150 protein-coding genes, 1 tRNA gene, 1 pseudogene and 1 riboswitch are annotated in these 165815 nt (G+C 69.9%); of the genes and pseudogenes, 61 read left to right on the top strand and 91 right to left on the bottom strand.

Features of this window, described 5'->3' with window-relative positions; genetic code table 11:
* Window positions 1-205: 205 nt before the first annotated feature.
* Window positions 206-348, top strand: a riboswitch (cobalamin riboswitch).
* Between the two features lie 99 nt (window positions 349-447).
* From ACIRRY_RS39310 to cobI, 7 genes are read left to right on the top strand one after another with little or no spacing between them, the layout of a single operon-like run.
* Window positions 448-1389, top strand: a complete 942-nt coding sequence (locus tag ACIRRY_RS39310) for a cobalamin biosynthesis protein (RefSeq protein ID WP_403982875.1) — start codon at window positions 448-450, stop codon at window positions 1387-1389.
* Complete coding sequence (locus ACIRRY_RS39305; protein ID WP_403982873.1) at window positions 1386-2921, top strand: cobyric acid synthase; 1536 nt, start codon at window positions 1386-1388, stop codon at window positions 2919-2921. Before ACIRRY_RS39310 ends, ACIRRY_RS39305 begins: the two co-directional genes overlap by 4 nt.
* The gene (cobN, locus tag ACIRRY_RS39300; protein WP_403982871.1) at window positions 2918-6586 is read left to right on the top strand and encodes a cobaltochelatase subunit CobN; all 3669 of its coding nucleotides are present in this window, start codon (window positions 2918-2920) and stop codon (window positions 6584-6586) included. Before ACIRRY_RS39305 ends, cobN begins: the two co-directional genes overlap by 4 nt.
* Window positions 6583-8589 (top strand): putative cobaltochelatase, encoded by a 2007-nt coding sequence (locus tag ACIRRY_RS39295; protein ID WP_403982869.1) that lies wholly within the window; start codon window positions 6583-6585, stop codon window positions 8587-8589. The genes cobN and ACIRRY_RS39295 overlap by 4 nt, the downstream gene beginning before the upstream one ends.
* A complete protein-coding gene (gene cobO, locus ACIRRY_RS39290) occupies window positions 8589-9188 on the top strand; it encodes a cob(I)yrinic acid a,c-diamide adenosyltransferase (protein ID WP_403982867.1) in 600 nt (199 codons plus the stop codon). The genes ACIRRY_RS39295 and cobO overlap by 1 nt, the downstream gene beginning before the upstream one ends.
* Window positions 9189-9195: 7 nt before the next feature.
* Complete coding sequence (locus ACIRRY_RS39285) at window positions 9196-10656, top strand: cobyrinate a,c-diamide synthase (protein ID WP_403982865.1); 1461 nt, start codon at window positions 9196-9198, stop codon at window positions 10654-10656.
* Window positions 10653-11405 carry a precorrin-2 C(20)-methyltransferase gene (cobI, locus tag ACIRRY_RS39280; RefSeq protein WP_403982862.1) on the top strand — a complete coding sequence of 251 codons (753 nt, stop codon included), beginning with the start codon at window positions 10653-10655 and terminating at the stop codon, window positions 11403-11405. The genes ACIRRY_RS39285 and cobI overlap by 4 nt, the downstream gene beginning before the upstream one ends.
* A 20-nt stretch (window positions 11406-11425) precedes the next feature.
* Here cobI and ACIRRY_RS39275 read toward each other — a convergent pair whose 3' ends face one another.
* Window positions 11426-12154: a ZIP family metal transporter gene (locus ACIRRY_RS39275; protein ID WP_403982860.1), complete on the bottom strand. Its 729-nt coding sequence runs from the start codon at window positions 12152-12154 to the stop codon at window positions 11426-11428.
* A gap of 110 nt (window positions 12155-12264) precedes the next feature.
* Between ACIRRY_RS39275 and cobM the strand changes: the two genes are divergently transcribed.
* The 6 genes from cobM to cobC are packed head-to-tail and all read left to right on the top strand — an operon-like array spanning window position 12265 to window position 18654.
* Window positions 12265-13098 (top strand): precorrin-4 C(11)-methyltransferase, encoded by an 834-nt coding sequence (gene cobM, locus ACIRRY_RS39270; protein ID WP_403982857.1) that lies wholly within the window; start codon window positions 12265-12267, stop codon window positions 13096-13098.
* Window positions 13095-14333 (top strand): precorrin-6y C5,15-methyltransferase (decarboxylating) subunit CbiE, encoded by a 1239-nt coding sequence (gene cbiE, locus ACIRRY_RS39265; RefSeq protein WP_403982854.1) that lies wholly within the window; start codon window positions 13095-13097, stop codon window positions 14331-14333. Before cobM ends, cbiE begins: the two co-directional genes overlap by 4 nt.
* Window positions 14330-16039, top strand: a complete 1710-nt coding sequence (cobJ, locus tag ACIRRY_RS39260) for a precorrin-3B C(17)-methyltransferase (protein WP_403982852.1) — start codon at window positions 14330-14332, stop codon at window positions 16037-16039. Before cbiE ends, cobJ begins: the two co-directional genes overlap by 4 nt.
* A 5-nt stretch (window positions 16040-16044) precedes the next feature.
* Entirely contained in the window at window positions 16045-16635 is a 591-nt protein-coding gene (locus ACIRRY_RS39255; RefSeq protein WP_403983039.1) for a precorrin-8X methylmutase, read from the top strand.
* Window positions 16632-17579 (top strand): sirohydrochlorin chelatase, encoded by a 948-nt coding sequence (locus ACIRRY_RS39250; RefSeq protein WP_403982850.1) that lies wholly within the window; start codon window positions 16632-16634, stop codon window positions 17577-17579. The genes ACIRRY_RS39255 and ACIRRY_RS39250 overlap by 4 nt, the downstream gene beginning before the upstream one ends.
* Window positions 17569-18654, top strand: a complete 1086-nt coding sequence (gene cobC / locus ACIRRY_RS39245) for an Rv2231c family pyridoxal phosphate-dependent protein CobC (RefSeq protein ID WP_403982848.1) — start codon at window positions 17569-17571, stop codon at window positions 18652-18654. Before ACIRRY_RS39250 ends, cobC begins: the two co-directional genes overlap by 11 nt.
* A gap of 407 nt (window positions 18655-19061) precedes the next feature.
* On the opposite strand, the gene ACIRRY_RS39240 is transcribed toward cobC, so the two are convergent.
* From ACIRRY_RS39240 to ACIRRY_RS39220, 5 genes are all read right to left on the bottom strand, one after another.
* The gene (locus tag ACIRRY_RS39240) at window positions 19062-19964 is read right to left on the bottom strand and encodes an SCO1860 family LAETG-anchored protein (protein WP_403982845.1); all 903 of its coding nucleotides are present in this window, start codon (window positions 19962-19964) and stop codon (window positions 19062-19064) included.
* Between the two features lie 131 nt (window positions 19965-20095).
* On the bottom strand, window positions 20096-21187 hold the full coding sequence (locus tag ACIRRY_RS39235; RefSeq protein WP_403982842.1) for an amidohydrolase family protein: 1092 nt from the start codon (window positions 21185-21187) through the stop codon (window positions 20096-20098).
* Between the two features lie 89 nt (window positions 21188-21276).
* A complete protein-coding gene (locus tag ACIRRY_RS39230; RefSeq protein WP_403982840.1) occupies window positions 21277-22065 on the bottom strand; it encodes an amino acid ABC transporter ATP-binding protein in 789 nt (262 codons plus the stop codon).
* Window positions 22062-22889 carry an amino acid ABC transporter permease gene (locus ACIRRY_RS39225; protein ID WP_403982837.1) on the bottom strand — a complete coding sequence of 276 codons (828 nt, stop codon included), beginning with the start codon at window positions 22887-22889 and terminating at the stop codon, window positions 22062-22064. Before ACIRRY_RS39225 ends, ACIRRY_RS39230 begins: the two co-directional genes overlap by 4 nt.
* Window positions 22886-23749, bottom strand: coding sequence for a transporter substrate-binding domain-containing protein (locus ACIRRY_RS39220; RefSeq protein WP_403982834.1), 864 nt, complete (start codon window positions 23747-23749; stop codon window positions 22886-22888). The genes ACIRRY_RS39225 and ACIRRY_RS39220 overlap by 4 nt, the downstream gene beginning before the upstream one ends.
* Window positions 23750-23941: 192 nt before the next feature.
* Between ACIRRY_RS39220 and ACIRRY_RS39215 the strand changes: the two genes are divergently transcribed.
* From ACIRRY_RS39215 to thpD, 6 genes are all read left to right on the top strand, one after another.
* Window positions 23942-25042, top strand: coding sequence for a pyridoxal-phosphate-dependent aminotransferase family protein (locus tag ACIRRY_RS39215; protein ID WP_403982831.1), 1101 nt, complete (start codon window positions 23942-23944; stop codon window positions 25040-25042).
* Between the two features lie 99 nt (window positions 25043-25141).
* Window positions 25142-25594, top strand: a complete 453-nt coding sequence (locus ACIRRY_RS39210) for a DinB family protein (protein ID WP_403983036.1) — start codon at window positions 25142-25144, stop codon at window positions 25592-25594.
* Between the two features lie 255 nt (window positions 25595-25849).
* Complete coding sequence (gene ectA, locus ACIRRY_RS39205) at window positions 25850-26368, top strand: diaminobutyrate acetyltransferase (RefSeq protein ID WP_403982829.1); 519 nt, start codon at window positions 25850-25852, stop codon at window positions 26366-26368.
* 47 nt (window positions 26369-26415) lie between these two features.
* Window positions 26416-27687, top strand: a complete 1272-nt coding sequence (gene ectB / locus ACIRRY_RS39200) for a diaminobutyrate--2-oxoglutarate transaminase (protein ID WP_403982827.1) — start codon at window positions 26416-26418, stop codon at window positions 27685-27687.
* Window positions 27688-27732: 45 nt separating this feature from the next.
* On the top strand, window positions 27733-28137 hold the full coding sequence (locus ACIRRY_RS39195; protein WP_403982825.1) for an ectoine synthase: 405 nt from the start codon (window positions 27733-27735) through the stop codon (window positions 28135-28137).
* Window positions 28138-28142: 5 nt separating this feature from the next.
* Window positions 28143-29039, top strand: a complete 897-nt coding sequence (thpD, locus tag ACIRRY_RS39190; protein WP_403982822.1) for an ectoine hydroxylase — start codon at window positions 28143-28145, stop codon at window positions 29037-29039.
* A 16-nt stretch (window positions 29040-29055) separates the two neighbouring features.
* Here the strand turns inward: thpD and ACIRRY_RS39185 are convergent, their stop codons facing one another.
* The 6 genes and pseudogenes from ACIRRY_RS39185 to ACIRRY_RS39160 all read right to left on the bottom strand — a co-directional run bounded on the left by ACIRRY_RS39185 (window position 29056) and on the right by ACIRRY_RS39160 (window position 34524).
* Entirely contained in the window at window positions 29056-30105 is a 1050-nt protein-coding gene (locus ACIRRY_RS39185; RefSeq protein ID WP_403982819.1) for an aminotransferase class V-fold PLP-dependent enzyme, read from the bottom strand.
* Between the two features lie 96 nt (window positions 30106-30201).
* Complete coding sequence (locus ACIRRY_RS39180; RefSeq protein ID WP_403982816.1) at window positions 30202-30915, bottom strand: DsbA family oxidoreductase; 714 nt, start codon at window positions 30913-30915, stop codon at window positions 30202-30204.
* A 76-nt stretch (window positions 30916-30991) separates the two neighbouring features.
* The gene (locus ACIRRY_RS39175; protein WP_403982813.1) at window positions 30992-31483 is read right to left on the bottom strand and encodes a GNAT family N-acetyltransferase; all 492 of its coding nucleotides are present in this window, start codon (window positions 31481-31483) and stop codon (window positions 30992-30994) included.
* Window positions 31480-32187 (bottom strand): annotated as a pseudogene (locus ACIRRY_RS39170) (GlxA family transcriptional regulator); the annotation flags it as partial. The pseudogene ACIRRY_RS39170 and the gene ACIRRY_RS39175, both read right to left, overlap by 4 nt.
* Before the next feature lie 96 nt (window positions 32188-32283).
* A complete protein-coding gene (locus tag ACIRRY_RS39165) occupies window positions 32284-32892 on the bottom strand; it encodes a DUF1349 domain-containing protein (protein WP_403982810.1) in 609 nt (202 codons plus the stop codon).
* Between the two features lie 102 nt (window positions 32893-32994).
* Complete coding sequence (locus tag ACIRRY_RS39160) at window positions 32995-34524, bottom strand: aldehyde dehydrogenase (NADP(+)) (RefSeq protein ID WP_403982807.1); 1530 nt, start codon at window positions 34522-34524, stop codon at window positions 32995-32997.
* A gap of 141 nt (window positions 34525-34665) precedes the next feature.
* Here ACIRRY_RS39160 and ACIRRY_RS39155 point away from each other — a divergent pair, with 141 nt between their 5' ends.
* From ACIRRY_RS39155 to ACIRRY_RS39145, 3 genes are all read left to right on the top strand, one after another.
* The gene (locus ACIRRY_RS39155) at window positions 34666-35439 is read left to right on the top strand and encodes an IclR family transcriptional regulator (protein WP_200678173.1); all 774 of its coding nucleotides are present in this window, start codon (window positions 34666-34668) and stop codon (window positions 35437-35439) included.
* A 3-nt stretch (window positions 35440-35442) separates the two neighbouring features.
* Window positions 35443-35916, top strand: a complete 474-nt coding sequence (locus ACIRRY_RS39150) for a GNAT family N-acetyltransferase (protein WP_403982804.1) — start codon at window positions 35443-35445, stop codon at window positions 35914-35916.
* 64 nt (window positions 35917-35980) lie between these two features.
* The gene (locus ACIRRY_RS39145; RefSeq protein WP_403982802.1) at window positions 35981-37438 is read left to right on the top strand and encodes a peptidoglycan D,D-transpeptidase FtsI family protein; all 1458 of its coding nucleotides are present in this window, start codon (window positions 35981-35983) and stop codon (window positions 37436-37438) included.
* A 74-nt stretch (window positions 37439-37512) separates the two neighbouring features.
* On the opposite strand, the gene ACIRRY_RS39140 is transcribed toward ACIRRY_RS39145, so the two are convergent.
* Window positions 37513-38964, bottom strand: a complete 1452-nt coding sequence (locus tag ACIRRY_RS39140; protein ID WP_403982799.1) for an NCS2 family permease — start codon at window positions 38962-38964, stop codon at window positions 37513-37515.
* A gap of 265 nt (window positions 38965-39229) precedes the next feature.
* On the opposite strand from ACIRRY_RS39140, the gene ACIRRY_RS39135 reads away from it, so the two are divergent.
* The 4 genes from ACIRRY_RS39135 (at window position 39230) to ACIRRY_RS39120 (ending at window position 43047) form a co-directional block, all read left to right on the top strand.
* On the top strand, window positions 39230-39796 hold the full coding sequence (locus ACIRRY_RS39135) for a SigE family RNA polymerase sigma factor (RefSeq protein ID WP_403982796.1): 567 nt from the start codon (window positions 39230-39232) through the stop codon (window positions 39794-39796).
* Window positions 39793-40653, top strand: a complete 861-nt coding sequence (locus ACIRRY_RS39130; RefSeq protein WP_403982794.1) for a hypothetical protein — start codon at window positions 39793-39795, stop codon at window positions 40651-40653. The genes ACIRRY_RS39135 and ACIRRY_RS39130 overlap by 4 nt, the downstream gene beginning before the upstream one ends.
* A 94-nt stretch (window positions 40654-40747) precedes the next feature.
* Window positions 40748-42430 carry a rhamnogalacturonan lyase B N-terminal domain-containing protein gene (locus tag ACIRRY_RS39125; protein WP_403982791.1) on the top strand — a complete coding sequence of 561 codons (1683 nt, stop codon included), beginning with the start codon at window positions 40748-40750 and terminating at the stop codon, window positions 42428-42430.
* A gap of 191 nt (window positions 42431-42621) precedes the next feature.
* Complete coding sequence (locus tag ACIRRY_RS39120; protein ID WP_403982788.1) at window positions 42622-43047, top strand: VOC family protein; 426 nt, start codon at window positions 42622-42624, stop codon at window positions 43045-43047.
* Here the strand turns inward: ACIRRY_RS39120 and ACIRRY_RS39115 are convergent.
* The 8 genes from ACIRRY_RS39115 to ACIRRY_RS39080 form a co-directional block, all read right to left on the bottom strand.
* Window positions 43019-43603: a GNAT family N-acetyltransferase gene (locus ACIRRY_RS39115; RefSeq protein ID WP_403982786.1), complete on the bottom strand. Its 585-nt coding sequence runs from the start codon at window positions 43601-43603 to the stop codon at window positions 43019-43021. The two genes, ACIRRY_RS39120 and ACIRRY_RS39115, sit on opposite strands and share 29 nt — an antisense overlap.
* 76 nt (window positions 43604-43679) lie before the next feature.
* Entirely contained in the window at window positions 43680-44615 is a 936-nt protein-coding gene (locus ACIRRY_RS39110) for a MerR family transcriptional regulator (protein ID WP_403982784.1), read from the bottom strand.
* 46 nt (window positions 44616-44661) lie between these two features.
* Window positions 44662-45006: an NUDIX domain-containing protein gene (locus tag ACIRRY_RS39105; RefSeq protein WP_403982781.1), complete on the bottom strand. Its 345-nt coding sequence runs from the start codon at window positions 45004-45006 to the stop codon at window positions 44662-44664.
* 136 nt (window positions 45007-45142) lie between these two features.
* Window positions 45143-45760 (bottom strand): hypothetical protein, encoded by a 618-nt coding sequence (locus ACIRRY_RS39100; protein ID WP_403982778.1) that lies wholly within the window; start codon window positions 45758-45760, stop codon window positions 45143-45145.
* 256 nt (window positions 45761-46016) lie between these two features.
* The gene (locus ACIRRY_RS39095) at window positions 46017-47225 is read right to left on the bottom strand and encodes an MFS transporter (protein ID WP_403982775.1); all 1209 of its coding nucleotides are present in this window, start codon (window positions 47223-47225) and stop codon (window positions 46017-46019) included.
* Between the two features lie 123 nt (window positions 47226-47348).
* A tRNA-OTHER gene (locus ACIRRY_RS39090) sits at window positions 47349-47414 on the bottom strand.
* Window positions 47415-47563: 149 nt separating this feature from the next.
* Entirely contained in the window at window positions 47564-48718 is a 1155-nt protein-coding gene (locus ACIRRY_RS39085) for a right-handed parallel beta-helix repeat-containing protein (RefSeq protein ID WP_403982772.1), read from the bottom strand.
* A 121-nt stretch (window positions 48719-48839) separates the two neighbouring features.
* Window positions 48840-49631, bottom strand: coding sequence for an HAD family acid phosphatase (locus tag ACIRRY_RS39080; RefSeq protein ID WP_403982769.1), 792 nt, complete (start codon window positions 49629-49631; stop codon window positions 48840-48842).
* A 202-nt stretch (window positions 49632-49833) separates the two neighbouring features.
* Between ACIRRY_RS39080 and ACIRRY_RS39075 the strand changes: the two genes are divergently transcribed.
* The 4 genes from ACIRRY_RS39075 to ACIRRY_RS39060 are packed head-to-tail and all read left to right on the top strand — an operon-like array spanning window position 49834 to window position 55163.
* A complete protein-coding gene (locus ACIRRY_RS39075; protein WP_403982766.1) occupies window positions 49834-50196 on the top strand; it encodes a hypothetical protein in 363 nt (120 codons plus the stop codon).
* A complete protein-coding gene (locus ACIRRY_RS39070; RefSeq protein WP_403982763.1) occupies window positions 50180-54463 on the top strand; it encodes a DUF6531 domain-containing protein in 4284 nt (1427 codons plus the stop codon). Before ACIRRY_RS39075 ends, ACIRRY_RS39070 begins: the two co-directional genes overlap by 17 nt.
* Window positions 54464-54480: 17 nt before the next feature.
* Entirely contained in the window at window positions 54481-54921 is a 441-nt protein-coding gene (locus ACIRRY_RS39065) for a hypothetical protein (RefSeq protein WP_403982760.1), read from the top strand.
* 17 nt (window positions 54922-54938) lie between these two features.
* Complete coding sequence (locus tag ACIRRY_RS39060) at window positions 54939-55163, top strand: hypothetical protein (protein ID WP_403982758.1); 225 nt, start codon at window positions 54939-54941, stop codon at window positions 55161-55163.
* 78 nt (window positions 55164-55241) lie between these two features.
* Here the strand turns inward: ACIRRY_RS39060 and ACIRRY_RS39055 are convergent, their stop codons facing one another.
* The 18 genes from ACIRRY_RS39055 to ACIRRY_RS38970 form a co-directional block, all read right to left on the bottom strand.
* Window positions 55242-56354, bottom strand: a complete 1113-nt coding sequence (locus ACIRRY_RS39055) for a chondroitinase-B domain-containing protein (RefSeq protein ID WP_403982755.1) — start codon at window positions 56352-56354, stop codon at window positions 55242-55244.
* 43 nt (window positions 56355-56397) lie between these two features.
* Window positions 56398-57420 (bottom strand): pectinesterase family protein, encoded by a 1023-nt coding sequence (locus tag ACIRRY_RS39050; protein ID WP_403983033.1) that lies wholly within the window; start codon window positions 57418-57420, stop codon window positions 56398-56400.
* Between the two features lie 2 nt (window positions 57421-57422).
* The gene (locus ACIRRY_RS39045; RefSeq protein ID WP_403982753.1) at window positions 57423-58586 is read right to left on the bottom strand and encodes a pectinesterase family protein; all 1164 of its coding nucleotides are present in this window, start codon (window positions 58584-58586) and stop codon (window positions 57423-57425) included.
* 48 nt (window positions 58587-58634) lie between these two features.
* On the bottom strand, window positions 58635-59915 hold the full coding sequence (locus ACIRRY_RS39040) for a polysaccharide lyase family 1 protein (protein WP_403982750.1): 1281 nt from the start codon (window positions 59913-59915) through the stop codon (window positions 58635-58637).
* Window positions 59916-59962: 47 nt separating this feature from the next.
* Complete coding sequence (locus ACIRRY_RS39035) at window positions 59963-60751, bottom strand: rhamnogalacturonan acetylesterase (RefSeq protein WP_403982748.1); 789 nt, start codon at window positions 60749-60751, stop codon at window positions 59963-59965.
* Window positions 60752-60880: 129 nt separating this feature from the next.
* Window positions 60881-62218 (bottom strand): ABC transporter substrate-binding protein, encoded by a 1338-nt coding sequence (locus tag ACIRRY_RS39030; protein ID WP_403982745.1) that lies wholly within the window; start codon window positions 62216-62218, stop codon window positions 60881-60883.
* A 140-nt stretch (window positions 62219-62358) separates the two neighbouring features.
* The gene (locus ACIRRY_RS39025; RefSeq protein WP_403982742.1) at window positions 62359-63873 is read right to left on the bottom strand and encodes a family 43 glycosylhydrolase; all 1515 of its coding nucleotides are present in this window, start codon (window positions 63871-63873) and stop codon (window positions 62359-62361) included.
* Window positions 63870-64715 (bottom strand): PmoA family protein, encoded by an 846-nt coding sequence (locus ACIRRY_RS39020; RefSeq protein ID WP_403982739.1) that lies wholly within the window; start codon window positions 64713-64715, stop codon window positions 63870-63872. Before ACIRRY_RS39020 ends, ACIRRY_RS39025 begins: the two co-directional genes overlap by 4 nt.
* A complete protein-coding gene (locus ACIRRY_RS39015) occupies window positions 64715-65944 on the bottom strand; it encodes a Gfo/Idh/MocA family protein (protein ID WP_403982736.1) in 1230 nt (409 codons plus the stop codon). The genes ACIRRY_RS39020 and ACIRRY_RS39015 overlap by 1 nt, the downstream gene beginning before the upstream one ends.
* Before the next feature lie 49 nt (window positions 65945-65993).
* Window positions 65994-66878 (bottom strand): carbohydrate ABC transporter permease, encoded by an 885-nt coding sequence (locus ACIRRY_RS39010; RefSeq protein WP_403982733.1) that lies wholly within the window; start codon window positions 66876-66878, stop codon window positions 65994-65996.
* Window positions 66875-67810, bottom strand: a complete 936-nt coding sequence (locus tag ACIRRY_RS39005) for a carbohydrate ABC transporter permease (RefSeq protein ID WP_403982730.1) — start codon at window positions 67808-67810, stop codon at window positions 66875-66877. The genes ACIRRY_RS39010 and ACIRRY_RS39005 overlap by 4 nt, the downstream gene beginning before the upstream one ends.
* Before the next feature lie 98 nt (window positions 67811-67908).
* Window positions 67909-69639: an L-arabinonate dehydratase gene (gene araD, locus ACIRRY_RS39000; RefSeq protein ID WP_403982727.1), complete on the bottom strand. Its 1731-nt coding sequence runs from the start codon at window positions 69637-69639 to the stop codon at window positions 67909-67911.
* Window positions 69627-70535 (bottom strand): dihydrodipicolinate synthase family protein, encoded by a 909-nt coding sequence (locus ACIRRY_RS38995; RefSeq protein ID WP_403982725.1) that lies wholly within the window; start codon window positions 70533-70535, stop codon window positions 69627-69629. The genes araD and ACIRRY_RS38995 overlap by 13 nt, the downstream gene beginning before the upstream one ends.
* On the bottom strand, window positions 70532-71200 hold the full coding sequence (locus ACIRRY_RS38990) for a GntR family transcriptional regulator (protein ID WP_403982722.1): 669 nt from the start codon (window positions 71198-71200) through the stop codon (window positions 70532-70534). Before ACIRRY_RS38990 ends, ACIRRY_RS38995 begins: the two co-directional genes overlap by 4 nt.
* Before the next feature lie 176 nt (window positions 71201-71376).
* Window positions 71377-72126 carry an MBL fold metallo-hydrolase gene (locus ACIRRY_RS38985; RefSeq protein ID WP_403982719.1) on the bottom strand — a complete coding sequence of 250 codons (750 nt, stop codon included), beginning with the start codon at window positions 72124-72126 and terminating at the stop codon, window positions 71377-71379.
* Between the two features lie 216 nt (window positions 72127-72342).
* The gene (locus ACIRRY_RS38980) at window positions 72343-72930 is read right to left on the bottom strand and encodes a TIGR03086 family metal-binding protein (protein ID WP_403982717.1); all 588 of its coding nucleotides are present in this window, start codon (window positions 72928-72930) and stop codon (window positions 72343-72345) included.
* A 349-nt stretch (window positions 72931-73279) separates the two neighbouring features.
* Complete coding sequence (locus tag ACIRRY_RS38975; RefSeq protein WP_403982714.1) at window positions 73280-74443, bottom strand: hypothetical protein; 1164 nt, start codon at window positions 74441-74443, stop codon at window positions 73280-73282.
* Window positions 74440-75405 (bottom strand): 5-dehydro-4-deoxyglucarate dehydratase, encoded by a 966-nt coding sequence (locus ACIRRY_RS38970; RefSeq protein ID WP_403982712.1) that lies wholly within the window; start codon window positions 75403-75405, stop codon window positions 74440-74442. Before ACIRRY_RS38970 ends, ACIRRY_RS38975 begins: the two co-directional genes overlap by 4 nt.
* A gap of 228 nt (window positions 75406-75633) precedes the next feature.
* Between ACIRRY_RS38970 and ACIRRY_RS38965 the strand changes: the two genes are divergently transcribed.
* The 7 genes from ACIRRY_RS38965 (at window position 75634) to ACIRRY_RS38935 (ending at window position 83022) form a co-directional block, all read left to right on the top strand.
* A complete protein-coding gene (locus ACIRRY_RS38965; protein WP_403982710.1) occupies window positions 75634-76458 on the top strand; it encodes an NAD-dependent epimerase/dehydratase family protein in 825 nt (274 codons plus the stop codon).
* A gap of 268 nt (window positions 76459-76726) precedes the next feature.
* On the top strand, window positions 76727-77497 hold the full coding sequence (locus ACIRRY_RS38960) for a DeoR/GlpR family DNA-binding transcription regulator (protein ID WP_403982707.1): 771 nt from the start codon (window positions 76727-76729) through the stop codon (window positions 77495-77497).
* Window positions 77498-77588: 91 nt separating this feature from the next.
* Complete coding sequence (locus ACIRRY_RS38955) at window positions 77589-78959, top strand: ABC transporter substrate-binding protein (RefSeq protein WP_403982704.1); 1371 nt, start codon at window positions 77589-77591, stop codon at window positions 78957-78959.
* On the top strand, window positions 78956-79894 hold the full coding sequence (locus tag ACIRRY_RS38950; protein ID WP_403982701.1) for a carbohydrate ABC transporter permease: 939 nt from the start codon (window positions 78956-78958) through the stop codon (window positions 79892-79894). Before ACIRRY_RS38955 ends, ACIRRY_RS38950 begins: the two co-directional genes overlap by 4 nt.
* The gene (locus tag ACIRRY_RS38945) at window positions 79891-80739 is read left to right on the top strand and encodes a carbohydrate ABC transporter permease (RefSeq protein WP_403982698.1); all 849 of its coding nucleotides are present in this window, start codon (window positions 79891-79893) and stop codon (window positions 80737-80739) included. Before ACIRRY_RS38950 ends, ACIRRY_RS38945 begins: the two co-directional genes overlap by 4 nt.
* Window positions 80736-81725, top strand: coding sequence for a zinc-dependent alcohol dehydrogenase family protein (locus ACIRRY_RS38940; protein WP_403982694.1), 990 nt, complete (start codon window positions 80736-80738; stop codon window positions 81723-81725). The genes ACIRRY_RS38945 and ACIRRY_RS38940 overlap by 4 nt, the downstream gene beginning before the upstream one ends.
* A gap of 112 nt (window positions 81726-81837) precedes the next feature.
* Complete coding sequence (locus tag ACIRRY_RS38935) at window positions 81838-83022, top strand: TerD family protein (protein ID WP_403983030.1); 1185 nt, start codon at window positions 81838-81840, stop codon at window positions 83020-83022.
* Window positions 83023-83098: 76 nt separating this feature from the next.
* Here ACIRRY_RS38935 and ACIRRY_RS38930 read toward each other — a convergent pair whose 3' ends face one another.
* Window positions 83099-83680 (bottom strand): TetR/AcrR family transcriptional regulator, encoded by a 582-nt coding sequence (locus tag ACIRRY_RS38930; RefSeq protein ID WP_403982692.1) that lies wholly within the window; start codon window positions 83678-83680, stop codon window positions 83099-83101.
* A 137-nt stretch (window positions 83681-83817) separates the two neighbouring features.
* On the opposite strand from ACIRRY_RS38930, the gene ACIRRY_RS38925 reads away from it, so the two are divergent.
* Window positions 83818-85266 (top strand): MFS transporter, encoded by a 1449-nt coding sequence (locus tag ACIRRY_RS38925; RefSeq protein WP_403982689.1) that lies wholly within the window; start codon window positions 83818-83820, stop codon window positions 85264-85266.
* Here the strand turns inward: ACIRRY_RS38925 and ACIRRY_RS38920 are convergent.
* The 5 genes from ACIRRY_RS38920 to ACIRRY_RS38900 all read right to left on the bottom strand — a co-directional run bounded on the left by ACIRRY_RS38920 (window position 85263) and on the right by ACIRRY_RS38900 (window position 92043).
* Window positions 85263-86279, bottom strand: coding sequence for a 1-aminocyclopropane-1-carboxylate deaminase (locus ACIRRY_RS38920; protein ID WP_403982687.1), 1017 nt, complete (start codon window positions 86277-86279; stop codon window positions 85263-85265). The genes ACIRRY_RS38925 and ACIRRY_RS38920 overlap by 4 nt on opposite strands.
* Before the next feature lie 13 nt (window positions 86280-86292).
* Complete coding sequence (locus tag ACIRRY_RS38915; protein ID WP_403982685.1) at window positions 86293-86940, bottom strand: GntR family transcriptional regulator; 648 nt, start codon at window positions 86938-86940, stop codon at window positions 86293-86295.
* Between the two features lie 49 nt (window positions 86941-86989).
* Window positions 86990-88573 carry a TROVE domain-containing protein gene (locus ACIRRY_RS38910; RefSeq protein ID WP_403982683.1) on the bottom strand — a complete coding sequence of 528 codons (1584 nt, stop codon included), beginning with the start codon at window positions 88571-88573 and terminating at the stop codon, window positions 86990-86992.
* A gap of 353 nt (window positions 88574-88926) precedes the next feature.
* On the bottom strand, window positions 88927-90390 hold the full coding sequence (locus ACIRRY_RS38905) for an alkaline phosphatase PhoX (RefSeq protein ID WP_403982681.1): 1464 nt from the start codon (window positions 90388-90390) through the stop codon (window positions 88927-88929).
* Window positions 90391-90606: 216 nt separating this feature from the next.
* Window positions 90607-92043, bottom strand: a complete 1437-nt coding sequence (locus ACIRRY_RS38900) for a hypothetical protein (protein ID WP_403982678.1) — start codon at window positions 92041-92043, stop codon at window positions 90607-90609.
* Between the two features lie 319 nt (window positions 92044-92362).
* On the opposite strand from ACIRRY_RS38900, the gene ACIRRY_RS38895 reads away from it, so the two are divergent.
* A complete protein-coding gene (locus tag ACIRRY_RS38895) occupies window positions 92363-94186 on the top strand; it encodes an endonuclease/exonuclease/phosphatase family protein (RefSeq protein ID WP_403982676.1) in 1824 nt (607 codons plus the stop codon).
* Between the two features lie 66 nt (window positions 94187-94252).
* Here ACIRRY_RS38895 and ACIRRY_RS38890 read toward each other — a convergent pair whose 3' ends face one another.
* The 6 genes from ACIRRY_RS38890 to ACIRRY_RS38865 all read right to left on the bottom strand — a co-directional run bounded on the left by ACIRRY_RS38890 (window position 94253) and on the right by ACIRRY_RS38865 (window position 97917).
* The gene (locus tag ACIRRY_RS38890) at window positions 94253-94978 is read right to left on the bottom strand and encodes an SRPBCC domain-containing protein (protein ID WP_403982674.1); all 726 of its coding nucleotides are present in this window, start codon (window positions 94976-94978) and stop codon (window positions 94253-94255) included.
* Between the two features lie 18 nt (window positions 94979-94996).
* Window positions 94997-95611 carry an ArsR/SmtB family transcription factor gene (locus ACIRRY_RS38885; RefSeq protein WP_403982672.1) on the bottom strand — a complete coding sequence of 205 codons (615 nt, stop codon included), beginning with the start codon at window positions 95609-95611 and terminating at the stop codon, window positions 94997-94999.
* A 527-nt stretch (window positions 95612-96138) separates the two neighbouring features.
* Window positions 96139-96849, bottom strand: a complete 711-nt coding sequence (locus ACIRRY_RS38880; RefSeq protein WP_403982670.1) for an antibiotic biosynthesis monooxygenase — start codon at window positions 96847-96849, stop codon at window positions 96139-96141.
* Between the two features lie 66 nt (window positions 96850-96915).
* Window positions 96916-97062, bottom strand: coding sequence for a hypothetical protein (locus tag ACIRRY_RS38875; RefSeq protein WP_403982667.1), 147 nt, complete (start codon window positions 97060-97062; stop codon window positions 96916-96918).
* A 40-nt stretch (window positions 97063-97102) separates the two neighbouring features.
* Window positions 97103-97783, bottom strand: coding sequence for a hypothetical protein (locus ACIRRY_RS38870; protein ID WP_403982665.1), 681 nt, complete (start codon window positions 97781-97783; stop codon window positions 97103-97105).
* Complete coding sequence (locus tag ACIRRY_RS38865) at window positions 97780-97917, bottom strand: hypothetical protein (RefSeq protein ID WP_403982664.1); 138 nt, start codon at window positions 97915-97917, stop codon at window positions 97780-97782. The genes ACIRRY_RS38870 and ACIRRY_RS38865 overlap by 4 nt, the downstream gene beginning before the upstream one ends.
* A gap of 222 nt (window positions 97918-98139) precedes the next feature.
* Here ACIRRY_RS38865 and ACIRRY_RS38860 point away from each other — a divergent pair, with 222 nt between their 5' ends.
* The 3 genes from ACIRRY_RS38860 (at window position 98140) to dapA (ending at window position 100987) form a co-directional block, all read left to right on the top strand.
* Entirely contained in the window at window positions 98140-99207 is a 1068-nt protein-coding gene (locus tag ACIRRY_RS38860; protein WP_403983027.1) for a hypothetical protein, read from the top strand.
* Between the two features lie 203 nt (window positions 99208-99410).
* A complete protein-coding gene (locus tag ACIRRY_RS38855; RefSeq protein ID WP_403982662.1) occupies window positions 99411-99989 on the top strand; it encodes a hypothetical protein in 579 nt (192 codons plus the stop codon).
* Between the two features lie 92 nt (window positions 99990-100081).
* Complete coding sequence (dapA, locus tag ACIRRY_RS38850; RefSeq protein WP_403982659.1) at window positions 100082-100987, top strand: 4-hydroxy-tetrahydrodipicolinate synthase; 906 nt, start codon at window positions 100082-100084, stop codon at window positions 100985-100987.
* A 15-nt stretch (window positions 100988-101002) separates the two neighbouring features.
* On the opposite strand, the gene ACIRRY_RS38845 is transcribed toward dapA, so the two are convergent.
* Window positions 101003-102238 (bottom strand): WD40 repeat domain-containing protein, encoded by a 1236-nt coding sequence (locus tag ACIRRY_RS38845; RefSeq protein WP_403982656.1) that lies wholly within the window; start codon window positions 102236-102238, stop codon window positions 101003-101005.
* Window positions 102235-102792: a SigE family RNA polymerase sigma factor gene (locus tag ACIRRY_RS38840; RefSeq protein WP_403982654.1), complete on the bottom strand. Its 558-nt coding sequence runs from the start codon at window positions 102790-102792 to the stop codon at window positions 102235-102237. The genes ACIRRY_RS38845 and ACIRRY_RS38840 overlap by 4 nt, the downstream gene beginning before the upstream one ends.
* A gap of 136 nt (window positions 102793-102928) precedes the next feature.
* Here ACIRRY_RS38840 and ACIRRY_RS38835 point away from each other — a divergent pair, with 136 nt between their 5' ends.
* Window positions 102929-103435 carry a hypothetical protein gene (locus ACIRRY_RS38835; protein ID WP_403982651.1) on the top strand — a complete coding sequence of 169 codons (507 nt, stop codon included), beginning with the start codon at window positions 102929-102931 and terminating at the stop codon, window positions 103433-103435.
* Between the two features lie 52 nt (window positions 103436-103487).
* Here the strand turns inward: ACIRRY_RS38835 and dapD are convergent, their stop codons facing one another.
* The 3 genes from dapD to ACIRRY_RS38820 all read right to left on the bottom strand — a co-directional run bounded on the left by dapD (window position 103488) and on the right by ACIRRY_RS38820 (window position 105487).
* Window positions 103488-104477 carry a 2,3,4,5-tetrahydropyridine-2,6-dicarboxylate N-succinyltransferase gene (dapD, locus tag ACIRRY_RS38830; RefSeq protein ID WP_403982648.1) on the bottom strand — a complete coding sequence of 330 codons (990 nt, stop codon included), beginning with the start codon at window positions 104475-104477 and terminating at the stop codon, window positions 103488-103490.
* Window positions 104478-104615: 138 nt separating this feature from the next.
* A complete protein-coding gene (locus tag ACIRRY_RS38825) occupies window positions 104616-105167 on the bottom strand; it encodes a TetR/AcrR family transcriptional regulator (protein WP_403982645.1) in 552 nt (183 codons plus the stop codon).
* On the bottom strand, window positions 105167-105487 hold the full coding sequence (locus ACIRRY_RS38820; RefSeq protein WP_403982643.1) for a DMT family transporter: 321 nt from the start codon (window positions 105485-105487) through the stop codon (window positions 105167-105169). The genes ACIRRY_RS38825 and ACIRRY_RS38820 overlap by 1 nt, the downstream gene beginning before the upstream one ends.
* 148 nt (window positions 105488-105635) lie before the next feature.
* Here ACIRRY_RS38820 and ACIRRY_RS38815 point away from each other — a divergent pair, with 148 nt between their 5' ends.
* Complete coding sequence (locus ACIRRY_RS38815; protein WP_403982641.1) at window positions 105636-106532, top strand: AbfB domain-containing protein; 897 nt, start codon at window positions 105636-105638, stop codon at window positions 106530-106532.
* Here the strand turns inward: ACIRRY_RS38815 and ACIRRY_RS38810 are convergent, their stop codons facing one another.
* From ACIRRY_RS38810 to ACIRRY_RS38770, 9 genes are read right to left on the bottom strand one after another with little or no spacing between them, the layout of a single operon-like run.
* A complete protein-coding gene (locus tag ACIRRY_RS38810) occupies window positions 106533-106916 on the bottom strand; it encodes a VOC family protein (protein ID WP_403982638.1) in 384 nt (127 codons plus the stop codon).
* Window positions 106917-106953: 37 nt separating this feature from the next.
* Entirely contained in the window at window positions 106954-107292 is a 339-nt protein-coding gene (locus ACIRRY_RS38805; RefSeq protein ID WP_019060535.1) for a metal-sulfur cluster assembly factor, read from the bottom strand.
* Window positions 107289-107762: a Fe-S cluster assembly sulfur transfer protein SufU gene (gene sufU / locus ACIRRY_RS38800; RefSeq protein ID WP_403982636.1), complete on the bottom strand. Its 474-nt coding sequence runs from the start codon at window positions 107760-107762 to the stop codon at window positions 107289-107291. Before sufU ends, ACIRRY_RS38805 begins: the two co-directional genes overlap by 4 nt.
* Window positions 107763-107776: 14 nt before the next feature.
* Window positions 107777-109051, bottom strand: coding sequence for a cysteine desulfurase (locus ACIRRY_RS38795; protein WP_403982634.1), 1275 nt, complete (start codon window positions 109049-109051; stop codon window positions 107777-107779).
* Entirely contained in the window at window positions 109048-109815 is a 768-nt protein-coding gene (gene sufC, locus ACIRRY_RS38790; protein WP_019060532.1) for a Fe-S cluster assembly ATPase SufC, read from the bottom strand. Before sufC ends, ACIRRY_RS38795 begins: the two co-directional genes overlap by 4 nt.
* Window positions 109816-109822: 7 nt before the next feature.
* Window positions 109823-110152, bottom strand: a complete 330-nt coding sequence (locus ACIRRY_RS38785) for a non-heme iron oxygenase ferredoxin subunit (RefSeq protein ID WP_403982632.1) — start codon at window positions 110150-110152, stop codon at window positions 109823-109825.
* Complete coding sequence (gene sufD, locus ACIRRY_RS38780; protein ID WP_403982630.1) at window positions 110152-111336, bottom strand: Fe-S cluster assembly protein SufD; 1185 nt, start codon at window positions 111334-111336, stop codon at window positions 110152-110154. Before sufD ends, ACIRRY_RS38785 begins: the two co-directional genes overlap by 1 nt.
* Window positions 111337-111392: 56 nt before the next feature.
* Window positions 111393-112817: a Fe-S cluster assembly protein SufB gene (gene sufB / locus ACIRRY_RS38775; protein WP_403982628.1), complete on the bottom strand. Its 1425-nt coding sequence runs from the start codon at window positions 112815-112817 to the stop codon at window positions 111393-111395.
* Window positions 112814-113545, bottom strand: coding sequence for a helix-turn-helix transcriptional regulator (locus ACIRRY_RS38770; protein WP_403982626.1), 732 nt, complete (start codon window positions 113543-113545; stop codon window positions 112814-112816). The genes sufB and ACIRRY_RS38770 overlap by 4 nt, the downstream gene beginning before the upstream one ends.
* A gap of 160 nt (window positions 113546-113705) precedes the next feature.
* Between ACIRRY_RS38770 and ACIRRY_RS38765 the strand changes: the two genes are divergently transcribed.
* The 4 genes from ACIRRY_RS38765 to ACIRRY_RS38750 all read left to right on the top strand — a co-directional run bounded on the left by ACIRRY_RS38765 (window position 113706) and on the right by ACIRRY_RS38750 (window position 117362).
* Window positions 113706-114566 (top strand): aminoglycoside N(3)-acetyltransferase, encoded by an 861-nt coding sequence (locus ACIRRY_RS38765; protein WP_403982624.1) that lies wholly within the window; start codon window positions 113706-113708, stop codon window positions 114564-114566.
* A 30-nt stretch (window positions 114567-114596) separates the two neighbouring features.
* Window positions 114597-115520 carry an ABC transporter ATP-binding protein gene (locus tag ACIRRY_RS38760; protein ID WP_403982621.1) on the top strand — a complete coding sequence of 308 codons (924 nt, stop codon included), beginning with the start codon at window positions 114597-114599 and terminating at the stop codon, window positions 115518-115520.
* Window positions 115517-116284, top strand: coding sequence for an ABC transporter permease (locus ACIRRY_RS38755; RefSeq protein WP_403982619.1), 768 nt, complete (start codon window positions 115517-115519; stop codon window positions 116282-116284). The genes ACIRRY_RS38760 and ACIRRY_RS38755 overlap by 4 nt, the downstream gene beginning before the upstream one ends.
* A gap of 67 nt (window positions 116285-116351) precedes the next feature.
* On the top strand, window positions 116352-117362 hold the full coding sequence (locus ACIRRY_RS38750) for a heme A synthase (protein ID WP_403982617.1): 1011 nt from the start codon (window positions 116352-116354) through the stop codon (window positions 117360-117362).
* Between the two features lie 46 nt (window positions 117363-117408).
* Here ACIRRY_RS38750 and ACIRRY_RS38745 read toward each other — a convergent pair whose 3' ends face one another.
* From ACIRRY_RS38745 to ACIRRY_RS38730, 4 genes are all read right to left on the bottom strand, one after another.
* Window positions 117409-118155, bottom strand: a complete 747-nt coding sequence (locus tag ACIRRY_RS38745) for a nucleotidyltransferase domain-containing protein (protein ID WP_403982614.1) — start codon at window positions 118153-118155, stop codon at window positions 117409-117411.
* Between the two features lie 18 nt (window positions 118156-118173).
* Window positions 118174-119280, bottom strand: coding sequence for an amidohydrolase family protein (locus ACIRRY_RS38740; protein ID WP_403982611.1), 1107 nt, complete (start codon window positions 119278-119280; stop codon window positions 118174-118176).
* Window positions 119281-119458: 178 nt separating this feature from the next.
* A complete protein-coding gene (locus ACIRRY_RS38735) occupies window positions 119459-119779 on the bottom strand; it encodes a hypothetical protein (RefSeq protein ID WP_403982609.1) in 321 nt (106 codons plus the stop codon).
* Between the two features lie 91 nt (window positions 119780-119870).
* On the bottom strand, window positions 119871-120824 hold the full coding sequence (locus tag ACIRRY_RS38730; protein ID WP_403983025.1) for a heme o synthase: 954 nt from the start codon (window positions 120822-120824) through the stop codon (window positions 119871-119873).
* A gap of 356 nt (window positions 120825-121180) precedes the next feature.
* Here ACIRRY_RS38730 and tkt point away from each other — a divergent pair, with 356 nt between their 5' ends.
* From tkt to pgl, 5 genes are read left to right on the top strand one after another with little or no spacing between them, the layout of a single operon-like run.
* Window positions 121181-123268, top strand: coding sequence for a transketolase (tkt, locus tag ACIRRY_RS38725; RefSeq protein ID WP_403982607.1), 2088 nt, complete (start codon window positions 121181-121183; stop codon window positions 123266-123268).
* A 34-nt stretch (window positions 123269-123302) separates the two neighbouring features.
* A complete protein-coding gene (gene tal / locus ACIRRY_RS38720; RefSeq protein ID WP_403982605.1) occupies window positions 123303-124421 on the top strand; it encodes a transaldolase in 1119 nt (372 codons plus the stop codon).
* Window positions 124422-124425: 4 nt separating this feature from the next.
* The gene (gene zwf / locus ACIRRY_RS38715; protein ID WP_403982603.1) at window positions 124426-125964 is read left to right on the top strand and encodes a glucose-6-phosphate dehydrogenase; all 1539 of its coding nucleotides are present in this window, start codon (window positions 124426-124428) and stop codon (window positions 125962-125964) included.
* On the top strand, window positions 125961-127142 hold the full coding sequence (opcA, locus tag ACIRRY_RS38710) for a glucose-6-phosphate dehydrogenase assembly protein OpcA (protein WP_403982601.1): 1182 nt from the start codon (window positions 125961-125963) through the stop codon (window positions 127140-127142). Before zwf ends, opcA begins: the two co-directional genes overlap by 4 nt.
* Before the next feature lie 6 nt (window positions 127143-127148).
* On the top strand, window positions 127149-127931 hold the full coding sequence (pgl, locus tag ACIRRY_RS38705; protein ID WP_403982599.1) for a 6-phosphogluconolactonase: 783 nt from the start codon (window positions 127149-127151) through the stop codon (window positions 127929-127931).
* Window positions 127932-128710: 779 nt separating this feature from the next.
* On the opposite strand, the gene pgi is transcribed toward pgl, so the two are convergent.
* From pgi to ACIRRY_RS38630, 15 genes are all read right to left on the bottom strand, one after another.
* A complete protein-coding gene (gene pgi, locus ACIRRY_RS38700) occupies window positions 128711-130363 on the bottom strand; it encodes a glucose-6-phosphate isomerase (RefSeq protein WP_403982597.1) in 1653 nt (550 codons plus the stop codon).
* A gap of 54 nt (window positions 130364-130417) precedes the next feature.
* A complete protein-coding gene (locus ACIRRY_RS38695; protein WP_403982594.1) occupies window positions 130418-131689 on the bottom strand; it encodes an MFS transporter in 1272 nt (423 codons plus the stop codon).
* A 129-nt stretch (window positions 131690-131818) separates the two neighbouring features.
* Window positions 131819-132154, bottom strand: a complete 336-nt coding sequence (locus tag ACIRRY_RS38690) for an RNA polymerase-binding protein RbpA (protein ID WP_200689387.1) — start codon at window positions 132152-132154, stop codon at window positions 131819-131821.
* Window positions 132155-132361: 207 nt separating this feature from the next.
* Complete coding sequence (secG, locus tag ACIRRY_RS38685; RefSeq protein ID WP_078652560.1) at window positions 132362-132595, bottom strand: preprotein translocase subunit SecG; 234 nt, start codon at window positions 132593-132595, stop codon at window positions 132362-132364.
* A 109-nt stretch (window positions 132596-132704) separates the two neighbouring features.
* Complete coding sequence (gene tpiA / locus ACIRRY_RS38680) at window positions 132705-133460, bottom strand: triose-phosphate isomerase (RefSeq protein ID WP_328686541.1); 756 nt, start codon at window positions 133458-133460, stop codon at window positions 132705-132707.
* A gap of 42 nt (window positions 133461-133502) precedes the next feature.
* Window positions 133503-134717, bottom strand: a complete 1215-nt coding sequence (locus ACIRRY_RS38675; RefSeq protein WP_403982592.1) for a phosphoglycerate kinase — start codon at window positions 134715-134717, stop codon at window positions 133503-133505.
* Between the two features lie 160 nt (window positions 134718-134877).
* On the bottom strand, window positions 134878-135888 hold the full coding sequence (gene gap / locus ACIRRY_RS38670) for a type I glyceraldehyde-3-phosphate dehydrogenase (RefSeq protein ID WP_403982589.1): 1011 nt from the start codon (window positions 135886-135888) through the stop codon (window positions 134878-134880).
* Window positions 135889-136077: 189 nt separating this feature from the next.
* Complete coding sequence (locus ACIRRY_RS38665) at window positions 136078-139035, bottom strand: M14 family zinc carboxypeptidase (protein ID WP_403982587.1); 2958 nt, start codon at window positions 139033-139035, stop codon at window positions 136078-136080.
* A 418-nt stretch (window positions 139036-139453) separates the two neighbouring features.
* Window positions 139454-140443, bottom strand: coding sequence for a DNA-binding protein WhiA (gene whiA / locus ACIRRY_RS38660; RefSeq protein WP_403982585.1), 990 nt, complete (start codon window positions 140441-140443; stop codon window positions 139454-139456).
* Window positions 140434-141501 (bottom strand): uridine diphosphate-N-acetylglucosamine-binding protein YvcK, encoded by a 1068-nt coding sequence (gene yvcK / locus ACIRRY_RS38655; protein ID WP_403982583.1) that lies wholly within the window; start codon window positions 141499-141501, stop codon window positions 140434-140436. Before yvcK ends, whiA begins: the two co-directional genes overlap by 10 nt.
* Window positions 141498-142502 carry an RNase adapter RapZ gene (gene rapZ, locus ACIRRY_RS38650; RefSeq protein WP_403982581.1) on the bottom strand — a complete coding sequence of 335 codons (1005 nt, stop codon included), beginning with the start codon at window positions 142500-142502 and terminating at the stop codon, window positions 141498-141500. The genes yvcK and rapZ overlap by 4 nt, the downstream gene beginning before the upstream one ends.
* On the bottom strand, window positions 142499-144550 hold the full coding sequence (gene uvrC / locus ACIRRY_RS38645) for an excinuclease ABC subunit UvrC (protein WP_403982579.1): 2052 nt from the start codon (window positions 144548-144550) through the stop codon (window positions 142499-142501). The genes rapZ and uvrC overlap by 4 nt, the downstream gene beginning before the upstream one ends.
* Before the next feature lie 53 nt (window positions 144551-144603).
* A complete protein-coding gene (locus ACIRRY_RS38640; protein ID WP_403982576.1) occupies window positions 144604-145275 on the bottom strand; it encodes a response regulator in 672 nt (223 codons plus the stop codon).
* 441 nt (window positions 145276-145716) lie between these two features.
* Window positions 145717-148347: a nitrate- and nitrite sensing domain-containing protein gene (locus ACIRRY_RS38635; RefSeq protein WP_403983022.1), complete on the bottom strand. Its 2631-nt coding sequence runs from the start codon at window positions 148345-148347 to the stop codon at window positions 145717-145719.
* Window positions 148348-148774: 427 nt separating this feature from the next.
* Complete coding sequence (locus ACIRRY_RS38630) at window positions 148775-150172, bottom strand: ABC transporter substrate-binding protein (protein ID WP_403982573.1); 1398 nt, start codon at window positions 150170-150172, stop codon at window positions 148775-148777.
* 174 nt (window positions 150173-150346) lie between these two features.
* On the opposite strand from ACIRRY_RS38630, the gene ACIRRY_RS38625 reads away from it, so the two are divergent.
* Both ACIRRY_RS38625 and ACIRRY_RS38620 read left to right on the top strand, forming a co-directional pair.
* Window positions 150347-150718 (top strand): response regulator, encoded by a 372-nt coding sequence (locus tag ACIRRY_RS38625; RefSeq protein ID WP_403982570.1) that lies wholly within the window; start codon window positions 150347-150349, stop codon window positions 150716-150718.
* A gap of 215 nt (window positions 150719-150933) precedes the next feature.
* The gene (locus ACIRRY_RS38620; protein WP_403982568.1) at window positions 150934-151881 is read left to right on the top strand and encodes a hypothetical protein; all 948 of its coding nucleotides are present in this window, start codon (window positions 150934-150936) and stop codon (window positions 151879-151881) included.
* Between the two features lie 27 nt (window positions 151882-151908).
* Here ACIRRY_RS38620 and ACIRRY_RS38615 read toward each other — a convergent pair whose 3' ends face one another.
* Window positions 151909-152331, bottom strand: coding sequence for a Rieske 2Fe-2S domain-containing protein (locus ACIRRY_RS38615; RefSeq protein ID WP_403982565.1), 423 nt, complete (start codon window positions 152329-152331; stop codon window positions 151909-151911).
* Window positions 152332-152556: 225 nt separating this feature from the next.
* On the opposite strand from ACIRRY_RS38615, the gene ACIRRY_RS38610 reads away from it, so the two are divergent.
* Window positions 152557-153660, top strand: coding sequence for a LacI family DNA-binding transcriptional regulator (locus tag ACIRRY_RS38610; protein WP_403982563.1), 1104 nt, complete (start codon window positions 152557-152559; stop codon window positions 153658-153660).
* Window positions 153657-154568, top strand: coding sequence for a carbohydrate kinase (locus ACIRRY_RS38605; RefSeq protein WP_403982560.1), 912 nt, complete (start codon window positions 153657-153659; stop codon window positions 154566-154568). The genes ACIRRY_RS38610 and ACIRRY_RS38605 overlap by 4 nt, the downstream gene beginning before the upstream one ends.
* Window positions 154569-154667: 99 nt before the next feature.
* Here ACIRRY_RS38605 and uvrA read toward each other — a convergent pair whose 3' ends face one another.
* Window positions 154668-157646, bottom strand: a complete 2979-nt coding sequence (gene uvrA / locus ACIRRY_RS38600) for an excinuclease ABC subunit UvrA (protein WP_403982557.1) — start codon at window positions 157644-157646, stop codon at window positions 154668-154670.
* A 225-nt stretch (window positions 157647-157871) separates the two neighbouring features.
* Between uvrA and ACIRRY_RS38595 the strand changes: the two genes are divergently transcribed.
* The gene (locus ACIRRY_RS38595) at window positions 157872-158558 is read left to right on the top strand and encodes a maleylpyruvate isomerase family mycothiol-dependent enzyme (RefSeq protein ID WP_403982555.1); all 687 of its coding nucleotides are present in this window, start codon (window positions 157872-157874) and stop codon (window positions 158556-158558) included.
* Here ACIRRY_RS38595 and ACIRRY_RS38590 read toward each other — a convergent pair.
* Window positions 158553-158843 carry a hypothetical protein gene (locus tag ACIRRY_RS38590; RefSeq protein WP_403982553.1) on the bottom strand — a complete coding sequence of 97 codons (291 nt, stop codon included), beginning with the start codon at window positions 158841-158843 and terminating at the stop codon, window positions 158553-158555. The genes ACIRRY_RS38595 and ACIRRY_RS38590 overlap by 6 nt on opposite strands.
* Window positions 158844-158961: 118 nt before the next feature.
* On the opposite strand from ACIRRY_RS38590, the gene ACIRRY_RS38585 reads away from it, so the two are divergent.
* Window positions 158962-159612: an MBL fold metallo-hydrolase gene (locus tag ACIRRY_RS38585; protein WP_403982551.1), complete on the top strand. Its 651-nt coding sequence runs from the start codon at window positions 158962-158964 to the stop codon at window positions 159610-159612.
* A 643-nt stretch (window positions 159613-160255) separates the two neighbouring features.
* The gene (locus tag ACIRRY_RS38580; protein WP_403982549.1) at window positions 160256-160873 is read left to right on the top strand and encodes a hypothetical protein; all 618 of its coding nucleotides are present in this window, start codon (window positions 160256-160258) and stop codon (window positions 160871-160873) included.
* A gap of 189 nt (window positions 160874-161062) precedes the next feature.
* Here ACIRRY_RS38580 and ACIRRY_RS38575 read toward each other — a convergent pair whose 3' ends face one another.
* The 4 genes from ACIRRY_RS38575 to ACIRRY_RS38560 form a co-directional block, all read right to left on the bottom strand.
* Window positions 161063-161443, bottom strand: coding sequence for a DUF6083 domain-containing protein (locus tag ACIRRY_RS38575; RefSeq protein ID WP_403982546.1), 381 nt, complete (start codon window positions 161441-161443; stop codon window positions 161063-161065).
* 342 nt (window positions 161444-161785) lie between these two features.
* Window positions 161786-163408, bottom strand: coding sequence for an ISL3 family transposase (locus ACIRRY_RS38570; protein ID WP_403982544.1), 1623 nt, complete (start codon window positions 163406-163408; stop codon window positions 161786-161788).
* A gap of 121 nt (window positions 163409-163529) precedes the next feature.
* Window positions 163530-164348, bottom strand: coding sequence for an IS21-like element helper ATPase IstB (istB, locus tag ACIRRY_RS38565; protein WP_403982541.1), 819 nt, complete (start codon window positions 164346-164348; stop codon window positions 163530-163532).
* On the bottom strand, window positions 164348-165082 hold the full coding sequence (locus ACIRRY_RS38560) for a Mu transposase domain-containing protein (protein ID WP_403982538.1): 735 nt from the start codon (window positions 165080-165082) through the stop codon (window positions 164348-164350). Before ACIRRY_RS38560 ends, istB begins: the two co-directional genes overlap by 1 nt.
* On the opposite strand from ACIRRY_RS38560, the gene ACIRRY_RS38555 reads away from it, so the two are divergent.
* On the top strand, window positions 165066-165782 hold the full coding sequence (locus ACIRRY_RS38555) for a hypothetical protein (protein WP_403982536.1): 717 nt from the start codon (window positions 165066-165068) through the stop codon (window positions 165780-165782). The two genes, ACIRRY_RS38560 and ACIRRY_RS38555, sit on opposite strands and share 17 nt — an antisense overlap.
* Window positions 165783-165815 lie beyond the last annotated feature (33 nt).

Here is a 165815-nt window from a genome sequence, read left to right as displayed (position 1 = left end):
GCCCCCCGCCGGCCCCCCCCCCCCCGCCCCCCCCGCCCCCGCCCCGCCCCCCCCGGGGGGGGGGGGGGGTGTTGGGGGGGGGGGGGGGGGGGGGGGCGGGCCCCCCCCCCCCCCCCCCCCCCCCCCCACGTCCGCGTGACCCCTCCGACGACCCGCGTGTGGGCATCAGCACACTCCTCCCCCGCAGGTCAACAGCAAGTTGACGCCCCTTCCAACAGCATGGTGGACTGCCGGAGCCATGTACGGCGGCAGAAGAGGAAGCCGGTGTGAATCCGGCGCGGTCCCGCCACTGTCACCGGGGTAGGTAGCCCCGGGAGCCAGGAACTCTCACCGCCGGTCTCGTCGAACCAGGGCGTGGACACCCTGAGTGAGGACATATCGCCATGCTCGGCTGCCGTTCGAGGTCCCGTACCAGCGCAGTGCCCGACCCAGCGATCGGCTGAGCCGATGCGTGCCGACCGCGTCTTCGCGTACGGCGCCGCCGCCGGCCTCCTCGGCGACCACCTGCTCGGCGATCCTCGCCGCGGGCATCCGGTCGCCGCGTTCGGCCGCGCCGCCGGTGCCGTGGAACAGGTCCTGTGGCGCGACCACCGAGGCTGGGGCGCCCTGCACACCGCGGTGTGCGTCGGCGGCGCCGTCTCCCTCGCCGCCGCGGCCACTTCGGCCCTCCGACCGTCCCGTACGGCCTCTGCCGCCCTCACCGCCGCCGCCACCTGGGCGGTCGTCGGCGGGACCTCGCTCGCGCGCGAGGCCGGGGTCATCGGGCGTGCGCTGGAGGCCGGTGACATCGAGGCCGCGCGGGCGCGGCTGCCGCACCTCTGCGGACGCGACCCGCAGTCCCTCGACGCCGACGGCATCGCCCGGGCCGTCGTCGAGTCCGTCGCCGAGAACACCTCCGACGCGGTGGTGGGCGCCCTGGTGTGGGGTGGCATCGCGGGGGTCCCGGGGCTGCTCGGCTTCCGGGCCGTGAACACCCTCGACGCCATGGTCGGCCACAAGTCGGCCAAGTACCGCCGCTACGGCTGGGCTTCGGCCCGTCTCGACGACGTGGCCGGCTGGCCTGGCGCCCGCCTCACCGCCGTCCTCGCCACCGTCGCGGGCGGCGACCCGCGCGGAGCGGCCCGCGCCTGGCGCACCGACGCCCCCAAGCACCCGAGCCCCAACGCCGGTCCCGTCGAGGCCTCCTTCGCGGGCGCCCTCGGCGTACGACTGGGCGGGACGCTCTCCTACGGCGGCCGGGTCGAGCACCGGCCCGTGCTCAACGGGGTCGGGCGCGCCATCGCCGTGGCGGACATCGACCGGGCCGTACGGCTGTCCCGGCGCGTCGGGCTGCTCGCGCTCGGGGTCAGTGTGGCCGGGCGGCTGCTGGTGAAGGGGCGCAAGTCATGAGCGGCGGCGGGCTGTTGGTCGCCGGCACCACCTCGGACGCGGGAAAGAGTGTCGTCACCGCGGGGATCTGCCGGTGGCTGGTGCGGCAGGGCGTGAAGGTCGCGCCGTTCAAGGCGCAGAACATGTCCCTGAACTCGTTCGTGACGCGCGAAGGTGCCGAGATCGGCCGGGCGCAGGCCATGCAGGCGCAGGCCTGCCGCATCGAGCCGACCGCGCTGATGAACCCCGTCCTCCTCAAACCGGGCAGCGACCGCACCAGCCAGGTCGTCCTCATGGGCAAGCCAGTCGGCGAGATGAGCGCGCGCGGCTATCACGGTGGACGCCAGGAGGCCCTGCTCGGCACCGTGTTGGACTGTCTCGCCGAGTTGCGGGGCACGTATGACGCGGTGATCTGCGAGGGGGCCGGCAGTCCGGCCGAGATCAACCTGCGGCGGACCGACATCGTGAACATGGGCATCGCGCGCAACGCACAGCTACCCGTTCTCGTCGTCGGCGACATCGACCGCGGCGGCGTCTTCGCCTCCTTCTTCGGGACCGTCGCGCTGCTCTCCCCCGAGGACCAGGCGTTCGTCGCCGGGTTCCTCGTGAACAAGTTCCGGGGCGATGTGTCGCTCCTGGAACCGGGGTTGGACATGCTGCACGGCCTCACCGGACGCCGGACGTACGGCGTGCTGCCGTTCCGGCACGGGCTCGGCATCGACGAGGAGGACGGACTGCGGATCTCCCTGCGCGGGACGGTCCGCGAGTCGAACACCGCGCCGCCGGTCGGCGAGGACGTGCTGCGGGTCGCCGTCTGCGCGATCCCCCTCATGTCCAACTTCACCGACGTGGACGCGCTGGCCGCCGAACCGGGCGTCGTGGTGCGGTTCGTGGACCGGCCCGAGGAACTGTCCGACGCCGATCTCGTCGTGATCCCCGGAACCCGGGGGACGGTGAAGGCGCTGGAGTGGCTGCGCGAACGCGGCCTCGCCGACGCCCTCGTCCGCAGGGCCGCCGAACAGCGCCCCGTCCTCGGCATCTGCGGCGGCTTCCAGATCCTCGGCGAGCACATCGACGACGAGGTCGAGAGCCGGCAGGGCTCGGTCGAGGGACTCGGAGTACTCCCCCTGCGCGTGCGGTTCGCGCGCGAGAAGACCCTCACCCGGCCCGTCGGCGAAGCCCTCGGCGAACCGGTCGAGGGCTACGAGATCCACCACGGGGTCGCCCAACTGACCGGTGGAGATCGGTTCATCTCTGATGACAATGGACACAGCTTGGACGGCTGCCGGGTCGGCCAGACCTGGGGCACCCACTGGCACGGCTCGCTGGAGTCGGACGGCTTCCGGCGGGCGTTCCTGCGCGAGGTGGCGGCCGCCGCGGGCCGCCGGTTCGTGCCGGCCCCGGACACCTCGTTCGCCGCGCTGCGCGAGGAGCAGCTCGACCGGCTCGGCGATCTCATCGAACAGCACGCGGACACGGACGCGCTGTGGCGGCTCATCGAGTCCGGCGCGCCGCAAGGACTGCCTTTCATTCCACCGGGAGCGCCCGCATGAGCACAGTGTTGTTGTTGTCGACCGCCGACACGGATCTGCTGGCGGCCCGGGCCTCCGGCGCCGGGTACCGGATCGGCAACCCGTCCCGGGTGGACGCCGCCGAGGAGTTGCCCGCGCTCATCGCGGGCGCGGACCTCGCCGTCGTACGACTCCTCGGCGGCAAGCGGGCCTGGGAGGACGGGCTCGCCGTGCTCAAGGCCTCGGGCATCCCGACCGTGCTGCTGGGCGGAGAGACCGTCCCCGACGCGGAGTTGATGGCCGAGTCGTCGGTACCGGCGGGTGTCGTGGCCGAGGCGCTGCGCTATCTCGTCGAGGGCGGACCGGACAACCTCACCGAACTCGCCCGCTTCCTCTCCGACACCGTGCTCCTCACCGGCGAGGGCTTCGAAGAGCCGCAGAAGATGCCCGAGTTCGGCGTCCACGGCGAGCGTGCCTCCGTCGAGGGCCGACCGACCGTCGGCGTCCTCTTCTACCGGGCGCATCACCTCTCCGGCAACACCGGCTTCGTGGACACGCTGTGCGACCAGATCGAGGCGAAGGGCGCCAACGCCCTTGCCGTGTACTGCGGTTCGCTGCGCGACGCCGACTCCGGGCTGTACGAGATCCTCGGCAGGTCGGACGCGCTGATCGCCACCGTCCTCGCCGCGGGCGGTGCGCACGCCTCGCACGCCTCGGCCGGCGGTGACGAGGAGGCCTGGGACATCGGTGCCCTCGCCGACCTCAACGTGCCGGTGCTGCAAGGACTTTGCCTTACGTCGTCCAGGGCGGCCTGGGACGAGTCCGACGCCGCCCTCTCCCCCATGGACGCGGCGATGCAGGTCGCGATCCCCGAGTTCGACGGCCGGCTGATCACCGTCCCGTTCTCCTTCAAGGAGCAGGGCCCCGACGAGGTCCCGGTCTACGTCGCCGACCCCGAGCGGGCCGCGCGGGTCGCCGGAATCGCCGTACGGCACGCGAAGTTGAAGTACAAGCCGAACGCCGAGAAGAAGCTCGCGGTCGTCTTCACCGCCTATCCGACCAAGCACTCGCGCGTGGGCAACGCGGTCGGACTGGACACGCCCGCCTCGGCGATCCGGGTGCTGGACGCGCTGCGGGACGCCGGATACCAGGTCGACGAACACCCGGACAACGGGGACGAGTTGATCCATCGGCTCATCAACGCCGGTGGCCACGACGTCGAATGGCTCACCGAGGAGCAACTGGCCGCCGCACCCGCACGCGTGCCGCTCGCCGACTACCAGGCATGGTTCGACAAGCTCGAACCCGACCTCCGGCAGGGCATGTTGGACGCGTGGGGCGAGCCGCCGGGCAATCTCTACGTGGACGGCGACGACATCGTGCTGGCGTCCCTCCAGTTCGGGAACGTCGTCGTCATGATCCAGCCGCCACGCGGCTTCGGCGAGAACCCGATCGCGATCTACCACGACCCCGACATGCCGCCGTCGCACCACTACATGGCCGCGTACCGCTGGCTGGACGCCGCGTCATCCCAAGGCGGCTTCGGCGCCGACGCGATCATCCACATGGGCAAGCACGGCACCATGGAATGGCTGCCCGGCAAGGGACTCGGTCTCAGCAGCGGCTGCGCGCCGGACGCCGTGCTCGGTGAACTCCCCCTGATCTACCCGTTCATCGTGAACGACCCGGGCGAGGGCACCCAGGCCAAGCGGCGCGGCCACGCCACGGTCGTCGACCACCTCGTCCCGCCGATGGCGCGTGCCGACACCTACGGCGACCTGGCGAAACTGGAGCAACTCCTCGACGAGTACGCCCTGGTGTCCGACCTGGACCCGACGAAGGCACCGGCCGTCCGCGCGCAGATCTGGACGCTGGTGAAGGCGGCCGAGCTGCACCACGACCTGCATGTGGACGACCAGCCGGACGACACGGCGTTCGACGAGTTCGTGATGCACATCGACGGCTATCTGTGCGAGATCAAGGACGTGCAGATCCGCGACGGCCTGCACATCCTCGGCGGCGGGCCGGTCGGCGAGGCACGTGTGAACCTCGTGCTCGCCGTGCTGCGCGCCTCCCAGGTGTGGGGCGGACAGGCCAACGCGCTGCCGGGTCTGCGGGCCGCGCTGGCGGAGCACTTCGGGCTCGTCGAGAAGGAGTTGCTGGCCGAGCCGGGCGCGCCGGTGAAGGTACCGGTGGAGCTGAGCGAACTGGTCGAGGGACCGGCCCGTTCGGCGGCCGACGCGATCGACCTGCTGGAGCAGTTGTGCCGCCGGTTCGCGGAGGGCATGGAGTCCCAGGAGTGGGAGGTCACCGCGGTCCCGGCACTCGTCCACGCCGTCATCGGCACCGAACTCCCGGCCGCCGTAGCGGTGTTGAGGTTCGCCTGCGACGAGGTGGTCCCCCGGCTGACCCGCACCACCGACGAGATCGACCACATCCTGCTCGCGCTCGACGGCGGTTACGTCCCGGCGGGCCCGTCCGGCTCCCCGACCCGCGGACTGGTCAACGTCCTGCCGACCGGCCGGAACTTCTACTCCGTCGACCCCAAGGCCATTCCTTCCAGGCTGAGTTGGGAGGTCGGGCAGTCGCTGGCCGACTCGCTCATCCAGCGCTACCTCCAGGACAACGGCGAGTTCCCCAAGTCCGTCGGCCTCACGGTCTGGGGTACGTCGGCGATGCGCACCCAGGGCGACGACATCGCCGAGATCCTCGCGCTGCTGGGCTGCCGCCCCGTCTGGGACGACGCCTCGCGCCGGGTGACCGGCTTCGAGGTCGTGCCCGTCACGGAGTTGGGCCGGCCGCGCATCGATGTCACCGTCCGGATCTCCGGCTTCTTCCGGGACGCGTTCCCGCACGTCGTCGGACTGATCGACGACGCGGTACGGGCCGTGGCCGACCTGCCGGAACCCCCCGAGTCCAACTACGTCCGCGCACACGCCGACGAGGACACCGCCGAGCACGGCGACCGCCGCCGGGCCACGGCCCGTATCTTCGGCTCCAAGCCGGGCGCGTACGGCGCCGGTCTGCTCCCGCTGATCGACGCGCGCAACTGGCGCAGCGACGCGGACCTCGCCGAGGTGTACGCGGTGTGGGGCGGATACGCGTACGGGCGCGGCCTCGACGGGCGGGCGGCGCGCGGAGACATGGAGACGGCGTTCAAGCGAATTGCCGTAGCGGCCAAGAACGTCGACACCCGCGAGCACGATCTCGTCGACGCCGACGACTACTTCCAGTACCACGGCGGCATGGTCGCCATGGTCCGCCATCTGACCGGCGCCTCCCCCGAGGCGTACGTCGGCGACTCCGCCACCCCGGACCAGGTGAAGACCCGCACGCTGGGCGAGGAGACGCACCGCGTCTTCCGGGCCCGGGTGGTCAACCCCCGCTGGATGGCGGCGATGCGGCGGCACGGCTACAAGGGCGCCTTCGAAATGGCGGCGACCGTCGACTACCTCTTCGGCTACGACGCGACGGCCGGGGTCGTCGACGACTGGATGTACGAGAAGCTCAGCGCGGAGTACGTCTTCGACCCGGAGAACCGGGACTTCATGAAGAAGTCCAACCCGTGGGCGCTGCGCGGCATCACGGAACGGCTCCTCGAAGCCGCCGAGCGCGGTCTGTGGGCCGAGCCGGACGCGGACACGCTGGAGAGACTGCGGGCCACCTATCTGGAGCTCGAAGGCGACCTGGAGGGTGACGACCAGTGACAACTCCCTTTCCGTTCACGGCCGTTGTCGGCCAGGACGATCTGCGGCTCGCGCTGCTGCTGAACGCCGTGTCGCCGGCGGTCGGCGGGGTGCTGGTGCGCGGCGAGAAGGGCACCGCCAAGTCGACGGCCGTACGCGCTCTCTCGGCGCTGCTGCCGGAGGTCTCCGTCGTCCCCGGCTGCCGTTTCTCCTGCGACCCCGCCGCCCCCGACCCGGCCTGCCCGGACGGACCGCACGAGACCGGGCCCGGGGTCGGGCGCCCCGCGCGCATGGTCGAGTTGCCGGTCGGCGCCTCCGAGGACCGGCTCGTCGGCGCCCTCGACATCGAGCGGGCCCTCGCCGAAGGCGTCAAGGCCTTCGAGCCGGGCCTGCTGGCCGACGCGCACCGGGGCATCCTCTACGTCGACGAGGTCAACCTCCTCCACGACCACCTGGTGGACCTCCTGTTGGACGCGGCGGCGATGGGCGCGTCGTACGTCGAACGCGAGGGCGTCTCCGTCCGGCACGCCGCCCGCTTCCTGCTCGTCGGCACCATGAACCCCGAAGAGGGCGAACTGCGCCCGCAGTTGCTCGACCGCTTCGGCCTGACCGTGGAGGTCGCCGCCTCGCGGGAACCCGACCAGCGGGTCGAGGTCGTACGGCGCAGGCTGGCCTACGACGACGATCCGAACGGTTTCACCGAGCGCTGGGCGGACGAGGAGTCCTCCGTACGGACCCACATCATCGCCGCGCGTGCGCTGTTGCCGTCCGTGCGGCTGGGCGACGGGGCGCTGCGGCAGATCGCGGCGACCTGTGCGGCCTTCGAGGTGGACGGTATGCGCGCCGACATCGTGATGGCGCGTACGGCGACCGCGCTCGCCGCGTGGGCCGGTCGGACCGACGTGCTCGCCGAGGACGTACGCCAGGCCGCGCTGCTCGCGCTGCCGCACCGCAGGCGGCGAAATCCCTTCGACGCGCCGGGACTTGACGAGAACAAGCTCGACGACACCTTGGAGGAGTTCGCGGAGCCGGAGGACGACGATCCAGGACCGGACGGTCCTGACGGTCCCGATGGCGGCGGAGGTGGCGGACAGCAGCCGCCCGAGTCGGACCCCGACGGGCCTCAGGGCGACGACACCGGCGCGCGGCCCGAGGCCGGTGAGGGCGGGCAGCCGCAGCCTTCCGGTTCCGGGGAGCAGCAGCCCGTACGGGCCTCCGAGCCCTTCCGCACCAAGGCGCTGAGCGTGCCGGGGATCGGTGAGGGTGCCGCCGGGCGGCGTTCGCGGGCGCGGACCGAGCACGGGCGGACCACCGGGTCCCGGCGTCCCCAAGGGGCCCTCACCAAGCTGCACTTGGCGGCGACCGTACAGGCGGCCGCCCCGCATCAGCTGGCACGTGGGCGGGCCGGGCGCGGGCTGGTCGTACGCCGGGACGATCTGCGGCAGGCGACGCGGGAGGGGCGTGAGGGCAACCTCGTCCTGTTCGTCGTGGACGCCTCCGGGTCGATGGCGGCGCGGCAGCGGATGAGCGCGGTGAAGGGGGCTGTGCTGTCGCTGCTGCTGGACGCGTATCAACGGCGGGACAAGGTGGGTCTGGTGACCTTCCGAGGGTCGGCCGCGGATGTGGCCCTCCCTCCCACGTCCTCCGTGGACGCCGCCGCCGTACGGCTGGAGTCCTTGCCGACCGGGGGGCGTACACCGCTCGCGGCCGGGCTGCTCAAGGCGCGGGACGTGCTGCGGGTGGAGCGGCTGCGGGATCCGGCGCGGCGGGCGTTGGTGGTCGTGGTGACCGACGGGCGGGCGACGGGTGGTCCCGAGCCGGTCGCGCTCGCGGGGCGGGCGGCGCGGTTGTTCGCGGCCGACGGGGTCGCCTCCGTGGTCGTCGACTGCGAGTCGGGGCCCGTACGGCTGGGCCTGGCCGGGCAGTTGGCCGGTGAACTGGAGGGTACGGCGGTGACGCTGGACGAGTTGCGGGCGGACTCGATCGCCGGACTGGTGAAGGACGTACAGAGGAGGGCCGCGTAATGCCGCAGGGACAGCCAAGTGTCGTACCGGACGACGGATTGACGACCCGTCAGAGGCGGAACCGGCCGTTGGTGGTCGTGCACACGGGCATCGGCAAGGGCAAGTCCACCGCCGCCTTCGGGCTGGCGTTGCGTGCCTGGAATCAAGGGTGGCCGATCGGGGTGTTCCAGTTCGTCAAGTCGGCGAAGTGGAAGGTCGGGGAGGAGAACGCCCTTCGGGTGCTGGGTGCTTCCGGCGAGGGCGGGTCCGTCGACTGGCACAAGATGGGCGAGGGCTGGTCGTGGGTCCAGCGCGACTCCCAGATGGACAACGAGGAGAAGGCCCGCGAGGGCTGGGAGCAGGTCAAGCGGGACCTCGCCGCCGAGACGTACAAGCTGTATGTGCTGGACGAGTTCGCCTATCCGATGCATTGGGGGTGGGTCGACACGGACGAGGTCGTGTCCGTGCTGCGGGACCGGCCCGGGAACCAGCATGTCGTGATCACCGGGCGGAACGCGCCCGAGAAGCTCGTCGAGTACGCCGACCTCGTGACCGACATGTCCAAGGTCAAGCACCCCATGGACGCCGGCCAGAAGGGCCAGCGGGGTATCGAGTGGTGAATCCGTCGTGACTTCCTCGTCCTCCGTGTCTCCCGGGTCCTCCGTTCCCCGGCTGGTCATCGCCGCGCCGTCCTCCGGCAGCGGCAAGACCACCGTCGCCACGGGGCTGATGGCCGCGTTCGCCGCGCGGGGGCTCACCGTGTCCCCGCACAAGGTCGGGCCCGACTACATCGACCCCGGGTATCACGCGCTCGCCACGGGGCGGGTGGGGCGGAACCTCGACGCGTACCTGTGCGGGCCGGAGTTGGTCGGTCCGCTGTTCGCGCACGGGGCGCGCGGAAGTGATCTCGCGGTCGTCGAGGGTGTGATGGGGATGTTCGACGGGGCTGCGGGGGAAGGGGAGTTGGCATCGACGGCCCATGTGGCGAAGTTGCTCCGAGCTCCGGTTGTCCTGGTCGTCGACGCGTCTTCCCAGTCCCGGTCCGTCGCCGCGCTGGTGCACGGGTTCGCTTCCTGGGATCCGGAGGTCCGGGTCGGGGGCGTGATCCTCAACAAGGTCGCGTCGGACCGGCACGAGGCGCTGCTGCGGGAGGCGTTGGACTCGGCGGGGGTGCCGGTGCTGGGCGTGCTGCGGCGGGCACCGCAGGTGGACACACCGTCCCGGCATCTGGGGTTGGTACCGGTCGCGGAACGCCAGTCGGCCGCGGTCGAGGCTGTCGCGGCGATGGCTGCGCAGGTGGACGCCGGGTGTGATCTTGAGGGGTTGATGGCGCTGGCGCGTAGTGCCGGTGCGTTGTCGTGTGCGGCTTGGGACGCGGCTGAGGTCCTGGTTTCTTCGCCCCCGCCGCCCCTACCCGTCCCGTCCCTGGGGGCTGCGCCCCCAGACCCCCATCGGCCTGAACGGCCTCGTCCTCAAACGCCGGACGGGCTAAGAATTGCCGTCGCCGGAGGCCCCGCCTTCACCTTCTCCTACGCCGAGCACACCGAACTCCTCACCGCGGCCGGCGCCGAGGTCGTCGTGTTCGATCCGCTCCGGGATGAACAACTCCCGGACGGGACACGCGGGTTGGTCATCGGGGGCGGGTTTCCCGAGGTGTACGCCGCCGAGTTGTCGGCGAACGAGCCGTTGCGCAAGGCGGTCGGCGCGCTCGCGGAGAGTGGCGCTCCCCTGGCCGCCGAATGTGCCGGACTGCTGTATCTGTGCCGGGAGTTGGACGGACGGCCGATGTGCGGGGTGCTGGATGCCACCGCGCGGATGAGCGAACGGCTGACCCTGGGGTATCGGGACGCCGTCGCGCTGAGCGACAGTGTGCTGGCCGTCGCCGGGACGCGGATGCGTGGGCACGAGTTTCACCGGACCGTCGTCGAGCCCGGCTCGGGGGCGGCTCCCGCCTGGGGGGTACGCGCCCCCGAGCGGCGGGTCGAAGGTTTCGTACAACAGGGTGTGCACGCGAGTTATCTGCACACGCACTGGGCGGCCGAGCCCGGTGTGGCCCGTCGGTTCGTGGAGAGGTGCCGGACGTCATGAGCAGCAGCAGGTTGATCGGAGTCGGGGTGGGTCCCGGCGATCCGGAGCTGGTGACCGTCAAGGGCGTCAACGCTCTGCGCGCCGCCGATGTCGTCGTCGTGCCCGTGATGGCTGCGTCTGATGGAAAAGATGGCGGTGAGCGGGGGCGTGCCGAGGCGACCGTGCTGCACTACGTGCCCCAGGAGAAGGTCCTCCGGGTCGTCTTCGCGCTCAACGAGCGGACCGACCGGGCCCGGCGCGAGGCCGCCTGGGATGCCGCCGGGGCGAAGGTGGCCGAGCTGCTCGCCGCGCACGAGGTCGTCGCGTTCGCCACCATCGGGGACCCGAACGTCTACTCCACCTTCACGTATCTCGCCCTGACCATCGGGGAGTTGGTGCCGGGGACCGTCGTCGAGACCGTGCCCGGGATCACCGCGATGCAGGATCTCGCCGCGCGCTCCGGTGCCGTACTCACGGAAGGGACCGAGCCGTTGATCCTCGTTCCCGTGACGGCCGGGTCCGCCGTGCTGAAGGACGCGTTGGCCGGGCCGGGGACGGTCGTGGCGTACAAGTTCGGGCGGCAGGCGGCGGAGGTCGCCGAGGCCCTGCGGGAGACCGGGCGGATCGGGGACGCGGTGTGGGGGTCGGCGCTCGGGCTGGACGGGGAGTCGATCCGGCCGGCCGCCGAACTGGACGGGGAGCCGTTGCCGTATCTGTCCACGCTCATCGCGCCCGCGCGGCGCGAGGGCGGGCGGGGCGGGAAATTGTGACCGATCACCAAAGACACAGATCAGGCCGCCAGGCCCACCACCAGCCAGATGAACGCCGCTCCGGCGACCGTGCACAGCAGGGTCGCGGGCGCAGGGTGTTCATGGTGGGCCTCGGGGAGGATCTCGGCGGCGGCGAGGTAGAGGAGCACGCCTCCGAAGAAGCCGAGATAGCCGCCGAGCAGCCCCTGGGGAATGGTCAGGAACGCCGTCGAGGCGGCGCCCGCCACCGGGGCCGCCGCGTCCGCGAACAGCATCGCGATCGCCTTGCGGCGGGCGTTGCCGTACAGACTCGTGATCGTGTACGTGTTGAAGCCGTCCGCGAAGTCATGGGCGATGACAGCGAGCGCGACCGCCGTGCCCATGCCGCCGCCCACCTGGAACGCGGCGCCGATCGCGACCCCGTCCATGAAGCTGTGGCCGACCATCGCGGCGGCGGCCGTGAGGCCCACCTCGGGCGCCCGGCCGTTGTGCTCCTCGGCGCCGTGCGAGGCCTGGCGGGCGGCGAGCAGGCGTTCGACCAGATGGGCCACGAGGAAGCCGGCCACGAAGAGCAGCAGGGCGGCCGGTACGCCGAAGACCTCGCGGCCGGCCGCGCGCAGCGCCTCCGGCAGCAGGTCGAGGCCGACCACGCCCAGCATCAGGCCGCCGGCCAGGCCCAGGACGAGATGGCGGCGGTCGGTCACCCGCTGTGCCGTCCAGCCGCCGGCCAGCGTCATCAGGAACGCGCCGAGCGCGACGAAGACCGCCATAGTCCCCTTGCTATCCGATCAACCCCTGTTCGCGCACATCCTGGACCACTCCACCCCCACGTGCACTGACGTTCCCGTTCTGTTTATCCCGTTTGAGAGGATCCGACCCCATGGCCGCTGTCGATACCGCTGCCGCCCCCACCGGCAAGGTGACCTTCGTCGGTGCCGGCCCCGGCGCCGCCGATCTGCTGACGTTCCGGGCCGCGCGCGCCATCGCCGAGGCCGACGTCGTGATCTGGGCGGCCAGCCTGGTGCAGGCGGAGGTCCTCGACCACGCGCGCGAGGGCGCCGAGATCCTGGACTCGGCGACGATGTCCCTGGAGGACGTCGTCGCCGTCTACGAGCGGGCCCGCAGCGAAGGGCTGCGCGTCGCGCGCATCCACTCCGGCGACCCGGCCCTCTGGGGCGGCACACAGGAGCAGCTCGACCGGTGCGCGGAGATCGGCATCGAGACCGAGATCGTGCCCGGTGTCTCGGCGTTCTCGGCCGTGGCCGCGCTCGCGCAGCGCGAGCTGACGATCCCCGAGGTCGCGCAGTCCGTCGTCCTGACCCGGCTCGGCGGGGGCAAGACGCCGATGCCGCCCGGCGAGGAGGTGCGGGAGTTCGCGCGCCACGGCACGACGATGGCGATCTTCCTGTCGGCCGCCCGCAGCGGGCAGTTGGTGCGCGAACTGCTGGAGGGCGGCTATCCGACGGACACCCCCGTCGTCGTCGCCTACCAGGCGACCTGGCCGGAGGAGCTGATCGTGAAGTGCACGATCAGCACGCTGGAGGAGACGGTCAAGGAGCACAAGCTCTGGAAGCACACCCTCTTCCTGGTCGGCCCGGCCCTCGACGCCCACGGCACCCGCTCGCACCTCTACCACCCGGGCCATTTCCACGGCTTCCGCAAGGCCGACCCGGAGGCCCGCAGGGCGCTGCGCTCGCGGGGCGCGAGCACGTGATCACCGTCGTCGGTACGGGGACGGGCGCGCCGGTCGCGGACGACGTGTTCACCGGTGCCCGGCTCGTCGTCGGCGGCGGGCGCCATCTGGCCGCCGTCGCGGTCCCGGAGGGCGCCGAACAGCTCGTCCTCGGGCCGCTCGCCCCCGCCCTCGACACCATCGAGGCGTACGTCGAGAAGGGCGAGCCGGTCGTCGTGCTGGCCTCGGGGGACCCCGGGTTCTTCGGGATCGTCCGGGCGCTGGCGGAACGGTTCCCCAGCGCCGCCCTCGATATCCGCCCCGGTGTCTCCTCCGTCGCCACCGCCTTCGCCCGCGCCGGGCTGACCTGGGACGACGCGGTCGTCGTCAGCGCGCACGGACGCGATCTCCGTACGGCGGTCAACGCGTGCCGCGCGCATCCCAAGGTCGCCGTGCTCACCGGGCCGGGGGCCGGTCCCGCCGAACTGGGCGCCGCCCTCACCCACCGCGTGACCGGGCGCGTCCTCGTCGTCGCGTCCGCGCTGGGCTCCGATGAGGAACAGGTGGAACGGGTCACGCCCGCCGAGGCCGCCGCCCGCGACTGGGGTACGGCGGTGAGCGTGGTGCTGTGTCTGGACGAGTCGCGAGCCCTGGGTGCCGTGCGGACGGTCGCCGGGGCCGCCGTCGGACCCGCCCAATGGGCGCTGGACGAGCGGGAGTTCGAGCACCGGGACTCGATGATCACCAAGTTCGAGGTACGGGCGCTGGCGCTGGCCCGGCTCGGTCCGCGGCTCGGCGACCTGGTGTGGGACGTCGGCTCGGGCTCCGGGTCCGTGGCCGTGGAGTGCGCGCGGCTCGGCGCCGCCGTCACCGCCGTCGAGAAGACCCGGGACGGTGTCGAGCGGATCCGCGCCAACGCCGAGGCGCACGGCGTGGACGTCCACACCGTGCACGGGGCGGCGCCGACCGTACTGTCCGACCTCGACGACCCCGACGCCGTGTTCGTCGGCGGGGGCGGGCGCGAACTGCCCGCCATCGTCACCGCGTGCGCGCGGCGGGCCCGGCGGACCGTGGTCGTCGCGATGGCCGCGCTCGACCGGGTACCGGCGGTGCGCGAGGCGCTCGGCGGTGTCGGCTTCGCGGTCGACGGAGTGCTGTTGCAGTCGTCCCGGCTGGCGCCGCTGCCCGGGGACGTGACCCGGCTGGCGGCCACCAACCCCGTTTTCCTGCTGTGGGGCGTCCGGCCTCCGGCACCTGCTGAAGGAGTTGCTCAGTGATCGGCCTCATCTCCGCCACCGCGGCGGGAGCGACGGCGCGCGACCGGCTGGCCGCCGCGTGGCCGGACCGTACGCGTGTCTACGAGGGTCCCGTCGGGGACGCCGTCCGGGCCGCGTTCGCGGAGTGCGAGCAGCTCGTGTGTTTCCTCGCCACGGGGGCCGTAGTACGGCTGATCGCCCCGCTGTTGGCCGACAAGCGGACCGACCCCGGGGTCGTGTGCGTCGACGAGGGCGGCCGGTTCGCCGTGTCGCTGGTCGGCGGGCATGGCGGCGGGGCCAATGAACTCGCCGTCGAGGTGGGCGAGTCGCTCGCCGCGCAGCCCGTGGTGACCACGGCCACGGACGCGGTGGGCGTCCCCGGTCTGGACACGCTCGGGTTCCCCGTGGAGGGCGACGTCGCCGGGGTCTCACGGGCCCTGCTGGACGGTGAACCGGTCGCCCTGGACGCCGAGTCGGCGTGGCCGCTGCCGCCGCTGAAGTTGTCCGCCAACGGCTCCTACGTCATCCGGGTCACCGATCGCGCGGTCGAAGCAGGCGAGCGGGAGGTCGTACTCCGGCCGCCGTCACTCGTCGTCGGGGTCGGGGCGTCCAAGGGTGCCCCGGTGGACGAGGTGGTGGTGCTCATCGAGAGCGCGGTGCGTGACGCGGGGCTTTCCTTGAAGTCCCTCGCCGAACTCGCCACTGTCGACGCCAAGGCCGACGAGCCCGGCATCGTCGAGGCGGCTCAGCGCCTCGGGGTACCTCTGGTGACCTACTCCGCCGAGGAGTTGGCGGCCGTAGACGTGCCCAATCCGTCCGCCGCGCCGCTCGCGGCCGTCGGCACACCGTCCGTGGCGGAGGCCGCGGCTCTCGCGCGGGGCGGCGAACTCCTCGTCCCCAAGCGGAAGTCGGAGCGCGCCGACGGCCGGCCCGCGATGGCGACCTGTGCCGTCGTACGGCGGGTCGCGCGCGGGCGGCTCGCGGTGGTCGGGCTCGGGCCGGGCGCCCGCGATCTGCTCACCCCGCGCGCCAAGGCCGAACTCCGGCGCGCGGCCGTGCTGGTGGGGCTCGACCAGTACGTCGACCAGATCCGCGATCTGCTGCGGCCCGGGACGCTGGTCCTGGAGTCGGGGCTCGGCGCCGAGGAGGAGCGGGCCCGTACCGCCGTGGCCGAGGCGCGGAAGGGGCAGGCCGTCGCGCTGATCGGCAGTGGTGACGCCGGGGTGTACGCGATGGCCTCGCCCGCGCTCGCGGAGGCGTCGGACGACATCGACGTGGTCGGAGTCCCGGGCGTGACGGCCGCGTTGGCCGCCGCCGCGATCCTCGGGGCACCGCTCGGCCACGACCACGTCTCCATCAGCCTCTCCGATCTGCACACGCCGTGGGAGATCATCGAGCGCCGGGTACGGGCGGCGGCCGAGGCGGACATCGTGGTGACGTTCTACAACCCCCGTAGCCGGGGCCGGGACTGGCAGCTCCCGAAGGCCCTCGCGATCCTCGCCGAGCACCGGGAGCCGACGACCCCGGTGGGTGTCGTACGGAACGCCTCGCGGCCCGACGGATCCAGCCGACTGACGACACTGGCCGCGCTCGATCCGGCGACAGTGGACATGATGACGGTGGTGACCGTGGGCAACACTGCCACCCGGGACATCGCGGGGCGCATGGTGACGCCGCGCGGGTACCGCTGGCAGGCGGCTCAGGCAGCAGAGGAGGGCGCCGAGTGACCCCCGTGGACCGTGTGGTGCATCCCATCGAGGTGGAGTCGTACCGGCGGATGCGCGCCCGGCTGGACACCTCGCACCTCCCGCCGCTGAGCCGCGCGGTGGTGGAGCGGGTCGTCCACTCCGCCGCCGATCTGGAGTACGCGTCCGATCTCGTGCTGAACGAGGGCGAGTTGGCGAAGGCGCACAGCGCGCTGCACGCGGGGGCGCCGGTGGTGGTGGACGTGGCGATGGTCGCGGCCGGTATCACCCAGCTCCCAACCGTGTGCCGACTTGCGGACGCCAAGTCCGGTCCCGGGCTGACGCGTTCGGCACACGCGATCCGGCTCGCCTACGAGGAGGTCGGGCCCGGCGCCCTCTGGGTGATCGGCAACGCGCCGACCGCCCTGGAGGAGTTGCTGACGCTGGACGCCTCCCCCGCGCTCGTCATCGGGCTGCCCGTCGGCTTCGTCGGCGCGGTCGAGTCCAAGGCCGCGTTGCGCGCGAGCGGGCTGCCCGCGGTGAGCAACGTGTCCGAGAAAGGCGGTTCGGCGGTCGCCGCGGCCGCCCTCAACGCCCTGCTGTACCACCCTGTTTCAGATATCGAGGAGAAATCGTGACCACCCCGCCGCCCGCCCTGCTCATCGCCGGACACGGCACCCGGGACGAGGCCGGAGCCGAGGCGTTCCGTTCCTTCGTACGGGAGTTGGGCCGCCGCCACCCCGAACTGCCCGTCGCGGGCGGGTTCATCGAGCTGTCGCCGCCGCCGCTGGGCGACGCGGTGACCGAGCTGGTGGAGCGGGGGGTGCGCCGGTTCGCCGCCGTACCGCTGATGCTGGTGTCCGCCGGGCACGCCAAGGGGGACATCCCGGCGGCGCTGGCCCGGGAGAAGGAGCGGCACACGGGGATCTCCTACACGTACGGCCGTCCGCTGGGCCCGCATCCGTCGCTGCTGAACGTGCTGGAGCGGCGGCTCGACGAGGCGCTCGGCGAGTCGGCGCGGACGCCCGCCGACCGGGCCGATGTGACCGTGCTGCTTGTGGGGCGCGGTTCGACGGACCCGGACGCCAACGCGGAGGTGCACAAGGCGGCGCGGCTGCTGTGGGAGGGGCGCGGATACGCGGGCGTGGAACCGGCGTTCGTGTCGCTGGCCGCGCCGGACGTGCCGAGCGGCCTGGACCGCTGCGTGAAGCTGGGCGCCCGCCGGATCGTCGTCCTGCCGTACTTCCTGTTCACCGGCATCCTGCCGGAGCGGGTGCGGCAGCAGACGGAGGGCTGGGCGGCGGCGCATCCGGACATCGAGGTGCGGTCGGCCGAAGTCATCGGCCCGGAGCCCGAGTTGCTGGACCTGGTGATGGAGCGGTACCGGGAGGCGGTCAAGGGCGATCTGCGGATGAACTGCGACTCGTGCGTGTACCGCATCGCGCTGCCCGGCTTCGAGGACAAGGTGGGGCAGCCGCAGCAGCCGCACTTCCACCCGGACGACGACGGTCACCATGACGGAGAGCACGGCGGTCACCACCACGGGCATCACCATCACGGTGGGCACGCGCATGCACACTGACAGAGCCCACGATCCGGCGCGCGAGACCCATGACCTCCGTCATCACGGTGACGCCGAAGTCCGCGACGACGGCGCGCAGTTGATCGACCTCGCGGTGAACGTCCGCGCGGACACGCCGCCCGCCTGGTTGCGCGGGCGGATAGCCGGTTCGCTGACCGGCCTCGCCGCCTACCCGGACGGGCGGGCCGCGCGGGCGGCGGTCGCGGCGCGGCACGGGCTGCCGGTGGAACGCGTCCTGCTGACGGCGGGTGCCGCCGAGGCCTTCGTGCTGCTCGCCCGCGCGCTGAAGGTCCGTCAGCCGGTCGTCGTGCACCCGCAGTTCACGGAGCCGGAGGCGGCGTTGCGGGACGCGGGGCACGCGGTGGAGCGGGTGCTGTTGCGGGAGGCGGACGGATTCCGGCTGGATCCGGGGGCGGTCCCCGAGGACGCGGACCTGGTGGTGATCGGCAACCCCACGAACCCCACGTCCGTCCTGCACCCGGCCGACGCCATCGGCCAACTCGCGCGCCCCGGGCGGACGTTGGTGGTCGACGAGGCGTTCATGGACGCGGTGCCGGGTGAGCGCGAGGCCCTCGCGGGGCGGACCGATATCCCCGGCCTGGTGGTCCTCCGCAGCCTCACCAAGACGTGGGGGCTGGCGGGGCTGCGGATCGGCTACGTCCTCGCCGCCCCCGACACGATCGCGGAACTGGAGCGGGCCCAACCCCTCTGGCCGGTGTCCACGCCGGCGCTCGCCGCGGCGGAGGCGTGCGTGGAGCCGCGGGCACTCGCCGAGGCCGCCCACGCCGCGCACCGCGTCGCCGCGGACCGGGCCCATCTCGTCGCCGGGCTGGCCGAGTTCGCCCCCGACGGACTCCATGTCGTCGAGCCCGCCGAAGGCCCCTTCGTCCTGGTCCGTGTCCCCAACGCGGTCGCCGTCCGGCGCCATCTGCGCGACCTGGGCTTCGCCGTTCGCCGCGGGGACACGTTTCCCGGCTTGAACGAACAGTGGCTCCGCCTGGCGGTACGGAACCGCTCCACCGTCAACCGGTTCTTGCAGGCACTGGACCAGGCGGTGACGTTGTCGGGACGGTGAGGAGACGCACCGCTAGGTTCACCCGCTCCTCAGCCAGGTCGACCAAAGGGGGCCCTCCAAATCTTCCTCACCCACCGCCCGACGCGGCGAGCCGAGAGCGCACCCTCAAGCCCTGCCCACTGGCCGCCCGACTCGGACGACCGAGAGCGCACCCTCAAGCCTTTCCCACCTACCCGCCCAACGCGGTCGCCCGAGAGGTCACCCTCCAAGGCCTTCCGTCCACGCCGTTCCCACGTGCCGCCCGACTCGGCCCGCCGAGAGGCCACCTTCACGCCTTCCTACCCGCCCGACTCGGCCACCCGAAAGGTCGCCATCAAGCCTTTCCCTCTCAACCGCCCGAATCGAACGCCCAAGAGGTCCCCTTTCAAACGCCCGAGACGGGTGGGTGGGTGGGAGAGGTTGTTGGGTCAGGTTCGGCGGCGGCGCGTCATCAGCACCGCTCCCCCGCCCAGCGCGAGCAACAGCACCGCCCCACCCGCGATGTACGGCGTCACGGAACTACCCCCCGTCTCGGCCAACCCCGCCTCCGCGGGCGCCCCCTGCGGCTTCACATCCGGCGCCGGATCGGAACTCCGCTTCACCGGTGCCGGCGACGGCGCCTCACACGTCGCCCGCGCCAGCGTCACCGTCCCCTCCACATCCGCCACGTTCAGCTTCAACGGGTTGATGGACACCCTGAGTTCGAGCGCGGTCGCAGCAGCCGTACGGGACGTGGTCGAGGTCTTGGACAAGTCGAGGCGCACCGAACCGACCCCCGGCACCTGAACCTCCGTAGGACCACTGGCAGTCACCGTGACCCGCTTGCCGAGCACCGTCACGGACCCCGGCAGATGCGACGTGGCGACCGGCGCCCTCCCCGCCTCACACGTCGCCTTGGACGTCACCGCGTCGACCTCGATGAGCGACAGCAACGGCAACCCCGGGACATGGAGCCGGACATGGGCGAGGTTCGTGTACCCCTCGGCCTTGGTCGCGGACACGGTCGCCTTCGCCGTGGCGACATCCGCACCGAGCACACTGAACGGCCGCCCACCGTTCACCCCGTCCAACTGGGCGGTGAGCGCGGTCTTTTCGGCACTCTGCGGCGCCTGGACCTCGTTGAGGGAGACCGCGAGCGGGGCATCCACGGTCTTGTTGAGCAGGGACACGTCGAGCCCGGTTCGCAGGACGACGGCGCTCGCGCGACCCTGGTCGGTGGTCGCGTGCGCGGACCCCGCGCCGGTCAGCGCCACGGGACCGGCGGCGAGCGCGGTGGCCGTGGCCACGGTGGCCCAACGGCGTGCGGGCATGCGGAAGTTGGTGCCGTTCAAGGTGTGGGACCCCCAGAAGAGACATGCTTGGGACCCGGTAAGAATTACCCACGACGAGTGAACCGTCAGCGATCCCGCGTCACTTCACCCCATCGTGGGTTTTCCGTGAACGTATTCGAATCGCCTGGCGACTATTCGACCACCAGCCCGTTCAGCACCACCCGCCGCGGCGACGCGAGCACGCGCACATCGGCGCGCGGATCCGCCTCGTACACGACGAAGTCCGCCGGTGCGCCCTCTTCGAGCCCCGGCCGCCCGAGCCACCGCCGCGCGCCCCACGCGGTCGCCGACAGCGCCTCCACGGCCGGGATGCCGGCGGTGACGAGTTCGGCGACCTCGGCGGCGACCAGGCCGTGGGCGAGGGAGCCGCCCGCGTCGGTACCGACGTACACCGGGACGCCCGCGTCGTAGGCGGCGCGCACGGTGTCGTAGCGGCGGTCGTAGAGCCGGAGCATGTGGGCGGACCAGCGCGGGTACTTGGTCTCGCCGCCCGCGGCGAGGTGCGGGAAGGTCGCGATGTTCACGAGGGTCGGCACGATCGCGACGCCCCGCGAGGCGAACAGCGGGATGAGGTCCTCGGTGAGGCCGGTGGCGTGCTCGACGCAGTCGATGCCCGCCTCGACCAGGTCGCGCAGCGCGTCCTCGGCGAAGCAGTGCGCGGTGACGCGGGCGCCGAGCCGGTGGGCCTCGGCGATGGCCGCCTCCACCGCGTCACGCGGCCAGCAGGCGGACAGGTCGCCGAGGTCGCGGTCGATCCAGTCGCCGACCAACTTGACCCAGCCGTCGCCGCGTTGGGCCTCCCGGCCGACGTAGGCGACGAGTTCGTCGGGTTCGATCTCGTGGGCGAAGTCGCGGATGTAGCGGCGGGTGCGGGCGATGTGCTTGCCGGCGCGGATGATCTTCGGGAGGTCTTCGCGGTCGTCGATCCAACGGGTGTCCGAGGGCGAGCCGGCGTCGCGCAGCAGGAGGGTGCCGGCGTCGCGGTCGGTGAGGGCCTGCGTTTCGGCGGTGTCCTTGTCGACGGGGCCGTGGGTGCCGAGGCCTACGTGGCAGTGGGCGTCGACGAGACCGGGGAGGGTCCAGCCGTCCACGGTACGGACGTCGCGTCCGTAGGTTGGCCGGTCGTAGGAGATCCGGCCGTCGATCACCCAGAGTTCGTCGCGGATGTCCTCGGGGCCCACCAGGACCCGGCCCTTTACGTGCAGCACCGGTTGATCGCTCATGGGACGCACGATAGTTCGTCGGGTGCGGGTCCGGTGGGGGCTGGGCGCGCCCACGCGGCGGAGCCGCAGATCGACACAGCCCCGCGCCCCTAAAGGGCGCCTCCCTCGTCCGGCACTTCAGTCATCGCCGGGTCCAGCAGACGGGACAAGAAGAGGCGCGTTCGATCGTGCTGCGGATCGGCGATGACCCGGTCCGGGCTGCCGTCCTCGACGATCACGCCCCCGTCCATGAACACCACCCGGTCCGCCACCTCCCGCGCGAACGTCATCTCATGGGTGACCACCATCATCGTCATGCCCTCGTTCGCGAGCATCCGCATCACCGCCAGCACGTCCCCCACCAGCTCCGGGTCGAGCGCCGAGGTCGGTTCGTCGAAGAGCATGACCTCGGGGTCCATGGCCAACGCCCGCGCGATCGCGACGCGTTGCTGCTGACCGCCGGAGAGGGAGGCGGGGTAGGCGTCGGCCTTCTCCGAGAGGCCCACGCGCCGCAGGTTCTCCGCGGCCACCTTCGCCGCTTCCGCCTTGTCCCGGCGCAGGACCCGGCGTTGGGGCAGGGTGAGGTTCTCGGTGACAGACAGGTGCGGGAACAGGTTGAACTGCTGGAAGACCATGCCGATACGGCGACGTACGGCATCGATGTCGACGTCCGGGTCGGTGACTTCGGTGCCGCCGACGAACACCCGCCCCTGGGTGGGTTCTTCGAGCAGGTTCACGCAGCGCAGGAGCGTCGACTTGCCCGAGCCGGACGGCCCGATGACGCACACCACCTCCCCCTGTCCGATCTCCAGGTCGATCCCGCGCAGCACCTCGTTCGTGCCGAACGACTTGTGCAGGCCCCGGACTTCGATCTCGGGACTCCCGGACAGGGCGGTCATCGCACGGCCTCCCCCGTCTTCGTCTCCATACGGCGCACCACGAAGCTCAGCGGGATGGTGACCAACAGATAGCACAGGCCCGCCACCAGGATCGGCGTGGAGTTGGCCGTCGTACTGGCCAAGTCGCGTCCGTATTTGGACAGTTCGCGTTCCTCCAGGGTGACGCCGAGGAACAGGACCAGCGAGGAGTCCTTGAAGAGGAGGACGAGTTCGTTGGTCAGCGGCGGCAGGATGATCCGGAACGCCTGCGGGACGACGATCGACACCATGGCCCGCGCCTGCGAGAAGCCGAGCGAACGGGCCGCCTCCAACTGCCCCTTGGGCACCGCCTGGATGCCCGCGCGGATCGTCTCGGCCATGTACGCGGCCGACACCAGGCCGAGCGCGAGGGCGACCTTGCCGTAGGTACCGCCGATGATCTCCGTGCCGGGGAAGGCGAGCGGCACCGCGACGCCTACGAAGATGAAGATCAGCAGGGCGGGCAGTCCCCGGAAGATCTCGATGTAGATCCCGGCGAGCCAGCGGTACGGCCCGACCGACGACAGCCGCATCAGCGCGACGACCATGCCGAGCACGAGCCCGAAGACGAAGCCGGAGAAGGTGTAGAGCACGGTGTTCTTCAACGCCAGCGTGATGACGTCGGGGAACATCTGCTTGGCGATGCTCCACTGCGCGAACTGGTTCTTCAGGCGCCCCCAGTCGGCGGTGACCGCGAAGGCGATCACCGCGCCGAGGAACACGACGTACTGAACTCCCCTGGACAGCCTGCGCCGTTGACGACGCGTCAGGCCTTTTGCCCGCGGCTGGAGTCGCAGGTCGGTCATGAGGCGGACGGGGAGGCCGAGGGCGAGGCGGCGCCGGCGTCGTACGGGCCGATCCACTTCTCGTACAGCTTCTTGTACGTCCCGTCGGCCTTCGCGTCCTTGATGGCCCTGTTGACGGCGGCGAGGAGTTTCGTGTTGCCCTTCTTGACCGTGAAGCCGTACTGCTCACCGGTGTTGAGGTTGTCGACGACCTCGAAGGCGTCCGCGTTGGCCTTGGTCTTGAGCCAGCCCTGGACGACCGGGTAGTCGATGATGACGGCCTGGACCTGGCCGGTGCGCAGGCCGTTGAGGACGGCGTCGGAGGACTCGAAGGAGACGGGGTCGAAGCCCTTGCTCTTCGCGTAGTCCTCGCCGGTGGTCTGCGCCTGCGCGCCGAGCTTCTTGCCCTTGGTCTTCACATCGGCGAGCGAGGTGATGCCGCTCTTCTTGTCGACGAGGACGGCCTGGGTGGCGTCGAAGTAGGGGTCGGAGAAGTCGACGTTCTTCTTGCGTTCGGCGGTGATGGTCATGCCGGCGGCGGCCAGGTCGCACTCGTCGGCGTTGAGGAAGGCGCCGGTCTTGAAGTTCTCGAACGGGGTGTCGAGAATCGTCTGCTTCACGCCGAGGTTCTTGGCGACGAGGTCGATGAGGGAGACGTCGAAGCCCTGCACCTTGCCGTCGATCTCGGACTGGAAGGGCGGGTAGGGCAGGTGCGTGCAGGTGGTGAGCTGACCGGCTTTCACCAGTTCGACGCCGCCGGCCGCGGTCTTCGAACCGCTGCCCCCGCTGTCGCTCGACGTACAGCCGGCCACGAGGACGAGTGCGGCCGTCGCGGTGGTGGCGGCCAGGGTGCGGGCCCGGCGGCCGAGGAGCGTGTTCACGGAGGCCTCCTGTGACGGAACTGTGGCTTCCGATTATTCGGAGGAGCCGGGTGGACCGCTCGCCGTGGACCGGTGGACACGGGGCCGTACGGGCTAAGAAGTCGCCGGTCAGAGGGGGCCCAGGGGCGCCGGTTACGCTCGTTCCCATCGATCCCGGGACACCTCGGTCCCCTCGGCTGAAAGAGCACCCCCGTGACGCACCCCTTCCTCGACCTGGCCCCGCTGAGCGCCGCGCACTTCGCCGCGATCGAGGACCGGGTGGCTCGGTTGCTCGGTACCGAGCAGGATGTCGTGATCATGCAGGGCGAGGCGTTGCTGCCGCTGGAGGGCGCGATCCGTTCGACGGCCGGCCCGGGCACGGTCGCGCTGAACGTGATCACCGGACCGTACGGGCAGACCTTCGGGAACTGGCTGCGGGACTGCGGCGCCGAGGTGATCGACCTGGCGGTCCCGTTCCACACGGCGGTGACCGCCGACCAGATCCGGGACGCCTTCACGGAACACCCGGAGATCGACTTCGTCTCCCTCGTCCACGCGGAGGCGGCGACCGGCAACACGAACCCGGTCGCGGAGATCGGCGAGGCCGTGCGCGCGCACGGCGCGCTCCTCTACCTGGACGCGGTGGCCTCCATCGGCGCGGAGCCGGTGCTGCCGGACGCCTGGGGTGTCGACCTGTGCGTGATCGGCGCACAGAAAGCGATGGGCGGCCCGGCGGGCGTATCGGCGGTGTCGGTGAGCACACGGGCCTGGACCCGCATGACCTCGAACCCCGGGGCCCCGCGCCGCTCGTACCTCTCCCTCCTCGACTGGAAGGACCGCTGGACCGACGCCGGCCGCACGGCCCTGCCGCACGCACCGGCCCAGTTGGAGATGCTCGCCCTGGAGGCGTGCGTGGAGCGGATCGAGTCGGAGGGCCTGGACACGGTGATGCGCCGCCACGCCGTCACGGCCGCGGCGACCCGGGCGGGAGCGGTGGCCCTGGGCGGCGGCCTCGAACCCTACGTCCACGACGCGACCGAGGCCGCCCCCGTCGCTACGACCCTCAGGACACCGCCGGGTGTCGTCGCGTCGGAACTGGTGGCGAGGGCCCTGGCCTCGGACCCCACCCTGCCGCTGGTGGCGGGTGGCGGCGCCCTGGCCAAGGAGATGATCCGGGTCAACCACTACGGGGCCGACGCGACGGTGGGAGCGGTACAGAGCTGCTTGGCGGCGCTGGGCGCGGCACTGGCCGAGCAGGGGCTGTCGGTGGATCCGGAAGGTGCGCGGGGAGCCGTTGAAGGGGTGTGGCGGTAACCCGGCGCCGCGGAGGGCCGGCTCCCTACGCTGGCCCTCGTGACTCCGACCCTCCCGGACGGCCGTCCCTTCCCTCTCGTGACGGGCGCCGAGCGCCCCATGCTCGAAGGCTGGCTCGCCTTCCACCGGGCCACGCTGGAGTTGAAGTGCGCCGGCCTCGACGACACACAGGTACGGCTGGCGGCGGCCGAGCCCTCGTCGCTGACGTTGCTCGGCCTGGTCCAGCACCTCGCCGAGGTCGAACGGAACTGGTTCCAGCGGGTGTTCGGGCTCGACGTGCCGCCGGTGTACGACGCGGAGGGCGGATACGCCCTCGACCCCGGGCGCGGGATCGAAGAGGCGCCGGCCGTATGGCGGCGGAAGATCGCGCGGGGCCAGGAGCACTGCGCGGGGCTGTCGCTGGACCACGTCGGGCGGGTCACCGACGGGTCGATGGCCGGGCTCCGGGTCAGTCCGCGACGGGCGCTTATCCATCTGGTCGAGGAGTACGCGCGGCACAACGGCCACGCCGATATCCTGCGAGAAAGCATCGACGGGTTGACCGGGACGTAATAGCGCGCTCAATTCGGATGCAATTCCAGAATTCTCCTGCCCGATTTCCGCGCACCTAAACGCAAACAATTCGCGTAGATCCCGTGAGGGTTACACGCTTGTGACCCGTTACACAGGGCACCCGATTTACGGCTTACATGCGGGTCAAACCAGTACATACCTCACGCACATGCACGCGTGATAACACAGCGCAGCCTCAGACGTAACCCCCTCCCTCCATGCAATTTCAAATTTCCCTCGGTAAATTCAATTCGCATGACTGCCACCCGAGCCGACCTGTTTGCCGATCTGTACATCGACCGCCCCACGGTGGCCGACGGCGCCGCACTCTGGCGTATTGCCAAGAACTCGGACGCCCTCGACCTGAACTCGTCGTACAGCTATCTGCTGTGGTGCCGGGACTTCGCCGGTACGTCGGCGGTCGTACGGGACGAGCGCGGGGAGCCGGTCGGCTTCGTCACCGGGTACGTGCCGCCGGACCGGCCGGGCACCCTGCTCGTGTGGCAGGTGGCCGTGGACGCCGCGCAGCGCGGTCGCGGACTTGCCTCCCGGATGCTCGACGGACTCGGCGAGCGGGTCGCGGCCGAGTACGGGGTGACCGGGATCGAGACCACGATCTCGCCCGGCAACACCGCCTCCGAGCGCCTCTTCACGTCGTACGCCGAACGGCACGGCGCCACCGTCGAGCGCACGGTCCTGTTCGAGGCCGGTGACTTTCCGGACGGACCGCACGACCCCGAAGTGCTCTACCAGATCGGCCCGTTGAGTCTCTGAGCCCCCAGCCTCCGAGAACCCCCCACACCCACCGAGGAGCAATTCGCGTGACCATCACCCAGCCCGATCTCAGCGTCTTCGAGACCCTGGAGTCCGAGGTCCGCAGCTACTGCCGCGGCTGGCCCACCGTCTTCGACCGGGCCCGGGGCAGCCGTATGTACGACGAGGACGGCCACGCCTACCTCGACTTCTTCGCGGGCGCCGGCTCACTCAACTACGGACACAACAACCCGGTCCTGAAACGGGCGTTGATCGACTACCTGGAGCGGGACGGCGTCACGCACGGGCTCGACATGTCGACCAGTGCGAAGCGCGCGTTCCTGGAGACCTTCCAGGACCTGGTGCTGCGGCCCCGCGACCTGCCGTACAAGGTGATGTTCCCGGGCCCGACCGGCACCAACGCCGTTGAATCCGCACTGAAATTGGCGCGGAAGGTGAAGGGCCGCGAGTCGATCGTGTCGTTCACCAACGCCTTCCACGGCATGTCGCTCGGCTCACTGGCCGTGACCGGCAACGCCTTCAAGCGGGCGGGTGCCGGTATCCCGCTGGTGCACGGCACGCCGATGCCGTTCGACAACTACTTCGACGGCCAGGTCCCCGACTTCCTGTGGTTCGAGCGGCTGTTGGAGGACCAGGGCTCCGGCCTCAACAAGCCGGCCGCCGTGATCGTCGAGACCGTGCAGGGCGAGGGCGGCATCAACGCCGCCCGTCCCGAATGGCTGCGCGCGCTCGCCGAGTTGTGCGAGCGCCAGGACATGCTGCTCATCGTCGACGACATCCAGATGGGCTGCGGGCGCACCGGCGCGTTCTTCTCCTTCGAGGAGTCGGGCATTGTGCCCGACATCGTCACCGTCTCCAAGTCCATCAGCGGCTACGGCCTTCCCATGTCGCTGTGCCTGTTCAAGCCGGAGCTGGACATCTGGGAGCCGGGCGAGCACAACGGTACGTTCCGCGGCAACAACCCGGCGTTCGTCACCGCCACCGCCGCCCTGGAGACGTACTGGGCGGACGGCTCCGCGATGGAGAAGCAGACCCGGACCCGCGGTGAGCAGGTCGAGCAGGGGCTGATCTCCATCACCGAGGAGAACCTCGCCGACATCAAGGAGTACCGGGGCCGCGGGCTGGTCTGGGGCATCGAGTTCAAGGACCCCGAGCGCGCCGGACGCATCTGCGCCCGGGCCTTCGAACTCGGCCTGCTCGTCGAGACGTCGGGCCCGCAGGGCGAGGTCGTGAAACTCCTCCCCGCGCTGACCATCACCCCGGAGGAGCTGGACGAGGGCCTGAGCGTCCTCGCCCGCGCCGTACGCGAAACCGTCTGAACAACCCGACCGTCCGACACCACGCCAAGGAGGCGTCACCACACCGTGATTGTCCGTTCGTTCAAGGAACTCGAAGGCACCGACCGGCACATCAAGGCCGCGTCCGGCACCTGGGAGAGCAAGCGCGTCGTCCTCGCCAAGGAGCGGGTCGGCTTCTCGGTCCACGAGACCGTCCTGTACGCGGGGACCGAGACGTCGATGTGGTACGCGAACCACATCGAGGCCGTCGTCTGTGTCGAGGGCGAGGCCGAACTCACCGACAACGAGACCGGGATGACGTACACGATCACGCCCGGGACCACGTACCTCCTCGACGGGCACGAGCGGCACACGATGCGGATCAAGGAGGACTTCCGCTGCATCTGTGTCTTCAACCCGCCCGTCACCGGACGGGAGGACCACGACGAGAACGGCGTCTATCCGCTGCTGACCGAGCCCGAGGAGGTCTGACGAGCATGACCACCGTCACCAGCGTCACCGACCTGTACCCCAGCCGCGGCATCACCGAGGTGTCCGGCCCGCGCAAGGACCCCGTCGTCTGGGGCTCCCCCGACACCCCGGGGCCGATCCCGACGACCGACCTCCAGACCTTCGAGCGCGACGGCTTCCTCGCCATGCAGGACCTGCTGCCCGACGACGAAGTCGACGTCTACCGCCGGGAGTTGGAGCGCCTGGTCGCCGACCCCGCGATCCGGGCCGACGAACGGTCGATCGTCGAGCCGCAGTCGAAGGAGATCCGGTCCGTCTTCGAGGTGCACCGGATCAGCGAGGTGTTCGCGCGGCTCGTGCGGGACGAGCGGGTCGTCGGGCGGGCCCGCCAGATCCTCGGCTCGGACGTGTACGTCCACCAGTCCCGGATCAATGTGAAGCCCGGCTTCGGGGCGAGCGGCTTCTACTGGCACTCGGACTTCGAGACCTGGCACGCCGAGGACGGTCTGCCGAACATGCGCACCGTGTCCGTGTCGATCGCGCTCACCGAGAACCACGACACCAACGGCGGCCTCATGATCATGCCGGGCTCGCACCGCACGTTCCTCGGCTGCGCGGGCGCGACCCCCGAGGACAACTACCGCCAGTCGCTCCAGATGCAGGACGCGGGCACCCCGTCCGACGACGCGCTGACCGGCATGGCCGCCGCGTACGGCATCAAGTTGTTCACGGGCAGGGCCGGTTCGGCGACCTGGTTCGACTGCAACTGCATGCACGGCTCCGGCGACAACATCACCCCGTTCCCGCGCAGCAACGTCTTCATCGTGTTCAACAGCGTGGAGAACAAGGCGGTCGAGCCGTTCGCGGCGCCGGTGCGTCGGCCGGAGTTCATCGGGGCACGGGACTTCACCCCGGTGCGGTGACCCGCCCCTTCCGACCTCAGCCGGCCAGCACGTCCACAAGCCGGTCGACGTCCTGCGGGGTGTTGTAGAGGTGGAAGGCGGCGCGCAGGTTCCCGGCGCGGTCGGAGACCTCGACTCCGGCCGCGCTCAACTCCCCCTGTCTCCGGCCCAGTCCGGGCACCGACACGATCGGGGACCCCGGGGACGCGACGGGCTCGTGCCCGAGCGTGGCGAGGCCCGCGCGGAAGCGGTCGGCCAGGCCGAGGTCGTGCGCGCGTACGACGTCCACGCCCAACTCCTCCAGCAGAGCGAGGGAGTGGCGGGCCCCGGCGTAGGAGAAGAGGGCCGGGCTCTCGTCGAACCGGCGGGCGGAGTGGGCGAGTTCGGCGACCGGGCCGTAGCAGCTGTCCCAGGGCGCCTCGCCCGCGACCCAGCCGGCGAAGACCGGGTTGAGGCCGCCGAGGTCCTCCGGCGTGACCAGGAAGGCGACCCCGCGCGGGCAGAAGAGCCACTTGAAGCCGACGGCGGCGACATAGTCGTAGGCGTCCGCGTCGAGGTCGAACCAGCCGACCGCCTGCGACGCGTCGACGTACGTCCGCGCCCCGTGCTCGCGTGCCGCCGCCCGGAGCGCGGGCAGGTCGGCGATGCGACCGTCGGCCGACTGCGCGGCGCTGACCGCGACGAGTGCGGTGCCGGGGCGCACCGAATCGGCGATCCGCTCCAGCGGGACGCTGCGCACCTTGAGGTCGGCGCGCATGTGGAAGGGGTTCACCACGGAGCTGAAGTCGGCATCGGCGGTGAGGACTTCGGCGCCGGGAGGCAGCGCGGCGGCGATCAGTCCGCTGTAGACCGCGACGGACGCCCCGGCCGCCACCCGGCCCGCCGGAACGCGGGTCAGGCGGGCGAAGGCGGCGCGGGAGGCCTCGACGTCGTCGAACATATCGGTCGGTGTGCCGACCGCGGCGGCCTCGACGGCGGTGTGCATCGCGGTGACGGTGCGGGTCGGGAGGAGGCCGGTGCTCGCGGTGTTGAGATAGGTGTTCTTCGGGGCGAACTCGGCGCGGACGAGGCTCTCGAAGGTCTCCATGGCACCACTCTGCGGTGCTGTACGAGCCCCGTCCATTGCGCGTTTTTGCGTGGTTCCTCGAAGCAACGCTTATGAGTCAGCGCTGACCTGCGGCTTTCAGGCCTGCGGGACCGCGCAGCCGTCGGGACCGCAGGCCTCCGCGTCACCGTTGTCGATCAGCTTGAGCGGGGAGTGCTCGCCCCACGCCTGGGTCAGCGCCTGGGCGAAGACCTCGGCGGGCTGGGCGCCGGAGACGCCGTACTTGCGGTCGAGGACGAAGAACGGGACGCCGTTCGCGCCCAGTTCGGCGGCCTCGCGCTCGTCGGCGCGGACGTCGTCGGCGTACGCGGTCGGGTCGGCCAGCACCTTGCGGGCCTCCTCGGCGTCCAGCCCGGCGCCGGCGGCGAGTTCGACGAGCCGCTCGTCGCTGTCGAACACGGACCGCTCTTCGGCGAAGTTCGCCTTGTACAGCGCCTGGATCAGCTCGTCCTGGCGGCCCCGCTCCTTGGCGAGGTGGAGCAGGCGGTGCATGTCGAAGGTGTTGCCGTGGTCACGGTCGCGGGTGCGGTAGTCGAGCCCCTCGGCGGCGGCCTGCGCGCCCAGGTTGTCCTCACCGGCCTGCGCCTGCGCCTCGCTCATGCCGTACTTCTTGGTGAGCATCTTCAGCACGGGCTGGGTGTCGCCCTTGGCACGGCCCGGGTCCAACTCGAAGGACCGGTGCACGACCTCGACCCCGTCACGGTGCGGAAAGGCGTCGAGCGCCTTCTCAAATCGGGCCTTTCCGACATAGCACCAGGGGCACGCTATATCCGACCAAATTTCGACGCGCATTCTTCGGCTCTTTCCAGACGTGTACGACTGACGGAGACTCCCTCCGTTTCCCCCGTGAACGCCCCGCCGACCCGCTTCATTCCCCGGCGAGGGCCAGCCGCATCCCCAGGTGATGATCACCGTCGGCCGCACCGGCGACCCAGCCCTGACGGACGTAGAACGCCTGCGCCCGTTCGTTGTCGACATGCACTTCGAGTACGGCGGTCCGCCGGGCGTCGGCCCGCCACTGCTCGACACAGGCCGTGTGCAGGGCCGTACCGAGACCGGCGCGCCACCGGTCGGGGTCGACGTGGAACTGGAACAGCGTGACCGTGTCCGCCGGGTCGCCCTCCGGGGTGCGGAAGGAGGCGATGGCGACGATACGGCCGTTCTCGACCGCGCACAGCACATGGCCGTCGGGGCGTTCGACGGCGGCCAGCCAGAGGGCGCGCCAGTCGACGTCGGACGGCGGGAGGCCGTCGGGGTAGTAGGTGGAGCGGGCGCGGAAGTGCAGGTCGGCGATGGCCTCGGCCTCGGCGGGCAGGGCCGTGCGGATCATCAGGGTGTCGATGGCGCGATCGCTCGTCATACGACCGATGACGTGACCTGTGTCGCTTCGGTTCCCAGTCGGCTGACCTCCGCCGTTTCGGTTCCCAGCCGGCTGAACTGCGCCCGGTAGGCGCTCGGGGTCAGCCCGGTGCGCCGGACCAGGTGGCCGCGCAGCGAGTCCGCCGTGCCCAGGCCGCAGGCGCGGGCCACCTGGTCCATGGGGAGGGTGGTGGTCTCCAGGAGTTCCCTGGCGCGCTCGACGCGCTGGTGGAGCAGCCACTGCAACGGGCTCACCGCGCTCTCCGCGTGGAAGCGGCGGGTGAGGGTGCGCACGCTGACGCCCGAGTGCCGGGCCAGGTCGGTGAGGGTGAGCGGCTTGTCGAGGTTGCGCATGGCCCAGCCCCGGGTGTCGGCGCAGGCGGTGCCGCGCTCGGGCGGCAGCGGGGTCTGCGTGAACTGGGTCTGGCCGCCCGGCCGTACGGGTGCGACGAGGGCGAGGCGGGCCACCTCGTTGGCGACGGCGGCGTCGTAGTCGGTGCGGATGATGTGCAGGCAGAGGTCGATTCCGGCGGCGTATCCGGAGGAGGTCAGGACCTGGCCGTCCTGGACGTAGAGGACGTCACCGGTGAGGTCGACCGCCGGGTAGCGGCTGCGCAGTTCCTCCGCCTGGTTCCAGTACGTCGTGGCCCTGCGGCCGTCCAGCAGTCCCGCCTCCGCCAGGGCGAACGCGCCGCTGCAGGGGGATCGCCGTGTTCGGGGCGCTGGTCTCCGACGGTTTCACGACGGGCCTGCGGGAGAGCCTCGCGATCAGCGCGACTCTCTTCGCGGTGACGGCCTTCCTCAGCTTCCGTCTCTCAGGTCGTCCGGCCAACTCGCCCTGAACTCAAGGTGGTCGTACGTCACGACACACCCCTCCCCCATCGGCGACTGCGTCATGAACCCGACCAGCGCCGCGTCCGTCTCCTTCTCGTCCCCGAGGGTGAAGAGCCGGACGAAGGTCCAGCGCTCACCGTCGAGGGAGGCGTGGAAGGCGAAGGCGCGGCCGGTGCGGCTGATCCGGAGCCACACCGAACTCCCCTCCACCGTGAAGGAGTTGGCGTCGTCGGAGTGTCCCCGGGTGACCACCGTGCAGACGGTGGGCACGTCCGGCGAATACTCCAGGCACAGCTTGGCCCAGGCCCGCTCCCCGACATGGACGTAGAGCACCCCGGCATCGAACGACCCCGCGAACCCGACAGTCACGCGAGCGATGAGCTGAAAGTCGCCGTGCGGCGCCCCGAGCAACCGGGGCGCGTCGGAGGCCGGGTCCAGCCCCTCCCCGGTGGGCGGCACGAACCGGTCCTGCCGGGGACCCGCCCACCCGGTGAGCACACCGTCCTCGTAGGACCAGTGCCCGTCGGGCCCATAAGTACGGAGGGGGAAGGGTAGTTCGAAGAGTTCCAAGTCCATCCACCAATCATCTCAGGCGCAGTGGACCTACCAGGGGCGCGGGGAACTGCGCGACCAGCCACAGCGGACCTTCAGCCCGAAAACCACCGCACCCCGACGACGCTACCGCTCCAAGTGCCCGTCATAACGCCGAGGCAGGCCCAGCGGATTACCGTCCCGCAACTCCAACGGCAGCAACGCCTCAGGCGTGTTCTGGTAAGCGACAGGCCGCAGCCACCGCTCAATAGCCGTACCGCCAACAGAAGTTGAGGTAGACGTCGTAGCCGGGTACGGCCCCCCGTGCTGCTGAGCCGCCGCAACCGCGACCCCCGTAGGCCACGCATTCACCAACACCCGCCCGGCCAACGGCGTCAGCTCCGCCAGGATCTCCGCCCCACGCCCCTCCCCGGCCGCCTCCCCCGCCGACAGATGAACCGTCGCCGTAAGATTCCCCGGGAGTCGCGACAACACGGCCTGCGCCTGCGCGTCATCGTCATAGCGCGCCACCACAGTGACCGGCCCGAAGCACTCTTCGAGCAGCAGGTCGTACGCCCCCTCGGACGCCAGCTTCTCCGCCGGCACCGTCAAGAACCCGGGACTCACCGTGTGCTCGCTGCCCGCGCCGGGCGTCACCGGCGAGTCCACCTCAGGGAGTTGGGCCCGCTCGCTGACCCCCGCGAGGAAGTTGTCGCGCATCCGGTGGTCCAGCAGCACCCCGGAGTCCGTGTCGCTGACGGCATCGGTGAGGGACTTGACCAGCCCGTCCCCGGCGGAGCCGGACGGCACGAGCACCAGCCCGGGCTTCACACAGAACTGCCCGACGCCCAGGGTCATCGACCCGGCAAGCCCCGTACCGATCGCCTCGGCCCGCTCGGCCGCGGCCGCCTCGGTGATCACGACGGGGTTGAGGGAGCCCAGTTCGCCGTGGAAGGGGATCGGGACCGGCCGGGCCGCCGCCGCGTCGAAGAGGGCACGGCCGCCGCGTACGGAACCGGTGAACCCGGCCGCCGAGATCAGCGGGTGCTTGACGAGCTCCACGCCCGCCTCGAAGCCGTGCACCAGGCCGAGGACGCCGGCCGGGATGCCCTGCTCGGCGGCGGCCCGGCGCAGCACGCTCGCGACCAGTTCGGACAGGCCGGGGTGGTCGGGGTGGGCCTTGACGACGACCGGGCAGCCGGCGGCCAGCGCGCTCGCGGTGTCGCCGCCGGGGACGGAGAAGGCGAAGGGGAAGTTGGAGGCCGAGTAGACGGCGACGACACCCAGCGGCACCTTGTAGCGGCGCAGGTCCGGGATCGGCGGGGTGGCCGTGTCGTCGGGGTGGTTGATGACCACGTCGAGGAAGGCGCCCTCGTCGACGATGTCCGCGAAGGCCCTCAACTGGTAGCAGGTGCGGGCCAGTTCGCCGTTCAGCCGGACCGGGCCGAGCGCGGTCTCCGCGTCGGCGACTTCCACCAACTGGTTCTTGGCCGCTTCGAGCTGGTCGGCGGCGCCGCGCAGGAAGGCCGCGCGGACCGTACGGTCGGCGAGCGAGCCGCGCGCGGCGTGGGCCGCGCGGACGGTGGCGTCCACCTCCTGGGCTGTGGCCTCCACCGCAACCTGTTCCCGCTGCTTCCCGGTTCGGGGGTCGACACTCCAGACTGGTGCTGCTGCCACCGCGGGTCCCTCCACATGTAGTGCCGCAGTTCTGGGTCATTCACCAGGCTCGTTCGATATGCTGAACGCTGTCTCTGATGATGAATATGCTCGTGGGAGACGATAACTCAAGGTTCTCGTCGAACGAAGGGGTCAAGGGCGATGTCGGCAGGCGAGACAGGCGGCGGGGCACAGGTCAAGTCCGCGGTGCGGACGGTGGAGCTGCTCGAATACTTCGCGGGCCGGCCCGGTATGCACTCCCTCGCGGCGGTCCAGGAGGCCGTCGGCTACCCCAAGTCCAGCCTCTACATGCTGCTGCGCACGCTCGTGGAGCTGGGCTGGGTGGAGACGGACGCGACGGGCACGCGGTACGGCATCGGCGTACGGGCACTCCTGGTCGGCACCTCGTACATCGACGGCGACGAGGTCGTGGCGGCGGCCCGCCCCACCCTGGACCGCCTCTCGGACGACACCACGGAGACCATCCACCTCGCCCGCCTCGACGGCACGAACGTGGTCTATCTGGCCACCCGCCAGTCGCAGCACTATCTACGGCCCTTCACCCGCGTCGGCCGCCGGCTCCCGGCGCACTCGACCTCGCTGGGCAAGGCGCTGCTGAGCACCTACTCGGACGAGCAGGTCCGCAAGATGCTCCCGGAGACGCTGCCCGCGCTCACCGAGCACACGATCACCGACCGCGAGAAGCTCATCGAGGAACTGCACACGGTCCGTGAGCAGGGCTTCGCCGTGGACCGCGAGGAGAACACGCTGGGCCTGCGCTGCTTCGGCGTCGCGATCCCGTACCGCACCCCGGCCCGGGACGCGATCAGCTGCTCGGTGCCGGTGGCCCGGCTGACGCCCGCGCACGAGCAGATGGTGAAGGACGCCCTGTTCGACGCCCGTGACCGGCTCACCCTCGCCACCCGGAGGCTCTGACTCATGGACGTCGCGCTCCGCCCGGTCCACGACAGTGATCTGCCCGTCTTCTTCCGGCAGATGAACGACCCCGAGTCCCTCCGGATGGCCGCCTTCACACACAAGGACCCGGCCGACCGGGACGCCTTCGACGCCCACTGGAGGACCGTGCGCGCCTCCCCCTCCGACGTGGTGCGCACGGTCCTCGCGGACGGTGACGTGGTGGGCAGCGCCGCGCTCTACGGGGAGCCCGGCGAGCGCGAGGTGACGTACTGGATCGACCGTTCCTACTGGGGCAAGGGCATCGCGACGGCCGCGCTGCGCGACCTCCTGGCCGAGGTGCCCGAACGCCCGCTGTACGCGCGCGTGGCGGCCGACAACCCGGCGTCCCGGCGCGTACTGGAGAAGTGCGGGTTCGTGGTCGGCGCCCATGCCAGGGGGTTCGCCAACGCGCGGGGCGCGGAGATCGACGAACTCGTGCTGACCCTGGGTTCATGAGCACTCGATGAGAAAAGCGCCGTAAGGGAACGGTTCGTTCCCGCCCGGTCGTCTTCAGAGCGGGATGAACAAGACGATCAGGCGCACCTCCGTGTTCGTACTGCTCCTCGTGTTCGCTCTCCTGGTGAGGGCGACCTGGGTGCAGTTCTACGACGGCCAGGCACTCGCGGACGACCAGGACAACCGACGGAACGCGATCGAGACGTACGCGGACCCGCTCGGGAACATCATCGTGGCCGGGAGCGCGATCACCGGCTCGGCCCGGACGGAGAGCAGCAGCGACCTCGCGTACAAACGCACGTACACGGACGGCAAGCTGTACGCGGCGGTGACGGGGTACGCCTCGCAGAGTTACGCGCCGACGCAGTTGGAGGGGATCTACGCGAATCTCCTCGACGGCACGGACAGCGGCCTGAAGACCGCCATGGACACGGTCACCGGCGAGCGGGCCGCCCCGGGCAACGTGGTCACGACGATCGACCCTGATGTGCAGAAGGCGGCGTACGACGCGCTCGGCGACAAGAAGGGCGCCGCCGTGGCGATCGATCCGACGACCGGCAAGATCCTCGCCGTCGTCTCGACCCCGTCCTACGACCCCTCGACGCTGACCGACGCCAACACCGCCGCGTCGGCCTGGAAGCAGCTCAACGCGGACTCCGACAAGCCGCTGACCAACCGCGCGCTGCGCCAGCCGCTGCCGCCGGGGTCGACGTTCAAGCTGGTCGTGGCGGCGGCCGCGCTGGAGGACGGCCTGTACTCGTCGGTGGACCAGAAGACGACGAGCCCCTCGCCCTACACCCTGCCGGGCACGGTCACCCAACTGAAGAACGAGAGCTCCTCGGCGCCCTGCGAGAACGCCTCGATCCGGGTCGCGCTCCAGTACTCGTGCAACACCGTGTTCGCGAAGATGGCCGTCGACCTGGGCCAGGACAAGGTCAAGGCGACGGCCGAGAAGTTCGGCTTCAACGACGACAAGCTGGACATCCCGGTGCGGGCGTACCCGAGCGTGTACCCGTCGAACATGAACAAGTCGTCCACGGCCCTGACCGGCATCGGCCAGTACGACGTGACCGCCACCCCGCTCCAGATGACCATGGTGTCGGCCGCCATAGCCAACGACGGCAAGCTGGTGACCCCGCACATGGTGTCGGAGACCACCGACAGCGGTGGCGATGTGGTCCACAACTACGACGACAGCACCACGACGAAGGAGATCGTCAGCTCGCACACCGCCCAGCAGCTCCAGTCGGCGATGCAGACGGTCATCACCGACGGCACCGGCACGAACGCCCGGATCGCGGGCGTCACCGTGGGCGGCAAGACAGGCACGGCCCAGCACGGCGAGAACAACGACCAGTCGCCGTACGCCTGGTTCACGTCCTACGGCAAGTCCGACTCGACCGGCAAGGAGATCGCCGTGGCGGTGGTGGTCGAGCAATCGGACGCGGCAAGATCAGAAATCAGCGGCAACGGCCTGGCGGCCCCGGTGGCCAAGGCGATGATGAAAGCGGCATTGCAGTAGTGCCGTTATTTTCAGGGGCGCGGGGAACTGCGCGACCAGCCACGACGAACCGTCAGCCGACCGCGCAGCGACCCTTACTTCACACCCAGAACCTGCTCCACGGGGTCAATCGCGAAGTACACCAGGAACAGCGCGGACACCCCCCACAACAACCAGTTGACCTCCTTCGCCTTACCGAGCACCGCCTTGATCACGACGTAAGAGATGAACCCCGCCCCGATCCCGTCAGTGATCGAGTATGTGAACGGCATCGCGGCGATCGTCAGGAACGCCGGAATCGCGATCTCGTACTTGTCCCAGTCGATGTACTTGACGTGGGTCATCATCAGGAACCCCACAGCGATCAGCGCAGGCGCGGCGGCCTGTAGAGGCACGATGGTCAGCAGCGGTGTAAGGAACAACGCAAGCCCGAACAACCCACCGGTGATGAGGTTCGAGAACCCGGTACGCGAGCCCTCACCAACCCCCGAAGCCGACTCGATATATGCGGTGTTGGAGGACGCGGAACCAATACCACCGGCGACGGCAGCCGCACCGTCGATGAACAGAACGCGCCCAATGTTCGGCACCTGTCCATCGTCGTCCAGAAGACCGGCCTCCGCGCTGATACCGACGATCGTGCCCATCGCGTCGAAGAAGTCCGACAGGATCAGCGTGAAGATCAGCAGGATCACGGTGATCGCACTGGTCTCACCGAACGCCCCGAACAGGCTGAAGTGGCCGATGAGTCCGAAGTCGGGCGTGTCCACAATCTTGTCCGGCACCTTGGGGGTCATCAGGCCCCAACTCTTGATGTCGGCGGCGGAGTTGATGATGATCGCGAGGACGGTCATCGTCACGATGCTGATCAGGATCGCGCCCTTCACCTTGCGGGCGACCAGCGCGATGGTCAGCAGTACGCCGAGACAGAACACGAGGACGGGCCAGCCGGCGAGATGACCGACGGCACCGAGCTGCACGGGGACCGTGGTCTGCGCGGCGTCCGGGATACGGCTGACGAAGCCCGCGTCGACGAAGCCGATGAACGCGATGAACAGTCCGATGCCGACGCCGATGGCCTGCTTGAGCTGTTGCGGGATCGCGTTCATGATCGCCTCGCGCAGTCCGGTGAGGACCAGCACGCAGATCAGGACGCCCTCGATGACGACGAGGCCCATCGCGTCGGGCCAGCTCATCAGCGGCGCCAGCTGGAAGGCGACGACGGCGTTGAGGCCAAGACCGGCCGCGATCGCGAGCGGCAGGTTGCCGCCGACGCCCATGATGACCGTCATCACACAGGCCACCAGGGCGGTGGCGGTGACCAGTTGGCCGGTGTCGAGCGTGTGCCCGAACTTGTCCTTGGCGCTGCCCAGGATGATCGGGTTCAGCACGAGGATGTAGGCCATCGTGAAGAACGTGGCGAAGCCGCCGCGTATCTCACGCCCGAAGGTGGATCCCCGTTCGGAGATCTTGAAGAACCGGTCGACACCGTTCGCCGCCGGTGGTTCGGCACTTGGCCGTTCGGCCACCGCCTGGGACTCGGACATGCGGGTACTCCTCGTTTGCCTCAGTGATCGGTGCGCGGATGCTGGCTGGATTGTTCCCGCGTTGAACCTGTTTCAGGTTTTCCCCGTGTTACGGAATCAGGGTCGGCCCGCCAGTCGCTTGGTCGACCTGTCAGACAGTGTTCGAAGGTCCGTACCAGAGGGGCCAGTTGATCACTGCTACGCTCCGGATCTCATCGGGTTCGCCCCTGAATGATCACGTGTCATCTACATGACACTCACATACCGTAGCGAGGAGAGGTACGCCGTGGGCACAGTCGTCGACGCCGCCGCCTCCGAGGAGTTCCACGCCTTCTTCGAACGCCACTACGCCGAACTGTCCAGGCTCGCCCACCTGTTGACGGGCGAGGCGGACGCCGCCGACGATCTCGCGGCCGACGCGCTGCTCGCGCTCTGGCACCGCTGGGACCGGGTGCGCGCTGCCGACCATCCGGCGGCCTACGCCCGTGGGGTGGTCGCCAATCTGGCCCGCACCCGGATCCGCAGCGCGGTGCGCGAGCGGCGGCGGGTCGCCCTGTTCTGGTCGCAGCGCGAGGAGAAGACCGAGAACCCGGACGTGGCCGGTGTGGTCGACGTCCAAGAGGCCTTGCGCAGACTGCCGTTCCGCAAGCGGGCCTGTGTGGTGCTGCGGCACGCGTTCGATCTGTCGGAGAAGGACACCGCGCTCGCACTCGGTGTGTCCGTCGGTACGGTTAAGAGCCAGACGTCGAAGGGCATGGCCGAGTTGCAACGTCTGCTCGGTCCGCAGAGCCCCCCGCTGCGGATGCACGCGGTGATTGCACGCGGCGGCGAGACCGGAGGGAGGAACCGATGAGGCATCAGGACGTGCACGACGACGAGTTGATCGCCCGGCTGCACGAGGCGGCCGAGGCACACGAACCCGACCGGGCGCGCATCCTGGCGCGGCTCGAACGCGGTATGGCCACGCAGTCGCGTCCCGATCACCGGGCCACCCGGCCGCCCGTGTTCGGCTGGGTGCGCGTGGTCAGCGCGACGGCCGCGGTGGCGAGCGTCCTCGCGATCGGCGGCTACGCGGTGGCGTCCGCCGTGAAGAACAACTCCCCCGCCCAGCAGACGGTGTCCGTCTCGCCGACCCCGACACCTACGCCGTCGCCGGACGCGACGAGTCGTACGCCGGTCAAACCGGTTGCTCCGACGGCGAGTTCGGGTCCCGACGGCACCACGCACAACTCACCGAAGGCGAGCACGTCGCCGACTGCCAAGTCCCCGACCGCGTCCGCCTCCACGCCCGCGCTGCCGCCCGCGTCCGGTGTCCAGGACGGCCCGCTGTGGTCGGACGGTTCGATCGACCCGGGCAGCAACGACTTCTGGGCGCAGAGCGACGTCACCCTGAAGACGAGCAAGCAACTCACTGCGCTCACCGTCCAGTTGAAGGTCAAGCTGACCGCCGGGGTCAGCTCCGCGGGCGCCTGGCGCTCGCTGCCCGAGCAGGACTTCACGCAGACGGTGGCGGAGCAGGACGGGTTCCTGGTCTACACCTGGGTGCTCAAGGAGGGCCGTACGGTCGCGGTCGGCGAGTGGGTCTTCGCCGGGCAGTACAACCATGCGCGCGGTGGCCGGGACGCCAAGGACGACAGCTACTCGGCGGCGGGCACGGCGGCCGGCCAACAGCTGTCCGTGAAGGGCGACTTCGCGGCGCAGAAATCCTAGGCAGAAATCCGGGACGGGCGGCAACCCTTTCTCCGGCGGTGGCGACAAGGAAGCGCAAGGTTCCTCTCGCACGGAGTCATACGGAGCAAGTCGCTTGAGCACGCACAAGAAGCACCTCACCCGCAGGCGGGTGCTCGGAGCCTCCGCGATCGGTGTCGCCGCCACCGGCGCGGCCGTCGCGGGCGGCACCGGTCTCCTCTCGTCCGCGTCGGCCGCCGCCTTCGGATACACGGACGATGGCTCCAACTACGTGGTCACCACGGGCAGTTCGCTCATCCTCAAGATCTCCAAGTCGACCGGTGACATCACGTCCCTGGCCTACAAGGGCAAGGAGTACGAGGGATACGGCGGCAAGCACTCGCACGTCGAGTCCGGGCTCGGTGCTTCCACGGTCACGATCAAGCAGTCCGGGTCGACGATCCTGGTGAAGGTCGTGCACGGCGCGATCACCCAGTGGTACGCGGCCCGCAGCGGCGAGAACAACGTCTACCTGTGGACGGACAAGGCCGACGCCTCCTTCACCGCGACCCGGTACATCGTCCGCGTGAAGCCGGGGCTGTTCCCCAACTCGGGCTCCGACGCATGGGATTCGACCACCGACACGATCATCGAGGCCGGCGACGTCTGGAAGCACCCCGACGGCACGACCCGCTCCAAGCACTACTCGGGCAAGCGGACCATCGACTACGACCACGTCGGCTTCACCACGGGCTCGGTCGGCCTGTACCTGGTCCGCTCCAACCACGAGAAGGCGTCCGGCGGTCCCTTCTACCGCTCCCTGCTGCGCCACTCGAACGAGGGCGGCGCGGGCCTGTACGAGATCCTGCACTACAACGAGGCCCAGACGGAGCCCGAACGCTTCGGTCTCCAGGGCCCGTTCGTTGTGACGTTCACGGACGACGGCACGCCTTCGACCTCGCTCTTCGCGGCGAACCTCGACACGTCGTGGGTGGACTCGCTGGGCATCACCGGCTGGGTGGGCAAGGCGGGGCGCGGGAGAGTGGCGGGGGTCGGCCTCAAGGGGATGGACGCCGAGTACCCCTACACGGTGGGCTTTTCCAACTCGACCGCGCAGTACTGGGCGAAGGCCGCGGCCGGCACGGGCACCTTCTCCTGCAAGGGGATGCTCCCGGGGACGTACACACTGACCGTCTTCAAGGGCGAACTCGCCGTGCACACCGGGTCGGTGACGGTGACGGCGGGCGGTACGACGTCGCTGCACACCCTGAACATCACGGGTGACCCGTCCACCGCGGCGGCGGTGTGGCGCCTGGGCAACTGGGACGGAACTCCAGGGGCGTTCAAGAACGCCGAGCTGATGACGTACGCGCATCCGTCCGACGCGCGGGCGGCGAAGTGGACGGGGAACGTCACGATCGGAAGCGGAAGCGAGGCCGCGTCCTTCCCGGCGTACATCTGGAAGGACGTCAACGACGGCATCCTGGTCTACTTCAAACTGACGGCGGCGCAGGCTGCGGCAGCGCACACGCTGCGGGTCGGGGTGACGACGGCGTACATCAACGCGCGTCCCCAAGTCACGGTGAACGACTGGGTCTCGACGATCCCCGCGCCGCCCGCCCAACCCTCGACCCGCGACTTGACGACGGGTTCGTACCGAGGAAACAACCACACGTTCGTCTTCAACGTCCCGGCAAGCGCGTGGAGTTCGGACGTCACGAAGGGCAATGTGCTGAAGATCAACGTCGTCAGTGGTTCGACGGGTTCGGGATTCCTCAGCCCGGGCACGTCGTTCGACTGCATTGATCTACTGGTTTGAGTTGATCTACCGACTTGAGCCGACGCTCGCCGGGGCCCTAGGCTCGACGACGTGACTGCCGGGTCGGCCATGGGCCATACACGAGTAGGGCACCCGGCCGCGGCGTGAGCGCGGGGCGGGCCAGAGCCCCGCCTTCTCTCCTTGTCTTCCCTCCCCGCGCCCGCAAGCGGCGCTCTCACCGGACTCAAGACATGGAGACCCACCCACAGATGACGCACGACCTCGACCTGCCGGCGACCGTCCAGTTGAACCACACCGCCGTCTACGCCAAGGACCGGCAACTGTCGGCCGAGTTCCTCGCCGCGATCCTGGGTCTGAAGGTCAGCGCCCCTTTCGAACCGTTCCTGCCGGTCGACCTGGGCAATGGCGTGACCCTCGACTACTACGAGAAGCGCGACGAGCCGATCCAGCCGCAGCACTACGCGTTCCTCGTACCGGACGAGCAGTTCGACACGATGATCGCCCGTCTGGAGGTGGTGGGGGTCGCCTACTACGCCGACCCCCGTCACACCGAACCCGGCCGGATCAACCGCCTCTTCGGCGGTCGCGGTGCCTACTTCGAGGACCCGAACGGCCACAACATGGAGATCATGACCCGGCCGTACGCCCGGCCGTAGCAAGCCGTACGTGGAGATGACCATCGCGGGGAAAGGCCGGCGGCGCCGCAGGCAGAACACTGTCGAAGGCGTACCGGCTCTTCTCCGCGACCCGGCAGGATGCCAAGTTGTCCACCTGGTGCAGGAGTTCGAGCCGCTCCAGCCCGTCGGGGCCGAAGGTGTCGAAGGCCCAGCCGGTGAGTGCCTCCAGGGCGCGCGGGGCCACGCCCCGCCCGCGAGCGTGCGCGGCGGTCCAATAGCCCACCTCGGCGGCCGACTTGCCGGAGACGACCTTCTTGAGGATCACATTGCCCACCAACCGCCCACGATCCGCCCCGGGTCGCACCTCCAGGACAGCGAAGCCGAACAACCCTCCCGCCGCCCACCCGCGCTGCTGGTCCTGCACCCAGCGTGCCCCGTCAACTTCGTTGTCCACGACGGCCGTTGTCCACTGCCGCAGCACGGGATCCCGGCGTGCCTCGACGAGTTCGGCAACGTCCTCCATGAGCCAGGGACGAAGGAAGAGAGCGGGAGAGGCCGACGTGGCGGCCACATGAAGTTCGACGGCGGCATTCATGAACCGATTATCTCCGGCGGCGATTTCACCCGAGGCAGACCGGGTCCGCGTCGCGCGGCCGTACGACCGCCCGTCATCACGTTGTCCGGACACGCAGAGCCTGGACGGACCAGTCGAGTGCCGGGGCAAGACTCTCCGGGGCGGGCCATCCATTGACCACGGCGAGCAACTGCAGATACCGCTCCCTGCGAGGGTCGTTCACGCCCGACAGCCGAGCCGCCAGCCGCCGACGAAGGTCGACGTCGTCGGGTCGGCTCAGCAGGCGTGCGTAGTGCCCGATGAACGCCGAGACGAACGGATCGGCCTGGGGCGAGGCGGGGTCGATACCGGCGCCGAGGGCCGGCCCGACCTGCTCACGGACGACTCCGGCGATATCGCGGCGCGGGCCACCCACATCACCTCGAACCTGCTCGGCAATCTGCTCCTCGGCCAACTGCCGTGCGGAGGCGCGGAATTCGGGGTCCAGAGACAGCTCGGCCAACTCCACCCAAGCCTGGACCTGTTCAGCCTCCGCGTCGTCGGGCAACTCAGGTGTCATCGAGCGCATGACCCCGGCGAATGCGGGGGCGTCGTCAAAACCGCCGAAGACGGCATCCAGGAACTCACCGATCAGACGGCGGCGTTCGTCCTCGGAAAGCCGGGCAAGTCGATGCATGAATTCCATCTCCTCAGGTGTGGACCCACGCTCGGCCACCGCCGTCAACACCGCCCGCCGCAGCCGCAGGACCCGGATCTGCACGGCCAGCGCCTCGGCGTGCGCCGCGGCGACCTCGGGCAGCGAGAGCTCACTGTCCACGACCTTGCGGATCGTGGTGAGGTCAAGTCCCAACTCTCGCAAGGTCCTTACGAGGTCCAGGCGTGCGACGGCGTCGATGCCGTAGAGGCGGTAACCGGCCGGGCTGCGGTCTGCCGGCACCACGATCCCTCGATCGGAGTAGAACCGAACGGTCTTGACCGTGAGCCCGGTCCGCCGAGCAAGCTCACCGATCGAGTAGAGCGCGTCGCCTTCCATGCCCTCACCTTTACGTCTCCCCTTACTGGAGACTCAAGTCCGTGAATCAAGGGAGCCGTCCGGCCTGGTGAAGCACGTCGAAAGCCATCTCGTCGACGGCCGAGACCCGGTCCCTATCGGCGTAACGGGACCACGCCTTCTCGGCGATCTCCCTCGACGGAGTCAGCTCACCGCGGTGATCGGCGGTGTAACAGATCATCCGGAAGGGACCGTGATCCGGATGCCCCTCGCCGTTCTCCCTCACCAAGGTCTCGCCGTCGGACTCTCCCGGCTCACGGTGACCGCCGGGGAAGTAGAAGCGATCTCTGCCGTGGCTACGCGCCACCAACACCCGCCCGTCCCGAACCAGGATCCACGCCACCTTCTCCGGGACACCGTCGCTATTCGCCATGGCTCGGGACGGTATCGGAGGGCATCGACCGCGTGGTGCGCTTGTGGTGCGGTGCCGGGTTACGGGCAGCAACAGGAGGGTCCATCAGGTGCGACTGCCACTCGGCCGGCGTCAGTGTTTCAGAGAGAAACGCCCATCAGCATTCTGTTGCCGTGCGGCGTACGTTGACGCTGTCCACAAGAGTTGCGCCTTGGGGAAGGTGCTTTCCGAGATCCCAGTTCTTGTTGGCCATCCTGCTGGCAAAATCATCTGTCAGGGTCTCGGTGCGGACGAGGATCAACTCGTATACCAGACCGGCATCTTTCTTATTGCCACCGACGGTAGCTTGGACGCCCCACTTGTCGTAGGTGCCTGAAGCCGAGGTCTCTGCATGTACGGATGGTTCGATGCGGCGGTTGAGGTAATAGGTCGACCATGCACCAGGGCCCCGCACCACGAGCCAGTAAGTCTGGTTCTTTTCGAGCTGTGGTGCTACGCCACTGACCGCCGCGCACTGGCTGACTTCGTCTCCTTGGAATGGGCTGACGATCAACGCCAATGACCGGCCACTCGGTCGGGCCGATGCGGATGTCTCGTGCTCACTTCCTGAACCCGGGCCGTTGTACTGGAGCCATCCAGCCATGAGCGCACTGACCGCGCTGACGGCTGCGGCGACCACCAGCGCCACTGCCCCGATCAAGGCGACCTTGACCTGCGGGTCCAGCCTGGTGCGAGTCTCGCGGTCGGACTCGGGATCACTTTGCGTTGTTGCCACTCGGTCTCCGCGTCTACATTGCCAAGCCCATGGGAGCACTCTGACCGTCTGCTCCAAAGGCGGCCACATCACCTGCTGTGCCAGCCGCCGAAGCGGCCAGGCCGACGACGCTAAAGCCAATCAAAGGCACTTGTTTCTGAGTCTGGTCGGCATTCACCCAGATAGGTGGTCGGGGCTTCACCAGCAACCTGTCACTACGCGCGGCCGGAAACCGACCGATTCGCTGACTCATCGCGCCCTCGTCGGAGACCTGGGGTCAGCGGGCCGTGGTCCGCGCGTGGGTGATGACCGGCAGCACACCGGCGAGGACCAGTGCGATGCCGCCGGAGACCAGCAGCGGAAGGTGGCCGTCGGCGCCCCAGGAGAGCCCGGCCCACACGCCCGCGAGAAGCACGGCGGCGCCGGTCGCGCCCTGGAAAAGGCCCTGCGCGGTGCCCTGTTGGCGGTCGGGGACGAGCGTGGAGATCCAGGCTTTGCCGACGCCGTCGGTGCAGGCCGCGAAACCGCCGTAGAGCGGCAGCACCACGAACACCGCCCAGGGGCTGTGGATCAGGCCGAGGCCCAGATAGCCGATCGCGAAGCAGAGCAGGCCGGTGGCGAAGACAAGCGGGCGTGGCAACCGGTCCGACAGCGCCCCGGCGGGGTAGGACAGGGCGGCGTAGACGAGGTTGTAGACCGCGTACGCGCCCACCACCCCGGCTGTCGAGAGACCTAGGTCGTGGGCGCGCAACAGCAGGAGCGCGTCGGGGAAGTTGACCAAGTTGAAGGCGAGCAGCACCCCGAGAACCCGCCAGTAGGGGCGCGGCAGGGATCGCCAGGGTGTGCGGGCGGACCGCGTCGAGGAGCTGCTCGTCCCTCCGGATCGGGGGTCGCGGACGGCGGTGACCAGCGCGACCGACGCGACGGCGGGGATCACGGCGACCCAGAAGAGCGGGCGCAGCCGGTGGTCGAGCGCCTCGTAAAGAACCAGCCCCATGAGCGGGCCGACCACCGCGCCGGCGGTGTCGGCGGCCCGGTGCAGACCGAACACCCTGCCGCGCTGTTCCTTCGGCACGCCCTCCACGAGCAGGGCGTCGCGAGGCGCCCCTCGCATGCCCTTGCCGAGCCTGTCGGTGACCCTGGCGACGAGGACCAGCGGCCAGACGGTCGCCAGCGCGATCAGTAGCTTGCCCATCGCGGCCAATCCGTATCCCGCACCGATCAGGGGACGACGGTTGAACCGGTCCGCGAGGCGCCCGGCGGCCACCTTGGTGATCGACGCCGCGCCCTCGGCCGCGCCCTCGATCGCACCGACCGCGGCGGGCGGGGCACCCAACACCACGGTCAGGAAGATCGGCAGGATCGGGTAGAGGAGTTCGCTGGCCGCGTCCTGGAGAAAGGAAACCCCGCACAGCACCTTGACGTTGCGGGTCAGCCACACCGGGTGGCGTCCGGTCGGTCGCGGGGTGCCGCTGGGATCGGTCACCGGTACAGGATCTCCAGGAAACGGTAGAGCGCCATAGCAGGCGGCTTATGGTGCGGTTGTGGTGCGCACGCACGCCCACTGGTCGGGACAGGAACCCCCGGGTCATCGACCTGGGGGTTCCTGTGGAGCGGGTGACGAGAACCGAACTCGTACGCTCAGCTCGGGAAGCTGGAGGTTCTCCTCACCCGCGAAGAGCGGCTCAAGCAACACCAGGAGCTGGGCTGGTGACCCACTCCGGAAACAGCAGAGGAGAGGCCCGGTCAGCTACAACCGGGGCCCCTCCGCGCGTCAGCCCTGCGCATCGCTCCCCGAAAAGCGGAACCCGCAGTGAGGACACGTCAGTTCATCGTCGCCCCGATCACCGAAGACCCCGTCGTCAGGAACGTCGTCGACGGCAGCGTCCCACCCGACGAGCGCGCCCCATACGCCGTCGTCGCATCCACGGACCTGAACGACGGAGTAGCGACCCCGCCGTCCCAGTTGTTCGCCGCCGACACCGTGCCCGAACCGAGCTTGTCCAGGCCCCCCTTGTTGCCCACCGCAAGATTACGGGCGAGGCGGGACTTGCCGGTCGCGAAGAAAAAGCCGGACTCCGTGTTGGCGTACGCGGTGTTCCGGTTGAGGATGATCGCGCCGGTGTTGGAGTTCTCGGTGAAGCCGTTGAGGGTGTTGTTCCAGGCCGCGTTGTCGTTGACGACGTGGGCGACGGAGACCCCTCCGCCGCCCAGTTTGAAGCCGTTGCCGTTGCCCTCGAAGGCGGAGTCGTTCCAGCGGTTCTTGCCGTTGCCGAAGGCCCAGGAGTGTTCGATGGTGACCGGCGAGGAGAACTGCCACAGGTCGAGGCCGTCGTCCGAGTTGTTGTAGAGGCGGGCGCCGGTGACCTTGTTGCCGGAGCCGGAGCCGAACTTGATGGCGATGCCGTCCGCGTTCTGGCCGTGTCCGGCGGCGTCGTAGTTGCCGTAACTGTCCAGGTTCTGCACGAGGTTGTTCGTCGTGCCGTCGCCGCGCAGGGTGAAGCCCGAGTCACCGTTGTTCGCCGTGACCAGGTTCTTGAAGATGCCGCCGACCGACGACGTGGCTACGAAGCCCTGGGCCGGGGAGCGCTGGAAGGTGAGGTTCTGGACGGTCCAGTAGTCGCCGTAGATACCGGCCAGCCACTGGCCCGCGGGGAGTTTCGAGCCGTCGATCCTCACCTTCTCCGTGCCGTACGCCTCCAGCGTGATCCGGGCCGAACTCGTGCCGTTCGCCGTGGACTTGAGGGTCGCGGCCGGGGTGTAGGTGCCCGCGCGGACCTGGATGACGGTACCGGCGCCGGCGTTCGCGACGGCCGACTCCAGTTGGGCGGTGGTGGAGACGGTGATCGTGGCCGAAGCGGCTTGCGCGCCACCGCTGTTGAGGCCGAGGTAGACGCCGCCCGCCCCCGCGGCGACGGCCACCGCGGCGGCGATCGAGAGGGTGCGGGTCCTGCGGTGGCGTCCGGTGCTCGTGCGCACGGCGTTGGTTCCTTTCCTGGATGACGACGAGGACGAAACGGGCCGGAGGGGCCGCCCCGGCCCGTTTCTGGTTCCTGGTCGCCGCCGTGGCCGGAAAGGGTTGCCACGCGAACGGAAAAACCTAGCTGACGAAGTACGTCGGGTTCGGGATCTTGTACGTCTTGTCGGCGTAGCCCCCGTCGAGGTCCGAGTACTGGTCGCCGAAGTTGGCGATGATGTTGTACCCGAGGTCCTCGATGTGCTTCCGGGTGCCGGACTTGTACTGCACGGTGGTGCAGGTCCAGGCACCGGCCGTGGCGCAACCGCTCAGGTACGACGGCGGGTTGTCCGCGTCCTTGAGGAACATGTGGTCGGCGTCGAGGTTGACGTCGGCTCCGACCTTCTTCAGGTTGTCGACCGCGTAGGTGCGCTGCGACTCCTTCAGACCCGAGTTGTAGAAGACCGTGACGCCCTTGGACGCGGCGTACTTGACCAGCTCGGGGGTGCCGAAGACCTCCGGGCGGTTGGCCTGGGCGACATACGCGGCCCAAGTGGCCGAGCTGTAGCCGTAGTTGTTCTTCTTCTCGTAGTCGAGGCTGAGCAGCAGCGTGTCGTCGATGTCGAAGACGACCGCGGGCTTGACGCCCTTGTGGTGCTTGCGGACGGCCTCGTCGATGTACTTCTTCGCCGACGCGTCGATGCGCGCCAGGTCCTTGGCGTACGGGCTGGTCGCCGAGGCCTGGTAGACGCCGCTGCTGTCGAGCGCGGTGCCGTAGTAGGTGTCGATGTCCTTCGTCAACAGGCCGATGTTGTACGGCTCGTGAGTCGAGTTGGCCGTCGACTGGCCGGCGGTGGCGACGCCCGTGCCGTACAGGGCGGCACCGGCGACGACACAGGCGGCGCCGAGGGCGGCCGCTCTAAGGGACTTCCGCATGGAATCTCCGGATCTGGTTCTGATGGGTGATGCACCAGGTCAGGGACTGTCTACGCGCATCACACCGTGGAGGCGAGGACCTTTATCCGATCGATACATAACCCACAGAGTGGGGAATTACCCGCCCTTGGGGCCGACTTGACCTTCTCTTGGTCGGCTTTCCCTACCGTCGTGGCTGCGACTGCGAACGGGGGAACGCGCGATGGGTGACGGCAAGGACCCGGCCAAGGTCCTCGACATCAGGACCGCCGATGTGAAGCGGGCGGCACCGGACTTCCAGACGGCGGCAGTTGATCTGGGCAAGGCGCTGACCGCGCTCGTGAAGTCCCTCGACGGGCTGGGCGAGCCCTGGGGGAACGACAAGCAGGGCAAGGAGTTCGGCGACTCCTACAAGCCCTTGCAGAAGAAGATCGAGAGCGCGGCGGGCACGCTGGTGCTGGGTCTGACGAGCATTCACGAGGCGATGACCGACATGGCGGACGGTCATGTCGACAACGACGAGTTGATCGCCGGGATGTTCACCGAAGTGAAGGTCACGAAGGCGGACGGTGCCGGTGAGCGTTGAGGACGAGGCCCGGAAGATCCTGCTGCATCTGGGCCTGTGGTGGCCGGAGGCCGACTCCGGCAAGCTGCGTTCGGCGGCGACGGCCTGGCGTACCTTCGCGGACGCCGTGGACGATCTGCGCGGCCCGGTCCAGCAGAGCGCGTCCTCGATCATCCACAACAACACGGGTGAGTCGATCGAGGCGTTCGACAAGTTCTGGGGCCGGTACTCGAAGAACGCCGAGGGGAACGACAGCGGCTGGCTGAAGGATCTGGCCGGCTCGGGGCGGGACATGGCCACCGCGCTGGAGAAGTTCGCCGACGCCATCGACGACGCCATCAACAAGCTCTGGACGCAGATCGGCATCGACGCGGCCGTGATCGCGGGCGGGGTGGCGCTGGCCTTCTTCACCGCGGGGCTGGCCTCCGGCGCGGCCGTCGCGGCGGCCGACCTGGTCATCGAGTTCGGCGCCGGCCTCGGTGTCGCGGTCTCCACGACGATCGCCGAGATCGCCGCGGGCACCCTGGTCGCCGCCACCTTCGGCGGGATCGAGTCGGTGACCGTCGACCTGGCCGTGGCCCAGCCCCTGAAGATCGCGACCGGTCTCCAGCAGGGCTTCAGCCTCGACGAGGTCAACCAGGCGGCCAAGGACGGCATGATCTTCGGCGGCGCGCTGGGCGCGGGCGGCGGAGTCGTCAAGGCGGGCATCGAGGGCGCGTTCAGCGACACGACACCGCTGCTGCTACGACCGCCCTCGCTCCGCCCCGACCTGGTCGAACTCGGCCCGGCCGCCCGCAACGCCGACCGCACCCCCTGCGTCGGCGAGCCGATCGACGTGGCGACCGGCGCGATGCTGATGACGGCGACGGACCTGGCGCTCCCGGGCAGCCTGCCGCTGGAGTTCACCCGCACCCACCTGTCCTCGTACCGCGGTGGCGTCCGCTTCGGCCCAACCTGGATCTCCACCCTCGACGAATGCCTCCAGATCGACGGCGAGGGCGTGGTGTTCGCGGCGGCGGACGGCATGCGCCTGGTCTACCCGGTACCGGAACCGGGCGTCCCGACCCTGCCGGTCAAGGGCGTCCGCTGGCCCCTGGAATGGGACGGCAAGCCGGACAGCGCGATGACCGTCACCGACCCGGCGACGGGAGTCGTCCGCACCTTCGCCGCCCCCGTCCCCTCCCCCACGTTCGGCGTCTTCCACCTCGCGCTGGACTCCTGGACCGACCGCAACGGCAACCGTGTCGACGTCGAACGCGACGACGAAGGCGTCCCGTTCGGCCTCCGTCACTCCGGCGGCCACTACATCGCCGTAGACACGACGGGCCCCCGCATCACGGCCCTGCGTCTGCTCGACGAACCCCCTTCGCGCTACGGCCCCGACGGCCCGGTGGGCGAGGGCACGGTCGTCGTGCGCTACGGCTACGACGCAGTCGGCAACCTCACGGAGGTCGTCAACTCCACTGGGGAACCACTGCGGTTCGCGTACGACGAGCTGGGCCGGGTCACCAAGTGGACGGACCGGAACGGGACTTGGTTCGGGTACGTCTACGACGAGCGCGGCCGGGTCGTCCGTACCGAGGGCGTCGACGGCATCCTGTCCGGCGCTCTCACCTACGACGACACGTCACGCACGACGACGTACACGGACTCGCAGGGCCGCGTCTCCACGCACCGTCACAACGCGGAGGGCCTGGTCGAGGAGGAGACGGACCCGCTGGGCAACGTCACGCGCACCCGCTGGGACGAGTACGGCGCGCGACCCGTCACGGTCACGGATCCGCTGGGCCGTACGACCCGCTACTCCTACGACGACGCGGGCAACCTCACCGAACTCACCCTGCCCGACGGCGCGTTGGCGCGCGCCGAGTACAACGCGCTCGGCCTGCCGACGGAGGTCGTGGAGCCGGGCGGGGTGGTATGGCGGCACACGTACGACGAACGGGGCAACCTGCTGGCGACGGTCGACCCGACAGGCGCGGAGACCCGTTACGCGTACGACGCGGCGGGCCACCCGACCTCGATCACGAACGCGCTCGGCCACACCCGGACAGTGGCATACGACGCGGCCGGTCTCCCGGTGTCCCTGACCGACGAGTTGGGCCACACGACGTCGCTCCGCCGGGACCCCTTCGGCCGGATCACCGCGATCGCCGACCCGCTGGGCCACACCACCCGGATGGGCTGGACCCCGGAGGGCAAGCCGTCCTGGCGCGAACTGGCCGACGGGGCAAGGGAGTCGTGGACGTGGGACGCGGAGGGCAACCTCCTTACCCACACGGACGCCGCGGGCAACACCACACACCACTCCTCGGCCCACTTCGACGTGCCCGCCTCACGGACCGACCCGGACGGGGCGCGGTACGAGTTCGCGTACGACACGGAGATGCGGCTGACGGAAGTGACCAATCCGCAGGGACGGACGTGGTCGTACACCTACGACGAGGCCGGGCGGCTGACCGGGGAGACCGACTTCGACGGGCGGACGCTGACGTACGCGCACGACGCGACGGGACGCCTGGCCTTCCGCACCAACGGTGCCGGAGAGACGCTGGGCTTCACACGCGATGCTCTGGGGCGGGTGCTGGAGCAGCGATCGGCCGGGACGAACCACGTCACGACGTTCTCCTACGGCCCGGACGGCGGCCTGACGCGGGCGGCCAACGCGGATGCCGAGGTCGTGCTGGAGCGCGACGCACTGGGACGCGTGCTGTCGGAGACCGTGAACGGCCGTACGACCACGCACACTTACGACCCCCTCGGCCGCCGTACCCGCCGGGTGACGCCGTCCGGGCTGGCCTCCGACTGGACGTACGACCCCGCCGGACGCCCGTTGGCCTTGCGCTCACCCGCGGGCACCCTGGACTTCGTCCACGACGCCGCGGGCCGGGAGACGGAACGTCACCTCGACGCGGAGGTGACGCTGACGCAGAGTTGGAGCAGCACCGGGCGGCTGACCTCTCAGACCCTGACCACCGCCGCGCCGTCGGCCGGCGCGGACCGCCTTCTCCAGCACCGTACTTACGCCCACCGGGCCGACGGCTACCTCACCGAGATCCGCGAACTCACCTCCGGCACACGGCGGTTCGACCTCGACGCGATGGGGCGCGTCACCGGTGTCCGCGCGCACGGCTGGACCGAGACCTATGCCTACGACGCGACGGGCAACGTCGTCAGCGCCTCCGCGCCCGCCCACGGCACGCCCGGCGAGCGGGAGTTCGTCGGCACCCTTGTCCGCACGGCCGGCCGCACCTCCTACCAGCACGACGCGCAGGGCCGCCTCGTCCGCAGGACCCGGAGACTACCGAGCGGCAAGACCCGTACCTGGACGTACGCCTGGAACGACGAGGACCGTCTCACCGGTGTGGTCACCCCGGACGGCGGCCAATGGCGCTACGCCTACGACCCGTTCGGCCGCCGTGTCTCCAAAGAGCGTCTGAACGAGGACGGTTCGACGGCCGAGCGCACGGAGTTCGGCTGGGACGACACCTGTCTGGCGGAACAGACCGCGGCGGACGGCCAGGTCACCACCTGGGACTACCTGCCGGGCAGCGCTCGCCCGGTGGCCCAGACCGGTCACAGGCCGGCTCGGACGTCTCCCAACGCGTCGTTCCTGGCTCGGCTCGCGGAGGAGACCGGCCATGGGCTCGCCGCGCGTTTCCTCGCCGTGGTGACCGACTCCGTCGGCACTCCCACGGAGTTGGTCGCCGCGACCGGTGACCTCCTGTGGCAACGACGCACAGCTCTGTGGGGCACCAGCCTCCCGGCCCCTGAGGTCGACCCGGCGACAGTCGACTGCCCGTTGCGTTTCCCGGGCCAGTACGCGGACGACGAGACGGGCCTGCACTACAACCTGCACCGCTATTACGACCCCGAGACCGCCCGGTACATCAGCCAGGACCCGCTCGGGCTGGAGCCCGCCGGCAATCCGAGCGCGTATGTGACGAACGCCCTGGGCTGGACTGACCCGTTGGGTCTGGCCCCGAAGTGCGGCATCGATCTGTCCAACGCGACCCCGCACAGCGGCCGTTTCCCCCAGTCGGCCAAGCCGGACGAGATCCTGGTGCGCCGCAAGGAAGACGGAACCGTGACGGCCTACGCTGTCTACGACGATCAGGGCCTCCCCATCAAGCGGGTCGACGTGGATCCGAGTTCCAAGCCGCACGGTGGGGTGCCGGCACCCCATGTGCTGGAGACGTCGAAGAACGTGAATCCCAAGACCGGTCAGGTGTTCCTCACCTGGAACAAGATGCCCCGGGCCGCCCGGCCCGACGAGCTTCCTCAGTGAGCGAGAAGAAGAACCCCATGGACCCCCAGAGCATCCCGGACGTCAGGGAGTGGACGGCAGCGGTAGGCGGTGGCACCGACTACCTGGACTATCTCTCGCAGGAGGCGGGCCTGGGTGAATGGGCCGCGTTCTCCCGTGTGTTCATGCCGCGATTCGTGGAGGTGGACGGCTGCGTGCTGTGGGACCGCGTCTACGAGCCCGACAACTTCCGCGCCTGGCAGGAGCAGTTGGGGGGCGACGCGACGTCGGTCGAGGCCATGCTGAATCAGCTGCGGTTGTGGCTCTACATCGATATTCCGGACGACCACGAATCCGAGGCCGGCGCCCTCGCGTTGGCCGAGGACATCGCGGCCTCATGGCGACGCTCCCTGGCCGACGCCTTCCCGGACCGCGCCTTCGAGGTCGCCGCGACCGATTCGGAGGACGGCCCGATCGTGAGCTTCGTGACCGTCCGGTGAGCCGACACCGTCCCCTGATGACAGACCTCGACTTCTACGCGGAAGTGCGCGTGGTGGACTCGCCCGACAGGCCCGGATCGCTGGCGAAGGCAGGCGCGATCCTGGGCATCGCGGAGCCGGCGGACGAGACGACCGAGCCCACCTACGCGGTACTGTTCGACGGCGACGACCGCCTGATCCAGTTCCGCCGGGAGCAGATCGAGCCGACTGGGCAGATGCGAAAGCGCGAGGACTACTACTGAACCACCGCGTCGAACGTGACGGTCCGCTGAGGGCGTGGGCCCAGCCCCGCGACACCCGAACTGGGCCCACATCACAGGTCAGTTCATCGTCGCGCCGATCGTCGTGCTGCCCGTCGTCAGGAACGTCGTGGACGGCAGCGTGCCGCTCGACGAACGCGCGTTGTACGTCGTCGACGCGTCCGTGGAGATGAAGGACGGGGTGGAGATGCCGGAGTCCCAGTTGTTGCCGGACGAGGTGACCGCGGAACCCTTGCTCACCGAGCCGCCGCCGTTGCTCACCGCGAGGTTCTTGCCGAGCTTGGCGGAGCTGGTGGCGAAGTAGTAGCCCCACTTGCTGTTGGCGTACGCGGTGGTGCGGTTGATGACGAGGGCGCCGGTGTTGGAGTTCTCGGTGAAGCCGTTGCCCGCGTTTCCCCACGCGGCCGAGTTGTTGATGACGTGCGCGACGACCTCGCCGTCACCGCCCAGTTTGAAGCCGTTGCCGTCACCTGCAAACGCCGAGTCCGACCAGCGGTTGTAGCCGTTGCCGAACGACCAGGTGTGTTCGACGGTCACCGGCGTGGAGAAGGACCAGAAGTCGATCCCGTCGTCCGAGTTGTTGTAGAGACGCGCGCCGGTGACGAGGTTCCCGCTGCCGGAGCCGAACTTGATGGCGACCCCGTCCGCGTTCTCGCCGTGCGTGGCGGCGTCGTAATTGCCGTACGAGTCAAGGTTCTTGACCGTGTTGTTGACGGTGCCGTCGCCGGTGAGCGTGAAGCCGGAGTCGCCGCCGTTGATGGTCTTGACGTTGTTCCAGTTGGTGCCGGTGCAGGACTGGCAGACGACCGCGCTGTCCGGGGAGTTCTGGAAGGTCAGGTTGGAGACGTTCCAGTAGTCGGCGGTCAGCTTGAAGATCCAGGAGCCGGCCGCCAGCGACGAACCGTCGATCTTCACCGTCTCCGAGCCGTACGCGGTGAGCGTGACGGGCGAGGACGAGGTGCCGTTCGTCGTGGACTGGAGGGTGGTCGTCGGGTAGTACGTGCCGCCGCGCACCTGAATGACCGTGCCGGCGGTGGCACTTGAGATCGCGCTGGTCAGTTCGGCGGTCGTGTCGACGACGACCGTGGCGGCCTGGGCCTGGGTGGGGAGGACGGCCAGCCCGGCGCCGAACGCCAGGGCCGTGCCGAGGGTGAGAGCGGTACGACGAGACATAGGAGTGCGGTCCTTTCCTCGTACGGTTGCGAACAGGGGGACTTCAGGGACGCCAGTCACCGAGATAGGTCGCGGGGGTGTGCAACGCGGCATCGGCGGCTGTGAGTTGGGGCCGGTTCTCCGGGACGGTGATCACGGATCCCGGTCCCGTGTCGCGGTACTCGTGGAAGCGCATCGACTGCCAGGGATAGGCGTCACGCATGTTCGTGTACGGCGCGACCGGGTCGATGCCGGGCCCGATCCGGGTGTCCCGCACGACGAGGGACGGCCAGGCCGTCGTCTCGTACGACGGGACCCACGGCCGGGCCAGCTTGTACGCGGCGTCCTCGGCGCCGGAGGTGATCCGCGAGCGGACCGCGAGGATGCCGTGCTGGTTGGCGCGGGCGGTGGACGGGGCGAAGACCATGCCCTTCGGCGTGAAGGCAACGTCCCGTTGGAGGGTGTGGAAGTGGCAGTCCGCGAAGACGGCGGTGGCCCGCCCGAAGACGAAGTCGACGTCTCCCTCGATGTAGCAGTGGGTGAAGTACTGCCGGTCGAAGGCGTCCAGCGCCGAGGTGTCCACGAACAGGGTGTCCTGGTGGGCGAGCAGCCTGACGTGCGAGAACCGCGAGCGGTCACCCGTCACATACGCGGCCACCGCCTGCGTCCCCGTGATCTCCGGATGGTCCGCGCGCAGCCAGTCGTTGGCCAGGGTCAGGTCCCGCACGGTCAGCCCGGGCGCCGTCGAGGTGAAGGTCGCGGAGCCCGCCGTGCCGTACGTCCCCGAACCGTCCGGTTTCTGCGTCCCGTTGGCGTTGTCGTAGACGATGACGACGTCTCGCGGGTCGCGCCCGCCGCCGCGCAGGGTCAACTCGCCTTTGTTCGTCGGCACGTTGACGACTTCGCGGTACGTCCCGGGGTGCACGACGATCGTCCAGCCGCCGCCGTCCACCGCGTCCACGGCCGCCTGGACCGAGTCACCGGGCCGCACGTGCAGGACGCGTCGCCGGTCGAGACCGAAGGCCGGTGCCGTGCCGACGGCCACCAGGCCTCCGGCGATTCCTGTCAGGAGGGTGCGTCTGCGCAGGGTCATCTCCGCCCCGGCCTCCAGTCGCCGAGATAGACCTCGGGCGTCACCGACTCGGCCTGTCCCGCGCTGAGTTGGGGCCGGTTCTCCGGGACACTGATCGCGGCACCCGGGCCCGTGTTCCGGTACTCCGCGAACCGCTGGCTCTGCCAGGGATAGGTGTCGGACATGTTGGTGTACGGCGCCACCGCGTCGATCCCCGCGCCCAGCACCGTGTCCCGCACGGTGAGCATCGGATGGGCGGTGGTGTCCGAGCCGGGCACCCAGGGCCGGGCCAACTTGTAGTAGCCGCGCGGTGCTTGGCTGCTCACGCGACTTCGCGTCACCAGGTATCCGCGCGGGTTGGCGACCGCCGTGGAGGGCGCGAAGACGAAGCCGTACGGTGCCGTCGCCAGGTCGGTGCGGTCGAGCGTCCGGAAGTGGCAGTGGTCGTAGACGGCGGTCGCCCGTCCGAAGACGAAGTCGACGTCTCCCTCGACGTAGCAGCGCGCGTAGTACTGGCGGGCGAAGACGCCGAGGGCCGACGAGTCGGCGTACAGCGTGTCTTGGTGCCCCAGGAAGTGGCAGTCGAAGAACGCCGAACGGTCGCCCTGCACCTTGATCGCGACCGCCTGTGTACCGGTGATGTCGGGGTGGTCGGCGCGCAGCCAGTCGTTGGCGAAGGTGATCCGGCGGGCGGTGAACCCGTCGGTGCGGATGAGGGTGGTGGCCGAGCCGGAGGTGCCGTAGGTGCCCGAACCGTCGGGTTTCCGGGTGCCGTTGGCGTTGTCGTAGACGATGACGACGGCACGCGGGTTCTCGGAGGCGCCGAGCCATGTCATCTCGCTTGCCGCGTCGGAGAGTTGACCGGTCGCCGGGTCCGTGACGCCGACGGTGACCGTCTCCCGGTAGACGCCGGGCGCGATGACCAGGGTGTACCCGGCGCCGGTCGCGGCGGTGACGGCGGCCTGGACGGTGGTGAAGTCGCCCCGGCCGCGCGGGTCGACGTACAGGGTGAGCGGGGTGAGGCGCGCGGCCGGTGAACCGTAGCGGCCGAACGGGCGGGGCCGGGTGGCGGCCCGGGCGGGGCCGGCAGCGAGGCCGAGCGCGGTGCCCGCGGCGACGGTGCCGGTCGCGAGGAACCCCCGTCTGGACAGGGGATGTCGGAGGTGCTCGTGCAAGGGCATGCGGGTGCTCCTTATGACGAGTTGGCGAGATGCTGCGATGACGAGGGGTCAGCGCAGTCGGCCCGCACCGGCGTTGCGGTCGACGATGAACGGCACGGCCCTCGCGGGGTCGACCTTCGTGCGCAGGGTGGGCGTCCAGCCCGCGCCGGACTGGAGGATCTCGCTGGGCACACCGGCGTTGTGGACGGCGATCAGGTCGGTGAGGGTGCCGTTGACGTAGTTGTCGTCGGCGGAGAGCCGCGCCTCGGACCACTTCTTGAGGATGGTCGCCTCGGAGATGCCGGCCGGGACCGTGAACGCGTTGTGTTCCGCGACGAGTTGGGACTCCAGACCGATGCCGTAGCTGTAGCCGTATCCGGGCTCGGCGACGAAGTGGTTGTTGTAGGAGTCGACTTGACCGAAGCGGACGCGGGGTGCGCGCTCGACGAGGTTGGAGAACAGGTTGTGGTGGAGCGTGACCTTCAGATGCCCACGGTCGACGGCGGCGGTCGAAGCACTGTCGCTGTTGCCGATGAGGATCGTCTTGTCGTGGTCGGTGAAGACGTTCCAGGAGGCGGTGACGTAGTCGGCGCCCTTGACGATGTCGAGTTCGCCGTCGTGCTGCTCGAAGATCCGCCCGTAGTAGGTGGGCAGCGAGCTGTCCGGGTGGTCGCCGTCGGTGAACGTGTTGTGGTCCAGCCACACATGGGTGGAGCCGTAGATGACGGCGCTGTCGTACTCGGAGTTCCAGTTGCCGGTGTCGCCGTCGGTCGGGTCCCACTGCGGGAAGCAGTCGAGCGGACTCTCGAAGGCGAGATTGCGGACGATGACGTTGTCGACGGCCGTGATCTGGAGGCTCGCGCCCTTGAAGCCGGCGTTCCTGCCGATGCCGACGATGGTGGTGTTGGCGGGGACGGCCGCCTTGATGACCTTGTTCTGGTTGGCGGCCGACACCCGGCGCAGGCCCTCGGGGCTGTCGGCCGGTTCGGCGTCGAGGTTCTGGTCGTAGCCCCAGACGGCGGGGTCGTAGGTGGCGAGGTACTGGGCGAAGTCGTAGCCGGGCGCGGCGAAGGAGTCGCAGCCCTCGGCGTTGGCGTCGATGACCCCCTTGATTCTGATGATCTTCGGCGCGGTACCGCCGGCGGCCAACGCGGCTTTGAAATCAGCCCAGTTGGAGACGGTGTAGACGTGTTCGGGGGTGGCGGCGGCGCCACCGCTGGTGCCGGTGCCGTACGACGCCCAGCCGTCCCCCGCACCGAGGGTCTCGCGGGCGAGGCTGCGGGGATGGGCCTGGGCGGTGGTGCCGGTGAGGGCGAGAGCGAGTGCCGTGCACCCCACGAGCGAAGTCATGACGCGTCCATGACACATAGATATGCGCACTGTGCGGTTCTCCTTGCTCAGCGGAGGTCCGAGACGTCGGTCGCCTCGGGCCAGGTGATCCAGGACGTGGGAATGTCGTCGCGCAGCCGATGGACCTCACGCGGCGCGAGCACCCGGGTGCGCAGCAACTCCCGCGCCACCAGCCGCGCCACGGCGATCGCACCGGGCGGATTGAAGTGTGTGTTGTCCTGCTCGGTGTCGGTCCAGTTGAAATAGACCTTCGTCTCCTCGACCCCGAGCCGCTGCCACAACGCCAGCGACAACGCCTCGATGTCGAGCAGCGCGACGCGCTCCTGCCGGGCGAGCGCGCGCATCGCGGCCGGGTAATCCCCGTGGGTGGGAAGGGCGTTGCCGTCCGCGTCGAACCTGCGGCGCTCCACGGGGGTGGCGAGCACGGGCCGTGCGCCACGGCTGCGGGCCCCTTCGATGTACAGCCGCAGATAGTCCTGGTACGTGGTCCAGGGCTCGGTGTAGCGGGTGGGATCTGCGATCTTCTCGTCGTTGTGCGCGAACTGGACGAGGAGGAGATCACCGGGCCGGATGCCGGAGAGAATCTCCTCCAACCGACCCTCGTCGATGAAACTCTTCGAACTCCGGCCATTCACGGCATGGTTGGCGACTTCAACTCCCCTCCGCAGAAAGAAGGGAAGCGCCATTCCCCACCCGGTTTCGGGCGCTTCGGTGGAGTGCTTCTGGGCGGCGGTGGAATCACCGGCGATGTAGAGAGTCCGGCCCTTCTGTAGACCGCCTCGTAAGGGAACAGCGGCAAGACCAGCAAGGGCGACCTGTCTGCGGGTAAGGGACACGATGGCTCACCTTCCGGCTTTGTCTTTTGTCTTTAGGGGCGCGGGCCTGTGTCGAATATGCGGCTCCGCCGCGTGGGCACGACCAGCCCCCACCGGCCCGCAGCCCCCCACAATCCGAAACCACCCAACTCAGTGGTTCTTCTTCCAATCCGCCTGCGCCGCGTTCAACTGGTCGGCCAACGTGTCCAGAAACTCCTTCGCCGTCACCTTCCCCAGCAACAGCTTCTGGAAATTCGGCTCGTTGTCCGCCTTGGAGATCGTGTTCCAGTCCGGCAGGTAATACGGCAGCTGCACAATCTTCGTGGACGCCCCGTTGAGCGCCTCCGCCGCCAACTGAGTCGGCTCAGACTTCTGAATCCACGCGGAGCGAGCCGCGTCCGTGTTAGCCGGAACCTGCCCCGCGGACTCGTTGTACTTGGAGTTCTCCGCCGCGGAAACCGCGAACTCGATGAACTTCCACGCCGCGTCCTTGTTCTTGCTGGACTTGAACAGACTCAGCCCGTCAACGGGGTTGGAGATCTGCACCCGCGTGCCGTCGTCCTGCGTCGGATTGGGGATGCCCTTGAACTTGTCCGCGCCCAGCGCCTTCAGGTGATCCTGATAGGAACCGAGGTTGTGACTGAGCATCCCGATCGTGCCGCTGTCCCACTGCGCGACCATCTTGGTGAAGTCGTTGTTGAGGTCGGCGGACGGCGTGTCCTTCTTGAACAGGCTCACGTACTTCGCCAACGCGGCAACGTTCTTCGGGTCGTTGACCGTCGTCTTGTCGCCGTTCCAGAAGGACGTGATCCCGGTCTGCCCGTACACCGCGTCGAGGGCCGGCGCGATGGACCCCTCTCCACCGCGAATGGTGAAGCCGAACTTGTTCTTCGCCTTGTCGGTCAGTTTGTCGGCGGCGGCGTAGAACTTCGACCAGGTGGTCGGCGCGTCAAGACCCGCCGCCTTGAACAGATCGGTTCGGTACCACAGCGTGCCGTTGTTCGCGGAGGTCGGGATCTGGTACAGCGTGTCCCCGCCGCCAGCGGACTTGCTGACGTCGAGCAGGTTCTGGCTCAACTTCCCGTTCAGGGAACTGGACTTGAGCCGGCTGTCCAGCGGCTCCAGCGCCCCCTGCACGGCGACCTCGGCGAGCACCGCGGTCCCCACCCCGCCGACGTCGGGCAGCCCGCCGCCCTGGATCGCGGTGTCGTACTTGGACTGGGCGCTCGCGGCCGGAATCCCGACGTACTTGACCTTGATGGTGGGGTTCTTCTTCTCGAAGTCCGCGATGATCTGCTTCCAGATGTCGGTGCGCACACCACCGTTGTTGTCCCAGAACGTGATCGTGCCCTTGCCGGAGCCCTCGTCACCCTTGTCCCCCGCGGCGCCGCTGCCGTCGTCGCCGCAGGCGGTGGCGGTGAGCGCGAGCACGGAACCCAGGGCGACGGCCATCGCGGCACGCCGGCTTCTGCGGATGCTGGTCTTCATAGGTCGGCTCTCTTCTTGTGGATCCAGCGGGGTCATGAGGGCGCAAGGCATTGGCAAGCGCTTGCTACGGAGGTGCGTCATTGCGACTCCCAACAGGCGTACGGGCAGGGCGAGTTAGCAGGACGATCTGGCAGGACGAGTTACTGAACCGAACTGATCCGGAACCGCGTGAACACGGCCGCGCCGGCATGTCCCGCGCCGGCGGGCGCGAGCGCGAAGAGCCCGAGCAGGGCCCCGACCCAGCGCCAGGGGGTGGCGGCGAACACCCGACCGGTCGGACGCGGCCCGCCCCCGACGTCGTAGAAGAAGCGGCAGCGCGCCCCCGCGCCGATCTCGATCCGCAGCCGGACGCGGGCGTCGGGGGCGAGGCAGGACTCCCCCGCGTCCCGTTCGCGCTCGGCGACGGGGTCGGCGAAGCGGTGGACGAAACGCACCTCTCCGTCCGCGCCCCGCTGGAGTCCGATCCAGCTGTACGCGTCGCCCAGCACGGCGAGCCCGGCCCGTGCCCCCAACTCCGCGCTGTGGAGCCGCAGTTCGACCTCGACCGTGACGGGCGTGCCGGGCAGTCGCTGGGTGAGGAGGTTCGGGAGACGGCGCAGGTCGTGGCCGTCGGGCGTGCGGGCGCAGGTCAGTCGCAGTCCGTCGCCCGAGTGGTGGGTCGCCCAGCCGTCCTGGGGGTTCGCGGTCCACTGCCACTGGCGGCCGTACCGTCCGCCGGGGAATTCGTCGTCGGTGGCGGGCGCGGCGGGCGGCTGCGGCGGGAGGTCGGGTTTCGGGTGTACGGCCACGGGGGCGCCCTCGTCGCCGATCACCGGCCAGCCGTCGTCGCCCCAGCGCATCGGCTGGAGGTGGACGACTCGGCCGTGGGCGCCGCGCTGTTGGAAGTGCAGGAACCAGTCCTCACCGGACGGGGTGCGCACCCACGCGCCCTGGTGGGGGCCGTTGACGTCGGTGTCCCGTTGTTCCAGGACGACCTTCTCCTCGTACGGCCCGAAGAAGCCGCGTGAGCGGAACGCGCCCTGCCAGCCGGTCCCGACTCCCCCTGCGGGCGCCAGGATCCAGAACCAGCCGTCGTGTTGGTGGACCTTGGGGCCCTCCAGGGTGAACCAGCCGGGGAGGCGGTCCGCGTCGACGATCACCTTGCCGTCGTCGAGCAGGGTCGTGCCGTCGGGGTGCATACGGTGGCCGGTGAGGCGGTTGTTGACGCCCGCGCGGGACTTGGCCCAGGCGTGGACTAAGTAGGCCTCGTCGTCGTTCTCGTCGTCCCACAGGGGGCACGGGTCGATGAGGCCCTTGCCCTCCTTGAGGAGGTGGGGGCGGGTCCAAGGGCCCCTGATCTCGGGGGCGTTGATCTGGAAGATGCCCTGGTCGGGGTCGCCCCAGAAGATCCAGAAGCGTTCGTCGTGGTACCTCAACGCGGGCGCCCAGACGCCGCAGTCGTGCCGTGGAGTCCTGAACTCCTCAGCCGGTTCCAGGCGTTGGAGGGCGTGGCCGATCAGGGTCCAACTGACCAGGTCGCGGGAGTGCAGCAGTGGCAGGCCCGGTACGCGGCCGAAGCTGGACGCGGTGAGGTAGAAGTCGTCGCCGACGCCGATGGCGTCCGGGTCGGACCAGTCGGCGTTCAGGACGGGGTTCGTGTACGTCTCGTGGGTCATTGGCCGACCGCCTTCCGCACCAGCACCGCCGCCTCGCCCCGGTCCAGGCGGCCGTCCGCGACGACCGTGACGATCCGTCGTACGACCGTGTCGCCGGGCGGGATCGGCAGCCGCTCGTCCGTCGCCAACGACGCGCCCACGCCCGGGAATTCGGTGGTGCGGACGAACCACGGGTCCTGGCGGGTGCGGTCCGTGGCACCGGCGAAGACCAGCGTCCAGCCGGGGCCGGCGAGGGCGAGCCAGTCGGCGTGGGTGCCGTGGACGGCCGGTTCGCCCTCGCGGTCGGCGGTGAAGACGCGCGGGGTGTCGGCCTCCTTGCGGGCCCGCCAGAAGAAGCCGCCGTACGCGGCGCCGGGGCGGCCGTTGGTGGCCGGGCTGCCGATCGACAAGGGGTCGGGCGTCACGTTGGTGAGCGAGAAGGTGAAGTCCAACGCCCAGGCGGTGTCGGTGAGTTCGGTGGCGGCGACCGTACGGCGTTCGCGGAGCAGCTCGACGCCGGAGGCGACCCAGCGGAGTTCCTCGACGAAGCCGTCGGGGTCGCGGAGCTGGAAGCCGGAGTGGCGTTGGGCGCCGTGGTTGTCCAGTTCCGTGGGGCCCTCGTCGCGGACGTACGTCCGGCCGCCCCAGAAGTTGTGCCCCTCGACGTCGGGAACGGCGACACCGACGCCGAGGTGGTGGGTGTGGTCGACGGGGCTCAACTCGGTGACCGTCGTACCGGACAGGGTGGTGACAGGGTGCAGATAGGGGCGCGGGGAGAGCCGGTCGGGCAGCTCGGGCCGGGTGACGTACCGGGCGACCGGGCGGCCCGCGACGCGGAGCACCGGCGTGTCGTGGGTGATCATCAAGGGCTCACCTCTTTCGGTGGGGCCCAGGGGGCGCCCAGCTCTGAGTAGAGGGCGAGGGTGTCGGCCGCCGCCGTGACCAGCGCGTCGATGCCGGGGACGACCCGGCGGTTCTCGGTGGAGATCAAGTTCCAGGCATTGGTGGGGAGTTGGGCCGGGTCGGGGGCCTCGCGGATCGCCTCGACCACCTTCATGAAGGCGCCGGTCGCGTCCGGTTCGACCAACAGCGCCTCGCCGTCGATGAGATGGGCGACCAGGTTCTCCAGCAGGTCCGTGCTGCCGTACTCGAACTCCTCGGGGCCGTGGCCGGCCCGCTGGAGCAGGGCGCGGTCCTGCTTGTACCAGTAGGTGATCCGTCCTTCGCTGCCGTGCACCAACACGTAGGGCTCGCCGGGGTGTTCGGCGCAGAGCGTCACGGCGACGGTGACCGGGCGGCCCTGGACGGTGGTGACGCGGACGCAGGAGGTGTCGTCGGACTCGATGTCGTTGGCCCGGACGAGTTCGGTCTCGATGCGGGTGACGTCCTCGGCGCGGGTCGTGCCGTTGAGGGCGAGGGCGGTGGCGACGGCGTGCGCGAGGGGGTTCGTCAGCGCGCCGTCGATCACGTCGACGCCGTTCAGGCGCCGCTTGCCCGCCCAGGGGGCGCGTCGGTAGTACGCCTCGTCCCGCGCCCAGGCACCGGCCCCGCCGACCCCGGTCAGGGTGCCGATCGCGCCCTCGGCGATCAGCTTCCGGATCGCGGGCACGGCGTGCGAGCCGAGCGACTGGAACCCGATCTGGCAGGCCACCCCGGCCGCGGCGACCCCGTCTGCCATCCGGCGGAACTCGGCGTACGACGGGGCGGGCGGCTTCTCCAGGAGCAGGTGCACGCCGCGCTTCGCGGCGGCCAGGGCGAGGTCCGTGTGGGTCGGGATCGGGGTGCAGATCACGGCCACCCGGGCGCCGGTGGCGTCGAGGAGCGCCCCGAAGTCCGGTGACTGGGACGGGAGTTCGGCACCGAACTCCTCCTCGGTCAGGGGGGTCAGCTCGCAGAGGCCGACGAGGCGCACGAGGCCCTTGTCCTGGAGTCGGCGGATGTTCTCGACGTGCCAGCGGCCATGGCCCCGAGCACCCGCCAGGACGACCGGGACGGGCATGGAGACGGGCGCGGGAACCGTCGTGGCGGCGGGCGCGGGGGCGGTCGTGGCCACGGATGCGGTGACGGCCGTAGGACCGGTCTTGGATGTCATGGGGTTCTCCCTGCTTCGACGATCTTCGCCAGCAGGGTAAGCGGTTGCCTCATCCCTTCACCGCCCCCGCGCTGAAGCCGGTGATCAGCCACTTCTGGATGAAGGCGAAGACGATCACCACGGGTACGGCCGCGACGATGCCGCCGGCGGCGAGCGCGCCGAGGTCGACGCTGTCCGCGCCCATCAGGGTGTTGAGGCCGACCGGGATGGTCTGCTTGCTCTGGTCGGACAGGAACATCAGGGCGAAGAGGAAGTGGTTCCAGGCGTGCACGAAGGCGAAGGAGCCGACGGCGATCAGCCCGGGCCGCAGGAGTGGGAGGACGACGATGCGGAACGCGGTGAGGCGGTTGCAGCCGTCGACCCAGGCGGCCTCCTCCAGGGACTGCGGGACGTTCCGGATGAAGCCGCTGATCAGGATCATCGACAGCGGGAGCTGGAAGACGGTCTCCGCGATGATGACGCTGCCGAGCGAGTTGATCATCTGGAGCTTGGCGAAGATCTGGAACAGCGGGACCAACAGCAGGGCGCCCGGCACGAATTGGGAGCAGAGCAGGGCCAGCATGAAGACTCGTTTGATCCTGAACTCGAAGCGGGCGAGCGCGTAGCCGCCGGCCAGCGCGACGACCGTGGTGAGGATCAGGGTGGCCACGCCGACGTAGACGCTGTTCTGGAAGTAGACGCCGAAGCTGCGTTCCGTCCACACCTTCTGGAAGTGGTCGAAGGTCATCGGCCAGGGCACCAGGGAGGTCGAGCCGGCCGGGCGGAACGCGAAGAGCAGGATCCAGTAGAAGGGGATCAGGGTGAAGACGAGGTAGATGCCCAGGGGGACGTAGATCTGCCAGCGCGGGACCTCGTCCCAGGCGCGGCGGGCCTTGCGCGGCTGGTGCGGTGCGGCGGTCTCCCGCTCGCGGGCCGGGGCGATCTCGGTGATCACTTGTCGCCGCCTCCGAACTTGCTGAGCCGCAGATAGATGATCGAGAAGAACAGCAGGATCACGAACGCGACCGTGGTGAGGGCCGAGGCGTAGCCGAAGTTGTGGGCCTCGACGCTGGTGTTGGCGACGTAGAGCGGGAGCGTGGTCGTCTCGCCGGCCGGGCCGCCGCCGGTCAGGGTGTAGAGGAGGTCGACGTTGTTGAACTCCCAGACCGCGCGCAGCAGGGTGGACAGGACGATCGCGTCCTTGAGGTGCGGCAGGGTGATGTGCAGGAACTGCTGGAAGCGGCTCGCGCCGTCCACCTCGGCGGCCTCGTAGAGGTCCTTCGACACGGACTGGAGGTCGGCGAGGATGAGGATCGCGAAGAAGGGGACGCCCCGCCAGAGGTCCGCGACCACCGCTGCGGAGAAGACCGTTGAGGGGTCGGAGAGCCAACTCGTGCCGTACTGGCCGATTCCCATGTCGGCGAGGTAACGGGTCACGCCTGTCTGGGAGTTGTAGAGGAGCACCCAGATCGCGGAGGTCAGTACGCCCGACACGGCCCAGGGGGAGAACACCAGCGCGCGGCCGATGGATCGCCCTACGAAGGTCTGGTTGACGATGAGCGCGAGGGCCAGTCCGAAGAGGAGTTGCAGGCCGACCTCTACGACGACCCACTTGGCGCTGAAGGTCAACGTGTCCCAGAACTGGGGGTCGTCGGTGAAGGCGTGGGTGAAGTTGTCGAGGCCCGCGAAGCCGTTGCGCCAGGGTTTGGTGGGGTTGTAGTTCTGGAGGCTGTAGTAGAAGACGCTGATGACCGGGTAGGCGATGAAGCCCAGCATGAGCAGTCCGGCCGGGGCGATCAGCAGGTACGGGAGCCTGCGCGGGGTCGCGGAGGCACGGCGCCGCCGGGGTGGCGCGGGCGGTTTCGCCACGGCTGCGGCTTGGGCCATGACTGTTCTCCGTTCAGTACAGGACGCTCGGTGCGGGACGCTCAGTGCAGGAAGCGCTTGCTCGACGGGCGTGCGAAGGACGGGGGGTACGGGGGTGCTCAACCGGCGTACGGATCAGGCACCTTGCCCGGCCGGGCGAGGAACTCGAAGTCGCAGCCGGTGTCCGCCTGGGTGATCTGTTCGTTGTAGAGCGCGCCGTAGCCGCGCTCGTACCGTGCGGGCGGCGGTGTCCACTCCGCCCTGCGCCGCGTCAACTCCTCATCGTCCACGTTGAGTTGGAGGGTGCGAGCCTCGACGTCCAGGGTGATGGTGTCCCCGGTCCGGACGAGCGCCAGTGGTCCGCCGACATACGACTCGGGCGCGATGTGCAGCACGCACGCGCCGTAACTCGTGCCGCTCATCCGGGCGTCGGAGATGCGGACCATGTCCCGGACGCCCTTCTTGAGCAGGTGGTCGGGGATCGGGAGCATGCCGTACTCGGGCATGCCCGGTCCGCCCTTGGGGCCCGCGTTGCGCAGCACCAGCACGCTGTCGGCGGTGATGTCCAACTCCGGGTCGTTGATGGTGCGTTGCATGGTCCGGTAGTCGTCGAAGACGACCGCGGGGCCGGCGTGTTTGAGCAGGTGGGGTTCGGCGGCGATGTGCTTGATGACGGCGCCGTCGGGGCAGAGGTTGCCGCGCAGGACGGCGACCCCTCCTTCGCTTGCCACCGGGTTGTCGCGTGGACGGATCACGTCGTCGTTGTGCACCTGGGCGCCCGCGAGCTGTTCGCGCAGGGTGTCGTGGGAGACGGTCGGGCGGTCCAGGTGGAGCAGGTCGGTGATCCGGGAGAGGAAGCCGGGCAGGCCGCCGGCGAAGTGGAAGTCCTCCATGAGGTACGTCCGTCCGCCGGGCCGTACGTTCGCGAGGACCGGGACCGTGCGGGCGATGCGGTCGAAGTCGTCGAGCGTGAGGTGGACGCCCGCGCGGCCGGCCATGGCGATCAGGTGGATCACGGCGTTGGTCGAGCCGCCGAGGCCGAGGACGGTGGTGACCGCGTCCGCGAAGGCGTCCTGGGTGAGGATCGACGAGAGAACACGCCCTTTGTGGACTTGTTCAACGATCCTCATGCCGGATTGCGCGGCCATCCGATCGTGCCCCGAGTCCACGGCGGGGATGCTGGAGGCGCCCGGCACGGTCACGCCCAGCGCCTCGGCCGCCGCCGTCAGCGTGGACGCGGTCCCCATGGTCATGCAGTGGCCGGGCGAACGCGCCAGGCCGCTCTCCAGCTCGGTCAGCTCGCAGTCGCCGATGAGGCCGGCGCGCTTGTCGTCCCAGTACTTCCACATGTCGGTGCCGGAGCCGAGGATCTCGTTGCGCCAGTGGCCCGGGAGCATGGGTCCGGCGGGGACGAAGACGGTGGGCAGGTCGACGCTCGCGGCGCCCATGAGCAGCGCGGGCGTCGACTTGTCGCAGCCGCCCATGAGCACGGCACCGTCGACGGGATACGACCGCAGCAGTTCCTCGGTCTCCATCGCGAGGAGGTTGCGGTAGAGCATCGGGGTCGGCTTCTGGAAGGTCTCGCTGAGCGTGGAGACCGGGAATTCGAGGGGGAAGCCGCCCGCCTGCCACACGCCCCGCTTGACCGCCTGGGCGCGGTCCCGGAGGTGCACATGACAGGGATTGATGTCCGACCAGGTGTTGAGGATCGCGATGACGGGCTTGCCGAGGTGTTCCTCGGGGAGATAGCCGAGCTGGCGGGTGCGGGCCCGGTGGCTGAAGGAGCGCAGCCCGTCGGTGCCGTACCACTGGTGGCTTCTGAGCTCTTCCGGTGCCTTCATACGGACCATCCGGCGGCTATCGCGGCGACCTCGGCGCGCTCGCTCTCGGGCAGGGGCTTGCTGGGGGGCCGTACGTCACGGCGGCACAGGCCGAGGGACGCAAGCGCTTCCTTGACGATCGTGACGTTGTTCGCGGAGCCGTTCGCAGCCCTTAGTTCCTCGAATCTGCGGATCTGTTCCCATACCTTCATGGCTCCGGGATAGTCCCTTGATCGAAGCGCTTCGATCATGTTCAGCGAGACGGACGGGGCGACGTTCACGAGTCCTGAGGTGAAGCCGGTGGCGCCCGCCGAGAAGTAGGAGGGCGCGTACGGTTCGGCCAGCCCGGCCACCCACACGAAGCGTTCGAGCCCCGCGTCCCGGGCGAAGGCGGCGAAGCGGGCCGCGTCCGGGACGGCGTACTTGACGCCGATGACGTTCGGGCAGTCGTCGGCGAGTTCGGCGAGGCGGGCGCCGAGGAGCTGGGCGTTGCGGATGTACGGGACGACGCCCAGGTCGGGCACGGCCTCGGCGATGGCGCGGTGGTAGTCGACCCAACCGCCCTGCGAGACGTAGGGGTGGACGGGCTGGTGGATCATCACCATCTGGGCGCCGTGGTCGAGGGCGTGCCGGGCCGAGGCGATGGCGGTGGGCACGTCGTGGCCGACGCCGACGAGGACGGTGGCCCTCTCACCCGTCTCGTCGAGGGTCAACTCCGTGACGAGCTGCCGCTCTTGAGGGGTCAGGGTGTAGAACTCTCCGGTGTTCCCGTTGGGCGTGACGATGCCGATCCCGCCGTCGAGCAGTCGGCGCAGCAGGGCCCGGTGGGTGTCCTGGTCGACGCCGCCGTCCTCGGCGAACGGGGTCACCGGGATCGCCACCACGTCGGCCAGGGCGGCCCGTTGGGCCTCGAACGTCGCCGTCATGCCCGACCGTCCTCTCGGGGAGTCTCCAACTCGGTGCCGGGGAAAGCCCGTTGCACGAACGACGCGATGTGGGCGTGCAGCGCGGTCGCCGCGCCGTCCGCGTCGCCGTCGAGGGCGAGCCGCAGGATGTCCCGGTGTTCGCCGGCCTCCCGCTCCCAGGAGGGCGAGGCGGCCCAGGCGACGGCGGAGACGAGGGCGGCCTGGTCGCGGACCTCGTCGAGCATCCGGCCGAGCAGCGGGTTGCCGCACGGCAGGTACAGGGCGCGGTGGAACTCCCGGTTGGCGAGGGAGCGTTCGGCGGTGTCGGTCGCCACGTCGGCGCGGGTCAGGGCGTCGCGCGCGGCGTCCAGGGAGGCACGGCGACGGACGGCCCGCCGTAGCGCCTCCGGTTCGAGGAGCAGCCGGACGTCGTACACCTCGCGCGCCATGTCCGCGTCCACCATGCGCACCGTGACGCCCTTGTACTGGTTCATCACGACGAGCCCGGTACCGGCCAGGGTCTTGAGCGCCTCGCGCACCGGGGTCTTGGACACCCCGAACTGTGCGGCGAGTTCGGTCTCGACCAGTGGCTGACCCGGCGTCAACTGCCCGGTGAGGATGCGGCGTTTGATCTCCTCCTGCACGTACTGCGTGCGGGACGGGATCGGCGTGGGCACAGAGGTCATGCGCGCCTCTCGGATGTCACGTGGCTGCGGTCGCGGATCGGCTCTCGGATATCCGATCTCGCGTATCGCGTCTCATATATGACGTACGAAGTACGACGCGTTGAAGGTAGGAGCGGCCCTGTGTTTCGTCAATGCTTCTGACAGAAGAACTAGAAAGCGCTTCACATGGCCGCGGTTCACATGGTCTTGGTGACGCCTTCGAGCGCGGCGGAGGTCCGGCCGGGGAAGATCGCGGCTGCGCGCTCCAGCGCCGCTTCCCTGGTGAGGGTGGGGCCCACGTGGGTGATGAGCAGTTCGCGCGCGCCCTTGGCGCAGGCGCCGGCGTCCTCCGGCGTGAGGTGCACCTGGCGTTCGCCTTCGCGATGCCGATCGATGTCGGCCTCGCAGAGGAACACGTCGGCGCCGCCCGCGAGTTCGGCCAGCGCCTCGCAGGGTCCGCTGTCCCCGGAGTAGGCGAGGACGCTCCCCTGGCACTCGGCGCGCAGCCCGTACGCCTCGACGTCGTGGACGACGGCGCGTGCGGTGAGGCGGAGGTTCCAGTGCCGGACGGAGTGGCCGTCGTAGAGCGTGCGGAAGTCGAAGACGCCGCTCAGGAACCGTACGTCCGGCTGTCCGAAGAAGCCGGCGAGGCGGCGGGCGCAGTCCTGTGGGGCGTAGAGCGGGATCGGGGCGGCCGGGGTCATCCCGCCGAAGGCGAACGCGTAGGCCGCGGCGAGGAGATCGGCGCAGTGGTCGGCGTGCAGATGCGAGATCCAGATCGCGGTGAGCCGCGCCGGGTCCGTGTGCCGCTGCAACTCCGCGAACGTCCCGGTGCCCGCGTCCACCCACACCTCGGCGCCGCCGCCGCGGAGCAGGTACCCGGAGCAGGGGCGGCCGGGGCGCGGATGCGGGGAGGCGGTGCCGAGGACGGTCAGACTGAGGGGCATGGTGGGGAAGAGTACGGTTCCGGGGGCCTCGGCACTCACATTTCAGGGCGTTCCGTGGTGCCTGGCCTCGGACCGCCCGCGCCTGGGCACCGCGGTCAGTACCCTGACGCGGTGCTCTTCGGGGCGGCGACGCACGGGGAGGCGGGACGGGCTCCTCTGCAACCCCACGGCGTCAGCGCGGAGTTGGCCCGTTCCAGGCGTCCTCCCCTCCACGACCTACGGCTTCCAGCCCGGGTCCCGTCCGCTCAGGCCCACCGCCCGGTCGAGTAGGGGTGCGTCGGTCGGGACCAGGACCACCGGTCCGAAGATGCCCCCGCCTCCGGTCGGGTCCTCGGCTGCCGCCAGCAGGAAGGTGTACGACGTCTGCAGCGCGGCCGGGTCGGGGTCGTAAGGCTGGCCGGTGGCCACGGCCAAGTCCCAGCCGTGGATGACCAGTTCGTCGGCCACGACGGCGGCGGCGACCGCGCCGGGGAGGTCGATGCCGCCCGCGCGGGTCATGCCGGTCCAGGCGGCCGGGTCGCGCCAGGCCTCGGCGAGTCCGTCGAGGACCTTGGGGAAGTCCTCGCGCCAGCCGGGGCCGATGTCGGAGGCGCCGGTGTCCGGTGCGGTGTCCGTCATGACGCCCAGATCCTTGCGCGCGGCGTCCCGAAAGGCGACGGACAGGCCGAGCAGATGCCCCAGCATGTTGCGTACGGCGGTGCGGGGGCACGGGGTCACCTCCGGGAGCTGCTCGTCGGTGACGCCCTCGACGAGACGGGCGACGACGCGGGTCTGCGGGCCGAGGTCGAAGCGGCTGTCGGTCATGCGCTTTCCTTTCGGGGGGCGGTCTCCACTCGTGAGGTAGACCGGCGAGGGCCCCGAAACTCATCGCTCGCCCGCGCGCCCTGTGCGGGACCGCGCCGCGGGGGCGTATCTCGTGGGCCCGGCCTTGTAGGGTCCGCCGTCGCCACGATCGCCGACGATGACCTGCTGCGCGACTTCAGCGGAGCGTTTGCGCCGCTTGGACCAGGCACGCTTCTCTGGCCTCGCTCACTCCGGGCGCGTCCTGGTACTGGTCACCGTCCTCGCACCCGCACTCGCACCCGACTCAGAGTCCGGCCGGCGTCTCCTGCCCCAACCCGCCCCCGGCTCCGTCCCTGACGCCGCGTCCGACTCAAAGTCCGCCCAACGCCTCCCGTACCCCCGTCAAGTCCCCCTCCGACGCCAACCCCGCGTGGTAGAGCCGGAGTTCGGTCGCGCCGAGTTCCCGGGCGCGGGCCGCGTCCGCGCCCAGGGCCCCCGGGCGGCCTCCCATCCCGGAGACGACCGTGAAGTTGGCGGCCAGCACCGCGCCGGCCCGGGCCTGTTCGGCGAACGGGGTCAGCAGGCCCGCGCCGCCTGTGCAGGGGACGACCACGCCGTCGGACACGGAGAGGATGTGGGCGGGGTCCACGCCGGCGTTGGCGCCGCAGTGGTAGGACTCCGGGTCCGCGTGGAGCAGGATCTGGAAGTCGGCGGGTGCGGCCGCCCGGACCGCCGCGATCGCCGTCTCCTGGAGGGTTCGGGCCCTGTCGTCGCGCCACGCGCGGGTGACCGTCGCGTTCGCCTCGCCGAGGAGTTTCTCGACGCCCGGCCAGCCGCCGTCGGAGGGCGCCCCCTGCCACACCGGTTCCAGCGCCACGCGTACCGCCGCCGCCAACTCCTCGGCGTCGAGGCCCTGTTCGCCGTAGCCCTGGTGGCAGGTCGGGCAGAAGCAGAGGGCCATCAGGTACTGGCCCGCGTCCCCGAGGGGCACTCCCCCGGTCTTGTCGTGGGCGTGCAGGTGGGTGAGGCCGTACCAGCCGAGGGACTCCAGTTCGGTGCCGCGCGCGCCGGGGCGTACGGCCGCCTCGGCGGCGAGGTCGACGAGGTACGCGCGCGTGGCGGGCTGGGCGACGCAGGGGGCCCAGGGGTAGCGGTCGCCGTAGGCGTTGACCACCGAGGTGTCCGGATGGTCCGCGCCCAGGCGGGAGTTGTGGGCGAGCACGACCCAGGTGTGCACGTCCAGGCCCGCGTCCGCGAGCGCGGTGGCGGCCTCCCCGTAGGCGTCGCCCGGCGCCCAGTCACCGGCCTCGTACGGCCTCAACTCCCGTCCCTGCCAACGGGAGTCCGGCGGGTACAGGACGGCCGCGTGCTCGGCGGTGACGACGCGGTGGCGCGGGTGGCGGGGGGTCAGCGCGCGCGTGGAGTGGTACGCGGAGGCCAAGGTCGCCTGCTGGACTCCGAGTTCGGCGATCCGGCCGCCTGCCTCCGGGTCGCCGTTGACATCCCAGGGGTAGACGAAAGCCGACGCCTTCACGCGCCCTCCTCGATCCGTGAATCCATCTGCGCCTCGACCAATGTGTAGCCGCGCTCGATGAGTTGGGCCAGTTGTTTGACGTGGTCCTCGGTCGGTTCGGTCAGCGGTGGGCGGACCTCGCCGACGTCCAGGCCGCGCATCCGCACGCCCGCCTTGACGAGCGAGACGGCGTAACCGCGGCCCTGGGCGCGCAGTTCGACGAACGGCAGGTAGAAGCCGTCCAGGAGGCGGTTCGCCGTGGTGTCGTCGCCGGTGACGAGCGCGCGGTGGAAGGCGAGCGCGATCTCGGGGGCGAAGCAGAACACGGCGGACGAGTAGAGGGTGATTCCGATGCCCTGGTAGGCGAGCTGGGTCTGTTCGGCGGTCGGCAGTCCGTTGAAGTACAGGAAGTCGCCGGGGACTTCGGTGCGTACGGTGCTCACGATCCGCTGCATCAGGTCGAGGTCGCCGAGGCCGTCCTTGAAGCCGATGACGCCCTCGGTGCGGGCGAGTTCGACCACGGTCGCCGGGGTGAACACGGCGTTGTCGCGCTGATAGACGATGACGGGCAGCGCGGTCGCCGCGGCCACCTCCCGGTAGTGCCGCAGCAGCCCCTCCTGCCCGGCGACGACCAGGTACGGCGGCATCGCGAGCAGGCCGTCCGCCCCGGCGCCCTCCGCGAGCCGTGCGTACCGTACGGCGAGCGCGGTGCCGTAGCCCGCGCCCGCGACCACGGGCACCCGGCCCCCGGTCGCCTCCACGGCGGCCCGCACGCACGCCTCGAACTCCTCGGGCAGCAGCGCGTGGAACTCCCCGGTGCCGCAGCACGCGAACACGGCGGCGGCTCCGGCCTCGACGCCCCGGCGGACATGCGCGCGGTAGACGTCGAGATCGACGGAGCCGTCGGCGCCGTACGCGGTGACGGGGAAGAACAGCGGCCCGCTGGGGATACTGAGCCGGTCGGCGAGAGGGGCTGGCGTCACGGGCTCTCCCTTGAAACAGGCGCGTGCGTTCTTCTGATCAACGTCTACATTTCTGAACAGCCCCACCCTAAGGATCTGCCTCAGGGTGGGTCAAGCAGGCAAATGAGCAAGAAGGAAGCGAATTTCCCAGGTCCGCGCCACACTTGACGGGCATGGTGGCCGACCTTAGCTTGTCCATGCATGTGAATATCGTTCACGCATGAGGCCGCTGATCCTAGGAGACCGAGGATGCCCGCTCCCCGCACCGTTCTGCTCACCGGCGCCGCAGGCGGGCTCGGCACCCTGATGCGGGAGCTGCTCCCCGCGTACGGCTACGAGCTGCGGCTGCTGGATCTGCGCCCGATCGAGGGCGAGCCGGACGCGATCACCGCCGACCTCTCCGACAAGGCGGCGCTCCGCGAGGCCGTGCGGGGCGTCGACGCGATCATCCATCTCGCCGGCATCTCCCTGGAAGCCTCCTTCGACAAGATCCTCGCGTCGAACATCGCGGGCACGTACAACCTCTACGAGGCCGCCCGCGAGGAGGGCGTCCCGCGCATCGTCTTCGCCTCCTCCAACCACGCGGTCGGCTACACCCCGCGCCCCCAGGGCGACACACCTCTTGATTCAAGCGTGCTCATCCCGATCGACACCCCGCACCGCCCCGACACCTTCTACGGCCTGTCCAAGTCCTTCGGCGAGGATCTGGCGCAGCTCTACTGGGACAAGCACCGCCTGGAGACCGTCTCCGTACGCATCGGCTCCTGCTTCCCGGAGCCCAGCAGCGTGCGCATGCTGTCGATCTGGATGAGCCCCGCCGACGGCGCCCGCCTCTTCCACGCGGCCCTGACCGCCGAGGACGTACGGCACACGATCGTCTACGGCTCCTCCGCCAACACCCGTCTGTGGTGGGACCTTTCGACCGCGCGGGCGCTCGGTTACGAGCCTGAGGACGACTCCGAGCCGTACGCCGAGAAGCTGATCGCCGAGCAGGGCGAGCTGGAGCCGGGCGTCGAGGCGCACGCCTATCTGGGCGGCCACTTCGTGAACGACCCGCCGATCTGGCCGTACTGACGGGAAAACCACGGACGCGGCGGCGGGCGGGCACCGAACGGGCCCGCCCGCCGGCATGTTCGGGCACGGACGCTGCCCGATCTCACCCCCCGGCGGACAGCGGCGCAGGTCCGCGACGGACACACCGCGCGGTAAACGGTCACACACGGGCAGCATCGGGCCTGCAACAGGCCTGGTCAGTGCCGCGCACCGGCTGTAGAACTTCCCCCATGGGTCCCACCGGGCCCGAACGGGCAGTACTCCAGTGAACGGGAAGGCGGTGTCGGCCATGAGCGCGAGTTCGGCGGAGGAACGTCAGCGGAAGATCGTGCGCGCGGCGCGCCGCACCGGCGCGGTCGACGTCACCGCGCTCGCCGCCGAGCTGGGCGTGGCCAAGGAGACCGTACGGCGCGATCTGCGGGCCCTTGAGGACCACGGGCTGGTCCGCAGGACCCATGGCGGCGCCTACCCCGTGGAGAGCGCCGGTTTCGAGACGACGCTCGCCTTCCGCGCCACCAGCCATGTCCCGGAGAAGCGCCGGATCGCGGCCGCCGCGGCCGAGCTGCTCGGGGACGCCGAGACCGTCTTCGTCGACGAGGGCTTCACCCCCCAGCTCATCGCCGAGGCGCTGCCCAGGGACCGGCCGCTGACCGTGGTCACCGCGTCCCTGCCCGTCGCGGGCGTGCTCGCCGAGTCCGAGAACACCTCGGTGCTGCTGCTCGGCGGCCGGGTCCGGCACGGCACCCTCGCGACCGTCGACCACTGGACGACGAAGATGCTCGCCGGCTTCGTCCTCGACCTCGCCTTCATCGGCGCCAACGGCATCTCCCGCGAACACGGCCTGACCACACCGGACCCCGCCGTGAGCGAGGTCAAGGCACAGGCCATCCGCGCCTCCCGGCGCACCGTGTTCGCGGGTGTGCACACCAAGTTCGGGGCGGTCAGCTTCTGCAGGTTCGCCGAGATCGGCGCCCTGGAGACGATCGTCACGAGCACGCTGCTCCCGTCGGCCGAAGCCCACCGCTACTCACTGCTGGGGCCACAGGTCATCCGCGTCTAGCACGCCGTTTGAATTTCCAACTGAGTCTCTACATAGAGCGCAGCCATGCCCGACCGAACCCCTTATCTCCCTATACGTCCAGGAGCGATCCATGCGAACCCAGAGCCGACGACGGCCGCCGCGAGCCACGCTCGCCCTGGCCGCCGTAGGGACGCTGCTCGCCCCGCTGCTCTCCGGCTGCTGGGTCGGAGCGGGCGGCGCCGGATCAGGCGGCAACTCGATCAACGTCCTGATGGTCAACAACCCCCAGATGGTCGAACTCCAGAAACTGGCCCCGCACTTCACGAAGGAGACCGGCATCGAGGTCAACTTCACGGTGCTGCCCGAGAACGACGTCCGCGACAAGATCAGCCAGGACTTCGCCAACCAGGCCAGCCAGTACGACGTGGCGACCCTCTCCAACTACGAGATCCCGATCTACGCCCGCAACGGCTGGCTGCACGAGATGGACTCGTACGTCGCCAAGGACCCCGCCTACGACGAGCAGGACATCCTCAAGCCGATGCGGGAGTCCCTGACCGCCGACGACGGCAAGCTCTACGGGCAGCCGTTCTACGGCGAGTCGTCCTTCCTGATGTACCGCAAGGACGTGCTCGCCGAGAAGGGCCTCACCATGCCCGCGCACCCGACCTGGACCCAGGTGGCCGACATAGCCGCCGAGGTCGACGGCGCCCAGTCCGGCATGAAGGGCATCTGCCTGCGCGGGCTGCCCGGCTGGGGCGAGTTGATGGCCCCGCTGACCACCGTCGTGAACACCTTCGGGGGCACCTGGTTCACCAAGGACTGGAAGGCGCAGCTCGACTCCCCCGCGTTCGAGAAGGCGACGAAGTTCTATGTCGACCTCGTCCGCGAGCACGGTGAGTCAGGCGCGGCCCAGTCCGGCTTCGCCGAGTGCCTGAACAACATCACCCAGAGCAAGGTCGCCATGTGGTACGACGCCACCTCGGCGGCGGGATCGCTGGAAGCCAAGGGCTCCCCGGTGAAGGGCAAGATCGGCTACGTCCCGGCGCCCGTCGAGAAGACGGACTCCTCGGGCTGGCTCTACACCTGGGCCTGGGGCATCCAGAAGGCGTCCCACAACTCCGACAAGGCCTGGCAGTTCGTGTCCTGGGCGTCCAGCAAGAAGTACGAGCAGCTGGTCGGCGAGACGGACGGCTGGGCCAACGTGCCGGCCGGGAAGCGCGCCTCGACGTACACGAACCCCGAGTACGTGAAAGAGGCCGCCGCCTTCCAGGAACAGACGAAGGAGGCCATCGAGGGTGCCAAGCCCAACGACCCGGGTGTGCAGCCGCGGCCCGCGCCCGGCATCCAGTTCGTCGACATCCCCGAGTTCACCGACCTCGGCACGAAGGTCTCCCAGGAGATCAGTTCGGCCATCGCCGGACGTCAGTCCGTCGACTCGGCCTTGAGGAAGTCCCAGAAACTCGCCGAGAAGATCTCCAAGGAGTACGAGGGACGATGACCGCCACGACAACGGCCCGTCTGGCCGCCACTCCGACCCGCACCGCGCGTCAGCCCTCGGACAGGCTGCGCGCCTGGGCCACCCGTGCCCCGCTGCTGCCCGCCCTCGTCTTCATGATCGTCGTGACCCAACTCCCGTTCGTGGCCACGCTGGTGATCTCCTTCTTCGACTGGAACGCGCTCTACCCGAAGGCCCGCCACTTCACCGGCGTCGACAACTACCACGAGGTCCTCACCGACGCCGATCTGCGCCACTCGGTGTGGACGACCATCCTGCTCACCGTCGCGGTGGTGCTGGCCAGCCTGGTCCTCGGCCTGCTGCTCGCGCTGCTCCTGGACCGGAAGTTCCGCGGCCGGGGCTTCGTCCGCACCCTGCTGATCGCCCCCTTCCTGGTGGTGCCGGTGGCCGCGGCCCTGCTCTGGAAGCATGTGCTCTACAACCCTGAATACGGGCTGCTCAACGGTCTGTTGCACTATGTGGGCGGCCCACAGCCGGACTGGATCTCCAACACCCCGCTGCTCGCCGTGGAGGCCTCGCTGGTGTGGCAGTGGACGCCGTTCATGATGCTGATCCTGCTGGCCGGGCTCCAGAGCCGCGACCACCAGCAGATCGAGGCCGCGAAGGTGGACGGCGCCAGCGACTGGCAGGTCTTCCGCTATCTGACGCTCCCCCACCTGCGCCGCTATCTCGAACTCGGCGCCCTGCTGGGCTCGATCTACATCGTCCAGAACTTCGACGCGGTCTTCACCATCACGTCCGGCGGCCTGGGCACCGCCAACCTGCCCTACACCGTCTACCAGAGCTTCTACCAGGCCCACGAGAACGGCCTCGCCTCGGCGGCCGGCGTCCTGGTCGTCATCGGCTCGATCATCATCGCGACCTTCGCCCTGCGCGTCGTGTCGTCCCTGTTCCGTGAGGAGGCGTCCCGCGCATGAGCAGCATCGCCGTACGCGTGCGTGCCCGCCGCAAAGGCGCGGGCCTCGGTCTGGTGGCCTGGCTCCTGGGCATCGTGTTCTTCCTGCCCATCGCCTGGATGGCGCTGACGTCGTTCCATTCGGAGACGGACGCGGCGACCAATCCGCCGTCCTTCAGGGCCGCCCTCACCCTGGACGGCTACCGGGAGTTCTTCGGCACGGGCGGCGGCGCGAGCCCCTGGCCCGCGCTGGTCAACTCCCTTGTCGCGTCCGTGGCTTCGACGCTCTTCGTGCTGCTGCTGGCGTTCCCGGCGGCCTACGCGCTGTCGATCCGCCCGGTGAGGAAGTGGACCAACGTCCTGTTCTTCTTCCTGTCCACGAAGATGCTCCCGGTGGTGGCGGGTCTGCTGCCGATCTACCTGTTCGCGAAGAACGCCGGGATGCTGGACAACATCTGGCTCCTGGTCATCCTCTACACCTCCATGAACCTGCCGATCGCGGTGTGGATGATGCAGTCCTTCCTCGCCGAGGTCCCGGTCGCCGTCATCGAGGCGGCGCAGATCGACGGCGCCCGGCTGCCGACCATCCTCGCGCGCGTGATCGCTCCGATCTCCCTCCCAGGTATTGCCGCGACAGCTCTCATCTGCTTCATCTTCAGCTGGAACGAGCTGCTGTTCGCCCGGGTCCTCACGGGGGTCGTCGCCGAGACCGCGCCCGTCTTCCTCACCGGCTTCATCACCAGTCAGGGCCTGTTCCTGGCGAAGGTGTGCGCCGCGTCGCTCGTCATCTCCCTGCCGGTGCTCGCCGCGGGGTTCGCCGCCCAGGACAAGCTGGTCCAGGGCCTCTCCTTGGGAGCCGTCAAATGAAGGCCGCCGTCATCGAGTCCGTGGGCCGCGCCGTCGTCACCGAGGTCCCGGACCCGACGCCGGGCCCCCGCGAGGTCGTCGTCGAGGTCGCCGCCTGCGGCCTCTGCGGCACCGATCTGCACATCCTCCAGGGCGAGTTCGCGCCCAAGCTGCCGATCGTGCCGGGCCACGAGTTCGCCGGCGAGATCGTCGCGGTCGGCACCCAGGTCACCGAGGTCTCGGTCGGCGACCAGGTGGCCGTGGACCCCTCGCTGTACTGCTACGAGTGCCGGCAGTGCCGCAACGGCCACAACAACCTCTGCGAACGCTGGGCCGCGATCGGCGTCACCACGGCGGGCGGCGCGGCCCAGTACGCGGTGGCCCCGGTGGCGAACTGCGTCAAACTGCCCGAGCACGTACGCACCGAGGACGCGGCCCTGGTGGAACCGCTCTCCTGCGCGGTGCGCGGCTATGACGTCCTCAAGTCCCGCCTGGGCGCACACGTCCTGATCTACGGCTCCGGGACCATGGGCCTGATGATGCTGGAGCTGGCCAAGCGCACCGGCGCGGCGAGCGTCGACATCGTGGACCTGAACCCGGCCCGCCTGGAGACGGCCCGCACGCTCGGTGTCTCCGGGTCGGCGGCGAACGCGGACGAGCTGGACCGGCCGCAGGGCTGGGACCTCGTCGTCGACGCTACCGGCAACGCGGCGGCGATCCAGGACGGCCTGGACCGGGTGGCGAAGGCGGGCACGTTCCTCCAGTTCGGGGTGGCCGACTACGCGACCCGGGTGTCGATCGACCCGTACCGCATCTACAACCAGGAGATCACCATCACCGGCTCCATGGCGGTGCTGCACAGCTTCGAGCGGGCGGCGGAGCTGTTCGCGAACGGGGTCCTCGACCCGGAGATCTTCATCAGCGACCGGATCGAGCTGGAGCGCTATCCGCAGGCGCTGGAACAGTTCGCGGCGGGGGTGGGACGGAAGATCGTGGTGATTCCCTAGGGAGTCAGCGGGACGCGAGGGGGATTCGGGCCGGTACTTCCAAGGCTTGGCAATTGGTCGCTTGGTAAGGGAACGGCAAAATGGTCTCGGTCGTTCACGAGTCATGACAGCTATGACCCCCGGCTCGAACATCCCTCTCTCCGCCGCGCGCGTGACGGTGGACGTCGCCGCCCCGGTGCGGCTCGACGTATCGGGCCTGCTGCTCACGGGCGACGGCAAGGTGCGCTCCGACGACGACTTCATCTTCTACAACCAGCCGACGGGCCCCGGCGTGACCTACCGCTCCGGCGGCGGTACGGCACCCGACGCGATCATCGTCGACACCGGCGCCGTCCCGCCGGGCATCGAGAAGATCGTCGTCACCGCCAGCCCGGACGCGGCCGGCCAGAGCTTCCAGGGCATCGAGCCCACGGCGACGATCCGCAACGCGGACGACAACAGCGTGCTGGGCACCTTCACTCCCCCGAAGCTCGGCGCCGAGACGGCACTCGTGGTCGTGGAGGTCTATCTGCGCAACGGCGCCTGGAAGGCCCGCGCGGTCGGCCAGGGCTATGCGAACGGCCTGGCGGGCATCGCCACGGACTTCGGCGTCTCGGTGGAGGAGCCCGCTCCGGCGCCCGCTCCGGTCGCCCCGCCCGCGCCTGTGACGCAGGCCCCGGTGGCGCCTCCGGTTCCCGCCGCGCCCCCGGCCCCGCCCGCCGCGCCCCCGCTCGGCGCCGGAAAGATCAACCTCGACAAGGGCCGCGTCAGCCTCCAGAAGAACCAGACGGTGTCCCTGGTCAAGGGCGGCCGCGCACTCCTCTCCCAGGTCAAGATGGGCCTCGGCTGGGAGCCCGCGTTCCGCGGCAAGGACATCGACCTGGACGCCTCGGTCATCGCCTACGGCCCGCAGCGCAACCACGTCGACAGCTGCTACTTCGGCAAGCTGTCGATCCTGAACGGCGCGATCAAGCACTCCGGGGACAACCTCACGGGTGAGGGCGGCGGTGACGACGAGGTGATCGTGGTCGACCTCGGCCGCATCCCGGAGAACGTCACGGGCCTGGTCTTCACGGTGAACTCCTTCTCCGGCCAGAAGTTCACCGAGGTCGCCAAGGCCTACTGCCGCCTCCTGGACGCCGCGACCGGCGAGGAGCTGGTCCGCTTCGACCTCACCAACGCCGAGGCCCAGACCGGCGTGATGATGGCCAAGCTGGTCAAGCAGTTCTCCGGCGAGTGGGACATGACCGCGATGGGCGAATTCGCGAAGTCCCGCACGGTGCGCGGCATGGTGAAGCCGGCGGCCCAAGCGCTGTAACCACCACGGACAGACCACCACCGACACAGTCCTACGACCGCTGCGGGCGCCCCTGATCAGGGGCGCCCGGCGTTCTTCACTCCCCCTGGGCGGCGGGCCGCAGGCCGTCCGTCACCAGGGACAGATAGCGGCGGATGAACTTCCCCTGGCCGTCCGCCAGTTCGGAGGCCGTGGACACTCCGTGGGCCAGCCGCAGGATCTCGATCGGCTCGACATCCCGGCGCAGGGTCCCCTCCCGCTGTGCCGCCTCGACCAGCCGCTGCGCCGCACCCTTCATGGAGCCCGCGCATGCCGTGAGCGCGGCCTGGCTGCCATCGGTGACGGCCGACCCCAACAGCGCCTTCATGCCGCGCACTTGAATCATGCCGAGGCCGACCCAGTACAGCCACTCGACCAGCGCCTCACCGGGCGGGAGTTCCTTCGCGATCTCGTCCGCCCGGGACGCAAGCGCCTCGATCCGGTCGACGTAGGCCGCCTCCAACAGCGCCTGGCGTGTCGGGAAGTGCCGGTACAGCGTGCCGGAGCCGACCCCCGCGCGCTTGGCGATGTCGTCGAGCGACGCGTTCTCCCCGTGCTCGGCGAACGACTCCGCCGCCACCTTCAGCAGCCGCTCGTAGTTGCGCCGGGCGTCCGCACGCATGGGTCTGACCTGCGTCATCCAGATACTCCTTGCGAACCGGGGACTCTCTCCGTATCTTACCGAGTACTAAACGGAGACAGTCCCCGCTTATGTCGGCGGGCAGTCCGTGCTGCCCGCACGCCTTTCAGCCGGGGACGCCAGAGCGGGAGAACTCCATGTCCACCCCGTCCGCACCGCCCACCACCGATGCTCTCTCCGCGCCACCCCGGACCGCCAGGCTCGGAACCGTCCTCTTGGTCGTCGTCACCGCCTATCTGATGGTCGGCGTCGACTCCACCGTCGTCAACGTCGCGCTGCCCGCCATCCAGAAGGACCTCGACTTCAGCCCCACCGGCCTGTCCTGGGTCCTCAACGCCTACACACTCGCCTTCGGCGGACTGCTCCTGCTGGGCGGCCGGGTCGGCGACATCATCGGCCGCCGCCGGACACTCACGATCGGCGTCCTGGTCTTCGCCGGCTCCTCGCTCCTCGGCGGACTGGCCTCCGACAGCGCCTGGTTGCTCGCGGCCCGCGCGCTGCAGGGCCTGGGCGCCGCGCTGATCGCACCCAATACCCTCGCCCTCATCACCACCAACTTCCCGGAGGGCCCGCGCCGCCACCACGCGCTCGGCATCTACACCTCCATGGCCGGCATCGGAGGGTCGATAGGACTGGTCGTCGGCGGCATGCTCACCTCCTGGGCGTCCTGGCGCTGGTCGCTGCTGATCAACGTCCCGATCGGCATCTCGGTCGCCCTCGCGCTTCCCCGCTTCGTCACCGAAACACCGCGCCACGCGGGCCGGTTCGACGCCGCGGGCGCACTCACCGGCACCGCCGGGATGACCTCGCTGGTGTACGCGTTCATCCGGGTCTCCTCGGACGGCTGGGGCGATCTCCAGGCGCAGTTGGGCTTCAGCGCGGCGGCCGCACTGCTCGCCGGCTTCACCCTGGTCGAGTCCCGTGCCGCCCAACCCATCATGCCGCTGCGCCTGTTCGCGGACCGCAATCGCGCGGGCGGCTACGTGGGCGTCCTGCTGCTGCCCGCCGGCATGTTCGGCGCGTTCTACTTCCTCACCCTGATCAGCCAACGAGTCCTGGACTACAGCCCGTTGCGCACGGGCTTCGCCTTCCTGCCGATCACCCTGGCGGTCTTCACAGTGGTCCGCTTCGTACCGCGCCTGCTGGCCCGCTTCGGCGCCAAACCGGTGCTGCTCACCGGCATGGCCCTGCTCGCCACCTCGACGGGCTGGCTCTCGCGACTCCGCCCCGGCGACGGCTACTTGACCGGACTCCTCGGCCCGCTCGTCCTGATGGGCGTGGGCGTCGGCCTCAGCTTCATGCCGCTCAACGTGACGATCCTCGCGGGCATCGGGCCGCGCGAGGCGGGCTCCGCGTCCGGACTCCTGCAGACCCTCCAGTGGCTCGGCGGCACCCTCGGACTGTCCATCCTGGTCACGGTGTTCGGCACGGCGACCCGGCACGCGACCGGATCGCCGTCCGACATCCTCGTCCACGGCTCGGCCCGGGCGTTCGGCGTCGGCGCGCTGATCGCCCTGACCGCCTTGCTGGTGTCGGCGCTCGTGATCACCGGCAGGAAGCCCGAGGCGGCCGCGAAGGCTCCCTAGAACAGGGCGCTGTACGCGTTCAACGCGGGCTGTCCGCCGAGGTGGGCGTAGAGCACGGTGGAGTCGGCGGCGATCTCACCGCGAGCGACCAGGTCGATCATCCCGGCCATGGACTTGCCCTCGTACACGGGGTCGGTGACCATCCCCTCGGTGCGGGCGGCGAGGCGCATCGCCTCCAGGGTGGTCTCGTCCGGGATGCCGTAGACGCCGGCGTGGTAGCGGTCGTCCAGTTCGACGTCGTCGACGGTCAACTCCCGCTCGACCCCGATCAGTCGGCCGGTGCCGTGCGCGATACGGGCCACCTGTTCGCGGGTCTCGGCAGGCTTGGCCGACGCGTCGATGCCGAGTACGCGCCGCTCGCGCCCGCCCGCCTGCTCGATCGCCCGGAACCCGGCGACCATGCCGGCCTGGGTCGAGCCGGTCACCGAGCACACCACCACGGTGTCGAAGAAGACGCCCAACTCCCGCTCCTGCTCGGCGACTTCGTAGGCCCAGTTGGCGAAGCCGAGGCCGCCGAGCGGGTGGTCGGAGGCACCGGCCGGGATGGCGTACGGCTTGCCGCCGCCCTCCTCGACCTCGCGCAGGGCCTGCTCCCAGCTCTCCTTGAAGCCGATGCCGAACCCGGCCTTCACCAGGCGTACGTCCGCTCCGGCGAGCCGGCTGATCAGGATGTTGCCGACCTTGTCGTAGACGGAGTCGGGCCACTCCACCCAACTCTCCTGGATCAGCACGCACTTGAGCCCGGCGCGGGCGGCACAGGCGGCGACCTGGCGGGTGTGGTTGGACTGCACGCCGCCGATCGAGACGAGGGTGTCACAGCCCTTCGCAAGGGCGTCGGCGACGAGGTACTCCAGCTTGCGGGTCTTGTTCCCGCCGTACGCCACACCGGAGTTGCAGTCCTCGCGCTTGGCCCACAGGGCGGCACCGCCGAGGTGCGCGGTGAGGCGCTCCAGCGGGTGGACGGGCGAGGGGCCGAAGAGGAGGGGGTAACGGTCGTACGAGGAAAGGGACATGGGATCTCCAGGGTCAGTCGGCGTCGGCCAGGTCCGCGAGGGTGTGCCAGATGTCGGCCGTGACGCGGACCGCACCGTCCGTGTCGCCTTCGGCGCAGGCATCGATGAGCCGCTCGTGCAGTCCGGCCGAGCGGCATGAGCCGCCCTCGCCGAAGCGTCGTCGCTCCAGTCGGCGGATGAGCGGGGTGTAGCGGGCGACGGTGGCCGCGGCGGCGCGGTTGCCGCTGACCTGGACCAGGACGTCGTGCAGTTCGTCGTCGGCGCGCAGTGCCGCGTCCACGTCACCGGCACGCACGGCCGCGGCGAACCGGTCGTTGGCCGCGCGCATCACGTCAACGTCCGTGCCCCGCAGGAGCGGTACGGCGACTCGCGTCACCAACTCGTGCAGGGCACCGACGACCGCCGCCGCGTCCCTGACGTCGGCGGCCACGACCGGAGTCACCCGCGTGTAGCTCTGCGGCTTGCTCTCCAGGAGTCCCTCATCCACGAGCCGCGAGAACGCCTCCCGCACCGGCGCCCGCGACAGCCCGAGCCGCTCGGCAAGCTCGGCGTCCCGCACCACCGCGCCGGGTTCGATCTCCCCGGCGACGATGGCGTCGCGGATCGCTTCGTAGGCGCGGTCGCGGAGGAGGGTGCGGCGAACGGGCCGTAGGGCTTCCATGGCCGTAATGCTAGAACTGAAATGTTAGATGTCAATGCTTCCTGGTGTCTCAGGCAGCCCAGGGCCAGTCCGCGTCCCGGGCCGCCTCCAGCAGCGGCACCATCCGGAAGGCCGCGTCCGAGAGGCCGCCGAAGGTGTGTCGGCCCGCCTTGCCGGACGGGCCGTGGCCTGCCCGGTACCCGGCGAGGTTCCAGGTGTAGACCGGCACATGGGCCGGGATCTGCTCGGTCGGATCGCCGTGGTGGCTGTACTCGGCCTGCTCGTCGGTGATGATCAGCACCCGGTCCTGGCCCCGGTAGTGCGAGCGGACCGCCGAGGTGGTGTCGGTGCCGCCCAGGTCGCCGAAGCGGCCCAGGATCTTGAGCACCGACTCGCCCGCGCCGAAGTCCAGGCGCCTGCTCGTGGTGCCGAACTCGACGAGGTCCGCGTCCGCCGCCCGCAGCGCGAGCGCCGTGCCGAAGATCGCCGCCGCGTCGGCCCGGTTGAGCTCCGAGCGGTCGGACAGCCGCGAGAAGAACATCGAACCCGAACGGTCCACCAGCACCAGCGTGCGGCCCGGCAGCGCGGGCACGTTGGCCAGCGAGTGGCCGAGCGCCCGCTCCAGCGGGTACGACCAGCGCAGCGAGGGCGCGTGCTGGTACGCGGCGAGGTACCGGAAGGGGAACTGCCGCGAGCGCGCGACCTCCGCCGGGTCGCTGATCTTCGCCGCGACCCGTGCGGCGACCTCGTCCGAGACACCGGCCTCGTCGAAGTTGCGCAGGTTGCGGACCAGCGCCATCGAGCCCATGGAGGGGATGACGGCCTCCCAGGCCGCCCTGTCCATCGGGCCCTGGAGCCAGCCGGCCAGCGCCTCCCAGGTCATCCCGGCCGCCGCGAGCCGCTCCGCGCCGTTCGCCGCCGTGACGACCGCGCGCCGCTTCGCGACCGGCAGCGCCATCAACTCACGGTGGGCGGTGAGGACTTGGTTCGACACGGGCGGTACGGCGGTGTCCGGGTGGTGCCGCCGGTCCAGCGCGTACTGGAACAGCTCGCCCTGCCACGCCTTGTCCGGGTCCGGGGCCGCGTGCACGAGGTTGAGGATGTCGCCGAAGCGGTAGCCCTTGGACGCGGTGTCGTACTTCAGCAGCGACGTGCCGCCGTAGAGACGTCGTACGGCGTCGGCGACACCGCGCTTGACGGGCTTGGGGATGGCGCGGCCGTAGCGCGCGGTCCAGTACCCGAGCAGCTCGCCGGGCTCGTCCGGGCGCCGGAGCACGGAGTCGACGACCTGTCGGTTCGAGGGGCCGTCGGTGGCGCCGGCGTCGAGGCGGGCCTTCACGTACTCGGCGGCGCCCACGAGGGAGGCCGTACGGAGGTTGCCCTCGCCGCGCAGCCAGCCGAGCAGACCGGCCGTCCAGGCCGGGTCGGTGACGGCGAGCTCGCGCACGAGGTTCTCGAAGCGGTCGTCGCGGGCGGCGCCGGTCTCGTAAAAGGTCTGCTGGGACACGAAGTTGGCGACGGCGAGCAGGAAGAGCTCGGAGCGCGCGTCGCGCTCGCTGCCTCGGCCGCCCTGGTAGGTACGGAGCACTCGGCCCGTCGAGGTGACCCGCGAAGTGGGCTGGGCCTTCGCCGCCTTGGTGTTGAATCGCGCCATGGTGAATTCCCCCGAATTCCTTGGTGTTTCGGAGGAGGACGCAGCGAAAGGTGGATGCCCGAGTTCAGAAGGCGGCGACGGACTTGTCAGATGCTCTACCCAATTGAGCTACACCGACCCGAAGTCGATGACGGGACTCGAACCCGCAACCGTCTGGTCCAATGAAGTAACCGTTGCCTGCGCACCGGGCACCCACCATGAGCTGCGCCTCCCGAGATCAAGAACGGCTGCGGTGTCTTTTTCGGTTGCAACGAAGTAACCGCCGCCTGCGCACCGGGAGGTGCGTGCTGTTGTGATCTCAGAGTAGGAGGCACAGCTCCGGAGGGGCCAACCAATTAATTCCGTACGGGAGTTCAGCCGCGCTTCTGCCGCTTCCACGGCCCCGTGATCGCCAGCATGATCCCCGGCGTCTGGATGTTCGCGAACAGGGTCTTGCCGTCGGGTGAGAAGGTCACGCCCGTGAACTCGCTGTATTCGGGCTTCTCGGCGGTGCCGATGTTGAGTTCGTTGCGGGCGATGGGGTACGTGCGGCCGCTGTCGGTCGCGCCGAAGAGGTGCTGGACGCCCTCGCCGTCCTCGGCGATGACGAGGCCGCCGTAGGGAGAGACCGTGATGTTGTCGGGGCCGTCGAAGGCGCCGTCCACGGACGGGTCGGGGTTGACGCCGATGAGGACCTTCAGCGTCAGGGTGCGGCGCTTGGGGTCGTAGAACCAGACGGCGCCGTCGTGCTGGACGGGGCTCTCCGTGCGGGCGAACGAGGAGACGATGTACGTGCCGCCGTCACCCCACCACATGCCCTCCAGCTTGCGGGCGCGGGTGACCTCGCCGGCGGCGAACTGCTTGCGGACGGAGGTCGTTTTGGCGTCGCGGTCGGGGACCGTGATCCAGTCGACGCCGTAGACCGTGCCGATCTTCGTGGCGCGGGAGAGGTCGTCGATGAACTGGCCGCCGGAGTCGAAGCACTTGAAGGCTTCGAGGACGCCCGCGTTGTCGGCGAGGGTGCGGAGCTTGCCGCGGCCGTGGTGGAAGTGCTCGGGCGGGGTCCAGCGGTAGAGGAGGCCGTTCGGGTTGGCCGCGTCCTCCGTCAGGTAGAGGTGGCCGCGCTTGGGGTCGACCACCACCGCCTCGTGGGCGTAGCGGCCAAGTGCCTTGATCGGCTTGGGGTTCCGGTTGGCGCGGCGGTCGACGGGGTCGACCTCGAAGACGTAGCCGTGGTCCTTGGTGAAGCCGTTCGTGCCGGTCTTGTCCTCGGTCTCCTCGCAGGTGAGCCAGGTGTCCCAGGGGGTGTTGCCGCCCGCGCAGTTGGTGGCGGTGCCGGCGATGCCGACCCACTCGGCGACGTGGTCGCGGCGGACCTCGACGACCGTGCAGCCACCGGCCGCGGCGGGGTCGTAGACGAGGCCCTCGGTGAGCGGGACGGGGTGGGGCCAGTTGGCGCGGGGGCCGGCCAGCTCGTGGTTGTTGACGAGGAGGGTGGCGCCGCGCGGGCCGTCGAAGGTGGACGTGCCGTCGTGGTTGGAGGGGGTGAACTCGCCCGACTCCAGTGTGGTTTTGCCGCTGTAGGTGATGACGCGGTATTTGAAGCCGACGGGGAGGGCGAGGAGGCCGTCCGGGTCGGGGACCAGGGAGCCGTAGCCGACGCCGGGGTGGCCGTGTCCGTGTCCGGACGTCGACTGCTCGGCCGTGCTCTCGACGTCGGTGTCGGTGGAGGCGAGGGCGTTGGGTGCGGTGGCGAGGGCGCCGACGCTGCCCGCCAGCGCGACCCCGGCACCGGTCATCGCGGACTTTGCGGTGAAATCTCTGCGGGTGAGCGACATGGTGTCTCCTGTGACGGTGGGTGTGCCGTGGAGGGTGGCGGACCTCGGTCGGCGCCACGCTTCCGCCCATGTCTGAACAGGAGTTGAACACCGGTCGACTTCGCCGGGCTCTCTTCCATGAAGTCGTATGCGATCGGCCATGATCCCGTATGAGCTCGCCCATGGAAATCAAAAGCCATCCGGGTCGACACCGGCCCGGCTTCTGTGCCGGTCGGCTCAACTCCCTTGCTGGGAGCGTGCCTTGAAGGCCGCCTTCCGTGCTTCCTTCGCGATCCGCTTGTCCGGGTGCAGCCGGCCCATCGCCTCCAGGACGTCCGCGGTCGCCGGGTGGTCGACCCGCCAGGCCGCCGCGAAGAATCCGTTGTGCTGCTGGGCCAGGCCCTCCACCAGGGCCTGCAGCTCCTCGGAGTTGCCCTCGGCCGCCAGTTGCGCGGCGACCGTGTCGACGGTCAGCCAGAACACCAGCTCCTCGGAGGGCGCGGGGACGTCGCTCGCGCCGCGTTCGCTCAGCCAGACGCGGGCGAGGCCGCCCAGTTCGGGGTCGTCGAGCACCGCGCGCACGGCGGGCTCGGCCTCGCCGCCGACGAGGGAGAGCGCCTGCTGGCAGAGCAGCCGTCGTAGCGGCGCGCCGGCGTCCGCGCCGCGGGCCGCCGCCAGCAACTCCCTTGCGGCGTCGAGGGGTTCACGGCCGGCCAGCCACTGCTCGGTCTCGGCCCGCGCGGCCCCCTGCGGGAACCTGGAGGTCCCGTCGAGCAGCGCGTCCGCGCCCTTGTCCGCGAGTTCTCCCACGGCGGGGGCGGCGAAGCCGGCTTCGAGGAGGCGGGCGCGCAGGCCGTAGAGGCCGAGCGGGGTGAGCCGCACCATGCCGTAGCGGGTCACGTCGGTCTCGTCGACGGGTGCGGCGGGGCCGTCGGCCGACTCGTCGAGGTCGGCCATCAGGGCCTCGTCGACGGGCTGGTACTCGACGATGCCGACCGGTTCGAGGAGCCGGAACTGGTCGTCGAGGCGCATCATCGCGTCCGAGACCTGTTCCAGTACGTCGTTGGTGGGCTCGCCCATGTCGCTGGGCACGATCATCGACGCGGCCAGCGCGGGCAGCGGGACGGGGCCGTCGCCGGGGCCGTCCTCGTTGACGGTCAGCAGATAGAGGTTGCCGAGGACTCCGTCGAGGAACTCGGCCTCCGCCTCGGGGTCCCAGTCGAGTGACGAGAAATCGACCTCGCCGCCCTCGTCCATGGCGTCGACAAGACCGTCCAGATCGGGCACGCTCGCGTCCGCGAGGAGGGTGTCGAGGGCGCCGAGCCAGATGGCGAGCACGTCGTTCGGGGAGCCGGAGGTGAGCAGCGCCAGCTCCTCGCCGGCCGCCACGGTGCCCTCCTCCTCGTCGACGATCTCGACGAGCCCGGTGTCCACGGCGACCCGCCAGGCCTCGCTCGCGTCGGCCGCGGCGTCGTCGCCCGTCAGGCCGAGCAGCTCGGCCGCGGCGGGCAGTTGCTCGTCGACAAGGCTGCCACCGGCGTCGATGCGGGTGTCGGGTCCCGCCCAGCGGGCGAGCTGCGCGGCCCGGGCCAGCAGGGGGGTGGACAGCGCGTCGCGCGCCAGCTCCGCTTCGGAGTGCAGCCGCACCGGCGGCAAGGGGGAGCTGTCTGACATCGGTGGTTCTCCTAGGGCGCCTCGATGGCCGTACGACGGCCGTACACGACACACGACTCAGCCGCTCAGCCTAGACGGATTTCGACCCATGCCGCCCGGTTCACGTCCCGGCCACCAGGCGTACATGGCTGAAACCTTGACAACTGAGCGGCCCCGCAATGAGATTGACGCGCGTAGAAATGTCATGGACACCCAGTCCGGGTATCTTCTACGCGCGTCGCTACCGCCCCACCGGTCGCGGCTCCCACCGCCGCCGCACCAGCTCCACCCGTCCTGGCCATCCTCGTCCCGGCTCATGCATGTCCCCGGAGGGATCCCGTTGCCGAGCAAGTCCTCCGCGCGTCTCGCCGCGCTGACCGTCGCCGCCGTCTGTTCCGTGGCGTCCACGATCGTTCTCACCTCGCCCGCGCACGCCGACGGCGTGCGCATCCATGACATCCAGGGCACGACCCGGGTGTCCCCGTACGCCGGCCAGAAGGTCGCGGACGTACCGGGCATCGTCACGGGCGTCCGCACCTACGGCTCCTCCAAGGGCTTCTGGTTCCAGGACGCGACCCCGGACGACAACCCGGCCACCAGCGAGGGCGTCTTCGTCTTCACCAGCTCCACGCCGAAGGTCGCCGTCGGCGACTCGGTCACCGTCTCCGGCACGGTCTCCGAGTACGTCCCGGGCGGCGCCGCCACCGGCAACCAGGCGCTGACCGAGATCACCAAGCCGACGGTCACCGTCGTCTCCAGCGGCAACGCCGTACCGGCCGCCGTCGTGATCAGCGACCGGTCCGTGCCGAGCAGGTACACGCAGGCCGGCGACACCGCCGCGAGCAACTCGATCAACGCGCTGGCGCTCCAGCCGAAGAAGTACGCCCTGGACTACTACGAGTCCCTTGAGGGCATGAACGTCCAGGTCTCGAACGCGCGCGTGGTCACCGCGACCGACCCGTACGCGGAACTGTGGGTCACGGTGAAGCCGCACGAGAACGCCACCCCGAGCGGTGGCACCGTCTACGGCTCCTACGACTCGCAGAACGGCGGACGCCTCCAGATCCAGTCCCTCGGCGCGACGGCGGACTTCCCGGTCGTCAACGTCGGCGACAAGCTCACCGGCACCACGGCCGGCCCGCTGGACTTCAACCAGTACGGCGGCTACACCCTCGTCGCGAACGAGATCGGCACCGTGAAGAGCGGCGGCCTCAAGCGCGAGACGACGAAGAAGCAGTCGAAGGGCCAGCTCGCGGTGGCGACGTACAACGTCGAGAACCTCGACCCCTCGGACGGCACCTTCGCCGCGCACGCCGCCGCGATCGTGAACAACCTCCAGTCCCCCGACATCGTGTCCCTGGAGGAGATCCAGGACAACAACGGCGCGACGGACGACGGCACGGTCGACGCGAGCGTCACGGTCACCAAGCTGATCGACGCGATCGTCGCGGCGGGCGGTCCGAAGTACGACTGGCGCTCGATCAACCCGGTCAACGACCAGGACGGCGGCGAGCCCGGCGGCAACATCCGCCAGGTGTTCCTGTTCAACCCGCAGCGGGTCTCCTTCACCGACCGCGCGGGCGGCGACTCCACGACGGCCGTCGGTGTCACCAAGGTGCACGGCAAGGCCCAACTCACCGCGTCCCCGGGCCGGATCGACCCGGCCAACGCGGCCTGGAGCGCCAGCCGCAAGCCGCTCGCGGGCGAGTTCGTGTTCAAGGGCAGGACGGTCTTCGTGATCGCCAACCACCTGATCTCCAAGGGTGGCGACCAGCCCCTGACCGCGCAGTACCAGCCGGTCACCCGCAGCTCGGAGACCCAGCGCCACGCGCAGGCGACGGCGGTCAACGCCTTCGTCAAGGAGATCCTGGCCGCGCAGAAGGACGCGGACGTCATCACGCTCGGCGACATGAACGACTTCGAGTTCTCCGACACCGCGAAGATCCTCGAAGGCAGGGGCGAGCTGTACTCGGCGATCAAGTCCCTGCCGAAGAACGAGCGTTACACCTACGACTACCAGGGCAACGAGCAGGTCCTGGACCAGATCCTGATCAGCCCGTCGATCCGCAAGGACTGCTTCGAGTACGACAGCGTCCACATCAACTCGGAGTTCAACGACCAGATCAGCGACCACGACCCGCAGGTGCTGCGCTTCCAGCCGTAGCACCTACGGGGCCCACGGGGGGGCTCACGGGGGTGGATGGACGGGGTCCCGCCGACTTGCACCAGGTCAGGCGAAGGCCCCGTCCAGCCAGTTCCGCCAGGCGAGTTCGTTGGTCTTGGCGTCGGCGTCCGGGGCGAAGTCGTGGACACTGATGCCGACCGGGGCACCCCAGTGGTTGCGGCCGAAGAAGCGGATCAGCGCGCTTTCTGTGCGCAGCCCGATGAAGTACGGGTCGCGGAAGTCCATTACGGCGTCCAGGAGTTGGCCCTCGGGACCGCGCGCCTGGACCCGTGCCCCTTGCTCGACGTCGTCCGCGAGGCCCAGCGCCCGACCGACAACTCCGAAGGCGTCGGCGGCGGTTGAGGCGTCGGGGCCATCGAGGGTGGCGAACGCGACCGGGCGGCCCGCGAAATGAACGACGTACTCCCGCAGCGTGTGCAGATAGAACGCGTTGTGCTTGCGCGCGCCGTCGTACTGGTTGTCCCAGTCGTCGGTGAAGATCCCGCTGTGCACGTACCGCACCCAGGCCCGCCGGCCCTCGTCGCGGGGCTCGACGGTCTCGTCGATCTGGTTGAGGCTCTGGACCGGGAAACCGACGTCCTCGGTGCGGGCGGTGAGCCGGTGCGGCGGGTCGAAGTTCGTGAGTGTGGACCCGAAGGGCCCGACGCGCTTCTCACCGTCGAACTCCATCGGCCACAGCCATCCGCCTGTACCGGACGTGATGGCGTCCCACACCTCCCCCGGCGTGGCGTCGACCTCAAACTCGTAGACGATCTCGAATTCCTTGGACATGGCTCTGACTCCTGAGTCCTACTGGTCCAACTCCGGTACGGGGTGCGGCTGTTCCTTCACCGTGGGGTGGACGGCGACGATGATCCGATGGTCGCGGCCCTCCTCCGCCTCCCCCGCGTCGTACTTGCGGATGAGGGCGCTCACCCCGGCGGTCAGTTCCTGGATGAACGCGGCCCGGTCGGCGGCGGACGCGAAGCGCACCTCGCCGTCCAGCGCGTAGGTCGCCAGCCGCTTGTGGGCCTTGGTCGCCCCGGTGATCAGCGAACCGACGTCCCGCACCAGCCGGGCCCCGAGCGCCAGCAGCCAGCGTGCGGAGAGCTGGTCGCGGAAGCGGTCCGGGTCCGGCTGTACGGCGGCGAGCGCGAGCGGTGAGATGACGTACGACGCGGCGGTCGCGCGCATCAGCCGCTCGGTGACATTGCCCTTGCGGCGCTCCCCGGCCAGTTCGACCAGGCCGTGCCGCTCCAGCGCCTTGAGGTGGTAGTTCACCTTCTGCCGGGGCAGTCCGACCTTGCCGGCCAGCATGGTGGCGGACGCGGGCCCGGCGCCCAGCTCGGCGAGCAGCCGGGCCCTTATGGGGTCCAGCGAGACGGCTGCGGCCTCGGGGTCCTCGATCACGGTGACGTCCAGCATGCGTCCACCGTCTCACCGAACACTTTTTTTGTCCAGGGGGGTGGGGTTGTCGGTGGGAGGGGTTGTGGGTGGGTGTCGTCGTCGGTGGGAGGGGTTGTGGGTGGGTGTCGTCGTTGGTGGGAGGGGTTGTTGGTGGGGGGTTGGTGGGGGGTGTTGGTGGGTGAGGTTGTTGGTGGGGGGCGGTCATTCTGGACATGTTCTGTCGTGCACGGGGGGGGTGGCGGTGCCACGGAGGAGCACCGCACGGCGGCGGCTCTCGGCGAGGCGGTGTCCGGCCGCGTGCTGGTCATCGAGGCGGAGATCCGTGGCCTGATGAGAGGGAGTGTCCGCAGTTCCCCGGCCCGATCGCCCCCTCCCCCTCCCACTCCGGCCCCCGCTCCCATGCCGACCGAGAGCGAGGGCTACGACCGGGTCCGGTGGCGGCAGGTGAACTTTCCGGACGTGGCTGCCGAGGCCGAGTGCCGGCGGCGCGTCGCCGAAGCCGGCCTCCGGAAGGCCGCGTAGTCGCCGCGACATCCGTCATCGGACTACGGCACCAGGCCGAGGGCGTGGTCGTAGCGGCTGACCGTGGTGCTCTTCAGGCCGGGCCAGGTCTGGACGCGTTCCCAGAGCGCGGTGGCGGAGCCGATGCCGTCGCCGGGGGCCGCGAGGGCTTCCAGGTGGGCCTGGGCGCTGTCCCACTCGGCGTAGTTGAGGACGCGGGTGCCGTCGGCCGAGAGGTGGAAGTGGGCGGCGATACCGCCGGGGTGCGGCGCGGGTTCGTTCTCCAGGGCCTCGAACACGGCGTCCATCCAGGCCCGTTGGCGGTGGGGGTCGGACCCCTCGAACTCGACGTCGACGATCACGACGCACCCCGGTACCCGGCCACCGCGCCCGCTCTCGTCGGCCGGGCCGCCGCTGCGGTAGTGCCGGTAGCGGCCGAGGGCGAACCGTTCGATGCCCGGCACGGCGGTGTCGATCTCGTCGACGCGTTCCTGACGCCGGGTCCTGACGAAGGCCTCGTAGGCCTGCTCGCTCGCCCACTGCGAGTAGTGCAGCAGGGTCGAGGCGTCGTGCCCCGTGTAGAGGTGATACGCGAGGAGGTCATCGGCGGGCCACGGCCGGCGCTCCCAGGCGACGGCGACCGCCTCGACCGTCTTCCGCTGGCGCAGCGGTGTGCCGACGCGCCAGGTGCTGAAGAAGGGGGCGCCGACGCGGGGGTCGGAGAGGTCGGGGTGCGCGTCGGTACGACGGGTCATACGGGCCTCCGCTGATCGGTTCGGGTGGGTGCACCGACCAGCCTTCAACCTCGACCGATGTTGAGGTCAAGGGCCGGGCTGCCGCTGCGCCATGCGCCCTTCCAGCCGCGCCAACCTGCTCAGGAACCAGTCGAGCCGGGCCTGCAACAGGGCTGCCTCCGCGACGAGTTCGGGCACACCCAGCCCCTCAGGCAGTCCAGGATCGACGGTCATCGTTCCCGTGCCGCTCCCGGCCGCAGCCCGTCGCCCCGGACTACGACTGCGCCGTGCCCCCTTCCAGCCGCGCCAGCCGGCTCTGGAACCAATCCAGCCGCGCCTGCAACAAGGCTGCCTCCGCGACGAGTTCGGGCACGCCGAGGCCTTCGGGAAGGCCGGGATCGACGGTTGCCGTTTCCGTGTCGCTCCCGGTGGTGACTCGTAGTCCGTCTCCGGCCAGTCGGGCGAACGTGGTGGGTGAGATGGACGTACGGCCTTGGACGCAGCGTGCGCACGCGGCGGTCAGGGCGCGCCAACCGGGTCTGCCCCAACCGGCGTCGGCGAGGGCGACGGCGCGGGCGCCGCAGGTGCAGGGGCCGACGGTGGCGGTGCGGACGCGCTGGCGGGCGTAGCGGAAGCCGAGTTCGAAGCGGATGTAGGCGCCGAGCACGGTGATGTCGAGGAGGACTGCCGCGCGGTGCTCGGCGGTGCACAACAGGGCCTGTGCCGCTGCCCGTTCGTGCACGCAGTGGAAGCCGCAGTCGCAGCGTCGCGCGGGCGAACGGTGGTGGCGGCCGTAGACGCAGGACGCGTCGGCCACGACTCCGTACGGCAGCGCGCCGCCCAGCGACACACCGGTGAACCCGGCCCGGGTGCCGTCGTGGGACAGCACCGGGTGGGCGATCTTGAATCCGGTCGGCGGCTCCGTCGGGCGTTCCTCGGGGAGCCGCAGCCTCATCGGCCGGCCGGGACCTCTGCGGGCGTCTTCTCCTCCACCAACTCCGCGATCCCCTCGGGGAGTTCGAGCTCTTCCTCGTGGATCTGCGGCCGCTCTTGCGCGACTCCGGTGGCCAGTGCCTTGCCGAGCTTCATGACGCCTCCCGTGACCAGGGGTGGATCGACTTCCCACGTCGGTGACCTTCCTGGCCATGGTGACCCATGAGGGGGTCAATTGGACATAGGGCCTCTTGGACATAGGGCCTCGGGGGCCGGCCGCCGGGCGCCGGGCGCCGGGTCCGAATTTCGGTGGATTCTCCGTCGCGGGCGAGACACAATCCCCGTGGATCCGGGGCGAGGGGGAGCTTGTTGAGCCTGCTGGACGTGTTCGCGTGCGCCGGGTGCGGCACGGAGCTCACGGCGCCGGTGTCCCGGGTCGCCCTCCCCGTCCACGTCGACCACGGCCGGTGGGAGGAACTCCACCCTCCGCTGATGGAACCCGAGACGTACGCGGTCGACCCCCGGCCCACCGGACCGCCCTGGCGGCCGTGGAGCGAGGTCGGGGCGGACGCGGCTGCTCGGCAGGGCCTGTTCGCGCCCGTGTACTCCGTCTCCTTCGGCGCACGGAACAGGATCGTCGTCGCCCCCGGCGACTCCCGGTCCATGACCCTGATCCCCGACAAATGCGAGGGTTACTGCCGGGGCGTCGACGGCCGGTCCGGCCCCAATCTGGCGTGCCTGGGATGCGGACGGGCCGTCGCAACCCGCATGGACGACTGCGGAATGTGGCAGACGGTGTGGCTCGAACCCCACGAAGTCGCACGCCGCTCCTCAAGGCTCCCGGCCGGTCCGCCTCCCGACTGGGACGATCTGGCGCGCGCCGGGCATCGCGCCCCGCCTGTCGAACCGGACGGTTCGTGGAGCCGCCGGTGGGAGGCGGCGGTCGGGGTCGCACTGGCCCATCTCGTAGCCGTCACCGAGGACCGCCCGGTGAGTCTCCCGGCCGGTCCCGTCGCCGAACTGCTCGGCCACGCCGTCGGCCGCCACCTCCCCGCAGGCCCCGGAGCCCGGTCCGTGGAACTGGCCGGGCCGGGGGTCCGCCCGTCCCGGCCCCGCCCCGACATCCTTCTCGTCCCCCGCCACCCCCTCACCGGGGCATCCTGGCGTCCGCCGGACGACGACGGAGCCGTGGTGCCGCTGGACAGTGGGGTCTGGGCGTACCTCGCGCACCCCGGCGAGACCTCGCCGCTGCCCGCGACCGGGGGGCTCCCGGAGGGCGTCCTGCGCGACGACTACCCCCTGCGGGCGCGTCCTTGGTACCCGCTGACGGCCCACCCCCACGCCTTCGAGGACACCCTGGTCCGGCTGCCCGAGGTACGCGCCCCCCGGCTGCACGGATATCTCGACGCGTACCGCCGTGCCGTCTGGCCCGCATCGGCGGGCTGAGGCGAACCGGCCCGTCCGGCCCGGCATGGGGTGCCGGACACGCTGGACGTAGAGGACACGGAGGACGAGGAGGACGTAGAGGACACGGAGGACGCGCAGGACGCCTGGTCGGGCAGGCCGGTCTGCCGCGCAGCGGTTCGCTGCGGTCGGCTCCGCCGATAACCGCTGGCTCGCGCCCCGTCCCGTGCCGGAGGATTCCCGGTGTGACAGACACGGAACCCACCGAAGAAGAGGCGCCGGACGGGCTGTTGGGCTGGTGCCTGGTGGCCAACGTGGCGCAGGAGACCGCGCGCGGCGAGAGCGGTCTCGACATCCAGCGCGGCACGAAGCACTTCGCGGTGGGCACCCTGCTGTGGATCCCACCCGCGCGCTGGGACCCCGGTTGGGGCCGCTGGCACGCGGTCGGGAGACACCGGGGAAACAGCCGCCGGTACGTCAACATGGTCGTGCGCCTGGACGACCTGGAGAACTTCCGGGTCAAGGGCGTCTACAGCGAAGGTCTCGTCCGCGGCCTCAACGGCTACGACCACGACCCGGCCGCCCCACGAACCCTGCGTCGTCCGTGGACGCGCGAGCGGGCCCAGAACTGGGCGGACGGCTGGAACAACCCCCGTGAGGGCATCGTCATCGACGGCCGACGGTATCCGCGGGTCTCCGTTCCCAACCCGCCGCCGGCTGAGCTCCAGGTCGGCGGCGACATCCTGCACCTCGCCCACTACGGCCCCCGGGGACCTCACTACAGTCGCATGCCCCCTCCCATGGAGTGGGTCCCCGAGACCTGAGACGTGGCGCTCATCATCGCGCAGCATCTCTTACCAATATCGGGTAGAAGAATTAAGTGGAGCTTCACTGTCGCGCTGCCGAGACTACTCCCATGACGAACCCCGCGACCTCCGCCCCGCCTCCCTTCGGCCGCGCCCTGTGCGCGATGGTCACGCCCTTCACCGAGGCGGGGGCGCTCGACCTCGACGGTGCCCAACTCCTCGCCGGGCGGCTGGTGTCGGAGGGGTGTGACGGGCTCGTGCTGTCCGGGACGACCGGTGAGTCGCCGACCACGACGGACGCGGAGAAGTCGGCGCTCGTCACGGCCGTCCGCGAGGCCGTCGGCGACGGTGTCCCCCTCGTCTCCGGCGTCGGCACCTTCGACACCCGGCACACCGTGGAACTCGCCCGGCAGGCCGAAAAGGCGGGCGCGGACGGGGTGTTGGTGGTGTCGCCGTACTACAGCAGGCCTCCGCAGGACGCCCTGGAGGCACACTTCCGCGAGGTCGCCGACAGCTCGGGACTGCCTCTGATGCTCTACGACATCCCGGGCCGCACCGGCACCCGTATCGAGCCGGAGACCATGATCCGGCTCGCCGACCACCCCCGGATCGTCGCGGTCAAGGACTGCTCCTACGACTTCCTGGGCGTCCAGAAGGTGCTGGCCCGCACGGAGTTGGCGTACTACACGGGGTGCGACGAACACATCCTCGCGCTGTACGCGGTGGGCGGAGTGGGGTATGTGAGCACGGTCGCGAACGTCGTCCCGGCCCAACTCCGGGCGATCCTCGACGCGTTCGAGGCGGGCGACACCCCCGTGTCCGCCCGCCTCCAGCAACGCGCCACGCCGCTCATCGAGTTGACGATGGCGGCGGGGCTGCCCGGCATGGTGACGGTCAAGGCGCTACTCAACTCCCTGGGCCTGCCCGGAGGCTCGGTCCGCGCACCGCTGCTGCCCGCCGGCCGGGACGCGGTCGGCGGGCTGCTGGCGGCGTACGAGGAGTTCGTGGCCGGCTGATCGGCACTTTGTCGGTCAGCGCTCCGCGAACACGGGCTCCCACCGTCCGGAGCTGTTGTCGAGGTTGGTGCCGGAGTCCTTGCGGAAGCCGCTCAGCGGTACCTCCTTGTCGCTGCCGATGGTGACCAGCACGAGCCGCTGGTGGTACTCGCTCTCCTTCGCGCCCTTACCGATGTCCCAGGCTACGAGTGTCCTGTCGTCGGCCCAGGCCAGCAGTTGCTGCCCGCGGATCTCGGTCCTCGCGCCGGTGGCGGAGTCGATGACGTAGGACGAGGTGTGCCATTTCTTTCCCGCGAAGGCACCGGCGACGAGCTTGCCGCTCGGCGAATCCAACGCCTCGACGGACCAGTCCAGGTACTTCTCGTTGTCCGGTACGGGCATCGCGGCTCCCGTGAGGTCCCAGAACTGCTTGCCGATGTCGCCCATGGGGTTCCCGGCCCAGACGTACCGGCCGTCCCTGCTGAGGGAGAAGTCCTGGCGGGAGTTGATGAAGCCACCGCTCATGGGGTCGCCCGCGTCGGCGCCGAGCTTCACCTCGCCCCACGAGCCCTTGCCGGAGGCCACGTCGAGGACGTAGAAGCCGGTGCGGCTCGACGGCTGCTTCCCCATCCAGCCGTCGGAGCCCTTGGGCTTCTCCATCAGGTCGGGATTCGCGCCGTAGGTCGTCGCGACGAGTTTCCGTCCGTCGTGCGAGAACTCCAGCCCCGCGACCCCGTGGTCGACCTGGATCCACCGTTCGACCTCGCCGGTGGTCAGGTCGAGCAGGCCGATCCGGGAGGCGGGCAGGGACTTCTCCAGGACGGCCGCGGTCTTCATACCGGGTGCGACGGCGACGACCGACCACCGAGGGGCCTTCACATACTTCTCGGTCTTCGGGTCGAGCAGCCAGTAGGCGCGCTCGGACACGGCTTCCGTGGCCGACCGCTTGACGGTGGTCGGAACGTAGTAGGCGGCAAGTGCCGTGTTCCCGGCCGCGATCAGGTCACGCGGCGGCGACTGGCTCGGATGGGCGCTGACTCCCTGCTGCTCCACGACACCCGACGGGCGGACGTCGTCCTTGCCGGAGTCCAGCAGGGGCACGGCCACCGCGATGGCGACCACTGCGGCCGTGGCGGCGGCGACGCTCACGAGCCGGCGGTTGCGGCGGCGCCGTCGGACGGCCAGTACCGAGTCGGCGAACCCCGGTCCCGCCGGGGGCTGTTCGACGGCCTGCTCGCGCAGCGCGTCGCGGAGGAGTTCCTCGACGTTCACGGACGCACCTCCACGGGTGAGTAGTCGCGGGACGGTTGAAGCTCGATGTCGGCGAGGCCCAGAGCGGCCAACTCCGGCGCGAGGACGCGCAGTCGGGCCAGGGAGCGGTGGGTGGTGGACCGTACGGTGCCTACCGAGCAGCCGAGGAGACGCGCCACGTCGGCCTCCGGCAGATCCTCGAAGTAACGCAGCACGAGCACGGTGCGCTGGCGGGCGGTGAGCCGGGACAGCGCCTCGCGCATGACCAGGCGCAGTTCGGCCGCGGCCGCCGCGTCGACGCCCGCACCCGCCTCGGGCGGTTCGGCCACGCTGACCTCGCGCCTGCGCCACTTCAGCCGCCAGCGGCTGACCTGCTGGCGGTAGAGGATCCGCCGGACATAGGCCTCGGGTTCATCGATCCGCTGCCAGCGCCCGGCCGCCTTCACGAGGGCGTTCTGCAGCAGGTCCTCACCGGCGTGCCGGTCTCCCCCGCAGAGCAGCACGGCCGACTTCAGCAGGGCCGACGACCTGCTGTCCACGAAGTCCCGGAAACTCTCCAGCCCTTCGGCATTCATCGTCACCTTCTCTTCCCCGGCGGTGCCCGTGCCCCGCCCCTGTGCCCCTAGTGACGCTCAAGGGGGCGAGCGGCTATGCCTCTCGCCCCGAGAAATTTCCGCCCACCTCGCACAACCGCTGTCCTACGGTGGCCACATGAGCCGCCGCCCCCTGCTGTTCCTCGACGTCGACGGCCCCCTCAACCCGTACGCCGCGCAGCCGGAGCGCCGCCCCGAGGGTTACACGACGATCAGGGCCGCCGTGCGACCGGGCCGCCCGCTCCGGGTCTGGCTGAACCCCGCGCACGGACCGGCACTTCTCGCTCTCGGCTACGACCTCTGCTGGGCGACCACGTGGATGGACACCGCGAACCGCTGGATCGCCCCGGTCGTCGGCCTGCCCGAGTTGCCGTACGTCGACTTCGGCGACCGGCTGTTCGTCGAGCGGCCCGACGGGGTGCACTGGAAGACGGAGGCGATCGTGGCGTACGCCGAGGGCCGTCCGTTCGCCTGGGTGGACGACGAACAGGGCGCGGCGGACGACGAGTTCGTGGCCGCCCGTCATCCCGGTCCTGCGCTGCTCCATCACGTGAATCCCCGACTCGGGCTGCGCGAGGGGGACTTCACGGCGTTGGCGGAGTTCGCCGCGGCCCTGCGGACATGAGTGAGCGCCCTCCCGGAAGATCGAAGGGCGCTCGACTCGCGTCACGGTACTGCTAGTTGTGGCTGTGCAGGATCTCGTTCAGGCCGCCCCAGACCGCGTTGTTCGGGCGGGCCTCGACCGTGCCGGTGACCGAGTTGCGGCGGAAGAGGATGTTGGAGGCGCCGGAGAGTTCGCGGGCCTTGACGATCTGGCCGTCGGGCATCGTGACGCGGGTGCCCGCCGTGACGTAGAGGCCGGCCTCGACGACGCACTCGTCGCCGAGCGCGATGCCGACGCCCGCCTCGGCGCCGACCAGGCAGCGCTCGCCGATGGTGATGCGGACGTTGCCGCCGCCGGACAACGTGCCCATCGTGGACGCGCCGCCGCCGATGTCCGAGCCGTCGCCGACCACGACACCGGCGGAGATCCGGCCCTCGACCATCGACGTGCCGAGCGTGCCGGCGTTGAAGTTGACGAAGCCCTCGTGCATGACCGTGGTGCCCTCGGCGAGGTGCGCGCCCAGGCGGACCCGGTCGGCGTCGGCGATGCGGACGCCCTTGGGGGCCACGTAGTCCGTCATGCGCGGGAACTTGTCGATGGACGTGACCTGGAGGTGCAAGCCCTCGGCGCGCGCGTTCAGCCGGACCGTCTCGACGTCGTCGACGGCGACCGGGCCGAGCGAGGTCCAGGCGACGTTCGCGAGGAAGCCGAACATGCCGTCCAGGCTCTGGCCGTGCGGCTTGACCAGCCGGTGCGAGAGGAGGTGCAGGCGCAGGTAGACGTCGTGCGCGTCGAGCGGCTTGTCGTCGAGGGAGGCGATGACCGTGCGGACCGCGATCACTTCGACGCCCCGGCGGGCGTCCGGGCCGAGCGCCTTGGCCGCGCCTTCACCGAGCAGTTCCACGGCACGCTCGGCGGACAGCCGCTCGGTGTCGGCGGGGCCGGGTTCGGCGGACAGTTCGGGCGCGGGGAACCAGGTGTCGAGAACGGTCCCGTCGGCGGCGACGGTGGCGAGCCCGGCGGCAACGGCGCCGGTGGTGCGAGGTGCGGTCGTGTCGGTCATGAGGGAAACCTAACCTGGCGGAGGTGGCGGGGACCAACTCGTCCACGGGGCGTCTCAGGGAACGACACGCACGGCTCCCGCCGACGCCGGCCACGGGCGCCCCGCACACCCCTCGGCACGGGGGCACAGGCAGTCGCGTCAGCTCTCCGCCGGCCTCGGGATCACCCGCCCCAGCACCTCGCGCGCGAACTCCTCGTCGTACGCCGCGTCCGTCAGCAGCACCTGGAGACAGATCCCGTCCATCAGCGCGACCAGCGCCCGCGCGGTCAACGGGTCGGTGCGCCGGGCGAGTTGCTCGGCGAGGTCCCGGGCCCACTCGTCGGCGACGGGGCGCAGCGCGGGGCGGCGCAGGGCGGCCAGATACAGCTCGTACTCCAGCTCTACGCCCGTGCGGTCGCCCGCGAGCCACTCCCCCATCCAGCCGGCGAGTTCCCCGGCCAGGTCGGTACGCGGGTCCTGAAGGCCGCCCCGCGCGGCGATCACCTTGGCGAAGCCCTCGTTGGCCTGGCGCAGTGCGGCGACCATCAGTTCGTCGAGGGTCGTGAAGTGGTACGTCGTCGAGCCGAGCGGCACATCGGCCTCGGCGGCGACGGAGCGGTGGCTGAGGCCGGCGATGCCCTTCGCCCCGACCACCCGGATCGCCGCGTCGATGATCCGCTGCCGCCGCTCGGGGTCGTAGCGCCGGGCCATCAGTGCGCGCCGCCGAGGTTGAGGACCACGACCCCGACGATGATCAGCGCGATGCCGGCCGCCTTCGTGACCGTCATCCCCTCGCCCAGGAACACCGTCCCGATGGCCACAATGGCGGCGGTGCCGAGGCCGGCCCAGATCGCGTAGGCCGTACCGACCGACATGGACTTCAGCGTCTGCGCGAGCAGCGCGAAGGAGAGCACGTATCCGAGGACCGTGAGAACCGAGGGCCACAGCCGGCTGAAGCCGTGGCTGAACTTCATGGCGGTGGTGCCGCCCACCTCCGCGGCGATCGCCGTGAGGAGCATCAGGAATCCCATGCGTACGAGTGTACATAACGAAATCTCGTAGAAACCGCTCGCTGAAACGGCTGCTCGCACGCCTCTCACTCCACTACTGTTTCACCGTTCACACACCTGGCTCTCACGGTCACGGCCGTCGCCATGGGCTCCGCCGGAGGAACAGCGCATGCCAGACAGTTCACCCCCACCCTCCCCCAACTCCCCCTGGGAGAACGGCTGGACCCCCGACAACTCCCGGCCCCCCGGAACCCGCCGACTCTGGCTGGCCGGGGCCCTCGCCCTGACCACCGTCCTCACCTGCGTCGCGGCGATTGCCGTGATGGACAAGTCTCCTGACGAAGTGTCACGTACGAAGCGCGCCGATCCGACGGCAACGGCTGGCGCGGACGGTCCCGGCCTGCTCTCCTACGCCTCGCCGTCGAAGCAGGGCACGCCCACGCCCGACGGGCACCCGCCCGCCTCCGCGAAGGCGTCCGGCACTTCGGCCGGTGCGGCCACCGCGGAACACAGCGCCACGCCTTCCGCGAAAGCGCCGTCCCCCTCCGAGTCGGCTTCCTCTCACGGGAGTTCGACCGGGGGCTCGTCAGGAGGCTCTGCCGGAGGTTCGTCCGGTGGTTCGTCGGGAGGCTCGTCGAGTTCCTCGGCCACCTGGAAGTCGGTCCGTTCGGTCAACTACCCGGACCGCTACTGGCAGGTGAGCGGCGACTTCGTCAAGCTCAACCCGGTCAACTCCACCGCGGCCCGCCGCGCCGCCACCTTCAAGGTGGTCAAGGGCCTTGCGAACAGCTCCTGTTACTCCTTCGCGACGGCCGACGGGAGCTATCTGCGTCACCGCAACTTCATCCTCCGCGCGGAACGCAACGACGGCTCCCCCCTCTTCAAGCAGGACGCCACGTTCTGCCCCCGCACGTCGTCGTATTCCGGCGCGGTGATGCTGGAGTCGGTCAACTACCCCGGCCGCTACCTCCGTCACCAGAACTTCCAGCTCAAGCTGGACCCGTACCAGAACAGCGGTCAGTACCGCTCGGACTCCGCGTTCCGGCTGGTGGACGGGCTCAGCTAGTCAGACACGGGTGTCGCGAAAGGCGATCAGCGAGACCTTGGGCCGTAGGACGCAGAACTCGTTGCCCTCCGGGTCGGCGAGCACCACCCAGCCCACGGTCTCGCCCTGCCCGACGTCGACCCGCCGCGCACCCAGCGCGAGGATCCGTTCGACCTCGGCCTCCTGATCGTCGGGGGCGAGGTCGAAGTGCAGCCGGTTCTTCACCGTCTTCCGGTCACCCACCGGCATGAAGCAGATACCCGTCTGCGCGAACTCCCCTGGCCCGATGACGACTTCGCGTTCCTTCTCGGAGAGGATCCGCCAGTCGAGCACAGCGCACCAGAAGCGGGCGAGTCCCGGCAGATCATGCGTATCGATGACTACGTGATGCAGCGAAACGGCCATACCCCGAAAGGTATGGCCGTTTCCGTGCGTCCGAAGGTCAGACGTTGAAGCCGAGCGCCCGCAACTGGTCACGGCCGTCGTCCGTGATCTTGTCCGGGCCCCACGGCGGCATCCACACCCAGTTGATGCGGAGTTCGTTGACGAGGCCGTCCGTCGCGGACTTGGCCTGGTCCTCGATGACGTCCGTCAGCGGGCAGGCCGCCGAGGTCAGCGTCATGTCGATGGTGGCGATGTTGGCGTCGTCGATGTGCACGCCGTAGATGAGGCCGAGGTTGACGACGTCGATGCCCAGTTCGGGGTCGACGACGTCGAGCAGGGCCTCCCTGACCTCCTCCTCGGAGGCGGGCTTGATCTCCATGGTCTCGGTGTCGCTCATGCCGTCTTCCTTTCCGCGTCGGCGTCGGCTCCGCCCAGGGCCTGGGCCGTCGCGTCCTTCCATGCCATCCAGCTGAGGAGGGCGCACTTCACCCGTGCCGGGTACTTGGAGACGCCGGCGAACGCGATCGCGTCCTCCAGCACCTCCTCCATCGCGTCGTCGGGCTCGGTCCGGCCCTTGGACTGCATCAGCTCCAGGAAGGTCTCCTGGATCTTCTGCGCCTCGGACAGTTCCTTGCCGACGAGGAGGTCGTTCAGTACGGAGGCCGATGCCTGGCTGATGGAGCAGCCCTGGCCCTCGTAGGAGATGTCGGCGATCTGCTCGCCGTCGTACTTCACGCGCAACGTGATCTCGTCGCCGCAGGTCGGGTTGACGTGGTGCACCTCGGCATCGCCATCCCGCAAGCCCCGGCCGTGCGGGTGCTTGTAGTGGTCCAGGATGACTTCCTGGTACATCGAATCCAGCTTCACGTTCAGCCAGCTCCTCAGCCGAAGAAGTTCCGTACGTGCTCCAGGCCGTCGACCAGTGCGTCGATCTCGGCCGGCGTGGAGTACAGATAGAACGACGCTCGCGTGGTCGCAGGAATTCCGTAGCGCAGGCAGACGGGCCGCGCGCAGTGGTGGCCGACCCGGACCGCGATGCCTTCCTCGTCCAGCACCTGGCCCACGTCGTGCGGGTGGATGTCACCGAGCGTGAAGGAGATCGCCGCGCCCCGGTCCTCGGCCGTGGTGGGGCCGATGATCCTCAGGTCGGGGACGTCCAGCAGACGCTTCACCGCGTACTCGGTCAGCGCGTGCTCATGGGCGAGGATCTTGTCCATGCCGATCGCCGACAGGTAGTCGATCGCCGCGCCGAGACCGACCGCCTGGGCGATCGGCGGGGTGCCCGCCTCGAACTTGTGCGGGGCGGGGGCGTACGTCGACGAGTGCATCGACACGGTCTCGATCATCTCGCCGCCGCCGAGGAACGGCGGAAGGTCCTCCAGCAGCTCCTGGCGGCCCCAGAGAACGCCGATGCCCGTCGGGCCGCACATCTTGTGGCCGGTGAAGGCCACGAAGTCGGCCTGGAGCGCCTGGACGTCCAGCGGCATGTGCGGCGCGGCCTGCGAGGCGTCGATCAGGACCAGGGCCCCGACCTCCTGCGCGCGGCGCACGATCTTCTCGACCGGGTTGACCGTACCGAGGATGTTCGAGACCAGGACGAAGGAGACGATCTTCGTCTTCTCCGTGATGATCTCGTCTATGTTCGACAGGTCCAGCCGGCCGTCGTCCGTGAGGCCGAACCACTTCAGCTTCGCGCCCGTGCGCTGCGAGAGCAGCTGCCACGGGACGATGTTGGAGTGGTGCTCCATCTCCGTGATGACGATCTCGGTCTCGTGGTCCACGCGGTAGGGCTCGTCGGCCCAACCCAGCATGTTCGCGACGAGGTTGAGCGACTCCGAAGCGTTCTTGGTGAAGATCACCTCGTCGCGGGAGGGCGCGTTGATGAACGCGGCGACCTTGTCCCGCGCGCCCTCGTACAGCGCCGTGGCCTCCTCGGCGAGCACATGCACACCGCGGTGGACGTTGGCGTTGTAGCGCTCGTAGTACTCGTTCAGGGCGTCCAGCACCTGGCGCGGCTTCTGCGAGGTCGCCGCGTTGTCCAGGTACACGAGCTTCCGGCCCTCGTGGACCGTGCGGTCCAGGATGGGGAAGTCCTTGCGGATCGCCTCGTCGAGTAGTTGAGATGAACTCGTGAGGAGGCCCGGCAGTTGCGTCACGCGGATACGCCACCCTTCGTGGTGTAGGCCTCGTAGCCCTCGTTCTCCAGCTTGTCGGCGAGCTCGGCGCCGCCGGACTCGACGATCCTGCCGCCGGAGAAGACGTGCACGAAGTCGGGCTTGATGTAGCGCAGGATGCGCGTGTAGTGCGTGATCAGCAGGGTGCCGACCTCACCGGTCTCGCGGACGCGGTTGACGCCCTCGGAGACGACACGCAGGGCGTCGACGTCCAGGCCGGAGTCCGTCTCGTCGAGGATCGCGATCTTCGGCTTGAGCAGCTCCAGCTGGAGGATCTCGTGGCGCTTCTTCTCACCGCCGGAGAAGCCCTCGTTGACGTTGCGCTCGGCGAAGGCGGGGTCCATGGAGAGGCGCTCCATGGTCTCCTTGACCTCCTTCACCCAGGTACGCAGCTTCGGCGCCTCACCGCGGATGGCGGTGGCGGACGTACGAAGGAAGTTGGAGACGGAGACACCGGGGACCTCGACCGGGTACTGCATCGCGAGGAAGAGGCCGGCGCGGGCGCGCTCGTCGACGGACATCTCCAGGACGTCCTCGCCGTCGAGGGTGACGGTGCCGCCGGTGATCGTGTACTTCGGGTGGCCCGCGAGCGAGTAGGCGAGGGTCGACTTGCCGGAGCCGTTCGGGCCCATGATGGCGTGGGTCTCGCCCTGCTTCACGGTGAGGTCGACGCCCTTGAGGATCTCCTTCGTGGCGTTGTCGGCCTCGACGGTGACGTGCAGGTCGTGGATTTCAAGCGTTGCCATGGGTTCCTCAGGACTCCTGGGTGAGGGAGGCGCGTACGTCAACGAGGACGCTGCCCCCTTCGATCTTTACGGGGTAAACGGGCACGGGGCGGGTGGCGGGCAGGCCGGACGGCTTGCCGGTGCGCAGGTCGAACGCGGAGCCGTGCAGCCAGCACTCGATCTGACAGTCCTCCACCTCGCCCTCGGAGAGCGAGACGTTCGCGTGCGAGCAGACGTCGTTGATCGCGAACACCTCTCCCGCGGTACGGACGACCGAGACCGGCGTGCCGTCGAGTTCCACCCGCTTCGGGGTGTCCTCGTCCAGCTCGCTCAGCCCACAGGCGCGTACGAACGACATCAGACCGACGCCTCCAGCTCCGCGTCGATCTTCTCCAGCAGCCGCGTCTCGATGTCGGTGACACCGATCTGCTGGACCAGCTCGGCGAAGAAGCCGCGGACCACGAGACGGCGGGCGTCGTCGGCGGGGATGCCGCGCGCCATCAGGTAGAAGAGCTGCTCGTCGTCGAAGCGGCCGGTCGCGGAGGCGTGTCCGGCACCGACGATCTCGCCGGTCTCGATCTCCAGGTTCGGCACGGAGTCGACGCGGGCGCCGTCGGTCAGCACGAGGTTGCGGTTCATCTCGTACGTGTCGGTGCCCTCGGCGGTGGCCTCGATGAGCACGTCACCGATCCACACCGCGTGGGCTCCCTCGCCCTGGAGCGCGCCCTTGTACATCACGTTGGACTTGCAGTGCGGGGTGTTGTGGTCGACCAGGAGACGGTGCTCCTGGTGCTGGCCCGCGTCCGTGAAGTACAGGCCGAACAGCTCGGCGTCGCCGCCGGGTCCGGCGTAGGCCACGCGCGGGTGCAGTCGTACGACATCGCCGCCGAAGGTGACGACGAACGACTTGAACGTGGCGTCCCGGCCGATCAGGGCGTTGTGCTGGCCGATGTGCACGGCCTTGTCGTCCCAGTCCTGGACGGAGACGACGGTCAGCCTGGCGCCGTCGCCGATGATGTAGTCGACGTTGGCGGCGAGGACCGCGTCACCAGTGTGGTCGATGACGACGACGGCCTCGGCGAAGGCTCCGAGCTCGATGACTTGGTGGCCGTAGGCGACCCCGCCCTCGCCGTGCACGGCGATGCGGATCGGCTCGGTCAGGACCGTCTCCTTCGGGACGGTGACGACCGAGGCCTTCTCGAAGGACGAGTAGGCCTGCGCGGCCACGCGGTCCACCGGGGTGCCGGCCTTGCCGAGCCGCGCGTCGTCACGGTCGACGGTCTCCACGGTGACCCCCTCGGGGGCCCCGATGGCGACCTTCACGCCGCCGCCGTCGGCGACCGCGGTGCCGTCGTGCAGCCCGCGCAGGCGCTCCAGCGGGGTGAACCGCCACTCCTCCTCGCGGCCGTGGGGGACCGGGAAGTCCGCCACGTCGAAGGAGGGGGGCGCGCTCATGCGCGTGGCGACGGTCGACTCGGCGGCCACCGCGATCGATCCGGCGGTGGTGGAGGACCCCACCGTGGAGTTCTGAGCCTCAGCCATGGCTGTCGTAGTGCTCGCTTTCTGAAGTCAAGAAATGTGCTGACCGATGGGCGGGGTCAGCCGACCGAGCCTTCCATCTGCAACTCGATCAGCCGGTTGAGCTCAAGGGCGTACTCCATGGGCAGTTCCTTGGCGATCGGCTCGACGAAGCCGCGCACGATCATCGCCATCGCCTCGAACTCGGTCAGACCGCGGCTCATCAGGTAGAAGAGCTGGTCCTCGGAGACCTTGGAGACGGTCGCCTCGTGGCCCATGGAGACGTCGTCCTCGCGGACGTCGACGTACGGGTACGTGTCCGAGCGGGAGATCGTGTCGACGAGCAGCGCGTCGCACAGCACGTTCGACTTGGAGCCGTGGGCGCCCTCGCCGATCTCGACGAGGCCGCGGTAGGACGTACGGCCGCCGCCGCGCGCCACCGACTTGGAGACGATGTTGGAGGACGTGTTCGGCGCCATGTGGACCATCTTGGAGCCGGCGTCCTGGTGCTGGCCCTCGCCCGCGAAGGCGATGGAGAGGGTCTCGCCCTTGGCGTGCTCGCCCATCAGGTAGACGGCCGGGTACTTCATCGTCACCTTGGAGCCGATGTTGCCGTCGATCCACTCCATGGTCGCGCCCTCGTAGGCGACGGCGCGCTTGGTGACCAGGTTGTAGACGTTGTTCGACCAGTTCTGGATGGTCGTGTAACGGCAGCGGGCGTTCTTCTTGACGATGATCTCGACGACCGCGCTGTGCAGCGAGTCCGACTTGTAGATCGGCGCCGTACAGCCCTCGACGTAGTGCACGTAGGCACCCTCGTCGACGATGATCAGGGTCCGCTCGAACTGGCCCATGTTCTCCGTGTTGATACGGAAGTAGGCCTGGAGCGGGATCTCGACCTGAACGCCCTTGGGCACGTAGATGAAGGAACCGCCGGACCACACCGCGGAGTTCAGCGACGCGAACTTGTTGTCGCCGACCGGGATGACCGTCCCGAAGTACTCCTTGAAGAGCTCCGGGTGCTGCTTCAGCGCGGTGTCGGTGTCGAGGAAGATGACGCCCTGCTCCTCCAGGTCCTCACGGATCTGGTGGTAGACGACCTCGGACTCGTACTGGGCCGCGACACCGGCGACGAGGCGCTGCTTCTCCGCCTCGGGGATGCCGAGCTTGTCGTACGTGTTCTTGATGTCCTCGGGCAGGTCCTCCCAGGACTCCGCCTGCTTCTCCGTGGAGCGCACGAAGTACTTGATGTTGTCGAAGTCGATGCCGGAGAGGTCGGAACCCCAGTTCGGCATGGGCTTCTTCTCGAACAGGCGCAGGCCCTTGAGCCGGAGCTTGGTCATCCACTCCGGCTCGCTCTTCTTGGCGGAGATGTCCCGGACGACGTCATCGTTGATGCCGCGCTTGGCGGAGGCACCGGCCACGTCGGAGTCGGCCCAGCCGTATTCGTACGTGCCCAGACCCTCGAGCTCGGGGTGGGCGGTCTCCTCGATGGGGAGCGTCATGCGGGGTTCCTCCCGGCGGTACGTGCAGATGTGTCGGAGAGATCGGAAACGGTCTTGGAAATCTTGGGGATGAACGTGGTGCACACACCGTCGCCGTGGGCGATGGTGGCCAGTCGCTGGACATGGGTGCCGAGCAGCTGGGAGAAGAGCTCTGTCTCCGCCTCGCACAGTTGCGGGAACTGCTCGGCGACATGGGCGACCGGGCAGTGGTGCTGGCAGAGCTGCTCACCGACCGGTGCGCTACGCGCCGTAGCAGCGTACCCGTCCGCGCTCAGGGCCTTGGCCAGGGCTTCCGCGCGATTCTCGGGAGCCGCGGCCTCGACGACCTCGCGGTAGGCGACGGCCTGGGCGGCCATGCGGTCGCGGGCGAAGGCGACGACGGCCTCGTCCCCGCCGCTGTGCGCGGCGATCCAGCGCAGCGCGTCCGCGGCGAGCTTGTCGTAGGACTGGTCGAAGGCGTCCCGGCCGCAGTCGGTCAGGGCGAACACCTTGGCGGGCCGGCCGCGCGTACGCGCTCCGTAGACCCGCTGCTCACGTGCTTCCACGACGTCGTCGGCGACGAGCGCGTCGAGATGACGGCGCACGGCGGCCTGGGTCAGTCCCAGCCGCCCCGCGAGGTCGGTCACGGTCGACGGGCCATGGTCCAGGATGGAGCGCGCGACTCGGTTGCGGGTGGACCGCTCACCGGTCGCGAGTTCCTCCTGCGGAGCCTCGCCAACGTTTTTCACAACGCCATTGTTGCGTAATTCCTCAGAGCCTGACAACCCGCGCCCGGCGGATGGACGGTGCGCTGCATCACTTAGGCATACCTAATCTGACCTGCGAAAACGATCTTTGATCGATCAGTTCACCGGCGCCACCCACCCCCGTCGAGGACACTCCACGACCATGCCCACACCCCCTCCCACCGGCCCACTTGTCACCCGGGACACAGTCGCCGCAGCCCTGCGCGGGCTCGGCGTCCGCCCCGGTGAGACCCTCCTCGCGCACACCTCCCTCAGCTCCCTCGGATGGGTCTGCGGAGGCGCCGTGTCGCTCGTCCAGGGCCTCCTCGACGCCCTCGGCCCGACCGGCACCCTGGTGGTCCCCACCCAGACCGGCGACCTCTCGGACCCGGCCCACTGGGGAAACCCACCGGTCCCCCGCGCGTGGTGGGACACCATCCGCGCGTCCATGCCGTCCTACGACCCCCTCGTCACGCCCTCGCGCGGCGTCGGCGTCGTCCCGGAGACCGTGCGCACCTGGCCCGGCGCCGAGCGCTCCGCGCACCCGCAGACGTCCTTCGCGGCGATCGGCCCGCGCGCGGGCGAGATCCTCGACGGCCACGCGACCGACTGCCGGCTCGGCGAGCGCAGCCCGCTGGCCCGGCTGGAGGGCCTCCACGCGCGCGTGCTGCTGCTCGGCGCGGGCTACGACACCTGCACCAGCTTCCATCTCGCCGAGTACCGCATCGCGTCCCCGCTGGTCGGGCTCGGCCGCCCCGGCCCGGCCGGCTGGGAGACGGTGACCGAGGTGTCGATCTCCTCCGACCGCTTCGACGAACTGGGCCACGACTTCGAACGGGACCGTCCCGTCGGCCGCCCTGTCATCCGCGGCAAGGTGGGCGCGGCCGACGTGCGGCTGTTCCCGGTGGGCGACGCCGTGGCCTACGCCGAACGGTGGCTGCCTCTGCACCGTCCCCGCGAGGAGGAGTTCCAGCACCCTCCCCCGCTCTCGACGTCGTTCGAGCGGGGGGACCCCCATCTCTGAGGCCGGGTTCGGCTACCTAGACTCGGGCGCATGCGAAGTGAGCCCGTGCTCCAGGTCCAGGCCCTGGTGAAGCGGTACGGCACGAAGACCGCGGTGAACGGCCTCGACCTGGTGGCCGGTACGGGTGTCACGGCGGTGCTCGGCCCCAACGGAGCGGGCAAGACGACCACGGTCGAGACCTGCGAGGGGTACCGGAGGCCGGACTCCGGCACGGTGCGCGTCCTGGGCCTCGACCCGGTCCGCGAGTCCGCCGCGCTGCGCCCCAGAATCGGCGTGATGCTCCAGTCCGGCGGCGTCTACTCGGGCGCCCGTGCCGACGAGATGCTCCGCCACATCGCCAAGCTGCACGCGCACCCGCTGGACGTGGACGCCCTCATCGAGCGCCTGGGGCTGGGCAGTTGCGGCCGGACGACGTACCGCCGGCTGTCCGGCGGTCAGCAGCAGCGTCTCGCGCTCGCGATGGCCGTCGTAGGCCGCCCCGAACTGGTCTTCCTGGACGAGCCGACCGCGGGCCTCGACCCGCAGGCCCGCCGCGCCACCTGGGACCTGGTCCGTGACCTCCGCGCGGACGGCGTCTCCGTCATCCTCACGACCCATCACATGGACGAGGCCGAGCAGCTCGCCGACGACGTCGCCATCATCGACGCCGGCCAGGTCATCGCGCACGGCTCCCCCGAGGACCTGTGCCGCGGCGGCGCCGAGAACACGCTCCGCTTCAGCGGTCGCCCCGGCCTCGACGTCGGGTCCCTTCTGAAGGCGCTCCCGGCCGACTCCACGGCCGTCGAACTGACCCCGGGCTCCTACCGCGTCGGCGGCAAGGTGGACCCGCAACTGCTCGCCACGGTCACCTCGTGGTGTGCGCAGCACGGGGTGATGCCGGAGAAGATCTCGGTCGAACGGCACACCCTGGAGGACGTTTTCCTGGAGCTGACCGGCAAGGAGCTGCGCTCATGACCACGGCGACCTACGCGCCCGCACCGGGGGCGGCCCCGCTTCCCCGCATGATCGCGGCGCAGGCGATCCTCGAAACGAAGATGCTTCTACGGAACGGCGAGCAGCTCCTCCTCACGGTGGTCATCCCGACCCTCCTGCTGGTCCTGTTCAGCTCGGTGGACATCGTCGACACCGGGAAGGGCAAGTCCGTCGACTTCCTGACCCCCGGCATCCTCGCCCTCGCGGTGATGTCGACGGCGTTCACGGGCCAGGCGATCGCGACGGGCTTCGAGCGCCGCTACGGCGTCCTGAAGCGCCTGGCGTCCTCCCCGCTGCCCCGCTGGGGCCTGATGACCGCGAAGACGCTGTCGGTGCTGGTGACGGAGGTCCTCCAGATCGTCCTGCTGACGGCGATCGCCTTCGCGCTGGGCTGGTCCCCGCACGGCAACCCGTTCGCGGTGTTCCTGCTCCTGATCCTCAGCACGGCGGCCTTCTCGGGCCTCGGCCTCCTGATGGCGGGCACGCTGAAGGCGGAGGCGACGCTGGCCGCCGCGAACCTGGTGTTCCTGCTGCTGCTGGTCGGCGGCGGGGTCATCGTGCCGATGGACAAGTACCCGTCGGGGGTGCAGGACGTGCTGGGTCTGCTGCCGATCTCGGCCCTCTCGGACGGCCTGCGGGACGTGCTCCAGCACGGGGCCGGGATGCCGTGGGGCGACCTGGGGATCCTGGGCGTGTGGGCGGTCGCGGGGCTGGCCGCGGCGGGGGCGTTCTTCCGCTGGGAGTAGGCCCGGAGCGGTCGGGAGCGATCCTGTTCCGGACCCTCGTGAAAGCGTGCACAAGCGGCGCCCTACGATGGTCCCCGTGCCCAACGTGACCCGCGCCGACGTCGTAGCCGCCGCACGCAACCCCCTCGCCTTCATCGCCGCACGCTGGACCCCGGATCCCCGGACCGTCCGGCGGGCGGCGCTCGCCGCGCTCGTCATGTCGGTGGTCATCGTGGTCACCGGCGGTGCCGTGCGGCTGACGGGATCGGGGCTCGGCTGCCCGACCTGGCCCAAGTGCACGGACGACTCGCTCACCACGACCAGCGCGATGGGCTTCCACGGAGCCATCGAGTTCGGCAACCGGATGCTGACGTACGTGCTGTGCGCGGCCGTCGGCTGGGCGATCATCGCGGCGCGCTCGGAGAAGCCGTACCGCCGCACTCTCACCCGGCTCGGCTGGGCGCAGTTCTGGATCGTGATGAGCAACGCGATCCTCGGCGGGATCGTGGTGCTGGTCGGCCTCAACCCGTACACGGTCGCGGCCCACTTCTTGCTCTCCTCGGCGCTGATCGCGGTCGCCACGCTGATGTGGCAGCGCAGCCGGGAGGGCGACGGCGAGCCCAAGCCGCTGGTCGGCAAGGCCGTGCAGCAACTGGTGTGGTTCCTGGTCACCGCCTCCGTGCTGCTGATCGCGGTCGGCACGGTGGTCACCGGCGCGGGCCCGCACGCGGGTGACTCCAAGGAGGTCGACAGGATCCCGATCGACTGGGAGACGGTCGCCAAGCTGCACGCGGTGCTCGCCTGGATCGTGGTCACGCTGACGTTCGCCCTGTGGTTCGTCCTCAAGGCGGTCGACGCCCCCAAGGGCCCCCTGGACCGCACCCGTGAGCTGTTCCTGATCCTGCTCTCCCAGGGCGTCATCGGTTACGTGCAGTACTTCACGAACCTCCCCGAGGCCCTGGTCGCCCTCCACATGTTCGGCTCCTGCCTGGTGTGGATCGGGGTGCTGCGGGTGCTTCTGTCGCTGCGGGAACGGCCGGAGACCGTGGTCGACCTGCCGGGACCGTCGGTGGAACAGTCGCTGCCTACACGCGCCTAAGGCATCACCCGTAGTGCCTCACTTGTAATGCCTCACCCGTAGTGCTTCATCCGTAGCGGGTCACCAGGTCGTCGATCGCCGGGCCCAGATAGGCCCGGGTCAGCTCGGCGCGGCGGTCGAGCCAGCCCTCTTCAGGGGAAGGGGACGGCACCGTTTCGTCGTAACGCCGCCGTACGACGTCCTCCACGACCTCCACCGGAGCGCCGAGCCCGGGCAGCAGGTCGAGGGCCTCGCGCTTGGTGATCAGGCGGCCGTCCCGTCTGGTGACCGTCGCGCGGGCGAAGGTGGTCAGGCCCACGTCGACCCAGCTGTCCTGGAGCCAGACCTGCGGCTTGTCCAGGGCCGGCCGCCAGTACTCCCGCTGGTCGCGTACGACGAACTCGGCCAGCTCCTGGTCCGTCACGGCCGGCAGCAGGTCCTTCGGTGAGCCGCCCTGCAACACCCGCCCGAAGTCGTGCAGTTCACGCCGGGTGACGGGGGTGACCGGTCTGCGGGTCACATGGTCGTGCGCCCAGGCGAGGTGCCGCTGGTTCGGGGCGTCCTGGGTGCCCGGGGCGAGGTAGCTGCAGTGCAGCAGGCGGGCGAGGGGGTCGGTGCGCAGCCCGCGGTGCAGGGCGACCAGTCGGCGGGCGGTGCTGGGCTTGAGGGGATGGTCGAGGATGGCTATCAGGTCCAGGTCGCTGCGGCCCTCCTGGTAGTCGCCCCCGGCGAGCGAACCGTGGGCCCACACGGCAACGGGTTCCAGCGGGGCCAGTTCGTTCAGGAAGCGGGCGAGCAACGCGTCGGTCGGCATGGGGCCAGTCTGTACAGCTCACTCCAGCCCGTACACCCTGTTTGCGTTGCCGACCGCGATGAGCCCCGCCACACGTTGCGCGTCCGCCGACGACCAGGCCCCCTCGGCGACCCAGGTCCCGAGCACCCGCGCGAGCGCCTCGCGGAACAACCGCGCTCCTACGACGTGCAGTTCGGGCAGTCCGTGGGCTCCGCTGGAGAAGAGGATCTTGCCGAAGGGGGCCAGTTCCAGGATCTCGGCGAGCACGGTCGCGGCGCGGGCGCCGGTGCGGACGAGGGCGGCGCCGGAGTCGGCGTAGACGTGCGGGAAGACACCGGCGAGATGGGCCGCGTGACGGTGGTACGGGTAGCTGTGCAGCAGCACCAGGTCGGTGCCGAGCCCGGCCGTCGCGCGCACGAAGTCGGTGAGCAGGACGGGGTCGGTGCGGTCGATGCGCAGGCCCGGTTCGCCCAGTCCGGCGTGCAGTTGGAGCGGCAGTCCGGACGCGACGGCGATCCACAGCAGATGCCGTAGCAGTACGGGATCGCTGAGCGTCCCGCCTACGCGCCGCCCGGCCAGCCAGCGGCCCGCCGCGCCGCGCACCTCACCGGGGCCGGGCGGTTCCGGCGCGAGCGCGAGACCGTGCCGTACGCCCGCCACGGAGGTGAAGGCCACCGCGCTGCCCGCGGCGCCGTGCACCGACTCGGCGAGGTTGGCGAGGAAGGACTCGACGGTGCCGGAGGTGTCGGCGACCTGCTCCGCGAGGAGTTCGAGGCGGACGATCTCCCGCGCGTCCGCCTGGCCGGCCGTCGCCATCTCGGCGGGTCCGGTGAGGTCGCCGGGCAGACCCGTGTCGATCAGGTACGTCGTGATGCCGCTGCCGCGCAGCAGCCTACGGCCCGCTTCCAGTACGCCGAGTTCACGGCGCCGGGCGAGATAGCGGGCGGGCGGGCAGTGCGCCTCCAGGCCGAGCAGGGGCGGGCACCATCGTCGTACGGCGAATCCCGTCTGGGTGTCGAACAGGGTGGTGCCGGGTGCGGGTGGGCCCTCGGTGCGGGTGAGTTGGGCCTCGAAGGTGCCGAGGCCCAGCTCCGTTCTCAGTACGCCGTGGCAGTACTGGTCCACGAGGGACGGCGTTTCGATCATCCGGGCTCCCCGTGCAGTTGACCGCGTCGCTTGTACGGGGCCTAACGGGTGAACCGGGGTTCGGGTGTTGGTGCGCACACCCCGTGTGAGGGGGCGCCAGGGGGAGGGAGTGCGGGTTCGTCAGCGATCGACGGCTAGTGGGGGCTGGTCGCGCAGTTCCCCGCGCCCCTTTGGGGCGCTACCGCCCGATCTGGATTCCTGCCATGCGCTTCCACTCGTACGGGCCCGTCGTCACCTTTGCCGCGAACTCGCCGTCGAAGTCCTCGTGGACGGTGATCCCGGACTTCGCCACTGCCTGTTGGGCGATCTCATAAGAAGTCGCCACCAGGTCGCCCCAGCCGCCGTCCTCGCCCACGAGGACAATGCGGGCGCCACGCTCCCCGATGTACGCGACCTGGCCCTCGGCCCCGCCGTGCGCCTTGGAGAAGGTGCCGATCTGCTTGGCGAGGCGGGCCACCTGGCGCTCGGCCTTCGCGTCAACCTGCTGCGTGTCTGCCATGACGAGGATGCTACCGACGGGTAGATCGAACGGCGACGGGCGGGGGGAGTGACTCCCGCCTCAGACCCTGCCCCGGCCGTGCCCCGAGGGCCTACCTCAGGAAGGGGTCCACCGCGATCGCCACGAACAACAGCGACACATAGGTGATCGACCAGTGGAACAGCCGCATCTCCTTGAGCTTGCCGCCGCTCACCTCGGCCCTGGCCCGGTTCTGGAGCCCGTGCGCCTCCCACAGCCAGAAGCCGCCGGCCAGCAGCGCGACCGTGGTGTAGAACCAGCCGGTGTAGCCGAGGGGCGTGAGCAGCAGCGAGACCGCGACCATGACCCAGCTGTAGATGACGATCTGCTTGGCGACGACCTTGTTGGAGGCGACGACCGGGAGCATCGGAACGCCCACGCGCGCGTAGTCGTCGCGGACCTTCATGGAGAGCGGCCAGTAGTGCGGCGGCGTCCAGAAGAACATGACGAGGAAGAGAATGATCGGGGCCCAGGACATGGAGTCCTTGACCGCGGACCAGCCGATGAGGACGGGCAGGCAGCCGGCGATTCCGCCCCACACGATGTTCTGCGAGGTACGGCGTTTGAGGATCATCGTGTAGACGACGACGTAGAAGAGGAGCGCTCCGAGCGCGAGCCAGGCGGACAGCCAGTTGACGGTCAGGCCGAAGAGGAGTGTCGAGACGACGGCGAGGGTGATGCCGAAGGCGAGGCACTCGCGGGGGCTGACCATGCCGGTGACGAGGGGGCGCTGCGAGGTGCGGTCCATGAGCGCGTCGATGTCGCGGTCGATGTACATGTTGAGCGCGTTCGCGCCACCCGCGGAGAGGTAGCCGCCGACACAGGTGAGGAGGACCAGCTTGAGGTCCGGTACACCCTGCTGGGCCAGGAACATCACCGGAACGGTGGTGATCAGCAGCAGTTCGATGATCCGTGGCTTCGTCAACGCCACGAACGCCATGACCCGGGCCCCGATCGGCCGCCGGCTCGGGCTCTGACTCGCCCCGACAATCCCCGCTGGACGGGATTCAACGGCCGTCACGCACACCCCTGACAGAGACATCCCAGCAAGCCTTCGGGTGTGAACTCCCCGTAACGGCTCACGCGTACCACGCCACTGTAGACGTTGCCCAGACCCGGACATTCGCGGGGGTGGGGTCGTGTTGGGGAGCACCCCCGGAAGAGCTGATCACGCCTCTGTTGAGCACTCGAACGAGCACCTCCGTATTCAGTTGCCGAATACGAAACGACCCAGTCGGGAGGCGGATCCGCGAGAGTCCCGGCAGTCTGGAATGACTCGAAAAAATGCACGTTCTTACGGGGGTAGGCTCGACAACGGCCGGTGGGCGCCGCGTGCACCGGCATTCGACATGCGTGACATGTGGAGAGGAGCCCTGACCCAGGGTGAGCACCAAGCCGACCACCACAGACCTCGAGTGGACCGAGTTGGACCAGCGGGCGGTGGACACCGCCCGCGTCCTGGCCGCCGATGCCGTACAGAAGGTCGGTAACGGCCATCCCGGTACGGCGATGAGCCTGGCCCCGGCCGCGTACACCCTCTTCCAGAAGGTGATGCGCCACGACCCCGCCGACGCCGACTGGGTCGGACGCGACCGGTTCGTGCTGTCCGCCGGCCACTCGTCCCTGACCCTCTACACGCAGCTCTACCTGGCCGGTTTCGGCCTGGAGCTGGCCGACCTCGAAGCGTTTCGCACGTGGGGCTCCAAGACTCCGGGGCACCCCGAGTACGGGCACACCACCGGTGTGGAGACGACGACCGGCCCGCTGGGCCAGGGTGTCGCCAACGCCGTCGGCATGGCCATGGCCGCCCGCTACGAGCGCGGTCTGTTCGACCCGGACGCCCCGCAGGGCGAGTCCCCCTTCGACCACTTCATCTACGCGATCGCCGGTGACGGCTGCCTCCAGGAGGGCATCTCCGCGGAGGCGTCCTCGATGGCCGGCCACCAGGAGCTCGGCAACCTCATCCTCCTGTGGGACGACAACCACATCTCCATTGAGGGCGACACGGAAACGGCCGTCTCCGAGGACACCGTCAAGCGCTACGAGGCCTACGGCTGGCACGTCCAGCGCGTCGCCCCGAAGCCGGACGGCGACCTCGACCCGCACGCCATCTACAACGCCATCGAGGCCGCGAAGAAGGTGACGAACAAGCCGTCGTTCATCGCGATGCGCTCGATCATCGCCTGGCCCGCGCCGAACGCGCAGAACACCGAGGCCGCGCACGGCTCGGCGCTCGGCGCCGACGAGGTCGCGGCCACCAAGCGCGTCCTCGGCTTCGACCCGGAGAAGTCCTTCGACGTCTCCGACGACGTCCTCAAGCACACCCGCCAGGCGCTGGAGCGGGGCCGCGAGGCGCAGGCCGCGTGGGACCCGTCGTACCAGGAATGGCGTGCGAACAACCCGGAGCGTGCCGCCGAGTACGACCGTATCCGCGCGGGCGAGCTGCCTGCCGGCTGGGAGGAGCAGCTCCCGGCCTTCGAGACGGGCAAGTCCGTCGCCACCCGTGCCGCTTCCGGCAAGGTGCTCCAGGCGCTCGGCGCGGTCATCCCGGAGCTGTGGGGCGGCTCGGCCGACCTCGCGGGCTCGAACAACACGACGATCGACAAGACCTCGTCGTTCCTCCCGGCGGACAACCCGCTGCCGGAGGCGAACCCGTACGGCCGCACGATCCACTTCGGCATCCGCGAGCACTCCATGGGCGCGGAGCTGAACGGCATCACGCTGCACGGCAACACGCGTGCCTACGGCGGTACGTTCCTCGTCTTCTCCGACTACATGCGCAACGCGGTCCGTCTCTCCGCGCTGATGCACCTGCCGGTGACGTACGTGTGGACGCACGACTCCGTCGGTCTCGGCGAGGACGGCCCGACCCACCAGCCGGTCGAGCACCTCGCCTCGCTGCGCGCGATCCCGGGCCTGAACGTGGTCCGCCCGGCCGACGCCAACGAGACCGCGATCGCCTGGCGCGAGGTCCTGCGCCGCTACACCAAGGTCTACGGCGAGGGCGCCCCGCACGGCTTCGCGCTGACGCGCCAGGGTGTGCCGACGTACGACGCCAACGAGGACACCGCCAAGGGCGGTTACGTCCTGTTCGAGGCGTCCACGGGTACGCCCGAGGTGATCCTCATCGGTACTGGTTCCGAGGTGCACGTGGCCGTCGAGGCGCGCGAGCAGCTGGAGGCCTCCGGGGTGCCGACGCGGGTCGTGTCCATGCCCTGTGTGGAGTGGTTCGACGCGCAGGACAAGGAGTACCGCGACAGCGTGCTGCCGCCGTCGGTCAAGGCGCGGGTCGCGGTCGAGGCCGGGATCGGCCTCACCTGGTACCGGTTCGTCGGGGACGCCGGTCGCATCGTTTCCCTGGAGCACTTCGGGGCTTCCGCCGACGGCAAGGTGCTCTTCCAGGAGTTCGGCTTCACTGCCGAGAACGTGGCTGAGAAGGCCCGGGAATCCATCGCCGCCGCCCAGAGCTGACGCTGACAAACGACACGTAGGAGATGCATTTTCCATGACAGACGCACTCAAGCGCCTCTCTGAAGAAGGCGTCGCGATCTGGCTGGACGACCTGTCGCGCAAGCGGATCACGTCCGGCAACCTCGCCGAACTGATCGACCAGCAGCACGTCGTGGGCGTCACCACCAACCCCTCGATCTTCCAGAAGGCCATCTCGTCGGGCGACGGTTACGAGCAGCAGCTCACCGACCTCGCCGCCCGCAAGGTGACCGTCGAGGAAGCCATCCGCATGATCACGACGGCGGACGTCCGTGACGCCGCCGACATCCTGCGTCCGGTCTACGACTCGAGCGGCGGCCAGGACGGCCGGGTCTCCATCGAGGTCGACCCGCGGCTCGCGCACAACACGGCGGCGACCATCGCCGAGGCCAAGCAGCTCGCGTGGCTGGTGGACCGCCCGAACACCCTGATCAAGATCCCGGCCACCCGGGCGGGCCTCCCGGCGATCACCGAGGTCATCGGCCTCGGCATCAGCGTCAACGTCACGCTGATCTTCTCGCTGGCGCGCTACCGCGAGGTCATGGACGCGTTCGTCAGCGGCCTGGAGAAGGCCAAGGAGCGCGGCCTGGACCTGGCGAAGATCCACTCCGTGGCGTCCTTCTTCGTGTCCCGCGTGGACACCGAGATCGACAAGCGGATCGACGCGCTGGGCACCGACGAGGCCAAGGCCGCCCGCGGCAAGGCCGGTCTCGCCAACGCGCGGCTCGCCTACGAGGCGTACGAAGAGGTCTTCTCCTCCTCGCGCTGGGCCGCCCTCGACAAGGCGCAGGCCAACAAGCAGCGTCCGCTGTGGGCCTCGACCGGCGTCAAGGACAAGGCGTACAAGGACACGCTGTACGTGGACGACCTGGTGGCGCCGAACACGGTGAACACCATGCCGGAGGCCACCCTTGAGGCCACCGACGACCACGGCCAGATCACCGGCAACACCATCTCTGGCACGTACGACCAGTCCCGCGCCGAGATCGCCGCAGTGGAAGCGCTCGGCATCTCCTACGACGAGGTCGTGCAGTTGCTGGAGGACGAGGGCGTCGAGAAGTTCGAGGCGGCCTGGACCGACCTGCTCAAGTCGACCGAGGCGGAACTCGCGCGCCTCGCCCCCTCGGAGGGCTGAGACCTTGGCTCCTCATTCCGGTTCCGGGGCGAACCCGCTTCGTGACCCCGCCGACCGACGGCTCCCGCGTATCGCGGGGCCGTCGGGCCTGGTCATCTTCGGCGTCACAGGCGATTTGTCACGCAAAAAGCTGATGCCCGCCGTGTACGACCTCGCCAACCGGGGTCTGCTGCCGCCGGGCTTCTCGCTCGTCGGCTTCGCCCGGCGCGAGTGGGCCCACGAGGACTTCGCACAGGAGGTCCACGACGCGGTCAAGGAGCACTCCCGTACGCCGTTCCGTGAGGAGGTCTGGCAGCAGCTCGTCCAGGGGATGCGCTTCGTCCAGGGCACCTTCGACGACGACGACGCGTTCGAGCGGCTCCGCGACACGATCGACGAACTGGACAAGGCGCAGGGCACGGGCGGCAACTTCGCCTTCTATCTGTCGGTGCCGCCGCGTTCCTTCCCGGTCGTCATCCAGCAGCTGAAGAAGCACGGCCTCGCCGACCAGGAAAAGGGTTCCTGGCGCCGCGCGGTCATCGAGAAGCCCTTCGGCCACGACCTCAAGTCGGCCGAGGACCTCAACAAGGTCGTGCACGAGGTGTTCGCCGCGGACCAGGTCTTCCGCATCGACCACTACCTCGGCAAGGAGACCGTCCAGAACATCCTGGCGCTCCGCTTCGCCAACACGATGTTCGAGCCGATCTGGAACCGGTCCTTCGTGGACCACGTGCAGATCACCATGGCCGAGGACATCGGCATCGGCGGCCGGGCCGGCTACTACGACGGCATCGGCGCCGCCCGTGACGTCATCCAGAACCACCTGCTCCAGCTGATGGCGCTGACCGCGATGGAGGAGCCCGCCTCCTTCTCCGCCGACGCGCTGGCCGCCGAGAAGGAGAAGGTGCTCGGCGCGGTACGGCTGCCGAAGGACCTGGGCAAGAACACGGTCCGCGGGCAGTACGCCGAGGGCTGGCAGGGCGGCGAGAAGGCCGTCGGCTACCTCCAGGAAGACGGCATCGACCCCAAGTCGAAGACCGACACCTACGCGGCCATCAAGGTCGAGGTGGACAACCGCCGCTGGGCGGGCGTCCCCTTCTACCTGCGCACCGGCAAGCGTCTCGGCCGCCGCGTCACCGAGATCGCGGTGGTCTTCCAGCGCGCCCCGCACTCCCCCTTCGACCAGACGGCGACGGAGGAGCTGGGCCAGAACGCGATCGTCTTCCGCGTCCAGCCCGACGAGGGCGTCACGGTCCGCTTCGGCTCCAAGGTGCCCGGCACCTCGATGGAGATCCGGGACGTCTCCATGGACTTCGCCTACGGCGAGTCGTTCACGGAGTCCAGCCCGGAGGCGTACGAGCGGCTGATCCTCGACGTCCTGCTCGGCGACTCGAACCTCTTCCCGCGCACGGAGGAGGTCGAGCTGTCCTGGAAGATCCTCGACCCGATCGAGCAGTACTGGGACAAGCACGGCAAGCCCGCGCAGTACCAGTCCGGGACGTGGGGTCCGGTCGAGGCGGACGAAATGCTCGCACGAGAGGGACGGAGCTGGCGTCGGCCATGAAAATAGACCTCACCGACACCACTGCCAGCAAGATCAACAAGGGGCTGGTGAAAGCCCGCCGCGCCATCGGCACCCCGGCCGTCGGCATGGTGCTCACCCTCGTCGTCGTCACGGACGAGGAGAACGCCTACGACGCCCTGAAGGCCGCCAACGACGCGTCGCGCGAGCACCCCTCGCGCACGCTCGTGGTCATCAAGCGGGTCTCCCGCTCGTCCCGCAGCCGCACTGAATCCCGCCTCGACGCCGAGGTCAGGGTGGGCACGGACGCGGGCAGCGGCGAGACGGTCGTACTGCGGCTCTACGGCGAGGTCTCCGATCACGCCCAGTCCGTGGTGCTGCCGCTGCTGCTGCCGGACGCGCCGGTGGTGGTCTGGTGGTCGGTGGACGCGCCGCGCGACACGGCGAACGACCCGCTGGGCGCCCTGAGCCAGCGCCGGGTCACCGACAGCTACGCGGCGGAGAAGCCCGTCGATGAGCTGCGGTCCCGCGCCGAGAGCTACGAACCGGGTGACACGGACCTGGCCTGGGCCCGGATCACGCCGTGGCGTTCGATGCTGGCCGCCGCGCTCGACCAGGTCTCCTCGGAGATCGTCTCCGCCGAGGTGGCGGGCGAGGAGTCCAACCCGAGCGTCGAACTGCTCGCGATGTGGCTCGCCGACCGCCTCCACGTGCATGTACGGCGGGCGGTCTCGGCCGGTCCCGGTCTGACCCAGGTCCGCCTGGAGACGACCGGCGGGCCCATCACGCTGCACCGGTCGGACGGGGCGATGGCCACCCTGGCCCTGCCCGGCCAGCCGGACCGCGCGGTGGCGCTCAAGCGCCGCGAGACGTCCGAGCTGCTGGCGGAGGAACTGCGCCGGCTCGACCCGGACGACACGTACGCGTCCACGCTGCGGTTCGGCGTGGACCGGCTGGGCGGGATCCAGTCGGCGGCGGAGCGGGCGGAGGCGGCGGCGGACCAGCCCGTACCGGCGCTGCCGGTGCGCGGGGTTCCGGAGGCGGCACCCGCGTCGACTTCGCCCTCGCCTTCGGCATCGGCATCGGCATCGGCATCGGCATCGGCTGCTACGTCGGCTCCGGCATCGGCTTCCGCCGCTGCTTCCGCTTCGTCGGACCAGGGTGACGCCGACCGGCCGACCCCCGCGAAGATGCCCCCGGTCAAGAAGCAAGAAGGCTGATCCGCGGTGAGCACTCCCCAACTCGTCGTCCACCGCGACAAGGAGCTGATGGCCCAGGCCGCCGCGGCCCGGCTGATCACGAAGATCGTGGACGCGCAGGCCTCGCGCGGCTACGCCTCGATCGTGCTCACCGGTGGTCGCAACGGCAACGGTCTGCTGGCAGCCCTGGCGGGTCAGCCCGCCCGGGACGCCATCGACTGGGGCCGGCTCGACCTGTGGTGGGGCGACGAGCGGTTCCTCCCCGAGGGCGACCCGGAGCGCAATGTCACCCAGGCCCGTGAGGCACTGCTCGACGCGGTGCCGCTGGACCCGAAGCGCGTGCACGCCATGCCCGCGTCCGACGGTCTCTACGGCAACGACGTCGAGGCGGCGGCGGCAGGCTACGCCGAGGAACTCGCCCGGTCCGCCGGTCCCGAGAACCACGGCTCCGTCCCGACCTTCGACGTGCTGATGCTCGGCGTCGGCCCGGACACCCATGTGGCGTCGCTCTTCCCGGAGTTGCCCGCCGTACGGGAGACCGAGCGCACGGTCGTCGGCGTCCACGGGGCGCCCAAGCCGCCGCCGATCCGGGTCACCCTGACCCTCCCGGCGATCCGGTCGGCCCGCGAGGTGTGGCTGCTCGCGGCCGGCGCGGACAAGGCGGAGGCCGCGGCGATCGCCCTGTCCGGCGCGGGCGAGATCCAGGCACCGGCGGCCGGAGCGCAGGGCCGCGCCCGCACCCTGTGGCTGCTGGACGCGGCGGCTGCTTCACAGTTGCCCCGCGCCCTCTATCCACCGGCTTCGGCCTGACACCGGCACGGGCACCAGCACCCTGCTGCCGAAGCCCCCTTACGGCCTTGCGGTCGCACGGGGGCTTCGGTGCCTCCCGGGCGGGTTTCGTCCAGCGGATCAGACCGCTGAGGCGGGGTCCGGTAAGCGATCCCTCGCAGCTTGACGGCATCGTCGTCAGTCACCGACACCCCTGCCCCGTCACCTGCGGCCGCACGGAAACCGCGATGCCTCCCGGACCGACTTTCTGGCCAGCGGATCAGACCGCTGAGGCGGGTTCCGACTTGCGATCCCTCGCAGCCTGACGGCACCGGAAACCTCGGCCGCATTGCCGTTGGTCACCGACACCCCCGCCCCGTCACCTGCGGCCGCACGGAAACCGCGATGCCTCTCGGACCGACTTTCTGCCCCGGCGGACCAGACCGCTGAGGCGGGTTCCGACTTGCGATCCCTCGCAGCCTGACGGCATCGGAAACCTCGACAGCATCGTCGTCAGTCACCGACACCCCCGCCGCATCACCTACGGCCGCACGGAAACCGCGATGCCTCCCGGACCGACTTTCTGCCCCGGCGGATCAACCCGCCGTCGCAGGGCCCGGCACCCGATCCCCCGCAGCCTGACGGCACGAGAGACCTCAACGGCATGGGCGCCGGCCCTCCGTTGCACGCTCTGGGTTGGCACCCGCCCGCCGATGCCAACGCCTCCTCCGCCTTCCACCCGCAGGCATCACACCCCGCGCAGCGGCTCACCCCAGTCACCGGGGCCCGCCCTGCTGAACAGGCCCCGGCGCCTTCGCGGCTCAACGACCGCGCAGCTCCCGGTACTTGGCGACCAGGGCCGTCGTCGACGCGTCCAGGCCCGGTACGTCGGCGCCTTCGGTGAGGGCGGGTTCGACGCGCTTGGCGAGGACCTTGCCGAGCTCGACGCCCCACTGGTCGAAGGAGTCGATGTTCCAGACCGCGCCCTGCACGAACACCTTGTGCTCGTAGAGCGCGATGAGCTGGCCGAGCACCGAGGGGGTCAGCTCGCGGGCCAGGATCGTGGTCGTGGGGTGGTTGCCCTGGAACGTCTTGTGCGGGACCAGCTCCTCCGCCACACCCTCCGCCCGCACCTCGTCCGGCGTCTTGCCGAACGCCAACGCCTGCGTCTGCGCGAAGAAGTTGGCCATCAGCAGGTCGTGCTGAGCCTTCAGCCCCTCGCTCAACTCCGCCACCGGCTCGGCGAAACCGATGAAGTCCGCCGGGATCAACTTCGTGCCCTGGTGGATGAGTTGGTAGTAGGCGTGCTGCCCGTTCGTGCCGGGCGTGCCCCAAACCACCGGCCCGGTCTGCCAGTCGACCTCCTGGCCGTCCCGGCCCACGTACTTGCCGTTCGACTCCATGTCCAACTGCTGCAAGTAGGCGGTGAACTTGGAGAGATAGTGCGAGTACGGCAGCACCGCGTGCGACTGGGCATCGTGGAAGTTGCCGTACCAGACCCCCAACAGGCCGAGCAGCAAAGGCACGTTGGACTCGGCGGGCGCGGTGCGGAAGTGCTCGTCGACGAGGTGGAAACCGTCGAGCATCTCCCGGAAACGGTCCGGACCGATCGCGATCATCAGCGACAGCCCGATCGCCGAGTCGAACGAATAGCGCCCGCCGACCCAGTCCCAGAACTCGAACATGTTGTCCGTGTCGATACCGAAGTCCGACACCTTCCCGGCGTTCGTCGACAGCGCCACGAAGTGCTTCGCGACGGCGTCCTGACCGGCCTTCAGTTCGGTGAGCAGCCAGTCGCGGGCGGAGGTCGCGTTGGTGATCGTCTCGATCGTGGTGAAGGTCTTGGAGGCGATGATGAACAGCGTCTCGGCCGGGTCGAGGTCACGGGTGGCCTCGTGCAGGTCGGCGCCGTCCACGTTCGACACGAAGCGCACCGTCAGACCGCGGTCGGTGAAGGCGCGGAGGGCTTCGTACGCCATCGCCGGACCGAGGTCGGAGCCGCCGATACCGATGTTGACGATGTTCTTGATGCGCTTGCCGGTGTGGCCGGTCCACTCGCCGGAGCGGACGCGGTCGGCGAAGCCGGCCATCTTGTCGAGCACCGCGTGCACCTGCGGCACCACGTTCTCGCCGTCGACCTCGACCACCGCGTCACGCGGGGCGCGCAGCGCGGTGTGCAGGACCGCGCGGTCCTCCGTGACGTTGATCTTCTCGCCGCGGAACATCGCGTCCCGGAGCCCGAACACGTCCGTGGCGGCGGCCAGCGCGTGCAGCAGCCGCAGGGTCTCGTCGGTGACGAGGTGCTTCGAGTAGTCGAGGTGCAGGTCACCGACCCGGAGCGTGTAGCCGGTGCCGCGTCCGGGATCGGCGGCGAACAGCTCGCGCAGCCGGACCTCGGCGAGCTCCTCACGGTGCTTGGCCAAGGCGGTCCACTCGGGCGTCTGGTTGAGCCTGGTACGGCCGTCTGCGTTCATTGCGACTTCAGCCTTCTTTCCTACCGACCTGGGGGCCGGTTCCAACCTAATTGATCAGCCCGTGACATGAGCGGTCGTCGCGTCGTCGTGCGGGGCAACAACAGGTACGTCCGGCTTGACCGCAGGTATCAGCGCGATGACCGACAGGACGAAGAAGGCGGCGGTGAGCAGTGCGGGTGTGTTCAGTCCCCAGGCCGTCGCGGTGAGGCCACCGAGGAGGGCACCGAGCGGGGCCCCGGCGACGGCCAGGGTGCGGAACGCGGAGCTGACCCGGCCCAGCATGTCGGCGGGGGCGCGCTGCTGCATCAGGGTCGTCGTGTTGACGTTCCACACCATGCCCATGAAGCCGAAGACCGCGAGGGCGGCCACGACCGCGGTCAGGCTGCGCACGGAGCCCATGACGACGAGGGCGCCGATCTGCGCCAGGCCCGCGAGCAGCACGCTCCGCAGCGGGCCGAGCCGGGTGGCGATCCGCCGGTTCACCGCTCCCCCGGCCAGGCCTCCGACGGCGTACGCGGTGGTCGCCGCCGCGTATCCGGCGGTGCCCGCGTGCAGCCAGCCGGTCACCAGGACGACCAGGGTGGCGATCAGGGCGCCCATGCCGACGTTGCACAGGGCGGTCGCCGCGCACAGCCCGCGCAGGGGCCGGTCGCGCCACAGGGTGCCCAGTCCGTCCGCGATCTCCGCGCGCAGTGTGCTGCCCGCCGGTCTCGGCGCGCGCTCGGGCGCCGTGGTGCGCAGGGAGGCGACCAGTGCGGCGGCCAGGAGGAAGGTCCCGGCGTCGGCCACGAAGGGGACCGCCGCGCCGGCGGCGATCAGCAGGGGCACCACGGGCGCCCCCATCAGGCCGCCCGCGATCTGCTGTCCGGTCATCAGCCGGGCGTTGGCGCTGCCGAGCGCCGCGCGGTCCACCAGGGCCGGCAGCAGAGCCGTGGAGGCGTTGTCGAAGAGGGTCTGGAGCGTGGTCAGTGCGAAGGCCAGCGCGATGAGCAGGAGGATCGAGGCGTGGCCGAGGGCGACGACCGCGGCGAAGGCGGCGACGAGCAGGGCGCGGACCGCGTCCACCGTCCACATCGCGCGCCGCTGGTCCACCCGGTCGGCTACCGCGCCGCCGAGCAGCCCGAAGACGATCCAGGGCAGATAGCCGCAGGCGGTCACGGACGCGATGAGCAGGGGCCGGTCCGTCAGCGAGACGGCGAGCAGGGGCAGCGCCGCACCCCGCAGCGCGTCCCCGAACCGGGAGACCACGGCGGCGCTCCACAACCGCCCGAACCCCCCACGCCACGCAGGCACATGACTGCCCGTCGCCTCGCCCGTCGTCACCATTCCCCCTCGCGGTCCGCCGATTCACGAACCGTAGAGGGTGCCACTGACAATCGGTCCGGAGGCGGCCGGCCACCGGGGCGCGAAACAGCTCCGGCCAGACACCTTGTGGGCGTCCGGCCGGTTCAACTCCTAGATTTCTCCCCGCAGTTTGGCGAGTGCCTCGGCGAGGATCGCCTCGCCGTCCGCGTCGCTGCGCCGCTCCCGTACATACGCGAGGTGCGTCTTGTAGGGCTCGGTGCGCGGTGGGGCCGGCGGGTTGTCCCGGTCCTGTCCGGCCGGGAAGCCGCAGCGCGGGCAGTCCCAGGTGTCGGGAACCTGCGCGTCGCTGGCGAAGCTGGGCTGTGTCTCGTGTCCGTTGGAGCACCAGAAGACGATGCGCAGCCGGGGCGCGGACTCGCCGCGCTCGGCCTCACCCATCGGCCCCGCCCCGACCCGGCTTCCTCGGATCGCGTTGCCACTTGCCACGGTCGTAACTCCCTGCGTGATGGTGCCGCGAAGCGAGTCGGCGTTTTCGCTCCGTTGCGAGCGCCTCAGTCTACGTAAGGCCCAACGCGCGTCCAGTGGTTGGAGTTACAGCCCCTACACCTAGACGCAAGCCCCATGATAGGCCGCGCTCAGCTGCGCGTACCGAACATGGGGCCTTACGTACGGAATGTGCGATGGAACGTGCGGTCAGCTCGTCTTCATCAGCAGACCGAGTACGACGATGCAGGCGAACCAGAGCACACCGAGCACCACGGTGATGCGGTCCAGGTTGCGCTCGGCGACCGACGAGCCGCCGACGGACGACGCCATGCCGCCACCGAACATGTCGGAGAGACCGCCGCCCTTCCCCTTGTGCATCAGCACCAGCAGCATCAGCAGCAGGCTGAAGACGATCAGGGCGATCGAGAACCCCAAAACCACGGCTGGACCAACTTCCTCGGATTCGGATGGACGACAGGGGGCATAGAGACAGCCCTATGCCCCCGCAAGGGTACGACGGATCGCCGCTACCGCCTACACACTGCCGGACTCACTGATCGCGGAAGCGCGCGATCTTGACGAACTCGTCGGCGTCCAGCGAGGCACCGCCGACCAGGGCGCCGTCCACGTCGGGCTGGGCCATGATCTCGGCGACGTTGCCGGACTTGACGGAGCCGCCGTACTGGATGCGGACCTGGTCGGCCAGTTCCTGCGAGTAGAGCTCGGCGAGCTTGCCGCGGATGGCCTGGCAGACCTCCTGGGCGTCACCGGCGCCGCAGACCTTGCCGGTGCCGATGGCCCACACGGGCTCGTAGGCGATGACGACCGACTCGGCCTGCTCGGCCGGGACGTCCTTGAGGCCGCCCTCGACCTGGGCGAGGGTGTGCGGGACGTGGTTGGCCGCCTCGCGCACCTCCAGCTCCTCGCCGACACAGAGGATCGGGGTCAGGCCGTGCTTGTAGGCGGCCTTGACCTTCGCGTTGACGATCTCGTCGGTCTCGGCGTGGTACTGGCGGCGCTCGGAGTGGCCGATCGCCACGTACGTGCACTTCAGCTTGGCCAGCATCGCACCGGAGATCTCGCCGGTGTAGGCGCCGGAGTCGTGCGCCGAGATGTCCTGGGCGCCGTACTTGATCTTGAGTTTGTCGCCGTCGACCAGGGTCTGCACGGAGCGCAGGTCGGTGAAGGGCGGCAGGACGGCGACCTCGACGGCCTCGTAGTCCTTGTCCGCGAGGGCGAAGGCGAGCTTCTGGACGTGGGCGATGGCCTCGAGGTGGTTGAGGTTCATCTTCCAGTTGCCCGCCATGATCGGCGTGCGCCCAGAGGTAGTGGATGGAGCCATGAAAGGTCAGTCCTCCAGTGCGGCGAGGCCGGGGAGCGTCTTGCCCTCTAGGTATTCGAGGGAGGCGCCGCCGCCGGTCGAGATGTGGCCGAATGCGGTCTCGTCGAAGCCCAGGATGCGGACGGCCGCGGCGGAGTCGCCACCGCCGACGACAGTGAAGGCCGGGGAGTCGAGAAGGGCCTGGGCGACCGCCTTGGTGCCCTCGGCGTAGTCGGGGTGCTCGAAGACGCCCATCGGACCGTTCCAGAAGATGGTGGCCGCGTCGGCGAGCTTCGAGGCGTACAGGGCACCGGTCTCGGGACCGATGTCGAGGCCCATCTGGTCGGCGGGGATGGCGTCCGCGGCGACGGTGGTGGGGTGGGACGGGGCCTTGGTCTTCAGGTCCGGGAACGCGCCCGAGGTCACGACGTCGACGGGGACGACCAGCTCGACGCCGTTCTTCTCGGCGCGCTCGACGTACTCGGTGACGGCGGCCAGTTGGTCGTCCTGGACCAGGGAGGCGCCGATCTCGTAGCCCTTGGCCTTGAGGAAGGTGAAGGCCATGCCGCCGCCGATGAGGATGCGGTCGGCCTTGCCGAGGAGCTGGTCGATGACGGCCAGCTTGTCGGAGACCTTGGAGCCGCCGAGGGCGACGACGTAGGGCCGCTTGACGTCCTCGGTGAGCTTCTTCAGGACGCCGACCTCGGTGGCGATGAGGTAGCCGGCGTAGTGCGGCGGGCGGGCCGGGAGGTCGTACACGGAGGCGTGCTTGCGGTGCACGGCGCCGAAACCGTCGCCTACGTAGACATCGGCGAGGGCGGCGAGCTGGTCGGCGAACTCGCCGCGCTCGACGTCGTCCTTGGCGGTCTCGCCCGCGTTGAAGCGCAGGTTCTCGATGACCGCGACCTGGCCGGGCTCCAGGCCGCGCACCGCGTCGTGGGCGGCGGGGCCGACGGTGTCCTGGGCGAACGCGACCGGCGCGTCCAGGAGTTCGGCCAGTCGCTCGGCGGGCTGGAGGAGGGAGAAGGCCGGGTCCGGGGCGCCCTTGGGACGGCCCAGGTGCGAGGCCACGATCACCTTGGCGCCCGCCTCGACGAGGGCCTTGATCGTGGGCAGGACGGCGCGGATGCGGCCGTCGTCGGTGATGAGGCCGTTGTCGTCCAGCGGGACGTTGAGGTCGGCGCGGACGAAGACCCGCTTGCCGTCCACTCCTTCGGCGAGGAGTTCGTCGATCGTCTTCATGAAAAGGGGCTCCTAGGGAGGGCTCTTCAGGCTCTTCGGATCCGAGAGGGCGGATCGATCACTACGGAGAGGCCGATCGATCACTACGTAGTACAGGGCCCGGGCAGCGCGGCGTGCGCTGCCCGAGCCCTGACTCACATCGAGTTGCCTGCTCTGGAGGTCAGAGCTGGCCGCCGACGAAGACCGTGAGGTCGACGAGGCGGTTGGAGTAGCCCCACTCGTTGTCGTACCAGCCGAGGATCTTCACCGACGTGCCGTCCTGGACCATGGTCAGGAGGGAGTCGAAGGTGCAGGAGGCCTGGTCGCCGACGATGTCCGAGGAGACGATCGGGTCCTCGGTGTACGTCAGGTAGCCCTTGAGGTCGCCGTCCTCGGAGGCCTTCTTGAACGCGGCGTTGACCTCGTCCTTGGTGACCTCGCGCTGGAGCTGGACGACCAGGTCGGTGGCCGAGCCGGTCGGGACCGGGACGCGCATCGCGATGCCGTCCAGCTTGCCCTTGAGCTGCGGGAGCACCAGGGCGGTGGCCTTGGCGGCACCGGTGGTGGTCGGGATGATGTTCTCGGCGGCGGCACGCGCGCGGCGCAGGTCCGAGTGCGGGAAGTCCAGGATGCGCTGGTCGTTCGTGTACGCGTGCACCGTGGTCATCAGGCCCTTGACGATGCCGAAGTTCTCGTCGAGAACCTTGGCCATCGGCGCCACGCAGTTGGTGGTGCAGGAGGCGTTCGAGATGACGTGGTGGTTGGCCGCGTCGTACTTGTCCTGGTTGACGCCCATCACGATCGTGATGTCCTCATCCTTGGCCGGAGCCGAGATGAGGACCTTCTTGGCGCCGCCGGCGATGTGCTTCTCGGCGTCGGACTTCTTCGTGAAGATGCCGGTCGACTCGATGACGATGTCGACGCCCAGCTCGCCCCACGGGATGTCGGCGGGGTTGCGCTCGGACAGGACCTTGATCGTGTGCCCGTCGACGGTGATCGTGTCGGCGGTGTGCGACACCTCGGCCTGCAGGCGGCCCAGGATGGTGTCGTACTTGAGCAGGTGAGCGGTGGTCGCGGTGTCACCCAGGTCGTTGACAGCCACGATCTCGATGTCAGCACCCTGCTTCAGCAGCGCGCGGAAGTAGTTACGACCGATGCGGCCAAAGCCGTTGATGCCTACGCGGATCGTCACGAACCGATCTCCTCGTTGGTACGCCGGCTCAGTGCCGGCGAGTTGTATGGGATGTCCCCGACCGCCTACGACCCTACCCTCCTGAGCCCCCCGGGGTGACATCGAGATGCCCCATACACCGCAGGGCGGTCCGTACCCGCCAGTAGGGGTACGGACCGCCCTCGATGTTCATGACATCGACACGCCGAGTCAGCTCTTGAGGGCCGCCAGCGCCTTCTTGAGCAGGGTCGCGCGGTCACCGGCCGAGGTGACCTGTTCCAGGCCGAAGCCCAGCAGCACGGAGCGGTCGGTGGTGACCGCGCCGTACGTCTGGAAGAGGGCTCCGGTGCGGGTCCAGTCGTTCAGGACCGCGGGGCTGCCGACGGGCGGTCCTGTCACGGTCCAGGGGCCGAGGGAGGTCTCGAAGCCCTCGGTCTGGGTCGCCGTGCCGCCCACGACGAGCGAGGTGTCGTCGGCGAGGACGCCGTGGCCGCCGCTGCCCGGGTCGGTGATGTAGCTCAGCGAGACCTCGACGGACTTGCCGGCGTAGGCGCTCAGGTCGAAGCCGACCTGCTGCCAGCCGTTGGAGGCGCCGGTGAAGCTGTTCCACGAGCCGGTGGTGCCGGTCGCGGTGCAGTCGTTGTTCGCGATGGTCAGGTAGTGCTTGAGCCACGGGTGCTCGGCGATCAGGAAGCCGGCCCCGCACTCCGCCGGTACGGCGGTGCCGGTGGCGCCGCCCACCTCCGGGAGCGTGGTCCAGTCGTCGGCCCCGGTGGTGTGGATCTCGACCACGGCGTGGTCGTAGCCGGGCTCGGTGTCCCACAGCAGCTCGCTGCGCAGCGTGGGCTTGTCGGCCGCGCTCACCCCGGTGAGGTCGATGGTGCGGGTGAGGCGCTTGTAGGAGTCGTCGTTGTGGACGGCGGCCGCCATGTAGGAGCCCGCGTAGGGGCCGTACGGGTTGACGGTCCCGGCGAACTTGCCCGCTCCCGCACTCGCGAACTGCGGGTACGTGGTGGGCGACAGCGAGTCGGAGGTGACGCTGTAGGTGCCGGCCCGGTCCAGCGGGTTGCCGGGCGCGCCGCTGAGCGGCCCGGTGAATCCGTCGAGCTTGCCGGAGCCGGTGAAGCCGTTGGCCCCGGGGGTCGACGTACGCGAGTAGGCGCCCAGGTAGTACTGGCTGAAGTCGTTCGAAGGGGTGCCGTCGGCGAGCGCGACGGAGCCGCCGGCCTGCTCGCCGGCCTCGATCAGCTTGCCGCCCTCGTTGAGGTAGGCGCGCAACTGGAGCTGGGTGCCGTTGCCCGGTCCCGCCGTGCCCGAGTAGTGGACGACGGTCTTGAAGTGGCCGAGCACGGCGAGCGCGTCGGGCGCGCCCTGGGTGGCGACGTCCCAGACGAGTGCCTTACGGCCGTTCGCCTTCAGGGCGTCGACGTAGGTCTGCGCCTGGGTGGCGGCAGCGCCCTCCTCGGCGACGACGAGGGTGTCGGCCGAGGGCAGTTTGGTCACCGTGTACGTGAAGTGCGCGCTGGAGGTGGACTTCCCGGCCTTCGTCCTGCCGGTGAACCAGACCTCGACCTTGTCGCCCGGGGCACCGCCCTTGACCTTCGCCCGGTACTCGTCGAAGTACAGGTTGTCGTCCCCGCCGTAGGTCTGGCCGCCCTTCCAGGACTTGAGTGCCTTGTCCTGCGTACGGCCGCCGTTGACGCGGTACTTGAGCTCCTTGTCGCGCACGGACTTCCGTACGACGACGGAGACTTCCTGGTCGGCACCGCGCGCGTACGAGGTGGAGAAGGCGGCCGGGGTGAAGTCGGCGGCGCTCAGGCCGACCGACGAGGTCGGCTGGTCGGGGTGGGCGGCGGTCTCGGCGACGGAGAGCGCGAAGGGGATGTTCTTCGCGAACTCGTCCTGGATCAGCTTCTCGTCGTCCGGGTAGTTGAAGACGGACTGGCAGTCGGCCGCGTTCCAGGCGTCGTTCGGGTCGATGTTCGACGCGGTCTGGCAGGTCGACATCTCCGGGGTGAACATCGACATGCCGTTGACGTTCGACGCGTGGCCGTCCGCCTCGCCGTTGGTCGTGTACAGCTCCGAGGAGACCTGCGAGTGGTAGCCGGGGATCGCCGGGTTGTCGGGCGTGCCCGCGAGCGCCTTGTAGAGCACGTCGTCCGGGGTCGGGGTCGCGACCTGCCAGCCGACTCCGTAGAGGAGGAGTTCGGCGGCGGAGTGGTAGTTGATGCCGTAGCTGAAGTCGATCCGCTTCTCGAAGTTGTCGAGCGCCTTGGTCTCCGGCTCGGAGGCGGGGGCCGTGCCACGGTAGGTCTCACTGGTGGGGTTCGGGGACGAACCCTCGTCGTCATAGCCCCACTTGTAGGCGAAGTTGCGGTTGAGGTCGACGCCGTCGCCGGTGGAGATGGTGCCGTCGCCGTTGACGTCCCGCAGGTTCTTGCGCCACAGGCGGGTGTCGGAGTTCTGGAAGGTGTAGTCGTAGCCGTCCGGGTTGGCCGACAGCACGAACCACAGTTCGGTCGAGTCGACGATCTTCTTGACGCGTTTGTCGGTCTTGTAGTTGTCCAGGTAGTAGTGCATCAGCCGGCGGGTCATCTCCGGCGTGATCCACTCGCGCGCGTGCTGGTTGGACACGTACAGCACGGCGGGCTTGGAGCCGTCCTTGGTCTTCTTCGCGCCCTTGGTCAGTTTGAGCGCGAGGATGTCCTGGCCGTCGACCGTCTTCCCGATGGACTCGACCTTGGTGAGCCCGGGATTGGCCTGCCCGGTCCGGAGGATCTCCTCCTTCAGACCACCGCTTCCGCTGTACGGCCGGAAGACCCCCTGCGCCGCGTCCTCGACGCGGGTCTCGGCCTTGGCCGTCAGGGTGTGTTCGGTGAGGTCGACACCCTGCTTCTCCAGCTTCCCGGCCTGCTGGTCGGTGAGGTAGACCTCGACGGCGGTCCTGCCGGACGCGGAGAACTTGTTGTCGCCGAGTTCGTGGGCGTCCTGTCCGGCCTTCAGGAGCAGCGGGATCTGCTTCTGGGTGACGTCGGCGCGGAAGACCTTGACCTCGTCCGGGTCGGACTTCGCCGAACTCCCGCCCTGCGCCTGGGCGATCGGTGCGATGCTCGCCCCGGTGATCAGGAGCGCGCCGACAGCGAGGATCGATCTCGCTCTGTGTCTCATGAATCCCCCTAGCAATCGTTCGCCACAGCAGCGAACAGTTGCCAGGCTCATGACAGTTCATGATCGAGTCAAGGGCGACACAAGGACAGTCAAACGCCGGTGCGGGGCCCTCCGGGGGCGCGGCGGGCTCGTGCCGGGAAGTGCGGGTGAGGAAGTTGGGGCGGCGCCCACTCACCCAGTGGGGGTCTCGCGCGCTCTCGCCCCAGGTCGCCGACGCGCTGACGCCGGTCGGCCGCCCGCGGCTCTCTCCAAGCGGATGCGCCGGGCAGGACCAGCCCGGTGCGCTCCGGTGCGTCGACTGCTCGTGAGTATCCGGGGGGGGGGAGGACTGCCTGATCGCAGAAGAACGCCGGTGCCGACAACCCCGAAGGGGACATCCGCACCGGCGTGTTGAGAGATCGTCGGTCAACAGGAGGGGTCAGCCGACCAGGTTGTCGGCCATCTCCTCGGTGATGCTGGACTCCGTGCCCGGGATGCCCAGGTCCTGGGCACGCTTGTCGGCCATCGCCAGCAGACGGCGGATACGGCCGGCCACGGCGTCCTTGGTGAGCGGCGGGTCGGCGAGGGCGCCCAGTTCCTCCAGGGAGGCCTGCTTGTGGTCCATGCGGAGGCGGCCGGCCGCCGCGAGGTGCTCGGGGACCTCGTCGGCGAGGATCTCCAGCGCACGGCCCACACGGGCGCCTGCGGCGACGGCCGCGCGGGCCGAGCGGCGCAGGTTGGCGTCGTCGAAGTTGGCGAGGCGGTTCGCCGTGGCGCGCACCTCGCGGCGCATCCGGCGCTCCTCCCAGGCCAGCACCGACTCGTGCGCGCCGAGGCGGGTGAGCAGGGCGCCGATCGCGTCGCCGTCGCGGACGACCACCCGGTCGACCCCGCGCACCTCGCGCGCCTTCGCCGCGATCGACAGCCGACGCGCGGCGCCGACCAGCGCGAGCGCGGCCTCCGGACCCGGGCAGGTCACCTCCAGGGAGGAGGACCGGCCGGGCTCGGTCAGCGAGCCATGGGCCAGGAACGCGCCTCTCCAGGCCGCCTCCGCGTCACAGGTCGCCCCGGAGACTACCTGCGGCGGCAGGCCCCGGATCGGGCGTCCACGGCCGTCCACGAGCCCCGTCTGCCGGGCCAGCTGATCGCCGCCGGCGACCACCCGGACGACGTAACGGGAACCGCGGCGCAGTCCGCCGGGCGCCATCACGATCAGCTCGGAACTGTGGCCGAAGATCTCCAGGATGTCCCGCTTGAGCCGGCGCGCCGCCATCGCGGTGTCCAGCTCCGCCTCGATCACGATGCGCCCGCTCACCAGGTGGAGGCCTCCGGCGAACCGCAGAATGGCGGAGACCTCCGCCTTCCTGCAGCAGGTCCGGGTGACGGGAAGCCGGGAGATCTCATCCTTCACCGCTGCCGTCATCGCCATGGGCCGATCCTTCCATGCATCCGAAAAATACGGTCGTACGCGGCGGCCAACAGCTCCGGATCGTGCCTTGGAGTTCCGTCGGTCCTGGCCACCGGCGCCAGCTCGACCGCGGCGTCGAGCCGCTTGGCGGCTTCGGTGAGCGACGCGCGATCGGGCACGGCGGCCTCGTCGGCCAGCACCACGTCCAGGGCGAGTTTAGGGGCGTGTCGTCCCAAAACCTCCAAATGACGCTGCGGGGAGAAGCCATCGGTTTCTCCGGGCTGCGGCGCGAGGTTCAGGGAGAGCACCCGGCGCGCCTTCGTCTCGGTGAGCGCGTCGAGCAGTTCCGGCACCAGAAGATGCGGGATCACCGACGAGAACCAGGAGCCCGGGCCGAGCACCACCCAGTCCGCGTCGAGCACGGCGGCGACCGCCTCGGGCACGGCCGGCGGGTCGTGCGGCACGACGTGCACGGACATCACCTCGCCGGGCGTGAGCGCGACCGTCGCCTGCCCCCGGACGGTGTCGACGTCGTCGGGCCGCGCCGGATCGTGCCCCTTGACCAGGGCCTGCAACTCCAGCGGTACGGCGGACATGGGCAGCACGCGCCCGTGCGCGCCGAGCAGCTTGCCGACCAGGTCGAGTGCCTGGACGTGGTCCCCGAGCTGCTCCCACAGGGCGACGATCAGCAGATTGCCGACCGCGTGCTCGTGCAGGTCGCCCTTGGACTGGAAGCGGTGCTGGATGACCCGGGCCCAGGTCTGGCCCCAGTCGTCGTCGCCGCACAGCGCGGCGAGGGCCTTGCGCAGGTCCCCGGGGGGCAGCACGCCCAGTTCGTCGCGCAGGCGTCCGCTGGAGCCGCCGTCGTCGGCCACGGTGACGACGGCGGTGAGGTCGCCGGTGATCCGGCGCAGCGCGGTGAGCGAGGCGGACAGGCCCATGCCGCCGCCGAGGGCGACCACCTTGGGCTGGGTGCCGCGCCGGCGCGGCTTGCCGCCACGGGCCTCCACGGGCCTGGTCGTCCGTCCTTCGGGCACCACTCGGCGCAGCCTGCCCAGCCGTGGGCCACGTCCCGTCATTCCCGTCCCATGTCCCGGTGTACGACCACCGTCTCCACGCCCTCGGCCACGAGCCGCGCGGCGAGCTTCTCCGCGGTGGCGACCGAGCGGTGCTTGCCTCCGGTGCAGCCGATCGCGATCGTCACGTACCGCTTGCCCTCACGCCGGTAGCCGGCCGCGATGAGCCTGAGCAGCTCGGCGTACCGGTCGAGGAACTCCTTGGCGCCGGGCTGGTTGAAGACGTACGCCGAGACCTCTTCGTTGAGGCCGTTGAAGGGGCGCAGCTCCGGGATCCAGTGCGGGTTGGGCAGGAAGCGCATGTCGGCGACGAGGTCGGCGTCGACCGGGAGGCCGTACTTGAAGCCGAAGGACATGACGGTGGCCCGCAGTTCGGGCTCCTCCTCGCCGGCGAACTGGGCGTCCATCTTGGCGCGGAGTTCGTGGACGTTGAGGCTGGAGGTGTCGATGACGAGGTCGGCGTCGCCGCGCAGTTCGCGCAGCAGCTCGCGTTCGGCGTCGATGCCGTCGACGATGCGGCCGTCGCCCTGGAGGGGGTGGGGGCGGCGCACGGACTCGAAACGGCGCACCAGGGCGTCGTCCGAGGACTCCAGGAAGACGATCCGCCGGGTGACGTGCTTGGAGGCCAGATCGGCGAGGGACTCGCGGAGGTTGTCGAAGAAGCGTCGGCCTCGTACGTCGACGACGACCGCGATCCGTGCCACGTTGCCCTGGGAGCGGGCGCCGAGCTCCACCATGGTGGGGATCAGGGCGGGCGGGAGGTTGTCGACGACGAACCAGCCGAGGTCCTCCAGGCACTTGGCGGCGGTGGACCGCCCGGCCCCGGACATGCCGGAGATGATCACCAGCTCGGGGATGGCCGCTTCGGGCGCCCCGGGGGTCGTGCTGTCCGTACTCACCTGTGCTCCGTCGTCCTGGACCTCTTGCTGTGGAGCCTGATCGTCGTCGGTTTCCTTGTGCGTCCGATCTCGGTCCGCTGTGGGCTGCTTCTCTTGTTCGCTCATGTCTCCTGCCCCCGTCGCTCGTCCGGGGCTCCCGCGGGTACGGGCTCCCCCGGGACACCCGCTGTCGTCTCGGGTGTCCCGTCTTCCATGTCATCCATGATCTCTCCAGTCGCCGTGTTGACGGCGGGTGCGGCCGGGGCCGCCTGGGCGAGGGCCACCGCGATGGTCTCGGCGGTCTTGCGACCTATGCCGGGAACCTCGCAGATCTGGTCGATTGTCGCGGACCGCAGCTTCTTCACCGAACCGAAATGCTTGATCAGCGCCTGTTTGCGGGTCTCGCCGAGTCCGGGCACGTCGTCCAGGAGGCTCGCCCGGAACCGCTTGGCCCGCTTGGCGCGCTGGTAGGTGATCGCGAAGCGGTGGGCCTCGTCGCGGACGCGCTGGAGGAGGTAGAGGCCCTCGCTGGTGCGGGGCAGGACCACGGGGTCGTCCTCGCCGGGCAGCCAGACCTCCTCCAGGCGCTTGGCGAGGCCGCACACGGCGATGTCGTCGATGCCCAGCTCGTCGAGGGCCTTCTTGGCGGCGGCGACCTGCGGCTGCCCGCCGTCGACCACTACGAGCTGCGGCGGGTAGGCGAACCGCTTGGGGCGGCCCTCGTCGTCCTTGAGGTCCGTCAGCTCGTCGCCGTCCGCCCACTCCCCCGTCTTCTCCTTGTCGGCGAGATAGCGCCGGAAGCGGCGGGTGATGACCTCGTGCATGGAGCGGCCGTCGTCCTGGCCCTCGAAGCCCTTGATCTGGAAGCGGCGGTACTCGCTCTTGCGGGAGAGTCCGTCCTCGAAGACGACCATCGACGCCACGACGTCGTCGCCCTGGAGGTGCGAGATGTCGTAGCACTCGATCCTGAGGGGGGCGCTGTCCAGGTCGAGGGCCTCGGAGATCTCCTCCAGGGCGCGCGAGCGGGTGGTGAGGTCGGAGGCGCGCTTGGTCTTGTGGAGAACGAGGGACTGCTGGGCGTTGCGCGCGACGGTCTCCATGAGGGACTTCTTGTCGCCGCGCTGGGGGATGCGGAGCGACACGTTCGCCCCGCGCCGGTCCGTCAGCCACTGCTGGACCGGCTCCAACGGGTCGGGCAGTGCCGGGACGAGGACCTCCTTGGGGACGGCGTCGCCCTTCTCCTCGCCGTAGAGCTGCTGGAGGGCGTGCTCAACGAGGGCCGCGGTGGTGACGTCCTCGACCTTGTCGGTGACCCAGCCGCGCTGGCCGCGGACGCGTCCGCCGCGGACGTGGAAGATCTGGACGGCCGCCTCCAGCTCGTCCTCGGCGAGCGCGATCAGGTCGGCGTCGGTCGCGTCGGCGAGGACGACCGCGCTCTTCTCCATGGCCTTCTTCAGGGCCTCGATGTCGTCGCGCAGACGGGCCGCCCGCTCGTACTCCATCTCCTCGGCCGCGTCCGTCATCGCCGTCTCCAGGCGACGGATGTACGTGCCGGTGCGGCCGGCCATGAAGTCGCAGAACTCGTCGGCCAGTTCGCGGTGTTCTTCCTCGGTGACGCGGCCGACGCAGGGCGCGGAGCACTTGCCGATGTAGCCGAGCAGACAGGGGCGGCCGGTGCGGGCGGCGTTCTTGAAGACGCCGGCCGAGCAGGTGCGGACGGGGAAGACGCGCAGCAGAAGGTCCACGGTGTCGCGGATCGCCCACGCGTGTCCGTAGGGCCCGAAGTAGCGGACGCCCTTCTTCTTGTGACCGCGCATCACCTGGACGCGCGGGTACTCCTCGTTCATCGTCACCGCGAGGTACGGGTAGCTCTTGTCGTCGCGGTACTTGACGTTGAACCGGGGGTCGTACTCCTTGATCCAGGAGTACTCCAGCTGGAGCGCCTCGACCTCCGTGGACACGACCGTCCACTCCACCGACGCGGCCGTGGTGACCATCGTGCGCGTGCGCGGGTGGAGTCCGGCCAGGTCCTGGAAGTAGTTCGCCAGGCGCTGGCGCAGGCTCTTCGCCTTTCCGACGTAGATCACCCGGCGGTGTTCGTCGCGGAATCGGTAGACCCCGGGCGAGTCCGGGATCTCTCCCGGCCTGGGGCGGTAGCTGGAGGGATCGGCCATGTTTCACACCCTACTGGCGCGGAGTGACAGCGCGGCGGGGCTGTGGACAACGCCTACCGGGACTCCAGAAACGTCAGAACGGCCAGGACCCGGCGGTGGTCGTCGGCGGCTTCCGGAAGGTGGAGTTTGCCCAGGATGCTGCGGACGTGTTTCTCGACGGTGCCCTCGGTGACCCACAGCCGGCGGCCGATGCCGGCGTTGGAACGGCCTTCCGCCATCAGCGCCAGGACCTCGCGCTCACGGTTGCTGAGGAAGGACAGCGGGTCGTCGCGGCGCTGCGCCGAGAACAGCTCGTGCACCAGGGAGGGGTCGACGACCGAGCCGCCCTTGTGGATGCGGTCGAGTGCCTCGACGAACTCGTCGACGACCGTGATCCGGCTCTTGAGGAGATACCCGACCTTGTGCCCGCCGGCCAGCAGCTCCAGGGCCTCCTCGACCTCGACGAACGCGGACAGCACGAGGATGCCGGTGTCGGGATGGAGCTCACGGATCGTCCGGGCCGCCTTCAGCCCCTCGGTGGAGTGGTCGGGCGGCATCCTGATGTCGACGATCGCGAGGTCGGGGCGCTCGCTGTCGACCAGTTCCAGGAGCCGTACCGCGTCGCCGGCCTGACCCGCCACCTCGTAGCCCAGGCGTTCGCACAGGCTCGCGAGACCCTCTCTGAGGAGGACGTCGTCGTCGGCGAGGACGACCCGTCCCCGCGCGGTCTGCTGCGCTGCGTCCATCGTCCCGGCTCCCCTTGCCCCGCCCCGTGCGGTGCGCCACGCACAGCCTGCCGGACCGGGTCGGGTACGGCTAGCGGGTACGGGAATTGGGGGGGGCCGTGACGACACGGGGCCGTGTCCGGGCGATTCTCTAAGCAGTGCGGATGTGGGCGGACCGGTCGTCCCGGGCGAGAACCGAGGGATCCAGGGCCGGACCGGCGGAAGGGCAGCGGAAGGTGCGGCGGACACGGGCGGGCAGACGACGGCGGTCGGTCCGTGTCCGCCCGTGGGAGGAGGACAGCCGGTCCCCGGAGGGCCACTCCCGGTCCCTGAGGGAGCCCTCACCGCACCCCTGGAACCGGACGGCTGCCTCTCCGTCCGAGAAGACCGCCCGACGCGTACGCGAGGTCACCGAGTCCACGCTCCCCCGGCCTGGACACCCACCGCGTACGCCTCGGGCGGTCACACCTCCGTGCGGGGCAGCGGCAGTCGTACGGTGAGGGTCGTGCCCTCTCCCGGTGGGCTGGCGACGCGCAGCTTGCCGCCGATCGCCTCGACGCGGTCGACGAGGCCGATGAGCCCGGAGCCGTGCCCGAGGTCGGCGCCGCCCAGTCCGTCGTCGGCGATCGTCACCTCCAGGACGTCGTCCTCGACCCGCGCCGACACCGCGACGAAGCTCGCGCGCGCGTGCTTGACGGCGTTGGTGAGGCACTCGGACGTCACGTAGTAGACGGCGACCTCGATCCGTTCCGGGAGCCGGCCGGCCGGCAGGCTCAGGTCGAGTTCCGCGGGGACGGCGGAGCGCCGGGCCAGCGCGCGCAGGGCCGGGCCCAGGCCGCCCTTGGAGAGGATCGCGGGGTGGATGCCGCGCGCGATCTGCAACAGGTCGGCGAAGGTGTCGTCCAGGCCCTTGGCGATGTGGTCCAGCTGCTCGGCGAGTTCCGCCGGCTGCTCGTCCAGCATCGACTGGGCCGTTCTGAGGTCGAGTTGGAGCGAGACGAGCCGCTGTTGGACGCCGTCGTGCAGATCGCGTTCGATACGGCGTCTGGAGGCGTCCCCGGCGGCCACCACGCGCGCGCGTGACGCGGTGAGCTGGTCGCGGCTGTCGGCGTTGGCGAGGGCGGTGGCGACGAGTTCGGTGAAGTCGGCGAGCCGGGACTCGGTGTCCGGGGGCAGCGGTTCGGTTCCGGCGGCGGCCGCGACGACGGCACCCCACAGCCGGTCGTCCACGACGATGGGGACGCCCACCGAGCGGCTCACGCGCGCGGGGCGTGCGGTACGCGCCACCTCCGCCGCGGCGGCCGTCTCGGCCTCGGCGGCGGGCCTGCGGGCGGAACCGAGGACGGTGACGGCTCCGTCGGCGCCGTAGCGCAGGACGGCGGCGGAGTCGCTGCTCAGTACCTTGCCCACCTGGTCGGCGACTTCGGAGAACACCTCGTGCGGGGGCACCCCGCGGGCGACGAGGGTGGCGACCCGGCGCAGGGCGGCCTGTTCGCGGGCGGCGCGGCGGCTCTCGGTGACGTCGCGCGCGGCGGCGTAGATGAGGCCCTCTCCGGGGACGGCGCGGGCGCTCCACTGGAGCCAGCGTTCGGTGCCGTCGTCGCGGACGAAGCGGTTCTCGAACTCGGCCGGTTCGACGCCGCTCGCCAGCCGGTCGAGGGCGCCACGCGTGCGTGCCCGGTCCTCCGGGTGCACGAACTCCAGCAAGGGTCTGCCCAGGAGTGCGTCGGCGGAGTGGCCGAGGGTCCGCTCGAAGGCGGGGTTCACGCGCTTGAAGTAGCCGTCGAGTCCCGCGATGCACAACAGGTCGAGGGAGAGGTGGAAGATGCTCGCCAGCTCCTGCTCGGCCTTGTCGCGCCTCCCCTGGGCCGCGGCGAAGGACGCCATGGTGCCGTTCATGCCGCCGAGCAGCTCCGCCCAGGTCCCCTCGAACGCGGCGACGTCCGCGCGGTGGCCGAGCCGGTTGTCGTCGATCGCCGTGTTCATGGTGGTGATCTCGCCGGCGAGCCGTTCGGTGGTCACCCGCAGTTCGCGGAACATGTCGGCCACGGCGCCGAGTTCGTCCCGGCCCGCGTACCGGATGTCGTAGGACAGATCGCCCTCGGACAGCGCCCGGGCGCCCGCGGAGACCTCGCTGAGGGGGCGGGTGATCGACAGGCGCAGGGTCAGGGCGAGGACGGTGACGGCGGCCAGCACGGCCAGGGACACACTGAGGTCGCGTGCCTCACGCGCGCGTGCGGTGGCGAGGTCGCGCGCGGCGCCGCGGCCCAGTTCGGCGGCGGCCTGGTGCTGGATGACGCGCAGCGCCTCGATGCGCCGGGTCGAGGCGGTCAGCCAACTGCCGTATGTGGGCCAGGAGTTCCGCTCGGCGCGCGGGTCGGCGAGGGTCTCGCGGGTCTTGCGGACGACGAGGCCGGGGTGCTGGAGGAGGGCGACGTAGAGCCTGCCTTTGAGGGCGGCGGGCGCGGTCTGGTCGAAGTCGTCCAGGAGCGCCTTCTCCAGGGCCGACCAGCGGTCCGTGGCGATGGCGTGCGGGGCGGCGGGGGTGTCGAAGAGCACGGCCAGTTCGGTGCGTTCGCGTTCGGCGGCCTCGATGGCGCGCAGGAGCGCGATGTGGGCGTCGGCCGCCTGCCCGGAGGTGCGGGTCGGGCGGCCGGACTCCAGGGTGGCGGCCAGCTCCAGGAGGTCGTCCTCGATCGTGTCGTACTGGGCGGCGAGTTGGGGCGCGGTGAGGGAGCCGGTCCCCAATTGAAGCCGCAGGGCGTGCAGTTGGCGGTTCCGTGCGTCGAGCCGGCCCGGTACGTCGGGCGGCCCGGTCCTGCCGGCCGCGTCCAGAAGGGCCGCGTTCAGGGCGTGGTCGGTGACGTGCTGCGCGGCGGAGCGTTCCTTCAGGGTCGCCGGGCCGGGCCGCAGCCGGGCCCGCACGGCGGCGATGCGCTCCCTGGCGATGGCGTCGGTCAGCGCGGTGGTCCTGAACGACAGCCCGGTCGCCGTCCGGAAGTCCCGCATCGTCTGCGCCTCGCGCCACTGCGAGAGGGCGCCGAACACGGTGAACGCCAGCATCCCGGTCACCGGGAGCAGCACCAGGAGCATCAGCTTGCGCCCGACGCGCAGCCGGGCGAGGAAGGGGATGCCGAGGGCGGCGGCGGGCCGAGGGCGCCGCCGGGGGCCGAGTGGGGCGGCGCGGTCGGAGCGCGGGCTGCGCAGCTCCGGGAGCGCGGTGGGCGTGGCGAGGTCGGGCTCGGGACGGAGCCCTGCCGGCACTCTGCGGAGCGGGCCCGGAGACAGGGGGCGACGCACGGCGCGCTCTCAGCGGCCGGCGGCTGGTGAGTAGCGATGAGGGTCGGTCACGTGCCCAGCCTGCCCCCAACCGGCCATGATCGTCAGGGCCTTGGGGAGGACGGCTCCCTCGAAACCGGCCCGCGCGATCGACGGACGCGATCGACAGACCTGATCCGCAGACGTGATCGGCACGCGCGTGGGACTCGCGTCGGGCACACACGCGTGGCACTCGTTCTCGCTATGTGCTCGGCGGATAGCCATCGTGTGCCGCGAGGTCCTGGTCGATCTTCTTGGCGGCCTCGTCAAGGGTGGCCTGGACCGGCGCCCGATCGAAGATGATCTTCGCGAAGGCCCGGGAGAAGGCGTCGGTGATCGCCGGATAGGCGGGCGTCTGCGGCCTGGGGCGGGCCACCCCGTCCCGGAGCTGCTCGATGAAGAGGTGCTCGGGGCCGCCGGGCGCGTACTGCGGCGAGAGCCTGATCGCGCTCTCCGTGGCCGGGATCGCACCGTCGGCCACGGTCATCCGGTGCACCTGGGCGGGCTGGAGCAGGAAGGACAGGAACCGCCATACGGCGTCGCCGTCGGCGTTGCCCGCCGGGACGCCCCACTGGAAGGAGCCCATGCCGGTGACGGTCCCCCGGCCGAAGTCCGGCAGCGGGACGATCGCGACGTCCCCGGGGAAGGCCTTGTTGAATTCCGGATAGGTCCAGTGGCCGCACCAGGAGATCGCACTGCGGCCACTGACGAACGCCTTGTCGTCCTTGACCATGTCGATGAGCCCCGCCTTGGCCCAGTTCTGCATGTCGGTGAGCGCCTCGACCGCACCGGGGCCGTTCACATAGCCGTCGGCGGTGCGGTAGTTCTTGGGCTCGACGAGGTCGCCGCCCGCCGACCACACGGCGGGCGCGAAGCCGTACGTGTTCCACTCCTGGCCGGGCTGCGAGTAGACGAGCCGCAGGTCGAGCGGCGCCTTGTAGCCCTGGGTGCGCAACTTGCCGAGGACGCCGGTCAGTTCGGCGGCCGTCCAGGCGTCCTTGGGGCCGGTCGGGAGGCGTATCCCGGCCTTCTTCATCACGGACTTGCGCACATACAGGCCCATGCCCGAGTCGAAGGTGCCGACGCCCCACAACCGGCCCGCGTAGGTGCCCTGTTGGCGGATCGTCGGCAACAGGTCGGCGCGGACGCTCGCGGGCACACAGGAGTCGATCGGCCGGAGCTTGCCCGACCAGGCGTAGCTGTAGAGGTTCGGCCCGTCGAAGTCCAGGAGGTCGGGCAGGTCGCCGCTGGCCGCGGCCGACAGCACCAGGTCGGTGTAGGCGCGGTTCTCCGGGAGGGTGACCAGCTCGACCCGCACGTGCCTCTGCCGCCTGTTGAACTCCTTCACCTGGTTCTGCAGCGTGGTGAACTCGCCACTGGGGCCCGCGTGGTACCAGACGGTGATGTGCGCGACGCCGTCGATCTTCCCGTCGCAGGTGGTGTCCTTCGGGGACGCGCTCACCCCCTTGGTGTCGCTCCCGCCGCCGTCGCACGCGGCCAGCAGCAGGGCCGCGCACGCCACCCAGGGGACCAGGGCTCCCCGGAGCCGACGGATCCCGCGGACAACGGGCCACGCACGCGTGGCACTCGTTCGGTTCATGGCACACCCCCCACTCGACCGGACGGCACGGTCTCCCCCAGGGCGCCGTCATGCTACCGCCCGTCGAATCCCCATCGCCCTGTGTGCACGAGAACCTTCCTTTGCGGCACGGGACTTCAGCACTTTCCGGCTAGCCGGAAGGCGCGACCGACCACCGGTTGGCAAGCTGAGGACATGTCACTGCGCTGTCTCCTCGTCGATGACAGCGCCCGGTTCCTGGAGGCGGCTCGCGCCCTGTTGGAGCGAAGCGGGGTGGAAGTCGTCGGCATCGCCTCGACGGGCGCGGACGCCCTCTCCCAGGCCCGGGAGTCGGCCCCTGACGTCGTCCTGGTCGACCTCGACCTCGACGGCGAGAGCGGCTTCGACGTCGCGCGCCTCCTGGTGGGCAACGTACCGGCGGTGATCCTCATCTCGACCCACTCCCGGGAGGACTTCCAGGAGCTCATCGCCGCCAGTCCCGCGCACGGCTTCCTGCACAAGTCGGCCGTGTCCGCGCGGGCGATCAGGGACGTGCTGGGCGAGGAGAGGCCGCCCGCACCGCCGTGAGAACACCCGGCGTGACTCGGCCAGGTCACATATGCCTGATGGGCGACAGGTGTTGTCGGGACTTGGTCAACACGCTTCAATGCGGGGGAACTCGGGGCGTGAACGACGGCGCGTACGGATGTGAGGACCTTCCTCCGGCGCCGACGGGGGCCCCGGAGCAACTCGCGTGAACGGCCTGACCAGCCGTTGTGAACATTCACAGAAAGGGCCCCTGCATGCCGCACGCCACACAGCAGGCGGACGTCGCCACCGCGGAACTCGACTCGGCGCTGCGCGGCGGCCCCTTCCACGTCGCGCTGCGCGCCGCCATCGCCGCCCGCGGACTGCCGCTGCAGCGCGTCCAGCACCACCTGACGCGCTACGGGGTCAAGGTCGGCGTCACCAGCCTGAGTTACTGGCAGCAGGGCGCCCGCCGTCCGCAGCGCCCCGAGTCGCTGCGCGCCGTACGGGCCCTGGAGGAGATCCTCCAGCTCCCCGAGGAGTCACTGATCCGGCTGCTCGCCGAGGCCGAGGAACGCGCCGTGGCGCAGCGCCCGGCGGCCCGCTCCTACCGCTCCTTCGTCGAGGCCTCCGGAGTCCTGGAACAGCTCCTGGCCGAGCTGGAGTCCTCGCTCGACAGCGGTCTGCACACCCTGGGGCACCACGAGCGCGTGCGCATCGGGCCGCACCGTGAACTGGTCGGCCGCGAGTCGCAGCACATCGTCCGCGCCCACCGGGACGGCATCGACCGCTTCATAGCCGTCCACTACGGAGACCCTGGCTGCGCCCCGGACCGCATGACGGTGCACGCCCTGGAGAACTGCCGTACGGGCCGCGTCCGCCGCCACCACGAGACCGGCATCCTGGTCGCCGAGCTCCTCTTCGGCACCCGCCTGCGCTCCGGAGATACGTTCCTCTTCCGCTACGGCGTCGAGGACGGCACCGCCGGCGTCTCCCGCGAGTACCTCCGTGACTTCGGTATCGCGGGCGGGCAGTACGCGCTCCAGGTGAGCTTCGACGAGAACGCGCTCCCGGTGCGCTGCCACCGCTTCACCCAGCACTCGGCGGCGGCCCCGCGCAGCGGCCGTCAGGAGCTGCGCCTGGCCGGAGGACACCACTCGGTGCACCTCGTCGAGCCGCGGATGCGGTCGGGGATCGTGGGGATCGGCTGGGACTGGGAGTGAGCCGCGGTGACGGAGACGCCCTGGTGATCAGACCGCCGGACCCGCGACGATCTTCCCGTTCTCGGCCGTCACCTTCAGCTCCCGCAACGGCTCGGTGGCCGGGGCCTGGAGCACCTTGCCGGTCGTGGCGTCGAACTGGCTCCCGTGGCACGGGCAGATGAGCGTCGTACCGTCCAGCTTGTTGATGGGGCACTGCGCGTGCGTGCAGATCGTGCTGTACGCCTTGAGGGTGCCGTTCGCGGCCCGGCTGACGACCACGTTCTGATCGCGGTACAGCTTGGCGCTCCCCTTGGCGAGCTCGCTCTCCGCGCCGAGTTCCACGGGCGCGGTCGGGGTCGCGGAGGCCCCCGAGCCGCCGCCCGAGCAGGCGGCGAGTCCGAGCCCGGCGACGGGCGTGAGGGCCGCTCCGCGCAGGACGGTACGACGGCTCGGGGCGGGGCGGCCGGGCATGGGGGTCTCCAGCTGTCGTTCGGGCTGTTCAGCGGTCGGTGCACGGCGACGATACCGGTGGGGTTCCGCCCGCTTTGAACCGGGTTCACCGTATGAGTGCTCACGGTACGTAAACGTTTGCGCAAGCGTTTACGTCGGGCGGCGGATGGGATACGTTCCCGACCGGAAGGCCCGCCGCATCCAGCGCATCCGAGGCCCGCCGCACCTCGGGGAGGAGGATCCGCGATGGCCACCATGGTCGATGTCGCACGGAGCGCCGGTGTCTCCGTCGCGACCGTCTCGCACGTGCTGAACGACACCCGCCCGGTGCTGCCCGCCACCCGGCAGGCCGTGCTGACCGCGATCGAGGAACTGGGCTACACCCCCAACACCCTCGCCCGCTCGCTGGTGACGTCCCGCACCCGCTCCATCGGCCTCGCGGTGTCGGCGATCAGCAACCCGTACTTCACGGAGATCCTCCAGGGCGTCGAGGCCGGAGCCCTGGAACAGGGGTACAGCCTGCTGATCGCCGATCCGCACGACGACCCGGAGCACGAGCACAAGGTCGTCCAACTCCTGCACGAGCGCCGGGTGGACGGCATGATCGTCGCGCCGTCGGCGGCCCCGGGCGCCCTGCTCGCGTACCTCGGCCGGCACTCCGTACCGACGGTGTTCCTCGACCGGGTGGTCGAGGCGCCCTCGGGCGACGCGGACCCCTCCGGCCAGGCGGCCCCTTCCGACCACGCGGTCCCCTCCGGCCGTGCGTGGGCCTTCGACCAGGTGTGCGCCGAGAACGTCGAACCGACGGCCCACCTCGTCACCCACCTCGCCGGACGCGGCCACCGCCGTATCGGCCTCGTGGCGGGCCTGCCCGGGCTCAGCACCACCCGCGAGCGGATCGCCGGCTACCGTCACGGCCTCGCCGCCGCCGGACTCCCTTACGACGAACGGCTGTTGGCGCACGGCGACTCCGAGTCGGCCGCCGCCGAGCGGGCCACCGAGAAGCTGCTGTCCCTCGCCGCCCCGCCCACGGCGCTGGTCACCGCCAACAACGCGATGACGATCGGCGCCCTGCGTGCCCTGCGCGAGCGCGGTCTGTCGGTCCCCGGCGATCTCGCGCTGTGCTGCTTCGACGACTTCGCCTGGGCCGACCTGTTCGAGCCCCGGCTCACCGCGATCGCCCAGCCCAGCAGGGAGATCGGCGCCCAGGCCGTACGGCTCCTGCTGGACCGGCTCGCCTCGCCGGACCGGCCCGCCCGTGTCCTGCGGCTCCCCTGCACCTTCGTCCACCGCACCTCCTGCGGCTGCCCTGACCAGCCCGAACAGTCCAAGGAAGGAACCGCCTCGTGATCGTCGTAGCCGGTGAGGCCCTCATCGACCTGGTGCCGCAGGGCACGGGAGCCCTCGCCGCCCTGAAGCCGGCGCTCGGCGGCGGCCCCTACAACACCGCCGTCGCCCTCGGCCGCCTCGGCTCCCCCACGGCCTTCTGCTCCCGTGTGTCCGAGGACACGTTCGGCGAGGCCCTCCTCGCCGGGCTGCGGCAGGCCGACGTGGACGTCCTGGACGTGCAGCGCGGCCCGGAGCCGACCACCCTCGCGGTCGCCACGCTCGACGCGCACGGCTCGGCCACCTACTCCTTCTACGTCGACGGCACCGCCGACCGGCTCTTCACGGTGCCCTCGGCGCTGCCCGCCGAGACCGAGGCGGTGTCCTTCGGGACCTGTTCGCTGGTCCTGGAGCCGGGCGCGACCGCCTACGAGGACCTGCTGCGGACCGCGGCCGGGCAGGGCGTGTTCACCCTGCTCGACCCGAACATCCGGGCCGGCCTGATCGCGGACCCGGACGCCTACCGGGCGCGCTTCAAGAGCTGGCTGCCGTACGTGTCGCTCCTCAAGCTGTCCGAGGAGGACGCGCTGTGGCTGGGCGGCACCCCGCGCGAGTGGCTGGACGCGGGCCCCTCGGCCGTCGTGATCACCCAGGGCGGCGACGGCCTCGCCGCGTTCACCCAGGACGGCACGGTGTACCCGGTGCCGGGCGAGAAGGTCGAGGTCGTGGACACGATCGGCGCCGGCGACACCGTCAACGCGGCCCTGCTGCACCATCTGTCCGCCCGGAACGCGCTGTCCGCGGAAGGGATGGCCGTCCTGGGCCGCGACGGCTGGACCCAGCTGCTGCGGTTCGCGGCGCGGGCGGCGGCGATCACCTGTTCACGGGCGGGGGCCGAGCCGCCGTACGCCTCTGAACTGGGCGATCTGTAGGGGGCGTTGAGCGGTGGCAGGCTTGTTGCACTGCCAAGTGCGGCGCCCCGCGGGGAAGTTCCCGCGGGGCGCCGCATTCATGTCCTCGCTCCGTGCCGGTCAGGCCTTGCGGGCTCGCGTCGTCTTCTTCGCGGGCGTGGCCTTCTTGACGGGCGCGGCCTTCTTCGCCGGGACCGCCGCGGTCTTCTTGGCCGCCACCTTGCGCGGGGCCTTCACCGGGGCTCCGTCGCTGATCCGGTCGGCGTCGAGGATCTCGCGCAGGAACTTGCCGGTGTGGCTCGCCGGGACCGCGGCGACCTGCTCCGGGGTGCCCTCGGCGATGACCAGTCCGCCGCCCGCGCCGCCTTCGGGGCCCATGTCGACGACCCAGTCGGCGACCTTGATCACGTCGAGGTTGTGCTCGATGACGATGACCGTGTTGCCCTTGTCGACCAGACCGCCGAGCACCGTGAGGAGCTTGCTGATGTCCTCGAAGTGCAGGCCGGTGGTGGGCTCGTCCAGGACGTAGACCGTACGGCCGGTGGAGCGGCGCTGGAGCTCACTGGCGAGCTTGACGCGCTGGGCCTCACCTCCGGACAGGGTCGTCGCGGACTGGCCGAGCCGGACGTAGCCGAGGCCGACGTCCTTGAGGGTGTTGAGGTGGCGGGCGATCCCGGGGACCGCCTCGAAGAACAACGTGGCCTCCTCGATCGGCATGTTCAGGACGTCGGCGATGGACTTGCCCTTGTAGTGGACGTCCAGCGTCTCCCGGTTGTAGCGGGCGCCGTGGCACACCTCGCACGGGACGTACACGTCCGGCAGGAAGTTCATCTCGATCTTGATGGTGCCGTCGCCCGCGCAGTTCTCGCAGCGACCGCCCTTGACGTTGAAGGAGAAGCGGCCGGGCAGATAGCCCCGCACCTTCGCCTCGGTCGTCTCCGCGAACAGCTTGCGGACGTGGTCGAAGACTCCGGTGTACGTCGCCGGGTTGGACCGGGGCGTACGTCCGATGGGCGACTGGTCGACGTGCACGACCTTGTCGACGAGGTCGTCGCCGTCCACGCGCGTGTGCCGTCCCGGCACGCTCCTCGCGCCGTTCAGCTCGCGCGCCAGGTGCGTGTACAGGATGTCGTTGACCAGGGTCGACTTGCCGGAGCCGGAGACTCCGGTGACCGCGGTGAACACGCCCAGAGGGAACGAGACGTCGATGTCCTGGAGGTTGTTCTCCCGGGCGCCGTGCACCGTGAGCTGTCGCGACGGGTCGAGCGGGCGCCGGATCTCGGGCAGCGGGATGGCCTTCTTGCCGGACAGGTACTGCCCGGTCATCGACTCCTCGTTGGCGAGCAGCTCCTTCAGGGAGCCGCTGTGCACGACCTTGCCGCCGTGCTCACCCGCGCCGGGGCCGATGTCGACGATCCAGTCGGCGACCTTGATGGTGTCCTCGTCGTGCTCGACGACGATGAGCGTGTTGCCCATGTCGCGCAGCCGGACCAGGGTCTCGATCAGCCGGTGGTTGTCGCGCTGGTGCAGGCCGATGGACGGCTCGTCCAGGACGTACAGGACGCCGACGAGTCCGGAGCCGATCTGGGTGGCCAGGCGGATGCGCTGGGCCTCGCCGCCGGAGAGCGTGCCGGCCGCGCGGTTCAGCGAGAGGTAGTCGAGACCGACGTCGACCAGGAACCGCAGCCTCTCGTTGCACTCCTTCAGCACGCGCTCGGCGATCTTCTTGTCGCGGGCGTCGAGCTTCATCCCGCCCAGGAACTCCGCGCAGTCGCTGATGGACATGCCGGAGATCTCGGCGATCGACTTGTCCATGATCGTGACCGCGAGGACGACGGGCTTCAGGCGTGTGCCGTGACAGGTCGGGCAGGGCACCTCGCGCATGTAGCCCTCGAAGCGCTCCCTGCTGGCGTCGCTCTCCGCCTCGCCGTGCCGGCGCTTGACGAAGGGGACGGCGCCTTCGAAGGGCGTCGTGTAGACCCGCTCGCGGCCGTACCTGTTCCGGTACCGCACCTCGATCTGCGTCTTGTGGCCGTACAGCAGGGCCTTCTTGGCACGCTGCGGGAGACCCGCGAAGGGGATGTCGGTGCGGAAGCCGAGCGCGTCCGCGAGGGCGCCGATGAGGCGGCTGAAGTAGTCCTTGGTGTGACCGTGCGACCAGGGGTGGATGGCGCCCTCGTCGAGGGACTTGTCCTCGTCCGGGACGATCAGCTCGGCGTCGACCTCCATGCGCGTGCCGATGCCGGAGCACTCGGGGCAGGCGCCGAAGGGCGAGTTGAAGGAGAAGGAGCGGGGCTCCAGCTCCTCGAAGGACAGGTCGTCGTACGGGCAGTACAGGTGCTCCGAGTACATGCGCTCGCGCTCGGGGTCGTCCTCGGGGAGGTCGACGAAGTCGAGCACGATCATGCCGCCGGACAGCCCGAGGGCGGTCTCCACGGAGTCGGTGAGACGGCGCTTGGCGGAGTCCTTCACCGTGAGGCGGTCGATGACCACCTCGATGGTGTGCTTCTCCTGCTTCTTCAGGACGGGCGGCTCGGAGAGCTGGATGGTCTCGCCGTCCACGCGCGCGCGGCTGTAGCCCTTGGTCTGGAGATCCGCGAACAGGTCGACGAACTCGCCCTTGCGCTCGCGCACCAGCGGCGACAGGACCTGGAAGCGGCTACCTTCCGGCAGGGCGAGGACCTTGTCGACGACGGCCTGCGGCGATTGCCGCGAGATCGGGCGGCCGCACTCCGGGCAGTGCGGCTTGCCGATGCGCGCGAAGAGCAGGCGCAGATAGTCGTAGACCTCGGTGATGGTGCCGACCGTCGAGCGCGGGTTGCGCGAGGTCGACTTCTGGTCGATGGAGACGGCAGGGGACAGACCCTCGATGAAGTCGACGTCCGGCTTGTCCATCTGGCCGAGGAACTGGCGGGCGTACGAGGAGAGCGATTCCACGTAGCGCCGCTGGCCCTCGGCGAAGATCGTGTCGAAGGCCAGGGAGGACTTGCCCGACCCGGACAGGCCCGTGAACACGATGAGCGAGTCGCGTGGAAGGTCGAGCGAGACATTCTTCAGATTGTGCTCGCGCGCGCCACGGACGATGAGACGGTCGGCCACGCCGGTCCGCACCTTTCTTGAGAGAAGTGACAGGGGCGGGGCCCCCGTCGTTCTCAGACTAGGGGGAGCCACTGACAACGCCGGTCGGAATCCCGGCCGAGGCATAACAACCTCCGGCCTTCCAGCATGCCCGACGCCGCACCCGACGATATAGCACGTGCATTCGATTTACGGCACTGCTTCACCACCTTCACCCAAAGGTGTGGCGGGACTAGGGTCAGCAGCATGATTGATCACGCTCATGACCTGGCCTCTGTACGTGATGCGACCGATCGGCTGCTCACCGCAGCCGCCGCACTGGACAACGCCTCGGCGGCCGAGCCGTCACGGCTCCCGGGCTGGAGCCGCAATCACGTCCTCGCCCATATCGCCCGCAACGCGGACGCCCTCGTGAACGTCCTGGAGGGGCGCCCCATGTACGCCACGGCGAGCGTCCGTGACGCCGACATCGAGCGCGACGCCCCGCGCCCCGTCTACGTCCAGCTCGCCGACGTACGGGAGAGCGCGGCCGGTTTCCAGGCGATCGGCGCCGCTCCGGCGGACTGGTCGCGCCGGGTGGAGCTGCGCAACGGGGTCGTCGACAGCGCCTCCCGGATCCCGTTCCGGCGCTGGGTCGAGGTCGAGCTGCACCACGTGGACCTGGGCATCGGCTACGACCTGGAGGACCTTCCCGGGGATTTCACGCAGCGGGAGATCGACTTCCTGGCCGAGCGCTTCACCGGGCACCCTGAAGTGTCGCCGACGCAGCTCACCGACGGCACGCACGCGTGGAGCACGGGCCGGGCGGCCGAGAAGCCCGAAGTCACCGTCACCGGCAGCCCGGTGGATCTCCTCGGCTGGCTCTGCGGCCGCCGCGACGGGTCCGGCCTGACGGTCGACGGCGACTCCCTGCCGACGCTTCCCCCGCTATAGGCCTCCGGCCCTCTCGTAGAGCCGCCGCTGCCACTCGTTGGCGTCCGGCGCGGGCCGGACGGTGAGCACCGGGTCCGGGCCGGTCTCGATGAGGTGGAGGAGCGTCCAGGCGACGCCGTAGCAGTCGTCGGGGCCGAAGCAGGAGACGAGCGCCTGGGCCTCCTCCCCCGTGACCGGCTTCGGGATCGCGTCGAGTTGGCGGGCCCGCCGGTCGATCTCCTCCTCGCTCGCGTCCCAGTCGGGAAGCGGACCGTCGGTGAGGAACGTGCGCACTTCGGCTCTCATGGCGGAATGATCGGCCTCCGTAGCCATCACGCTCAAGGCGTCCCGGTCCCGCACTCGAACGTCCCGTAGGCACCGGCCACTTCGGAACGTCCTCCGGAAACGGATTAGGCTGACCGCCATGACGTACAGCGGCGAGGTCACGGTCGGCGGACCGGCGGATGTGCACGAACTCACGGACCTGATGATCACCAAGATCGCGGTCGGCCCCATGAACAACAACGCCTATCTGCTGCGTTGCCGGGCCACCGACGAGCAGTTGCTGATCGACGCGGCCAACGACGCGGAGACCCTGCTCGGCACGATCGGCGACGACGGCATCGCGTCCGTCGTCACCACCCATCAGCACGGCGACCACTGGCAGGGGCTCGCCGAGGTCGTGACGGCCACACGCGCGCGTACGTACGCGGGTCGCGAGGACGCCGAGGGCATCCCCGTGCCGACCGACGTCCTGGTCGACGACGGCGACACGATCCGGGTGGGACAGGTCGAACTGACCGCGCGTCACCTCGTGGGCCACACGCCGGGTTCGATCGCGCTCGTCTACGACGACCCGCACGGGCACCCTCATGTGTTCACCGGGGACTGTCTGTTCCCGGGCGGTCCTGGCCGGACAACACAGCCCAAGGACTTCAAGAGCCTGATGAGCGGGCTCGAAGCCAAGGTGTTCAGCCTGCCCGACGAGACGTGGATTTACCCTGGGCATGGCAACGACACCACCCTGGGCGCGGAGCGGCCGCACCTGGCGGAGTGGTGGGCCCGCGGCTGGTGACTCACCGCCGGCATCGACGCCGACGGCGTTCGTGTCGACGGCGCAGCCTGTCGTTCTCAGCCACCTCTCTAAAACTCTCTCGCGCGCGGTGGTGCGGTCGAGAGATCGCGTCGCGGAACTAATGAGGCGCATGACGACCACGGCACCAATGAAAATCGCCATGATGCCCACACTGGTCGACTCGAAGGTCTGCCCGAGAAACTTCATCAGCGTGTCGCCATCGGGCCGGACAACAGCGAGGGCGATCCCTGCACCCGTGATCACGGTGCCGGCCAGGTAGGCGCCGATCATTCGCATCCTGTAATGCCCGCGCGTCGCCTGGACTAGTGCCGGCATTACGTCTCCTTGGGGATCTCATGAAAGCAGTCCGACTGCCGCACGGCTGACCGCGGCAGGGTGCACGCGGCTCGCGTGGAGGCGTGCCATTTTCTCGGCGCGACAAGGATGAGGCGGGTGGTGCCTCCGCCGTCCGCAGCACCGCCTCCGCAGTTACCGGATCGCGCGCCTCAACCAGGCCGTCATCAACGCCGGGAGCGGCTGCCCGAGCGAATGAAGCACCTGCGTGAGGGCGTCTGAACCGTCGCAAAGGTGAGCCCCCGGCTGGAACATCGGCCGGGGTTCCACCGCGCCGGATCCCAAACCGGTGAATCTTCAAACGACGGCGGTGCTCGCAACATCATCCGGATATAGCCTGCCGTTCCATTACATCCCAGGGGGGATCATGAACGACCAACTTCCGCCGCAGCCCGACACTCCACCAGTCGGCGAACAGCCCATCCCGGCCCCGCCCGTTGACCCGCCGGCCATGCCCGCGCCCGCAGCAAAGAGAACCATCACCCCGCTCGCCGCAGGGGCTATCGGGCTCGTGCTCGGCGCCGGCATCGTCGGCGGGATCTGGGGGATCACCGCAGCCTCCGGTCCCGGCAAGCCGGCCACGTTCACACTCAACGGCGAGTTCGTACTCACCGACGAAGTCCTCACCGTCGGAGACAGTTGCCGCGGCCGGGCCGGGAGCGGCTACGAAGACATCGCAGAAGGGACCAGCGTCACCGTGTACGGGGCCAAGGGCGACGTCGTCGCCACCGGCAACCTCGGCAACTCCAAGATCAGTGATACTGGCCTCGCCTGCACGTTCAAGGTTGCCGTCGAGGACGTCCCCAAGGGTGAGACGTTCTACAAGGTCGAGGTGTCCCATCGCGGCACTGTCCAGTTGTCAGCGAAGGAAGCCGAGAACGGGGAACTCGCCGCCTCCCTCGGCTAGCCAGGCACATCAGGGCCCCGGTCTTCACAAACCGGGGCCAACGTAGGCAGCTCGTCATGGCTTGCCCAGCGCATCACCGGCACGTCATGAGCCGAATCTTCCAGAAGCGTTAGCAGTCGACCGCGAGGATCTCGGCGTAGTGGTCCCGGGTCTGCAGGGCCCGTTCGACGACCAGGAATTCGCACTACCTCAACCCGTCGCCGGCAACTCTGCCGGAGATGGAGGCCGCTCAGGCTCGTCCCGCCTCTCCGACGCCCGCCGGTTCTCCTCCCGCAGCGACGTCAGCCACGGCCACAAGTCCGGCAACGCCCGGCTCGGGCAGGCCAGTTCGTGCTCGATACGGCACCGCTGCTCCACAACCGGCGGACACACACCATAGACCGTCACCCGTCCGTCCGCCACGGTGATCCACCGGCGCTCCGCAGGCACCGTATGCGCCAACGGCTCCATGTCCGGCTCCAACATCACCCAGTCGGCATCCAGCGTCGCGACCCGCTCCTGTGGCAGCCCGCAATACGGGCACGTGAACATCGTCGTGTCGATCCGCGATAACCCGGCATCAGCCCCCATATCTCGAGGCTGCACGCCCGACATGCCAGTGCGTCAGAGCGCGAACCAGACGGGACGGTCGAGGCCGACGAGGCGGCGGGGGACTGGAGGCGGAACAGCAGGCGGCAGATGCGTGCACGAGCCACCAAGCGACAGGCCGAGAAGGGAGCATCGACGCCTTACTCTGGGCGCCGAGTCAGACAACGCGAGCGAGATCGAAATCCACATAGGCCGGAAGACCGGCAGGGTGTACGCCACCGGAGGTGGGCTGTTCCGGGAACTCGGACTGTCGGCGGCGGTTGAATAATCCTGGTTCTGGATCACTTTCCGTGCCAGAGCCACGGAGGGTCACCGAACCCGCGATCATGAACGGCCGCTCGCGGCGAGGAGGACGCGCTTGCGCAGGAGATCGAAGTTGGCCCGGCCGAACATCTGCCGTTTCAGCATTTTGATCTTGTTGCTGTGGCCTTCGACGGCACCGGAGCTGTAGCGCAGGCTGAGACCGGCGACGACGGCGTCGAGGTCCTGGCTGAGGCCGTTGACGAAGGAGTGCAGAGCGGGCAGATCATCGGCCTGGACGTCAGCGATCCACTGGTCGAGGTCGCGGCCCTGGCGGTTGTTCATCAGCTCGGCGAAGCTCCGGACGTGCCGGGCCGTGCGGTCGAGTTGTGGGCAACGGGTGAGGACGGCTTTGAGCCGCTGGGCCTGGTCGTCGTCGAGCCTGTCGGGGTGACGTGTGATCCAGCTGGTCACGTCGCGCACGGACGGGTGTCTCCTCGGCGGATCAGCATGGGGGAAGACCCCGCGGAGCTTGTGTATGTACGTCTTGACGACGCTCTCGCCGCCCTCATAGCCGCGCTCTTGGAGCTCCTCGAACAGCCGGCGGGCGGTGGTGCAGCCCTCGGACCACCGCTGGTGAAGGAAGGGCTTATAGGGGTCGAGGATGCTGGGTCGCCCGGTCCACTTTCCGATCAGCAGCTCGTCCGCGGTGGTCGCCTGGGCGAAGCGGCGCACGGTGTTGCGGGCCAGCCCGAGCCGGCGCGCGATGGGCCGCAGGCCCACACTCTGGCCGAGTAACTCGTGGACGGCGGCGTGCTGTTCACGCACCCGGTCCGAGAGCCGCCCCGACTGCCGAGGCCCGGCCGTAGCTGTATGGCCGAGCCCTTGCGCGTCCAGGGGCGGCACGGCGTGAGGCTTGTCCGGTTCGCCGTGGTCGCGCAGCAGGGCGCGATGCTGGATGACGCTCTTCTCCACGGCTTCCGCCAGGTTTTTCCAGATGTGCCACCGGTCCGCGACGTGGATTGCGTCCGGGGCTCCGAGGCGTCCGGCCTCGGCGTATGCGAGAGAGCGGTCTCGGCAGATCACCTCGATGCCTGGGTGAGCGGCTATCCAGGCGGCCACCGTCGCCACGGACCGGTCGGGCAGTAGATCGACGGGCTGACGGGTCTCTATGTCCACCAGGATGGTCGCGTAGACGTGTCCCTTACGCAGGGCGAATTCATCGACCCCGAGCACTTTTGGCGTGTCCGCCACCGGATCGGGCAAGGCCCGTACGAGGCGCAGCAGCGTCGACCGGCTCGCGGTGACCGCGAGCGTTGCCGCAAGCCGGGCGCCGGCCCGGCCTGCCAGCATCAGCGCCAGACGCTGCAAGACCCGCTGCAGTCCGGCGCTTCGCCGTCCGTAGCGGAACGTCAGCCCGTCGATCTGCTCCACGAAGGTCGCCCGAGTGCATGCAGATCCCTGACAGCGAAACCGCCGGACCCCTAACTCGATGACCACCCCTCGATGGCCAACCGCACTGTCCGCGAGTCGTCGAACGTACCGGCTGTGAACCCGAGCCGACGCCACACCGCAGCCGGGGCACGTGGCCACCTCCGCTACCGCACACGCTCGCACGACGACCAACTCGCCCTCGGCCAGAACGTTTTCGATCCGGACATCATCAACCCGGTGGAACCACAGGTCCTGGAGGAGTACATCAGCCACGGCCGTTCATGATCGCGGGTTCGGTGACCCTCCGTGGCTCTGGCACGGAAAGTGATCCAGAACCAATCGTGACCCGGTGTGGGCGGTCGGGTTCTGACCCATCGGGTCTGGTTGCCGGTGTTCAGTCGGTGTCGTGTGTGGCGGTGGGGACGCGTCCGAGTTGGCGTCCGCGCATGCGGTAGGAGTCGCCCTTGAGAGAGTGGACCTCGGCATGGTGGACGAGGCGGTCGATCATGGCGGCGGCCACGGTCTCGTCGCCGAAGACCTCGCCCCAGCGTCCGAAGGGTTTGTTGCTCGTGACGATCACACTCGCTCTCTCGTATCGGTTCGAGACCAGCTGGAAGAACAGGTTCGCGGCCTCGGCTTCGAAGGGGATGTAGCCGACCTCGTCGACCACGATCAGCGGATAGCGGGACAGTCTGGTGAGCTCGGCCTGGAGGTGTCCGCCATGGTGGGCGGCGCCCAGGCGGTCGACCCCTTCGGCGGCGGTGGCGAACGCGACCCGGTGGCCGGCCTGGCAGGCGCGGACCGCGAGTCCGATCGCCAGGTGTGTCTTCCCGGTCCCCGGCGGTCCCAGAAAAACGGCGTTCTCCTTGCCGGTGATGAAGTCCAACGTGCCCAGATGCGCGAGCTGTTGGCGCGTTATGCCGCGCAGATGGGTGACGTCGAGTTCCTCGATCGTCTTGATCGCGGGGAAGCGGGCGGAGCGGATGCGGGCCTCGCCGCCGTGGGACTCACGGGCGGAGACCTCCCGCTGGAGGCAGGCGACGAGGAACTCGGTGTGCGTCCAGCTCTCCTTCAGGGCGCGTTCGGCCAGCCGCTCGGCGGCGTCCAGCAGGGCCGGGGCCTTCATCGCCCGGGCCAGGCAGGACAGGTCGGCGGCGGTCTGACGGCCGGTCCTGGGCCCCGCCGCGGCGGTGGTCCCGGTGGTGGCGGGCATCAGGAGACCTCCGGATCATCGGCCTGGCCGCCGCCCTCGATGAGGGTGAACATGCGGTCGTAGGAGTCGAGTTGGCGTTGTTCGACCTCGACGAGATCACTTGCGGTGGCGGCGTTGTGCCGACGGGCGGTCTGGGCCCGGGAGGCTTGGTGGTGGCGGTAGTCGCCGCGCAGAACGGCGGCAACGCGGGCATGGACCGGGTCGGTGATGGTCTGCTGCTTGGCCCAGCACCGCGGATGGCGGGCAACCTCGGCCCCGCCGGGGGCGAGGGTGACGACGACCTCGTCGGTGTCGGTGCGGACCTGGACTTTCTTGCCGACGGCGAGGGGGTGCACGGAGTAGTCGCAGGTGTCGACGCGGATGTAGTGGTCACGGCCGATGCGGATGGCGAAGCGCCACCAACGCGGCGGATCGACCGGCGGCAGGGCGAGCATCTGGGCCCGGTCGGCCTCCCACCGGTCGACGGGGCGGGCGCCCAGGGTGCGGTGCTGGCGCCGGTTGGCGATGGCCAGCCAGGCGGTCAGCTGGGTGTTGAAGTCGTCGGGCCCGGTGAAGGTTCGGCCCGGCAGGAAGCTGGTCTCCAGGTAACCGTTGGCCCGCTCCACCAGCCCTTTCGCTTCAGGGTCACGGGGTCTGCAGAGGTAGATCCGGGTGACGATCAGGCCCGCGAACGCGGCGAAGTCACCGGTCACCCTGCCGCAGCCGATCCCGGCCTCGTTGTCCCAGACCAGCATCCGCGGGACCGCCCTCCAGCCGGTCAGCAGCTTCCAGTGCTCGTCGATCAGATCGAAGTTCGACCTCACCGCGCCGGCAAGCGAGTTGCTGCGGGAAATAGGTCTCCAGGACGTACGCGTCCTGCAGTCGTTCTCCTTCGACAACACCAACAAGCTCATCCACACGGTCGGCCTTGTCCAGGGATCCCGACAACTCCTCGGCGAATCCCGCCAGTACACCGGAGACGAACGCTCCGCCAACGGCGACCTCGTCGTGACGCGCCTCGATCTCACCGGTGCGGAAATCGGCCGCATGTATCTCAAAGGTTTCGGCCACGGCGTTCAGACAGCCGCCGAGCCATCCGGCAACAGCGCCTATCTGTGGACCGAGACGGACGCCGTCGCCGCCACCGATTCGAGCGGCAACACCAGCGGCTGGGGCAGCAAGCTGGCCCGCTTCAAGTTCGCCAACGGCACGGTCCTCAACACCAGTTCGTCGCAGCTGACCAAGTTCAGCCCGGTTTCCGGAGCCGACCGCACCACGGTGGCCATCGACCCGGTCAACAGCCGCCTGGCCGTACGGTATCGAGTCAGCGGCGTCTTCAAGTTCAGCGCCTACGACCTGGCCACCTCCAAATCCGGCACATTCACTCCGCTAGCCTCGCGCTTTCATGAGCGTGCTCGTCCATGCCTTGATCAAATAAGCGAAGAGTGCTCCTGACCTGCAACGATGGGACTTGTCGAGGGTCCTGTC

The organism is Streptomyces sp. NPDC101776 (assembly GCF_044766845.1).
In the GTDB taxonomy this organism is placed as follows: domain Bacteria; phylum Actinomycetota; class Actinomycetes; order Streptomycetales; family Streptomycetaceae; genus Streptomyces.
The sequence above is the reverse complement of the archived record's forward strand: the minus strand, read 5'-3'. Positions and strand labels throughout refer to the sequence as shown.

Excerpts from the sequence above, each read along its gene's own strand:
- ACIRRY_RS39310 (WP_403982875.1), top strand. The coding sequence starts at position 448 with ATGCGTGCCGACCGCGTCTTCGCGTACGGCGCCGCCGCCGGCCTCCTC.
- ACIRRY_RS39305 (WP_403982873.1), top strand. The coding sequence starts at position 1,386 with ATGAGCGGCGGCGGGCTGTTGGTCGCCGGCACCACCTCGGACGCGGGA.
- cobN (WP_403982871.1), top strand. The coding sequence starts at position 2,918 with ATGAGCACAGTGTTGTTGTTGTCGACCGCCGACACGGATCTGCTGGCG.
- cobO (WP_403982867.1), top strand. The coding sequence starts at position 8,589 with ATGCCGCAGGGACAGCCAAGTGTCGTACCGGACGACGGATTGACGACC.
- cobI (WP_403982862.1), top strand. The coding sequence starts at position 10,653 with ATGAGCAGCAGCAGGTTGATCGGAGTCGGGGTGGGTCCCGGCGATCCG.
- ACIRRY_RS39275 (WP_403982860.1), bottom strand. The coding sequence starts at position 12,154 with ATGGCGGTCTTCGTCGCGCTCGGCGCGTTCCTGATGACGCTGGCCGGC.
- cobM (WP_403982857.1), top strand. The coding sequence starts at position 12,265 with ATGGCCGCTGTCGATACCGCTGCCGCCCCCACCGGCAAGGTGACCTTC.
- cobC (WP_403982848.1), top strand. The coding sequence starts at position 17,569 with ATGCACACTGACAGAGCCCACGATCCGGCGCGCGAGACCCATGACCTC.
- ACIRRY_RS39235 (WP_403982842.1), bottom strand. The coding sequence starts at position 21,187 with ATGAGCGATCAACCGGTGCTGCACGTAAAGGGCCGGGTCCTGGTGGGC.
- ACIRRY_RS39230 (WP_403982840.1), bottom strand. The coding sequence starts at position 22,065 with ATGACCGCCCTGTCCGGGAGTCCCGAGATCGAAGTCCGGGGCCTGCAC.
- ACIRRY_RS39225 (WP_403982837.1), bottom strand. The coding sequence starts at position 22,889 with ATGACCGACCTGCGACTCCAGCCGCGGGCAAAAGGCCTGACGCGTCGT.
- ACIRRY_RS39210 (WP_403983036.1), top strand. The coding sequence starts at position 25,142 with ATGCTCGAAGGCTGGCTCGCCTTCCACCGGGCCACGCTGGAGTTGAAG.
- ectA (WP_403982829.1), top strand. The coding sequence starts at position 25,850 with ATGACTGCCACCCGAGCCGACCTGTTTGCCGATCTGTACATCGACCGC.
- thpD (WP_403982822.1), top strand. The coding sequence starts at position 28,143 with ATGACCACCGTCACCAGCGTCACCGACCTGTACCCCAGCCGCGGCATC.
- ACIRRY_RS39185 (WP_403982819.1), bottom strand. The coding sequence starts at position 30,105 with ATGGAGACCTTCGAGAGCCTCGTCCGCGCCGAGTTCGCCCCGAAGAAC.
- ACIRRY_RS39180 (WP_403982816.1), bottom strand. The coding sequence starts at position 30,915 with ATGCGCGTCGAAATTTGGTCGGATATAGCGTGCCCCTGGTGCTATGTC.
- ACIRRY_RS39175 (WP_403982813.1), bottom strand. The coding sequence starts at position 31,483 with ATGACGAGCGATCGCGCCATCGACACCCTGATGATCCGCACGGCCCTG.
- ACIRRY_RS39165 (WP_403982810.1), bottom strand. The coding sequence starts at position 32,892 with ATGGACTTGGAACTCTTCGAACTACCCTTCCCCCTCCGTACTTATGGG.
- ACIRRY_RS39155 (WP_200678173.1), top strand. The coding sequence starts at position 34,666 with ATGTCGGCAGGCGAGACAGGCGGCGGGGCACAGGTCAAGTCCGCGGTG.
- ACIRRY_RS39150 (WP_403982804.1), top strand. The coding sequence starts at position 35,443 with ATGGACGTCGCGCTCCGCCCGGTCCACGACAGTGATCTGCCCGTCTTC.
- ACIRRY_RS39145 (WP_403982802.1), top strand. The coding sequence starts at position 35,981 with ATGAACAAGACGATCAGGCGCACCTCCGTGTTCGTACTGCTCCTCGTG.
- ACIRRY_RS39140 (WP_403982799.1), bottom strand. The coding sequence starts at position 38,964 with ATGTCCGAGTCCCAGGCGGTGGCCGAACGGCCAAGTGCCGAACCACCG.
- ACIRRY_RS39130 (WP_403982794.1), top strand. The coding sequence starts at position 39,793 with ATGAGGCATCAGGACGTGCACGACGACGAGTTGATCGCCCGGCTGCAC.
- ACIRRY_RS39120 (WP_403982788.1), top strand. The coding sequence starts at position 42,622 with ATGGAGACCCACCCACAGATGACGCACGACCTCGACCTGCCGGCGACC.
- ACIRRY_RS39115 (WP_403982786.1), bottom strand. The coding sequence starts at position 43,603 with ATGAATGCCGCCGTCGAACTTCATGTGGCCGCCACGTCGGCCTCTCCC.
- ACIRRY_RS39110 (WP_403982784.1), bottom strand. The coding sequence starts at position 44,615 with ATGGAAGGCGACGCGCTCTACTCGATCGGTGAGCTTGCTCGGCGGACC.
- ACIRRY_RS39105 (WP_403982781.1), bottom strand. The coding sequence starts at position 45,006 with ATGGCGAATAGCGACGGTGTCCCGGAGAAGGTGGCGTGGATCCTGGTT.
- ACIRRY_RS39080 (WP_403982769.1), bottom strand. The coding sequence starts at position 49,631 with ATGCGGAAGTCCCTTAGAGCGGCCGCCCTCGGCGCCGCCTGTGTCGTC.
- ACIRRY_RS39075 (WP_403982766.1), top strand. The coding sequence starts at position 49,834 with ATGGGTGACGGCAAGGACCCGGCCAAGGTCCTCGACATCAGGACCGCC.
- ACIRRY_RS39065 (WP_403982760.1), top strand. The coding sequence starts at position 54,481 with ATGGACCCCCAGAGCATCCCGGACGTCAGGGAGTGGACGGCAGCGGTA.
- ACIRRY_RS39060 (WP_403982758.1), top strand. The coding sequence starts at position 54,939 with ATGACAGACCTCGACTTCTACGCGGAAGTGCGCGTGGTGGACTCGCCC.
- ACIRRY_RS39055 (WP_403982755.1), bottom strand. The coding sequence starts at position 56,354 with ATGTCTCGTCGTACCGCTCTCACCCTCGGCACGGCCCTGGCGTTCGGC.
- ACIRRY_RS39045 (WP_403982753.1), bottom strand. The coding sequence starts at position 58,586 with ATGCCCTTGCACGAGCACCTCCGACATCCCCTGTCCAGACGGGGGTTC.
- ACIRRY_RS39040 (WP_403982750.1), bottom strand. The coding sequence starts at position 59,915 with ATGACTTCGCTCGTGGGGTGCACGGCACTCGCTCTCGCCCTCACCGGC.
- ACIRRY_RS39030 (WP_403982745.1), bottom strand. The coding sequence starts at position 62,218 with ATGAAGACCAGCATCCGCAGAAGCCGGCGTGCCGCGATGGCCGTCGCC.
- ACIRRY_RS39025 (WP_403982742.1), bottom strand. The coding sequence starts at position 63,873 with ATGACCCACGAGACGTACACGAACCCCGTCCTGAACGCCGACTGGTCC.
- ACIRRY_RS39020 (WP_403982739.1), bottom strand. The coding sequence starts at position 64,715 with ATGATCACCCACGACACGCCGGTGCTCCGCGTCGCGGGCCGCCCGGTC.
- ACIRRY_RS39015 (WP_403982736.1), bottom strand. The coding sequence starts at position 65,944 with ATGACATCCAAGACCGGTCCTACGGCCGTCACCGCATCCGTGGCCACG.
- ACIRRY_RS39005 (WP_403982730.1), bottom strand. The coding sequence starts at position 67,810 with ATGGCCCAAGCCGCAGCCGTGGCGAAACCGCCCGCGCCACCCCGGCGG.
- araD (WP_403982727.1), bottom strand. The coding sequence starts at position 69,639 with ATGGTCCGTATGAAGGCACCGGAAGAGCTCAGAAGCCACCAGTGGTAC.
- ACIRRY_RS38995 (WP_403982725.1), bottom strand. The coding sequence starts at position 70,535 with ATGACGGCGACGTTCGAGGCCCAACGGGCCGCCCTGGCCGACGTGGTG.
- ACIRRY_RS38990 (WP_403982722.1), bottom strand. The coding sequence starts at position 71,200 with ATGACCTCTGTGCCCACGCCGATCCCGTCCCGCACGCAGTACGTGCAG.
- ACIRRY_RS38985 (WP_403982719.1), bottom strand. The coding sequence starts at position 72,126 with ATGCCCCTCAGTCTGACCGTCCTCGGCACCGCCTCCCCGCATCCGCGC.
- ACIRRY_RS38980 (WP_403982717.1), bottom strand. The coding sequence starts at position 72,930 with ATGACCGACAGCCGCTTCGACCTCGGCCCGCAGACCCGCGTCGTCGCC.
- ACIRRY_RS38965 (WP_403982710.1), top strand. The coding sequence starts at position 75,634 with ATGCCCGCTCCCCGCACCGTTCTGCTCACCGGCGCCGCAGGCGGGCTC.
- ACIRRY_RS38960 (WP_403982707.1), top strand. The coding sequence starts at position 76,727 with ATGAGCGCGAGTTCGGCGGAGGAACGTCAGCGGAAGATCGTGCGCGCG.
- ACIRRY_RS38955 (WP_403982704.1), top strand. The coding sequence starts at position 77,589 with ATGCGAACCCAGAGCCGACGACGGCCGCCGCGAGCCACGCTCGCCCTG.
- ACIRRY_RS38950 (WP_403982701.1), top strand. The coding sequence starts at position 78,956 with ATGACCGCCACGACAACGGCCCGTCTGGCCGCCACTCCGACCCGCACC.
- ACIRRY_RS38945 (WP_403982698.1), top strand. The coding sequence starts at position 79,891 with ATGAGCAGCATCGCCGTACGCGTGCGTGCCCGCCGCAAAGGCGCGGGC.
- ACIRRY_RS38940 (WP_403982694.1), top strand. The coding sequence starts at position 80,736 with ATGAAGGCCGCCGTCATCGAGTCCGTGGGCCGCGCCGTCGTCACCGAG.
- ACIRRY_RS38935 (WP_403983030.1), top strand. The coding sequence starts at position 81,838 with ATGACCCCCGGCTCGAACATCCCTCTCTCCGCCGCGCGCGTGACGGTG.
- ACIRRY_RS38930 (WP_403982692.1), bottom strand. The coding sequence starts at position 83,680 with ATGACGCAGGTCAGACCCATGCGTGCGGACGCCCGGCGCAACTACGAG.
- ACIRRY_RS38925 (WP_403982689.1), top strand. The coding sequence starts at position 83,818 with ATGTCCACCCCGTCCGCACCGCCCACCACCGATGCTCTCTCCGCGCCA.
- ACIRRY_RS38920 (WP_403982687.1), bottom strand. The coding sequence starts at position 86,279 with ATGTCCCTTTCCTCGTACGACCGTTACCCCCTCCTCTTCGGCCCCTCG.
- ACIRRY_RS38915 (WP_403982685.1), bottom strand. The coding sequence starts at position 86,940 with ATGGAAGCCCTACGGCCCGTTCGCCGCACCCTCCTCCGCGACCGCGCC.
- ACIRRY_RS38910 (WP_403982683.1), bottom strand. The coding sequence starts at position 88,573 with ATGGCGCGATTCAACACCAAGGCGGCGAAGGCCCAGCCCACTTCGCGG.
- ACIRRY_RS38905 (WP_403982681.1), bottom strand. The coding sequence starts at position 90,390 with ATGTCGCTCACCCGCAGAGATTTCACCGCAAAGTCCGCGATGACCGGT.
- ACIRRY_RS38900 (WP_403982678.1), bottom strand. The coding sequence starts at position 92,043 with ATGTCAGACAGCTCCCCCTTGCCGCCGGTGCGGCTGCACTCCGAAGCG.
- ACIRRY_RS38890 (WP_403982674.1), bottom strand. The coding sequence starts at position 94,978 with ATGTCCAAGGAATTCGAGATCGTCTACGAGTTTGAGGTCGACGCCACG.
- ACIRRY_RS38885 (WP_403982672.1), bottom strand. The coding sequence starts at position 95,611 with ATGCTGGACGTCACCGTGATCGAGGACCCCGAGGCCGCAGCCGTCTCG.
- ACIRRY_RS38880 (WP_403982670.1), bottom strand. The coding sequence starts at position 96,849 with ATGACCCGTCGTACCGACGCGCACCCCGACCTCTCCGACCCCCGCGTC.
- ACIRRY_RS38875 (WP_403982667.1), bottom strand. The coding sequence starts at position 97,062 with ATGACCGTCGATCCTGGACTGCCTGAGGGGCTGGGTGTGCCCGAACTC.
- ACIRRY_RS38870 (WP_403982665.1), bottom strand. The coding sequence starts at position 97,783 with ATGAGGCTGCGGCTCCCCGAGGAACGCCCGACGGAGCCGCCGACCGGA.
- ACIRRY_RS38865 (WP_403982664.1), bottom strand. The coding sequence starts at position 97,917 with ATGAAGCTCGGCAAGGCACTGGCCACCGGAGTCGCGCAAGAGCGGCCG.
- dapA (WP_403982659.1), top strand. The coding sequence starts at position 100,082 with ATGACGAACCCCGCGACCTCCGCCCCGCCTCCCTTCGGCCGCGCCCTG.
- ACIRRY_RS38840 (WP_403982654.1), bottom strand. The coding sequence starts at position 102,792 with ATGAATGCCGAAGGGCTGGAGAGTTTCCGGGACTTCGTGGACAGCAGG.
- ACIRRY_RS38835 (WP_403982651.1), top strand. The coding sequence starts at position 102,929 with ATGAGCCGCCGCCCCCTGCTGTTCCTCGACGTCGACGGCCCCCTCAAC.
- dapD (WP_403982648.1), bottom strand. The coding sequence starts at position 104,477 with ATGACCGACACGACCGCACCTCGCACCACCGGCGCCGTTGCCGCCGGG.
- ACIRRY_RS38825 (WP_403982645.1), bottom strand. The coding sequence starts at position 105,167 with ATGGCCCGGCGCTACGACCCCGAGCGGCGGCAGCGGATCATCGACGCG.
- ACIRRY_RS38820 (WP_403982643.1), bottom strand. The coding sequence starts at position 105,487 with ATGGGATTCCTGATGCTCCTCACGGCGATCGCCGCGGAGGTGGGCGGC.
- ACIRRY_RS38815 (WP_403982641.1), top strand. The coding sequence starts at position 105,636 with ATGCCAGACAGTTCACCCCCACCCTCCCCCAACTCCCCCTGGGAGAAC.
- ACIRRY_RS38810 (WP_403982638.1), bottom strand. The coding sequence starts at position 106,916 with ATGGCCGTTTCGCTGCATCACGTAGTCATCGATACGCATGATCTGCCG.
- ACIRRY_RS38805 (WP_019060535.1), bottom strand. The coding sequence starts at position 107,292 with ATGAGCGACACCGAGACCATGGAGATCAAGCCCGCCTCCGAGGAGGAG.
- sufC (WP_019060532.1), bottom strand. The coding sequence starts at position 109,815 with ATGGCAACGCTTGAAATCCACGACCTGCACGTCACCGTCGAGGCCGAC.
- ACIRRY_RS38785 (WP_403982632.1), bottom strand. The coding sequence starts at position 110,152 with ATGTCGTTCGTACGCGCCTGTGGGCTGAGCGAGCTGGACGAGGACACC.
- sufD (WP_403982630.1), bottom strand. The coding sequence starts at position 111,336 with ATGGCTGAGGCTCAGAACTCCACGGTGGGGTCCTCCACCACCGCCGGA.
- sufB (WP_403982628.1), bottom strand. The coding sequence starts at position 112,817 with ATGACGCTCCCCATCGAGGAGACCGCCCACCCCGAGCTCGAGGGTCTG.
- ACIRRY_RS38765 (WP_403982624.1), top strand. The coding sequence starts at position 113,706 with ATGCCCACACCCCCTCCCACCGGCCCACTTGTCACCCGGGACACAGTC.
- ACIRRY_RS38760 (WP_403982621.1), top strand. The coding sequence starts at position 114,597 with ATGCGAAGTGAGCCCGTGCTCCAGGTCCAGGCCCTGGTGAAGCGGTAC.
- ACIRRY_RS38755 (WP_403982619.1), top strand. The coding sequence starts at position 115,517 with ATGACCACGGCGACCTACGCGCCCGCACCGGGGGCGGCCCCGCTTCCC.
- ACIRRY_RS38750 (WP_403982617.1), top strand. The coding sequence starts at position 116,352 with ATGGTCCCCGTGCCCAACGTGACCCGCGCCGACGTCGTAGCCGCCGCA.
- ACIRRY_RS38745 (WP_403982614.1), bottom strand. The coding sequence starts at position 118,155 with ATGCCGACCGACGCGTTGCTCGCCCGCTTCCTGAACGAACTGGCCCCG.
- ACIRRY_RS38740 (WP_403982611.1), bottom strand. The coding sequence starts at position 119,280 with ATGATCGAAACGCCGTCCCTCGTGGACCAGTACTGCCACGGCGTACTG.
- ACIRRY_RS38735 (WP_403982609.1), bottom strand. The coding sequence starts at position 119,779 with ATGGCAGACACGCAGCAGGTTGACGCGAAGGCCGAGCGCCAGGTGGCC.
- tal (WP_403982605.1), top strand. The coding sequence starts at position 123,303 with ATGACAGACGCACTCAAGCGCCTCTCTGAAGAAGGCGTCGCGATCTGG.
- opcA (WP_403982601.1), top strand. The coding sequence starts at position 125,961 with ATGAAAATAGACCTCACCGACACCACTGCCAGCAAGATCAACAAGGGG.
- pgi (WP_403982597.1), bottom strand. The coding sequence starts at position 130,363 with ATGAACGCAGACGGCCGTACCAGGCTCAACCAGACGCCCGAGTGGACC.
- ACIRRY_RS38695 (WP_403982594.1), bottom strand. The coding sequence starts at position 131,689 with ATGGTGACGACGGGCGAGGCGACGGGCAGTCATGTGCCTGCGTGGCGT.
- tpiA (WP_328686541.1), bottom strand. The coding sequence starts at position 133,460 with ATGGCGGGCAACTGGAAGATGAACCTCAACCACCTCGAGGCCATCGCC.
- ACIRRY_RS38675 (WP_403982592.1), bottom strand. The coding sequence starts at position 134,717 with ATGAAGACGATCGACGAACTCCTCGCCGAAGGAGTGGACGGCAAGCGG.
- ACIRRY_RS38665 (WP_403982587.1), bottom strand. The coding sequence starts at position 139,035 with ATGAGACACAGAGCGAGATCGATCCTCGCTGTCGGCGCGCTCCTGATC.
- whiA (WP_403982585.1), bottom strand. The coding sequence starts at position 140,443 with ATGGCGATGACGGCAGCGGTGAAGGATGAGATCTCCCGGCTTCCCGTC.
- yvcK (WP_403982583.1), bottom strand. The coding sequence starts at position 141,501 with ATGACGGGACGTGGCCCACGGCTGGGCAGGCTGCGCCGAGTGGTGCCC.
- rapZ (WP_403982581.1), bottom strand. The coding sequence starts at position 142,502 with ATGAGCGAACAAGAGAAGCAGCCCACAGCGGACCGAGATCGGACGCAC.
- uvrC (WP_403982579.1), bottom strand. The coding sequence starts at position 144,550 with ATGGCCGATCCCTCCAGCTACCGCCCCAGGCCGGGAGAGATCCCGGAC.
- ACIRRY_RS38640 (WP_403982576.1), bottom strand. The coding sequence starts at position 145,275 with ATGGACGCAGCGCAGCAGACCGCGCGGGGACGGGTCGTCCTCGCCGAC.
- ACIRRY_RS38635 (WP_403983022.1), bottom strand. The coding sequence starts at position 148,347 with ATGCTCCTGGTGCTGCTCCCGGTGACCGGGATGCTGGCGTTCACCGTG.
- ACIRRY_RS38630 (WP_403982573.1), bottom strand. The coding sequence starts at position 150,172 with ATGAACCGAACGAGTGCCACGCGTGCGTGGCCCGTTGTCCGCGGGATC.
- ACIRRY_RS38625 (WP_403982570.1), top strand. The coding sequence starts at position 150,347 with ATGTCACTGCGCTGTCTCCTCGTCGATGACAGCGCCCGGTTCCTGGAG.
- ACIRRY_RS38620 (WP_403982568.1), top strand. The coding sequence starts at position 150,934 with ATGCCGCACGCCACACAGCAGGCGGACGTCGCCACCGCGGAACTCGAC.
- ACIRRY_RS38615 (WP_403982565.1), bottom strand. The coding sequence starts at position 152,331 with ATGCCCGGCCGCCCCGCCCCGAGCCGTCGTACCGTCCTGCGCGGAGCG.
- ACIRRY_RS38610 (WP_403982563.1), top strand. The coding sequence starts at position 152,557 with ATGGCCACCATGGTCGATGTCGCACGGAGCGCCGGTGTCTCCGTCGCG.
- ACIRRY_RS38595 (WP_403982555.1), top strand. The coding sequence starts at position 157,872 with ATGATTGATCACGCTCATGACCTGGCCTCTGTACGTGATGCGACCGAT.
- ACIRRY_RS38590 (WP_403982553.1), bottom strand. The coding sequence starts at position 158,843 with ATGAGAGCCGAAGTGCGCACGTTCCTCACCGACGGTCCGCTTCCCGAC.
- ACIRRY_RS38585 (WP_403982551.1), top strand. The coding sequence starts at position 158,962 with ATGACGTACAGCGGCGAGGTCACGGTCGGCGGACCGGCGGATGTGCAC.
- ACIRRY_RS38575 (WP_403982546.1), bottom strand. The coding sequence starts at position 161,443 with ATGGGGGCTGATGCCGGGTTATCGCGGATCGACACGACGATGTTCACG.
- istB (WP_403982541.1), bottom strand. The coding sequence starts at position 164,348 with ATGCCCGCCACCACCGGGACCACCGCCGCGGCGGGGCCCAGGACCGGC.
- ACIRRY_RS38560 (WP_403982538.1), bottom strand. The coding sequence starts at position 165,082 with ATGCTGGTCTGGGACAACGAGGCCGGGATCGGCTGCGGCAGGGTGACC.